The organism is Pseudarthrobacter sp. TE3704 (assembly GCF_056279405.1).
On sequence record NZ_JBWCCJ010000006.1, the window covers coordinates 166,837 to 349,016 of the forward strand.

Annotated in this window: 139 protein-coding genes, 1 tRNA gene and 2 riboswitches (1 of these 142 running past the window's edge); of the genes, 58 read left to right on the forward strand and 82 right to left on the reverse strand. The window is 66.7% G+C overall.

Annotation, left to right across the window (positions count from 1 at the left end; genetic code table 11):
• The 4 genes from ACZ9BC_RS16980 to ACZ9BC_RS16995 all read right to left on the reverse strand — a co-directional run.
• On the reverse strand, nt 1-769 hold the 5' portion of the coding sequence (locus ACZ9BC_RS16980) for an alcohol dehydrogenase catalytic domain-containing protein (RefSeq protein WP_476246938.1). It extends 350 nt beyond the left edge of the window; 769 of the gene's 1,119 nt are visible here — the first part of the coding sequence; it begins with the start codon at nt 767-769; its stop codon lies off the left edge, out of view.
• Between the two features lie 105 nt (nt 770-874).
• Nucleotides 875-2,257 (reverse strand): MFS transporter, encoded by a 1,383-nt coding sequence (locus tag ACZ9BC_RS16985; protein WP_115525527.1) that lies wholly within the window; start codon nt 2,255-2,257, stop codon nt 875-877.
• 178 nt (nt 2,258-2,435) lie between these two features.
• Nucleotides 2,436-3,551 carry a homoserine O-acetyltransferase MetX gene (metX, locus tag ACZ9BC_RS16990; protein WP_476246939.1) on the reverse strand — a complete coding sequence of 372 codons (1,116 nt, stop codon included), beginning with the start codon at nt 3,549-3,551 and terminating at the stop codon, nt 2,436-2,438.
• Nucleotides 3,552-3,563: 12 nt separating this feature from the next.
• Nucleotides 3,564-3,679, reverse strand: a riboswitch (SAM riboswitch).
• Nucleotides 3,680-3,831: 152 nt separating this feature from the next.
• Nucleotides 3,832-5,157, reverse strand: a complete 1,326-nt coding sequence (locus ACZ9BC_RS16995; RefSeq protein WP_476246940.1) for a bifunctional o-acetylhomoserine/o-acetylserine sulfhydrylase — start codon at nt 5,155-5,157, stop codon at nt 3,832-3,834.
• A 45-nt stretch (nt 5,158-5,202) separates the two neighbouring features.
• Nucleotides 5,203-5,318: riboswitch (SAM riboswitch) on the reverse strand.
• 164 nt (nt 5,319-5,482) lie between these two features.
• On the opposite strand from ACZ9BC_RS16995, the gene ACZ9BC_RS17000 reads away from it, so the two are divergent.
• Nucleotides 5,483-6,121: a VOC family protein gene (locus tag ACZ9BC_RS17000; protein WP_476246941.1), complete on the forward strand. Its 639-nt coding sequence runs from the start codon at nt 5,483-5,485 to the stop codon at nt 6,119-6,121.
• Nucleotides 6,122-6,444: 323 nt separating this feature from the next.
• On the forward strand, nt 6,445-7,983 hold the full coding sequence (locus ACZ9BC_RS17005) for an HNH endonuclease signature motif containing protein (protein ID WP_476246942.1): 1,539 nt from the start codon (nt 6,445-6,447) through the stop codon (nt 7,981-7,983).
• Nucleotides 7,984-8,247: 264 nt separating this feature from the next.
• On the opposite strand, the gene ACZ9BC_RS17010 is transcribed toward ACZ9BC_RS17005, so the two are convergent.
• The 6 genes from ACZ9BC_RS17010 to tdh form a co-directional block, all read right to left on the reverse strand.
• Nucleotides 8,248-9,027 (reverse strand): CPBP family intramembrane glutamic endopeptidase, encoded by a 780-nt coding sequence (locus ACZ9BC_RS17010; RefSeq protein WP_476246943.1) that lies wholly within the window; start codon nt 9,025-9,027, stop codon nt 8,248-8,250.
• Between the two features lie 181 nt (nt 9,028-9,208).
• Nucleotides 9,209-9,997 (reverse strand): DeoR/GlpR family DNA-binding transcription regulator, encoded by a 789-nt coding sequence (locus tag ACZ9BC_RS17015; protein ID WP_275729832.1) that lies wholly within the window; start codon nt 9,995-9,997, stop codon nt 9,209-9,211.
• A gap of 97 nt (nt 9,998-10,094) precedes the next feature.
• Nucleotides 10,095-11,306, reverse strand: coding sequence for an imidazolonepropionase (gene hutI / locus ACZ9BC_RS17020; RefSeq protein ID WP_476246944.1), 1,212 nt, complete (start codon nt 11,304-11,306; stop codon nt 10,095-10,097).
• An 11-nt stretch (nt 11,307-11,317) separates the two neighbouring features.
• Nucleotides 11,318-12,418, reverse strand: a complete 1,101-nt coding sequence (locus ACZ9BC_RS17025; protein ID WP_476246945.1) for an NAD(P)/FAD-dependent oxidoreductase — start codon at nt 12,416-12,418, stop codon at nt 11,318-11,320.
• A 109-nt stretch (nt 12,419-12,527) separates the two neighbouring features.
• The gene (locus ACZ9BC_RS17030; protein ID WP_476246946.1) at nt 12,528-13,727 is read right to left on the reverse strand and encodes a glycine C-acetyltransferase; all 1,200 of its coding nucleotides are present in this window, start codon (nt 13,725-13,727) and stop codon (nt 12,528-12,530) included.
• 8 nt (nt 13,728-13,735) lie between these two features.
• Nucleotides 13,736-14,782: an L-threonine 3-dehydrogenase gene (tdh, locus tag ACZ9BC_RS17035; RefSeq protein WP_476246947.1), complete on the reverse strand. Its 1,047-nt coding sequence runs from the start codon at nt 14,780-14,782 to the stop codon at nt 13,736-13,738.
• A 134-nt stretch (nt 14,783-14,916) separates the two neighbouring features.
• Between tdh and ACZ9BC_RS17040 the strand changes: the two genes are divergently transcribed.
• Nucleotides 14,917-15,828: a LysR family transcriptional regulator gene (locus tag ACZ9BC_RS17040; RefSeq protein ID WP_476246948.1), complete on the forward strand. Its 912-nt coding sequence runs from the start codon at nt 14,917-14,919 to the stop codon at nt 15,826-15,828.
• A gap of 57 nt (nt 15,829-15,885) precedes the next feature.
• On the opposite strand, the gene ACZ9BC_RS17045 is transcribed toward ACZ9BC_RS17040, so the two are convergent.
• From ACZ9BC_RS17045 to ACZ9BC_RS17065, 5 genes are all read right to left on the reverse strand, one after another.
• Nucleotides 15,886-16,572, reverse strand: coding sequence for a hypothetical protein (locus ACZ9BC_RS17045; protein ID WP_476246949.1), 687 nt, complete (start codon nt 16,570-16,572; stop codon nt 15,886-15,888).
• A gap of 189 nt (nt 16,573-16,761) precedes the next feature.
• Nucleotides 16,762-18,270 (reverse strand): Asp-tRNA(Asn)/Glu-tRNA(Gln) amidotransferase subunit GatB, encoded by a 1,509-nt coding sequence (gatB, locus tag ACZ9BC_RS17050; RefSeq protein ID WP_476246950.1) that lies wholly within the window; start codon nt 18,268-18,270, stop codon nt 16,762-16,764.
• Complete coding sequence (gene gatA, locus ACZ9BC_RS17055; protein ID WP_476246951.1) at nt 18,270-19,826, reverse strand: Asp-tRNA(Asn)/Glu-tRNA(Gln) amidotransferase subunit GatA; 1,557 nt, start codon at nt 19,824-19,826, stop codon at nt 18,270-18,272. Before gatA ends, gatB begins: the two co-directional genes overlap by 1 nt.
• A 2-nt stretch (nt 19,827-19,828) precedes the next feature.
• Complete coding sequence (gene gatC, locus ACZ9BC_RS17060) at nt 19,829-20,125, reverse strand: Asp-tRNA(Asn)/Glu-tRNA(Gln) amidotransferase subunit GatC (RefSeq protein ID WP_163164358.1); 297 nt, start codon at nt 20,123-20,125, stop codon at nt 19,829-19,831.
• A 147-nt stretch (nt 20,126-20,272) separates the two neighbouring features.
• The gene (locus ACZ9BC_RS17065) at nt 20,273-21,733 is read right to left on the reverse strand and encodes a CitMHS family transporter (protein ID WP_476246952.1); all 1,461 of its coding nucleotides are present in this window, start codon (nt 21,731-21,733) and stop codon (nt 20,273-20,275) included.
• Nucleotides 21,734-21,935: 202 nt separating this feature from the next.
• Here ACZ9BC_RS17065 and ACZ9BC_RS17070 point away from each other — a divergent pair, with 202 nt between their 5' ends.
• Nucleotides 21,936-23,669 carry a sensor histidine kinase gene (locus ACZ9BC_RS17070; RefSeq protein ID WP_476246953.1) on the forward strand — a complete coding sequence of 578 codons (1,734 nt, stop codon included), beginning with the start codon at nt 21,936-21,938 and terminating at the stop codon, nt 23,667-23,669.
• Nucleotides 23,662-24,327 (forward strand): response regulator, encoded by a 666-nt coding sequence (locus tag ACZ9BC_RS17075; protein ID WP_476246954.1) that lies wholly within the window; start codon nt 23,662-23,664, stop codon nt 24,325-24,327. The genes ACZ9BC_RS17070 and ACZ9BC_RS17075 overlap by 8 nt, the downstream gene beginning before the upstream one ends.
• 12 nt (nt 24,328-24,339) lie before the next feature.
• Here the strand turns inward: ACZ9BC_RS17075 and ACZ9BC_RS17080 are convergent, their stop codons facing one another.
• The 20 genes from ACZ9BC_RS17080 to ACZ9BC_RS17175 form a co-directional block, all read right to left on the reverse strand.
• Nucleotides 24,340-24,723 carry a RidA family protein gene (locus ACZ9BC_RS17080; protein ID WP_079595594.1) on the reverse strand — a complete coding sequence of 128 codons (384 nt, stop codon included), beginning with the start codon at nt 24,721-24,723 and terminating at the stop codon, nt 24,340-24,342.
• A 47-nt stretch (nt 24,724-24,770) separates the two neighbouring features.
• Entirely contained in the window at nt 24,771-25,274 is a 504-nt protein-coding gene (locus tag ACZ9BC_RS17085; protein ID WP_079595595.1) for a GNAT family N-acetyltransferase, read from the reverse strand.
• An 80-nt stretch (nt 25,275-25,354) separates the two neighbouring features.
• Nucleotides 25,355-26,194: an inositol monophosphatase family protein gene (locus tag ACZ9BC_RS17090; RefSeq protein WP_476246955.1), complete on the reverse strand. Its 840-nt coding sequence runs from the start codon at nt 26,192-26,194 to the stop codon at nt 25,355-25,357.
• The gene (gene ligA / locus ACZ9BC_RS17095) at nt 26,191-28,467 is read right to left on the reverse strand and encodes an NAD-dependent DNA ligase LigA (RefSeq protein ID WP_476246956.1); all 2,277 of its coding nucleotides are present in this window, start codon (nt 28,465-28,467) and stop codon (nt 26,191-26,193) included. The genes ACZ9BC_RS17090 and ligA overlap by 4 nt, the downstream gene beginning before the upstream one ends.
• Before the next feature lie 36 nt (nt 28,468-28,503).
• Nucleotides 28,504-29,100: a hypothetical protein gene (locus tag ACZ9BC_RS17100; protein WP_476246957.1), complete on the reverse strand. Its 597-nt coding sequence runs from the start codon at nt 29,098-29,100 to the stop codon at nt 28,504-28,506.
• Between the two features lie 119 nt (nt 29,101-29,219).
• Complete coding sequence (locus ACZ9BC_RS17105) at nt 29,220-33,665, reverse strand: FtsK/SpoIIIE domain-containing protein (protein ID WP_476246958.1); 4,446 nt, start codon at nt 33,663-33,665, stop codon at nt 29,220-29,222.
• A complete protein-coding gene (locus ACZ9BC_RS17110) occupies nt 33,662-34,366 on the reverse strand; it encodes a hypothetical protein (RefSeq protein WP_476246959.1) in 705 nt (234 codons plus the stop codon). Before ACZ9BC_RS17110 ends, ACZ9BC_RS17105 begins: the two co-directional genes overlap by 4 nt.
• A 45-nt stretch (nt 34,367-34,411) precedes the next feature.
• Nucleotides 34,412-36,175 carry a serine/threonine-protein kinase gene (locus ACZ9BC_RS17115; protein WP_476246960.1) on the reverse strand — a complete coding sequence of 588 codons (1,764 nt, stop codon included), beginning with the start codon at nt 36,173-36,175 and terminating at the stop codon, nt 34,412-34,414.
• Nucleotides 36,172-38,148 (reverse strand): FHA domain-containing protein, encoded by a 1,977-nt coding sequence (locus ACZ9BC_RS17120; protein ID WP_476246961.1) that lies wholly within the window; start codon nt 38,146-38,148, stop codon nt 36,172-36,174. Before ACZ9BC_RS17120 ends, ACZ9BC_RS17115 begins: the two co-directional genes overlap by 4 nt.
• The gene (locus tag ACZ9BC_RS17125; RefSeq protein WP_476246962.1) at nt 38,135-39,076 is read right to left on the reverse strand and encodes a PP2C family protein-serine/threonine phosphatase; all 942 of its coding nucleotides are present in this window, start codon (nt 39,074-39,076) and stop codon (nt 38,135-38,137) included. Before ACZ9BC_RS17125 ends, ACZ9BC_RS17120 begins: the two co-directional genes overlap by 14 nt.
• Nucleotides 39,073-40,704, reverse strand: a complete 1,632-nt coding sequence (locus ACZ9BC_RS17130) for an RDD family protein (RefSeq protein WP_476246963.1) — start codon at nt 40,702-40,704, stop codon at nt 39,073-39,075. The genes ACZ9BC_RS17125 and ACZ9BC_RS17130 overlap by 4 nt, the downstream gene beginning before the upstream one ends.
• A complete protein-coding gene (locus ACZ9BC_RS17135) occupies nt 40,701-43,310 on the reverse strand; it encodes a transglutaminase-like domain-containing protein (protein WP_476246964.1) in 2,610 nt (869 codons plus the stop codon). The genes ACZ9BC_RS17130 and ACZ9BC_RS17135 overlap by 4 nt, the downstream gene beginning before the upstream one ends.
• Nucleotides 43,307-44,638 carry a DUF58 domain-containing protein gene (locus ACZ9BC_RS17140; RefSeq protein ID WP_476246965.1) on the reverse strand — a complete coding sequence of 444 codons (1,332 nt, stop codon included), beginning with the start codon at nt 44,636-44,638 and terminating at the stop codon, nt 43,307-43,309. The genes ACZ9BC_RS17135 and ACZ9BC_RS17140 overlap by 4 nt, the downstream gene beginning before the upstream one ends.
• 52 nt (nt 44,639-44,690) lie before the next feature.
• Nucleotides 44,691-45,662: an AAA family ATPase gene (locus ACZ9BC_RS17145; protein WP_476246966.1), complete on the reverse strand. Its 972-nt coding sequence runs from the start codon at nt 45,660-45,662 to the stop codon at nt 44,691-44,693.
• 42 nt (nt 45,663-45,704) lie between these two features.
• Nucleotides 45,705-51,821 (reverse strand): Ig-like domain-containing protein, encoded by a 6,117-nt coding sequence (locus ACZ9BC_RS17150; protein ID WP_476246967.1) that lies wholly within the window; start codon nt 51,819-51,821, stop codon nt 45,705-45,707.
• Nucleotides 51,822-51,978: 157 nt separating this feature from the next.
• A complete protein-coding gene (locus ACZ9BC_RS17155; RefSeq protein WP_476246968.1) occupies nt 51,979-58,149 on the reverse strand; it encodes an Ig-like domain-containing protein in 6,171 nt (2,056 codons plus the stop codon).
• 114 nt (nt 58,150-58,263) lie between these two features.
• On the reverse strand, nt 58,264-59,388 hold the full coding sequence (locus ACZ9BC_RS17160) for an adenylate/guanylate cyclase domain-containing protein (protein WP_476246969.1): 1,125 nt from the start codon (nt 59,386-59,388) through the stop codon (nt 58,264-58,266).
• Entirely contained in the window at nt 59,378-59,977 is a 600-nt protein-coding gene (locus ACZ9BC_RS17165; RefSeq protein WP_079595611.1) for a PH domain-containing protein, read from the reverse strand. The genes ACZ9BC_RS17160 and ACZ9BC_RS17165 overlap by 11 nt, the downstream gene beginning before the upstream one ends.
• Entirely contained in the window at nt 59,970-60,878 is a 909-nt protein-coding gene (locus ACZ9BC_RS17170; RefSeq protein WP_476246970.1) for a biotin--[acetyl-CoA-carboxylase] ligase, read from the reverse strand. The genes ACZ9BC_RS17165 and ACZ9BC_RS17170 overlap by 8 nt, the downstream gene beginning before the upstream one ends.
• 80 nt (nt 60,879-60,958) lie before the next feature.
• On the reverse strand, nt 60,959-61,846 hold the full coding sequence (locus tag ACZ9BC_RS17175; RefSeq protein WP_476246971.1) for an SDR family oxidoreductase: 888 nt from the start codon (nt 61,844-61,846) through the stop codon (nt 60,959-60,961).
• A 226-nt stretch (nt 61,847-62,072) separates the two neighbouring features.
• Here ACZ9BC_RS17175 and ACZ9BC_RS17180 point away from each other — a divergent pair, with 226 nt between their 5' ends.
• The 4 genes from ACZ9BC_RS17180 (at nt 62,073) to ACZ9BC_RS17195 (ending at nt 67,456) form a co-directional block, all read left to right on the forward strand.
• Entirely contained in the window at nt 62,073-63,656 is a 1,584-nt protein-coding gene (locus ACZ9BC_RS17180; protein ID WP_476246972.1) for an acyl-CoA carboxylase subunit beta, read from the forward strand.
• Nucleotides 63,657-63,763: 107 nt separating this feature from the next.
• Nucleotides 63,764-64,009 carry an acyl-CoA carboxylase subunit epsilon gene (locus ACZ9BC_RS17185; protein ID WP_079595615.1) on the forward strand — a complete coding sequence of 82 codons (246 nt, stop codon included), beginning with the start codon at nt 63,764-63,766 and terminating at the stop codon, nt 64,007-64,009.
• A gap of 70 nt (nt 64,010-64,079) precedes the next feature.
• The gene (locus ACZ9BC_RS17190; protein ID WP_476246973.1) at nt 64,080-65,765 is read left to right on the forward strand and encodes a DUF885 domain-containing protein; all 1,686 of its coding nucleotides are present in this window, start codon (nt 64,080-64,082) and stop codon (nt 65,763-65,765) included.
• Between the two features lie 254 nt (nt 65,766-66,019).
• A complete protein-coding gene (locus ACZ9BC_RS17195; RefSeq protein WP_476246974.1) occupies nt 66,020-67,456 on the forward strand; it encodes a dicarboxylate/amino acid:cation symporter in 1,437 nt (478 codons plus the stop codon).
• Between the two features lie 86 nt (nt 67,457-67,542).
• Here ACZ9BC_RS17195 and ACZ9BC_RS17200 read toward each other — a convergent pair whose 3' ends face one another.
• Nucleotides 67,543-68,100 carry a hypothetical protein gene (locus ACZ9BC_RS17200; protein ID WP_476246975.1) on the reverse strand — a complete coding sequence of 186 codons (558 nt, stop codon included), beginning with the start codon at nt 68,098-68,100 and terminating at the stop codon, nt 67,543-67,545.
• Nucleotides 68,101-68,264: 164 nt separating this feature from the next.
• Between ACZ9BC_RS17200 and ACZ9BC_RS17205 the strand changes: the two genes are divergently transcribed.
• From ACZ9BC_RS17205 to ACZ9BC_RS17230, 6 genes are all read left to right on the forward strand, one after another.
• Nucleotides 68,265-68,981, forward strand: a complete 717-nt coding sequence (locus ACZ9BC_RS17205; RefSeq protein ID WP_476246976.1) for a TetR/AcrR family transcriptional regulator — start codon at nt 68,265-68,267, stop codon at nt 68,979-68,981.
• Between the two features lie 17 nt (nt 68,982-68,998).
• Entirely contained in the window at nt 68,999-71,521 is a 2,523-nt protein-coding gene (locus ACZ9BC_RS17210) for an MMPL family transporter (protein ID WP_476246977.1), read from the forward strand.
• 28 nt (nt 71,522-71,549) lie between these two features.
• The gene (locus ACZ9BC_RS17215; RefSeq protein ID WP_476246978.1) at nt 71,550-72,197 is read left to right on the forward strand and encodes a Maf family protein; all 648 of its coding nucleotides are present in this window, start codon (nt 71,550-71,552) and stop codon (nt 72,195-72,197) included.
• Nucleotides 72,198-72,327: 130 nt separating this feature from the next.
• Nucleotides 72,328-74,139, forward strand: coding sequence for an acetyl/propionyl/methylcrotonyl-CoA carboxylase subunit alpha (locus ACZ9BC_RS17220; RefSeq protein ID WP_476246979.1), 1,812 nt, complete (start codon nt 72,328-72,330; stop codon nt 74,137-74,139).
• Between the two features lie 18 nt (nt 74,140-74,157).
• The gene (locus tag ACZ9BC_RS17225; RefSeq protein WP_476246980.1) at nt 74,158-74,598 is read left to right on the forward strand and encodes a YybH family protein; all 441 of its coding nucleotides are present in this window, start codon (nt 74,158-74,160) and stop codon (nt 74,596-74,598) included.
• A gap of 102 nt (nt 74,599-74,700) precedes the next feature.
• A complete protein-coding gene (locus tag ACZ9BC_RS17230) occupies nt 74,701-75,432 on the forward strand; it encodes a glutamine amidotransferase (protein ID WP_476246981.1) in 732 nt (243 codons plus the stop codon).
• 64 nt (nt 75,433-75,496) lie between these two features.
• Here the strand turns inward: ACZ9BC_RS17230 and ACZ9BC_RS17235 are convergent, their stop codons facing one another.
• Complete coding sequence (locus tag ACZ9BC_RS17235; RefSeq protein WP_079595625.1) at nt 75,497-76,909, reverse strand: MFS transporter; 1,413 nt, start codon at nt 76,907-76,909, stop codon at nt 75,497-75,499.
• Between the two features lie 276 nt (nt 76,910-77,185).
• On the opposite strand from ACZ9BC_RS17235, the gene ACZ9BC_RS17240 reads away from it, so the two are divergent.
• From ACZ9BC_RS17240 to ACZ9BC_RS17250, 3 genes are read left to right on the forward strand one after another with little or no spacing between them, the layout of a single operon-like run.
• Nucleotides 77,186-78,661 carry an MFS transporter gene (locus tag ACZ9BC_RS17240; protein WP_079595626.1) on the forward strand — a complete coding sequence of 492 codons (1,476 nt, stop codon included), beginning with the start codon at nt 77,186-77,188 and terminating at the stop codon, nt 78,659-78,661.
• A gap of 1 nt (nt 78,662) precedes the next feature.
• The gene (locus ACZ9BC_RS17245) at nt 78,663-80,891 is read left to right on the forward strand and encodes a molybdopterin oxidoreductase family protein (protein WP_476246982.1); all 2,229 of its coding nucleotides are present in this window, start codon (nt 78,663-78,665) and stop codon (nt 80,889-80,891) included.
• Entirely contained in the window at nt 80,888-82,450 is a 1,563-nt protein-coding gene (locus tag ACZ9BC_RS17250; RefSeq protein WP_476246983.1) for an FAD-dependent oxidoreductase, read from the forward strand. Before ACZ9BC_RS17245 ends, ACZ9BC_RS17250 begins: the two co-directional genes overlap by 4 nt.
• Nucleotides 82,451-82,489: 39 nt before the next feature.
• Here ACZ9BC_RS17250 and ACZ9BC_RS17255 read toward each other — a convergent pair whose 3' ends face one another.
• The 3 genes from ACZ9BC_RS17255 to ACZ9BC_RS17265 form a co-directional block, all read right to left on the reverse strand.
• Complete coding sequence (locus ACZ9BC_RS17255; protein WP_079595629.1) at nt 82,490-82,669, reverse strand: PspC domain-containing protein; 180 nt, start codon at nt 82,667-82,669, stop codon at nt 82,490-82,492.
• Nucleotides 82,670-82,684: 15 nt separating this feature from the next.
• A complete protein-coding gene (locus ACZ9BC_RS17260) occupies nt 82,685-82,942 on the reverse strand; it encodes a hypothetical protein (RefSeq protein WP_476246984.1) in 258 nt (85 codons plus the stop codon).
• 133 nt (nt 82,943-83,075) lie between these two features.
• Nucleotides 83,076-84,491 carry an NAD(P)H-quinone dehydrogenase gene (locus ACZ9BC_RS17265; protein WP_079595631.1) on the reverse strand — a complete coding sequence of 472 codons (1,416 nt, stop codon included), beginning with the start codon at nt 84,489-84,491 and terminating at the stop codon, nt 83,076-83,078.
• A gap of 102 nt (nt 84,492-84,593) precedes the next feature.
• On the opposite strand from ACZ9BC_RS17265, the gene ACZ9BC_RS17270 reads away from it, so the two are divergent.
• A complete protein-coding gene (locus ACZ9BC_RS17270) occupies nt 84,594-85,412 on the forward strand; it encodes a purine-nucleoside phosphorylase (RefSeq protein ID WP_476246985.1) in 819 nt (272 codons plus the stop codon).
• A gap of 145 nt (nt 85,413-85,557) precedes the next feature.
• Complete coding sequence (locus ACZ9BC_RS17275; RefSeq protein ID WP_476246986.1) at nt 85,558-87,312, forward strand: phospho-sugar mutase; 1,755 nt, start codon at nt 85,558-85,560, stop codon at nt 87,310-87,312.
• Between the two features lie 60 nt (nt 87,313-87,372).
• On the opposite strand, the gene nirD is transcribed toward ACZ9BC_RS17275, so the two are convergent.
• Complete coding sequence (gene nirD / locus ACZ9BC_RS17280; RefSeq protein ID WP_476246987.1) at nt 87,373-87,744, reverse strand: nitrite reductase small subunit NirD; 372 nt, start codon at nt 87,742-87,744, stop codon at nt 87,373-87,375.
• Between the two features lie 270 nt (nt 87,745-88,014).
• On the opposite strand from nirD, the gene nirB reads away from it, so the two are divergent.
• The 6 genes from nirB (at nt 88,015) to ACZ9BC_RS17310 (ending at nt 95,043) form a co-directional block, all read left to right on the forward strand.
• Nucleotides 88,015-90,645: a nitrite reductase large subunit NirB gene (gene nirB, locus ACZ9BC_RS17285; protein ID WP_476246988.1), complete on the forward strand. Its 2,631-nt coding sequence runs from the start codon at nt 88,015-88,017 to the stop codon at nt 90,643-90,645.
• A 2-nt stretch (nt 90,646-90,647) separates the two neighbouring features.
• A complete protein-coding gene (cobA, locus tag ACZ9BC_RS17290) occupies nt 90,648-91,682 on the forward strand; it encodes a uroporphyrinogen-III C-methyltransferase (protein WP_476246989.1) in 1,035 nt (344 codons plus the stop codon).
• A gap of 14 nt (nt 91,683-91,696) precedes the next feature.
• Nucleotides 91,697-92,845 (forward strand): uroporphyrinogen-III synthase, encoded by a 1,149-nt coding sequence (locus ACZ9BC_RS17295; protein WP_476246990.1) that lies wholly within the window; start codon nt 91,697-91,699, stop codon nt 92,843-92,845.
• A 213-nt stretch (nt 92,846-93,058) separates the two neighbouring features.
• Nucleotides 93,059-93,919, forward strand: coding sequence for an FAD-dependent oxidoreductase (locus ACZ9BC_RS17300; RefSeq protein WP_476246991.1), 861 nt, complete (start codon nt 93,059-93,061; stop codon nt 93,917-93,919).
• A gap of 91 nt (nt 93,920-94,010) precedes the next feature.
• A complete protein-coding gene (deoC, locus tag ACZ9BC_RS17305; RefSeq protein ID WP_476246992.1) occupies nt 94,011-94,727 on the forward strand; it encodes a deoxyribose-phosphate aldolase in 717 nt (238 codons plus the stop codon).
• Between the two features lie 52 nt (nt 94,728-94,779).
• Nucleotides 94,780-95,043, forward strand: a complete 264-nt coding sequence (locus ACZ9BC_RS17310; RefSeq protein ID WP_476246993.1) for a hypothetical protein — start codon at nt 94,780-94,782, stop codon at nt 95,041-95,043.
• A 116-nt stretch (nt 95,044-95,159) separates the two neighbouring features.
• Here ACZ9BC_RS17310 and ACZ9BC_RS17315 read toward each other — a convergent pair whose 3' ends face one another.
• Both ACZ9BC_RS17315 and mfd read right to left on the reverse strand, forming a co-directional pair.
• Nucleotides 95,160-95,975: a metal-dependent hydrolase gene (locus ACZ9BC_RS17315; protein ID WP_476246994.1), complete on the reverse strand. Its 816-nt coding sequence runs from the start codon at nt 95,973-95,975 to the stop codon at nt 95,160-95,162.
• Between the two features lie 3 nt (nt 95,976-95,978).
• Nucleotides 95,979-99,656, reverse strand: coding sequence for a transcription-repair coupling factor (gene mfd, locus ACZ9BC_RS17320; protein ID WP_476246995.1), 3,678 nt, complete (start codon nt 99,654-99,656; stop codon nt 95,979-95,981).
• Between the two features lie 227 nt (nt 99,657-99,883).
• Here mfd and ACZ9BC_RS17325 point away from each other — a divergent pair, with 227 nt between their 5' ends.
• From ACZ9BC_RS17325 to ACZ9BC_RS17335, 3 genes are read left to right on the forward strand one after another with little or no spacing between them, the layout of a single operon-like run.
• Nucleotides 99,884-101,392 carry an SDR family oxidoreductase gene (locus tag ACZ9BC_RS17325; protein WP_476246996.1) on the forward strand — a complete coding sequence of 503 codons (1,509 nt, stop codon included), beginning with the start codon at nt 99,884-99,886 and terminating at the stop codon, nt 101,390-101,392.
• A 44-nt stretch (nt 101,393-101,436) separates the two neighbouring features.
• On the forward strand, nt 101,437-101,934 hold the full coding sequence (locus ACZ9BC_RS17330) for a DUF2505 domain-containing protein (protein ID WP_079595644.1): 498 nt from the start codon (nt 101,437-101,439) through the stop codon (nt 101,932-101,934).
• Between the two features lie 4 nt (nt 101,935-101,938).
• Nucleotides 101,939-102,160 carry an SCO4848 family membrane protein gene (locus tag ACZ9BC_RS17335; RefSeq protein ID WP_476246997.1) on the forward strand — a complete coding sequence of 74 codons (222 nt, stop codon included), beginning with the start codon at nt 101,939-101,941 and terminating at the stop codon, nt 102,158-102,160.
• Nucleotides 102,161-102,233: 73 nt separating this feature from the next.
• On the opposite strand, the gene sufU is transcribed toward ACZ9BC_RS17335, so the two are convergent.
• The 9 genes from sufU to ACZ9BC_RS17380 form a co-directional block, all read right to left on the reverse strand.
• Entirely contained in the window at nt 102,234-102,683 is a 450-nt protein-coding gene (gene sufU / locus ACZ9BC_RS17340; RefSeq protein WP_476246998.1) for a Fe-S cluster assembly sulfur transfer protein SufU, read from the reverse strand.
• A 21-nt stretch (nt 102,684-102,704) separates the two neighbouring features.
• A complete protein-coding gene (locus tag ACZ9BC_RS17345) occupies nt 102,705-104,033 on the reverse strand; it encodes a SufS family cysteine desulfurase (protein ID WP_476246999.1) in 1,329 nt (442 codons plus the stop codon).
• A 499-nt stretch (nt 104,034-104,532) separates the two neighbouring features.
• Complete coding sequence (locus tag ACZ9BC_RS17350) at nt 104,533-107,193, reverse strand: LuxR C-terminal-related transcriptional regulator (protein WP_476247052.1); 2,661 nt, start codon at nt 107,191-107,193, stop codon at nt 104,533-104,535.
• Nucleotides 107,180-109,912, reverse strand: coding sequence for a helix-turn-helix transcriptional regulator (locus ACZ9BC_RS17355; protein WP_476247000.1), 2,733 nt, complete (start codon nt 109,910-109,912; stop codon nt 107,180-107,182). Before ACZ9BC_RS17355 ends, ACZ9BC_RS17350 begins: the two co-directional genes overlap by 14 nt.
• Before the next feature lie 122 nt (nt 109,913-110,034).
• The gene (gene pth / locus ACZ9BC_RS17360; protein ID WP_476247001.1) at nt 110,035-110,625 is read right to left on the reverse strand and encodes an aminoacyl-tRNA hydrolase; all 591 of its coding nucleotides are present in this window, start codon (nt 110,623-110,625) and stop codon (nt 110,035-110,037) included.
• Nucleotides 110,626-110,736: 111 nt separating this feature from the next.
• Nucleotides 110,737-111,345 carry a 50S ribosomal protein L25/general stress protein Ctc gene (locus ACZ9BC_RS17365; RefSeq protein ID WP_079595651.1) on the reverse strand — a complete coding sequence of 203 codons (609 nt, stop codon included), beginning with the start codon at nt 111,343-111,345 and terminating at the stop codon, nt 110,737-110,739.
• Between the two features lie 245 nt (nt 111,346-111,590).
• Nucleotides 111,591-112,571 carry a ribose-phosphate diphosphokinase gene (locus ACZ9BC_RS17370; protein WP_079595652.1) on the reverse strand — a complete coding sequence of 327 codons (981 nt, stop codon included), beginning with the start codon at nt 112,569-112,571 and terminating at the stop codon, nt 111,591-111,593.
• Between the two features lie 2 nt (nt 112,572-112,573).
• Nucleotides 112,574-114,049 (reverse strand): bifunctional UDP-N-acetylglucosamine diphosphorylase/glucosamine-1-phosphate N-acetyltransferase GlmU, encoded by a 1,476-nt coding sequence (gene glmU, locus ACZ9BC_RS17375; RefSeq protein WP_476247002.1) that lies wholly within the window; start codon nt 114,047-114,049, stop codon nt 112,574-112,576.
• 101 nt (nt 114,050-114,150) lie between these two features.
• Nucleotides 114,151-114,222: transfer RNA gene (locus tag ACZ9BC_RS17380), tRNA-Gln, on the reverse strand.
• A gap of 134 nt (nt 114,223-114,356) precedes the next feature.
• Here ACZ9BC_RS17380 and ACZ9BC_RS17385 point away from each other — a divergent pair.
• Complete coding sequence (locus ACZ9BC_RS17385; RefSeq protein WP_115524345.1) at nt 114,357-114,983, forward strand: TetR/AcrR family transcriptional regulator; 627 nt, start codon at nt 114,357-114,359, stop codon at nt 114,981-114,983.
• Nucleotides 114,984-115,627: 644 nt separating this feature from the next.
• On the opposite strand, the gene ACZ9BC_RS17390 is transcribed toward ACZ9BC_RS17385, so the two are convergent.
• From ACZ9BC_RS17390 to ACZ9BC_RS17410, 5 genes are all read right to left on the reverse strand, one after another.
• On the reverse strand, nt 115,628-117,454 hold the full coding sequence (locus ACZ9BC_RS17390) for an ABC-F family ATP-binding cassette domain-containing protein (RefSeq protein ID WP_476247003.1): 1,827 nt from the start codon (nt 117,452-117,454) through the stop codon (nt 115,628-115,630).
• A 50-nt stretch (nt 117,455-117,504) separates the two neighbouring features.
• Entirely contained in the window at nt 117,505-118,467 is a 963-nt protein-coding gene (locus tag ACZ9BC_RS17395; protein WP_476247004.1) for a 4-(cytidine 5'-diphospho)-2-C-methyl-D-erythritol kinase, read from the reverse strand.
• Complete coding sequence (gene rsmA / locus ACZ9BC_RS17400; RefSeq protein ID WP_476247005.1) at nt 118,464-119,336, reverse strand: 16S rRNA (adenine(1518)-N(6)/adenine(1519)-N(6))-dimethyltransferase RsmA; 873 nt, start codon at nt 119,334-119,336, stop codon at nt 118,464-118,466. Before rsmA ends, ACZ9BC_RS17395 begins: the two co-directional genes overlap by 4 nt.
• A 133-nt stretch (nt 119,337-119,469) precedes the next feature.
• Complete coding sequence (locus tag ACZ9BC_RS17405) at nt 119,470-120,663, reverse strand: transglycosylase family protein (RefSeq protein ID WP_476247006.1); 1,194 nt, start codon at nt 120,661-120,663, stop codon at nt 119,470-119,472.
• Nucleotides 120,664-120,919: 256 nt separating this feature from the next.
• Nucleotides 120,920-121,825, reverse strand: a complete 906-nt coding sequence (locus tag ACZ9BC_RS17410; protein WP_476247007.1) for a TatD family hydrolase — start codon at nt 121,823-121,825, stop codon at nt 120,920-120,922.
• A 165-nt stretch (nt 121,826-121,990) separates the two neighbouring features.
• Between ACZ9BC_RS17410 and ACZ9BC_RS17415 the strand changes: the two genes are divergently transcribed.
• Genes ACZ9BC_RS17415 through ACZ9BC_RS17425 form a run of 3 tightly spaced genes read left to right on the forward strand, consistent with a single transcriptional unit; the run spans nt 121,991 to nt 127,064 of the window.
• Nucleotides 121,991-123,115 (forward strand): AAA family ATPase, encoded by a 1,125-nt coding sequence (locus tag ACZ9BC_RS17415; RefSeq protein WP_476247008.1) that lies wholly within the window; start codon nt 121,991-121,993, stop codon nt 123,113-123,115.
• An 8-nt stretch (nt 123,116-123,123) separates the two neighbouring features.
• Complete coding sequence (locus ACZ9BC_RS17420) at nt 123,124-124,587, forward strand: DUF58 domain-containing protein (protein WP_476247009.1); 1,464 nt, start codon at nt 123,124-123,126, stop codon at nt 124,585-124,587.
• The gene (locus tag ACZ9BC_RS17425) at nt 124,584-127,064 is read left to right on the forward strand and encodes a transglutaminase TgpA family protein (RefSeq protein ID WP_476247010.1); all 2,481 of its coding nucleotides are present in this window, start codon (nt 124,584-124,586) and stop codon (nt 127,062-127,064) included. The genes ACZ9BC_RS17420 and ACZ9BC_RS17425 overlap by 4 nt, the downstream gene beginning before the upstream one ends.
• Before the next feature lie 88 nt (nt 127,065-127,152).
• On the opposite strand, the gene ACZ9BC_RS17430 is transcribed toward ACZ9BC_RS17425, so the two are convergent.
• Entirely contained in the window at nt 127,153-128,652 is a 1,500-nt protein-coding gene (locus ACZ9BC_RS17430) for an NAD-dependent succinate-semialdehyde dehydrogenase (RefSeq protein ID WP_476247011.1), read from the reverse strand.
• A 182-nt stretch (nt 128,653-128,834) separates the two neighbouring features.
• Entirely contained in the window at nt 128,835-129,710 is an 876-nt protein-coding gene (rsmI, locus tag ACZ9BC_RS17435; RefSeq protein WP_079595664.1) for a 16S rRNA (cytidine(1402)-2'-O)-methyltransferase, read from the reverse strand.
• 45 nt (nt 129,711-129,755) lie between these two features.
• Here rsmI and ACZ9BC_RS17440 point away from each other — a divergent pair, with 45 nt between their 5' ends.
• Together ACZ9BC_RS17440 and ACZ9BC_RS17445 are read left to right on the forward strand one after the other, a co-directional pair.
• Entirely contained in the window at nt 129,756-131,495 is a 1,740-nt protein-coding gene (locus ACZ9BC_RS17440; protein WP_476247012.1) for a dolichyl-phosphate-mannose--protein mannosyltransferase, read from the forward strand.
• A 67-nt stretch (nt 131,496-131,562) separates the two neighbouring features.
• Entirely contained in the window at nt 131,563-133,392 is a 1,830-nt protein-coding gene (locus ACZ9BC_RS17445; protein ID WP_476247013.1) for an AMP-dependent synthetase/ligase, read from the forward strand.
• On the opposite strand, the gene ACZ9BC_RS17450 is transcribed toward ACZ9BC_RS17445, so the two are convergent.
• Both ACZ9BC_RS17450 and ACZ9BC_RS17455 read right to left on the reverse strand, forming a co-directional pair.
• On the reverse strand, nt 133,383-134,564 hold the full coding sequence (locus ACZ9BC_RS17450; RefSeq protein ID WP_476247014.1) for a TIGR01906 family membrane protein: 1,182 nt from the start codon (nt 134,562-134,564) through the stop codon (nt 133,383-133,385). The genes ACZ9BC_RS17445 and ACZ9BC_RS17450 overlap by 10 nt on opposite strands.
• A 129-nt stretch (nt 134,565-134,693) precedes the next feature.
• Nucleotides 134,694-135,686 carry a stage II sporulation protein M gene (locus ACZ9BC_RS17455; RefSeq protein ID WP_476247015.1) on the reverse strand — a complete coding sequence of 331 codons (993 nt, stop codon included), beginning with the start codon at nt 135,684-135,686 and terminating at the stop codon, nt 134,694-134,696.
• Between the two features lie 70 nt (nt 135,687-135,756).
• On the opposite strand from ACZ9BC_RS17455, the gene ACZ9BC_RS17460 reads away from it, so the two are divergent.
• Nucleotides 135,757-136,557 (forward strand): RDD family protein, encoded by an 801-nt coding sequence (locus tag ACZ9BC_RS17460; protein WP_476247016.1) that lies wholly within the window; start codon nt 135,757-135,759, stop codon nt 136,555-136,557.
• Between the two features lie 2 nt (nt 136,558-136,559).
• Here ACZ9BC_RS17460 and ACZ9BC_RS17465 read toward each other — a convergent pair whose 3' ends face one another.
• The 4 genes from ACZ9BC_RS17465 to ACZ9BC_RS17480 form a co-directional block, all read right to left on the reverse strand.
• Complete coding sequence (locus ACZ9BC_RS17465) at nt 136,560-137,795, reverse strand: L,D-transpeptidase (protein ID WP_476247017.1); 1,236 nt, start codon at nt 137,793-137,795, stop codon at nt 136,560-136,562.
• 63 nt (nt 137,796-137,858) lie between these two features.
• A complete protein-coding gene (gene ahcY, locus ACZ9BC_RS17470; protein ID WP_079595671.1) occupies nt 137,859-139,337 on the reverse strand; it encodes an adenosylhomocysteinase in 1,479 nt (492 codons plus the stop codon).
• A gap of 98 nt (nt 139,338-139,435) precedes the next feature.
• The gene (locus ACZ9BC_RS17475; RefSeq protein ID WP_476247018.1) at nt 139,436-139,672 is read right to left on the reverse strand and encodes a Trm112 family protein; all 237 of its coding nucleotides are present in this window, start codon (nt 139,670-139,672) and stop codon (nt 139,436-139,438) included.
• 80 nt (nt 139,673-139,752) lie between these two features.
• The gene (locus ACZ9BC_RS17480) at nt 139,753-140,142 is read right to left on the reverse strand and encodes a DUF3499 domain-containing protein (protein WP_079595673.1); all 390 of its coding nucleotides are present in this window, start codon (nt 140,140-140,142) and stop codon (nt 139,753-139,755) included.
• A gap of 119 nt (nt 140,143-140,261) precedes the next feature.
• Between ACZ9BC_RS17480 and ACZ9BC_RS17485 the strand changes: the two genes are divergently transcribed.
• The gene (locus tag ACZ9BC_RS17485) at nt 140,262-140,774 is read left to right on the forward strand and encodes a metallopeptidase family protein (RefSeq protein WP_476247019.1); all 513 of its coding nucleotides are present in this window, start codon (nt 140,262-140,264) and stop codon (nt 140,772-140,774) included.
• A gap of 46 nt (nt 140,775-140,820) precedes the next feature.
• Here ACZ9BC_RS17485 and ACZ9BC_RS17490 read toward each other — a convergent pair whose 3' ends face one another.
• Genes ACZ9BC_RS17490 through ACZ9BC_RS17500 form a run of 3 tightly spaced genes read right to left on the reverse strand, consistent with a single transcriptional unit; the run spans nt 140,821 to nt 146,388 of the window.
• Nucleotides 140,821-142,482 (reverse strand): DUF5719 family protein, encoded by a 1,662-nt coding sequence (locus ACZ9BC_RS17490; RefSeq protein WP_476247020.1) that lies wholly within the window; start codon nt 142,480-142,482, stop codon nt 140,821-140,823.
• Nucleotides 142,475-145,825 (reverse strand): glycosyltransferase, encoded by a 3,351-nt coding sequence (locus ACZ9BC_RS17495; RefSeq protein WP_476247021.1) that lies wholly within the window; start codon nt 145,823-145,825, stop codon nt 142,475-142,477. The genes ACZ9BC_RS17490 and ACZ9BC_RS17495 overlap by 8 nt, the downstream gene beginning before the upstream one ends.
• 29 nt (nt 145,826-145,854) lie before the next feature.
• Complete coding sequence (locus ACZ9BC_RS17500; protein WP_476247022.1) at nt 145,855-146,388, reverse strand: WhiB family transcriptional regulator; 534 nt, start codon at nt 146,386-146,388, stop codon at nt 145,855-145,857.
• 389 nt (nt 146,389-146,777) lie between these two features.
• Here ACZ9BC_RS17500 and ACZ9BC_RS17505 point away from each other — a divergent pair, with 389 nt between their 5' ends.
• Nucleotides 146,778-147,476, forward strand: a complete 699-nt coding sequence (locus tag ACZ9BC_RS17505) for a TIGR03089 family protein (protein WP_476247023.1) — start codon at nt 146,778-146,780, stop codon at nt 147,474-147,476.
• Nucleotides 147,477-147,531: 55 nt separating this feature from the next.
• Here the strand turns inward: ACZ9BC_RS17505 and ACZ9BC_RS17510 are convergent, their stop codons facing one another.
• The gene (locus tag ACZ9BC_RS17510; protein ID WP_476247024.1) at nt 147,532-148,092 is read right to left on the reverse strand and encodes a GtrA family protein; all 561 of its coding nucleotides are present in this window, start codon (nt 148,090-148,092) and stop codon (nt 147,532-147,534) included.
• A gap of 222 nt (nt 148,093-148,314) precedes the next feature.
• Here ACZ9BC_RS17510 and ACZ9BC_RS17515 point away from each other — a divergent pair, with 222 nt between their 5' ends.
• Genes ACZ9BC_RS17515 through manA form a run of 4 tightly spaced genes read left to right on the forward strand, consistent with a single transcriptional unit; the run spans nt 148,315 to nt 152,981 of the window.
• Nucleotides 148,315-149,463: a 5-(carboxyamino)imidazole ribonucleotide synthase gene (locus tag ACZ9BC_RS17515; protein WP_476247053.1), complete on the forward strand. Its 1,149-nt coding sequence runs from the start codon at nt 148,315-148,317 to the stop codon at nt 149,461-149,463.
• Entirely contained in the window at nt 149,460-150,044 is a 585-nt protein-coding gene (purE, locus tag ACZ9BC_RS17520; RefSeq protein WP_476247025.1) for a 5-(carboxyamino)imidazole ribonucleotide mutase, read from the forward strand. Before ACZ9BC_RS17515 ends, purE begins: the two co-directional genes overlap by 4 nt.
• Before the next feature lie 10 nt (nt 150,045-150,054).
• On the forward strand, nt 150,055-151,701 hold the full coding sequence (locus ACZ9BC_RS17525) for an LCP family protein (protein WP_476247026.1): 1,647 nt from the start codon (nt 150,055-150,057) through the stop codon (nt 151,699-151,701).
• A gap of 32 nt (nt 151,702-151,733) precedes the next feature.
• On the forward strand, nt 151,734-152,981 hold the full coding sequence (gene manA, locus ACZ9BC_RS17530) for a mannose-6-phosphate isomerase, class I (RefSeq protein WP_476247027.1): 1,248 nt from the start codon (nt 151,734-151,736) through the stop codon (nt 152,979-152,981).
• Here manA and ACZ9BC_RS17535 read toward each other — a convergent pair.
• Together ACZ9BC_RS17535 and glpX are read right to left on the reverse strand one after the other, a co-directional pair.
• Nucleotides 152,978-154,021, reverse strand: coding sequence for a lipid II:glycine glycyltransferase FemX (locus tag ACZ9BC_RS17535; protein WP_476247028.1), 1,044 nt, complete (start codon nt 154,019-154,021; stop codon nt 152,978-152,980). The two genes, manA and ACZ9BC_RS17535, sit on opposite strands and share 4 nt — an antisense overlap.
• Nucleotides 154,022-154,107: 86 nt before the next feature.
• The gene (glpX, locus tag ACZ9BC_RS17540; protein ID WP_176156781.1) at nt 154,108-155,130 is read right to left on the reverse strand and encodes a class II fructose-bisphosphatase; all 1,023 of its coding nucleotides are present in this window, start codon (nt 155,128-155,130) and stop codon (nt 154,108-154,110) included.
• A gap of 225 nt (nt 155,131-155,355) precedes the next feature.
• Here glpX and ACZ9BC_RS17545 point away from each other — a divergent pair, with 225 nt between their 5' ends.
• The 5 genes from ACZ9BC_RS17545 (at nt 155,356) to ACZ9BC_RS17565 (ending at nt 160,649) form a co-directional block, all read left to right on the forward strand.
• The gene (locus tag ACZ9BC_RS17545; protein WP_476247054.1) at nt 155,356-156,036 is read left to right on the forward strand and encodes a DUF4245 domain-containing protein; all 681 of its coding nucleotides are present in this window, start codon (nt 155,356-155,358) and stop codon (nt 156,034-156,036) included.
• A gap of 10 nt (nt 156,037-156,046) precedes the next feature.
• Nucleotides 156,047-156,661: a carbonic anhydrase gene (locus ACZ9BC_RS17550; RefSeq protein WP_476247029.1), complete on the forward strand. Its 615-nt coding sequence runs from the start codon at nt 156,047-156,049 to the stop codon at nt 156,659-156,661.
• A gap of 86 nt (nt 156,662-156,747) precedes the next feature.
• Complete coding sequence (locus ACZ9BC_RS17555) at nt 156,748-158,175, forward strand: class II fumarate hydratase (RefSeq protein WP_275729587.1); 1,428 nt, start codon at nt 156,748-156,750, stop codon at nt 158,173-158,175.
• Between the two features lie 150 nt (nt 158,176-158,325).
• Complete coding sequence (locus ACZ9BC_RS17560; RefSeq protein WP_476247030.1) at nt 158,326-158,997, forward strand: TetR/AcrR family transcriptional regulator; 672 nt, start codon at nt 158,326-158,328, stop codon at nt 158,995-158,997.
• Nucleotides 158,994-160,649: an MDR family MFS transporter gene (locus ACZ9BC_RS17565; RefSeq protein ID WP_476247031.1), complete on the forward strand. Its 1,656-nt coding sequence runs from the start codon at nt 158,994-158,996 to the stop codon at nt 160,647-160,649. The genes ACZ9BC_RS17560 and ACZ9BC_RS17565 overlap by 4 nt, the downstream gene beginning before the upstream one ends.
• 104 nt (nt 160,650-160,753) lie before the next feature.
• Here the strand turns inward: ACZ9BC_RS17565 and ACZ9BC_RS17570 are convergent, their stop codons facing one another.
• Nucleotides 160,754-161,224 (reverse strand): NUDIX hydrolase, encoded by a 471-nt coding sequence (locus ACZ9BC_RS17570; RefSeq protein ID WP_476247032.1) that lies wholly within the window; start codon nt 161,222-161,224, stop codon nt 160,754-160,756.
• A gap of 26 nt (nt 161,225-161,250) precedes the next feature.
• Nucleotides 161,251-161,787 carry a prepilin peptidase gene (locus tag ACZ9BC_RS17575; protein WP_476247033.1) on the reverse strand — a complete coding sequence of 179 codons (537 nt, stop codon included), beginning with the start codon at nt 161,785-161,787 and terminating at the stop codon, nt 161,251-161,253.
• Between the two features lie 59 nt (nt 161,788-161,846).
• Here ACZ9BC_RS17575 and ACZ9BC_RS17580 point away from each other — a divergent pair, with 59 nt between their 5' ends.
• A complete protein-coding gene (locus ACZ9BC_RS17580) occupies nt 161,847-162,641 on the forward strand; it encodes a hypothetical protein (RefSeq protein WP_476247034.1) in 795 nt (264 codons plus the stop codon).
• Between the two features lie 32 nt (nt 162,642-162,673).
• Complete coding sequence (locus ACZ9BC_RS17585) at nt 162,674-163,321, forward strand: GNAT family N-acetyltransferase (protein WP_476247035.1); 648 nt, start codon at nt 162,674-162,676, stop codon at nt 163,319-163,321.
• A 472-nt stretch (nt 163,322-163,793) separates the two neighbouring features.
• Here the strand turns inward: ACZ9BC_RS17585 and ACZ9BC_RS17590 are convergent, their stop codons facing one another.
• Both ACZ9BC_RS17590 and ACZ9BC_RS17595 read right to left on the reverse strand, forming a co-directional pair.
• Nucleotides 163,794-165,212, reverse strand: a complete 1,419-nt coding sequence (locus ACZ9BC_RS17590; RefSeq protein WP_476247036.1) for a PhoH family protein — start codon at nt 165,210-165,212, stop codon at nt 163,794-163,796.
• Nucleotides 165,213-165,451: 239 nt separating this feature from the next.
• A complete protein-coding gene (locus tag ACZ9BC_RS17595) occupies nt 165,452-166,213 on the reverse strand; it encodes an isoprenyl transferase (RefSeq protein ID WP_079595694.1) in 762 nt (253 codons plus the stop codon).
• Between the two features lie 151 nt (nt 166,214-166,364).
• On the opposite strand from ACZ9BC_RS17595, the gene trhA reads away from it, so the two are divergent.
• Complete coding sequence (gene trhA / locus ACZ9BC_RS17600; protein ID WP_476247037.1) at nt 166,365-167,108, forward strand: PAQR family membrane homeostasis protein TrhA; 744 nt, start codon at nt 166,365-166,367, stop codon at nt 167,106-167,108.
• Nucleotides 167,109-167,142: 34 nt separating this feature from the next.
• On the opposite strand, the gene ACZ9BC_RS17605 is transcribed toward trhA, so the two are convergent.
• Both ACZ9BC_RS17605 and mca read right to left on the reverse strand, forming a co-directional pair.
• Nucleotides 167,143-167,481, reverse strand: a complete 339-nt coding sequence (locus ACZ9BC_RS17605) for a hypothetical protein (protein ID WP_476247038.1) — start codon at nt 167,479-167,481, stop codon at nt 167,143-167,145.
• Between the two features lie 99 nt (nt 167,482-167,580).
• On the reverse strand, nt 167,581-168,486 hold the full coding sequence (mca, locus tag ACZ9BC_RS17610) for a mycothiol conjugate amidase Mca (RefSeq protein ID WP_476247039.1): 906 nt from the start codon (nt 168,484-168,486) through the stop codon (nt 167,581-167,583).
• 120 nt (nt 168,487-168,606) lie between these two features.
• Between mca and ACZ9BC_RS17615 the strand changes: the two genes are divergently transcribed.
• On the forward strand, nt 168,607-169,065 hold the full coding sequence (locus ACZ9BC_RS17615; RefSeq protein WP_079595697.1) for a DUF4307 domain-containing protein: 459 nt from the start codon (nt 168,607-168,609) through the stop codon (nt 169,063-169,065).
• Nucleotides 169,066-169,216: 151 nt separating this feature from the next.
• Entirely contained in the window at nt 169,217-169,711 is a 495-nt protein-coding gene (gene greA / locus ACZ9BC_RS17620; protein ID WP_079595698.1) for a transcription elongation factor GreA, read from the forward strand.
• Nucleotides 169,712-169,791: 80 nt separating this feature from the next.
• Here the strand turns inward: greA and ACZ9BC_RS17625 are convergent, their stop codons facing one another.
• From ACZ9BC_RS17625 to ACZ9BC_RS17640, 4 genes are read right to left on the reverse strand one after another with little or no spacing between them, the layout of a single operon-like run.
• Complete coding sequence (locus ACZ9BC_RS17625) at nt 169,792-170,394, reverse strand: rhomboid family intramembrane serine protease (RefSeq protein WP_476247040.1); 603 nt, start codon at nt 170,392-170,394, stop codon at nt 169,792-169,794.
• 8 nt (nt 170,395-170,402) lie between these two features.
• Nucleotides 170,403-171,641 carry a threonine ammonia-lyase gene (ilvA, locus tag ACZ9BC_RS17630; RefSeq protein ID WP_079595700.1) on the reverse strand — a complete coding sequence of 413 codons (1,239 nt, stop codon included), beginning with the start codon at nt 171,639-171,641 and terminating at the stop codon, nt 170,403-170,405.
• Nucleotides 171,642-171,644: 3 nt separating this feature from the next.
• Entirely contained in the window at nt 171,645-172,970 is a 1,326-nt protein-coding gene (locus ACZ9BC_RS17635) for an AI-2E family transporter (RefSeq protein WP_476247041.1), read from the reverse strand.
• Between the two features lie 39 nt (nt 172,971-173,009).
• Nucleotides 173,010-173,969, reverse strand: a complete 960-nt coding sequence (locus ACZ9BC_RS17640) for an aldose 1-epimerase family protein (RefSeq protein ID WP_476247042.1) — start codon at nt 173,967-173,969, stop codon at nt 173,010-173,012.
• A 100-nt stretch (nt 173,970-174,069) separates the two neighbouring features.
• Between ACZ9BC_RS17640 and galT the strand changes: the two genes are divergently transcribed.
• The gene (galT, locus tag ACZ9BC_RS17645; RefSeq protein ID WP_476247043.1) at nt 174,070-175,227 is read left to right on the forward strand and encodes a galactose-1-phosphate uridylyltransferase; all 1,158 of its coding nucleotides are present in this window, start codon (nt 174,070-174,072) and stop codon (nt 175,225-175,227) included.
• A complete protein-coding gene (galK, locus tag ACZ9BC_RS17650) occupies nt 175,224-176,405 on the forward strand; it encodes a galactokinase (RefSeq protein ID WP_476247044.1) in 1,182 nt (393 codons plus the stop codon). The genes galT and galK overlap by 4 nt, the downstream gene beginning before the upstream one ends.
• A 96-nt stretch (nt 176,406-176,501) precedes the next feature.
• Here the strand turns inward: galK and ACZ9BC_RS17655 are convergent, their stop codons facing one another.
• Entirely contained in the window at nt 176,502-177,419 is a 918-nt protein-coding gene (locus tag ACZ9BC_RS17655; protein ID WP_476247045.1) for a Bax inhibitor-1/YccA family protein, read from the reverse strand.
• A 481-nt stretch (nt 177,420-177,900) separates the two neighbouring features.
• Here ACZ9BC_RS17655 and ACZ9BC_RS17660 point away from each other — a divergent pair, with 481 nt between their 5' ends.
• From ACZ9BC_RS17660 to ACZ9BC_RS17675, 4 genes are read left to right on the forward strand one after another with little or no spacing between them, the layout of a single operon-like run.
• Nucleotides 177,901-179,196: a branched-chain amino acid ABC transporter permease gene (locus ACZ9BC_RS17660; protein ID WP_476247046.1), complete on the forward strand. Its 1,296-nt coding sequence runs from the start codon at nt 177,901-177,903 to the stop codon at nt 179,194-179,196.
• Between the two features lie 9 nt (nt 179,197-179,205).
• Nucleotides 179,206-180,174, forward strand: coding sequence for a branched-chain amino acid ABC transporter permease (locus ACZ9BC_RS17665; protein ID WP_079595706.1), 969 nt, complete (start codon nt 179,206-179,208; stop codon nt 180,172-180,174).
• On the forward strand, nt 180,171-181,274 hold the full coding sequence (locus ACZ9BC_RS17670) for an ABC transporter ATP-binding protein (RefSeq protein WP_476247047.1): 1,104 nt from the start codon (nt 180,171-180,173) through the stop codon (nt 181,272-181,274). The genes ACZ9BC_RS17665 and ACZ9BC_RS17670 overlap by 4 nt, the downstream gene beginning before the upstream one ends.
• The gene (locus ACZ9BC_RS17675; RefSeq protein WP_115524381.1) at nt 181,271-182,047 is read left to right on the forward strand and encodes an ABC transporter ATP-binding protein; all 777 of its coding nucleotides are present in this window, start codon (nt 181,271-181,273) and stop codon (nt 182,045-182,047) included. The genes ACZ9BC_RS17670 and ACZ9BC_RS17675 overlap by 4 nt, the downstream gene beginning before the upstream one ends.
• Nucleotides 182,048-182,180 lie beyond the last annotated feature (133 nt).

The window sequence follows — 182,180 nt, forward strand, 5'->3', positions numbered from 1 at the left end:
CGGAGGCGTCGGCAATCAGGCGGGATGCGTCATCCGGGGTCCCTACGGCCGTTGCCCCGCACTTCAGCGCGAGCCCGTGCTTGGCGGCGTTGGGATCGATGGCGATCACGGAGGAGGCACCGGCGAGCGCCGCGGCCATAACGGCCGAGAGCCCCACGGCACCGAGCCCGAAGACAGCTACGGACTGGCCGGGCTGCACAGCCGCTGTGTTGAGGACGGCCCCCATTCCGGTGAGCACGGCGCAACCGAACATTGCGGCAACGGTGTCGGGGACGTCGTCGTCGATGACCACCACTGATTCGCGGGCCACCACGGCGTAATTGGCGAATGCCGAAACCCCCAGATGGTGGTTGATGCGCTTCCCGGCAGGTGTCCGCAGCAGGGCTTCGCCATGGAGGAGGTCCCCCGACCCGTTGACGTCGGCGGCGCGGTGGCAGAGCGCCGGGCGGCCTGCCCGGCACGCACGGCAGCCACCACAGCTCGGGACGAAGACGAGGACTACGTGGTCCCCTGGGGAAACATCGGTGACGCCGGGGCCCACGGCGGCGACGCGTCCTACAGCCTCGTGCCCCAGCGCCATGGGGAGCGGCCTGACGCGGGAACCGTCCACCACGGACAGGTCAGAGTGGCACAGGCTCGAATAGGTGATGTTGATGCCCAACTCGCCGGCGCGGGGTTCGGGCCGGTCGAGCTCCTCCACTTGAAGCGGGTGCGCTTCGGTGTAGCTGGTTGCGGACGGGACCGTGGAGTAAAGAACGGCTGCCTTCATGAAAAATCCTTGCTTCCTCGAGGTGCTGACGCGCAACTGCCCGGGCCTGCGGGGGTCGCGGGTCCGGGCAGTTGGCATGCTGTGTGGCTTTTGTGGTGGCGTTGCCTATTTCTTTCCGGCCGCGAGAAGGTCGGCCGTGCCCTGGGCATCGGCTGCGTCCACGTCGTGGAGCGAAATGCCGCGGGTTTCCTTGAGGAAGAACACGGAGATCGCCGTCACGATGCAGGCTCCCAGCAGGTACAGCGCCACCGGAGTGGAGGACTTGAAACTGCTCAGCAGCGATGTGGCGATGATCGGGGCCAGTGAACCGGCCACGATGGAGGTCACCTGGTAGCCCAGGGAAACGCCCGAGTACCGCATGCGGGTGGGGAACATCTCGGCCATGATGGACGGCTGGCCCGCGTACATCAGCGCGTGGAACAGCAGGCCGATGGTGATGGCGGCCAGAATGACGATGTCATTGGCAGTGTCCATCATGGGGAAGGCGAAGAAGCCCCAGGTGCCGCCGAGGATGGCGCCGGCCATGTAGACCGGGCGCCGGCCGAACGCATCGGACATTTTGCCGACGAGCGGCACGGCGCAGAAGTGGATGAAGTGCGCCACGAGCAGAAGCAGGAGGATGCGGGAGGTGTCGGTCTGGACTACAACCTTGAGGTACGTGATGGAGAAGGTCACCACAAGGTAGTACAGGATGTTCTCGGCAAAACGCAGACCCATGGCGGTAAAGACACCACGCGGGTAGCGGCGGAAGACTTCGGCAACGCCGTAGCCCTTCTTCTCCACGGTGACTTCCTTGCGGGCCTCGAGAAAGATCGGCGCGTCCTGGACCTTGGTGCGGATGTAGTAGCCGACGATCACGATGACCGCAGAGAGCCAGAAGGCGACGCGCCAGCCCCAGCCCAGGAATGCTTCCTGGGACAGCGTGGCCGAAAGGGTGAACAGCACGCCGGTGGCCAGCAGGTTGCCCATCGGTACTGCTGACTGCGGCCAGCTGGACCAGAAACCGCGGGACTTGCTGGGGCTGTGCTCTGCGACCAGCAGCACGGCGCCGCCCCACTCGCCGCCGACGGCGAAGCCCTGCACGAAGCGCAGGAACACCAGGAGGGCCGGGGCCCAGTAACCGATCTGGGCGAACGTGGGCAGGCATCCCATAAGGAAGGTGGCCACGCCCACCAGGATGATGCTCAGCTGCAGCAGCTGTTTGCGGCCGAATTTGTCACCGAAGTGGCCAAAGACGATGCCGCCGATGGGGCGCGCCACGAAGCCTACGGCGTAGGTGACGAAGGCGGCGATGATGCCATCCAGTTCGGTCCCTGAATTGGGGAAGAACATTTTGCCGAACACCAGGGTGGCGGCGGAGGCATAGAGGAAGAACTCGTACCACTCCACAACGGTGCCGGCCATGGAGGCCGTGACGACTTTCTTCAGGCCTGAGGCCTTGACGTCGGTTTCCTCGGTCCGCCGTGCGGCGGAGCTTTCCGTGCTCATCTGTTACTCCTTCGGCGTCGCCGTCGACACCACTGGGACGTATTGGGGCGGTACGTGTGATTTTGGACACGAACCGCCGGGTCCCATCGAGTATGGTCCGCCTGTCAGCCCAGCTCAACGGCGAATCTCGCAGAGCACATCTGCATAAACGCACATCCGGGCAAAGGAGGGAGTGGTGCTACGCGGAAAGATGCCTCTGGAGCTGCGGTCCCAGCTGGCCGATTTCGGTCAGGAACCCGTCGTGGCCAATGGGCGCCTCGATCAGATGGACGTCCACATCCCCCGGAAGCGCCCGGGCCAGCTCACGTGACTGGGACGGGAAGTACAGGCGGTCGGAGTCCACGGCGGCAACAAAGAAGCGGGCTTGGCTGGCGGCCAGTGTTTCGGCCAGCGTGCCGCGCCCCCGGCACACGTCATGGCTCATCAGCGCCTCGGTGATGGCGATGTAGCTGTTGGCGTCAAACCGCTGCACCAGTTTGTTGCCCTGGTGGTCAAGGTAGCTCTCCACTTGGTAGCGTCCGCGTTCCGCCAGGCACTCACCCTGCAACGGCGATTCGGGAGCCTGCGGGGCACGGCCGAACCTGCCTTCCAGCTCGGCGGCCGAGCGGTAGGTGATGTGTGCGATGCGCCGTGCCAGTGCCAGTCCAGCCTCGGGGAAAGGGCCGCCGTAATAATCGCCGCCGTTGAAGTTGGGGTCCTGCCGGATGGCGAGGGTCTGCGCCTGGGCGAAGGCGATCTGTTCGGCCGTGCTGGCGGCCCCTACGGCGATGACCGCACAGCGCTGCACGCGCTCCGGGTAGGTGACAGCCCATTCGAGGGCGCGGGCCCCGCCCATGGAACCGCCCAGGACAGCAAACCAGTGTGAGATGCCGAGCTGGTCAGCCAGCCGGGCCTCCGCCACGGTGCTGTCCCGCAGTGTGACCAGGGGAAAGCGGGAACCCCAGGGGTTGCCGTCGGGGGCAGGCGAGGACGGGCCGGTGGATCCGTAGCAGCCGCCCACGATGTTGATGGAGACAACGAAGAAACGGTCTGTATCCACGGGCGCGCCGGGTCCGGCCAGCTGTTCCCACCAGCCCGGCTCGTCGGTGTCGCCCCGGGTCACGTGGGTGCTGCCGGTGAGCGCATGTTCGATCAGGATGGCGTTGCTGCCGTCCGCGTTGAGGGTGCCCCAGGTTTCGTAGGCGAGCGTCACCTCCGGAAGGTAGCCGCCGGCCTCAAGTTCCAGGCCTCCAATGGAGGCGTAGCGGACAATCCCGTGTTCGGGAACGGTGGTACGGGTGACGGTAACCGTCATGGCAAGACCTCTTCTACGCGCTTGCCCGCCGTCGAATGACCGGCAGGCCAGGTCTTCACCCGGGGCACCCCACCGCGGAAGGAGGGTTGCCGGCCAGCAAGCCGGGGCTGTCACTGGCACTCATGACCTGGTTCGAGTGTACGAAACACCACCCATCCCAAGCCAAGAGTGTGACTGGTTGTGACTTCCCCGGCCCGGGCACGCCGGCCCTGGCTGCCTGTTTGCTGTGGAGGCTGCCTGCCCGCCTGACGTTCCGGCCGCCGTCGGGCCTTGATCCTGGTCAGGCGCCCGACGCCGCCTTTGCTGCACGGAAGCCGGCCTCGAGGTCGGCCAGGATGTCGTCGATGTGCTCAATGCCCACCGACAGGCGGACCAGCCCGGGGGTCACGCCGGCCACGGCCTGCTGCTCCGGGGAGAGCTGGCTGTGGGTGGTGGACGCAGGGTGGATGACCAGGGACCTGACGTCCCCGATGTTGGCCACGTGCGAGTGCAGCTCCAGGGCGTCCACGAACCGTTTGCCGGCCTCGGCACCGCCGGCCAGGTTGAAGGACACAATGGCACCGGTGCCCTTGGGTCCGTACTTGCGGCCACGCTCGTGCCAGGGGCTCGAGGGCAGGCCCGCGTAGGCGACGGATTCGACGTCGTCACGCGCTTCCAGCCAGCGGGCAACCTCCGCGGCGTTGGCCACGTGGCGTTCCACCCGCAGGCTCAGCGTCTCCAGGCCCTGCGAAATCAGGAACGCGTTGAACGGCGAAACAGCGGAGCCCAGGTCCCGCAGGAGCTGGACGCGTGCCTTAAGGATGTAGGACAGATTGGAGCCCAAAGCGCCGCCCTCCCCGAGGTCACGGCCGTAGACCAGCCCGTTGTAGGTGGGGTCCGGGGTGTTGAAGCCGGGGAACCTCTCCGGGTCCTTGCTGAAGTCGAACTTGCCCGAGTCCACGATGACGCCGGCGATGGCCGCGCCGTGGCCACCCAGGTACTTCGTGGCCGAGTGGACCACGATGTCCGCGCCCCACTCCAGCGGGCGGATCAGGTACGGCGTGGACAGCGTGTTGTCCACGATCAGGGGTACGCCTGCCTCGTGGGCGGCCTGGGATACGCCTTCGATGTCCAGGACATCCTGCCGGGGGTTGGAGACCACCTCGGCAAAGAAGAGCTTGGTGTTGGGCTGCACGGCGGCGCGCCACTGGTCCAGGTTGTCCGGGTCGGCAACGAAGGTGACGGCGATGCCGAACTTTTTGAGGGTGTGGGCGAAGAGGTTGTAGGTACCGCCGTAAAGGCTGGGGCTGGCGACAATATGGTCGCCGGCCTCGGCGATGTTCAGGACAGCGAAGGTCTCCGCTGCCTGTCCGGAGCTGAGCAGCAGAGCTGCCAGGCCGCCTTCGAGGCTGGCAATCCGTTGCTCCACCGCGTCTTGGGTCGGGTTGCCGATGCGCGTATAGATAGGCGCCAGTTCCGCCAGCGCAAACCGGTTCGCGGCGCTCTCCGCGCTGGGGAACACAAAGGACGTGGTCTGGTAGATGGGCAGCGCCCGGGCTCCGGTGGCGCTGTCCGGCTCCTGACCGGCGTGGATCTGGCGGGTTTCAAAAGACCATCCGTTGGACATTCAAGGCTCCTTTGACATGGGCCCGGGGCGGGCTGGGAGCACCACGGGCCGCGCTTGCCATCCGGCCGTTGCCGGACAGCCAGGTCCTCACCCGGGGCACCCCACCGCGGATGGAGGGTTGCCGGCCAGCGAGCCGGGGCTTGGCGCTGGCGCTCATGACCTGAGCCCAGTGTAGGAACATGGCCAATGCAGCGGACAGCATTGTGACGAACATGGTCCTGCGGTTTCGCCGTCTGAGGTCGACCCGTGAAGGGGTTGACCTCGGAAAATCCCAGTAAGGCAACCCTTAGCTGAGAGCCCGATCACAAAGTGCCAAGATGTTGGCATGCGCATGGATCACGTCTCTTACGCCTGTGAACACGATGGCCTCGCGGCCACTACCGAACGTATTTCCTCTGCCCTCGGCGTTGAGGCAGTGAAAGGCGGGGTACACCCCCGGTTCGGAACCCGGAATATGATCATCCCGCTCGCGGGACACAAATACCTCGAGGTGGTGGAGGTCCTGGACCACCCTGCATCGGACAAGGCACCCTTCGGGCAGGCAGTACGTGCCCGCTCGGCGGCCGGCGGCGGATGGATGGGCTGGTGCGTCGAAGTGGACGACCTCGCCCCCTTCGAAGAACGCCTCGGACGCGCCGCCGTGAACGGCAACCGGAAATTCCCGGATGGCCGTGAACTGGTGTGGAAGCAGATCGGCATCCTGGGGCTCATTGCCGACCCCCAGGTTCCGTACATGCTCAAGTGGGAGGGAGACCCCTCCCTGCACCCGTCCAACGCCTACGACAGCAACGTCAAGATGAGCTGCCTCACCATTGCCGGTTCGGCTGCCCGAGTCACCGAGTGGCTGGGCGAACCGGTGGAGAAGCCGCTGGAAGACGTGGCCGTGGAGTGGGTGGCGCCGCACGGGACGCCGGGCATTCTGTCGGTCACATTCGAAACCGCCAGCGGAGCCGTCATTATCTGACCTCCCGCTGCATGGTCCGGTGCCGCCGGATCATGCAGGGGCACCCCCTGGGTTCCCTGTCCGACCATCTTCGGCCGCCATCAGCATGTGACAACGAAGTCACCTGCCGATGGCGGCCGAATCCATTTCCTGGCGTGCCCGGTCTTGGTTTGCCGGGTTCCTGGTTTGCACGGTTCTTGTCGTGCCCGGTTCCTGGTTGCCGGTTCCTGACATGAGCAGTTACTGGCCCGCCCGGAGATTGGGCTGGAGTACCTGCCGGGCTTTTCATGCCGAACTTCCAGTGGTCCACATGGATTGTCAGACCCCACTGTCATAGTTTGGGTATGGCTGGCAGGGCGGCATTGGAAGCGTTGGAGGTCCTTGAGGCGTCCCTTGCTGAGCTGGGTGCTGTGCTCCGTGGGACCGGTGAGGGTTTTGATCCGTTGCGGGAGCAGGCTGATCGGAGCCTGGACGGGCTGGCCGGGGTCGCCCGGCTTGAGGCCGGGACCGCTGCGTTGAAGGTGCATCTGGCCGCAGGGTATGCAGAAGCTGCCAAGGCTGTGGCGTCACGGGCCATGGCGCCGTCCGGGGCGATGGCGCAGGAAGCGTCGATGGTCGCCGAGGTCGCGGGTGTGTTGACCATTGGTGCGAGGGCTGCCGGTGTGCTGCTGAACGAGTCGCAGGTGCTGGCCAATGTTTTGCCGTTGACCCTGGCGGGGTTGCAGGACGGAAGCCTGTCGTGGGCGCACGCGAAGGCGATGGTCGAGGAAACGGCCACCCTGGATCCTGCCGGGGCCGCCGCGTTGGAGGCGCATTTCCTGGGCCCGGACGCACCGAACCCGGCCACCGCGCCGGGGCCGGGTGAGTTGGTGCCGCACCGGTTCCGGCATAAGGCCCGGATCTGGCGCGAACACCACCACCCTGAATCCCTTGAAAAGCGCCACGCGAGAAGTGTTGCGGAGCGGCGGGTGGAGCACCGTCCGGACGTGGACGGGATGGCCTGGTTCCACGCTTACCTGCCTGCCGATACCGCGTCGGCGATGTGGAACCGCACCACCGCCCTTGCCCGGGGCCTGCAGCGCCCGGACGAGTCCCGCACCCTGCCCCAGCTCTGCGCCGACATCTTCGCCGACGCCGTCCTCAGCAACGGCCAGGACGGGCAGCACGGGCAGAGCCCCGGCCGTACGGTTGCGGAGGTCCGCGCCCCGCACGCGGAGGTCCTGGTTACGGTGCCGGTGTTCTCGCTTATGGGTTTGACTGATGAACCGGCGATGCTTGACGGCTACGGCCCGATCCCGGCGTCGATGGCGCGGAAATTGGTCGCGGATGGGGCCGGCTCGTTTTACCGGGTGCTGGTGGACCCGCGGGACGGGGCGCCGCTGGAAATCGGCCGCACCAGCTACCGGGTTACGAAGGCTATCCGGCGGTGGCTGCGGATGCGGGACGGCAAATGCCCCTTTCCCGGCTGCAGCAACAACTCGTTGGACAACGAAGCAGACCACATTCTCGCCTGGCATCACGGCGGGACCACCGGGGTCAGCAACCTGGGCCAGCCCTGCCGCAAACACCACCGCCTCAGGCACACCAGCGGCTGGACACCCACCCCGGCCACCAAAAACGAACCACCCGGCTGGATCTCACCAACAGGCCGCCGCTACAAAAGCGAACACCAGGACTGGGAACCACCCCAATGGCCCGATCAACTCAGACGCGAGCTGCATCGAAAGCGGAAACGGAGACAACTTTCACGGCGGAAGCGAAACGTGCACCGGCCGCGGTCACTTACCAAGCGTGCTCCCTACGGCTACCCGGACCTTTGCTACAAAGGGCTGTCCCCGGGTGAGGAAGGCCTGTTGCGTGTCCTGCACGGGACCGGAAACTGAGCAAGGACCACTGAAGTACAGGCAGCATACGACGAGCCGTGAATGAGCATGATTGACCTGACGGTCAGCGCCGTGCCGACCATAACGGCCGTCCTTGTGTCCCCGCAGCCTGGTGAAGTGGGATCGGTGGGCGGTTTGGGTGGCTGCCCATGAATCAGGCCATTGGTACACGGCGGGTGGCGGTAGGCCGCTGCGGCCCGTGAATCGGGCCGGCGGTCCACGGCGGCTGGCGGTGGCTGATTGCCCGCCCGTCGTCGTGCCCGTCTAGCCCAGGCCCATGGACCTTCCAAAGAGGCTGAAGCCGACAAAAGCGACGATGTCCAGCAACGCATGCGCAATGACCAGGGGCATGACGCGCTTGGTCCGGGTGTAGAGCCACGCGAAGACAACACCCATCACCACATTGCCAATGAACGGCCCGAAGCCCTGGTACAGGTGGTAGCTTCCACGCAGGAGGGAGCTTGCGGCAATGGACAGCGGCACGCTCCAGCCAAACTTGCCGAAGCGGTTCAGCAGGTAGCCCACCACAATGACTTCCTCCACCACGGCATGCCGGATGGCGGACAGGATCAGAACCGGCACTGTCCACCAGTAGGCGTCCAGCGCACTGGGAATGATCGCGGTGGTTATCCCCAGCGCCCGGCCCGCGGCGTAAAGGCCGAGCGACGGGATGCCGATCAGGGCCGCCAGCCCCACCCCCTGCACCATGTCCATTCCCGGCCGCGCAAAATTGAAGCCCAGCTTCCGGAAGGCTGAGCCCTGATTGCCAACATCTCCGGACGCCGCCTGCCGCTGGTCTGTGAGGAAGTAGATCACCAGCAGTACCGGAACCAGCGCGAAAATGATGTCCAGCAACTGGTACGTCAGGTCGAAATACTCGCGGGCACTTTGGGAGCGGTTCAGCGTTGAGGTGCCCTCGGCCAACGGCGCACGCGTTATCTTGTCCAGGAGCTGCACGACGGAGTACACGGCGGACTGACCAAGGGAGAGGCCCAGCACAATCCAGACTTCGAACTTCAGGCGGCGGCGGGAGGGAACCAACATGTACCCATCTTGCCTGCAGTTGTTGGATCAGGCCTGACCGCGATCCATGCGTGGCGCCTGCGGTGTTCGAAGCGCGGCTGCAGGCCTGCGGTATCCAGGCCGGAGGTAATGAGGCTGGTGGTATTGAGGCCGGTGCTATTGAGGCTGGTGCTATTGAGGCTGCCGGCAGTGAAGCTGGGGTTTAGCTGGGCGCGACGATTACTTCGGTGCCGTTGGCCTCGAAAGCCGCCTTGTCCCGCGGCGAGATTCCGGCATCCGTAATCAGCCGGGTGAAGTTGTACCCGTCCATGGTGGCAAAGGCACGGACGCCCACCTTGGAAGAATCAGCCAGGACATAGGACACCCTGGCCCGGCTTGCGAGCAGCGCGTTGACCGACGCCTCCCCCTCGCCGGTGTTCGTGGGCCCCACTTCCGGGTCAATGCCGTTGACCCCGATGAAGGCGATGTCCAGCACTACCTTCTGCATGATGATGTCCGTGTAGGGGCCCACCAGCTCGTAGGACCGGGGGTTGAGGATGCCGCCGGTCACCATGACCTTGATGTTGGGCCGCACCGCCAGCTGCCCGGCGATGTTAATGGCGTTAGTAACCACCGTGAGCGTGGGCTGGTTGGACGGGGCGTTGAGGTCTTCCCGGGTGGCGAGGATCTGGGCCAGCGCGGTGCTGGTGGTGCCGCCGCAGAGACCGATCACGGCGCCCGGCCTGATCAGCGCGGACGCCGCCTGTGCAATCTGCTCCTTGGCTTCGGCGTGGTCGTCCCGGTTGTAGCGGCCGGGAAGGTCGTACGCCAGGGCACCGGTGGTGGCTCCGCCGCGGGTCCTGGTGAGGAGCCGGCGCTTGGCCAGGCTGTCGAGGTCCCGCCGCGCGGTTGCCGGTGATACGCCCAGGGTGCTGACGATTTCATCGACTTCCACCTGGCCCGATTTGGCCAGCAGGTCAAGGATGGCGGTCAGCCGGTCAGTGCGGGTCATGCAGGGCCTCTCGGTACTCCGGCCATCGCTTCGGATGACGCTTTCTGATCATAACAGAAGCGAAACGATCACCTAACGTCACAAAGGCGGCGGGAATTTACCGTGCCCGGTCTCCGGCCCGCCACACAGCGTACGTCAACGGCATGCCCGGCCGGTAAGCGAGGTGCGTGGCAGAAGGGGCGTTGAGCATGTGCAGGTCCGCCCGGTGCCCGACGGCGATGGAACCGACGGCGCGTTCGCCGTCGGCGTCGTTCCCGGTGTCCTTGTGCAACGCCAGGGCGCCGGCGTAGGTGGCGGCCCGGACTGCCTCGTGCACACTGAGGCGCATCTGGAGCACGGCGGTGGCGACACAGAACGCCATCGAACTGGTGTAGGAGGTGCCGGGATTGCAGTTGGAGGCGAGCGCCACCTGCACGCCGGCGTCCAGGAGCGCGCGGGCAGGTGCCAACGGCTGCCGGGTGGAAAGGTCGCACGCCGGCAGGCATGTGGCCACCGTCCCCCGCGAACCCTCACCGCTGGACGCATTCCAGCCGGACCAGGTACCGGCCAGGGCTTCCACGTCCCGGCCTGCCAGGTAATTCACGTGGTCCACGCTGGCTGCACCGAGTTCCACAGCCAGCTGCACGCCGGGGCCCTCGCCGAGTTGGTTGCCGTGCACCCGTATCCCCAGGCCGGCGTCGTGGCAGGCCAGCAGGACCCGGCGTGACTGCTCGGCTGTGAAGGCGCCTTCCTCGCAGAAAACATCAGCCCACTGAACGTAGGGACGGACTGCCGCCAGCATGGGACCGCACACCAGGTCGGTGTAGGCCTCCGGATCCTGGCCTGCCGGAACCAGATGGGCGCCCAGATATGTCACCTGGTCTGCAACGGTGGACGCGATGCGGGCACTGCGGGCCTCATGGTCGGTGTCCAGGCCGTAACCGGTTTTCGTCTCCAGGTAGGTGGTTCCTTGTGAGACGGCTTCCGCCACCCGGCCGAGCGCAAGGCGCGTGAGATCGAAGTCCGAGGTGGCGCGGGTGGCGTTCATGGTGACGGCGATGCCGCCTGCCGCGTACTGCTCCCCCGCCATGCGTGCCTCGAACTCGGCCGTCCGGTCGCCCGCGAACAGCAGATGGGTATGCGAGTCCACCCACCCCGGGAGGACCGCCCGGCCGCCGGCATCAATGGCCTCGTCCGCGGCAGGGGCATCGGCAGCAGCGCCGATCCATGCGATGCGCTCCCCCTCAACCACCACCGCCGCGTCTTTCAGGACCCGGTGCTCGAGGTCCTGGGTCATCAGCTCGGCAATGTTGGTGATCAGGGTGCTCATTGAACCATTCTTCAGCGCCGGATGGACCAGCGGGTGGCTGCCAACGCCTCCGCTGTCCGGGATTCCGGACGGACCCCGCCGGACTGCCCGGCCAGGATCTGCTCCGCCGCCAGCTCCGCCATGGCGGACGAGGTCTGGAACCCGTAGCCGCCCTGCCCGGCCAGCCAGTAGAAGCCGGGCGCTTCGGCGTCGAATCCCGCCACCGGGACGCCATCGGCAGCCTCGGTCCTGAGTCCCGTCCAGGCTCTGCGCACCGCGGTGATCCCGAGCGTGGTGACAGCGTTCAGCCGTTCCACCAGGTGCTCCACGTCGCCCGCGCGGGGCCGGGCGTCCTCCGGCCCGCTGGGCACGGTCTCCGACGGCGAGATGAGCACGTCGTTGCCTTCCCGCCGGAAGTAGAAGGTGTTGTCCGCCGCTGCGACCATGGGGCTGTGCTCCGGCAGGGGGTGCCCGACGGCGGCAATCGCCGCAGTGCGCCGGTACGGCTGAAGGCCCAGCTTTTCCACGCCGCTGATGACGGCCAGTTCATCCGCCCAGGCACCGGCGGCGTTGACCAGGACGCCGGCCTGGAAGGCTTCGGTGCCCGCCCCCACCTGCCAGCCGGAACCCAGGCGCTGCGCTGAATGGACCCGTGCGCCGGTGATGATATCCACCCCGGCCGCTTCCGCCCGCTGCCGGTGGTCCGCCAGCAGCAGTGGAGCATTGCATCCGAAGGAGTGGGTGTCCAGGCCCGCGGCGGTGAACGCGTCCGGGACCAGCGCCGGGCAGAACTCCAGTGCCTCGGCGTGCGTGATGGGCTGCATGGAGCCGCTGGCTTCGGCCGCCACATCCTCCTCGCCGCCGATCAGCATGAAGCTGCGGGGCGTGAGCACCGGTTCAGGCAGTTCGATGTCCCTGGCGGCAATGAGCTCCAGGGTCCGGACCGTCAGTTCCCGGACCACAGGCGGTCCGTAGCTCGGGATCAGCTGGCGGGCGGAGCGGGAGGACGTGTGGTACGCGAGTTCCTGCTCCGCTTCCACCAGCGCCACGCTGCATCTGCCCGCCAGCGCGGACGCCAGGGACAAACCGGCGATGCCGCCGCCGACGATCAGGACATCGTAATGTGCTGCCATGCGTCCATCCTTGCAGAGATACAGGTTGCTGGGCCCCTTCTGGTTTCGACAGCCCCAACCACCGGCCGTTGGGGAGCGAACCAAGGTGTTGTCGGGGTGCGGCGGCGGGTCAGTCTGCTGCCACCTCAGCCCGGCTGGCGACGAAGGCAGCCACGCAGGCTTCGACGTCGTCCTCGGAGTGTGCGGCCGAAAGCTGCACCCGGATCCGCGCGGCGCCGCGCGGAACCACGGGGAAGCTGAAGGCAGTGACAAAGACGCCGTGCTGCAGCATCCGGTCGGCAACCTTGGCCGCCAGGACGGCGTCCCCGAACATCACCGGGACAATAGCGTGTTCACCGGCCAGCAGGTCGAAGCCTTCCTCCATCATCCGCCGGCGGAACAGCGCGGCATTGTCGAAGAGCTGCCGCCGCAGGTCCGCTGAGTTCTGGACCAGGTCCAGTGCCTTGATGGTGGCGGCAACAATGGCCGGGGCAAGCGAGTTGGAGAAGAGGTACGGCCTGGCCCTTTGCCGTAGCATGGCCACCACCTCGGCACGCCCGGACACATAACCGCCGGATGCTCCGCCCAAGGCCTTGCCAAAGGTGCCGGTGTAGATGTCCACCCGGTGCGAAACACCGGCATGTTCCGGAGTTCCTGCGCCGGTGGCGCCCATAAAACCGACCGCGTGCGAGTCATCCACCATCACCAGCGCGTCATGCTTTTCAGCGAGGTCGCAGATAGCTTCCAGCGGAGCCAGGTAGCCGTCCATGGAGAACACGCCGTCGGTCACGATGATCCTGCGCCGGGCTCCCTTCGCTTCCACAAGCTTCGCTTCTAGGTCCGCCATATCCTGGTTGGCGTAGCGGAACCGCTGGGCCTTGCACAGCCGGATGCCGTCGATGATCGAGGCGTGGTTGAGGGCGTCGGAGATGATGGCGTCCTCAGGACCGAACAGTGACTCGAAGACACCTCCGTTGGCATCGAAGCAGCTGGAGAACAGGATGGTGTCCTCGGTGCCCAGGAAGCGGGAGACGCGCGCCTCGAGCTCCAGGTGCAGGTCCTGCGTGCCGCAGATGAAACGGACGCTGGCCATGCCGAAGCCCCGCTCATCCATCGCGGCCTTGGCCGTGGCGATGATGTCCGGGTGATCTGCCAGGCCAAGGTAGTTATTGGCGCAGAAGTTCAGGACGGCTGCTCCGTCCGCGCCAATCCTTCCTGCCGTGATGTGGCTGGATTGCGGGGAGTTGATGCTGCGTTCGGTCTTGTAGAGTCCGGCCGTGCGGATGTCCTCCAGCTCGGTGCGCAGCTGGTCCTTGATCGAGGTGTACATGGTGTTCCTTAGAGTCGGGTCCAGTCGAGGACAACTTTGCCGCCCGCGCCGCTGCGGGCAATGTCGAAGCCTTTCTCCCATTCGGCAGCGGGGAGCGTATCGGTGACCACGGCGGAGATGCCTGCGTGGAGCACGGGGTTGGAGGAGAGCATGGCGCTCATCGCGTACCAGGTTTCGAACATTTCCCGGCCGTAGATGCCCTTGAGCGTGAGCATGTGGGTGACCACCTTGCCCCAGTCGATGGTGATGTCCTGGCTGGGCAGGCCCAGCATGGCAATCCGGCCGCCGTGGTTCATGTTGTCAATCATCTCGGGCAGGGCTGTGGGGTGGCCGGACATTTCCATGCCGATGTCGAAGCCTTCCCGCATGCCCAGTTCGCGCTGGGCGTCCTGGACCCGCGTGGTGGAGACGTCGATGGCGAGGTCTGCTCCCAGTTGCCGGGCCAGGTCCAGCCGGGGCCGGGAGACATCGGTGATGGCGATCTTGCGGGCACCGGCATGGCGGGCTACGGCGATAGCCATCAGTCCGATGGGCCCCGCGCCGGTGATCAGCACGTCCTCGCCCACCAGCGGGAAGCTCAGTGCCGTGTGCACGGCGTTGCCGAAAGGATCGAAAATGGCGCCCAACTCAGGGGTGACCGACGGATCGTGGTGGACCCAGACGTTGGTTTCCGGTATGACGACATATTCGGCAAAGGCACCATCACGCTGCACGCCCACGCTGACCGTGTGGATGCACATCTGGCGGCGGCCCGCACGGCAGTTGCGGCAGATTCCGCACACCACGTGCCCTTCGCCGGATACCCGGTCCCCCACCTTGACGTCGCGGACGTCTTCGCCTGTTTCCACCACTTCGCCGTAGAACTCGTGGCCGGCGATCAGGGGCGCCTCGATGATCCCCTGCGCCCAGGAATCCCAGGACTGGATATGGAGGTCGGTGCCGCAAATCCCTGTGGTCATGACGCGGATCTTCACGTCAGCAGGGCCGGCCTCCGGCTCCGGCCGGTCCACCAGCTCGAAGCCGGCCTGCGGGCCGGCCTTGTACAGAGCCTTCATTGGCTTCCTTACTCTTTGTCAGTCACTTCTTCGGCAGGTTGCTGCCCTCCTCATTACAACGGCGAAGAAGCTTTAGCACAACAGGAATTTTCTCAATCGACGATGTAGCTTTTCCTAATGCATAGACTGGTGGAATGGAGATCCACCAGCTCGAAATCCTGCGCGAACTCGGCGCCCTGGGCAGCGTCAAGGCCGTTGCGGACACCCTCATGGTCACCCCGTCGGCCGTCTCCCAGCAACTGGCCCTGCTGCAGCGGACAGTGGACGTGCCCCTGACGCGGAAGGAGGGCCGGAACCTGGTGCTGACCGAGGCGGGGCAGGTGCTTGCCGACGCCGGTGCCGCCGTCGTCAGTGCCATGGCCGACGCCAGGGGTGCGATCGGGACCTACCACGGGTCGGCGTCCGGCCGGGTAACCCTCAGTGGTTTCCACAGTGCCGGCCAGGCCGTCTTCGCGCCACTGGCCAGGATCCTCGACGCCCCCGGGCAGCCGCGGGTGGAACTCTCCGACGAGGACGTGGCACAGCAGGACTTTCCCGCGCTGACGGCGCGTTATGACCTGGTCCTGGCGCACCGCATGGACCACAGCCCCCGCTGGCCTGCCGAACGGGTGACAGTGATTCCGCTCGCCCATGAGCCGCTGGACGTGGCGCTGCCCGCAGGGCACCGGCTGGCCCGCCAGGCCGCCGTAACAGCGGACGACGTCGGCGGCGAGGCCTGGGTGACCAGCCACGCCGGCTACTCCCCCGCCGATGTGCTGTCCGCCGTCGCCGCCGTGTCCAGCAGGGAACTGAACATCGTGCACCGCATTAATGATTACTCCACGGTGGCGGCGCTTGTGGCTGCCGGCGGTGTGATCGGACTGCTGCCACGCTACACTGCAGGCCCGGTGCTCAACCCGGACATCGTGCTCCGGCCCCTTGAGGGCATCAGCACCCGCCGGCGGATCGACCTGCTGGCACGGCCGGAAAACCTGAAGCGCCGCTCCGTCATGATCGTGTGCGAGGCGCTGCAGGAAATCATGGCGGGACTCGTGGACCAGGGCTGACCCAACTAGGTAGCAGTAACTGTCGCTTTGGGCACCCATAACGACACTTGCTGCTACCTACTTGGGCTGGTTTCCGTGCCCGCGGCCCCTGCCCAGCCCGTTGCCGTGGCCGTGGTCCTTTCCATGCCCCAGTCCGTGGCCGCGGCCCAGCCCGAGGCCCGGCACGTCCCCGACGCCCTCGGCGATCCGGTCCGCCGTGGCCTGGTCCCCATTCTTCACTCCGGATATCCGGACCACTTCCCCGGCGGTGATGTCCGCGATGGTTCCGGCTGACTGCTTATGCCGCTTGCCGCCGTCGACCGTTGCCCCCGGACTGCCCGTAGACCCTGGGCTGCCCGTAGACCCGCCGTCAGCCGCAGGAGCCGGGACCTTGGTGATCTTCGTATCAGCGGTGACGGCGTAGGTCCGGGCGTAGCCGTCCTCGCTCCTGACCGTGATGGAGGTGGCGCTCACCGATTCCACCGTTCCGCGCTGCTCAAGAACCGTCTGGAAGGTGCCGTCCGCCCTCTTAACCACGCTTTCGCTGTGCTGCAGCTGGGGCCGCTGGGCCTTGTCCGGCTTGGCCGGCTTGTCCGGTTTGGCCGGCTTGTCCTGGCGGTTGTCCTGTCCGGGCGCCGACTGGGACGGTGAAGGCGTGGGCGAATCGGCAGACCAAGCCAGGGCCGCGCCCGTTCCGGTCAGGGCAAGGGCCACAGCCCCGGCCAGGAGTCCCTTCCGGATCCCCGGCTTGTCCTGCTGTGGCATCGCGGCCCCCTTCGCATCGCTGGCCGGGGCCGCCATGAGCCGGCCCCGTGCGCTCCAGTGTAGGACCGCGGCGGGCGCCTGAATACGCGTACTTTTCCGCGCCGCCACCTGAGTACTTAAAGCACAACCGGGCAGCAGTAGATGCCGTGATGAACGGCAAAAACTGCTGCCCGGTATGGACGGAAGGACTTAGACGGTAACGCCCAGCTTCTCCAGGATCAGCTCGCGGACGCGGCCGGCGTCGGCCTGGCCGCGGGTGGCCTTCATGACCCCGCCCACGATGGCGCCGATGGCCTGCACCTTGCCGCCGCGGATCTTGTCCGCGACGTCGGGCTGCGCAGCCAGGGCGGCGTCGATCGCTTCGAGCAGGGGGCCGTCGTCGGACACGACGGCGAGGCCGCGCTTGTCGACGATCTCCGCCGGGGTGCCTTCGCCGGCGAGCACGCCGTCCAGCACCTCGGAGGCCATCTTGTTGTTGATCTTGCCCTCTTCCACCATGCGGGCGAGTTCCACGATGGTGGCGGGACGGACACCCAGCTGGCCGGGATCCACGTCGGCGTTCTTGGCGCGGCCCACGATCTCGCCCATCCACCACTTGCGGGCAACCGAAGCCGACGCACCGGCGGCGATGGTTTCCTCGATCTCGTCCATAACGCCGGCGTTCACCACGTCGCGGAATTCCAGGTCCGAGTAGCCCCAGTCGGCCTGCAGGCGCTTGCGGCGGGCAGCCGGCGGCTCGGGCAGCGTGGCGCGGAGTTCCTCAACCCATTCCCGGGACGGAACCACGGGAACCAGGTCAGGCTCCGGGAAGTAGCGGTAGTCGTCAGCGTCGGACTTGGCCCGGCCGGACGTGGTGGTGCGGGTGTCCTCGTGCCAGTGGCGGGTCTCCTGGACCACCGGCTCGCCGGAGTCCAGCACGGCGGCGTGCCGCTGGATCTCGTAGCGGACGGCGTGTTCGACGGCGCGCAGCGAGTTCACGTTCTTGGTCTCGGACCGGATGCCGAACCGTTCGCGGCCGTGCGGGCGAAGCGATACGTTGGCGTCGCAGCGCACGTTGCCGCGTTCCATCTTCGCGTCGGACACACCAAGGTTCTTCACGATTTCCCGGACCGCAGCCACGTAGGCCTTGGCCAGCTCGGGCGCGCGGGAACCCGCGCCCTCGATCGGCTTGGTGACGATTTCCACCAGCGGCACGCCGGCGCGGTTGTAGTCCACCAGCGAGAAGTCTGCGCCCTGGATACGGCCCGTAGCGCCGCCCATGTGGGTCAGCTTTCCGGCGTCCTCCTCCATGTGGGCGCGTTCGATCTCAACGCGGAACACGGTGCCGTCGGACAGTTCGATGTCCAGGTAGCCGTCGTACGCGATGGGTTCGTCGTACTGCGAGGTCTGGAAGTTCTTGGGGGTGTCCGGGTAGAAGTAGTTCTTCCGGGCGAAGCGGCAGGACTCGGCGATCTTGCAGTTGAGGGCCAGGCCGATCTTGATGGAGGACTCGATCGCTGCCTTGTTCACCACGGGCAGGACGCCGGGCATGCCCAGGTCCACCTCATTGACGTTGGTGTTGGGATCGTCACCGAAGACGTTGGGCGCGGAGGAGAACATCTTGGTTTTGGTGTTGAGCTCCACGTGGACCTCGAACCCCAGGACGGGATCGTACTTCTCCATGGCCTCTTCGAAGCTCAGGATTGCGTCAGTGTTCATTATTTTGCCTCCTTGGCTTCAACGAGCTCACCCAGCGCGGGCGCCTGCGCCAGCAGCGGACCGCCCCACTTGGCCTCAAGCAGCGACTCCAGGACGGCGCCAACCCGGTACAGGCGGGCGTCCTCCCGCGCGGGGGCGAGCAGCTGGATGCCCACGGGCAGCCCGTCCTCGTCCGCAAGGCCGCCGGGCAGGGACAGTCCGGGCACACCGGCCAGGTTGGCCGGAATGGTGGCGACGTCGTTGAGGTACATCGCCAGCGGGTCGTCCAGCTTTTCGCCGAGGCGGAAGGCGGTGGTGGGCGCCGTGGGGGAAATCAGGACGTCGGCCACCGTGAAGGCGGCATCGAAGTCGCGCTGCACCAGGGTGCGGACCTTCTGTGCCGAGCCGTAGTAGGCGTCGTAGTAGCCCGCGCTCAGGGCGTAGGTGCCCAGGATGATCCGCCGCTTCACTTCGTCGCCGAAGCCCGCGGCGCGGGTGGCACCCATCACGCGCTCGATGGTCATGGGGCCGTCCTCGGGCAGGACGCGCAGGCCGTAGCGGACGCCGTCGAACTTGGCGAGGTTGGAGGACGCCTCGGACGGCATGATCAGGTAGTAGGCGCCCAGGGCGTACTGGAAGTTGGGGCAGGACACCTCAACGATTTCCGCGCCCGCTTCCCGCAGCAGTTCCAGGGAATCGTTGAAGCGGTTCTCGACGCCGGCCTGGTAGCCCTCGCCGTGCAGTTCCTTGATGATGCCGATCCGCATGCCCTCGACGCTGCCGGTCTTTGCGGCGGCCACAAGGTCCGCCAGCGGGTCCGGCAGGGAGGTGGAGTCGCGCGGATCGTGCCCGCCGATGACCTGGTGCAGGAGTGCGGAATCCAGGACGGTCCGGGACACCGGCCCGATCTGGTCCAGCGAGGAGGCCATGGCGATGGCGCCGTAGCGGGACACGCTGCCGTAGGTGGGCTTCACGCCGACGGTGCCGGTGACGGCGCCGGGCTGCCGGATGGACCCGCCGGTGTCCGTGCCGAGGGCGAGGGGAGCTTCGAAAGCGGCGACGGCGGCAGCGGACCCGCCGCCGGAGCCGCCCGGGATCCGGTCCAGGTCCCACGGGTTGCGGGTGGGTCCGTAGGCCGAGTGCTCGGTGGAGGAGCCCATCGCGAACTCGTCCAGGTTGGTCTTGCCCAGGATGGGCATCTTCGCCGCGCGCAGGCGCTCCACCACGGTGGCGTCGTACGGGCTGTGCCAGCCCTTGAGGATCTTCGAGCCGGCCGTCGTAGGCTGGCCGACAGTGACAATAAGGTCCTTGACGGCAATGGGGACGCCGGCCAGGACATGCAGGGCTTCGGCTTCGGCGCCGCCGGCAGCGCGGATGGCATCCACCTCGGCGGCGACGGCGAGCGCCTCTTCGGCGTTGACGTGCAGGAACGCGTTGACGCCCCGTTCGCCGCCGTCCACGGCGGCGATCCGGTCCAGGTATGCCTGCGTGACCTCCACGGAGGTCACCTCGCCGGCGGCCAGCCTCGCAGCCAGCTCCGCGGCGGAGAGGCGGATGAGTTCGTTGTTGTCAGTCATGCTTATGCCTCATCCAGGATTGCCGGGACCTTGAAACGGTTCTCGTCGGAGTCCGGTGCGCCGGAGAGCGCCTGTTCCGCGGTGAAGGTGTGCCCCACAACGTCCTCGCGGAACACATTGTTCAGCGGGATGGGGTGGGACGTCGCCGGGACGTCGTCACCGGCGGCCTGGCTCACGGACTTGACCGAATCAACGATGACCGCGAGTTCTCCGGCCATCCTGTCCAGCTCTTGGGCACTCATCTCAATGTGAGCGAGCCGCGCGAGATGCGCAACGTCGTCACGGTTGATCGCAGCCATGGATCTCCCCTGCAAAGTTTGAATTGATTTCCGACCCATTCTAGTGGGGAAACGATGATGCCCGTCTGACGACCCCCAGCGGGCGTCAGACGGGCACCTTCCTACCGGGCCTCTGCCCCTCAGGGGCAGCACCGCGGCAGCTACAGACTAACCGATTCCAATGGCTCCGGTCAGCACACCGATTCCCAGCATGACCAGGGACACTACCGCGCTGCGCCACAAGACTTTCTTGTGGTGGTCGCCGAGGTCCACTTTGGCCAGCGATACGAGGAGCAGGATGGCGGGAACCAACGGGCTCTGCATGTGGAACGGCTGGCCGGTGATGGACGCGCGGGCCATCTCGGCTGCGCTGATTCCGTAATGGCCGGCGGTCTCGCTCAGGACGGGCAGCACGCCGAAGTAGAAGGCGTCATTGCTCATGAAGAAGGTCATGGGGATGCTGAGGACGCCGGTAATGACGGCCATGAGCGGACCCATGCTGGACGGGATGATCTGTACCAGCCACGCGGACATGGCTTCCACCATGCCGGTGCCGGTGAGGACGCCGGTCAGGACTGCGGCAGCCATGACCATGCTGACCACGGCAACCACTGACGGGGCATGGGCCACGATCTGCGCGGCCTGGTCCTTGACGTGCGGGAAGTTCACCAGCAGGGCGATGGCGGAACCCACCATGAACACATACGGCAGGGGCACGAGGTCGGCGATGAGCATGCCCATCACCGCGACCGTGAGGACCAGGTTGAACCAGAACAGCTTGGGGCGCAGGGTGCTGCGGTTGGGGTCCAGGGCGGTGTCCGCCATGGCGGTGTCGCTGTCATCCACGAGGTCCTCGGTGCGTTCCATGACGGCAACGGAGGAACCGCCGACGGCGGGGGCTGCTCCGCCGGGATTGGTCCCCTTGCGTCCGCGGCCGGTTCCTGAACCGCCCGCGGGGGTGCCGCCGTCGAACCCTTCAGCGGTGTCCGGCACGCCCCAGATCTCCGGCGCCGTGGCGCGGAGGCGGTTGCGCTCCTGCAGGCCGAGGAGCCAGGCGAAGGCGAGGACGACGGCGATGCCGCCGATCAGTGACGGGAGCATGGGGACAAAGACGTCGTTGACATCGATCTTCAGGGCGGTGGCGGCGCGGGCCGTGGGCCCGCCCCACGGAACGATGTTCATGGTGCCGTTGGCCAGGCCGGCCACGCACGTGAGGACCACGGGGCTCATCTTCAGCCGCAGGTAGATCGGCAGCATGGCGGCCGTGGTGAGGATGAAGGTGGTGGAACCGTCACCGTCCAGCGATACTGCGGCGGCCAGCAGGGCGGTGCCCAGGACCACCTTGGCGGGGTCGTTGCCCAGCTTGCGCAGGATGAACCTCACCAGCGGGTCGAACAGCCCGACGTCGATCATCAGTCCGAAGTAGATGATGGCGAACATGAGCAGGGCTGCGGTGGAGGTCATGGACTTCATGGAGTCCATCACCATGTCGCCGATGCCCAGGCCGGCACCTGCGAAAAGTCCGAAAACGGTGGGGACGATGATCAACGCCAGCACTGGCGTCAACTTTTTCGTCATGATCAGCACCATGAATACCGCGATCATTGCGAATCCAAGTAATACCAGCACGGCCGGCTCCTTCTTTGTGAACAGCGGCACAGCGTTGTGACGCGTGCTACAGACTGTAGGGTGGCCGCCGTCACGGCAGTGCCTTTGGCTCAATTGATTGGCATACTGCTTATTGGGAGCATTTTGCGCATTGTGCTCACGCCTGCTGCCCACGCCACTGCCCCTGGCCCCGCCGCCCGCCGAACACCTGTCAAGGAGGATCATGCAGCGTTCCGCACCCCGCCCGCCGTTGCGGTTCTCCACCCAGACGCTCCTGCTGCAGGTGACCGTGGTGCTCCTGGTGGTCCTGCTCAGCGCCGCCGTCCATGCCTGGCTCACCTATGACCGGGTGGGCAGCGAGGCCGAGAACCAGGCACTGACCCTAGCCCGGACCGTCGCCTCGGACCCTTCCGTGCGCGCGGACGTGCTGGCCATCAGCACGCAGCCCGGCACTCCCCCGCCGGCCGAGCTGGCGGCCGGGCCCCTGATGCGGGAAGCCGAGGCCGCAAGGTTGCGGACGGGCGCACTGTTCGTGGTGATTACCGACGAGACAGGTTTGCGGCTGGCGCACCCGGACCCGGAGCGGCTCGGCGAAAAGGTCAGCACGGATCCCGCCGAAGCCCTGGCGGGCCGGGAGGTCACCACCCGCAACACGGGAACCCTGGGCCCGTCCGCGGGGGCGAAGGTGCCGGTGTACGCGCCGGACAGCACCACCGTGGTGGGCGAGGTGAGCGTGGGCTATTCGATGGAGACCGTGGGCCAGAGCGTGGCCCGCGACATCGGGCCCGTGGCGGTGACGGCCGCCGGCGCCCTGCTGGCCGGCGTCCTGGGATCCTTCCTGCTGCGCCGCCGGCTGCAGCGGCTCACGCTGGGGCTGGAGCCTGAGGAGATCAGCACGCTGGTCCACGACCAGGTGGCGGTGCTGCAGGGCGTGGACGACGGCGTCATCGGCATTTCGGCCGACGGCCGGATCAGTGTCTTCAACGCAGCGGCGCAGCGCCTGCTGGGTTTGCCTGACCTGGCGGGCACGCGCTGGGAGGACGCCCCGGTCCCGGACCAGCTGAAGTCCCTTACCAGGCCAGGTCCCGCCGGCAGCGACGCCCTGGAGATCGTGGCCGGCGGCCGGGTGCTGGTGGCGAACGCCCGCAAGGCACTGCACCGGCGGGAGGACCTGGGCTGGGTGGTGATGCTGCGGGACCGCACCGAACTGCAGGAGCTCACCCGGCAGCTGGACGCCGTGGGCACGATGTCAACGGCCCTGCGGGCCCAGCGGCACGAGTTCGCCAACCAGCTGCATACGCTGGCAGGGTTCATGAGCATCGGACAGCACCAGCAGGCCCGCGAGTACCTCAGCCGGCTGGCTGCCACAGGGCCGCTGAAATTTCCTGTCGAGCAGGCGGAACTGCTCCAGGACCCGTACCTGCAGGCCTTCGTGGGGGCCAAGGGCGTGGAAGCCGACGAGCGGGGCGTCGCCCTTCGGATCGGGCCCGAGACCCTGGTCCGCGGGCAGGTCACCGAAGCCCAGGACGTCACCACCGTGCTGGGCAACCTGATCGACAACGCGGTCAACGCCGCTGTGGCCGGCTCCGCGGAGGACCGCTGGGTAGAACTTGAGGTGCTGGATGAGCCGGGCGACGACGGCGGCACCCTCCACGTGGTGGTCGCCGACTCGGGCGACGGGCTGGCTGAGGGGACGGACGCCGAGGCCGTCTTCGCCGAAGGCTTCACCACCGCCACGGGACCGCTTTCCCGAACCGTGCGGGCCGGCGGCGGCCAGGGGTTCGGCCTTGCGCTGGCCCGCCAGCTGGCCCGGCGGCGCGGCGGCGACGTCACGGTGCTGGATCCGGGCAGCAGGGGCGGGCCCGGCGCAGTTTTTATGGCCACATTGCCGCACACCACGGCAGGAAGCCATACCGCAAAGATCCCGGGGGTAACTGGAAAGGACAACGATGGCTGAGGATTTTCGCGTCCTGATCGTGGACGACGACTTCCATGTGGCCAAGCTGCACGCCGCCTACGTGGACTCAGTAGCAGGTTTCCTGGCGCTCTCGCCGGTGGGCACCGCGTCCCTGGCCTTGCAGGCGATCCACAGCCTGCGGCCTGACCTGGTGCTGCTGGACGTGTACCTGCCGGACGCTTCAGGCCTGGACCTGCTGCAGCAGTTGGATGTGGACACCATCATCCTCAGCGCAGCGTCGGACGCGGCGTCCGTCCGGCTGGCCTTCCGCCGCGGCGCACTGGGCTACCTGCTGAAGCCGTTCACGGCTGACGCCCTGTCGCAGCAGCTGCGGTCCTACGCCCGCTACCGGCGCCTCCTGGCCCAGCCCGGTGCACTGGACCAGGAGTCCGTGGAGCGGGCCAAACGTTCGCTGATCCCGGGCGACGTCACGCCGTCGGCCAGGCCGCGCTCCGCGACGGAAGCCGCGGTGCTGGAATCGCTGGTTCCCGGCGAGCAGTACTCGGCCGCCGAGGTGGCGGGCCGGGTGGGCGTATCGCGGGCAACGGCGCAGCGGTACCTGTCCTCGCTCGCGGACGACGGCGCCGTGGACATCCAGCTGCGCTACGGGACAACGGGCAGGCCGGAGCACCGCTACGGCCTGCCCGCGACGTCCTGAGCTGAGCCCTGACTAGTTGGCGCTCTTCTGGGCCACGAGCTCGATCTCGACGAGCATCTTCGGGTCCAGGAACGGCAGCACGTGCACCAGCGACAGGGTGGGGCGGATGTCGCCGAAGACTTCCCCGTGGGCCCGGCCGGCTTCTTCCCATTTGCTGATGTCCGTCAGGTACAGCTTGGACTGCACCACGTCCTCCAGCCCGAATCCGGCGTCAGCCAGGACCTTGCCCAGCTTCTGCAGGATGTACTGGGTCTGGGTGTAGAAATCCTCGCCCACGATGCCGTCCTCGCCGCTTGCTGCGGTGGCGGAAATGTAGAGCGTGTTGTCTACCTGGACGGCGCGGGAGTAGCCGAGGGTCTGTTCCCAGACGGAGCCGGTGCCGAAGGTTTTGCGCATGGTGGGCCTTTCAGAGCTGGAATGAGGTCGCCACCACTGTAGGGCTGCTACAGGTCCAGCCGGTAAACCAGCAGTTTTATGTCAGTTCCGGGGACGAACCAGTCACGGTCCGGCACCCTGGCAAAGCCGGTTTTGTTGTACAATCCGCGGGCGCTTTCCCAGGTGCTTCCGGTGGTCAGCGAAACGGCGTTGATCCCGTCCAATGCTTTGGCGTGGTCCACGATGGCTGCCATCATGGCCTTGCCGGCGCCGCTGCGCTGCACGGCCGGGTCCACCACCAGCATCCGGAATTCCAGCTCGTCCCCCAGTGCGATGTCCGCGTACGGCTCACCCGCCAGGGCCAGGGTCACCGAACCCACCACGGCTCCGGCCCGCTCTGCCACCCAGACGGTGGCCTGGCCGGCGCGCTGTGCGACATCCTGGACCTTGCGCATATAGGGGTGCTCGGCGTCGTCGAAGTAGCCGGCGGCAAGGTAGGAATCCCTGGTGATGCGGGCAACGGCGTCGAAATCGGATTCGACGGCGGGACGGACGGTTATCTGCGGATGCACCCATCAATGGTAGTGGCGGCCGCCGCCCAACCGGCCCGAAAGGGCGTTTTCCGTGATCGAACTATCACCTTCGGCAGCTTTTAGAGCGGGAACTTGCCGGAGAGCTCCAGGCCCGCGGCGCAGGTCCAGGCGTCCAGCCGCTCCTGGTCGGTCGGTCCGCCCTCCAGCGGGCTGGCCAGCCGGGGACGCCGCACCCAGCACCCGGCCTCCTCCGCGATGAGGGCACCGGCGGAGAAATCGTGCTCGTTGAGCCCGCGCTCCCCGAAGGCATCATGGGTTCCATCTGCCACCAGGCACAGGTCCAGGGCGGCGGAACCCAGCCGTCGAACGTCGGCGAAGCCCTCCAACAGCTGCCCGAAGACGGCTGCCTGCTCCGCACGGACGCCGGGATCGTAGCTGAAGCCGGTGGCGAGGATCTGCCCCTTCCGGCCGGGAACGGGACCTTCCAGCCGGGTCACCCTGCCGCCCTCCTCCAGCCACGCCCCTTCACCTCGGGAGGCGTAGTAGGTGCGGCCCAGCGCGGGGCCGTTGACCACGCCGGCCAGCCAGGCGCCATCGGCATCCGCCACCGCCACCGACGTGGCGTAGTACACAATGTTCCGGATGAAGTTGGTGGTGCCGTCCAGGGGGTCGATGGACCAACGGTACCCGGAGGACGCCTCCGGCCGGGTGGTTCCGTGCTCCTCGCCGGTGATGCTGTCATGCGGACGGGCCGCGGCAATGACCCCGCGCACCGCGTTCTCTGCGGCCACATCGAAGGCGGTGACCCAGTCTCCGGCCGCGCCCTTGTTGCTGGCCTGCAGTGCATCGCCGTTCCTGGTGGCGAGGATCTGCGCTCCCGCCGCTGCCGCTTCCTTTGCAATGGCCAGGAGCCCGGCTGTTGTGGCCCTGGTGTTCAGCTGTCCTTCGGTGGCGCTCACGCGTTCTCCTCCACGGCTTCGGCCTCGTTCGCCGCTGCCGGCGTTGCTTGGGCGAATGCTGCCGGCCCGCCCTCCAGCAGCTGCCGGAAGCCGTCTTCGTCCAGGACGGGAATGCCGAGCTGCTCGGCTTTGTCCAGTTTGGTGCCGGCGCTTTCGCCGGCCACCAGGTAGCTGGTGTTCTTGGAGACCGAGCCTGCGGCCTTGCCTCCCCTGAGCAGGATGGCTTCCTTGGCCTCGTCCCTGCTGAAGTTGGGCAGCGACCCGGTCACCACAACGGTGAGGCCTTCAAGGGTGCGGGGCATGGACTCGTCGCGCTCATCCTCCATCCGCACGCCGGCGGCTGCCCAGCGGTCCACGATCTCCCGGTGCCAGTCCTCCGCGAACCATTCCTTGAGTGCGGCGGCGATGGTGGGTCCCACGCCGTCAACGTGGGCGAGGTCTTCCTCCGACGCTGCCCGGATGGCGTCCATGGTGCCGAAGGCCTGGGCCAGCGCGCGGGAGGCCCGCGGGCCGACGTGCCGGATGGACAGTGCCACCAGGACGCGCCACAGCGGCTGCGCCTTGGCCTTTTCCAGCTCCTTGAACAGCTTTTCCGTGGTGGCGGTGGGCTTCGACGGCGACTTGGCAGTGCCCTTGCTGTAGAAGTAGGGCACCAGCTCGTACTCGCCGGTTCCAACGCCTTTGGACCGCTTCTCGCGCCGGATCTTTACAGGGGCAAGGTCTTCGGGGGTGAGGTCGAAGAGGGCAGCCTCCGAGGTGAGCGGCGGAACCTTCGGTTCGGCCGGCTGGGTCAGCGCGATGGCCGCTTCCCAGCCCAGCGCCTCGATGTCGAAGGCGCCGCGGCCTGCAAGGTGGAACACCCGCTCCCGGAGCTGCGAGGGGCAGGACTTGGCGTTGGGGCAGCGGATGTCCACGTCCCCCTCCTTGGCCGGTGCAAGCGGGGTGCCGCAGGACGGGCATTCGGTGGGCATGACGAAGTCCCGGACCGGCGGATCCTGCTGGTCGCGCAGGTTCAGGACCGGGCCCACGATTTCGGGGATGACGTCGCCGGCCTTCCGCAGGACCACGATGTCGCCGATCTTCACGCCCTTGGCCTTGACCACGTCCTGGTTGTGGAGGGTGGCCATCTCCACCGTGGAGCCGGCCACCTTGACCGGTTCCATCATCCCGAAGGGTGTAACCCGTCCGGTGCGGCCAACGTTGACCAGGATGTCCAGAAGCTTGGTGTGCACTTCCTCCGGCGGGTACTTGTAGGCGACGGCCCAGCGCGGTACCCGGGTGGTGTAGCCGAGGGCGCGCTGGGTGGCGAAGTCGTCCACCTTGATCACGATGCCGTCGATTTCGTGGAGCAGCTTATGGCGCTGGTCACCGTACTTCCTAATGAAGGCCAGGACGTCCTCCCGGCGCTCCAGCACTTCAAAGTACGGGCTCACGGGCAGGCCCCAGTCCTTGAGCAGGGCGTAGGTTTCCGACTGGCTGCGGGCTTCGAGCCCTTCGCGTGCGCCAATGCCGTGGACGAACATCTTCAGCGGCCGCTTGGCGGTCTCCGCCGGGTCCTTCTGCCGCAGCGAGCCTGCGGCGGCGTTGCGCGGGTTCGCCAGCGGAGCCTTGCCCGCTTCGATGAGTGCTTCGTTGAATTCGGCGAAGGCCTGCGAGGGAATGAACACCTCGCCGCGGACTTCCATTTCGGCGGGGAAACTGTCGCCGTTCAGTTGCTGCGGGATCTCTTTGATGGTGAGCACGTTGTGGGTAATGTCCTCGCCCGTGGTTCCGTCTCCGCGGGTGGCGGCACGCACCAGCTTGCCGTCCCGGTACAGCAGGTTGACGGCCAACCCGTCGATCTTGAGCTCGGTGAGCCAGGCGGCTTTGGCAGCGCCGTCGCCCAGTTTTTCGATGCTTGCCTCGGCCCTGTTGAACCATGCTTCCAGTTCCCCGAGGGAGAAGACGTCCTCGAGGCTGTACATGCGCTGCAGGTGCTCCACCGCGGCGAAGGCCGCCGAGACTTCGCCGCCCACTTCCTGGGTGGGTGAGTCGTTGGAGACCAGTTCGGGGTGCAGGGCCTCGATCTCCTCGAGGCGGCGGAAGAGTGTGTCGAATTCGGCATCCGATACCAGGGGCGCGTCTTCCTGGTAGTACGCGAACCGGTACTTCCGGACGAGGTCCGCCAGGTTCTCGTACTCCTCCCGGACGGACTCGGAGGGGATGGCGTCCGGACCATCGGGTTCGGTGGTCCGGGTGGCTGTCTTTTCTGCGGGGCCTGCTCCTGTGCTCACAGACCTATCTTGCCCTACCCGTGCCGGAGTGCGGGGTCAGTGCGCGCGGAGGCGATTCCTGCCCCACCAGGTAAAGACGCCTCCGCCGAGGCCCACCAGGAGGACGCCGGCGGTGATGGCCGGCAGGTTGGGTCCGCCCGGGCCTTCGCTGCCGGGACGGGTCATGGCGGCGGCCTGGGTGGCCTTGGCTGAGCGGGTAACGGGCTTGTTCCAGTTTGATTCCGACGACGGTCCAGCCGTGGCGGGACTGACGCCGGCCGGGGTGCCGGTTTCGGACGAACTGGGCGTTGCGGCGGAGTCCGGAGCGCCGGCATCAGCCGGTTCTGAGGGCCCGGGGACCACAGTGGGGGCTGCGGGAGCAGGCGTGGACAGCAGCTGTGGCTGCGGGGCCGCCGGCGCTGGGTCTTCCGGCTGGCCGGGGGGATCGTCGGGGTCCCGGGGCTTCCCGGTGCGCTCCGTGGTTTTGGTCTCCGTTGGTTCCGCAGGATAGGTGGTGCTGGTGGTGGCAGAACCTGTTGGCTCGGGCGAATCAGCGAAGGCGGCTCCGCCTGCGGGAAGGGTCACCGAGAGCGCCAGTACGGCTGCTGACGCGGTTGCCAAGGCAGCGCGGAGTATCGGGGAGGACGCGGTCATGGATACCTTTCGACGCGCTCAGTCCCCCGCCTGCGGCTTTCCGGTGTCCCTGCAGTCTTCTACAACACGCCGGAGGGCCGCAAATCCATCGAATGTGCGGCCCTTCGGTTATGTGGTTCCTAGTCCCGGTTTTCGGGCGGCAGCGCCACCTGGATTTTGCGCGCCTTCCCGCGGCCTACCACGTATCCCCGGCCGGGGATGAAGTCCGGGCTGACCCGCCCCAACGACGTGTTCAAAAGGCTGTCTCCCTCGATGTCGCCGGGATTCAGCAGCAGGCCCCGGCGGCCCGACTTGAAGGGCTGGGCCAGCTGCCATGCGGAGGACCAGGTGGAGGTTTCCGACTCCCCCACCACCCATTGGTCCGCTTTGATGGACGCAGTGACGAGTTGTGCCACTCCGGATTCCGCCAAGGTGTCCGTGTATTCCGTCAGGCCTTCGATGAAGATGGCCAGCCGGCCCGGGTTTCCGGAGGAATGCGCCACCAGGTCCTGCACCACCTCCGCCAGGTCATCGGGTCCCACCACCGAGCGGTTCCACAACGGCAGCGAGGCCACCGCCGAGCGCCGGGCACCGAGGTAGATCAGCTCGGTTTCGGGGTTGGACCGGCGCAGGGCATAGGCCAGCGTCACCAGGGCCACGGTGCGGCCGGCGCCGGGAGGTCCTGCCAACAGCAGCGGACCGCGGGCCATGACTCCCGCGGGCTGCAGGGTTTCATCATCGACGCCGATAACCGGCACGTCCGGGCCGCCGGCCGGCAGCACGTCCAGTTCCACCTGGTCCGGAAGCCGCTCGATGGCAGGCGCTGCGTCCAGGCCCTGGCGCCGCATCGCTTCGCTGAGCTTGTGCACCTCACGTGCTTGCAGTGCCAGATTGGAGTTTCCGCCGAGCACAGCCAACTGGACTTCCAGCCCGTCCAGAAGTCCCCGGCCGGGCGGGGAGGTGGCGCCCAGTACGTCGCGGGGCACGTCCAGGGAGATGTAGTCGTCCTCGGAGGACAGGCGAAGCACCAGCCGGCGCTGGATGGAAGCGAGCAGCGACGCAGGCACGGCGTTGGGCCGGTCTCCGGTCACCACCAGGTGGATGCCCAGGGCGCGGCCGTCGGTTGCGAGTTGGAGGAAGATGTCCCACAGTCCGGACAGCCGGCTGTGCTCATAGGCCTCGCGGAACGCTGACATGCCGTCCACCAGGACAAAGATGCGCTTCTCCTCGGGCCTGTTGGCGAGCTTCCTGTACTCCACGATGGTGGATGCCCGGACTTCGGCGAAGCGGGCGGAGCGCTGGTCGGCGATGTCGCGCAGGAGGCGCAGCAGGCGGCCCACCCGTTCGACGTCGTCGCCGTCGATGATTTCACCCACGTGCGGTAGTTCTTCCAGCATCCGCAGGCCGGCCGAGCCGCAGTCGATGCCGTAGACGTGGACGGGCCCGCCGCGGGGCGTGACGGCGGCGGCGATGGCTATCCCGCGCAGGGCGGCGGATTTTCCGGACCCGCCCGTGCCGTAAATGGCCATGTTGCCGTCCTTGTCCGGCTCATAGAACACCGTGGGCTGGTCCTGCCGGACGGGGTCGTCGGCCACGCCGAGCAGGAGCTGCTCGTCGGTACGGGGATTGGGCAACCTGGAGAAATCGTAGGTTTTGGCCAGTTCGTCCAGCCATGGCTTGCGGGGCGGCCGGATGGCGAGCGCATCGGCGGCCCGCGCGATGTTTGCCGTCATCCTGGCGATATCGTTGGGCCCGGCAGGTTCGGCCACTGCCGGTTTTTTCGGGGCGGGCGCTTCCCAGCTTGGCCCTGACCCGAAGGCCATCTCCACGATGTCGATCTGCGGACGCTGCGGTTTGTCGGTGGTCCATCCGCCGGCATAACCGGTCTGGAACCCCTGGATGCGGCCCGGACCGGTCTTCGCGGCGCCGCGCCCGGGAATCCCCGGGTCGAAGTAGGCGGCGTCGGGCACGCCCAAGATGTCGGTGGCGTCTTCCTCGTCCGCCATGCGCAGGGCCACCCGGAGGTTGGTGTTGGCGCGGAGGTTGTCCTTGATCACGCCGGCGGGGCGCTGAGTGGCCAGGATGAGGTGCAGGCCCAAGGACCGGCCGCGGGCAGCAACGTCCACCACGCCGTCCACGAACTCGGGAACCTCACTGGCGAGGGCCGCGAATTCGTCCACGATGATGATGAGGTATGGCGGTGCCTCGGGGTCAGCTTCGCGCTGCAGCGCCAGCAGGTCCTTCGCCTTCTTGCGGTTCAGCAGGTGCTCGCGGTAGTGGAGCTCAGCCCGGAGCGACGTCAGGGCGCGGCGCACCAGGTGCGGCGAGAGGTCGGTGACCAGGCCTACCGTGTGCGGAAGGTTGATGCAGTCGGCGAAGGCGGCGCCGCCCTTGTAGTCCACGAACAGGAAGCTGACGCGGTCCGGGCTGTAGGCGGCCGCCATCCCCATCACCCAGGACTGCAGGAATTCGGACTTGCCGGCGCCGGTGGTGCCGCCCACCAGGGCATGCGGGCCCTCGTTCTTCAGGTCCAGGTACAGCGGCTCGATGCCCTTGGACCCCACCAGGGCGCGGAGGGTGCCGTTGTCCTTCCGGTTAGGCACAGCGGTGGCGTGGACGGAGTTGTTTTCCGTCCAGCGCTCGGCCACTGCCTGGGGGTTGTCCAGGAAGTCCTTGCCGATCAGCGTTGCGTAGGAGACCGCGCGGGGCAGGTCCGAGTCGTCGTTCACGGGCTTGCCCACATCAACCACGGGGGCGAGCATCCGTGCCAGCTGGCCGGCGAGTTCGGCGTCCACGCTCTCGCAGCTGACCGGGTAGGTGTGGCGGCCCAGGCGTACCTGGCCGGTGGTGGTGCCGTGGTCGCCGTCCACCACCATAAAGTCCCGGCAGGCTGCCGGCAGTGCCTGGACGTCAGTGGCCACCCACATGACGTGGACGCCGGAGTCGGGTCCCCGTTCGGCAAGCCTGGTGAGGCGTCCGCGGTCCACGGGCGCGTCGTCCTCCACGATGACCAGCACAGAGGGCAGCACCGGCGCTTCAATTTCATGCTTGGCGGGGTCCACAGCGGGACGCAGGTCCGGGGCGGACCGTCTGGCGGCGGCCTCCCGCGCGTCGAGCAGGTCCTCGAGGCGGGCCACGAGTGAGGAGCCGCCGGCTGATCCGGCGGCGAGGTGGTCGCCGGAGAGGGGGCTGTGGCCGGAGCCGACGTGCGGCAGCCACTGCAGCCAGTTCCAGCGCTCCCGCGATTGCGCCGAAGTGATGGCGGTGAGGACCACCTCCGCGGGCGAATGCAGCCCAACAAGCTGGAGCACCATGCCGCGGGCAACGTCGTCCACCAGGCCGCGCGCCCCGGCCAGGCCGAGGGAACCGGAGGTACGGAACTGCGAGACCACGGGCACGCCTTCGATGTCCCGGAACTGCTTCAGGCAGTCCTGGATTTCGCGGGTGTACTGGACTTCCGTGTCGTTGCTGGACGGTTCTTCCAGCTGGATCCGGGACGGCGCCGTCCCCAGCCCGAACCGCAGGCCCAGGAAGAACTCGTGCTCCGGGCGGTGGGTCCAGAGCAGCGGTCCGAGCTTGTAGATGGCATCAACGGTGTCACTGACCGACGGTGCTTCCTGCAGGCGGACAGCACGCTCCACCTGCTGGGCTTCGGTGAGGTCCTGCCGGAAAGCCGCCATGGAGGCCCGGAACTGCTTGAGTGCTTCCTTCTGCTGGCGCCTGCTCCGCATCTTCTGGTCCACGTAATGGCCCACCACGAACAGCGGCATCATCAGCATGAACACCATCGACAGCGCGTTGCGCGTGACGGCGAAAATGACGGCACCCATCATCAACGGGGTGATCAGCATGATGTAGGGGAAAGGCTGGTCATCGGGACGTTTGGGCCCGGCCGGAACCACCCGCTTGGGTTCCTCGAACCGCGGCACCACGCGGGGTGACCGGTTGAAGTCCACAAGGGGCGACGTCGGGGCTGCCGCATGGTTGTGCCCCAGCGGAACCACCGTCACGGTGGTGTCGCCCAGGGTGACCGTGTCCGAGGAGTTCAAGGTGGCGCGGGTGACGGGAAGGCCGTCCATCAGGAGCCCGTTGGCCGAGTTCGTGTCCACGATCTCCACGCTTTCGCCCACGGTGATGCGGGCATGGCGCTTGGAGGTCAGGGGATCCGTGAGGCGGATGTCGACGTCCCGGTCCCGGCCGATGTAGCTGGTGCCGGTGGGCAGGGAAAATTCCCGTCCGACGTCGGGCCCGGACAGCACGCGGAGGGTGGCGGCGGCCGGCCCGCGGCTGGCGCCGGGAACATGGAACTGCTCGCTCACCTGGGCCAGCGATACCACCGAGCCCGGGCGGAGGCCGGATTCAAGGAGGTTGTCGGTGCGGGTCAGGACGTTTCCACTGATACCGGCGCCCACGAAGGCCTCATCAATGCGCAGGGAAAGGTTCTCCGGCGCAGGGGTGCCCTTGCGGTCCGGGTCCGCAGCCCAGAGCACTGCGGCGATGTCAGCCACCGTGGCCAGGCCGTCCACGGTCACGGCCAGGTCCTTGGCCTCAGCGGGCTCGCGGCGGAGTGTCAGCCGGATCCTCATCCTTCGTCCACGCCCCTCATCTTCTCGAGGAGGTGGAGGTCATCCGGTGTCACCAGGTGCGAGGTGACGGCGTGTTCCACGAGCCGTGCCCGGCGGTTGGTGGCGAGCTTGCCGCCACCGCCGCGCAGCCCCACCACACCCACCCGGTCCAGTTTGTCGCACACGTTGTCCAGTTTCCGGTTGAAGCGGGTCAGGGCCCAGCCAAGGGTCTTCGCCGCCGCGGCTGAGGAGGGAATGGCGCTGAACCCCGTCCCTTCACGGCGGAGCATCGGCTCGGCAAGCGCCACAATGAGCGCCTTCTGGGAATCGGTGAACACCACCGGGCCGATGGTGGTATCGCCGTTGCTGTCGCCGTCGCGCGCCCCCTGGCGGAAGGAGGGGGTCTTCAGGTGCACCGCAAACTCGTACGTTGTGGGACCGGCCGTGAAAATGATGTTGGTGTGGCTGAACACCAGCGGGATCCGGGCGCCGGGCGAGAGCCAGGCCTGCATGCCGCCCGAGGCGTCGGCAACGGTGGCGGACAGCATGCTGCCCACGTTGCTCAGCCACCAGATGCCGTCGTAGCGGGCCACCTGCAGGAACTGCCGGTGCAGGTACGGGTTGTCGTCTACTTCCAGGTCGCCTTCGCGGCCGATGTTGAAGACGTCCTCGTCCGACGGCTCGTACCATTCACCACAGAAATCTATTGCTAGATCCCCCATGTTCTGTGCCTCCTCAGTGGGCAATGTGCTTGTGTCATACGCCGGCTAATCCTCCAGGCAGGCGATGGAGTCCGGGCCTCCCGGAGAAGCGCTGCCGTCGGCCCGTACCAGGATCACCTGAACGCAGATGGGCGGCTCGAGAAAACCGGAGACGAAAGTCCTCTGCGTGGCTGTCGTTTCATAGTCGCCGTCCGCTTTCGCCGACTTGGTGCGCCACTTGTACGTGTCAGCCCCCTGAGGCTGCGGGTTTGTCCAGGAGAATTCGATGATGTTCCGGTCGTGGGACGTCCGCGCTGCGGCAAGGCCTTCGACGTCGGGAACGGTGCCGTTGTCGAGGGCATCAGCGGGCGGATTGTTCACCTGCTGGGTCTTAACTGCTTCGGGCGCGTGGGGGGCGGCGTTTGCCACCACCAGGCCCACGACGGCGGCGAGCGCCAGCAGTGTGCCCCCGGACAGGGCGAGCCAGAGGTTGCGCTTGCCGTGGTCCCTGGCGGGCGCCACGGCTGGTTCGTCCACCCTTGCCGGCCGGTGGACAGTGGTGTCAGCGGCGCCGGGATAGGAAGCATCGGCGGCGTGCACGGGCCCGCCGTCATGGGGAGCCGCGCTCCCCGCGCCGCCGCGCAGGACCGTAGCCTGGGCCCATTCCTGCGGGCCGCCGTCGTGCCTAACGTCCTGGCCCGGGAGGCCGGCGGGGACCTGCGGGGCGGGCGCCGCCGGGGACGCGGGCAAAACCCCTGCTGCGGGAAGGCGCGACGGCGGTGCGGCGCTTCCGGGGCCGCCGGTTCCCCGGTTGTTGCCTCCCTTGCTTGTGTCCTGGGGCCACGTGCGTGCCGGAAAGGTGGGCGCGCTGCCTGTCCGCTCCGGATCGATGGCGGCGATGCTCCGGACACGGGTCTCCTCGAAGCCGTCGTCCGGGTGGCTGTCCTCCTGGTGCGGTTCCTCCAGCACCTCGAAGGGCGTGACGGAGAGGTTGAGCTCGGCCTGGATCCGCTGCAGGGCAAGGGCGAAGGCGTGCGCGGACGAGTAGCGGGACTGCGGGGACTTTGCCATCGCCGTGGACAATGCCAGTTCCAGGGACTCGGGCACGTCGGCGCGGCCGAGCCGGGGCAGGGTCATGGTGCTGATCCGGTTGATCAGCTCACGCTGCGAATTGTCCGCGCCGGGCATCACGAAGGGCGACCGGCCGGCGAGGAGCGTGTAGAGCGTCGCGCCGAGGGCCCAGACGTCCACCATCACGCCGTCCACGCTGCCGTCCCTGAACTGCTCGGGCGGCGACCACGGGATGGACATGCCGGAGTCGTCGTCGGAGTCGCCGGCCAGCGTGCCGGAGATTCCGAAGTCGGTGAGCGCCGGGCGGTTGTAGTCGGTCACCAGGATGTTGGCGGGCTTGATGTCGCGGTGGGCAATGCCTGCGCGGTGGGCTGTTTCGACGGCGGACGCCACCTGGATGCCGACGGCGAGGACCTCGTCCACGCTGAAGCGCTGGCGGCGGTACCGGACGTCCAGGCTGGGCCGGGAGCAGTATTCCATGGCCAGGTAGGAGTGCCCGGCGTCGGTCACTTCCGCTTCATAGATGGTGACGATGTAGGGGTGCGAGGACAGCTGTGCCATCAGGTTGGCCTCGGACTCGAAGCGGCGGCGGGCGCCCTCGGTCTTCAGGTCCGATAGCAGCACCTTGACGGCGACCTTCCGCCGGGGCCGGTCCTGCTCATACAGGTAGACGTCGGAGAACCCGCCGGAGCCGAGCAGGCTGATGTACGTGAACCCCGGGATGTGGGGCGGCGGCGCTACAGGCCGTTTGGAACTCAAAGTATCTCCTCAAAACGCAGCGAGATGTTGTCTCCCAGTTCGGCAATGTCGCCGTCCAGCAGGATGGCCATCTCGTTCTGGGCCAGCCGTCGCGGCGGCTGTCCGTCCCGCACCAGGACGGTGCCGTTGGTGGCTTTCAGGTCGCAGAGCATGACGTGCCAGCCTTCCAGCCGGACTTCCACATGGGAACGGGAGATGTCGCCGCCGGGACTCGCCACCTGGACCAGGCGCGGCATAACGCCGCCCTGCACGCGGGATACGGACGGCTGGCGGCCGATGACCAGGGACTGGTCCAGATCCAGCAGCTCGCCGGTGGACAGGCGCATCCGGCCCAGCCTGGGACGGGCCACCTGGACGGCGTCAGGCAACAGCTCGGATCCGCATGCTGCGCATTGGGCACGGGTGGGAGGGTTCGCGTGGCCCTGGGCACAGACCCGGGCCAGCACAGTGGGCCCTGCGGCGGGATCCGCGGAGACGGCCGGGGCAGGTTGGGAGACCATGCCGGCGAGGCTGCCCTTCATCACGGTCTGGCCGTCGTGGTCACCGTCAAAATCTACTGCGGCCTGTGGACGCGCCCCTCCTTGCCAGCCAATCCCTTCCGGCGGCGTTGTTCCCGCCACGGATGCCGGCAGGGCCGACGGCGGTGTTCCCGGGGTTGGCGGGGTTGGCGGCGCTGGAGGCGCGGCGATGTGCGCCGCTGCGATTGGGGTTGCGGTGATGTGCGCCCCCACCTGCGCCTGCGCCTGGGCCTGGCCGGAGACTGGGTTTCCGGTCCGCCAGGGTACGGAATCAATGAGGGTCCCGGCCTGGGCCGGGCGTGCTGCTGACTCGGACCCGTTGCCGGATCCGGGCCGGTGCCCGGGGCCATCAAGCGGACCGGAGCCCGACGCGCTTGCGGAGTCCCCGCTGGTGGCGGGCACGCCCGGCACCTCCCCCTCGTCGGCGGGTTCAAGCGCCGCCCGCTGGGCCGCCGGCTCCAGGGCGGGGGCTTGGGCAGCGACCTCGGCCGGGGCCCGGGAAGAGGCCTGCGCAGCCTCGTCCGCCTCCACGTCTTCCCGCACGGCCGCATCTTCGATGTTCCGTATCACCGTGCGCTCCCACAAATGGTCATAGGAACCCGTGAGGTCACTGGCCGCCACAGTTTCAGCCTGTGCAGACCCCGCCCCGCCAGGTGTGCTGCCCGCCTCCGCGGTCCCTGATTGAGAAGCGTCGAGCGGCGTGACGGATACCTGCGGAGTCGGGGAAACCGGGGCATGCCCCGCATGGCCTTCTATCTCCGGCTGCCCGCCGAAGCCCGCATCGTCGTGGTCCGTTTCGTCGTGGTCCGGATCGTTGTGGTCCGCCTCGTCGTCGATAACCTCGAGCACTGTTTCCGCTGACACCCCCTGCTCCGGCGACACCGTCATCTCCAGCGCATCCGCTTCGGCTTCAACTTCCAGGTGCCCTTCGATGGCGGTTTCGGCGTCAACCACTCCCTGAAGTGCAGCGGCGCCGACTGTCGCCTGCACTGAGCCGGCTCCTGCCTGTCCCGTAGCCAGCGCAAGGGTCAGGGACTGCAGCAGGACCGCCCCCTCACCCAGCGGAAGTTCCCGGTGCCCCTCGGAAGCAGCGTCCGGAATGGTGAGTGTGCACTGTCCCGGCATGTCGAAGCGGCGTTCGTTCCAGGTAGTAACGTCCCGGCCGTTGAGCTCCACTGTGCCGTTCGGCAACGCGACGGTGAGCTCCAGTTCCCCCCGCAGGAACACCCGCAGGGGCCCGGTGAAGTCGAGGATGCCGAAAGACGGGATGCTCGCCAGGGAGCCGCCGGAGCTGCTGGTGACGGCATGCAGTACTTCGTGGACCTCGGGTGTGTCCGCCAGCAGGGTCCAGAGCGCATCGGCAAGGGCGGCAGGTGTGTCCGGGCCGAGGAGGACGGCGGTCCGGGAACGGACGATGCCCAGCCAGGTGCCCGGTACGTAACTAATGCCGGCCATGGTCGGGCTCCCCGTTGTCGTCGCTGCCCTGTTCATTCTTCGTTTCCGGGCCCTGGCCGTTGTTTGCCGCCTGCACGGCCTGCGAGCGGGGCAGCGTCACTTCGTCTTCCGCGGAGGAGTCGAGCCGGGGCGCGGTGGTGGCCGCGCCGGCGTCGTTCAGGACGTTGCGGGCGTCCACTACGATCACCGTGACGTTGTCCCTTCCGCCGTTGCGCAGTGCGGCCTGGATGAGGGCGTCAACGGCGTCCTGTGGCTGGCCCACTGTGCTGAGGATCCGGAAGATATGGTCATCCGTCAGCTCCGAGGTAAGCCCGTCGGAGCACACCATGATGCGGTCCCCCTCCTCGACGGGAAGAAGCCAGTAGTCGGCCTCCGTCTCGTCCCCGGTGCCCAGGGCCCGCGTGACCACGTGGCGGCGGGGGTGGACAGTGGCCTGCTGGGGGGTAATCTCGCCGGCGTCCACGAGTTCCTGGACTTCGGAGTGGTCAACACTGATCTGTTCGAACCGGCCCTGGCTGAGGCGGTAGGTGCGGGAGTCACCGATGTTCATGACCAGCCAGTAGGGCAAGCCCATCTGTTCCACGATCACGGCGCCGCTCAGGGTGGTGCCGGCGCGGGCACCGGTGGCTTCGCGGATGGAGCTGTCCGCCTGGACCAGGTATTGCTGGAGGACCGCGGCAGTGGCGGTCCGCTCGCCCGTAGTGAGCTGGGGCATGGCGGCCAGGGCGCGGACGCACAGTCCGCTGGCCACCTCACCGGCCTCGTGGCCGCCCATGCCGTCCGCCACCGCGAAAACTGGATCGGAGGCGATGTAGGAATCCTCGTTCAGCTCCCGGCGGAGTCCGCGGTCGGTTCCGTAGCCGCAGGTGAGGCTGGGCCCGGGCCCTGGCTGCATAGTGGAGGGAACGCTGGCGGGCTGTTGGTTCATGCCTGTCCTAGGTAAAAGGTTCGGTCTCCGAAGTGGACACTGGATCCCGGGGTAACAAAGGTGGGGACGCCAGGCACAAGTGCTGTGCGGAGGCCGTCCGGGGTGGTCACGGCGCTGCCGTTGGTCGAGTGACGGTCGGTCACCCAGATTCCTGCGCCGTCGGTGAGCAGGTGCAGGTGGGTCTTGGAGATGGAGCGGCCGGGATCGTCGACGGCCAGCAACTGGGCGTGCTGTTCACCGGCCTGGCCCACCGGGTTGCGGCCCACCAGCACGCTGCGGTCCAGCTGGAAGTCGCGGCCGTCGTCGAGCCGGATCCTCAGGACGGCAACGGGAGCAGGGCCGCCGGTTTCGGGCCGAACCTGCGTGCGCTCGACGTCGTCGTCCGGGTGGTACGACGGGACCCGCTGGGCGGCTGGTGGCTGGAGAGCTGCCGGGCCCGCGTCCAACCCTCCGCCGGAAGACGGCGCAAAGGACGCCGGGGCGGTATATGGCATCGTCTGGGAAGGCAGCGTACGGGCCGGTCCAGGCTGGACCTGCGCCTGGCCCGCACCCTGCAACTGCACTGCACCCTGCAACTGAACTGCACCCTGCGCCTGCGTGCTGTCCGGCGCCTGGCCCGGGCCTACCGGCCCTTGGGCATTGATGACTTTGGGAGTTTTGGCGCCGGCCACCGGCGACTGCACCTGTTGCACGGGCGGCAGGTCCAGGGGCGCAAAGCTGTAGGGCCCCTGGATGCCGCCGGTGGTGATGGGGTTGCGGCCGGCCTTAACGTCAAAGACAAGCGTCTTGGCGGCGGCATCGTGCCAGCCCCGAAGCCGGCCATTCTTGTCCCAGTTATTGGACACCACCACCAGCACCGCCCAGCCGGCGCCCACCAGCATCAGCGGCGTAAGGATGAACAGGGCGGGACCGAACCATTTGAAAACCACCACCAGGATCGCCGCGAGCAGCACCAGCAGGACGCCGGCACCCGTGAGCAGGCCGCGCAGGAAGACGGCACCTGCACCGGGGGCGTAGCCGTCCTTATCAGCGCTGCGGATGCCCATCAGCAGGTTTCCCGGGGTCTTCCCGGTCCGGGCTTCGATTCCCATCACCACGAAAAGGTAGACGAGGGTCAGCCCCAGTCCAATACCGCCGAACAGCACCAGGGACGCTGTGTCATAGATGATGAACCCGCCGCTTCGGGTGCGGGTAATCCCGGCAAAACCGATGGCGAACGTCACCACCAGCACTGCCAGGGGCGGTAGCCAGTCAATGACGGCAGCACCGAGCCGCTTTCCCGCCGTGGCCGGAACAAGCTGAAGGTTTGTTGCCATTCCCGTTCCTCCCCCTGGAGCGGCACCCACCTGGGCGGTGGAACCGCCGGAACTCCCCTGCCCCGTGCCCGCGATGCCCGCGGCGTGATGGGCCGGGGGCGTTTGTACTACCGGGATAGTACCGGGAATCGCGGGCCCATGCGCGGCGGGCAAGCCGGCGCGGGAGTCCACGCCGTGGTTCGGCCTGCGGTCCAGGTTGCGGGTGCTCCGTGCCGCCCGGTTGGGCAGGGGCGCACCACAGGCCGTACAGAAAGCCGCCCCCGTGCGGATGAGTTGCTGGCAGCGCGGGCAACGTTCGGCGTCGGAGGTCACTGCGTCATGGGTCCTTGCGTTGGAGGTGCTGTTGTGGGCGGTTGTCCTGTGCCCGGCTGTTCTGTGCCCGGCTGTCCGGCCGGCGGGGCCTGCGGTGCAGGACCGTCAGCCGGCTCCTGCCCCGGCCCCGGTCCTGTGGCCGAACGGCGCCGCCCGGGCATCGTGATGGACGGCAGGACCGGCAACGCCAGGCGTGAACCCCGCAGGTTAAGGACGGTGCGGGCATCGGCAAGGAGGGAACGCGGGGAGAACCTAGCCTGTTGCCGGCGCCAGAATCCCATCGTGGCGGTCATCTCGGTCAGGGAGCTGTCCACAATGGTCCAGTACTCCCGGACCTCGTCCTCGGTGGGCTGGCCCGCACCAAAGATCGACGCGTCGGCCCGCCGTGCCAGCAGGGTGGTTGTTTCCCTGCTGGCAGGGAAGGCCTCGGCCAGGACCGCGGCGCTTTCCCGGCGGGTGGCACGGGTATCAACGGCGGCGCCCAGGTCCGTGGCAAGGCTCACCACCTCGCTCCAGCCTCCGCCGACCCGCTGCGCAGGGTGGCCGTCGCTGAAACGCGACTTCCGGCGTCGTGATTTCAGCAGGGCAATCAGCAGCAGCGGCAACGCAAGGATGGCCAGCGGGATCAGGGCGACGCCCAGCGCGCCCAGCAGGGCACCCCAGAACAGCCAGGGGTTGTTCTTCTTCTGGTCGGCGTCCAGCGCATCGGGTGAGGAGTCCGGCGGAAGGTCCGCGGGCTCCTGCGGCGGGGGCGGCGGCTGCAGCACCTGGGGCTTGGGCTTGGACTTGTTCTCCGGGTCCGGCGGGATGGGAACGTTGTCCTTCGGCGGGGTGGGGTCGAAGCTGACCCAGCCCACGCGTTCGAAGGCCACTTCCACCCAGGCATGGACGTTCTTACCGGTGATCTTGACCTCGCCCGCACCGTTTTCGGGGCTGGTGGGATCAGGGTAGAAGCCCATCACCACGCGGGACGGAATGCCCAGGTGGCGGAGCATCAGGGACATGGCGACGGCGTATTGCTCGTCGTCACCGAGCATCTGTTTCGCCGTCAGCAGGTTTCGGATCCGGGCGGAACCGTGGCCGGAGACACTGGGCAGCTGGCCCTCGCTGACCAGGCCGTTGCTGAATGCGCCGGTCTTCTGGAAGTGCGCTTCGATCTGGCGCACACGGTCAATCGCGGTGGGCGCATCCGCGGACAGGTCGTTGGCCTGGGACGCTACGACAGGCGGCACCTCCAGGGCGTCCGGCAGGGTGATTTTGGCGAAGTCGTACTGGGTGAGCTGCCCGTGTTCCAGCTTGACGGGGTCGGACACCTGCACGCTGTACGAATCGCCGCGGGACAGCCCGTTGGTGGTGACGGCGGTGTCCGTGCCCGAGTTGAAGTAGAGGCCGGAGGCTGCGGCGGAGGCACCCTGGTCAAAGCTCAGGCCGGTGGTCTTGCGCCCGCCGGGAACAAAGAAGCCCTGGTAGTCCTCGATGGTGATGTTGATGGCGTAGTCGTTGGTGGGCACGCTCCCGGAGGTGTCGGCCAGCGTGTTGATGGATTCGGTGTCGCCCACCTTGCTGAAGTTGCCCGATCCGTTGGGGTCCATGTTGTAGTTGGTGCCGTTGAAGGCGTCCAGTGCCCCCAGCCGCACCCGGGCATCGCGCGGGAGGCCCTTGACGACGAACAGCGTGTCGTCCTTCTTGTCCTTGACGAAGGTCCGGAAGCTGGCCAGCGGAGTGATGTAGTCCTTGGGATCGAACGGCGGGACCACCACGTTCCGCAGGACTTTCCGGTCGTTGCCGGCGGTGACCAGCGGGGCGGACAATGCGGTGACGGCGACGCTGACGGCGATGACGCCCGCGGCCATGCCCAGCCGCCGGACCTTGGCACGCCGGGCGGTGGAGGAATCGGTCTGCGGGTTGTTCACCGAGACCTTGCGGGTGCTGTTCCGCCGCAGGGCGTCCCGGCGGAACGTTGCCCAGGCGATGGCCAGGACCGTGAAGCCGATGCCGCGCTCGAGCGTGAGGAACGCTGCGTTGGTGCTGAACGCGATGCCCGTGACGAACAGGACCAGGACGGGAAGGAGCGGAAAGTAGGGGCTCCTGGCACGCCAGGTCAGGACCGCGGCGAGCAGTGCGGTGATCATTGAGCTGAGGAAGGGGACGATGAGCACGCCGCCGGCCGTTCCCACCGGCACCCCGACGGTGAGCATGTCCTTCCAGGCGAAGACGATGCCCAGGAGGAGGATCCGCAGCGAGTCCAGGGTGGGTACAAACCCCGCGATGGCCGAGTCGGGGACCGCCAGGAGTGTGCCGAACACCAGGTAGGCGCCCAGGGTGAGGGCTGTGGTGATCAGCAGGCCCAGGCGGAGGTGGGCGTTGACGACGCCGATGGCCAGGCCGAGGATGAGCCCGCCAAAGCCGGACAAGAGGTAGTAGGGGTCGCCGCCGAAGCTCAGGCCGAACCCGAGCAGGCCCAGTCCCAGCAGGACTGTCAGGGCGCCGGCGTCGAGCACGAAATGCCAGCGCGGCTGGCCGTCGTCGAACGGCGAACCCTGCTGGTTCCTTGAGGCAGCGCGGCGGGAGGTCATGCGCGGGCCCTGGCCCGGTGCGGAGCTCATGCTGCCGCCTTTCTCAGCACGATGGCAAGGTCGGCCAGGTCGCCAAGCGTCAGCACCGTCAGGTCTGCGATGTTGGCCCTGGTGGGGGCGGCCCCCGCCTCGATCCTCACGGCGAGGCTGCGGACGCCGGGCGGAACAGACACGGCCGCGGAACGGAGCTGCGTGGCGGTCACGTTGCTGCCCACCACGAAGAAGATGACGGAGGCGTTGGGGACAGTGTCCGCCAAGGTCCGGGCGAGGTCGACGGCGGTGCGGCGCATGGGAGTGCCGACAATCCTGGTCATGTCATCCAGCATGTTGCGGCCGGTTTCACAGCGCAGGGGGCCTTTTTGGGTGAGGATGTCCAGTTCCCGCTGTTCCCGGATGGCCTGGCGGCCGATCGAGGCTGCCGCCGAGATGGCCATTTCGAATTCGGTCTCGGAGGCATACTCATCGGTATTGATGGACAAGGAGATGGCCAGGTGGGCGCGGCGGGTTTCCTCGAACTGGCGCACCATCAGCTTGTTGGTCCGCGCCGTCGTCTTCCAGTGGATGTGCCGCCGGTCATCCCCGGGGACGTAGTCGCGCAGGGCGTGGAAGGACACGTCGGCGCTGGACAGGTCCGTGGTGGGCATGCCTTCCAGGTCGCGGATGAATCCGGCCGCCGAACCGGCGAGCGCAACGGTGCGGGGGTGGACGAAGAGGTCTTCGGGTTCGGTCCACAGGACCTGCCGGCGCAGGAGGTGCAGCGGGTCCGCCCGGACGGAGCGCACGGGTCCCACCACGATCACGGCGCGGCGGGCCGTGGGGATGGTGAACAGGTCCTCATGGACCTGCCGGGGTTTCATACGGGGCAGGTGGAACACTGCGGTGGCATTGCCCACCGGCAGCTCCAGTGCTGCCGGCAGCAAAGGCCGGGCTGACGTGTTGGACACCGCGATACTGCCCACTGCGCTGTCCCCTACGGCCACCCGTGTGCGGGCGAGGTCCAGCACCACTCCGTAGGAAGAGCGGCCCAGGATGAAGCCCACCGCAACCAGGAACATGACGAAGGCTGCAATGGCAGCTGCCTTGGCCTCCTCCCAGCCAAAGGCCTGGCCTGTTGCCCAGAGCAGGATGGAGGCGGCAAGCACGGACCAGCCCAGGACGCTGACCACTGACAGGACCGGCCAGGCGTACTTCAGCCAGGTGCCGCGGACGGCGCGCCACGCTGGTGACAGTGCCAGGACGGCGGTGCTGCTCGCTTCGGCCCAGACGGCGGCCGGGTGCAGCCGGGTGGGCCGGCCGTTCCTGGCGAAGGGTTGCTTGAGACGCTCCGTGAGCCGGATCAACGGGGTGCCGCTGGACATATGTGTGCCTTCGTTATGTTGCGCTGGATTGAGTTTCGCGGATTGGCCGCGGTCAGGCGTTGGTGCGCTGCTGCGGGGCGGCGATGTCCGCCAGGATCCTGGTCAGCACGGCTTCCGCCGTGGCTCCGGAGAATTCCGCTTCCGGGTCCATGACGAACCGGTGCGTCCATACCACGGCAGCCAGTTCCTTGATGTCGTCCGGGAGGACGAAGTTCCGTCCCTGCGAGGCGGCCCAGACCTTGGCGGCACGTACCATCGCCAGCGCGCCACGGACCGAGACTCCGAGGCGGGTCTCGGGGGCGTTGCGGGTTTCCTCGCACAGCCGGGAGATGTATTCCAGGACGGCCGTGTCCACATGCACCGTGGCGGCGAGGTCGGCCATGTCAGCCACGGCCTGGGTGGTGATGACGGCCGACAGTTCCTTCGACCGGTCCTTGAGGTTGGACCCGCCAAGGAGGCGCACTGTGGAGGCGTGGTCCGGGTAGCCGATGGAGGTCTTGATCAGGAAGCGGTCCAGCTGTGCCTCGGGAAGGCGGTAGGTGCCGGCCTGTTCGATGGGGTTTTGGGTGGCCATCACCATAAACGGCCGCCCTGCCTCGTAGGTGACGCCGTCCACCGTGACGCGGGATTCCTCCATCACCTCAAGCAGCGCGGACTGGGTCTTGGGCGAGGCACGGTTGATTTCGTCGGCTAGGACGATGTTGTTGAAGATCGGGCCCTTGTGGAACTCGAACTTCTGCGTCTTCTGGTCGTAGATGGTCACACCCGTGACGTCCGAGGGCAGCAGGTCCGGGGTGAACTGGATGCGGTTGTTGGAGCCCTGCACCGTGGCGGCGAGGGCCCGGGCCAGGGACGTCTTGCCTGTTCCCGGGGCGTCCTCGAACAGCACGTGTCCCTCGGCGAGCATGGCCGTGAACGTCAGCCGGATGACGTGTTCCTTGCCCAGGACGGCCTGGCCCACATTGGCAACGAGTTTCTCGAACGTGTCGGCAAACCAGGCGGCCTGCTCGGTGGTCATGGTCATGGTCAATCCTTTGCTTGATGGATACGGGAAAGCGGTAATGGGCTAGCGCTGGGGCATACCGGCCGGCGGACCTTGGCCGTCCCGGTTGGTGGTGTCGTGACGGACGTAGTTGCCGGCGGCGGGACCGCTGGTCAGGTGGTACCAAATTCCGGATGGGTTCTCCGACGTCTTGTACCAGACCACATAGAAGTCCGACTGGGACGGCGTGTTTTCGGGCAGCCACTTGCCTGGGCTGACGCAGCTGGACGGGTTGCCGGCACGGAAGCTGTCCACGCCGTAACCGGGCTCGGTGCAGCTGCGGACCGGTGTCGCGGTGATGGTCCAGGAGGTGGGTGGTGGAGGTGTTGGGTTAGCGCCGGACCTGGAGGTTACAGGTCCTCCGACAGCACCGTTCACCGCCGTTACGGCGCGCACCCGAAGCTGGCGGGGCTGGTCCCAGCCGCCGGCGGACCGGTCGTACTTGTTGGCTTTACCGACGTTGATCCAGCCGCCACCCTCGTAGCTGACCTCGTAGTGGCTCAGGGGCCGGCCGTTGGTGTTGGGGTTGTTCCAGGTCCAGTGGACGTCGCCGTCACCCTTGGCGGACGTGCCACCGTCGATGCTGGGGGCATTCGCTGGTCCGTAGGGGTTGCCGGTGCCGATCGTTTGGGCGTCACCTGAGGTGTTGTTCTTGGTGGACGTGGCAATGATGGTGACTGTGACGTCGGTTCCGTTGGGAAGGCCGTTGATATTGCCGCCTGGAGCGCCGATGGGCCCGGACTGACCGGACGAGGTCCGGTAGGAGTAGGCGATTTCACTGGCGGTGGAGCCGTTGCGCTGTGCTTCGGTCAGCGGCGTGAAGGTCACCTTGAGCTGCCCGCTGTTCCCGGTGTCCGCAACGGTGCCGCCGCTGACCTGGCCCGGCTTGCCGGCAGCCCGTTCGGCAGCCGATTGGGCACTGGTTGCACTGGTGCCCGCCTTGTTGGTGGCGGAAACCGTGAACGTGTAGTTCGTCTCCGAGTTGTCCACCGTCACGTTCTGCGACGTGCCCGCTACCTGCTGGGTGTTGACCACAGCACCGCCGCGGAGCGTGGTCAGGGTATACGCGGAGATGGCGTCGCCGTTGTTGTTCGGCGCCGTCCAGGTCACCTTCATCTGGCTTTGGCTTCCAAGTGAGGATGCCTGGGCAGCACCCGGCGCCGCCGGGGTTGCGGGGACGCCGGCCGGCACCTCGGCAGCCGAGTACGGGCTCCACTCGGACGGTTCCTTGGCATCGTTGCGGGCCAGGACCCGGACCTTGTAGGAGACGCCGTTCTGCAGGCCCTTCCAGACGTAGCTGACAGCCGTCAGGTTCTGGATCTGGGCGTTCTGTCCTGCCGGGGGCGGCGAGATCTCCAGGTCGTAGGACTTCACCGGGGAACCCTTGCTGGCCGGGGCGGTCCAGTTGATGGACAGCTCCTTGTCGCCGAACTTCAGCGAGGGCGCCAGCGGGGTGTCGGGCTTGACGTCGGGCCGGACCTCGGCCGAGGCCGGGGACCGGTCGGACTCGCCGAACTCGTTGGTGGCGGTGACCTGGAAGTGGTACTTGGTGTTGTTGACCAGTCCGTCAAGGGTGCAGGTGTTGGCCGCGCAGTCCTGCTGGAACCCGCCCTCGCCGTACACCGTGTAATTCGTAATTGGGGAGCCGCGGTCCGCCGGCGCCGTCCAGCTCAGGAGGGCCGTCCGGTCCCCCACGCTTTGCGCCTGCGGGGTGGCGGGCGCCTGCGGCTTGTCCTTGACGGTGAGCCGGATGCGGGCCGTCGCCTGCCGGGACTGGTCCCCTGTCTTGTCGGCGACCGTGTAGGACACCACCATGGTTCCGGTGAAACCCGGCGCCGGGGTGACCGTCACGGAGTCGCCGTTGACCTCAACATTGCCGCTGCCCGTTTCCGCACCGGCCGCGATGATCTTCAGCGCGGTCTCCGGGAAAGGGTTGGCGTCGTTGGCCAGGACATTGACCGTCACGGGCTTGCCGGCGGCAGCGTTGTCCTGGACGTCATCGTTGGCCACGGGTTTGGACCGGTTTGATGCGGTGACTGACAGCTGGTAAGTGGCCACGGCTTCCAGCCCGCGCGGGTCCCTGGCCTTGACCTGGACGGCGCCGCTGGTTCCCGTGCCGCTCGAATCGGCGGCCGACACTTTGAGGGTCCTGCCCTCGATGCTTGCGTTGAAACCGCTGGGCGATCCGCCCTCCAGTTCGTACTTCATTTTTTCGACGTCGTCCCGGTCCGGGTCCGAGGTCAGTTTGCCCAGGTCCGCAGTGGCGGCATCACCTTTCGGTACCTCCACGCTTGCGCCCAGGAGCTCCGGCGGGTTGTTCCGGTTGGGATCCGGCAGCACCTTGGTGCGGATGCTGAGGGTGGACTTCAGGCCAGCCGGGTCGTCCGGCCCGGTGCCGTCCGTCACTTCAAAGGTCAGTGACCCCGGCCCTACATAATCAGGGCCTGCCGTGTACTTCAGTCCTGTACCGTCGCCCGTGACGGGATCGCTGCCGTCCGAACCGATCAGCTTGATCCGGTCAGTCTGCGTCAGCCGCGGTGAACGGCCCTCCCGGACCTTCACCCACTCGTCCAGGTCGACGTCGGCGGACTGGCCGGCGATGACCTCGATGACCTCGTCCTTGCCCAGTGTGGGCACCTGCTGGCCTAAGCCCGGAACCCAAACGACCGCCGTCGACTGCTGGCCGTCCACGTCCTCGACGGTGTAGGGGATCAGCTGCGGCTGCTCGGTAAGGTCCACGATCATGGTGCCGTCGGCGCCTGGCCGTGCGGTGGCGGCCTCCGTGCTGATCTGCAGGTTCTCCCCGACCCCGTCGGGGTCCTCGTCGTTCTTCAGGACGGGGACGTCCACAGCGGTCTTTCCCATTGTCTGCGCGGAGGTGACCCTGTCATCACGGGCGATGGGCGCCTTGAGGGGCACCTCGTTGTCCACCAGCACGCGGATGGCAGCCTGGGCGGAAGCATCCCTGTCGTCGGCGATGGTGTATCGGACGTTGACGGTTCCGGCTTCGCCCGGTGCCAGCAGGATGATCCTGCCGCTGGCCTTGCTGACGGTGGCCTGCAGTGCTGGATCGGCTTCGATGCCGTCCGTCAGGATGCGGATCAGGTCACCGTCGGGATCGGTGTCGTTGCCGGTGGCGTCGACGGCGATCTGCCGGCCGGGGCGGACCCGCACCTCGTCGTCCACAGGGGTTGGCTTCTGGTTGATCTCACCGCGCGGCGCGATGCCTACTGTCACCGTTCCGGTGTTGACGGCCCCCTGGCGGTCAACCACTTTGTAGCGGAAGGTGTCTGTTCCGGCGCCGTCCCCGGCGGCGGTGAAGTCGATGAAGTTGCTGCCGACGGCGGCCGTTCCCATCGCCGGGGTGCTGTCGATGCCGGTGAGCTGGACGGAGTCGCCGTCCGGATCGATGCCGTCCAGGGGGACGGGGATCCGTACCGTGCCGCCGGCCACCACGCGAGCGGTGAGGTTGCGGGGCTGCGGACGCGAGTTTTCGGCGCCTTCAAGCGGAAGGATATGGATGGTCACCGCGGCGGCGCTCTTCTGGCCCTGCGGATCCACCGCATTGTAGATGGCACGCACCGTCTTGGGCTGGCTGCCGGCAATGAATCGCAGCGTGTTTTCCGAGACGAAGCTCTTGCCGTCCACGGGGTCAACACCTTGCGGCAGAACCGGATCCACGCTGAGTTCCTGGCCCTGCGGGTGGGTGTCGTTGTCCAGCACCGGGATGGTGACGACGTCGTTCACGCGGACGTTGACCTCGTCCGGTTTCGGTTGGGGAGCCTCCACCACGGCGGGGGCCGGGACCGGGACAACGGAGACGCTGCCGGTGGCCGATTTCCTGCCGTTGGACATGGTGTATTCGAACAGGATGGGATCCTTGGTCCCCAGGATGTCCGTGATCCGCAGGACGCCGTGGTTGATGACGCTGACAGATGCTGTGGAGTTTTCCGGCAGCCTGACGGACTGGAGCACCAGGACCCCGCCCGACGGATCGGAGTCGTTGGCGAGGGGGTCCAGCAGCACGCTTCCGCCGGTGGGCATCAGCGCCACGTCGTGGACGGCCACCGGATTGCCGGTTTGGTCCCCGGACTCCACGTCAACGCGGATCAGGCCCTGGCTGCTCTGGGGTCCGTTACTGGCGATGTAGGTCAGGTACACGGGGCCGGGGGTGGTGCTGCGGAACGTGAACGTGCCGCCGTCGGTGACCGGGCCAAGTTCGGCCGGGCCGTTTGCTTCCACCTGGGCGAGCCGGAGGGCGCCGCCGTTGGGGTCCACGTCGTTCTTCAGCGGGGATATGACCAGGTCCTGGCCCACCACCGCGGTGACGTGGTCGGCATTGACCACCGGCGCCAAGGCTCCCGGCGGCTGGACGTTGACCACGACTTTTCCGGTCACGGTGGCGCGGCCATCCCAGATGGTCACCTCGACGGTCTTCTTGCCGGCCGTGGCGCCCGAGTCCTGGAACGTCAGGAGGCCGTCGCGGCGGACTTTCACCTGGTCCTGGTCGTTGTCTGCCTTGGCGTCGAGGAGGACCAGGTCGTCGCCGTCGGGGTCGATCCAATCGGTAAGGATGTTCTGGCTGACGGTCTTGCCCTGTTCCACCAGCATGGTGGTGTCATCGCCGCGCTTGAACTGCGGCGGCTTGTTCTCGTCAGGGCCCACCACGCTGAGCGTGACCTGGCCGCCGGCCGAGAGTCCGCGGCCGTCGGAGGCGTTGTAGTTGAACGTTTCGGTGCCCGGTTTCGCGTCTGCCGGGACCGAGACCTGGAACGCGGTGCCGCCGTAGATGTTCTCCAGGGTGCCGGCCTTGGGGCCGCTGTCCGCCAAGGCGGCGGTGAGGACGTCGCCGTCGGGGTCGGAATCGTTGTCCAGGACGCTGAGGACGGTGGTCCGTCCGGGGCGGACGCCGACGGCGTCGGGCTTGGTTTCCGGCGGACGGTTGGGTTTGGTGCGGTCCGGCAGCACGTTGATGGTGTTGTTGTCCGCGGATTCCTGGTCCTGCTCGTCGGATTCGTTCTTGGGCGGGACAACGTCGTCCCAGTTGTTGACGAGCTGCATGTTCTGGTTGACCAGCCACACGTTGCCCGAGTTCACATCGTTCAGGACCACCAGGTCCCGGTTCACCCGGAAAACATACGACGGCGACGCACTGGCCTTGGGCACGTCCACGTTCTTGTCAGCAGCATCATCCACACAGTCCCGGACGTACTTGTTGGGACCGGACCAGGCTGCGTGCACGCACCCGCCCAACTGCACCGGCGCAGCCGGGACACCCTCGCCGTCGAACGCCACCGTTTTGGCCGTGGCGCCGTTCAGGGGCTGCTTCAGCAGCGCCTTCTGCGTGGAAATTGCTACAAAGCCGCTGGCGGGACCGCCCTGCTGCAGCTTCGCCTCCCGCGCGTTGTCCAGCTGCAGCCGCTTGCCGCCCGGCAGGAACAACTCCCCCGCCGCCGCATCAAGAACCACCGGCTGGTCCCCCACCACCGTGATCTGCAGGTCGCCCGCGCCCTTCAACTCACCCCAGGTCTCCGACTCCGAGGACGTGACCTCACCGTTGGCATCAACACCGGTCACCGTCACCACACCGGACTCCGGATCCGCCGAGTAGATCCGGTCATCCTCCCCCACAGCCGACACGGTGCCCTCCGAACCCACCAGAACCGGCTCGGTGGCCTCCTCGTCAAAACCGTTGATCGTGGACGGCGATACCGCCCACACCTTGCCCGAGGCCGCGTCCGTCACCGAGATCACTTCGGAGCCGAAACTCACATCCGCCGCCCCCGGCAACTGCTTATCCCCACCCAGGCGCATGTTCGCCGGCGACACCTGGTTCAACGTCGAACCAGACTCATCATCAACAAACACCTCACCGGCGTCCTGCAGGATGTCGAAGGTGGTGGACGCCGGCGTCACCGCACCATCAAGCACACGCGACGGGTAGTTCAGCCGGCCCACCGCATTCTTGGACTTGGAGACCACCCACACACCACCGTCGTTCAACTCCACCTCAGTGGTCTTAAACCCCGGATAGAGCACTGCCCCGGTCACCACAACAGCCACGGCAGCGCCAAAGGCGGTGCCGGTGACGATCTTTTTGTGGCGCCGTTTCAGCCCAAGTTTCCCCAGCAGACCTGTCACAGCGTAGATAACCCCCGATTACGGCCCCCAGGCCGGCATGTCAGAGAACCCGGTATCGGGCTCTCCGTTTCCCGGGCAAGCCTACTCAAGGGGCAGTAAGCCCGCGATGGGGAGGCCTCCCCCATCGCCTGGCCCGGAGCTTCTTCCTCCGGGCGGGTCAGCATGGCGGCACCCCGGCATTTCCCGGCTCGCCCAAGGTGGTGGAACCAGCCACAACGTAGCGGCCCACGTTGCTGGCAGAGCCTGCCTCGATCCGGTACCAGGTCCGGATCGGGTTGGGGGTCCAGTGGTCGCTCTGGATGATGTAGCAGCGGACCACAAGGGTGTGGTTGTCGGCAACGTACAGCCACGGCGGCCGGTGCGCGTTGATGCCGTCGCAGTCATAGTAGGGTGCCGGCCGGTAGTTCGCTCCGCCCAGGGTGTAGGTGCAGGACCGCACGAAAGCGGGGTCTGCGGAACTGAGCCGGGTGGTCCATTCGCCGCGCTTGCCGGAGGTGGCGGTGGCGCTGACCTGGGCGCTGCCGGTGCCCAGGGAGTTGAACGTCTGCACGGTGATGGTGCGCTGCTGTTCCCAGCCGCCGGTGTTGATCGTCCTGCTGCCGGAGGGGGCGACGCTCTCCCAGCCGCCTCCACTGATGAGGATCCGGGTTTCCGCGACGTCGTTGGTGGACGTGGAGGGCGATGACCAGCTCAGCGTCACGGTCTGGTCATTGAGCTGTCCGTTGGTTCCGCTGGCGGAAGGGGTGCCCGGTGAGCCATACGGCGTGACCCTGGCGGGTGCACTGGCATCAGAGCTCGGCGCCACGGTGGACACCGCTGTCACTGTGACGGCAAGCGCCTGTCCGTTGGTGAATCCGCCCACGGTTTCGCCGGGGCTGATGGGCCCGCTTTGTCCTCCCGCCGAGTAGCGGTAGCTGACTTCTTCGGCCCGGGAGCCGTTGCGCTGGGCGTCGGTGAGCCTGTTGAACTGGATGGTGACCTGCCGGCCGGCACCGTTCGTATTGGCCGGCGTGGCGCTGACGCCGGTGACCTGGGCGAGTTTTCCGGTAGCGCGTCGGGGGGCCGAGGAGGGGCTGGCGGTTCCCTTGCCGGCTTTGTTTTCGGCTTGGACGGTGAAAGTGTAGGCCGTTTCGGAGTTCTGGGCCCGGAAAACGGCAGTGCGGACTGTCCCGGCCACCACCTGGGTCTGTGGGGCTGCGCCCCCGCCGTTCATGGTGACGTAGTAGTTCCGGATGGGATCGCCGTTGGTGTCCGGCTCAGCCCAGTCCACCCGGATCTGGTTTTCGCTGCCCACCGCGGATGCTACCGCCGTGGTGGGTGCAGCGGGGGCGGCCGGGACACCGGCAGGGTTGTCCTCTACGGAGTAGATGCTCCATTCGGAGGGGCCAAGTTCGTTGACGGCCTGCGCGCGGACCCGGTACTTGACGCCGTTCGTGAGGCCGGTCCACGTGTAGTTCAGGCCGGCCACCTCATTCTTGACGGCGATGCCGTTGGAAGGCGGCGGCGAGATCTCCAGGTTATAGTGCTTGACCGCGGAGCCCTCCGTCTTGGCGGCAGGCCAGTTGATGACCATGTTCCTGTCGCCGGCTTTGACGGACGGCGCGTCCGGCGGGGAGGGCTTTTCATCCGGCCGGATCTCGTTCGAGGCCGCCGACGGACTGGATTTGCCCACCTCATTCTCGGCGATGACGGTGAAGACGTATTTGACGTCGTTCGTCAGCCCCGAGAGTGTGCACGTTGTGGTGGGGCACGCCTGCGAAAAGCCGTTGTTGGATTCCACGCGGTAGCCGGTGATAGCGGCGCCATTGTCCGACGGCGGCGCCCACTTGAGGACGGCTGTCCGGCTGCGGACATCCGTGGCGGAGGGGGCAGAGGGTGCGTCAGGCACGTCACGGACGGTCAGCCGCAGGCGGCCGGTGGCCTGCCGTGATACGTCGCCGGTCTTGTCCACCACCGTGTAGCGGACCACCATCACGCCCTTGAAACCCGGCGCCGGGGTCACCGTGACGGAGTCTCCGTCAAACGCTGGTTGTCCCGCCGCAGATCCCGTTTCAACTCCCGCGGCAACTATCTTCAGTGGTGCGTCGTCGAACGGGTTTCCATCGTTGCCCAGGACGTTGACGGTTTCCGTCTTGCCCGCGTTCGCTTTTTCGACGACGTCGTCATTGGCCACGGGCATGGGCCTGTTGGAGGCCACGTACCGTGCGGAGATGTTTGCTTTCACCGCCGGAGACCTGCCGTCGGTGACCCGGACGGGGATGTTTCCGGTAAATCCGGCCGCTACCGACGTTTCGGCCCGGACTTCGAGGATGGAGCCGTTGACGGAGGCCGAGAATCCGGCCGGAAGACCGCCGTCGAGTTCAAACCTCAGGTTGCCCTTGTCCTGTTCATCAACATCGGCAGCGAGCGGCCCCAGGTCCAGCCGTGCTGTTTCGGCCTTGGGTACGTCCAGTGCAGCACCGCTGAAGGTGGGCGGATGGTTGGCATTGGGATCCGGTATCACCCTGGTCATGATGACAAGGGTGGACTTCAGGCCCTCGGGATCGTCCGGTCCGTTGCCGTCCGTGACTTCGAAGGTCAGGGACCCCGGGCCCACATAGTCGGCCTTGGCGGCGTAGCGGAGCGCGGTCCCGTCTCCGGCAATGACGTTTTCCGGCGAAGCGCCCTGGACCTTGACGGAGTCCGCCACGGTGATGCGCGGCCGCTTCCCGTCGCGTACCCGGACGTAGTCGCTGAGTTCGAGGGTGACGTCCTTGCCTGCCATCACTTCGACGATGTCGGTCCTCGACAGGCTGGGGTATTGGGCTCCCTGCCCGGGGATCCACATGACGGCTGTCGAACTCAGGCCATCAACATCCGTGACGGTATAGGGAATCAGCTGGTCCTCCGGCGTCAGGGTCACCACTACATTGCCGGAACCCCCGTCCCGGGCATTCGGGTTGCCGTCCGGGAGGCTAATCTTCAGCTCCGCGGCCACGCCGTCGGCGTCGGAGTCGTTCTTGAGGACCGGGACGTCGACGGCGGTCTTGCCGAGGGTTTCCGAGGGCGTGACCCTGTCGTCCTTCGCGGCCGGACGCTTGAGCTCGGCGTCGGGACTGATCCGGATCCGGATGGCAGCCCCGGCCGCGGCCTTCTTGTCATCCTGGATTTGGTAGCCGATTCCGGCGTTGCCGGCAATGGACGGGGCTGTGAAGAGTACCTTGGAGTCCTCGGTGGCTTCCGCCTGGAGTTCGGGCAGTGCCTCGAACGCGTCGGCGAGCAGGGCGATGGGGTCGCCGTCGGGGTCGGAGTCGTTGGCCAGCGCATCCACCGCAACTTTGCGCCCGGGCCGGACATCGATGGAGTCTTCCACGGCGATGGGGTTCTGGTTGTTGGCTTCCGGCGGGGCGATCCCCACAATCACTGTTCCCGTGTTTTCGGCTCCGATGCGGTCGCGGACCCGGTAGGTGAAGGTATCGGTGCCTGCGGCGTCGCCGGCGGCGGTGAATTCGAGGTAGCCGTCCTTGACGGTGGCCGTACCCATCGCGGCGGCCTTGTCGATGCCGATCAGCTGCACGGAGTCGCCGTTCGCGTCTATCCCGTCCAGCGGTACCGGGATCTTCACGGTCATCCCGGAGACCACCCGGGCCGTCAGGTTCCGCGGCTCGGGGCGGGAGTTGCGTTCGTCGTCGCGGGCCTGGATCCGGATGGTGACCTGCTGGGAGTCCACCTGGCCGGTGTCATTCCGGACTTTGTAGATGGCGTAGACGGTTTTGGGGGTCTCGCCGGCAATGAACCGCAGCGTGTCCCCGGAGACGAACATCCGCCCGTCCGCGGCGTCGGGCTCCTGGGCAAGTTCGGGAACCAGTGCCAGTTTGCCGCCGCTGGGGTCCGTGTCGTTGGCCAGGACCGGGATGGTCACCACGTCCCCGGCGCGTACGGTGGCCTCGTCCGGCTTGGCCTGCGGCGGCTGGAGTTTGGCGGGGGCCGGGACCAGCAGCACGGCGATCTCGCCCACGGCGGAAGCGCGGCCATTGGAAATGGTGTACTTCATGGTCAGCTGGCCTTCCGCGCGGATATCCGTCACGCGGACCACCGAATGGTCCAGGACGGAGACGCTGACCGGCAGGCCGGAGTCCGCGGTGACGGACTGGACTACCAGCACGCCGCCCGACGGGTCGGAGTCGTTCCCCAGCACGTCAACCAGGGCACTTCCGCCGGTGGGAAGCAGGGCGATGTCGCGCACCGCCACCGGTGCGCCCTCATTGTTGCCGGGGACGACGTCGACGCGGACCAGCTGCTGGGCGCTCGCCGGCCCGTTGGTCACCAGGTAGGAGACGTAGTGTGCCCCCGGCACCTCGGAGTTGAAGGTGAAGGTCTGCTGGTCGGCCCCGATGGTGGCCGTTGACTGCTCATCCGTTGTTGCCTGCGCCAGGCGCAGGGAACCGCCCTGCGGATCGACGTCGTTCTTGAGCGGGGCGATCACGGTGTTGGCGCCGGCCACGGCGATGACGTGGTCGGCGTTGGCCAGGGGCGGCAGTGCGCCCGGCGCGCGGACGTCAACGGCAATCCGTCCCTCGGCCGTGGCTTTTCCGTCGGAAATGCGGACGGTGAGGACTTTGCGGCCGGGGGCTGTTCCCGAGTCCTGGAAGGTGAGCTGCCCGTCGGGCCTGATCCGGACCTGGTCCAGCGGATCCGGGCTGGTCACGGATTCCGCGAAGAGGTCGTCGCCGTCGGGGTCGATCCAGTTGGGCAGGATGTTCTGGGTGAGCGCCTTGCCCTGCTGGAGCACCAGCGTGGTTTCGCGGTTTGGTTTCTGCTGCGGCGCTGAATTTTCGCCGGCAGGAACAATGCGCAGTGCCACGTCGGCAGTTCCGGACAGTCCCCGCCCGTCGTCCACTGTGTACTGGAAGGAGTCTGTTCCGGTCTTGTCCGCGGGCACCGCCACCTGGAAGCCGGTATCGCCGTAGATGGTGGAAAGGGTTCCGGACTTAACCTCGGCCGGCGGGCGCAGGGTGAGGATGTCGCCGTCCGGATCCGTATCATTGTCCAGCACGGGCAGGATGGTGGTCTTGCCCGCCCGGACACCAAAGGCATCCGGTTTCGCCGAGGGCGGGCTGTTGGGTTTGGTGCGGTCGGGCAGGACGGTCTGCTGGACTTCGTCGGCGGAGTCCTTGTCCGCGTCGTCCGACGTTTCCTTGGGCGGGATGACGTCGTCCCAGTTGTTCACGAGCTGCATGTTCTGGTTGACCAGCCACACGTTGCCCGAGTTCACATCGTTCAGGACCACCAGGTCCCGGTTCACCCGGAAAACATACGACGGCGACGCACTGGCCTTGGGCACGTCCACGTTCTTGTCAGCAGCATCATCCACACAGTCCCGGACGTACTTGTTCGCACCGGACCAGGCTGCGTGCACGCACCCGCCCAACTGCACCGGCGCAGCCGGGACACCCTCGCCGTCGAACGCCACCGTTTTGGCCGTGCCGCCATCCAGGGGCTGCTTCAGCAGCGCCTTCTGGGTGGAAATTGCTACAAAGCCGCTGGCGGGACCGCCCTGCTGCAGCTTCGCCTCCCGCGCGTTGTCCAGCTGCAGCCGCTTGCCGCCCGGCAGGAACAACTCCCCCGCCGCCGCATCAAGAACCACCGGCTGGTCCCCCACCACCGTGATCTGCAGGTCGCCCGAGCCCTTCAACTCACCCCAGGTCTCCGACTCCGAGGACGTGACCTCACCGTTCGCGTCCACACCTGTTACCGTCACCACACCGGACTCCGGATCGGCCGAGTAGATCCGGTCATCCTCCCCCACAGCCGACACGGTGCCCTCCGAACCCACCAGAACCGGCTCGGTGGCTTCCTCATCAAAACCATTCACAGTGGACGGCGACACCGCCCACACCTTCCCCGACGCCGCATCCGTCACCGAGATTACTTCGGAGCCGAAACTCACATCAGCCGCCCCCGGCAACTGCTTATCCCCACCCAGGCGCATGTTCGCCGGCGACACCTGGTTCAACGTCGAACCAGACTCATCATCAACAAACACCTCACCGGCGTCCTGCAGGATGTCGAAGGTGGTGGACGCCGGCGTCACCGCACCATCAAGCACACGCGACGGGTAATTCAGCCGGCCCACCGCATTCTTGGACTTCGAAACCACCCACACACCGCCGTCGTTCAACTCCACCTCAGTGGTCTTAAACCCCGGATAGACGATGGCGCCAACCACCAGGACAGTGAGCGCGAGCCCGAAAATTGCTGAGGTAAGGAGCCGGGACCGCAGGTACGAGGTGCGGAACGGTGCGGCTGGCGCGGCGTTTTGCGCGCGACTTTGTCCGCGAAGTTTCATGGAAAAGCTTCCCCCAAGTATTTTCCGGCGCCGGCTTCCGGCCGTGCGGCGGCCGGGCACACCTAATATAGCCCGTAAGACCAACAAATGGATAAACTGTGCGGAAACGCGGCCCTAATCCAGGACGAGCCCCTTGCCCAAGCCGCGGGCGAGCCTGACGGGCCGGATTTCGCCGAAGCCCCGGACGTTTTCCGGCGGCTGGGGCATCAGAACAAAGCGCTCATCCTGCTCAAGGGCGGAGGCGGTCATTGAGTCCACCAGCACCGTTCCGGGATCAGCAAGGGTGGTAAGCCGGGCCGCGAGGTTCACGGTGGGACCGTAGATGTCCCCCAGGCGGGACAGGATCCTGCCCCACACCATTGCCACCCGGGCTTCCGGCAGGATTTCATCCTCCGTGAAAGCCTGGGCAAGGGCGAGTGAGATCTCCGCGCCGGCAGCCGGAGTTTCGGCAATATAAAGGACTTCGTCGCCGACCGTCTTGACCAGGCGTCCGCCGCCGACGGAGATGATTTCGGCGCACTTGTTTTCGAAGCGCTGGACCAGGCGCGCCAGAGTCTTTTCGTTCATGCGGCGGGACAGGCTGGTGTAGGACACCAGGTCCGCGAAGCCCACCGCGCGCGCCAGCGGCAGCGGCGCGTCATCCTCGTCGCCTTCACGGCCCTCTTCGCTGGCCTGCAGGCCGGCCTCGGCGCGGACGGCGAGCCGCTGGACTCCGGCGTTGAGTTGCCGCCGCCAGGAGTAGACAAGCACCTCTTCGAGGGCATCAACCAGGGCGGGCAGTTCGTTGACCAGGCGCTTGCGCGCCACGGCGTCCGTGACGCCCTGCTCGTGGACCATGTCCTCCACGAGGGCCTCGATCTGCCAGACCACCATGCGGTCCGTCATCTGGCCGATGGAGCGCGTGACGGAGATCGCTGCTTCCTCTGTGAGCTTGCCGGACCGGACCAGGTCCACCACGGTGGAAAGGGCCGCCTGGTCGCGTTCGGTAAAGGCGACATCCTCATCGCCAAAGTTCGGAAAGCCGAGGGCACGCCACAGCTTGCGTGCGGACAGGAGTGACAGCCCGGCGCCGGCGGCCACCTCACGACGGCGGAGCTTGCGTTCCCCGCCGAGCAGCCGGCTTTCCAGCGCCTTCATCGCCAGCCGCTCGGCGGACATGGTGCCGGTGGCAGGGTGGGGGTCCGCCGCGGGTGCGGGCGCGATGGATTCGACGCGTTCCTGCTGGTCCTTATCGTTCATCCCGTCCACCTTCTCTCATTTCCCACGGCAAAGCTTCGGCGGGGTAGTGCGTTGTGCCGCCCGGCTGGACATCACGTTCCTCCGGCAATTCCTCGATGGCATCGAGGATGAAATCCCGGAATGTGGCAACCTCGGGCACGTCCTGGAATGTCACCACGCCCTGGTGCCCGGTTTCCAAGGATATATTCCCGGAGCGCAGGAGGCGTTGCAGTACCGACTCGTGGACGGTGAGGTTGCGCACCGAAGCCAGGTTGACCTGCTGGTCCCGCCGTTTCAACCTGCCGTATCTGGCCACCATCCTTTGGCTGGTGAGGGTGTACCGCGTGCCGTGCCAGCGCAGCAGCTTGGGCAGGCAGAAGCCGAGCCAGACCCACGCGGCCGCGGCAATGCAGGCAGCCACCAGCCACGGCGTCCATTGTGCTGTGAGGAAAGGTACATGGCGGCGCGCCTCTCCCCGGATGATCCAGGCCGAAGCGTACGCCGCCAGCGCGGGCGACACGATGAAGGCGAGCGCGGCTCCTGCCAGCTTCCTCGGCTGCGGGCGTGTGGTGACAATCACCTGTTCGCCCGGAACGAGGTCTTTACGCATAACCGCCTTGGCCGGTGTCGTCGGGGGACGTCCAGGGGCGCAGGTGCACCACGTCCCCGGCGGTCACCACGTGCTCCCGGGAGTCCCGGTCCATCACCAGCAGCGACCCGTACTCGTCAAGCCTGGAGGCGTGGCCGATGATTTCGTGGTCGCCGGGAAGCTGGGCGCGGACCTGCTTGCCGAGTGTCACCATGACCGCTTCCACTCGTTTGTGCAGGGAGGGTCCGCCGGCCATTCCCGCCGCCGGATCGCCGTCGGCGTTGCAGAAGCTGCGGTAGAGCACAGCGAAGCGTGAAAGGTAGCTTTTCAGCAGCAGGGTTCGGTCTGCCGTACGTGCACCCTCCAGCACCACGGAGGTGGCGGTGGGGACCGGCAGTTCGCCTTCGCGCAGTGTGACGTTCAGGCCGGTGCCCAGGATGACCGGGGGCACGGTGCCGTCCACCATGGGGCCAAGCTGCGCCAGGATGCCGGCGATCTTCCTGCCGCGAACCAGGACGTCATTGGGCCATTTGAGTTCAGCCGGAAGGCCTGCGGTCTCCAGGAGGGTTTCGCGCAGCGCCAGGGCAGCAATCAGTGAAAGCCAGGAGTAGCTCTGGGTGGGCAGCGGCCTGCCTTCGGCGTTCACCGGCCGCAGGACCACCGAGACGGAAACCGAGCTCAGCGGCGGCGCTTCCCAGTGCCTGTCCAGGCGGCCGCGCGCGGCCGTCTGGTACTCGGCGGTAAGGACGGACAGGTCCGGCCAGGCCTGCGGCTCCACCGTGACGGAGCGGAGGAGGTCCGCGTTGGTGGATCCGGTGGAATCCACCACCTCGAGCCGGGAAATGCCTGTCGAGGCCAGGAAACGCTGGTCGTCCAGGTCCCCTCGGTCCAGAGGGGTGCCGGGGGTGCGTGCGTCATCCATGCCTAAATCCTAGCGAGCTAATCCTTCCCCGGCGGAGTTGACCTGCCCCCGATTGCCCGCGCGCTGTGCCGCCCGCCGCTTTACAGGAAGATGTCCGGAACCAGCCCGTCCTCGGGGGCGCCGAGGCTGTAGGGACGGAAATCCGCTACTCCTGCTGCCGCCAGGACCTGTTCATCCGTGTAGAAATTTCCGGTCGCCGCCCCGCCGGACGGAAGGTTGCTGCCGGTGAGGATGGCGTGGGCGGCATCGGCCATGATCTGCGGTCCGCGGGCCGCCTGGACCATTACCTCGCCTTGGGGCATGTTGCGGATGGCCGCCGTGTCGATCAGGGTGCACGGCCACAGCGAGTTGACGCTGATCCCGTCCGCCTTCAGTTCCTCGGCGAGCCCAAGGGTGGTCAGGCTCATGCCGTACTTGGCCATGGTGTAGGCAAGGTGTTTGCCGGCCCAGTAGGGGTCGAGGTTCAAGGGCGGTGAGAGGGTGAGGATGTGCCCGCGGCCGGATGCGCGGAGCGCGGGCAGCGCAAGCTTGGACAGCAGGAACGTACCGCGCACGTTGATGTCCTGCATGAGGTCGTACTTTTTCATGTCCACGTCGTCGGTCCGGGACAGGTCTATGGCGGACGCATTGTTGATGACGGCGTCGATGCCGCCAAAGTGTTCCACAGCGGCCGCCACGGCGCGGGCCACATCCTCGTCCCGGCGCACGTCACCCACCAGGGGCAGCGCCTGGCCGCCGGCTTCCATAAGTTCCCGGGCGGCCGTATGGACAGTTCCGGCCAATTTCGGGTGCGGCTCCCCGGTCTTGGCCATCAGGACGATGTTTGCGCCGTCCCGGGCGGCGCGCCGGGCTATGGCCAGTCCGATGCCTCGGCTTCCACCGGAGATAAGGATGGTCTTCCCGTGCAGCGAACCTGCCGCCCGGTACGGGCTCCCGGGGGCGTGCAAAGCATCATTGCTTGAAGTCATGCAATCACTGTAACCCAAGTAAGTTACCGATGAGTAACATAGCGGGTGCGGGTGGCGGCACGGCAGAAAATTGTAGGTTCCCTACAGCTGCGGGCGCCCAAACCGTCACTAGACTTGCCAACAGGGTTCGTCCTTTGTGTGGAAGCTACTTAAGCTCCGGCATGACTCAGCCCGCCAGCAACCAGAGCGCCACAGAATCAATCTGCAACAGAGCCGGAGACACTTGATGAGCCACGATCTGACCACGACCGCGGGAAAGATTGCCGATTTCCGTGACCGCCAGGCCCGTGCCGAGCAGCCCTCCGGCCCCGAAGCGATCGAAAAGCAGCACGCGCGCGGCAAGAACACCGCACGGGAACGCATTGGCCTCCTGCTGGATGAAGACTCGTTTGTGGAATTCGACGCCCTCGCGGTACACCGCTCCACCGCGTTCGGCATGGAAAAGAAGAAGCCCCTCGGTGACGGCCTGGTATCCGGCTACGGAACGGTGGACGGCCGGCTGGTGGCGGTCTACAGCCAGGACTTTTCGGTCTACGGCGGCTCCCTCAGCCAGGTCAACGGCGAAAAGATCGTCAAGGTCCAGGAATTCGCACTGCGCAACGGCTGCCCGGTGGTGGGAATCCTGGACGGCGGCGGCGCCCGCATCCAGGAAGGCGTCGCATCGCTGGCAATGTTCGCGGACATCTTCCGCAACAACGTCCACGCTTCCGGTGTGGTCCCCCAGATTTCCCTGATCATGGGGCCTTCCGCGGGCGGCGCGGCCTACTCCCCCGCACTCACGGACTACGTGGTGATGGTGGACAAGACCTCGCACATGTTCATTACCGGCCCCGACGTGATCAAGACCGTCACAGGCGAGGACGTGGACATGGAGACCCTGGGCGGGGCGCGCCAGCACAACGCCACCACCGGCACATCCACCTACCTGGCACAGGATGAAACGGACGCCATCGAATTCGTGCGCGAACTGCTGGACTTCCTGCCCTCCAACAACCTCTCCGAAGCCCCCGTGCAGGAGCACCAGCAGGAGCTGGAGATCGACGACGACGACCTGGCCCTGGACACGCTGGTCCCCGATTCCGCCAACCAGCCCTACGACATGCGCAGCGTTGTTGAGCAGATCGTGGATGACGGGCACTTCCTGGAGATGCAGGCGTTGTACGCGCCCAACGTCATGATCGGCTACGGCCGGGTGGAAGGCCACACGGTGGGCATCGTGGCAAACCAGCCGCTGCAGTTCGCCGGCACGCTGGACATCGCGGCCTCGGAGAAGGCTGCCCGTTTCGTCCGCCACTGCGACGCCTTCAACATCCCCATCATCACCCTCGTGGACGTCCCGGGCTTCCTGCCGGGCAAGGACCAGGAGTTCCAGGGCATCATCCGCCGCGGAGCGAAACTGCTCTACGCCTATGCCGAGGCCACCGTTCCCAAACTGACGGTGATCACCCGCAAGGCCTACGGCGGCGCCTACATCGTGATGGGTTCCAAGAAGCTTGGTGCGGACCTGAACCTGGCCTGGCCAACGGCCCAGATCGGCGTCATGGGCGCCCAGGGCGCCGTCAACATCCTGTACCGCCGCGACCTCGCGTCCGTGGCGGAAGCGGGGGGTGACGTCGAGGCCCGGCGCGCCGAGGTTATCCGCCAGTACGAAGAGGAACTCCTCAACCCCTACCAGGCGGCCGAGCTGGGCTACGTTGACGCCGTCATCGCACCCTCGGACACGAGGATCCAGATCATCAAGGGGCTGCGCGCACTCCGCGACAAGCGGGCCAGCCTCCCCACCAAGAAGCACGGAAACATCCCGCTGTGATCCCCGCCCGCCCCCTACCTTCGCAAGCTCAGCCAGGGAACCCTGCGGGCGTGGGCCCAACCGCCGGCTCCCACCCTTCGCACGCTCAGGCCGGGTCCCTCGCCGGCGTGGGCCCTTCAGGCGATGTTGAGCCTGTCGAAACCCCTGAACCGCCTGCCGCGCCGCTGCTCTCTGTTGTCAAGGGACAGCCGAGCGCCGAGGAACTGGCGGCCCTGACCGCCGTCGTACTGTCCCTGGGCGGCTCGGAACCTGCCCCGGCCAGCACCCCGACGGTCCGCCACTGGGTGCGCCGGCAGCAGCTGCGGCTCGCTCCCACACCCGGTCCCGGCGCCTGGAAGCGCAGCCGGGGCTGATTTCCACCGGCTCGGAGACGTAGGCCCGCCCCTCCTTTCGGAACCTGCAGAGCGCGGCTAGTCTCGGGAGGTGACTACCGACACCGCTCCTGCCGCCCGCCCGAAGACCCGCATTGACGCCGTCGCTGACGAGTACACCGATACCCTCATCCGGCTGAACCCGTCGTTCGCCACCACCCTGGGCGTGCCGGGACACGAAACCGAGTACCAGGATTTCTCCCCCGCCGGCATCGCCGGATTCGCCGAGGCCGCCCGGAAGGCACTCACCGACCTTGAGGGCCTGGCGCCCGTGGATGACGTGGATGCCGTCACCCTGGACGCGATGCAGGAACGGCTGGGCCTGCAGCTGCTGATCCATGCCTCCGGTTGGGAATACGCCGACTTGAACAACATTGCCTCCCCCGCCCAGGACATCAGGGCGATCTTCGACCTCATGCCCACGGCCACGGAACAGGACTGGGAACACATAGCGGGCCGGGCCCACAACGTCCCCGGTGCCGTGGCCGGCTACATCGAGTCCCTCCGGCAGGCCCGTGATTCCGGCCGGGTGGCAGCCGCGCGACAGGTCAACATCGTCATTGAGCAGGCCACGAAGTACGCAGCCGGAGACGGCTTCTTCGCGAAGCTGGCCGCCGGAGCCGCCACCCCGGAGGGTCCGTTGTCCGGAGGCGTCCGGCAAAAGCTCGACGCCGGCGCTGCCGCCGCCCGCCGTGCCTACACCGACCTTGCCGAGTTCCTTGGGACGGAACTCCTCCCCGCCGCCCCGGAAAAGGACGCCGTGGGCCGGGCCCGCTACGCCCTCGCCTCCCGCGCCTTCCTCGGGGCAACGGTGGACCTGGAGGAGACCTACGCCTGGGGCGTGGAAGAGCTGGACCGCCTCATCGCGGAACAGGAAAAGGTGGCTTCCACCATCAAAGCCGGCGCCAGCATCGCCGAGGCCAAGGACATCCTCAACAACGATCCGGCCCGGCAGCTGAAGGGGACCGAGGCGCTGCGGGAATGGATGCAGGAACTCTCCGACAAAGCTGTGTCCGAACTCGCCGGCGTCCATTTCGACATTCCGGACGTCATGAAGAAGCTGGAATGCCTGATCGCCCCCACCGACGAGGGCGGCATCTATTACACGGGACCGTCGGATGACTTCAGCCGGCCGGGCCGCATGTGGTGGTCCGTTCCCGCAGGTGAGGACACCTTCACCACCTGGGCCGAAACAACCACCGTCTACCACGAGGGGGTCCCGGGCCACCACCTCCAGGTAGCCACCGCCACCTACCGCCGGGAACTGCTCAACAAGTGGCGGCGGAACGTGTGCTGGACCTCCGGCCACGGCGAAGGCTGGGCACTCTACGCCGAGAAGCTGATGCAGGAACTGGGCTACCTGAACGACCCCGGAGACCACATGGGCATGCTGGACATGCAGCGGATGCGGGCAGCACGCGTGGTGTTCGATATCGGCGTCCACCTGGAACTCACGGTTCCGGCACGCTGGGGTTCCGGAACCTGGACCCCCGACAAGGGCTACGGGTTCCTGAAGGAAAACCTGCCCATCAGCGAAGGACAGCTGAACTTCGAGTTCACCCGCTACCTTGGGTGGCCCGGCCAGGCGCCCTCCTACAAAGTCGGGCAGCGACTCTGGGAACAGATCCGCGCCGAACTCGAAGCGCGGCCTGGCTTCGACCTCAAGGAGTTCCACACCAAGGCCTTGGATATCGGCTCGGTTGGACTGGATACCCTCAGGCGGGCCCTGCTCTCGTAGTCCTTACCCCGTGGCCCCAAGGGGCCCCTCCTCGGCGCGCTGCTCGTTCCTCGCTTTGACGCGCGCTGCCGGAGGGCCCCCTCGCTGCCACTTGCCCTGCGAGACATTAAGCACACCACCGCCGGGAATAAGTAACAAAGCGGGCTGGAACCCTTGATTTTGTGCGGATCTTCCTTGTGTATCAGAATTTGGGGCGCGTAATATTTCTCAATGTTCGTTCGTCGTGATATGCGGGGCGGCCCTAACGTATTCGGGTGAGCACTCAGACAAGCACCCCCTCCCCCGCAGGAAAGACCGGCTTCCAGCTGCCCAAGTGGGCCGGCTCGTTCGGCTTCCAGATCATCGCCGCCCTCATCGTCGGCCTCGGACTCGGCCTGTTGGCCAAGTACACCGGCAGCACCAAGGCCAGCCCGAACGGCCTCGGCGCAACGCTGCAGACCATCGGCTCCAGCTACGTGTCCCTGCTGCAGACCGCCGTCGTTCCCCTGATCTTCACGGCCGTCGTCAGCTCCATCTCCAACCTCCGCCAGGTATCCAACGCCGCGAAGCTGGCGTGGAACACCCTGCTGTGGTTCGCCATCACCTCGCTGATCGCCGTGCTGATCGGCATCGGCCTGGGCGTCCTCCTGCAGCCCGGCGCCAACACCGGCATCACCGGCGAAGGCGAAGCCCCTAGCAAAGTGGGCGACTGGTGGGCCTTCCTGATCGGACTGTTCCCCAAGAACTTCCTGGGGCTGGGTGCGAGCTCCACAGTGGCTGAGTCCGGTGCCGTCACCACGTCGGTCAGCTTCAATGTCCTGCAGATCCTGGTGATCGCCATTGCCGTGGGCGTCGCCGCCCTTAAGGTCGGCAAGGCCGCGGAGCCGTTCCTGACCCTCAACGCCTCTGCCCTGGCCGTCATCCAGAAGGTGCTCTGGTGGATCATCCGCATCGCTCCGCTGGGCACTGTTGGCCTCATCGGCAACGCGGTTGCCGTCTACGGCTGGGACACCATCGGCTCGCTGGGCAAGTTCACCTTCGCCATCTACGTTGGACTCGCCCTGGTGATCTTCGCGGTCTACCCCATCCTGGTCCGGACCCACGGCCTCTCCGTCAAGCAGTACTTCTCCGGCGTCTGGCCCGCAGTCCAGCTGGCCTTCGTCTCCCGTTCCTCCATTGGCACGCTGCCGCTCACGCAGCGCGTCACCGAACGCAGCCTGGGCGTCCCCCGCGCCTACGCCTCCTTCGCCGTGCCGCTGGGCGCCACCACCAAGATGGACGGCTGCGCAGCCATTTACCCGGCCATCTCCGCCATCTTCGTGGCCCAGTTCTTCGGCATCCAGCTCGACTTCAGCCAGTACCTGCTGATCGCCCTGGTTTCCGTCCTTGGCTCCGCGGCCACTGCGGGAACCACCGGCGCCGTCGTGATGCTCACGCTGACGCTCTCCACGCTGGGACTGCCGCTGGCCGGCGTCGGACTCCTGCTGGCCATCGACCCGATCCTGGACATGGGCCGCACCGCAGTCAACGTGGCAGGCCAGGCGCTGGTCCCCACGATTGTGGCCAAGCGCCAGGGCATCCTGGACGAGTCGCTGTACAACGCACCCCGCAACGGCACCCCGTTCGTGGACGACAGCGACGCTGCCGCCGCACCGTCGGACGGCACGTCCACGGACACCGCACCCCGCGAACTGCAGGATGTAAAGGCCTAGCCGCCAGTCTGGCTGCAGAAAGTCCCCGGGAACCTGACGGTTCCCGGGGACTTTTTTGTGCCTGCGGCTTTACCGGCCCGGAAGAATCAGCGTCCGGCTCCGCCGATCACACCGTTTTCCACCGCCTTGGTGACGGCGTCAGCTTCGGCCTGGGTCAGCTTCCCGTCCGTGACGGCCTGGTCCAGGCGCGTCTTCAGGGCTGCAGCCTTCTCTGCCTGCTTTTCACTGCGGAGCTCCTCCAGCGCAGCGGTGACCTTGGATTCCTCAATACCCAGCGATCCGGCCAGGGACTTCGCCAGTGCGGCGTCCCTGATGGCTGCGTCCGGCTTTTCGCCGTCGGCCGGCGGCGTGGTGGGCTTGTTGGCCTCCCGGAACTCCTGCAGCGCCTCGGCAACCTTTGCTTCCTCCACCCCGAGCTTCGCCGCGAGCGCGGACGCCTGCGCCGCACCCCGTTCGCCGCCGCGGCCACCGTGCTTTCCCATCCCGCCGGGCGTGGTGGTGCCGTCCGCCGAGGCGCTGGAACTGGCACTCGGGGCGGGAGTGGGGGCAGTGGTTGCGGAGGCCATGCCGGCGACTCCAATTCCGGCGCCAAGGGCCAGCGCGGTGGCTGACAGGCCGAGGGTCATTTTCTTTGTGCGTGACATCTTCTTGTCTCCTGGATCCGCCGTCGGTGACGGCTGCTGTTGGTGCGCCTCCCTCGAGGCATTCCAAGCTTCCGGGAGCAGGTTCTGGACAGGCTGTCGGGAACCTTTAATTCTCCTGTGAATCAAACTTGCCCAGAGTGCAAAGTTGCACGTAGTGTAAAAGCGTGTCCGCATCCCCTCCACCAGCCGAAGCTGCCGCGGTTCCTTCCCGCCGGGAGCTGAATAAAGCCGCCACGCGCCAAGCCATCACCGATGCTTCTTTGGGGTTGCTGCGCGCAAAGGGCCCTGGAAACTTCACTGCCGAGGACATCGCCGAGGCCGCAGGGATATCGCGCAGGACCTTCTTCAACTACTTCAGCAGCACCGACGCCGCACTGGCATCCATCGTCCACGGTTTCCTCGACATTGCCATCCAGCAGCTGCGGCTCCGGCCGGCGGATGAACCCATGCTTGAGTCGGCGCAGGCGGCCCTGATGGCCCTCGCCGACCCCAAGGCCGTGGCGCCGCTGGCGGAACTGTTCACCCTGACCCAGCAGAGCCCGCTCATGGCACACACCGAACTTGAAGCGTGGGACCACTGCAGGGCACAGGTCTTTGCCGTGGCCCGCGAGCGCGTTGCGGTCAACCGCGGCGAACAGGATGACCTGTATATCCATGCCCTGGCCGGATCGGTCATCTCCTGCGGCAAGGCCGCAATGGAAGTCTGGTTCAGCCGCCGCGGACCAGACCTCTCACCGGCGTCCCTCGCGGACCTGCGGCAGCTGCTCATCGACGCCATGGCGCTGCTGGGTGCCGGCTTCAATGGCCCGCGGCTCCAGTCCACGCCGCGCTCCCCGGTATCCACCGGATCCGCCACGCCAACAGACTCCCGTTCCTCCTGACCAGATCGGCTCCCCACATGGCACTGCTCCTTTACCGCCTTGGCAAGTTCTCCTATCGCCGGCGCTGGCTGGTCATCTCGCTCTGGCTCGCGGCCCTGGTAGCCGTGGGCGGCTCCGCCGCGGCCTTCCACGGCACCCTGTCCAACAACTTCCAGATCCCGGGCACCGAGACCCAGCGGATCGCGGACAAGCTGAAAGAGGAGCTGCCCTCGGCATCCGGCGGCACCGCAACGATCGTCTTCGAGGCGCCCGAAGGCGGCTTCACCGGGGAGAGCCGCACCGCCGTCACCGATGCGCTCAAGAAACTTGAGACGCTGCCGGACGTCCGGGGCACGGTGGATCCGTTCGCCACCCAGGCCCAGGTGGACCAGGCAGCGCAGGCCATCACCGACGGCGGACAGCAGCTCGCCGCCGGCGAGGCCCAGCTGGCCGCCTCCCGGACAGAGCTGGAGGCCGGCGCGGCGCGGCTCGCGGCAGCCGAGCAGCAGCTCGTTGCGGCCGGCGCCCCTGCTGCACTCATCGAGGCACAGTTGGGGCAGCAAAAAGCCGGGCTGGCGGAAGGCCAGGCAAGGCTCGACGCCGGAGCCCGGGAACTGGAGGCCAACAAAGCCAGGCTTGAGCTGGGCAAGCGCCAGGCGAAGGCGTCGTCGGCCATCCGGTTTGTTTCCGAAGACGGCCGCGCGGCAGTCGCGCAGGTGCAGTTCAACACCTCCATCAACGGGCTCAGCCCGGAGGTCCGGCACCAGGTCCAGGACATCGCCCACGAAACGTCCGCCGCGGGCGTCACGGCGCTGGCCAGCAAGGAAATCACCGAGGACATTTCCGAGCTCTTCGGTGCCGCCGAGATCATCGGCATCGCGGTGGCGGCCCTGGTCCTGATCATTATGCTGGGCACCCTGATCGCCGCAGGGCTCCCGCTGCTGATGGCGGTGGTCGGCGTGGGTGTAGGCGTCGGAATCACGTTCGCCCTCTCCGGCGTTTTCGACATGAGCTCCATCTCCCCCATGCTGGCCCTGATGCTCGGCCTCGCCGTGGGAATCGACTACTCCCTGTTCATCGTGAACCGGCACCGGACCCAGCTCCTTGCAGGAATGGATCCGGAGGAGTCGGTAGCGCGTGCCACCGGCACCTCCGGCAATGCCGTGGTCTTCGCCGGCCTCACCGTCATCATCGCCCTGGCGGCGCTGGTGGTCCCCGGCCTTCCCTTCCTTGCCGTCATGGGCCTCGCTGCCGCCGGAACGGTGGCAGTAGCGGTGCTGGTGGCCATCACGCTGACCCCGGCCATGCTGTCCCTGATCGGCAGGCGCATCATCTCCCGGCGGGCCTGGGCAAAAGCAGAAGCGCACAACGCCGAGCCCGGCCACGAGGCAGCGGACGAGGCCACGGACCGCGAGCGCAGCACACACGGCTGGGGCGGCCTGGTCACGCGGCACCCCGTGATGGCGCTGATCGCGGGCATTGTGCTGCTGGGCACCCTGGCCCTGCCGGCCACCCAACTGCAGCTTGCCTTGCCCGACGGCGGATCGGAACCCGTGGAGTCCGAGGCCTACCAGGCCTATGACCTGACAGCCCGCAGCTTTGGCGAAGGCGTCACCGGGCCCATCGTTGCCGTGGGCGAATTCCCCGCCAACCTTGACGAGGCCCAGGCGCAGGCCCTGCAGTACGACGTCGCCGACAAGCTCCGTGCGGTGGACAACGTGGTGGCGGCCGTTCCCGTCGCGCTCAGCGAGGACCGCCGGACCGCCGTTTTTCAGGTCATCCCCAAGGAAGGCCCGGCCAGCGCCAGCACCGTCCAGGTGGTCTCGGAACTGCGCGGGCTCAACGATGAGATCCAGTCTGAATACGGAGTGGCCATGGGCCTGACGGGGCAGACGGCCGGCAACGTGGACGTCTCCACGAAACTTGGTGACGCCCTGCCGCCCTACCTGGCGATCGTCGTCGGCCTTTCCCTGATCCTGCTGCTGCTCGTGTTCCGCTCCATCGTGGTGCCACTGCTCGCCACGGGCGGGTTCCTGCTCTCCCTCGCCGCCGCGTTCGGTGCCGTGGTGGCTGTGTACCAGTGGGGCTGGCTGGGGAACGTCTTCGACGTCGCGAACCCCGGCGCTGTCCTGAGCTTCCTGCCCATCATCCTGATCGGCGTGCTGTTTGGCCTGGCCATGGACTACCAGGTGTTCATCGCTTCCGGCATGCGTGAGGCCTACATGCACGGCTCGTCCGCCAAGGAGGCCGTCCGGGTGGGCTTCCGCCACGCCGCCGCCGTGGTGACGGCCGCCGCGATCATCATGGTGAGCGTGTTCGCCGGCTTCATCTTCAGCCACCTGACCATGGTCCGGCCGCTGGGCTTCGCGATGGCGTTCGGCGTGCTGCTCGATGCCTTCGTGGTGCGCATGACCATCGTCCCGGCCGTGATGTACCTGCTGGGCGAAAAGTCCTGGTGGCTGCCGCGCTGGCTGGACCGGATCCTGCCGGACGTGGATGTGGAGGGCGCCAAGCTCAACCGCGCCGAGTCCGCTCCCGCGTCCGGGGCACTGGTCCACTAGGCCGGCGCCCGTCAATTAGGCTGGAACCGTGCTCCGCCTGATTCTCGCTTCCCAGTCCCCCGCCCGCACCAAGCTCCTGGCCGAGGCCGGCATCAGGCATTCGGTCCTGGTGTCGGACGTGGACGAGGACGCCGTGCAGGCACGCTACGGCGTCACCGATCCGCACGACGCCGCCCTGCTGCTGGCCCGGGCGAAGGCTGAGGCGGTGGCCGCGCTGCCGGAGGCCGAGGGGGCGCTGGTGCTGGGCTGCGACTCCGTCTTCGAGTTCGACGGCGAGGCGCACGGCAAGCCGTACACGGCCGCCGTCGCCCGCGAGCGCATGCTCCGGATGAGCGGCAATGCCGGGGTCCTGCACACGGGGCACTGGCTGGTGGACTGCCGGGACACGGATCCCGACGACGACGGCGGGGAGCCGGGCTCGGGTGCCACGCTGGGAACGGTCGCCTCCGCCGAGGTCTCCTTCCTGGAGATGGAACCGGCGGAAATTGACGCCTACATCGCCACCGGCGAACCGCTGCACTGCGCCGGATCCTTCACGATCGACGGCCTGGGCGGGGCCTTCATCCGGAAGGTCGACGGCGACCCGCACGCCGTCGTCGGACTTTCCGTCTCCACCCTCCGCGGCCTCCTCGCCTCCGCGAACGTGCGCATCACGGACCTGTGGGCCGCGCAGTAAAACGTCCCCTTTTCGGCTCGTCTTGTAGCTTCCCTACAAAGCATTGGCGCTTTACACGCGGATTCCGCAAGTAATATCGGCGGAACCCTCAAAACCGCGCTAGGCTCCCTGAAGGAAAGAAGGAGACGCCTTGTCAGCAAATTTTGAGCAGTCCGCAGGTCCCACGCAGTCGACCCTCACAAAGGTGCTGATCGCCAACCGCGGAGAAATCGCCGTCCGCATCATCCGGGCGGCACGCGATGAAGGCATCGCCTCCGTGGCTGTCTACGCCGACCCGGACCGCGACGCCCTGCATGTGCGCCTTGCTGACGAGGCTTACGCCCTGGGCGGCAACACCGCCGCCGAGTCGTACCTGGTGATGGACAAGATCATCGACGCCGCCCGCCAGTCAGGTGCGGACGCCATCCACCCCGGCTACGGCTTCCTGGCAGAAAATGCCCAGTTCGCCGCCCGGGTGATCGAGGCCGGCATCACGTGGATCGGACCGTCCCCCGAAGCCATCTCGGCCCTGGGCGACAAGGTCCAGGCGCGCCACATCGCCGAAAAAGTGGGCGCTCCCCTGGTTCCCGGCACCGCCGACCCCGTCGAGACGGCCGACGAAATCCTGGCCTTCGTGGACCGGCACGGACTGCCCGTCGCCATCAAGGCAGCGTTCGGCGGCGGCGGCCGCGGCATCAAGGTGGCCCGCACCCGGGAGGAAATCCCCGAACTTTACGAATCGGCCGTCCGTGAAGCCACTGCCGCCTTCGGCCGCGGCGAATGCTTCATCGAGCGCTTCCTGGACGCACCGCGCCACGTGGAAACGCAGTGCCTGGCCGATGCCTACGGCAACGTGGTGGTGGTCTCCACCCGTGACTGCTCGCTGCAGCGCCGCAACCAGAAACTGGTGGAGGAAGCCCCAGCCCCGTTCCTCACCGAGGACCAGAACCGCCGGCTCTACGAATCCTCCAAGGCCATCCTGAAGGAGGCCGGCTACCTGGGCGCCGGCACCTGCGAGTTCCTGGTGGGCCAGGACGGCACCATCTCCTTCCTCGAAGTGAACACCCGCCTCCAGGTGGAGCACTGCGTCTCCGAGGAAGTCACCGGCATCGACCTGGTCCGCGAGCAGTTCCGGCTGGCACGCGGCGAGGAACTCGGCTACGGCGACCCCGAGGTGCGCGGCCACTCCTTCGAGTTCCGCATCACCGGCGAAGACCCGGGCCGGAACTTCATGCCCGCCCCGGGCACCATCCGCGTCCTCAAGAACCCCACCGGCCCCGGCATCCGCATCGATTCCGGCATCGAGCAGGGTGACGTGATCAGCGGCAACTTCGACTCCATGCTGTCCAAGCTCATCGTGACCGGCGCCAGCCGGAAACAGGCACTGGAGCGGTCCCGCCGGGCATTGGACGAGATGGTGGTCGAAGGGATCCCCACCGTCATCCCGTTCGATCTTGCCGTTGTGTCCGATCCGGCGTTTGCCCCCGCCGAAGGTCCCTTCAAGGTCCACACCCGCTGGATCGAAACCGAATTCGTGAACAAACTGGCCCCCTGGGCCCCCGACGCCGGCACGGGCGCGGAGGATACCGCCGAGGACCGCCAGCGCGTGGTGGTCGAAGTTGGCGGCAAACGCCTCGAAGTGGTGCTGCCCGCCTCGCTGGGATCGGTTGGAAGCGGTGCTCCCGCTGCCGCCAAGCCCGGCAAATCCAAGAAGCGTATCCGCTCCGGCGGCACCGCGGCCGCCACGGGCAACGCCCTCACGTCCCCCATGCAGGGCACCATCGTCAAGGTGGCAGTGGCTGAGGGAGACACCGTGGCCGAGGGAGACCTGGTAGTGGTCCTGGAAGCCATGAAGATGGAACAGCCGCTGACGGCGCACCGTTCCGGCACCATCACCGGCCTCACGGCAGCTGCCGGTGAGACCGTGTCCGCCGGTGCCGTCATCGCCACCATCGAAGACTAGACAGGCCCGGAGGCTCCCATGCTTGCACCCAGCTTTCAGGAAGAAGTGGACCGCTACCACCTGGCGGTCCCCGAAATCACCCGCGGCAACCCCGCGCCCATAAAGGAGCTGTATTCGCAGCTCGACGACGTCACCCTGGCGAACCCGTTCGGCGGCATCGCACGGGGCTGGGCGCAGGTGGAGGCCCGGCTGGACCAGGCAGCCCGCCAGTTCCAGGACGGTGAGATGCTCGGCTTCGACACCATCACGTCCTACACCGCACGGGACACCGCCTACCTCGTGGAAACCGAACATTTCCGCGCCCGCCTGGACGGCGCCGCCGTCGCCGAGGAGTTTGCGCTCCGGGTGACCAGCATCTTCCGGCGCGAGGAAGGCTACTGGAAGCTGGTGCATCGGCACGCCGATCCGGCTGCGCGGCCCCAATCCCGCCGTTCGCTGACGCAGCCCGCCGCTTCCTGACCCAGCCCGCCGCTTCCTGACGCAAACCGCCGGCAGCTGCCCGACGCACTGGCAGGCCGCCCGGCTGCTGACAGGATCCGGCGGGCGGGGCACACTTAGCAGATGTTGCCTTTCCTGCTCCTGGCCTCGCGTGCCGAGGATGCCGCAGCCGAAGACGAGTACGCCGCCTACCTCCGGTACGGCGGGCTGGAGCCGCAGGAACTGCACAGGGTCCGGCTGGAGGCGGGCCCGCTGCCTGACATTGAGCTGTCCAATTACTCCGGTGTGATTGTCGGCGGCAGCCCCTTCACGTCCAGCGACCCTCCGGAGCAGAAGAGCCGGGTGCAACACCGGGTGGAACGCGAACTGTCGGGGCTCCTGGACCGGCTGGTGGCACAGGACTTTCCGTTCCTGGGAGCCTGCTACGGGGTGGGAACCCTGGGTACCCACCAGGGCGCCGTCATCGACCGGACCTACGGCGAACCGTTGGGCGGCGTGGAGATCGAGCTGACCAAGGCAGGCCTCGCGGACCCGGTGCTGAAAGGGATGCCCCGTACCTTCACGGCCTTCACCGGGCACAAGGAGGCCTGCACCACCCTGCCGCCGCACGCAGTGCTGCTGGCCAGGTCCGCGGCCTGCCCGGTGCAGATGTTCCGGATCCGGAACAACCTGTATGCCACCCAGTTCCATCCTGAGCTGGACGTTGACGGGCTGGTGACCCGCATCGACATCTACCGGCACGCCGGATACTTCCCTCCGGAGTCCGCGGAGGAGCTGATGGACAGTGCCCGGCAGTTCACCGTCACCGAGCCCATGAACGTGCTGCGGAACTTCGTGGCGCGCTACGCTGCCTGAGACGCAAAAATGCCCGGCAGGTCCGAGGACCCCGCCAGGCATTTCAACAGCGCTGGAACGCGCGTTAGGCCACGTTGTTTTCGTAGTCCAGGTCGCGGGTTTCCTTGCTCACAAACAGGGCAATGAGGGTCAGCACGGCCATGGCGGTGAGGTAGATGCCCACCAGGACGGGGCTGCCGTCAGCCATTTCCCACAGCGCCACGGCGATGAACGGGGCAACCGCAGCACCCAGGATGCTGGAGAAGTTGTAGCTGACAGCGGACCCGGTGTACCGGACGTTCGTGGGGAACAACTCGGGCAGCAGCGCACCCATGGGCCCGAAGGTGAGCCCCATCAGGGAGAAGCCGATGACCAGCAGGGCCATGGTCCCCACGAAGCCGCCGCTGAACAGCGGGACGAACAGCAGGCCGAAGATGAAGATGCCGCCGGTAACAGCGAGCAGCATCTTGCGCCGGCCGTACTTTTCGGCCAGCGGTCCGGATACCAGCGTGAAGATACCGAAGAACACGACGCCGGCGATCAGCATCCAGAGGAAGTCGTTGCGGGTGTAGCCCAGGCCGGGAACGAAGGCAGCCGCGGCGGCCTCCGTCATCGGCTTTCCGGCCTTCTCCGCGGCGGCCCTGGCAGCCTCGAGGCTGGCCGGCCGGGTGCCGTAGGTCAGGGTGAACGTGGTCATCAGGTAGAAGAGCACGTACGTGGCGAGCATGATGAACGTGCCCAGGATCAGTTGGCGCCAGCTCGTCTTGAAGACGCGGCCCAGGGGCAGCTTGGCCACCTCGTTGGACTCGAGGACCTTGGTGAAGGCGGGCGTCTCGATGAGCTTGAGGCGGACGTAGAGGCCGATGATTACCATAACGGCACTGAGCAGGAACGGCACGCGCCAGCCCCAGGCCTGGAAGTCAGCCGGCGACAGGGCATAGCTGAAGACAAGGAAGATGACGTTTGCGATGATGAAACCGATCGGCGCGCCCAGCTGCGGGAAGGTTCCGTAGATGGCCCGCTTGTTGGCCGGCGCGTTCTCGGTGGCCAGCAGGGCGGCCCCGCTCCATTCGCCACCCAGTGCCAGGCCCTGGGCGAACCGCATGACCACCAGCAGGGCCGGAGCCCAGAATTCCCAGCCCGGCACCAGCGCGGTGGGCAGGCAGCCGATCAGGAAGGTGGCGATACCCATTGTCAGCAGCGAGGCCACCAGTGTGCCTTTGCGGCCGAACTTGTCGCCGAAGTGCCCGAAGACGATGGAGCCGAGCGGGCGGGCGATGAAGGCAACGCCGAACACTGCGAAGGAGCTCAGCAGCTGGGTTGTCTCGTTCTGGTTGGGGAAGAACAGCTGCGGGAACACGAGCACCGCGGCAGTGGCATAGACGTAGAAGTCGTAAAACTCGACCGTGGTGCCGATCAGGCTGGCAACGATCACGCGGCCGCGCGAGTTCACCGGCTGGGGCGAACCGGGCACCGTGGACGTATCGGTGGATGACATAGGTAAACGCTTTCGCTAGAACCGGCCGGAGGCTGGCATTGCCCCCGGCTCGAAATAGTTAGAGTTCAATATTAGTTCCCGCGGTCCAGTCAATGGACGAAAGGTCCAGCATGCGGACCTGTGCCATGTGTCTCATTTTTGACACCCTACTCCTGCCTAACGGCTGCCAAAAGGCGCCGATAGGCAAATGTCACAGCCCGTTAACACACGACGTCGGTCCGTGAAACGCGCCCTACCTACCGTGGAGGAACAACATCCCCCCGAAGGAGGTAACCCGTGACTGTTGACCGCACCGCTGATGCCGGCACCGGCAATTCCCTGGACCTTGACGATGCACAGGCCCCGGAAACCGTTGCCGCATCCGCCAGCGCACAGCCCGGCTCTACCCGCACCACAGACGCCCCCGTCCTTGAATTCCGCCCCGGCCGCTGGATCGCCAACTGGGATGCCGAGAACAAGGAACAGTGGGAATCCGCCGGCCGCACCATCGCCCGCCGCAACCTGAACTGGTCCATCTTCGCCGAATTCCTCGGCTTCGTCGTCTGGCAGCTCTGGTCCATCGTGGTGGTCCAGCTCCCCGCGGCCGGGTTCACCTTCACCACGTCGGAAATTTTCTGGCTCATCTCGATGCCCAGCCTGGTGGGCGCGACGCTCCGCATCCCCTACACCTTCATGGTCCCCCGCTTCGGCGGCCGCAACTGGACCATCGTCTCCGCCCTGCTGCTCCTGATCCCCTCCGTCGGCCTGGCACTCTGCGTCTCCAACCCGGAAACGCCGTTCGGCGTCATGCTGCTCGTAGCAGCCCTGGCGGGCTTCGGCGGCGGCAACTTCGCCAGCTCCATGGCCAACATCACGTTCTTCTACCCCGCCCGTGAAAAGGGCTGGGCCCTGGGCCTGAACGCCGCCGGCGGAAACATGGGTGCCGCCGTCGCGCAGCTCGCCGTGCCCATTGCCATCACCCTGCTGGCCGCCGGGACCGTCAACCTGCCCCTGGCCGGCTGGATGTGGGTTCCGTTGATCCTGATCGCGGCGTTCGGCGCCTACAAGTTCATGGACAACCTCACCAGCGCCAAGGGCGACATCGCCGGTTCGGTGGCCGCCATCAAGGAACCGCACCTGTGGATCATGGCGCTGCTCTACATCGGCACGTTCGGCTCCTTCATCGGCTTCGCCGGTGTGTTCCCCAAGCTCATCAAGGACTACTTCCCCGAGTTCTCCTCCATCGGCGTCGGAACCGTGGCCCTCTCACTCGCCTTCCTCGGCCCCCTGGTCGGCTCCCTGGCCCGCCCCTACGGCGGACGCATGGCAGACCGCATGGGCGGCGCGCGGATGACGGTGGCAGCCTTCGCCTCCATGGCCGTGATCACGCTGACCATGATCTGGACCCTGCCGCTGAAGAACTTCTGGCTCTTCCTGGTCCTGTTCCTGATGCTGTTCACCGCCAGCGGCTTCGGAAACGGAGCAACCTACCGCATGATCCCGGTCATCTTCGCCACCTCCAGCCGCGCCGCCCGCAAGGGTGCAAGCTCGGTGGCAACCCAGCGGCTGGCGTCCTCGGCCCTCGGCCTGATCTCCGCGATCGGTGCCTACGGCGGATTCGTCATCCCGCAGGTCCTGAACGCCTCCAACACGGCCAGCGGATCCTACACACCGGCCTTCTACGGCTTCGTTGGGGCATACGTCCTGATGCTGGCTGTCTGCTGGTTCTGCTACATCCGCAACGCCAACCGAAATGCGATGGGACACGTCTAACATGACCAAAAGCGCCGACACGCACTGCCCTTACTGCGCCCTGCAGTGCGCCATGACGCTCACGTCTCCAGCGGAACTGGCCCCGGCTACCGAGCCGGGGCCAGTCCCCGTGACTGCACTGCCTGCCCCGGCGTCCCCCGCCGCGGCTCCCGCTGCCCCTGCCGGCCTCCTCGAGGTCCAGGGACGCGACTTTCCCACCAACCGTGGCGGGCTGTGCCGCAAGGGCTGGACCTCCGCAACGCTGCTCAACCACCCGGGCAGGATCACCGAGCCCCTGCTGAGAGGCCCGGACGGCGTCCACCGCCCCATCAGCTGGGAGCACGCTTTGGACCTTGCCGTGTCCGCCGTGAAGGATGCCCGCGCACGCTACGGTGCGGACGCCGTCGGCGTTTTTGGTGGCGGCGGCCTCACCAATGAAAAGGCCTACATGCTGGGCAAATTTGCCCGGCTGGCCCTCGGCACGTCCCGCATCGACTACAACGGCCGTTTCTGCATGTCCTCAGCCGCCGCGGCCGGGATGCGGGCCTTCGGCGTCGACCGCGGCCTCCCCTTCCCGCTGGAGGCCCTGGACACGGCCTCAACCATCATGATGCTCGGTTCCAATGTGGCCGAAACCATGCCGCCCTTCGTGCAGCACCTCAAGGGAACGCGCGACGCCGGCGGGCTGATCGTGGTGGATCCGCGCCGTTCCGCCACCGCGGCCTTTACGTCCGACGGCGGCGGCATCCACCTCCAGCCCCTGCCGGGCACCGATCTCACCCTGCTGCTGGGCATCTCCCACGTGGTCATCCATGAGAACCTGGTGGACACCGCCTTTATCGAGGAGCGCACCTCGGGCTACAGCGCCGTAGTCCGCAGCGTCAACTCCTTCTGGCCCGAACGCGTCCAGTCCCTCACCGGCGTCCCGGCCGAACTCATCCGGGAAACCGCCCGCCGCCTGGCCGCCGGAGCCCGCCAGGGCGGCAGCTACATCCTCACCGGCCGGGGCGTGGAACAGCACATCGACGGCACCGACACCGCCACTGCCGCCATCAACCTCAGCCTCCTGCTGGGCCTGCCCGGCTCGGCCCGCAGCGGCTACGGCACGCTCACGGGCCAGGGCAACGGCCAGGGCGGCCGCGAGCACGGCCAGAAGGCGGACCAGCTGCCTGGCTACCGCAAGATCACCGATCCCGCCGCCCGCGCACATATGGCCGGAGTGTGGGGCGTCCCGGAAGAACTGATCCCGGGGCCCGGGCTGCCGGCGGTCCAGCTGCTGAAGTCCATGGGGAAGCCCGACGGCGTCCGGTGCCTCTTCGTCCATGCCTCCAACATCGCCGTGGCCTCCCCGGACGCCAACGCCGTGATCGAGGGCCTGCGCAGCCTGGACTTCCTGATGGTCTGCGACTTCTTTATGTCCGAGACCGCCGCCGAGGCCGACCTTATCCTTCCCGTCCTCCAGTGGGCCGAGGAGGAGGGCACCCTGACCAACCTCGAAGGCCGCGTCCTGCGCCGCCGCCGGGCCCTGACACCGCCGGCCGGCGCCCGCAGCGAGCTGTGGATCATGGCACGTTTGGCCGAGGCCCTCGACGCCCCCTCCAGCTACAGTGAAGACCCGGAAACCGTCTTCGAAGAACTCCGGCTGGCCTCCGCCGGCGGGCTCGCCGACTACTCCGGCATCGACTACGCCATGCTGGACCGGGGAGAGGCCGCCTACTGGCCCTACCCCGCCGGCAGCACCGGAACGCCGCGGCTGTTCCAGGACCGCTTTGCGCACCCCGACGGCAAAGCCGTGATGACCCCGGTGACGCCGCGCCGCCGTCGTACCCCCGCTGCCAATCCGGACCCGGCCGCGAAAACCATGACCCTCATCACCGGCCGCCTCCTGGAGCACTACCAGTCCGGCGCCCAGACGCGCCGGGTGACCGAACTCCTGGCGTCACAGCCGGAAGCGCAGATGCAGATCCACCCGGCGGCAGCGGAAGCGATGGGCATCACCGCCGGGTCCCTGGTGTCCTTGGCCAACGAGCGCGGCGAGGTGGTGTGCCGGGCCGAGCTGAGCACGGCCATCCGCCCCGAGACGGTCTTCCTGCCCTTCCACTTTCCCGAACTCGAAAGCGCCAACCGCCTGACGGAGGCCGCCACGGACCCCGTTTCCGGGATGCCCGAGTTCAAGTTCAACAAGGTTTGGGTCCGGCCGGTGGCCGCTCCCCTTTCCAGCAACGTGCTTCAAACGACGGAGGCCTCATGAGTGAGCAAATTGTCATTGTGGGATTTGGCCCGGTGGCGGCCCGGCTGGTTGACGAGCTGCTGCCGGCCGTGCGCGCCGCACACGCCCGCCTGACGGTGGTCGGAGAAGAAGCGGAAGCCGCGTACAACCGCGTCCTCGTGGCCGATCTCGGGGTGGGACGCACCACCGCTGACGCGCTGGCACTCTCCGACGCAGACGCACTGGCCGCCGACGGTGTTGACGTCCGCCTGGGCGTCCGCGTCCGCCGCGTGGACCGCGCCCGGCAGCAGGTCCTCCTGTCCGACGGTTCCACCGCCCATTACGACCGGCTGGTCTTCGCCACCGGTTCCCGTCCGGTGATCCCCAACCTCACCGGCATCAACCCCGACCCCGCCTCCCCTGTCCTTCCGGCGGGTGTGACGGCGCTGCGGGACCTCCGCGACGCGGATGTGCTGCGGCAGGCCGTGGACGGCGGCAAGCGCGTGGTGGTCCTGGGTGGCGGCGTCCTGGGCCTGGAGACGGCCCTCGCCGCGGCCGAGGAAGGTGCCACCGTCACCGTTGTGCACAACGGCCCGCACCCGCTGGGACGCAACATCGACCGCGGCGGCGGGGCCGTCCTGGCCGCAGGGCTGCGGCGCTGCGGCGTCCGGATGGCCGGCAACGCGCGGTCCACCGGCGTGGAGCACAACGCCCACGACGGCGGCTTCTCGGCTCTGCTGCTCGACGACGGTTCGGCGATTGACGGGGACCTCCTGGTCATCTCGTGCGGGGTGCGTCCCCGCACCGAACTCGCCGAAGGCTGCGGACTGTCCACATCCGCCGGGATCCTGGTGGACCACCGGCTCCGGGCGCACCACGAGCCGCACATATTTGCCATCGGCGACTGCGCGGAGGTGCGCTGCCCGGATCCGGAGTGTGCAGCCTGCCGCAACGCCAAGGGCCCCTCCGGCCTGGTGGGACCGGGCTGGCGCCAGGCTGAATGGCTGGGTGAGTACCTGGGCCTCCTCGCTGCAGGCGCCGTGGAGGACGCTGACCTGCTGCCGGACCTGCCTGCTGAGCAGCCCGGCGTGATCGTCCTCAAGGCGCGCGGCATGAACATGGCAGTGGCCGGGGACAACAGCGCCGAGCCGTGGGACGAGGAAGTCCTGACTGCGGGTGCCGTGAACGGGCGGCCGCGCCTGCAGATCGCCCAGTGGGCGGATCCGGAGCACGGCCGCTACGTGAAGATGACCACCCGCGGCGGCGTGCTGGAAGGCCTGGTGTCGGTGGGAATGCCGCGCACGGCGGCCGAGCTGGTGGGGCTCTTCGAGCGTTCCGCCGAGCTGCCCGCGGACCGGTCACTGCTCCTGCGCCTCGATGGGCCGGACGGGCTGCCCGGAGCCGGGGCTGCCGACCCGCAGAGCACCGTCTGCCGGTGCGCAGGCGTCAGCGGGGCGGCAATCCAGGGAGCGGTCGAGGACGGCTGCTCCACCGTTGCCGAAGTATCCAAGGCAACCCGTGCCGGCACCGGCTGCGGCGGCTGCCACGAAGACATCAAGGGGCTCATCGAAAAACACTTCCGGGCGGTCTCGACCGCCTAACCAGGCCCCCAGCGGCTGAGCCTGTCGAAACCGGTGCTCTTACGCCGGAGCCTTTGGAATGATGATCCAAAGCGCGATGTAGACCAGCTCGCCGATTCCCACCAGGCCGAAGATCACGAAGCCCAGCCTGACCAGGAATTTCGGGAGGCCGAACCGGGCAGAAAGGGCCGCGCAGACCCCGCCGATCATCTTTCCGCGGCGGGGTCGTTCAAGTGCCATTGACACGGGCCCGCCCTACCCTTCAGCCCGTGCTTCATCGGCGGCGAGCTCGCCGCCGGCCACAGCCTCGGCGTACTTCGTGAGGTCCGGCCCGGGTTGGAAGTCCACGAACTGGTCCTTCAACTTCTCGAACAGGAACTTGTACACCTCGTCCTTGTCCTTGCCGGACAGGGACGATGCTGCTTCCCGGACTGCTTCCTGCAACGCCCGGTCGGCGTCCAGCAGGATTTTCTCGCGTGCCTGCTCGTTCCATTTAACGTCCTGCAGATCCATGGGAGTCTCCTTGCGTTGACGGCTGATGCAGGGACGGCCGGGAAATTCCCTGATGAAATTCCCGGCCGGTCCTTGAAGGAGTCTATGCAGGTGGCGTGCGAAGGGTCCAGACCTCCACACAGGCGCCTTTGGGCTACAGGTGCACGTGCAGGCGCCGCGCCGCTTCCGAGATGGACCCGGTCAGGGACGGGTACACGGTGAACGTGCTGGCGACGTCATCCACATGCAGCTTCTGCTTGACCGCGATGGAGATGGGGAAGATCAGCTCCGACGCGTTGGGGCCCACCACAACGCCGCCGATAACGGTGCCGGAGCCCTTGCGGGCAAAGATTTTCACGAAGCCGTCCCGGGCGTTGCGCATCTTTGCCCGGGCGTTGCTGCGCATTGAAAGCTTCACGACGTCGCCCTGGTACTTGCCGGAATCGATGTCAGCTTCCGAGACGCCCACGTTGGCGATCTCCGGGGAGGTGAAAATGTTCGAAGCCACCTGGTGCAGTTTGAGGGGTGTTACCACGTCGCCCATGAAGTGCGCGACGGCGATCCTGCCCTGCATGGCGGCCACGGAGGCCAGCGGCAGGACGCCGGTGCAGTCGCCCGCGGCGTAAATGTTCGGCGCCGACGTGCGGGAGACGCCGTCCACCTTGATGTGGCCGCTCTCGCTGAGCGCCACTCCGGCTTCCTCCAGGCCAATGCCGGCGGTGTTGGGAATGGATCCCAGGCAGAGCAGGCAGTGGCTGCCGGTCACCTTGGTGCCGTCGCCCAGGGTGACCACTACGCCGTCGTCGGTCCGTTCCACGGCTTCCGCACGCGAGCGGGACAGGACCCGGACGCCGCGGCGTTCGAACACTTCCTCCAGCACGACCGCCGCGTCGACGTCCGAACCGGGAAGCACCCGGTCACGGCTGGAAATCAGCGTCACCTTCGAGCCGAGGCCGTTGTACGCGGAAGCAAATTCGGCACCGGTCACACCGGAGCCCACCACAATCAGGTCCTCGGGCAGCTCATCCAGGTTGTAGATCTGCGTCCAGTTGAGGATGCGTTCACCGTCCGGCCGTGCGGTGGGCAACTCACGCGGGTGCGCGCCAACGGCCAGCAGAATGGTGTCCGCCTCCACGATCTCCGTGCCGTCCACCGTGAGGACCTCGATGGTGTGGTTGTCCAGCAGGCGGCCGGACCCGGCAAGGATGCGGACGCCCTGGATCTCCAGGCCATCGTGGATGTCCTTGGACTGGCTGCGGGCAAGGTTAAGCAAGCGGTCGTTGATGTGCTTGAGGTCCGCGCGCATCACCGGCACAAAGTCGCCGCCGTCGACGTCGAACTTCACGCCCAGCTCCCCCGCCTCGGCGACGCGGGTCATCAGGTCTGCGGTGGCGATCAGGGTCTTGGACGGCACCACGTCGGTGAGCACGGCGGATCCGCCCAGCCCGGCGCGTTCGATGATGGTGACCTGCGCCCCCAGCGAGGCGGCCACCATGGCGGCTTCGTACCCGCCCGGACCACCTCCCAGGATTGCGATCCGGGGTGAACTGAAATCTGGATGCGTAGTCACAATGAATCATTCTCGCCTATCCCCGCCGCAGCACCAAGAATTCCGGCCTCTTCAGGATGGCGTGTACTGGGCGCACCAGGGGCGGCAGGATAACTTGTACCAGTGAGTACAACAGACTTCCTGAACACGGATCCCTTCGCCGCCGCACGCGCCGCGGCAGACTACATTGCCGAAGAAACAGGAGTGGACAGCCACGACGTCGCCCTGGTGCTTGGTTCCGGCTGGGGCGCAGCAGCAGACCTCATCGGCGAAACCACGGCCACCCTCTCCGCCGAGGAGGTGCCCGGCTTCCACGCCCCCGCAGTGGAAGGGCACGTGGGCACTATCCGCTCCGTGCTGACCCGCGACGGCAAGCGCGCCCTGGTCCTGGGCGCACGTACCCACTACTACGAAGGCAAGGGAGTGCGCGCCGTGGTGCACGGCATCCGGGCCGCCGCAGCGGCGGGGTGCAGCACCCTGGTCCTCACCAACGGCTGCGGCGGACTCAACGAGGACTGGGCCCCGGGCACGCCGGTACTCATCAAAGATCACATAAACCTCACCGCGGCCTCGCCCCTGGAAGGCGCCACGTTCGTTGACCTGACAGATCTTTACTCTTCCCGGATCCGCGGGCTCGCCCGTGAGGTTGATCCCCGCCTTGATGAGGGGGTGTATGCCCAGTTCACGGGTCCGCATTACGAGACGCCCGCGGAGGTGCAGTACGCCAAGCGCATCGGAGCCGACCTGGTGGGCATGTCCACGGCGCTGGAGGCCATCGCCGGGCGGCACGCCGGGATGGAGGTGTTCGGCATCTCGCTTGTCACCAACCTCGCGGCCGGCATCAGCCCGCAGCCGCTGAGCCACCAGGAAGTCATCGAATCAGGGCAGGCTGCCGGGCCCAGGATCTCAAAACTGCTCGCCGACATCATCGCCAAACTCTAAGAATGCGGAATCACTTCAGGCACTATCCGGCGCCTTCCAGGGGGCGCGGGTTGGGCAAAACGGTGGGCCCACGCCCGCAGGGTTCCCTGGCCGAGCTTGCGAGGCGAGGGAGCGGGTGGGGAGCAATGACGATAGGTTTATGCCCATGACGTCTTCCGGTGCCGATTTACGCCTGCTCGATGAAGCCCGCGAATGGGCTTCCCAAGATCCGGATCCCGCAACGGCGGCTTCCCTCCTTGAGCTCGTCAGGTCGGTCGAAGACGGGGACGCTGCAGCACGGCAGGAACTGGAAGACAGCTTCCAGGGCACCCTCCAGTTCGGCACCGCGGGACTGCGCGCTCCCTTGGGCCCCGGGCCCAACCGGATGAACCGCGTGGTGGTGCGCCGCGCTGCCGCCGGATTGGCGGCCTTCCTTGTTGACGCAGTCGGCAAAGCCTCGCCCGGAACGCGGCCACGCGCCGTCGTCGGCTATGACGCCCGCTACAACTCGGACGCTTTCGCGGTGGAAACTGCCGCCATCTTCACCGCTGCCGGGATCGAGACCTTCCTCATGCCGGCCGCGCTGCCCACTCCCCTGCTGGCGTACGCCGTCCGGGCCTTGGAGTGCGACGGCGGCGTGATGGTTACCGCCAGCCATAACCCCCCTCAGGACAACGGTTACAAGGTCTACCTGGGCCGCCATGCCGTCGCGGAGAGTGGCAACGGCGCCCAGATTGTCACGCCGTACGATGCCGGCATCGCGGCACGGATCAACGCCGTGGGCTCCCTGGACTCGATCGTGCTGGCGCCGGAGGGCTGGACCGTGTTGGACGGGTCCATTGCCTCTGACTACCAGCGCGCCACGGCGGAGCTTGCACGGCGGGACCATTTTCCGGCGCGGGACCTCCGTATTGTCCTGACCCCCATGCACGGCGTCGGCGGCGAAACCGCACTGGCCGTATTGAACGCGGCAGGTTTCCGGGACGTCACCCTGGTGGCCGAACAGGCCGAGCCTGATCCGGATTTTCCCACCGTCAGTTTCCCCAACCCCGAAGAGCCCGGCGCCCTGGACCTTGCCCTGGAAACGGCAGCGCGGCTGGACGCCGACATCGTGATCGCCAATGATCCCGACGCCGACCGTGCGGCCGTTGCCGCCAAGGACCCGGACACGGGCGCATGGCGGATGCTCCGCGGCGACGAAGTGGGAGCCCTGCTGGGAGCGCACGTGGCGGCCAGGTTCGCCGCCGGCGCCACGGATGCGGGCGAGGCGGAGGGCTCGAAGGGCGTCTTCGCGAATTCGATCGTATCCTCGCGCCTGCTGGCCCGCATTGCGGCAGCTGCCCGCTTCGCCCACGAAGAGACACTCACCGGCTTCAAGTGGATCTCGCGGGTGCCGGGACTGGTCTACGGCTATGAAGAAGCACTGGGCTACTGCGTGGCGCCGGACCAGGTGAAGGACAAGGACGGCATCTCTGCCGCCGTGCTGATCGCCGAACTTGCCGCCGCCGCGAAAGCCGACGGGAAGACCGTCTTTGACACCCTGGACGAGCTGTACCTGCAGCACGGCCTGCATGCCAGCGACCAGCTCAGCATCCGGGTTGCCAACCTGGGGCTCCTGGACGCCATGATGAACCGGCTGCGGGTTTCCCCGCCGGAATCCTTCGGGTCATCCACGGTGGAGGTTTTCACCGACCTGGCGGAGGGCACGGACCAGCTGCCGCCTACCGACGGGCTTCTGTACGTCACCCGCGACCTCACCAGGGTGATCATCCGGCCCAGCGGCACCGAGCCGAAGCTCAAGTGCTACCTGGAGGTCATTCACCAGGTGGGTGCCGCAGCGGAACTGCCGGCAGCCCGGCAGGCGGTGCGTGCGGCGCTGGATGAGGTGCTGCGCGATGTCAGCGAGGCGCTGGGGCTTTAAAACCCGAAAGGGCGCCCCACCGGGCGCCCTTTTCCTGCTTTTAGGTGTCGGAGCTGCCGCTTACAGCTCCACCTCGATAAATCCGTCGGCAATGCGGGTGCTGAAGGTTGCGATGCTCAGGCCGGGGGTGCTGAAGCATTCGCCGGTTTCCAGGTCATAGACCTCTTTGTGCAGGGGTGAGGCGATGGTGGGCCGGGTCCCCTTCGAGCCGAGGATTCCACGGGCCATGACGTGCGCGCCGGTGGCCGGATCCTCATGGGCCACCGCGAAAACTTCGCTGGGACCGGTGCGGAAGAGCGCCAGCTGGCGTCCGGCAACGAGGGCGGCTTCACCCCAGGCGGGTTCCAGGTCCTCCACCCGGCACACGCGGTGCCATCCGGCGGCGGTCTCAGTTCCGGCTTCGAGTGCCCCAAGTTCCAGTGTTGCCGTCATGTCCGGCTCCTCTCCCTGTGCTGGTTGTCCCTGCGTTCAGCCACCTTTGCGGCCACGTTCCACGCTAGGGCGCGGGTGTTTCGTCGGCATGCAGTGAATGTGTCCGTCTCGTAAAAGACACCTAACCCGGCCGGAAATGCGTTCGTGATGCAGAAGTTAAGTTCGCGAAACAATTGGGAAACTGAAGCGAAACTGCGTCTCCCTAGTCTGGATGGACACTCGTCACCAGAAGGCTGCAGGAAACGCTGCGGCCCATGCGAAAGGCCCACAGTGACCGAACAGACTTCACGCACCGAGACTCCGCGCCGCATCGTCGTCGCCGGCGGCGGCCCTGCGGCCCACCGTTTTGCGGACGCAATGCATGCCCGCGGCCTCGACGGCTGGCATGTCACGGTCCTCACTGAGGAAGCGCACCTCCCCTACGACCGTGTGGCGCTGTCCAAGGCCCTCACCGAAAAGGACGTTGACCTCACGCTGGGCAACGCGTCGATGTGGGACCACCCTTCCCTGGAGCTGAAGACCGGCGAGCGCGTGGTCACGATCAATGCCGAAGCCAAGACGGTGGAAACCGCTGCCGGCACCGTGGTCGAATACGACGAACTGGTGGTGGCCACCGGCTCCAATGCGGCGCGCCTTCCGATCCCCGGCAACGAGCTTACGCATGTGTACCGCACGCTCGAAGACGTCTGGGCCATTAACGAGGCCATCACCCAGCTCACGGTAAAGCTGGGCCGCAAGGTCAACGCAGTCACCATCGGTGGCGGCCTGCTGGGGCTCGAGTCCGCAGCCGGCACTGAGCAGCTGGGCGCCAACCCGATCGTCATCGACGGTTCGCAGTGGCTGATGGCCACCCAGCTCGACGAAGGCGCCGGCCAGGCCATGGGCCGCCTCATCAAGGCAAAGGGCTTCGAAGTCCACGGCGGCGTCTTCCCGTCGGAAGTATTGTCCGACGACGACGGCCAGGTCACCGGCGTCCTGATGGCCGACGGCCGCGTCATCGACGCCGACCTCGTGATTGTCGCCATCGGCGTCCGGCCGCGCGATGAACTCTTCCGCGCCGCCGAAGGCGAGGAGCAGATCTTCTCGCTGGGCCAGCGCGGCGGTGTGGTCATCAACGATTACTGCGCCACCGAAGTACCCGGCATCTGGGCCATCGGTGAAGTGGCCAACTTCGGCGGCATGTGCCTGGGCCTGGTTGCCCCGGCCAACACCATGGCCGAGATCGTGGCCGACCGCCTGCACGGCGGCGACGCCACCTTCCCCGGCTTCGACACCGCCACCAAGCTCAAGCTCTCCGGCGTGGACGTCGCCAGCTTCGGTGACGCGTTCGCGAAGACCGAGCACGCCCTCGAAATCGTCTACGCCGACCCCGCCCGAGGCGTGTACCAGAAGATCGTCACCACCGACGACGCCAAGACCCTGCTGGGCGGCATTTTCGTAGGCGACGCTTCACCGTACATGAGCCTGCGTCCGCTGCTGGGCCGCGAACTTCCCGCCGAGCCGGGCGCGTTCCTCAGTGCGGCCGGCGGCGGCGACGCCCCGGAAACCGAACTGCCGGACGACGCAACTCTCTGCTCCTGCAACAACGTCACCGCCGGAAGCATCCGCGACGCCATCAACGGCTGCGGCGCCTGCGACGGCAACGCCCCCGTCCAGGAGCTGGGCGAGCTGAAGGGCTGCACCCGCGCCGGTACCCAGTGCGGTTCATGCGTCCCCATGCTCAAGAAGCTGCTCGAGACCGAACTGACCAAGTCCGGCGTCGAGGTCTCCAAGGCCCTGTGCGAGCACATCGAACTTTCCCGCCAGGAACTGTTCGACGCCATCCGCGTCCTGGAACTGACCTCGTTCGAAGAAATCATGGCCAAGTACGGCACCGGAGCCGGCTGCGACATCTGCAAGCCGACCATCGCCAACATCCTGGCCAGCCAGAACAGCGCCTACGTCCTGGATGCCGGCCGCGGCACCCTGCAGGACACCAACGACCGCGCCCTGGCCAACATGCAGAAGGACGGCACCTACTCGGTGGTCCCCCGCATCGCCGGCGGCGAGATCACCCCCAAGAAGCTCGGCGTCATCGCCGCCGTGGCAGAGAAGTACAACCTGTACACGAAGATCACCGGCGGCCAGCGCATCGACATGTTCGGAGCCCGGCTGGAACAGCTGCCGGAAATCTGGAAGGAGCTGGTGGACGCCGGCTTCGAGTCCGGCCAGGCGTACGGCAAGAGCCTGCGCACGGTGAAGTCCTGCGTCGGCTCCACCTGGTGCCGGTTCGGGGTCCAGGATTCGGTGGCCATGGCCATCCAGCTGGAGCTCCGCTACCGCGGCCTCCGCAGCCCGCACAAGCTCAAGATGGGCGTCTCCGGCTGCGCCCGGGAATGCGCAGAAGCCCGCGGCAAGGACGTTGGCGTGATCGCCACCGCCGACGGCTGGAACCTGTATGTCGGCGGCAACGGCGGTGCCACCCCGGCCCACGCCCAGCTGCTGGCCAAGGACCTCGACGACGAGACGCTCATCAAGTACATTGACCGCTACTTCATGTACTACATCCGCACGGCAGACCGGCTGCAGCGTACGGCCCGCTGGCAGGAAGAGCTCGACGGCGGCATCAAGCACGTCGAGGACGTGGTGGTCAAGGACACCCTGGGCATCGCAGCGGACCTTGAAGCAGCCATGGCGAAGCACGTGGACACCTACATCGACGAGTGGGCCGACACCCTCAAGGACCCCGAGCGCCTGCGCCGGTTCCGTTCCTTCGTCAACGCCCCGGACCAGAAGGATGACTCCATCACCTTCGTCCCGGACGAGCGCGGCCAGATGCGCCCCGCCACGCCCGAGGAAAAGGGCAAGGTCCTCATCGGCGCCTCCATCCCCGTGCGGTCCAGCAACGAGAACGAGGTATAGCCATGCAACTCAGCATCGATCTCACCGGCCGCGAGGTCCTGGTGACCGGCTCAGACCACGCCGCGCGCCAGGCGGTGCGCCGCTACGAAGCCGCGGGCGCCGTCGTCTACCGCCTGAGCACCCCGCAGGGCGCCGGGCATGACGGGCCATTGCCTGAACGTCCCTTCCTGGTCGCAGCGGTCGACGACGGCCAGCCCGGCTGGGACGCCCTGCTGGAGCGGTGCCGCGAAACCGGCATCCCGGTAGCAGCCGAACCGGCCGCCGGCGCCGCGGGCCACGTCACCCTGGTGGGTGGCGGACCCGGCACCACCGAACTGCTGACGGTCGCCGCCGTCAAGGCACTGCGTGACGCCGACGTTGTCTTCTACGACCGGCTGGCCCCGTACCAGGAGCTGCCGTCCCTCACCTCCGCAGAACTGGTTGATGTGGGCAAGAAGCCCGGCCACCACAAGGTGAGCCAGGCCGACATCGAAAAGCTCATGGTGGAAAGCGCCCTGGCCGGCAACAATGTGGTCCGCCTCAAGGGCGGTGATCCCTACGTCTTTGGCCGCGGCGGCGAGGAAGTGGCCGCGTGCGTGGCCGCCGGCGTCAAGGTCCACGTCGTTTCCGGCGTCACCAGCGCCATCTCCGTCCCCGCGGCGGCAGGCATCCCCGTCACGCACCGCGAGGTCAGCCACATGTTCACGGTGGTTTCCGGGCACGCCCCGCTGACCGAGAAGGAACACCAGCACCTGGCCGGGCTGGGCGGAACAATCGTTGTCCTGATGGGCATCGGCACCCTCCACCAGCTGGCAGCCGGCCTCCGCAAGGCCGGGATGCGCGCGGACATGCCCATGGCCGTGGTGGAACGCGGCTACCGGCCCGGACAGCGCACCACCATCGCGAACCTCGGCACCATTGCCTCCGCCGCTGCCGGCTGCAGCAACCCCGCCGTGCTGGTCATTGGCGAGGTGGTTCGCGTGGCAGAAGCCAACCGCGGGCATGCTGAGGCCGCCGCCGACCTGGACAGGCTGGCGGCCTCGCTGCTGGGTTCATGAAAGGATTGACCCCCATGACTGCACTTGCACCGGCCGAAGCGTCCCAGCTCGAAGAAGCTCCCGACGCCGCTGAATCCCCGCTAGAGGGTTTCCGCATCGGCGTGACCTCGCACCGGCGCTCCCGCGACCTGATCGAGGCCCTGGAACGCCGCGGCGCCGAAGTGCTGCACGCCCCGGCGCTGAAAATCGCCCCCGTGCAGGAGGACATGCGCCTCATCGAGGACACCCGAGCCATCATTGCGGCCAAGCCGGACCTCTGCATCGCCACCACCGCCTACGGCATGCGCCGCTGGTGCGAGGCCGCTGACTCCTTCGGCATCGGCGACGAACTGCTGGACACGCTGGGCGCGTGCCGGATGTTCGTCCGGGGACCCAAAGCCCGCGGCGCCGTCCGCGCGGCCGGCCTTGCCGACGTCGGAATCAGCAGCGACGAAACCACCGCCACCCTGGTGGACATGCTGCTTGCCGAGGGCGTCCGCGGCAAAACCGTCGCCGTGCAGCTGCACGGCTACACGGACGTACGCCAACTGGAGCGCCTGCGCATGTCCGGCGCCACCGTCCTGACCGTCACGCCCTACCGCTGGGTTAAGCCCGACGGCGAGGACAAGCTCCCCCGGCTCATCGACGCCGCCTGCACCGGCAACCTGGATGTCCTGACCTTCACCAGCGCGCCCGCCGTCGATGCAATGTGGAGCACCGCCCATGAGATGGGCGTGTACAAGCAGCTGATCGAAAGCCTCAAAACCAACGTCACCACGGCTGTGGTTGGCCCGGTCACGGCGCAGCCCCTGCTTGACGCCGGCGTGACACCGCTGATTCCCGAGCGTTTCCGCATGGGCGCACTGATCCGGCTGGTATGCGAGCACCTGGCGCTGAACCATGTCCGGCGGCTGGAAACCCGGTCCGGCAACATCGAGCTCCGCGGACGGAGCCTGCGCATCGACGGCCAGCCCGTGGAACTGGCGCCCGCTCCCCTGCTGCTCCTCCGGGCGCTGCTCGGTGCCGGCGGAGCTGTCCTCTCCCGTGAATCGCTGTCCGACCTGCTGGAACTGCGCGGCTCCGTCCACGCGCTGGACATGACCGTGAGCCGGCTGCGGTCCTCGCTGCCGGACGGGAGCCTGGTGGAAACCGTGGTGAAGCGGGGCTACCGGATCCGCGTCTAGCGCCTGGTTAATGCGCGGCGCGGCGCCGTTTGTGTCCGTTTCGGGCGGGATGAGAGGTAGGTCACGGCTTCTGTTACCGGCCGGTAAAAACTGGCGAACGCACCCCTCCCGGACCGGCAATGACGGGGAAACACAACGGTAAAAGCACACGCCTACGCTGGGTTGCATAACGAAGTTCCGGCCATTCCCGGCCGCCAGCGAAAGGGCCAGCACATGTCCGCTCCGGCACCCACCACGTCCACCTCAGCAGCTACCCGCATCGTCATCGCCGGGGCAGGTCCCGCCGCCCAGGCACTGGTAAGGCAGCTGGACCTGACCCGGTTCCCCGGCACCATCACCGTGTTGAGCAACCGGGATGACACCCCGGATGAACTGCTGGACCTGGCGCTGCTCCCGCAGGTGTCGGTACGGTTCGGCCAGCCGGCCAGCCACATCGATGCCGTGAACCGGACCGTCGCCACGGCGGACGGCATGGAATTCGCCTACGACCACCTGGTCATCGCCACCGGATCCGCGCCCGTGGCCAACCCGGTGGAGGGCGCAGGCCAGTGCCTGAACTACTCCACCATCGACGACGCCGCGCGTATCGCCGAGGCCGTTGGCCAGGTGACCCGGGAACTGGGCAGGCGCCCGCTGGGAATCCTGGTGGGCAACGGCGCGGCCGCCGGGCAGGCCGAGGCAGTCCTGCGCGCCAGGGGCGTCCGTCCCATCCGCACCACAGCCCGCCCCGCCGCCGTCGTTCCCGGGAAGTCTGTCTCCGGGCTGGCGGCCTCCGCCGTGATTTTTGAGGACGGAAGCAGCATGAGCGGCGACCTGGTGGTCCTGGCCGAGGAGCGGGTGTCCCGGGATGACCTGGCCGCCACCGCTGGCCTCCGGACCGCCGCCACGGGCGGGATCGTCATCAGCCAGGACTTCCGGACGTCCATCCCCGGGATCTGGGCGATCGGGGATGCGGCAGCGTTCGACGGCGTCCGGCTGGGCCTGCTGGTGGCCGCGGCTTCCGCCGCGGGTGCCTGCGCATCACAGCTCCTGACGGCCTCCGCGGCCGGGCCTGTCCTGCAGGCAGCCGCCTGATCTCCAGAGCTCCTGCGCCTTGTGACAAGATGGTTCCCGAAACGAGTCAAGGACGCGCCGGGGCCCACAAGGCCCCCTGGAGAGGACCATCATGAGCAACGAAGCCACCCCTTCCGTTCAACAAGCCGCCGCTGTTGCCGGGACCATCGCTTCCTACATCGACCACACCCTGCTGAAGCCCGAGGCCTCAGAGTCCGACGTCCGAAAGGTCTGTGCAGAAGCCGCCGAGTACGGCTTCAAGTCCGTGTGCGTCAACCCCATCTGGGTCAAAACGGTCAAGACCGCCCTCAAAGGCTCCGGCGTCCTCACCTGCTCGGTGGTGGGCTTCCCGCTGGGTGCCACGCCCACGGATGTCAAAGTGTTTGAGGCGCGCGGCGCCGTCCTGGACGGCGCTGACGAGGTGGACATGGTCATCAACATCGCCGCCGCACGGGCCGGGGACAAAGGCGCGCTGACCGAGGACATCACCTCGGTGGCCGAGGCAGTGCACGGCAGCGGAGCCATCCTGAAAGTCATCATCGAAACTGCCCTGCTGACGGACGAGCAGAAGGTCCTGGCCTGCCAGGCGGCCATGGCGGCCGGCGCCGATTTCGTGAAGACCTCAACCGGCTTCAACGGCGGAGGTGCCACTGTGGAAGACATCGCCCTCATGCGCAGGACGGTGGGGCCGGATATGGGCGTCAAGGCCTCCGGCGGCGTGCGTTCCCTCGCTGACGCGCAGGCTATGATTGCTGCAGGTGCAACACGTATTGGCGCCAGCTCCGGCATTGCCATCGTCAAGGGTGAACAGGGTTCATCCGCCTACTGACGGACGGCCGGGGCAGCCACAGATTGAGCCCCGCGGGGCCGAGGAGGAACGAATGTCCAGCAAGATTACCGCGTCCAACCAGGACTCAACATCGAACCAGGGCACTGTCCGCACTCCCCAGAATGAGAACAAGCTCTCCGGCAGCATCGTTCTCTTCGTCATCATCATGGCCCTGTTCCTTGGAGCCGTGTACTCCCTGTCCTTCCTGACGCTTGGCAACCCGTGGCCGATGGCCGTCTGCCTGGGGCTCTTCGCCCTGGCCTTCTGGATCCCGCAGACCATCCTGGGCCGCTCGGACTCCGCCGGCGAGCACTGACCCAAGTAAGTAGCACCAACTGTCGTTATGAGGGCTCAGAACGACAGTTACTGCTACCTGGTTGGGACATAAGCCTACGAAACCCCCGGGACGAGTCCCGGGGGTTTCTGCGTGTTTCATAGCCAGAGTTTCATCCAGGCACCGGCTGCCGCCGCCACCCTGGTCCACTGGTTCTGCGCGATGGACCAGCCTGCCACGGTGAGCCCCACCATGGCATAAGCGCTCACCGGGATCAGCACCAGCCATTCACGTTTGGACCCGGCCCTGCCCAGCAATGGCAGGGACAGCGCGCCGTTGGGCCGCCACACGTTGCGCAGGAGCGGGACCTTGCGCAGCAGCTTTGGCGGCCGGATGACCAGCGGCCACAGCAGCGGCACTCCCCCAGTGGTGATCAGGTCGCCCACAATGTGCACCACCACGCCGATGAGCATGGACATGGGCAGCCACGTCCACTGATCCGGTGCGTACACCGTGACCAGGCCAGCCATGGCCAACGCGAAGATCCAGTTGGTGATGAACCCGCTCTTGGGAAAGAGCTTCAGGGCCTTGGCCGCGATGTTGATCAGGAACATGCAGAGCAGCCCGGCGCCCACTGACAGCAGGCCCCAGGGGGTCACCATTTGGAACTGGGATGCCAGAAAGGCTAGGAGCACAAAAACTCCTGCGCCCAGGATGGAATGCGTCCCCTGCCGGTGCCCGCCGCTGGCGTTCTCGATCCCCACGGCAATCACGTTGGACAGCGGCGGCAGGGAATTGGCCACCGTACTGTGCCGGTGGTCCCAGTCGCACACCAGTGCTGTCCCCGCCGTCGCCATGCCGCCGATCAGGATGCCGGTGGCATCCAGCGGGTACCAGCCCAGGGTGTAGGGGCCGGTGGACGCAACAGCTACCCACGCCGCGGCTCCCGACGCGGCGTGGTGTCCTCCCATCATCCGTCAGGCCACTGTCAGAGGCTGGTCGGAAAAGATGTTGCGGATCACTCCGTTGGCCCATTCCAGGATTTCCGCGTCTTGCAGGTCCCGGCCCCCGATCCGCGCCGTTTTTGGCTTGGGAATCAACACGGCGTCGAGCGCCGGCTTGGACTGCGAGCCCGGATACATCCGGGTCAGCCGCATGATTTTAGATTCCGGCAGCTGCGCCGGGGAGAATTTGATGAAGTTGCCCTGCAGGGCGACGTCGGACAGGCCGGCTTCCCGGGCGCCCACCCGGAACCGGGCCACCGCCACCAGGTTCTGCGCGGGCAGCGGCGGCTCGCCGTAGCGGTCCACCAGCTCGGCCAGGACCTCGTCGATCGCCTCGTTGGTGAGGGCGGAGGCCAGCTTCCGGTACGCCTCGAGGCGCAGCCGCTCCCCCGGCACATAGTCATGCGGGAGGTGCGCATTGACCGGAAGCTCGATCTTCATCTCGGCGGCCTTTTCCTCGGCTTCGCCGCGGAAGTCCGCCACCGCCTCGCCCACCAGCCGGATGTAGAGGTCAAAGCCCACACCCTGGATGTGCCCGGACTGCTCGCCGCCCAGCAGGTTGCCCGCGCCGCGGATTTCCAGGTCCTTCATGGCCAGCTGCATGCCCGCACCGAGCTCGTTGTGGGCAGCCACGGCCTTGAGCCGCTCCAGCGCCACTTCACCCAGCGGCTTCTCCGAGGGGTAGAGGAAGTAGGCATAGGCGCGTTCACGCCCGCGGCCCACCCGGCCGCGGAGCTGGTGCAGCTGGGACAGGCCGTACTTGTCCGCCCCGTCCACAATTAGGGTGTTCGCGTTGGAGATGTCCAGGCCCGTCTCGATGATGGTGGTGCACACCAGGACGTCGAAGCGCCGCTCCCAGAAGTCCACGATGATCTGTTCCAGGCGGCTTTCGGACATCTTGCCGTGGGCCACCTCCACCCGGGCTTCAGGAACCAGCTCACGGATTTTCGCCGCGGTCCGTTCGATGGTGGACACCCGGTTGTGGACCAGGAATACCTGCCCTTCGCGCATCAGCTCACGGCGGATGGCGGCGGAGGTCTGCTTGTCAGTGTAGGGGCCCACGTAGGTCAGCACGGGATGGCGTTCCTCCGGCGGCGTGGCCAGGGTGGAGGTTTCCCGGATGCCGGTCAGGGACATCTCCAGGGTGCGCGGAATCGGCGTGGCGCTCATGGCCAGCACGTCCACGTTGGTGCGCATCTTCTTCAGCGCTTCCTTGTGTTCGACGCCGAAGCGCTGTTCCTCGTCCACGATCACCAGGCCGAGATCCTTGAACTCGAAGTCCTTGGACAGCAGCCGGTGGGTACCGATCACCACGTCCACGGAACCGTTCTTGACGCCTTCCGCCGTCTCCTTGGCCTCCTTGGCGGCCTGGAAACGGGACAGCGGCTTCACGCGCAGGGGGAAGCCGGAGAACCGCTCAGTGAAGGTTTCGTAGTGCTGCTGGGCCAGCAGGGTGGTGGGCACCAGCACGGCCACCTGTTTGCCGTCCTGCACGGCCTTGAAGGCAGCGCGCACCGCGATCTCGGTCTTGCCGTAGCCCACGTCACCGGACACCAGGCGGTCCATCGGGATTTCCCGCTCCATGTCCGCCTTGACCTCGTTGATGGTTGTCAGCTGGTCTGGCGTTTCCACGTACGGGAAGGCTTCCTCCAGTTCACGCTGCCACGGCGTGTCAGGGCCGAAGGCGTGCCCGCGCGAGGCCATCCGGGCGGAGTACAGCCGGATGAGCTCACCGGCGATTTCCTTGACGGCTTTCCGGGCTTTGGACTTGGTGCTGGCCCAGTCCGCTCCGCCCATCTTGCTCAGGACAGGGGTGTCGCCGCCGACGTAGCGGGTCACCTGGTCCAGCTGGTCCGTGGGCACAAACAGCCGGTCTCCCGGTGCGCCGCGCTTCGACGGCGCGTATTCCAGGACAAGGTACTCCCGGACGCCGTCGCCTCCGCCGGCCACCTTGCGCTGGATGAGCTCCACGAACCGGCCGATGCCGTGCTGCTCGTGGACCACGTGGTCCCCCGCCACCAGCTGGAGCGGGTCCACGGCGTTGCGCCGCTTGGACGGCATGCGGCGCATGTCCTTGGTGGATCCGGCGGACGTGCGGCCCAGGAGGTCGGCTTCGGTGAGCAGGCCCAGCTTCAGGCCGTCCAGGACAAAACCGCGGCCGACGGCGGCAGTGGTCACTTCGATGATGCCCGCCTGGGGTTCGTGGTCCAGGCTGTCCACGCGGGCGCAGGGAATGTCAGCGTCGTGGAAGAGCTCGGCCAGGCGCTGGGCGGGGCCTGGGCCCTCGGTGGCCACCACGATCCGCCACTGGTCGCGCACGTGAGATCCGATGAAGTCCATCATTTCCGCCACGTCGCCCTGGTAGCCGCGCGGTTCGCGGGCGTGCAGGTTCAGGACGTCAATTTCGGGGAGGAGCTCCTCGTCCTGGGCGAGAGAGGTGATGGACCACCAGGACACGCCGTGCTCCAGTGAGGTTGTGCGGGTCTCGGCCAGGGACCGGAAGCTGGCCGAATGCAGGGCCGCGGTGGCCTGGGAGCTCAGGTCCAGGGGCGCCGTCCCGCCGTCGGATGCCGTGGACCAGGCCGCCTCCAGGAACTCCTCGTTGGTGGCGGCAAGGTCGTGGGCCCGGGTCCGGACCTTTTCGGGTTCGATGACCACGGCAATGGATTCCGCGGGCAGCTGGTCCACGAACGGGACCATGGAGTCGACCAGCACCGGGGCGAGGGACTCCATGCCTTCCACGGCGATGCCGCCGGCGATCTTTTCCAGCATGTCGGCCGCGGCCGGAAGCTGGGCCTTGAGCGTAGCGGCCCGGGACATCACGGACGGCGTGATGAGGATTTCGCGGCAGGGCGGGGCATGCAGTTCGGTGGGATGGTGGATGCCGGGGGCGGACAGCGAGCGCTGGTCTGCCACTGCGAACCAACGCATCTGGTCCACCTCGTCGCCGAAGAACTCCACCCTAATGGGGTGGTCCTCGGTGGGCGGGAAGACGTCGATGATGCCGCCGCGGACAGCGAACTCCCCCCGGTGCGTCACCATGTCCACGCGCGCGTACGCAGCGTCGGCGAGGCGGCGCACCACGTCCGTGAAGGAGACGTCCTGTCCCACCTTCAGCGTGACCGGCACCAGGTCGCCCAGCCCGGCCACGACGGGCTGGACCACAGCCCTGACGGGAGCCACCACCACGCGGAGCGGTCCCGCCGTCGAACTTTCAGGGTGCGCCAGGCGGCGCAGGACGGACAGGCGCCGCCCCACGGTGTCGGACCGCGGTGAGAGGCGCTCGTGCGGGAGGGTCTCCCAGCTGGGGAACTCCGCCACCGCGTCGGCCGGGAGGTAGGCGCGGAGTGCGGCGGCCAGGTCCTCGGCTTCGCGTCCCGTGGCGGTGACGGCCAGCACCACGCCCGGTTTTGCGTCACCGGGCTGTTCTGCCGTGGCGGCCGCGAGCCCGTCCGCCATTTCGGCGAGCAGTACGGCTCGCAGCCCGGCAGGTGCACTGATCTGGTAGTCCTGGCCCCGGACGGAAAATCCCCGGGCAGCCTCGGCCCGGACGCGGGCGAAGGTCTGGTCCGTGGCGAGTACGCGGCGCAGGCCGTCCAGAGACGGGCCTGTGGTGGATTGGCCAGCGGTGGACGGGCCGGGAAGGCTCATGGCAGAAGCTCCTGTGGTGTTCATGGATCGCAGGCAACGCGAAAACCCGAAATTCGCTGCGAATCCCGGGTACCCCCAGCCTACCGCGCACCGGCGACATGGCTGTGGCCGGATCCGGAAAGCCTCCACCGGATGTGGCGGCTAGGCTGGCCACACCGGCCAGGCAACCGGAGCCCCGTCCACAGTGGCTTCGGCTCCGAACTGCTGGGGACGAAAAGGAGACAGGCATGAGCGGAAACAACAGTGCGCAGCCTTCACAGAAGACGGTCCTGGTTACCGGAGCCACCGGCTACATCGGCGGCCGGCTGGTTCCCAAGCTCCTGGAGGCAGGCCATAGCGTCAAGGTACTGGTGCGTTCCCCTGACAAGATCGCCGGGGTGCCGTGGCGGGACGACGTGGAGGTTGTGGAAAGCAGCCTGGACGACGGCGACGCGCTCCGGGCGGCGCTGGCCGGCGTCGACGTTTTTTATTACCTGGTGCACTCCATGGCCGCCGGGGCCGGGTTCGAGGCCAAGGAACAGGCTATGGCCCGGACCGCCGCCCAGGCTGCCGCGGACGCCGGCGTTAGCCGGATCGTCTACCTGGGGGGCCTGCACCCCAAGGGCGTGGAGCTCTCCACCCACATGCGTTCCCGGGAGGCCGTGGGCCAGGTGTTCCTGGACAGCCCGGTGGACGCCGTCGTCTTCCAGGCAGGCGTGGTGATCGGCTCCGGCTCGGCGTCCTTCGAAATGATCCGCCACCTTTCCGAAACGCTGCCCCTGATGCCCGCACCCAGCTGGGTGCGGAACCGGATCGAGGCCATCGCCGTGCGCGACGTCCTGTACTACCTGGTAGCCGCAGCGTCGCTGGACGGCCCGATCAACCGAACGTTCGACGTCGGCTGCCGGCAGGTGCTCACCTACGCGGGGATGATGAAGGAGTACGCCGCCGAAGCGGGCCTGCCCTACCGGGTGGTGCTGGCGCTGCCCGTCCCGGCGCCGAAGCTGGCAGGCATGTGGGTGGCACTGACTACGCCCATCCCGCTCTCCATGGCGGTACCGCTGGTCCAATCCCTGCAACATGACGCGGTGTCCAACGAACATGACATCGACCAGTACGTGCCACAGCCCGACGGCGGCCTGACCCCCTACCGGACCGCCGTCGCCCTTGCCCTGGGCAAGGAACGGGACGGCCAGGTGGTAACCACCTGGGCCAACGCCGGTGTGGCATCGGACCCGTTGCCGAGCGACCCTGACTGGGCCGGACACAAGGTGTACATCGACGAACGGACGTTCCACGGCGACGTGGACCCGGCCCATGTGTGGACCGTCATCGAAGGCATCGGCGGGCGGAACGGCTGGTACTCCCTGCCCCTTGCTTGGCAGGTGCGCGGGTGGCTGGACAAACTGACCGGAGGCGCCGGACTCCTCCGCGGACGCCGGCATCCCCACACACTGGCCACCGGCGAAGTGGTGGACTGGTGGCGGGTGGAGAGGATTGACCGCGGCCGGCTGCTGCGGCTGCGTGCCGAGATGCGGGCGCCCGGGCGGGCCTGGCTGGAGCTGTCCGTGGAATCCGACGGAACCGGCAGCCGCTACCGGCAACGGGCCATCTTCTTCCCCAAGGGCTTGAGCGGCCGGCTGTACTGGCTGGCCGTCCTGCCGTTCCACAGCCTCATCTTCCCGGCCATGGCACGGAACATCACCGGAGCCGCGCAAAAGCTGGTCGATGCGGAGCGCTCGGCCGGGACACCGTAGGATGTTTTGAGTTAAATCCGTTCCCTAACGTCCCAGGAGGACCCATGGCCCTGAGCGCTACCACCACCCTTCCGCACTCCGTCGACAGCGTTGCAGCTGTCCTGGTGAACGAGGATTTCCAGCGCCACGTCAGCCAGCTGGTGGGCGGCAACCTGGAATCCTTCACCGTTGACGGCGACGTCGCCGGCGCGTTCAGCGCCACGTCGGTACGGACCCTTCCCACCACCCGCCTTCCCGAATTCGCCCGCAAGTTCGTGGGCGAGCACCTGAAGGTGACCCAGGTGGAAAGCTGGGCCGCTCCCGCCGCCGACGGCTCCCGGCAAAGCAACATCTCCCTCAAAATCGCGGGCGCACCCGTGGATGTCACCGCCGTGCAGCGGCTGGTGGCTGAGGCCAGCGGAACCCGCGTTGAGCTCGAAGGCGAGGTCAAGTCCTCCGTGCCGTTCCTGGGCGGCAAGATCGCAGACGCTGCCGAGCCCATGGTGGCCAAGGCCCTGAACCTGCAGGCCAAGCAGGCGCAGGCCTGGCTGGAAAGCCACTAGTTCCGTGGAGCTGCCCGTTTTCGCTGCCCTGGTCCTGATCGTGGCCGGCGTCTGGTCCCTGGTGGTTTGGCCGCAGTTCCTGCGCCGGGTCATGAAGGACCCGCGTGCCCGCGATGCCGCCGGCAGGGCCACGAAGTTCCTGACGGTCCACGTGGTGCTGGTCAGCATCTCGATGGTGCTGGGAGCCGCCACGGCCGTCATCGGCATCATGGGGCTGTTCGGGTAAGTCGCGTTAAACCGGAAGACCCTCCTCCCGAAGTTCGCGGGGAGGAGGGTCTTTCCTTATCCGGGCCGGCTTGTTAGGCGGCCTGGTTCAGCGCATCCTCCGCGGCAACCCAGGAAATCATGGCGCACTTCACGCGTGCGGCGTACCGGGCAACGCCTTCAAACGCCGCGGCGTCCCCCAGCAGGTCCGGATCGGCGTGGATCTTGCCCCGGGACCGCAGGACTTCGCGGAAGCTGTCAATGACCTCATGCAGCTCCGCCACGGTCATTCCCTCCGCAAGCTCCGTGAGCACCGAGGCGGATGCCATGGAGATGGAGCAGCCCGCCCCGTCCCAGGAAACCTGGGCCACCTTTCCGTCCTCCACCGCAAGGCGAAGGGTCACTTCATCCCCGCACACCGGGTTGAGTTGGTGGGATTGCCCGGTGGACGCGCCCTCGGGAGCCTCAGTCCCGGCGAGGCCGCTGCCGTGCCGCGCTTTGGAGTGGTCGAGAATGATCTGCTGGTACAGCTGGTCCAAACTCATGGATTACCTTCGATCTTCCGGCTAGGCACGGAAATAGGCCCGTACGCCGGCCACGGCATCCAGGAACTGGTCCACGTCATCGGTGGTGTTGTAGAGGTAGGCGCTGGCGCGGGTGGTGGCGGTCAGCCCCAGCCGGCGGTGCAGCGGCTGCGCGCAGTGGTGGCCAACGCGCACGGCGATCCCCCTGGAGTCCAGGAACTGCCCCACGTCGTGGGCATGGACGCCTTCGACGTCGAACGCGGCAAGCCCAATCCGTTCCCCGCCGGCGGCGGGTCCCAGCACGCGGATGCCGGGGATCGATTCGAGACCGGTCACCATCCGTCCCCCGAGTTCGGTTTCCCACCGGTGGATCCGGTCCAGCCCGGTTTCCGTCAGGTAGTTTGCTGCCGCGGCCAGGGCTACGGCCTGTGAGATGCGCTGGGTCCCGGCCTCGAAGCGCTGCGGGGCAGGCAAATACTCGGCCCGCTCCATGGTGACGGTGGTGATCATGGAACCGCCCGTCAGGAAGGGCGGCAGGATATCCAGCAGTTCCTGCTTGCCGTAGAGCACGCCGATCCCGGTGGGTGCGAGCATCTTGTGCCCGGAGAACACGGCGAAGTCCACATCGAGTTTTTTGACGTCCAGTACCATGTGCGGTGCCGACTGGCAGGCATCCAGAACCACCAGGGCGCCCGCGGCGCGGCCCAGGGCCACGAGTTCCCGGACCGGGTTGATGGTGCCCAGGACATTGGACGCATGCGTGAAGGCGAGAACCTTGGTCCGGCTGCCGATGATGTCCCGGGCCTGGTCCATTCGGAGGCTTCCGGCGTCATCGATGGGGATGTAGCGGAGGGTGGCGCCGGTGCGGAACGCCAGTTCCTGCCAGGGAATGAGGTTGGCGTGGTGTTCCATCTCGGTCACCACAATCTCGTCGCCGGGCTTCAGGGCGAGGTCCGCCAGCCCGGCGTCACCCCGGCCTTGGGCAGCCCACAGTCCCGCTGTGGATAGGGTGTAGGAGATGAGGTTGAGGCCTTCGGTGGCGTTGGACGTCCAGATGGTCTCCGAGTAGTCGGCGCCAATGAAGTCCGCCACTGTCTGCCGGGCGTCCTCGAATGCTTCGGTGGCCTCCACGGCAAGGTGGTGCGCGCCGCGGTGCACGGCGGCATTCCGCTGCTCATAGAATTCCTGCTCTGCTTCAATGACGCTCAGGGGGTTCTGTGAGGTTGCCCCGGAATCCAGATAAACCAGTGGCCGTCCGTTGACGAGCTGGTCCAGGACCGGAAAATCGTTACGGATGCGGAGAACTTCGGCGTTATCCAGTGTGGCCGGGAGGGCTTGCTCCAGTGAGGCTGGCGTTGATACGAGGGCCAAAACAATCTCCTTGGGATGCCAACGGATGACATTCAATTGTCCCACAGCACGACTGTGGCGGCCGCCCGGAGGGGCAGCCGCCACATTCGCTCCGGGCTTCAGCCCGCGGAGTGGAGGGCCGGCGACGGCTGGGGGGAGAGTCTCGGTCTCAGAAGACTCTGACGCCGCCGGCCCCGTCTTGGCCCGGTCCCTGGGGACCGGAAGTTTGAAAGAGGCTCGATGTGCTGCTGGCAACCTCTGCGGCGTCCTGCCTGCCGTTTGCTTTGCCTCCTTAAGTAAATCCTGCGGCACCCTCCTGTACACGAGTAGGGTGTACTCGATTTCCGCGCCGGGGTACTACCTAGGAGCCTGGGAGCTGCAGGCACCGGTCCGTTCCCGGTCGGAGCGGTGCCTGCATGGCCCGGCGCACCAGCCTGCAGGCGACAAAGCCGCAGGTGAAGGGCATGCCGATGCAGCGTGGGGAGCGCCGGATGTCCGGGGGTCCGCAGGAGGTCCGGGCCTACTTGGGCAGAGCGGACTCCAGTTCGTCCCTGCTGCGTACACCCAGTTTCACGTAGGTCCTGTACAGGTGCCCCTCCACCGTGCGGACGGAGACCATCAGCTTTTGCGCTATCTCGCGGTCGGTGAGGCCCTGCACCGCGAGTTCCACGATGTCCTGTTCACGCCGGGTGAGGTGGACGGTGGGAGCCGCGGCGATGAAGCGGCCTTCCCTGAACCGTTCGCCCAGTTCATGGTCGCACCGCTCGCGCTGCGCCACAGCCTGCCTGGAGCGGCGGCGTTCCCCGGCGTGCTCCAGTACTGAGCTGGCGCGGGCGTAGGCCTCGCGGGCAAGGTTGACGAAGCCTGACGCTTCCAGCGATGCCGCCGTTTCCATCAGGGCGTCCCCGTCGGCAGCTTCCCAGCTCGTGGCAAGCGTCAGCATGGCCGCTGCCCAGCGTCCCTGCACATCGCGGGCGGCGTCCTGCACCATGGGAATCACCGACGGGTCCCCCAAATCCCAGCACACGGCCAGGAGTTCGAGCAGGTGGCCGGCCCTTCCCGAGGCTTCGGCAGCTGTCATCATCGTGTGCAGCGAGGCGATGCCCTTGCCGTCACGGGACAAGTATTCGGCGGCCGCTGCGGCGTACGCTCCGGCAAGGAGGTCATGCGCGGGCCCGCCGGCGACGGCGTCTTTGTAGTCCTGCTCCAGGCGCCTTGCCTGCGCGGAGTCTCCCAGCCGTGCCGCAACATAGAAGCCCAGCGAAGAACCAAAGCGGAACAGCTGGAGGGGGTCGTTGAGCCTCAGCGCTTCCACCGCCGGCAGCAGCAGCTGGTAGGCGCGCTCCATCCGGCCCTGCTTCAGCAGCGAATAGCCACGGAGCACCTGCAGGCTGCCGTCAAAGGTTGCCGCACCGGTGGCATGGGCGGCGGCGTAACTGTCGAGTTCGCGCTCCGCTGATTCCCACTCCCCCATGGCCAGGTAACTGATGACGAGCCTGCCCAGCACGAACTCGGGAAAGAAAAACAGGCTGTCTTCCAGCGGCGGCAGTTCGGAAGCTGCCAGCAGCCCAGCATCCAGTCCTTCTGCCGGCCGTCCGGCCGCCGTAAGGGCATGGGCCAGCAACGCCTCGCCCACAGCGCCGATGGGCTCGACGTCTGCTTCCGGGGAGCTTCGGTTCCTGATGGTTTCCACCTCGGCCGCGAGCGCCCGGTAGTCCACCTCGGCGCCTGACTGCAGGAGCTGAAGGATCTCCTCCTGCCAGGTCCGCGGCCCGTCACCTGACCGGCCTGTGTGCTCCCGGACGTCCTCGGCCACGGCTGCCAGCTGGTGCCCGGCCGCCTGATGTGCCGAGACCCGGAGCAGGAGGACTGCCGGACCCTGGGGATCGTACGCAAGCTGAAGCCAGCAGCCGTCGAGCAGCGCGGCAGCGTCCGCGTAGGCGCCGTCGTTGTACAGTGCACGGGCGTGGACCGCCCGCGCCATGGGTGCCATCGCGGGGTCCTGCACCCTGGCGGCGATGGAGCCGGCGCTGTCGTTGCGGAACCGCGCCAACGCCTCGCGGGCGGCCTCCAGCAGGTCGGCGTCGGGTACCCGGAGCCCACATTCCAACGCCCATTCCACGGAACGCAGCCGGCCTTCGCCGCGGAGCACGATGCCGTCCTGGTGCGCGCGCGTTTTTTCCTGTAGCTGGAGGCTGCGGGACACCGAAATCGTGTTCCGTATCGCATGTGCGAACAAGGCGTTCCACATGGAGAGCTCAGCCGGTACCCCGGACGTTTCAACCACCATCTGCTGGTCCAGCAGGGACCGGACCACAGGGGCCCCGCAGATGTCCTCGATGACCTTCCGCCCAACCGGACCGGCCAGCGCAATCAGCTTCAGTGCTTCCTGTTCTTCGGGCCGCCGCCGCAGGTGGTCCTTTGCGACAACTGCCGTCAGCCTGGCGCCGTCGGCCGGCAGGGAGCCCAGCAGGATCCAGATCCCGTTGCGCTTGGAGAGGATCCCGGCTTCGGCGGCATCATGCAGCAGCGCGTCCAGGATGCGGGGATTGCCGCCCGATGCACTCCAGAGCGAGTCAACGGTAGCCGCGGGAACTGTTCCGTCCAGGACGTGGGCCAGCACTTCCTCGATCTGTTCCCGGTTCAGGGGCCGCAGGTCCACGCGCTCGGCCAGGCCGTCGTACCACAGCTGGTCCAGTGGCTGCGGCAATCCGGGCCGCGGGCGCGCGGCCGCCACCACGGTGGCCCAGCCAGCGGAAATCAGGTCAGCCACAACACCGGCGGAGGCGTCATCCAGATGGTGGGCGTCGTCCACCACCAGCAGGACCTGGCTGCCGGCGCCCGTCTTGAGTTTCTCGAAATATGTCCACATGGAACGCAGGACCGCTACGGGTGAGACGGATTCCTCGGCTGTCAGATCAGCGGTATACGGGGTCAGGACCCCGAAAGGCACGGCGGTGAGGGCGGAACTGGCATGGATCTGCAGGATGTGCATGTCGCCGGCAAGCCGTTCCGCGATGGCCTCTGTCAGCGATGATTTGCCGATGCCGGGTCCGGCCATGACGAAAACCGCCTGGCTGGTGCGGTTCCGGACAATGTTGCAGATCCGGTCCAACGGCTCGCGGCGGCCGGTGAGGAGCCGGTGCGCCGGTGCCGGTTTGTGTCCATTAGACGAGTCCAGTCAGATCACCCCTGGAAGTTACGCCCAGCTTGGTGAAGACCTGGTACAGGTGGCCTTCCACAGTCCGGACTGACACGCCCATTTCCAGGGCGATGTCACGGTTTGATGCACCACGCCCCGCAAGCCGGGCAATCTGGCGCTCCCTGCTGGTCAGCAGCGGGCTGCCGCTGCTGGGCACGATGGGCAGGTTGGCGACAGTGGCGGCCAGGATGTCAAGGCGGGCCTGCGCGGTCCGGGCGGAGATGGAGTCCCCATCCTGGCGTGCGAAGTCCACGGCCAGGGCCATGCACCTGGCCTCCACCGCGTCCAGTTCCAGCGTAGCCGCCAGCTCGCCGCCGGCAAGGAGCGTCTTCGCGTCCCTGGTCCGGCTGCCCACGGCAATGAGCCGGGAAACCTCCGCCAGTGGTCCCTGGCGGTGGGACGCAATGTCCTCGAGGAGCCGGAAGTCGTTGTCGCTCCCGTTCACCGTGGCCGCAAGCAGTTCAACGCCAGCGAGCGTGTAGCGCCCGGCCTCCATGTTCTGGCGGGCCGACTGCTTCAGGCGCGTGACGGCATCGGAGTCGCCCAGCCAGCGCCCCGCCACGAGGGCGCAGAAACTGATGAGGCTTTCGGTGGCGAAACCTGATGTGCCGGGAACCCGCTGCAGTTTGCTCAGGTATTTGCGGGCCTGGCCGGCATTGCCGGTTTGCGCGTGCGCCAGGGCCGTTGCGGCGTAGGCGAAGCGGAGTGCAGCCTGCACGGGTTGCAGTTCCAGCTGGGCTGCAGCGGACATCAGCGGATCGAGCGCGGCAGCGCCCCGGCCGGCATAGACGTATGCGATGCCGGCAGCCAGTTCCGTGGCGGCACTGCCGTAGGGAAGGCGGTACTGTTCCTCGTCGCTTTGTGGTCCCAGCAGGTCGATGCACCGCCGCCACTGCCCGGCCATCAGCAGCACCAGGTAAGCCTCCCTGGTGTACCGCTCACGCAGGCCCACCACGTGGGAGGCGTCGCTGATCTGGCCGCCGAGCTGCCGCATCAGGCCCAGCGCATCCATTTCCCGGCCGGTCAGGGCAAGTGCAGTCATCAGGAGGATGGCCGAATGCATCCGGTAGTCCGCGTCAGGGTTCAAGGCAGGGTCTGCGGCTGCCTCGAGGTCCGGAATCAAGGCGGCGTAGTCACCCACGAAGGCCCGGTATTCGAAGTCGCTCAAAGCGACAAGGTTGGCTGCCACGGCGGCGGGCTCCGGCCAAGACGCGTTGTTCCCGGCAGGTGCCAGCCTGTTCCGGGCTTCCTGGAGAAGTTCGGGTACCTTGCCGGCCCGCTCCGGCAACCGCATCATGACCCGTGCTTTGGCGGCTACAACGTGCGCGTATTCCTCGACGTCCAGGGCCTCGAGTTCCGGCCGGGAGATGCCGTCCAGTGCTGCGAGTGCCTGGACGGGCATGTCCAGCTGCAGGTACGCGGCAGCTTTCTGGCGCTGCGCGGGCAGCCATTCACGGTCCGTCCTGTGCAGCATCTCGGCGTAGGTCAGGGCGAACCGTGGATCGAACAGCTGGACCGCCGCCTCGGCAGCCGCGAGGGCCAGGGCAGGGCTCAGCGGGGCCTCGCACTCGTGGGTCCAGGCGGCAAACGCCATCAATTCTTCGAGCGTCATGCGGGCCGGATCAGGTTCCTCACCCGCGAGCAACACGTTGCGCAGTTCCCGGCGCCGCGCGATGCTCAACCAGGTGCGTACGACGTCGCCGATGTACTTTTCACGCAGGGACACCCAGCGGTGGTCCGAGTCGTCGACCTCCAGCAGTCCGCCGTCTTCCATGTCCGCCACCACGTCGGCACCGTATACCGCTGTGAGCCGGGACAGCTCAACCCGGCGGGCGCAGGACAGCATTTCAATGACTTCCCGGGTTTCCGGGGTTTCCCGCGACCAGCGGGACCGGACAATGTCATCGAGGCTGGCGGCGCCGTCGAGCACCACCTTGTCGCGGAGGGTCCAGACGGAGTCGGACAGCACCAGGTTTCCGGACAGCTGCTGTTCGGTGACCAGTGCCTTGAGCAGCAGCGGATTGCCGCCCACCATCCGGTGGTAGGTGTTGACCAGGGAGGCAGATACCCGGTGGCCCAGCAGGGACAGCAGGACCTGGCGGGTCTGCAGCTCATTGAGGTTGTTGAGCCGTACTTCGGTCAGGCGCCGGTCCGTGAGCAGCCAGTGGAAGTCGGCCGGAAGGTCGCTGATGTTCGGTGCGACGGCAATGATTTTGGCGGTGCCGGTCAGGAGTACGTTCAACAGCACTCCGGCGCTCATGTCGTCGATGCTGCCCGAGGTGTCGAGGGTGATGACACAGGGCCGGCCCGCGGCGTCGCTGCGGATCAGCGAGGTGATGCCGCGCAGGATTGCCGTGGGCGATCCCATGTAGGCCTGCGGAAGCCTGGCCAGCAGGAAGGAGAGACAGCCGTAGGGCGTGGTGGATCCGGCAGGTCCGCTGCGGAGCTGCAGAGACCACACCTCCGGCCCCAGGTCGGCGACGGCTGCACGGGCGAGGGAGGACTTGCCCACCCCCCGGCCGCCGGTGATGACGACGCCCAATGAGTTTTCAGTGGTCAGTGCAGTGCGGACGGTTTCCAGGTTGGCACTGCGGGCGGGCGCAGACCATTGCTGCCCCGGCGCACCGGAACCTGGTGTACGCAGCCCAACGTCCTGAGGTGTTGACCCACGTCCCCAGCTGAGTGGCTCGATTGACATGAACTTTTCCTCTACATCCCGCGATAGCGGGATGTAGCCCCATTGCTCCCCCGCATACGAAGAAGAGTACCCTGTGGCACGGACCAGGAGACAGGTCAAAACGACTTTAAGTTTGTATATTGCTATCGATCGGATTTGGCCGGATGGAATTTTTGCTGGGCTGACGTGAGCCCGTCACGCAGCAGCAACTCGATGGCGTCGGCCGCTTCGTCCAGCAGGAACGGCAGTTCCTTAAGCTCGGCACTGCCGAAGTCACGCAGGACGTAGTCGGCGGTGTCCATCCTGCCGGGTGGACGTCCCACCCCCACCCGGACGCGGAGGTAGTCCTTGGTGGCGAGTGCTTTGGAGATGTCCCGCAGCCCGTTGTGGCCGCCTTCCCCGCCGCCGATCTTAAGTTTCACCGTGTTAAAAGGGATGTCGATCTCGTCGTGCACGGCAACCACGTGGTCCGGCGTAATGCCGTAGAAGTTGGCCAGCGCCGAGACGGGCCCGCCGGAAACGTTCATGTAGGTCATGGGCTTTGCCAGCACCACGCGGGGGCCACCGATACCGAGCCGCCCCTCCACAACCTGGGCGCGTGCCTTGTGGGATTTGAACCCGGCGCCGATCCTGCCCGCCAGTTCGTCGAGCACCATCTGGCCAACATTGTGCCTGTTGCCGTGGTACTGGGCGCCGGGGTTGCCGAGGCCGACGATCAGCCAGGAATCAGTCATGGGTCAATCCTAAGGTGGCGTTGTGAGGGTTGTGTCCGCGGCCGGAGGGCGGCAGACGCAACAGTGGCCGGACCCCTGCGGGATCCGGCCACTGTCAGGAATACAGGCTGATTACTCGGCTGCGGCTTCCCCGGCGGCTGCGGGAGCCTCGGCGCCTTCAGCGGCTTCTGTCTCTTCTTCCGTAGCGGTGGCCTCGGAGATGTTGACCACGAGCGCCTCGGCGTCGGTCAGCAGTGCGGAACCCTTCGGCAGAACCAGGTCGGAAGCGTGGATGTGCTCGCCGGCGGCACGGCCTTCGATGCTGACCTCGACGGTCTCGGGCAGGTGGGTTGCCTCGGCCTCGAGGGACACAACGGTCAGCTCCAGGTTGTGGACGGTGCCGGGGGCGGTTTCGCCGGTCACGTGGACCGGAACGTCGACGGTGACCTTCTCGCCCTGGCGGACGGTCAGGAGGTCGATGTGCTCGATGATCTGCTTGATCGGGTCGCGCTGCACGTCCTTGACCAGGGCCAGGTGGCCTTCGCCGTTGATGTCCAGGGACAGCAGGGCGTTGGCGGTGCGGACAGCCAGGGTGGTGGCCTTGGCCGGGAGGGTGACGTGGATGGGCTCTGCGCCGTGGCCGTAAATAACGGCGGGGATCAGGTTGGCCATCCGTGCGCGGCGGGCGTAGCCCTTGCCGAATTCGGTGCGCAGTTCTGCTGCGAGCTTCTGCTCAGACATGGAAATCTCCTTGAAAACTAAACGGTGTTCAGCAAGGGCGGAGGTCTGTTGCGACCTTCAACGCCGGGCGGCCGGAAGGCGGCCCTTTCAAGAAGGCAGCCCTTCGAATGAAGGGCAGATCAGACCCAGTCGATAACGGAGACCTGCAAGCCGGTTGCCCGGCTGCTCTCCCTCGCCAAGGTATCGCTGTAAAGCTTACCAGCGCCGGGCCCGTTTACTGAAAACGGGCCCGGCACCGGAACTGCCTAGGCGTTGCCGTCGAACAGGCTGGTGACGGAACCGTCGTCGAACACTTCACGGACGGCGCGCGCAATCAGCGGGGCGATGGACAGGACGGTCAGCTGCGGGAACCGCTGGGACGCGGTAAGCGGAAGGGTGTTGGTGACCACCACTTCGCGGGCGCCCGAGTCGGCGAGCCGCTGGGCCGCGGGGTCGGAGAAGACGGCGTGGGTGGCGGCGATGATGACATCCTTGGCGCCCGCGTTCTTCAGTACCTGGACGGCGCCGGAGATGGTTCCCCCGGTGTCGATCATGTCGTCGATCAGGACACAGGTGCGTCCCTCGATCTGGCCCACCACGGTCTTGGAGACCGCCTGGTTGGGGACGGTCAGGTCGCGGCTCTTGTGCACGAAGGCCAGGGGGGCGCCGCCCAGGCGCTCGGCCCACTGCTCGGCCACGCGGACGCGGCCGGTGTCCGGGGACACAACCGTGATGTTCTCTGCGTCCACCCGGGTGCGGATGTAGTCCGCGAGCAGCGGGATGGCCATGAGGTGGTCCACGGGCCCGTCGAAGAAGCCCTGGATCTGGGAGGTGTGCAGGTCCACGCTCATGATGCGGTCGGCGCCGGCGGTTTTGTAGAGGTCGGCCACCAGGCGGGCGGAAATGGGCTCGCGGCCCCGTCCCTTCTTGTCCTGGCGTGCGTAGGGGTAGAACGGGGAGACCACGGTGATCCTCTTGGCGGAGGCCCGCTTCAGCGAATCGATCATGATCAGCTGTTCCATGAGGTGGTTGTTCAGCGGGGCCGGGTGCGCCTGGATGACGAAGGCGTCGGTGCCGCGGACGCTCTCGCCGGCGCGGACGTAGATTTCACCGTTGGCGAAGTCGTAGGCGTCCACCGGCAGCAGGTCAGTACCGAGCTCCTTGGCGATCTCCCGGGCCAGCTCCGGATGGGCCCGCCCGGTGGCGAGCACCAGCTTCTTCTCGCCGTGCGCCGTAATTTCGCTCATTATTACTTGCCCTCTTCTGTAGATGCCGGGGTACTTGAGGAATCTGTGGTGGCTGCCTGGGCCAGTTCGGCGGAGCGCGTTCCCGGCCTGTTGGCGGGGACCCACCCTTCGGTGTTGCGCTGCGCTGCGATACTCAGCGCCAAGGCGCCAGCGGGCACGTCCTTGCGGATCACCGCGCCGGCGCCGCTGTAGGCGCCGTCCCCCACGGTGACCGGGGCAACAAAGACGGTGTTGGAACCGGTGCGGACGCCGGAACCGATGACCGTGCGGTGCTTGTTCTGGCCGTCGTAATTGGCTGTGATGTTGCCGCAGCCGATGTTCGTGTCCTCGCCGATTTCGGCGTCGCCGGCGTAGCCGAGGTGGGACAGTTTGGAGCCGCGGCCGATGGTGACGTTCTTGGTTTCGTAGAACGCGCCGATTTTGCCGCTTTCGCCCAGGACGGTGCCGGGCCGCAGGTACGTGAAGGGTCCGACGGAGGCGCCGGCGCCGATCACCGACCCGGAACCGTGCGTGCGGATCACCTTCGCGCCTTCGCCCACGGTGACGTCGGTCAGCGTGGTGTCGGGGCCGACGACGGCGTCCCTCGCCACGCGGGTGGCCCCGTGCAGCTGGGTGTTGGGCAGGAGACGGACGTCCTCGTCAAGCGTCACGGAGGAATCGATCCACGTGGTGGCCGGGTCAACGACGGTGACACCGGCGCGCATCCAGGCTTCCACGGTGCGGCGGTTCAGCTCCGCTCCGAGGGCCGCCAGCTGGACACGGTCGTTGGCGCCCTCCACCTGCCAGCGGTCAGCGGTGACGACGGCGGCAACGCGCCCGCCTGCCTCCCTCGCCAGTCCCAGCACGTCCGTGAGGTACTTCTCGCCCTGTGCATTGTCCGTAGTGACCTTGCCCAGGGCGTTGCGCAGTACGTCGGCATCGAATGCGTAAATGCCGGAGTTGACCTCGCGGATCAGCCGTTCGGCTTCCGTGGCGTCCTTGTGCTCGCGGATGCCGGTGATGGTGCCGTCGTCGCCGCGCAGGATGCGGCCGTAGCCGGAGGCGTCGTCCAGGACGGCCGTCAGGACCGTGACGGCGTTGGCTTCCTGCTCATGGGTGGCAACGAGTTCGGCCAGCAATTGGCCGGAGAGCAGGGGCACATCGCCGTAGGTCACCACGACGGTGCCCGTCAGCGGCTGTTCCGCATCCAGGGCCTGCAGCGCGGCTTCAACCGCGCGGCCCGTGCCGGGAACATCGTCCTGGTCCACAATGACGGCAGCAGGATCGAGCTCAGCGACGTGGCGGGCCACAAGGTCCCGTTCGTGGCGGACGACAATGGCGAGCTGCCGGGGGTTGATGCTGCGGGCTGCCAGGAGCGCATGCCCCACCATCGACCGGCCACCGATCTCATGGAGGATCTTGGGGGTACGTGACTTCATCCGGGTGCCGGCGCCTGCCGCCAGGACGATTACGGCGGACGGGGCCTTCTCGGGGATCACGTACGGGCTCTCCTTGCTTGGGTTACGCTGGCGCTTGCGGTGTCCGGCCAGTCTGCCGGCGCGGCACCGAGTGTCATCCTACTGAACTCCTCGCACAGCAGTTCCGCCCATAGGATTCGAACCTATACTCCACGGCTCCAAAGGCCGGGGTGCTGCCGTTACACCAGAGCGGACCATGCCGAAGGCGCAAGGCCCGGGCACAATCCCCTATTTTGCCACGGGTTCGGGGCACCGCGCGACACGGGGCCACCGGGTCCTCCCGGAGGCCCCAAAATCCCGCCGCAGAGGGGTAAGGCATGATGGAAATGTGAGCAACAACCCGCCGCGGACGCGGATGACCGGACTTCAGCGCCGGAGCCAGCTGATCGACGTCGGGCGCGGCCTCTTCGCCGTACGCGGACTGGACGGCACCACCATCGAGGAAATCGCCGCCTGCGCGGGAGTCTCCAAGCCGGTCATCTATGAGCACTTCGGTTCCAAGGAAGGGCTGTACACCCAGGTGGTGGACTTTGAGTTCCATATCCTGCTGGACGCCATCAATGCGGCCCTCACCGAGGAGGCGAAGCCGCGCGTCCTGGTGGAACGCGCCGCCCTGGCACTGCTGACCTACATCGAAGACCGCACCGAAGGCTTCCGGATCCTGATGCGCGACGCCCCGCCCTCCCAACCCGAAGGGGCCTTTTCCACCCTGCTCTCCCACGTCACCGCCCGCGTGGAACACATCCTCTCCGACGAATTCTCCCGCCGCGGGTTCAGCGGCGAGGACGGCGCCATGTACGCGCAGATGCTCGTGGGCATGGTGGCCATGACCGGCCAGTGGTGGCAGGACAGCCGCCAGCCCGACAAACACACCGTCGCCGCCCACCTGGTCAACCTCGCCTGGAACGGCCTGACCGGCCTCAAGAAAGACCCTGAGCTGAAGTCCGAGGGCTGAGTACTCCCCGTGGTCACCTTCACGGGCCGTTGGTTACCTTCGCGGCGCACGGGCCCTTCGCCGTCGGCCGTTGTCGAGTCCGCGGCGCAGTGGCCCTTCGCCGTCGCTTAGACACGACGCATAGGGGCACCTGCGGTCGCTGAGCGACCTCCGGCGCCCGATGCGCCGCGATGCGCGACTACACGAAGGTCCCCCGCACCACTATTAGCCATCGTTACCTTCGCGAGTCCTCGGCACTCCACTTACCAAATTTCCACGGTTCAAGAGTCTCCGCGCGCAGTTGCCGAAGGTTCCGTTCAGGACGCCCCGCTGTTGCCCGGCGGTAGGTGCGGTGCCGTCGCTGGAGGCCGTCCTGTCGGGAGGTGCCCGCGCGGCCCTCCCGCTCCTTCGTTCCAGACGTGAGCACGCCGGGAGGGGACGCTAGCTTCCGGAAGCGGTCCTTCGGAAAGTCGCGCATCGCGGCGCGTCAGGGCATGGAGGTCGCTCAGCGACCGGAATGGCCTCTACGCGTCGTGTCTAAGCGACGTCGAAGGGCCGGTTCCGGAACCCACGCGGGCGAACCTCCAAGGGCCGGTTCCGGACCCCCAAGGCGGGCGGACGTCGAAGGGCCGGCTCCGGAACCAAGCCGAAGAGAACAGAGCGGACTACTCCCCGAGGACCTCTACTGCTTCGAGCCATTCGAGTTCGAGGGCGTCGCGTTCGCCGGCGAGGTCTTTGAGTTGCCGGTTTTGCTCGGCCAGGGCGTCGAAGTCGGAGGCCTCCGTGCTTTTCAGCATCTGGTCGTGAAGCTTTTTCTCTGCCTGGTCCAGCTTGCCGAGCTGGCGTTCGATCCGGTTTTTGGCTTTGCGGGCATCCCGCTTTTCGGCTTCGGAAGGGCCGGACTGGGCCGGCGCTGCCGCCGAACCGCCGCTGGTGACGGGGTTTCCGCCCCCGGTGACGGTGGATCCCGCAAGTGCAGCCTCACGGAGTTCCAGGTACTGGTCCACGCCGCCGGGCAGGCCGCGGAGCTTGCCGTCGCCAAGCAGGGCCATCTGGTGGTCGGTGACGCGCTCCAGGAGGTAGCGGTCGTGGCTGACCACCACGAGCGTCCCCGGCCAGCCGTCCAGGACGTCTTCCACAGCGGCAAGGGTGTCGGTGTCCAGATCGTTGGTGGGCTCGTCGAGCATCAGCACGTTCGGCTCCCCCACGAGCAATCGCAGGAGCTGCAGGCGCCGGCGCTCACCGCCCGAGAGGTCCTTTACCGGTGTCCACTGCTTCTGGTTGGTGAACCCGAGCTGCTCCACCAACTGCCCGGCGGTGAATTCCCGCCCCCCGACGTTAAAGGAACGTTTCTCCCGCTCGATGACTTCGATGACGCGAAGGTCGGAGACGTCGTCGAGCTCCTTGACCTCCTGCGTGAGCACGGCCGTGACCACGGTCTTGCCGCGCTTCAGCTTGCCGGCGTCGGGGGTGATCTGGCCGTTGAGGAGCTTCAGGAGGGTGGTCTTGCCGGCGCCGTTGACGCCCACCAATCCCAGGCGCTCACCCGGGGCGAGGCGGAGGGTGATGTTGTCAAAAAGCTTCCGGCCGTCGTCGGCGCCCTGGAAATTGAGGGAGACGTGCTCCAGGTCCAGGACGTCCTTGCCCAGGCGGGCCGTGGCCATCTTGTTCAGCGCCATGGAATCCCGGGGTGCCGGAACGTCCTCGATAAGGGCGTTGGCTGCCTCGATCCGGAACTTCGGCTTTGATGTCCGTGCCGGCGCGCCGCGGCGCAGCCAGGCGAGCTCCTTCTTGACCAGCTGCTGGCGCTTGCTCTCCACCACGGAGGCCATCCGGTCCCGCTCGGCGCGGGCCAGCACATAGGCCGCGTAACCGCCTTCGAAGGGGTCAACGATTCCGTCGTGGACTTCCCAGGTTTTGGTGCAGACTTCGTCGAGGAACCAGCGGTCGTGGGTGACCACCAGGAACGCGCCCTGGTTGGCCCGCCAGCGTGTCTTCAGGTGCCGCGCCAGCCAGGCAACGCCCTCGACGTCAAGGTGGTTGGTGGGCTCGTCCAGCATGATGACGTCGTGGTCCTCGATCAGCAGCTTGGCGAGTGCCACGCGGCGCTTCTGGCCGCCGGAGAGGGCATGGACGTTGGCGTGCCAGTCCACGTCGGAAACCAGCCCGCCCATGATTTCCCGGATCCGGGGGTTCCGGGCCCACTCGTAGTCCGCCTGGTCCCCCACGATGGCGGCACCCACCGTGAGGTCGCCGTCGAGCACGTCGCTCTGGTCCAGGTACCCGACGTTGACGTCGCCGCGTTTGGTGACCCTGCCGGCGTCGGGGGTGGAGCGCAGCGCGAGCAGCCGCATGAGGGTGGATTTGCCGTCGCCGTTGCGGCCCACCATGCCGATCCTGTCACCCTCCTCGAGTCCCAGGGTGACGCCGTCCAGGACGGTGCGGGTCGCGTAGGAAACCGTGAGGTTCTCGCCGCCAAGAAGGTGTGCCAAAGGGTACTGCTTTCTGCTGCTCGGGTGGGATGAACGTGGGTTGAATGTTGTCAGATCAGGGTGTCGGAGATGATACGTGCCCCTGGAACGGGGCCATGGACGGCGATGGCCGACAAGCCGTAGCGCCGCAGATCCTCTGCCAGGCCGTCCGCGGCCAGGGAGTCATCCGCGAGCAGGGCAACCGTGGGACCGGAACCGGACACAATGCCCGCGATGGCTCCGTGGGATTCGCCAATGCCAAGCGTATCGCGGAGTGACGGCGCCAGTTCTATGGATGCGCGCTGGAGATCGTTCACCAGGACGCGGCTGAGGGCTTCGGCATCGCCGCTCCGCAGTGCGGTCAGGATCTGGGGGTCGACGCCGGTGGGCTCGGTGGCATTGACGCCTTCAGCGTCGCGCAGCCGGTCCAGGGTCCGGTACACCTCCGGGGTGGACAGGCCATAATCCGCCGTCACCAGGACCCAGTGGGTCTGCGCCTTCGCCAGCGCCGGGGACAGCTCGTCACCCAGCCCCAGCCCGACTGCGGTGCCGCCCAGCAAGGAAAAAGGGACGTCCGCGCCGAGTTCTGCCGCCAGGTGGGCCAGTTCCTCCCGCGACAGGCCGCTGTTCCACAGCGCGTCGCAGGCCAGGAGGGTGGCTGCCGCGTCCGCCGACCCGCCGCCCATGCCGCCGGCCACGGGCACGCGCTTGGTGATCTCCAGGTGAACCCCGGTGGAGTGTTCAGAGACGTCCGCCATGATGGCGGCCGCTTTGTAGGCCAGGTTGTTGCCGTCCAGGGGGATGTCCACGGCGTCCAGGTCAAGGGTGCTGTCCGCACTGAGGCTGACCGTGATTCCGGGCGTTGGGGTACTGGTGGCCACCACTTCCTCATAGAGGGAAACAGCGAGGTACACGCTGGCTACCGAGTGGTAGCCGTCAGGACGGAGCGGGCCGACATCAAGGGACACGTTAACCTTGCCCGGAGCTTTCACCCGGACCGTCCGCGCAGTGAACCGTCCTGCCACGGGTTTCACGCCCGGGCCTCCTTGGCTTCGGCGATCCTGGCGAACGCGGCGATGTCGATGACCTCGCCCCGGGCAGTGGGGTCGACGCCGGCTGCCACCAGGCAGCGTTCGGCCTCCGGCGCTCCCCCGGCCCAGCCGGCAAGGGCGGCGCGCAGGGTCTTGCGCCGCTGCGCGAAAGCGGCGTCCACCACGGCGAAGACCTGCTCGCGGGTGGCTGTAGTGGCCGGCGGTTCGCGGCGGGTGAAGGCAACCAGGCCGGAGTGGATCTTGGGCGCCGGCCAAAAAACGTTCATGCCGATCACGCCGGCCTTGCGCATCTGGCTGTACCACGCGGCCTTGACCGACGGGACGCCATACGTTTTCGATCCGGGTCCGGCAGCCAGCCGGTCCGCCACCTCGTCCTGGACCATGACCAGGCCGTGCTGCAGGCTGGGGAAATGCTGCAGCAGGTGCAGCACCACGGGCACGGCCACGTTATAGGGCAGATTGGCCACCAGCGCAGTGGGCTGGACCGGGAGTTCAGTGACCTTCATGGCGTCGGCATGGACCAGGTGGAAGGAGCCTGCAGCGGCAGGCCGCCATTCCTTCACCGTCTCCGGAAGCTTCGCAGCCAGTACCGGATCGATTTCGACGGCGACCACGGAGGCTGCGGCGTCGAGGAGCCCCAAGGTCAGGGAGCCGAGGCCCGGCCCAACTTCGAGTACTGTCTCCTCGGGCCCCACGCCCGCGGCGGCCACGATCCTGCGGATCGTATTGCCATCGATCACGAAATTCTGGCCCAAGGTCTTGGTGGGCCTGATACCGATTTCCTCCGCCAGCCGTCGTATGTCGGAGGCACCAAACAAGGGTGCGGGCGCGGCGGGGATGGGTTCAGTCACCTAGGTATCCTATCCCGCGCGCCGGTTCCGTCCGGTCCGGCCTATGCCCGCGGCCGGCCTGCTTAACGGCAGTGGCCGGGCCCGGAAAGTCCGGGCCCGGCCACTGCGCCGGCGGGCTGGTGCCCGCTCCTGGTCAGCTGGTGGCTGCCCAGCCGCAGCCCCAGGGCTGCAGGCCACGCTGTGCGTAGACGCGGTTGGCGATGTCGATCTGCTGGGCTTTCGACGCCAGGCTGGCGTTCGGCGCATAGGCTCCGCCACCGGATCCAATCCAGGTCTGGATATCGAACTGCAGGCCACCGTAGTAGCCGTTGCCGGTGTTGATGCTCCAGTTTCCGCCGGACTCGCACTGGGCAATCTTGTCCCACATGGCTTCGTTCATCATGGCGGGAGCCGCTGCGCCGGTGTTGGCGGCGGCCGCCGGGGCCGGAGCTGCCTGGGCCACCGGCTTCGGCTTGGTGCCGACCGTAATCTTCTCAGCAACAGGCTGGACGGATACCGTTTCCGAAACCAGGGTGCGCGACGCTTCGCGGCCATCCACCAGAACCAGCTTGTAGGTCTTTTCGATCTTTCCGGCGGAACCTGCCTGGGTGACTTCCCGTTCGCCCTTCAGAAGCTCGGCGCTCTCCGTGGTGACCTTTTCGAAAGGAACCTCGTCGGTGGTTACGGCGGTCTGGGCGTTATCCACGCGGGAGACCTTGATCACCATGTTGTTGACCACGTGGGCGTTGGCGGGCTGGGAAGTGCGGTCGTTGGCGCCCAGGGTCAGGCCGGCGTCTTCGAGTACCTTGCCAACCGTGGCTGCGGTGGTGGTGGCGGTATCCACCTTGCCGTCGGCGACGATGCTGACGGTCTTGGGAGTGGAGATCGAGACGAAGGATCCCTCGACGGCGAGCTGCGCATCCTTGGGAACCGAAACGGACGATGCGCTGGCAACGCCAAGCTCGGTCACCAGGCCTGCCACGTCCTGGGCGTTGGTGTTGACGGTCTTCTCTGCCCCGTCCAGGCTCACCTTGACCTCTTTGGCCTGGTTGACGTTGATGACGGTGCCGTTCTGGACCGAGGCGTCGATGGCCGGGGAGACCCGGTCGGTGGGCTTGAGCTCAAGGTTGGCACTCTTGACCACCTGGCCCACGGTACCGCCGAAGGTCTGCACGGACGTGACTTTGCCGTCGACATTGAGCGTGACGGTTTTGTTATTGCCGACGAAGGCTACGAGCCCCACCACCAGCGCGCAAAGCACCAGCAACTGGGCGCCAACTTTGATAAAGCTGAACTTGCCGTCCGTTGTGAAGAACTTGACCACGATTGCCCATAACTTTAGGTCCATCCGGGCACGGGGATCGCGCAATAAAATGCCCGGCACCGCCTTGCATGAGGCAGTCCGGGCACCGTTGCGCCGCCACACTTCGCGCAACGGTCAGGCCGGAACAAGGTCCGGCACATCGTGCTGCAGAAAGAAGTGAATTACCCGCTGGCCTTCCCCGACCCCGGCTAATAGTTCTTCACTGTAACCGTAGCGTTATAAAGGGACCAACAATTTTGCATACCAGGTATTCCCCGGGGGGAGCAACAAAGCTGTTTCGTTACACCCAGGATCCGTACGCCCGCACGGTATTTTCGCTGATACCGGCGCACAGCGAGGCGAGGTCGGTCTTTGTCAATTCAGCCATGGCACGCACCGTGTAGGGCACCATGTAGCTCGCGTTCGGCCGGCCCCGGTGCGGGTGGGGTGTGAGGAAGGGAGCATCGGTTTCCACCAGGACCAAGGCAGGATCGGCGACGGCCAGCGCGGCACGCAGGTTTGTGGCGTTCCGGAAGGTGAGTGTTCCCGCAAAGGACATCCACCAGCCCTCCTGGTTGCAGACTGCGGCCAGCTCCTCATCACCCGAGAAACAGTGGAACACCACCCGCTCCGGTGCGCCTTCCTCCCGCAGGACCTGCAGCACGTCACTATGCGCGTCACGGTCGTGGATCTGCAGCGTGAGGCCCAGGCGCTTGGCAATGTCGATATGGCGGCGGAAGGAGTATTTCTGGTGGACCAGGCCTTCGCCTTCGGTACGGAAGAAGTCCAGCCCGGTCTCCCCGATGGCCCTGATGCGCGGGTGGGCTGCCAGCTGCTCGATTTCAGCGAGCGCCTCTTCCAGCCCGCCGCGGGCCGCGTAGCGGGGGGCATCGTTGGGGTGCAGGGCAACAGCCCCGAGGAGCCGTTCGTCCTGGTCCACCGCCTGCACGGTGAAACGGGAGGACTCGAGGTCGCAGCCCACCTGCACCGCACCCTGGACACCCACCGCGGCCGCTGCATCCAGGGCGGCCTTAATGCCCACGGGCGCCTTCCCGTCGGGAAAATCGAGGTGGGTGTGGTTGTCCATGACCGGCACCGGCAGGGGTTCCGGGGCGGGCGGGAACCCGCGCTTCCTGCCGTTCTCAGGATCGGGTGCGTCCCCGGTAACGGGGCTGCGGTAAGCGTCGGGGATCAACGTGTTGCACATCCCTCCAGCCTAACCGCGGAGGTTGGCCCCATTTTTGCCGGAACTCTCTGTCAGCTGCGGCAGTTGTGTTAGTAGTCTGGTACGGACAGATGCGAACGCCCACCGACGGGCGAAGGCAGGCTTACTTGTCCCGTCCAGGCGAGACCCCGGGCTGAAAGGTTGCCGATGGAATCCCACCGACGTACTGCCAACGATGTGAGCGCTGCTACCGGCAACCTGGCCGGCGTCCCGGACCCCGTCAGCCGCCTGAACGGGCACCGTCCGGCGGCGATGGACGGTGAGTCTTTCCACGCGGCAAGCCAGCGCATCCTGACAACGGTGAACACGGTAATCGATGGGAAATCGGATGCTGCAAAGCTGGCACTAACTGTCCTGCTGGCGCAGGGCCACCTGCTGCTCGAGGACGTACCCGGCGTCGGGAAGACCCTCCTGGCCAAGACGCTGGCCCGGACCATCGACTGCACCGTCAACCGCATCCAGTTCACCCCTGACCTGCTGCCCTCCGACGTCACCGGGGTGTCCATCTACAACCAGGCATCCAGGCTGTTCGAGTTCCGGCCCGGCGCGGTTTTCGCGAACATCGTCATCGGCGACGAAATCAACCGCGCGTCCGCCAAAACCCAGTCGGCCCTCCTTGAGTGCATGGAGGAGCATCAGGTCACCGTGGACGGCAACTCCTACCGGCTCGACGAGCCGTTCATGGTGGTTGCCACCCAGAATCCCATTGAGATGGAAGGAACCTATCCGCTGCCGGAGGCGCAGCGGGACCGGTTCATGGCACGGATCTCCATGGGCTACCCGGACAAGGACGCCGAGATCGAGATGCTCGAAACACATCAGGCCACGTCTCCGCTGGCCAAGGTCGCAGCTGTGGTAACCACGGCCGACGTAGCGGGCATGATCGCCAGCGTCCAGCAGGTCTATGTTTCGCAGGCGGTCAAGGAGTACACGGTTTCGGTGGGCAGGGCCACGAGGGAAAGCCCCCTACTCAGGTTGGGCGCGAGCCCCCGTTCCATGCTGCAGCTGTTGCGTGCGGCGAAGGCCACTGCCGCCCTTGACGGCCGGGACTTCGTTTTGCCCGATGATGTGCTCCAGGTGGCAGAGGCCGTCCTGGCGCACCGCATCATCCTGGACCGGAAGGCGGCCGGAGCGGGCGAGACTCCGCACAGCGTCCTGCGGGGCATCTTGTCTCGCCTGCCCGTTCCGCACGCGCCGGCCGAGCCCGCCCGGCAGACCAAGTCCACCGGCAGGAGCCCTGCCCCGGTGGCCGGCGTGGGCAGGAACCACTAGGCGGACCCATGGCGCTGCTCGACAGACTGCCACGTCACCTCTTCACCCAGCGCGGCTGGGGAATGCTGGGGGCCGGCGCTGCTGCCCTCGCGGCCGCCCACGTCATGGGGCGGCGGGATCTTCTGACGCTCAGTGTCCTGTTGCTGGTCCTCCCCATGGTTTCGCTGGCCGGCATCCGCCTGGTGAAACCCCGCTTCCGTGTGTACCGCGAGTTCAACCCGTCCCCGGTGGAGACGTCCTCCCCTACCACCGTGCGGCTGGCGGTGGCCCGGACGGGAACCGCAAGCGGCCGGGCCACCATGGAGGAACGGCTGCCGCCCCGCTTCGGCGAGTCTCCCGTGTTCCGGTTCCCCTCCCGCTCAGCCACCGGCGGAACAAGCCGCTACGAATACCACCTACGCTCCGCCCAGCGTGGCCAGTTCAGGATCGGCCCTGTCACGGCCGAGTTCACGGACCCGTTCGGGCTCTCACTGCACCGCCAGGCCATTGACGACGGCGACACCCTCACCGTGACGCCTGCCGCCGTCGTCCTTCCCCTGACGGGGCTCGCCGGAGCCCGGGGCAACGACGGCGTCACCGCCACCAGGATCCGCGCAAACCCCAGCGACGACGACGTGATGACCCGTGAATACCGCCACGGCGACCCCATGCGCCGCGTCCACTGGGCAGCCACCGCCCGCCACGGTGCCCTGATGGTCCGCCAGGAGGAATCCGTCACGACGCCCGAGGCAACGATCGTCCTGGACCACCGGTTCATGGCGTTCTCCGGCGGGTCCCCGCCCGCTTTGGCCGGACTGGCCGCGCAGGACGGCCATTCCATGGTCACCAGCGACACCTTTGAATGGTCTGTAGTAGCGGCCATGTCCATCAGCGCCCACCTCGCAGAACGCAACTACGGCCTGCGCCTGCTGGACACGCGAGGGGAACCGGCCTTCCTTCATTCGCCCTCGTCACCGGATCCCGAGGCCGAGGAGTACAGCGGCGCCTCGGGGCTCCAGTCCATTGCCGAGAGCCTCGCCGCCATCCAGCTCACCGGGCCACATCATCAGCGGCGAGATGCCAGGCTTCGGGAAATCGTGGGGCGCGAAGCACCCGGTCCCGAGCTTTTCGGCTCCCGGCACACCAGCGGCCAGGACGTTGGGCCCCCTTCCTTTGACGACCAACTGATGGACAAGCTGTCCGCACACCGCATGCGCGGCCCCCTGATTGCCGTGCTCGGGAGGATTTCTCCGGAGGAGGCGCTGGCTCTGGCCCCTGCCGCCGGCTACGGAACCAACGCCTTTGCCATCGTTGTTGTGGAGAAGCCGGCCGAGTACTCCGTTGTCCTGGAGGCCCTCCGGCAGGGTGGCTGGCGGGCGGTGGCCGTTCCGCCGTCGGTCCCGGTGACTGCCGCCTGGGGCCAGTTTGACCAGGACGTTGAATTGCCGGCGCCAACAGCGGAAGTCCGGCGCGGAGCGGGGGTGGCGCGATGACCATGGCCCCGGCCCGGACCCCCGGCACCGGCCAACAGCCTGCTTCCCAGGCGGGAACATCCGCGGGGCGGCCAAGGGTTGGCGCCTTTCCGTGGGCCATGGCCGCCTCCATTGCCGTCGCGGTCTGCGGTGCTGCCCTGTCCCTGAACGGGGTGCTGAGGGGCTGGGCCTGGTACTGGCCGGTGCTCACCACAGTGCTGGTGGTAAGTTTCACCCTCGCCGCGCTGCGCGCCGTCCGGGCCCAACCACTGCTGGTGACCGCAGGCGGCTTCCTGTCCCTGGGCGCCATCCTCACCCTGACGTTCTTCCGCGGATCCAGCCTCCTGGGGCTGATCCCCACCGGCGCCACCTTCACCGAACTGCAGCGGCTGGTCCGCCGTGCCAGCGAAACCGTGCTGGCCGAAACAGCACCCGTGGCACCCAACGTGGGGATCGTGATGGTGATCTGCGCGGTGTTGGGTTTGGCGGTCATCCTGGTGGACGCGCTGGCAGTACCCCTCGGCATGCCGGCAGCCACCGGCGTGGGCCTGCTGGCCATCCTGGTGGTGCCGGCCATGATCAAGCCGCAGAGTGTGGGCTTCTTTGGTTTTACTGTCGCTGTCGCCGGGTACCTGATGATCCTTGCCTGCAGCCAGTGGTTCGCGCCGGATGCCCGCACGCAGGCGGACTCGGCCCGCAACCCGGGTCAGGTCCGGCGGGCGGCGTTGACGGGCTCCGCTGCGCTTGCTGCCACCCTGCTGGTGCCGCTGGCCATTCCAGGATTCGACCAGGGCACCTTCCCGCAGGGTTCCCGGCTCAACCCCTGGGGCACCTCCACGGGGCTGAACCCGATGATTACCCTCGGGAACAGCCTGCGGACGCCGGACGGAAGCGGGCGGATCACGTACGCCACCAACGCCTCCGTCCCGCTGTACCTGCGGTCTGTCACCGTGGACCACTTCGACGGCGAATCCTGGGGCCCGGACGACCGGAACGCATCGCGGCTTCCCCTGGGGGGACGGATTGATCCCGGCTATGCAGTCCTGGCCGACGAACAGCTGCAGCAAGTGACCGCGATCGATACCGGGAGCTTCACCAGCCCGTACCTGCCTGTGCCCTACGCGCCAGAAACGGTGCGCGGACTGGACGGACGGTGGACATGGGATCCCGCTACCTTGAGCATCAAGGGGACAGACGTCAGCTCCCGGCGGCAGGAGTACGTTGTAACGTCCTCGGTGCCCAAACTGTCGGCAGGGCTGCTGGCCCAATCATCCAGCGGAGTGCGGGACATCCCCGACGATTTCACCAGGGTCCCCGGCAACGTTCCGGAGATTGTCAGGACCACGGCCGGCACGGTGGCCGGGTCCGCCAGCTCACCTTACGAAAAAGCGATGGCCATCCAGCGGTACCTCCGGTCGGCGGAGTTCACCTACTCGCTGCAGTCACCGGTGCAAAACGGCTACGACGGGAACGGGCTCTCCGTCCTGGCCGACTTCCTGGACCAAAAGAGCGGCTACTGCATCCACTACGCGTCGGCAATGGCGGTCATGGCACGGCTGGAAGGGATTCCCAGCCGCATCGCCGTGGGCTATGCGCCGGGACGGCTGACAGGGGCCACCGTGACGGTGGCCGGCCAGGGGACGCTCCCCGAGTTCGAGGTTGACGCCCGCGATGCCCATGCGTGGCCGGAACTGTACTTCCAGGGCCTGGGCTGGGTACCTTTCGAGCCCACACCCTCCCGCGGCGTGGTCCCCGAATATGCCACGGAGTCGTCGGCCCCGACTGCCCCCGGGTCGCTTGACAACAATGACGACCTCATCCCGGAAGCCACTCCGGCCCCCGCTCCGGCCCCCAGCGTCACGCCGGCGCCTGCTCCGGGGACAGGGGGCGGCACCGGCGGCGGCGTGCAGCTCCTGCCGTGGCTGCTCGGGGCCGGCGCAGTCCTGGGCGTTGCACTCCTGGCCGCGTCGCCGCACCTGGTCCGGACCGCCATCCGTGCCCGGCGCCTCCGCCCGAGGGATCCCGGGGACGCCGTCCCCCTGGCCTGGACTGAAATGCTGGACCTGGGCACCGACTACGGCGTAGCGCCGGGCTCCAGCGAGACCCCGCGGGCCTATTCCAGGCGGCTGCGTGGGCATCTGGGGGAACCCGGCGGGATGGACGAGGCGGCCCACCGCGCCGCGGCTGCACTGACCGCAGGCTTCGAGCGGCACAGGTTCGGCCCGCCCCCGCCGTCAGCCGGCGGACAGGATGCGGACGACGGCGGACGGACCGGGACAGGCGCGAAAGACGGCGCGGCGTCGAGGCAGCTGGCTGCCTTGGAGCTCTCGTTGCGCGCCAATGCCACCCTGCCGCAGAGGCTGCGGGCCGCGTGGCTTCCACCGTCCGTGGTGGGACGGCTGGGGCGTATCGTTGCCGCGCCCTTCAGGGCCGCCGGCCGGGCATTGGCTGTAACGGCAAAAGCCGCCGCACGCTCCTGGCCCGTGCGTTCACGGTAGGGCGGGCGGCGGCGGGAGCCCGCCGTCAAAGGTGGCCGGCCGGTGCCGGGCGGCGTTGCAGGCCGGGACCTGCTACGCCGCCTGGGGATTACCCTGCGTAGGGGTCGGCGATGCCGATGTACTGGGTGTAGAGGTATTCCTCGATGCCTTCGAGGCCGCCTTCGCGTCCCAGGCCGGACTGCTTGACGCCGCCGAAGGGTGCGGCGGCGTTGGAGATGACGCCGGCGTTCAGGCCGAGCATGCCGGTTTCGAGTTTTTCGCCCATCCGGATGCCGCGGTTGAGGTCCTTGGTGAAGACGTAGGCCACCAGCCCGTATTCGGTGTTGTTGGCCAGGCGCACGGCGTCGTCTTCGCTGCTGAAGGTGATGATCGGTGCCACCGGCCCGAAGATTTCCTCGGACAGGATGCGGGTGCCTTCGGTGACGCCGGAGAGGATGGTGGGCTGGTAGAAGTAGCCCGGGCCCTCCACCGGTCCGCCGCCCAGGACGGCCTTTGCGCCGGAGGCGACGGCGTCGGAGACCAGTTCGTGGACCTTGTCCCGGCTCTTGGCGTCGATCAGCGGGCCCACCTTGGACTCGGGTTCGGTGCCCCGGGCGGTGGTCATCTCCTTCATCTTCGCGGCGAACTTCTCCGCGAACTCGGCTGCCACGGATTCGTGCACGATGAACCGGTTGGCCGCGGTGCAGGCCTCGCCCATGTTCCGCAGCTTGGCGAGCATGGCGCCGGCGACGGCGGCGTCCAGGTCTGCGTCCTCGAAGACGACGAAGGGTGCGTTGCCGCCCAGTTCCATGGAGGTGCGCAGCACGGTTTCGGAAGCATCCGAGAGCAGGCGGCGGCCCACCTCGGTGGAGCCGGTGAAGGAGAGCTTCCGGAGCCGGGCGTCCTTGATCAGCGGGCCCGTTGTGGCGCCGGCGGTGGAGGTGGGGATGACGTTCAGGACACCGGCGGGCAGGCCGGCTTCCTGCATCACGGCGGCGAACAGCTGGGAGGTCAGCGGCGTGAGGTTCGCGGACTTCAGGACCATGGTGCAGCCGGCGGCTACGGCCGGGGCGATCTTGCGGGTGGCCATGGCCAGCGGGAAGTTCCACGGGGTGATCAGCAGGCAGGGGCCAACGGGCTTCTTGGTGACCAGCAGCCGGGACTTGCCGTCCGGGGAAACCGAGTACCGGCCGAAGGCACGGACGGCTTCCTCGGAGAACCAGCGCAGGAACTCGGCACCATAGGTCACCTCGCCGCGGGCTTCGGCCAGGGGCTTGCCCATTTCCATGGTCATCAGGAGCGCGAAGTCCTCGGCGCGTTCGGTGACCAGGTCGAAAGCCCGGCGCAGGATTTCGCCGCGTTCACGCGGCGGGACCTTCGCCCAGGACTCCTGCGCGGCAGCGGCGGCGTCCAGTGCCGCGGCGCCATCCTCGGCGCCGGCGTCGGCGATGCTGAGCAGGACTTTCCCGGTGGCGGGATCCTCGACGTCGAAGGTCTTGCCGGAGGCGGCGGCGCGCCACTCACCGTTGATCAGCAGTCCGGTGGGGACAGAGGCCAGAAGCCGGCTTTCGCGGTCCGCGGTAACGGCTGGCTGTGCAGTGACAGTCACGATGACTCCCTCGTCAGTAGGGTTGTTGCAGCCCTGCGGCGGCGGCCGGAGTGACCGGGCTCATCAGGCTGATTAACTGTCAGACTACTGCGGGCCATCGCGCCGGTCTACGCCGCGGCGCACTGCCCCAACGCCATTCTCCTGTGCATCTGCACAGCAGCAACGGGGCCCGTGGGCTACCGTCAGCGGGCCGCCAAAACGGCCGAGTAGAGCTCCCTTTTGCTCACCCGGACGTCGTCGGCAACAGCGGCCACGGCTTCCTTGAGCCGGATGCCCTGGGCCACCAGTTCGTTGACCGCGGCCACGTGGTCCTCCGGGGTGCCGGCTGCCTGTTCGGGCGCCCCGCCGAGGACAACGGCGATCTCGCCCCGTACCTCCGTATCCTCAGCCCACTGCAAAAGTTCGCCGAGGGACCCGCGGATGACTTCTTCATAGGTCTTTGTGAGTTCCCGGCATACGGCGATGGGCCGCTCAGGCCCGAACCGTTCCCGCAATGCCCGCAGCATGGCTTCGAGACGGTGCGGTGCCTCGAAGAACACCATTGTCCGGCGTTCCCCGGCGAGGTCTGCCAGCCGGGACGCGCGTTCACCGGATTTCCGTGGGAGGAACCCTTCGAAGCAGAACCGGTCGGTGGGCAGGCCGGACAGCGCCAGGGCAGTCAGCACAGCCGACGGGCCCGGCACGGCGGTAACCGTCAACCCCGCCGCAACGGCACCTTCCACCAACCGGAAGCCCGGATCGGACACGGAGGGCATGCCGGCGTCCGTGACCATCACCAGGGTGCTGCCGGTCCGCACCTGGTCCAAAAGCTCCGCCGTCTTCGTCGCCTCGTTGTGCTCGTGGTAACTGATGACCCGGCCGGCCACCGTGACCCCCAGGCTCTGGACCAGCCGGTGCAGGCGGCGGGTGTCCTCTGCCGCGACAATGTCCGCCGTTCCCAGCAGCTCCACGAGCCGGGCGGAAGCGTCACCCGTGTTTCCGATCGGAGTGGCGGCTAGGACAATGCGTCCTGGCGCTGCCGGGCCGGATTCTGGAGGGGTGCTGGGGTTAGGGTCCACGCCACCAGCCTACTGCTGAGGGGGACTGCGGCCGCAAAAGGTAGCATGGGGCTCGTGACGCAGACCTCGACGCGGCCGCCCGGAGCCGGACACGCCGCTCCCGCCGCATCCGGTACGGCAGCGACGGGAGCTGCGGCGGGCCGGGGCGCAGGATCAGGCGGCCGCGGTTCCCGCTCCTGGATCAAGCCTCCGGCAGAGGCGTTCACGCGTGAAGCGCTGCAGGAGCGGCTCCTGAGCGGGGTCCGGTCCTGGCGGGACTACCCGCCGTCGTTGCGCCTCTGGTTCCTGCTCGTCCCGGTCCTGACGGCAGTGGCCGGAGGCATCCTCCGGTTTGTCCGGCTGGAGACTCCGCAGAAGCTGGTCTTCGATGAAACGTACTACGTCAAGGACGCATACTCCTTCCTCATTAGCGGCTACGAACGCAATTGGCCGGACAAGGCGAACGATTCCTTCAATGCAGGTGACCCAACGGTCCTGCTCAGCTCCCCCGAGTACGTGGTCCATCCGCCGGTGGGCAAATGGATGATCGCCGCCGGGATGTGGATTTTCGGTGCGGACAATGCCTTCGGCTGGCGCTTCGCGGCAGCCCTGACCGGAACCCTCTCCATCCTCCTCGTGTCCCTGATTGCCCTGAAGCTGTTCCGGTCGCTGCCGCTGGCCGGTGCCGCGGGCCTGCTTCTGGCCGTGGACGGTCACCACCTGGTGATATCACGCACCTCCCTGTTGGACATCTTCCTGATGTTCTGGATCCTCGCCGCCTTCGGCGCACTGCTGCTGGACCGCGATGACGGCCGGCGCCGGCTCGCTGCCCGGCTGGCACAGGCCGCAACCCGGAACGGCGGACTGCCGCCGGCTGCCCTGCTGCTGTCCGGGCCCTGGCTGGGTGTCCGCTGGTGGCGGGTGGCCGCCGGTCTCTGCCTGGGCCTGGCCGTCGGCACCAAATGGTCCGGACTGTTTTTCCTCGCCGGGTTTGGCCTCCTGACGGTCTTCTGGGATCTCAGCGCCCGACGGGTGGCGGGAATCCGCGGCTGGATCAGCGGCGGCGTCATCAAGGACGGAATCCCCGCTTTCCTCAGCATGGTCCCCGTTGCCGGCCTGGTCTACGCGGCGGCGTGGACAGGCTGGTTCCGCTCGGAAGACGCCTACTTCCGCAACTGGGCTGCGGGCAATCCCTCGCCTGAATGGGGCTGGCTGCCGGACTCCATCAGGTCCCTGGCCCACTACCACCGGGAAGCGTACACCTTCCACCAGGGCCTGGGATCCGACCATCCGTACGAGGCAAGCGCCTGGAGCTGGCTGGTCCTGGGGCGGCCCACGTCGTTCTTTTACGAATCCCCTGAGCAAGGCACGCCGGGGTGCGACGTGGCCAAGTGCACCTCGGCCATCCTGTCCGTGGGCAACCCCCTGATCTGGTGGGGTGCCGCCATCTCGCTGGTGGTCCTGCTGTTCTGGTGGGCCGGGCGGCGGGACTGGCGGGCCGGTGCGGTACTCCTGGGCGTGGGCGCCGGATACCTTCCGTGGTTCCTCTACCCGGAGCGGACCATGTTCTACTTTTACGCCGTGTCGTTTGAGCCCTTCCTCATCCTGGCGCTGGTGTATTGCCTGGGCCTCGTCCTGGGCAGGGCCGCGGATCCGCCGTGGCGCCGGCGCTCCGGGCTGTACCTGGTGGTGCTGTTCGTGGCGGCCGCCGTCCTGCTCTCAGCCTTCTTCTACCCAATCTGGGCAGCAGAGACCATCCCCTACGTGGACTGGAAAGTCAGGATGTGGATGCCGTCCTGGATCTAGGGCAGGATTGCATCAGACCCCCGATCGAAGCCGCTGCCGCGGCCTGGCAGCGGAACGGAGACCATCTGTGAGGGAAGCAAGCATCGAACTGCTGGTTGAGCTGGATGCTGACAGCAACGTCACGGACCTGCTGTTGGAACAGCACGCCGCCAACCCGGCCCATGCCCTCTACCGGCGCAAGGGCCCCAACGGCTGGGTGGATGTCCCCACCGGAAAATTCCTGCAGGACGTCAGTGCGCTGGCCAAGGGACTCATTGCAGGTGGACTGGAACCGGGTGACACGGTGGCCGTTATGTCCGCCACCTCCTATGAATGGACCTTGGTGGATTTCGCCCTCTGGTTCGCCGGCGGGGTGACGGTCCCCATCTACGAGACGTCCTCCGCACGCCAGGTGGAGTGGATTATTCGCGACGCCGGGGTGCGGCGGGTGTTTGCGCAGGACCAGGCGACGGTGGAGCTGGTTGCCGGCGTTGTTGCCGGGTCACCCCCGCTGCGGGACCGCCTGGTGAACGTGGTCAGGATGGACGACGACGGCGCGGCACCGAACCTTGCCAGCCTCGCCGCGGCAGGGGCCGGAGTCAGCGACGCCGAGCTGGAGCGGCACCGGAGCCGGGCAGGGCTGGACGACGTCGCGTCCCTCGTCTACACCTCGGGCACCACAGGCAACCCCAAGGGCTGCGAGATCACGCACGGGAATTTTGCCCTGGTGGCCAGGAACATCGTCGCGTTCCTTCCGGAACTGCTGCTGAAGGACCAGGCGCGCACGCTGATGTTCCTGCCGCTGGCCCACGTCCTGGCGCGGGCCGTCCAGGTGGTCTGCCTCGCGGCGGGGGCCACCCTGGGGCACACCCCGGGGGCGGCGCAGCTCCTGGATGACCTGGGGACATTCCGGCCCACGTTCCTCCTGGTGGTCCCACGAATCTTCGAAAAAGTCCGGGCCACCGCCGCCCACAAGGCAGCAGTGGCCGGGAAGGGCGGCCTGTTCAAAGCTGCCTCAGCTACGGCCATCGCTTACTCGCGGGACCTGGACAGCCAAAGCCGCGGCGACGGCACCGGCCCGGGCCTGCTGCTGAAAGTCCGGCACGGGGTGTTTGACCGGTTGCTGTATCCCCGGCTCCGCCAGGCGCTGGGCGGACAGGTAGGGTACACCGTGTCCGGCGCGAGCCCGCTGGCGCTTGAGGACGCACACTTCTTCCGCGGGGCAGGCATTCCCGTGCTGGAGGGGTATGGCCTGACCGAAACCACGGCTCCGTGCACGGTCAACACGCCATCGCGCACGCGGGTGGGAACGGTGGGCATCCCCATTCCCGGCACGACCATCCGGGTGGCCGAAGACGGGGAGATCCTGGTCAAGGGCATTGGCGTCTTCAAGGGCTACCACAACAACCCCGCAGCAAACGCCGAAGCCTTCGTGGACGGCTTCTTCCGCACCGGTGACCTCGGCAAACTGGACCGGGATGGCTACCTCACCGTTACCGGCCGGAAGAAGGACCTGCTGGTGACCGCAGGCGGCAAGAACGTGGCACCGGGACCACTCGAGGAAATCATCCGTTCCCACCCGCTGGTGGGCCACGCGGTGGTGGTGGGCGACGGCAAACCGTTCGTGTCAGCCCTGGTGACCCTGGACCCGGAGGGCCTGGACAACTGGCGCTCCGAGCGCGGCCTGCCGCCGCTCCCCCGCCGCGAAGCCGTCGCGGATCCCGAGGTGGTCAAGGCGGTGCAGGAAGCGGTGGATCAGGCCAACCTGCTCGTGTCCAAGGCCGAATCCATCCGCTCCTTCTCGCTCCTCGATACCGAATTCACCGTGGAGTCCGGACACCTGACGCCGTCGCTCAAACTGAAGCGGGCCGCCGTCGTGCAGGACTTCCAGGCGGACGTCGCCAGGCTTTACGCCTGATCCTCCGCCGCCGGCTCCTCGGGCAGCAGCCCACGGCGGCGGCGTGTGGGCCAAGTGAGGACCAGCGTTACCAGCGCCGTCAGGAGCACCAGGCCTGCGATCACCAGGCCCGCGTCAATCCAGAACTGGCCGGGGAACAGGCGGATCAGGGTGTCGTCGAGGCTGAAGGTCCAGGACCCATCGGCGAAGAAAATGCGGTGGAACTCGGTGAAGAACTGCTGCCAGCCCAGGACAGCCAACGTGCCGAGGCCCAGGATGAGGACCAAGGTGACGATGGAACCCGCGAACAGGCCCCTGCGGACACCGCCCCTGCTCCGCTTCCGCAGGTACAGGACGGCGATGAGGCCCAGGAGAAGCAGCAGCGCACCTGCACCAAATGTCGACAGGATCACCGCCTTGACGTCGGCCATGTGGCTGACTTCGCCGTCCTTGAACAGTTTGTCGCCGCTGCGGTGCACCAGGTCCCCCAGGTACCGCGGACCTGCCCAGTTTGTCAGGTAGTCCACCGCGTAGGAGCCGTAGGTCATGCGGTCGTCCGTGCTGAAGCCGTAGCCGTCGCCAGGGAAGCCGGGGCGGTTGTATTCCACCCAGAGGAACAAGGGAGTGGTCACTGCGCGCACGGCAAGGACCAGGAGGACCACCGGGAAGAAAATGGCAAGGAGGACCTGCATCACCCGCGGGGCAACCGGCTTGGCGTTGGCGGCGCTCTCCCGTTCTGCGTTTCGGCGGGCCACCTCCTCCTCCGGCGGACGTACGTGCAGCGCGGACGTGGGAAGGGGTTCCTTGAAGACGGGCGAACTGCCGTGGCCGGACACCTCGTCAGAGTCCGACGGCGGGACCATCCCGGAAGCGGCGGCGGCCCCCGTTGGTGCCGCCCCGCCGGACGGTTGGGCGGCAGCCTCCGCGGCTTTCCGGCCGGCCCTGCTGTCCGCCTGGGAATTAATGGTCGAGTCGGGTTCATTGGTGCCGGCTTGCGATGACACCCTGGAAGACCCCACGGGGCCGGACGAGCCTTCGGCGGTCGAAGTACCTTCGGCTTCGGTCCCGGCGGCGCCCTTTCCAGCGGGCGCCAGCCAGGAAAAAGCGGGCTCCTCGGAGTCCCCGGACGTATCCAGGAAAGGTTCCGGCTGCGGCGCGGCGCTCTTGGCGCGGGCCGGTGTTTCGTCTTTCACAGCAGCGTCACTTCCGTTGGGTTTTCCGTGCCGCGCGAGGGTCCGCCGGCGCGGCGCTCTATCTGTTGACGAGCCTACAGTCCGGGCCTTGGCGTGGGCGAGGAACCACCCCGGCGGTATTACAACGATTCAGGCAGCGATTTCCGTGTAGCCGGCATCCCCGCGGCGAAGGTCACCACGTTCCCCTGCAAGGTAGGCGCGCCTGCCCCACAGCAGAACGTAAACCCAGTAGGCCGCCAGCACTCCGGCGCCGATGCTGATCTTCGCCCACACCGGCAACGGGCTGGGCGTGATGAACCCCTCCACCAGTCCGGAGACGAAAAGCACCAGCACCAGGCCGAGTGCCACCGTTATCAGCGACCTGCCTTCCTCCGCCACCGCCCGGCTCCTGGTCCGCGGGCCCGGCGACACCATGGCCCAAAAAACCCGCAGCCCTGCAGCGCAGGCCACAAACACTGCGGTGAGTTCCATCAGGCCGTGCGGCAGGATGTAGCTGAAGAACACGTCGGACTTGCCCGCGGCAGCGAAGACCCCGGCTGCAATGCCCACCCCCTGGGCATTGCTGAACAGGATCATCGGGACCCAGACCCCCGTAATGCCGAGGGCTACGGCCTGCGCGCTGATCCAGGCGTTGTTCGTCCATACCGCGCCCGCGAAGGACGCCGCCGGGTTTTCCGAGTAATAGTCGATGAAGTCTTCCTCGACATACTGTTGGGCGGCGGCCTCGGAGGCTACCGCCCGCAGCGCCTCGGGCGACGCGCCGATCCAGAGGGCATAGGCGGCACCGATGAGGATGAACGCGGCCCCGCAGGCCAGGGTAAGCAAGGTAAGCCGGTAGAACGCGGCCGGAAGTGCCACCACGAAGAACCGTGCGAGGTCCGCCATCGGGTTGGACCGTGCGCCGGTGAAGCGGGTCCTGGCCTGGGCCAGTGTGGCCGACAGTGAGGCGGAAAGGCCGCTTTCGGGGGCGACGGAGCGGATCAGGGACAGATGCGAGGACGTTGACTGGTACAGCGCCAGCAGTTCATCGGCCTCCCGTCCGCTGAGCCTGCCCTTTGTGGCAAGGTGGTGCAGCCGTGACCACTTGTCCGCGTTCACGGCGGAGAATGCGTCCATATCCACGGGCCCAGCCTAGTGCCACCACTAGACTTTGACCGTCTGCACCACGAGCCGCGAGGAATGGGTACGCACTGTGAGTTCGATAGTTACCGGCGAGGCAGTAGTCCTGGAACTGCGGCCCGCATCCTTCGCGGCCCGTGCGCTGGGCCTGGTCCTTGATGTCCTCTTCAACGTCGTGCTGCTGGTGGGAATCCTGATTGGCCTTGCCGCGGCCGGTGCGGACCTTGATGAGGCAGCCATGCGCGCCTTGGTCCTTTCCAGCGTGGTCTTTTGCCTGGTGATTGTTCCGGTAGCGGTGGAAACACTGAGCCGTGGCCTGTCTCTGGGCAAGCTGGCGACCGGCCTGCGCGTGGTGCGGGACGACGGCGGCGCAATCCGCTTCCGGCATGCCGTGATCCGGGGCCTGACGGGGTTCCTCGAGATTTACCTGACCTTCGGCGGGCTGGCGCTGTGCGTAGCCCTGTTCAATGACAGGTCCCGCCGCCTCGGCGACCTGCTGGCCGGAACCTACGCCATCCGCCGCCGGGTTCCCGTGGAGCAGGCAGTGCCGGTCTTTGTGCCGCCGAGGCTGCGTGCCTGGGCGGCCGCGGCGGACATCGGAAGGATTCCCGACGCGACCGCGCGCAGGGCCTCCCAGTTCATCCGCCAGGCGGCCAGGATGGCCCCGCTGTCACGTGCCGGAATGGCCGTATCTATCGCCACGGAACTGTCAGCCCACGTGGCTCCCGCCCCGCCCGCCGGAACCAGCCCGGATGACTACCTTGCCGCCGTCGTAGCTGAACGCCGGAACCGGGAACTCGCCAGGCTGACGCAGCAGCGGCGGCGCAACACCGAGGTGGGCGAGAGGCTCCAGCGGCTGCCTTTCAGCAGCTGACGTCAGTTGTCGTACTCGCTCCAGGGAATGTTCCAGTCACCGAAGCCATCGTCGTGCGCGGCGTAGTCGCCTTCCGTGTTCACGATCTGCACCACGTCGCCGGTACCCATGTTCTCGAAGACCCAGGCGGCGCCGTCGGGGGCAAAACCGATGCAGCCGTGGGAGACGTTGGTGTTGCCGATAAAGGGGTAGGCAGATTCGAGGGCCTGGTGGATATAGGCTCCGCTCAGCGTCAGCCTGATGGTGTACTCAACGTCCACGTCGCCGTAGTAGGCCGGATCGTCGGGCTTCAACCCGATGCTGGAGGCCCTGAAGTGGTCATAGCGCTTCTTCTCCATCAGCACGCCGTAGCCGCGGGCGGACGGGAAGCGCTTGTCCCCCATGCTGACCGGCAGCGTCTTGACCGGCTGGTCATTGACGCTGAGGGTGAACGTGTGGGCAGCCGCATCGGCGACAGCCACCTTCTTGTCCCCGATAGCCACGTTCACCTTCTTGTTGAAGTTGGCAATCTGCCCGTTGCCCAGGTCCACGCCGAAGAGCTGCATGTCCATCGCAATGGTGGAGTTGGCGGCCCAGAAGCCCTCGGCCCGGTACCGGACCATGGTGTCGCTGTGCCAGTGGAAGGCTCCCACCTGGCCTGCACTGCTGGTGATTTTGATGGCCTTCTCGACGGCGTCGCGGTTCAGAACCGGTTCGCTGAAGATGATCTGCAGTGGCTGCCCCACCCCCACCTTCATCCCGTCCAGGGGGTAGATGGCCGCATCAGCCTCATGCGAGCTTGAGACGGTGCTGAAGGACTGCGTTGTGCTCGTTTCGCGCCCCGCACCGTCCTTGACCACCCAGGTGTAGCTGTAATCCGTGTTGAATTCCAGCGGCCCGGACGCAGACCAGCCGGTGCCCTCCGGGTCGATGCGGCCTTCGACAGTTTCGCCGGAGGTACTGGTGAGGGTGACGCGCTCGATGGTCCCGTTGCTGACCTGGAGCGAAACGGGGGCGGCAGGATTGACCTGTTTGGCACCGTTCGCGGGTGCCGCATCGAGCTTCACGGGAGCGACCACCGGCGAGGCAATGCCCGGAGACGACCGGACGGCGGAACCGGCTTCGGATTCCAGGGCACCACCCGCGAGTCCCGGCGCGACGGCGGCGAAAACACCGCCGGCTGCTGCGAGGAGGCACACCACGGTGACGATGAGAATTTTCTTCAAGGTCCGCGGGCGGCGGGGGGCTTCGGGCTCCATATTCCGATCCTAAATGCTGGAAGTAACAACCCGGGTGCGCTCGGCACCCGGGCACTTTACTTCTTAGTAACGATAATGTTCGGGCTTGTAGGGGCCGGCGACGTCGATGTCCAGGTACTCGGCCTGGTCCTTCGTCAGCTCTGTCAGCTCCACGCCCAGGGCGTCGAGGTGCAGGCGGGCCACCTTTTCGTCCAGGACCTTGGGCAGGACGTACACCTGGTTTTCGTATTCGCGTTCGCCTTCGGGCTGGTCCTTCTTGGTCCACAGCTCAATCTGGGCGATGGTCTGGTTCGCGAAGGAGTTGCTCATCACGAAGGACGGGTGTCCCGTGGCGTTGCCCAGGTTCAGCAGGCGGCCCTCCGACAGGACGATGATGGAACGCTCGGACGCCGTTCCTGCGTCGAACACCCACTCGTGGACCTGCGGCTTGATCTCCACCTTCTTGATGCCGGGGATCCTGGCGAGGCCTGCCATGTCGATCTCGTTGTCGAAGTGGCCGATGTTGCCCACGATGGCCTTGTTCTTCATGCCCGCCATGTGTTCGGCCATGATGACATCCTTGTTGCCCGTGGTGGTGATGAAGATGTCCCCCTGGGCCAGGACCGATTCGAGCTTTGCCACCTGGTAGCCGTCCATGGCAGCCTGCAGGGCGCAGATGGGGTCGATCTCGGTCACGATCACGCGCGATCCCTGGCCGCGCAGTGCTTCCGCGGCTCCTTTTCCGACGTCACCGTAGCCGCAGACGACGGCGACCTTGCCACCCATGAGCACGTCCGTGGCGCGGTTGATGCCGTCCGGCAGCGAGTGCCGGATCCCGTACTTGTTATCGAACTTGCTCTTGGTCACGGAGTCGTTGACGTTGATGGCGGGGAACAGCAGCTTGCCCTGCTCTGCCAGCTGGTAAAGGCGGTGGACGCCCGTGGTGGTTTCTTCGCTGACGCCCTTGATGGTGGAGGCGGTGCGCGTCCACTTCTGCGGGTCGGCTGCGATTGAGCGCCGGATCACGTCAAGGAAGATGCCGTACTCTTCGGAATCGGCGGGGCCGGCGGACGGGACATTGCCCACGGCCTCGAATTCGGCGCCCTTGTGCACCAGCATGGTGGCGTCACCGCCGTCGTCCAGGATCATGTTGGGTCCCAGTTCCGGGTTGGACTCCGCGCCCGGCCAGGTCAGGATCTGTTCTGCGGTCCACCAGTATTCCTCGAGGGTTTCGCCCTTCCAGGCGAACACCGGGACGCCCTGCGGGTCCTCGACCGTGCCTTTGCCCACCACAACGGCCGCGGCGGCCTCGTCCTGGGTGGAGAAGATGTTGCAGGAGGCCCAACGGACCTCTGCGCCCAGCGCGGTGAGGGTTTCGATGAGCACTGCGGTCTGCACGGTCATGTGCAGCGATCCTGCAATCCTGGCGCCTTTGAGCGGCTGGCTGGGGCCGAACTCCTCGCGCAGCGACATGAGGCCGGGCATCTCGTGCTCGGCCAGGCGGATCTGGTGCCGGCCTGCTTCCGCCAGGGAAATATCGGCAACCTTGTAATCGAACGTCATGGGTAGTCCTTTGCTGTGTCCGGTGCTGCTTCGTCCGTAAGGACGGCGTCTTCATCGGCGCCTGCGGCGCCAGGGTCTGGTCTGCGGGTAAGCGGGGGCTATATGGCCCGGGCGGTCCCCGGGGCAGAGTCGTGCTGGTCCGAGCCGGCCGATGCTGCTGCAGCCAGCAGTTCCGGGGGCAGGAGAAGGGGGATGCCGTCCTCTATCGCGTAGCGGGGCTTCACGCCCGTTTCCCCGGCGGTGGCAGCCACCAGTTCCTCGCCGTCCTGGACCAGGGGTGAACCCGTCACGGGACAACGCAGGACGGACAGCAGTTCGGGACTGATCTTTGGCATTTTGGTTCATGCTCCCTGGCGGGCGCGCTCGCGCCGGTAGCGGACTGGTGTGCAGGTTCCAGCGTACCGTTAGATCCGTTTCAGGACGGCTCGCGCAGGACGCGCAGGTGCCCCCTGCGGGTACCTTCGGTGCCCGGAGGAGCCTCGAGCGCCGAATGGGGACCGCGCTGGGCCGGCAGCTGCGGCGCCTGGGCGGGCAGGGCCGCGGCGTCCCTGACTGCGTTGGCGAGTGCGAGCAGGTCATCAGGGCCGGGCTGCTGCGGCGTGGACGGCATGGCCAGTCGCAGGACTTCCCAGCCCCTGGGGACCGTCAACGAATCGGCATGCTGTTCACAAAGGTCGTAACAATGCGGCTCGGCGTAAGTAGCCAAAGGGCCGAGAACAGCCGTGGAGTCTGCGTAGACGTACGTCAGGGTAGCTACCGCCGACTGGCGGCAGGCAGATCTTGAACACTGACGGATAGCTCCCACGACATCACAGACTACTCCCTGCACACTGCAAAACCGTGCATTGGCGCCCCGGGCGGGACGCGCCTTCGCTGCGGGGGGAATCTATCGCGTAAATCTTTTCCCGGGTTTACAGTCAATGTATGCAGTCATCGAACCATGAATCAGGCTTTACGGTCCGGTTGGCTGACCCGGACGCCCCGGAGCAGACGGGCGGGGACTCCACGGGCAGGAGCTTCATGCAGCGCCGCCGGAACCGCCACGGCCGCGGGCTGCGCGGCGAGGTTATGCTTCCCACCCATCCGGGCTACCGGACACGGTCTGACCGGTTCGATGACATGGTCCTGGATTCGGCCCAGCGGCTGCACGATATCTGGGGCAAGACACTGGACGGCGTCCGGTTTGGCGTAGACGAGATACCGCCGGACCTCGAGCAGTTGGCCGCTGACTCCGCACCCGTACCCATGGGCTCCTACACCCCTGCTTCAGGTGAAGACGGACCCATGATCACGGTGTACCGGCGCGTCGTGGAGCAGGCCTGCCCCGGCGTCGAGGAACTTCAGGACCTGGTCCACGACGTGGTGGTGGAGCATACCGCCGAGATGCTGGGCGTTGCCCCTGAGACCCTGGACCCGGTGTACCGGCGCCGCTACTGACGCAGCCGGCCCCAACTGCCCGGGGTGTCGGGGGCGCACCCCGACTTCAGTAACTGATGGTGACAGGTACCGTTTCCTGCCCCGCCGCAGCGGGCTGTAAGGCAAGGGATGACACGTCGTTCCGGCCGTCCTGTTCCACAAGGACAGCGCCGTAGGCGGCATCCCCGGATGCAGAGACGACGTAGCCAACCACGTCGGCATCCTCGGCCTTGTCCGGAACGGCGATCGATGCCGTGGTTCCGCCCGCGATGTCGGCGGTGGACGGTGCCCGGACCTTCCCGTCGGCGGTGATTGCCGCGTAGGTGATGGTGGCCCTGGCGTCCAGGGCACCAAAGACCAACTGCCGGGTCCCGCCCTGTGGAACAGGAACCACGTGCTGGCTGCCAAGCCGCACTCCTGAGGACGCCCAGGCGACATCGGACGGCTGCCCCTCCTGGGTCCCCCGGCTGATGCGTGTTGCGGCAACAAAGGAGACATCGGATGCGGCAGAAACGGTGTAGTGCCCGGCCGGAACCCCCGCAAGCGAAACTTCCGTGATGGAGCCGGCCTTGGCGGTGATCACACCGCCGGACGGCAGGGATTTCTGGCCGTCGCGCCCATACACTTTGACCTCCACCACTGCATCCGACGGACCCGGAACAGTGATCTGCAAGGCAGGAGCGGCATCCTCATACCCGGATCTTCCGGCCAGGGCAGCAACTCCGGCCGGATCCTGGATGTCCACGCCGGTCATGACCTGGCGGACCGCGGGGGCCGCCCCGGGTGCGATGAAGTCCACTCCACCGGGGGTCAGGCCGCGCAGGACGCTTTGCTGGATGGCCGCCGCAACGGGTCCCCCCGCGCTGCGGACATGGACGCTCAGCTGCGGCTCCCCCGGAGCCAGGCCCGCGAGTACCACCGAGCGTGTGGTGCCGGGTGCCACGAGCAGGCCGCGGCTGCCGGGCGCCTGGATCTGACCGTTGCGGCCAAACAGCTCAAGGCTGACCGTGGCCGGGGTGGTGGAAGCGTTCGTCAGGACCAGCACCGATGTACGGCCCACAGTGGTACTGGCGCCGGCCAGCCACTGGTCGTTGGACGGCCGCTGGCAGTTGGCGGCCGCTGTTCCCTGGAGGTCGCCGTCCGTTGCCGTGAATTTCATCGCTGCCGCAGCCGACGCCTGCTGGTTTGCCAGGGCATCGGCGCTAACGACTGTTGCCTGGTCCACTTGGCGGTTAGCCAGGACGCCCGCGAGGAGTTCCTGGCGCGCCCCCTCGGCGGGAACTTCGCCGGAATCCTTGGCGATCTCGACGGCGGTGGTCCCGTCCAGAAGGGACAGCCGGCTGGAAGGGAGCACCCCTGCGGCGCCGAGGACGGCCGCGGTCACCGTGCTGGCAGCCGTGGCGGATTCCGGGCTGAATTGTGGATCAGTGCCTGCCTGGGTGCCTTCCAGCAGCCGGGCGGGGCCCGGACATACGCCCAGGCTTTCTCCCGCAGGGACGGCAGCAACGGCTGCCGGCAGGTTGCGGCTCGATTCCGGCGCAGGGAGCAGGGATCCCGCGGCCACCACGGCCCCTGCACCCGCCAGTACGAGTGCGGCGGTGGCGAAACCCGCCAGGGTACCCTTCCGGCGCTTGCCATCGGCCCCTTGGTTGCCGGCCCCGCCGGGCGCTTCTCCGGCGTCCGTTACGGGAGCGTCCGGCGCCTGGCCGGACATGGTGTGCTCATGCATTCTGCTGTTCCTTACGCAGGGAGCCCTCATCCCGGGAGAGGCCGGTCCGCGGCCTTCGTGCGGGCATGGGGATGGCCAGCATGACAGTCAGGCCAATCACCGTGGCCTGGGCTATTCCTGCCCATGCTGCCCAGGGGTTTTCGTAGCGGATTGTCAGGTGGCCTCCGGAAGCGGGCAGCGTGAAAGCCTGGGCCCATCCGGAGGTGGTTGATGTAAGTTTCCGGCCGTCGAGCCACGCACTCCAACCGGGATCGGCGCGTTCGGCAAGAACTGCCAGCCGCCCCTCGGGCCCCTCGGGGACTTGGGCATCGACGTCGTTGTAGGCGGACGGCACCAGCGAGACGGTAGATCCGCCCGCATCCAGGATCCGGACCCGGTGGGCGATATCCGCGGGCTGCAGGACGGGCTGGTTCAGCGGGGTGATCCGCCAGAGCCATCCCACGTCGGTCTGTCCCACGGCTACGAGGCCCGGCACCGCGTCCATCCTGCTGGCGGTAAGCTGCGCCGCTGTATCTGCGGAGCGGAGCACAACAAAACCGACTCCCAGCTGTTCCAGGTCGCTGCGCGGGTCGACGCCCTGGCCGGCCACGAGGGTTGCCACAACACGCCGGACGGCCGCTGTGACGTCGTCGTCGTCCCGGACCGTTTCAGCGCCCGGAGCGCCCATAATGTTCCGTGCGGAAGCGACTGTCGAGAGGCTGTCCAAGGTAGTGCCCGCGCCCCTCATCAGGGAGGCGTCAAAGGAGCCGTTGTCCCGCGTGCTGATCATCAAGGTGCGCGTCTGCTCGGGACCTGTTCCGCGGTCGATGGCTGTAGCCGGCAACGTCCGCGGGCTGGCGGCCTCCACCAGGCGGGCGGCGCCGAATCCGCTGGCTGCCGGACCTGCAGTGTCGGCAGCGCCAACGGGACCGGCGGCGGAAACAGCTGCGGGACGGAGCAGGTTGCGGGCAGACCAGGCGGCCATCCCGGCCAGTGGGCCGACGAGCAGCAGCACCATCCCGAAGGCCATGGCGGAACGTGCCGCGGTCCGCTGCTTCGCGGTGCCCGCACCAGCCTTGTCCGCCACATTGAGGAAGTGCTCTGCTCCCAGCAGGCCCGCCCCCAGGAACGCGAAGGCAGCGGCGGAAACAGCGGGACCGGTGAAGGGCGTCACGAGCGTGTCGGCATTCATTCCCGTTGCCACGTGGGAGGCCAGCCAGCCGCCGGCCAAGGCGATCGCTCCGGCCACCCACAGTGACCTGGCCGTCCTTGCGCGGCGGCCCGTGGTGAATAGTCCCGCCACGGCCAGGGCCAGGACCGGCGCACCCACGAGGAGTGCCAGCAGCAGGGCCCAGGGGAAGGCGGCGTCCTGGAAGTAGGGCAGGCCGTCCAGTCCCCCGTCGGGGCCGAAGGCCAACGGCTGGCCCAGGAGCTGCTGCCAGAGCGGGGCGGCGGTGAAGCCGAGGGGCAGGCCCGGATCCGCGAGCAGTGCCCTCGGTTTGTCGAGCACGGTCAGGCCGAATGGAATGAAGAGCGCGGCGCTTGGCAGCAGGGCCCACCACACGGTGCGGCCGCGGCGGCCCAGCAGGAGCCCGCAGAGCACGATCACAGCGGTTGCAGGAATCAGGAGGGAAGGCGCAGATGCAGCGACAACAACCAGAGCCAGTCCTGCTGCTGCGGCCGCCGTCCATGACGGTGTGCCGTTGATCCCGGGCCGGACAGGAGGCCGGTCCCCGCGGCGCCCGTCCGCGGCAGGCAGAGTGAACCGTCCGTGTCCCACTGCTGAGCCGGTGGCGCGCAGCAGGGCAAGGACCAGCAGGGGGATCATCAGGTGGGCAATCAGGGCGCCGGCGCGGCCTTGGTTCAGGGCCACCTGGAGCGCGGGGGAAGCGGCCCAAAAGATAGCGGCAGCGAGGCGCAGGCGGCGGCGGACCGTCAATCCGCCGGCAGCAAACCAGGCGGTAAGAGCGGACAACGGTGTGCTGAGCAGGAGGAGCCAGGCCATGGCTGCATTGGCATCCCCGCCGCCGAGGACGCCAAGGATCCACAGGACGTAGCCGAAGGGGTCTCCCCTTCCGGGGAGTCCGGCGCCCAGGCTGATCCACCAGCTGGAGGCGTGGTGCCAGATATCACCGAGACCCGCAGAAACCGGTATGAGTGCCCCGCCGGCAACGGCGTCGGCGCGGAAAAGCCCGGCGAGTCCGAGAAGTGAAGCGACGGAGGCGATGATGACCGCAGCGAGGGCACCATTGCCTACCCATCCGCGTCTGCTGGTGGCCAGGGCAGCGAAATCGTCGGAGGAGTCGCCGCTCGGCTGGTGCGCCAGCGGGTCATGTTCGAGGTCGTCAGCCGGGCTGCTGTCCGAACCGATGGCCTCCATGAGCGACCGCCTGTGGCTCCATACCTCCCGCCGGGGTGTCTGCAGCTTGCGGATGACAGACCGGCGGATCCGCCGCGACTGCCGGGCAGCCCGGCGGGCCCGCGCCACTGCCCTGGGCCTGCCCAGCGCGGCAACGGTGGCAGCCAGCTGGGAAATTCCGTGCCCGGGGTCCTTGACTGCAATGCTAAGGACCAGCTTGAAGAGACTGCCCAGCAGCGCGCCGGCGGCATGGACCGGCACCATCCAGAGCGGTGAGTGCTTGAGCCGCAGGTGAACCTGCGCTTTTCGGGCCGCTGCAGGGTTGCCCAATGCATGGGGCCGGTGGGCCACGTGGAACATGCGGGCGGCAGGGACAACCACAACCCGGTGGCCGGCGAGACGGTTGCGCCAGCAGAAATCGACGTCGTCTCCGCTGCCCGGAAGTGCGGGATCGAAGCCGCCCAGCTGCTCCCAGACGTCACGGCGAACCAGCATTCCGGCCGAGTTCACGGCGAACGTATCGCTGCGGCCGTCGTACTGCCCCTGGTCGAGCTCATCGGCGTCGATAAGGGTGAGCCGCTCGGCCCAGCGGCTGGTGGAGAGGCCGACATCGATCAGCTTCCGTTCCTCGTGCCAGTCCAGCTGCTTGCAGCCGGCGACGGTCACGGAGGGCGCGCGCTCCACGGCGGCGAGCAGTTCCGCAAGGGCTTCCGGTGCAGGGGCGGCGTCGTCATGCAGCAGCCAGATCCACTCGGGCATGGCGTCCGCCCCGCCGGCCACCCGGGGCGCGAGTCCTGTGAGGCCCGCGGAAACCGCGGCCCCCATCCCGCCTTTCCCGCGTTCATGGCTCAGGACGTTAGGTGCACCCAAGGCCTGTTCAAGGAGGGCCAGCGAATGATCGCGGGAGCCGGTGTCGACGCCGATGACACGGTCCACGGACCGGGTCTGGTCCGCCAAAGCCGAGAGGGTCCTGGGCAAATAGGCACTGCCGTTGTGGGCAACCACAACGGCAGTGACATAAACATCCTGGTGAATTAGATTGCTCGCTTCCTCAGCCGCCGGCGCTCACGCTCGGACAGGCCTCCCCAAATGCCGAACCGTTCGTCATTGGCCAGCGCGTATTCAAGGCATTGCGACCGCACGTTGCAGGCACCGCACACCTTTTTGGCATCGCGGGTGGAGCCGCCCTTCTCCGGGAAGAAGGCCTCGGGGTCCGTCTGGGCGCACAAAGCGTCAGTTTGCCAGCCGAGTTCACCTTCGTCGTCGAAGTCCTGCTGGAAGGGCAGTCCGATCCACACAGGCTGGGCCGTGCCGGGTGCCGCCAGCTCCATGGGCGGGTCGAGGTCGTCCTCAAGGTCTCCGCCGCCTTCCAGGAGGGCCTCATGCGCGGCAAGGAATGCCGTGGCCTGGTCCTCAAGGATGCCGCCGGCATTCCGGTTGTACCGCTCCGCAGCTTCAGGATCAGCAGGGTCCACGTACCAATCGCTCGGCACCCCCCGTGCACGGTATTTTGCCGTTGCCTGGCCGGCCACGACGGCATCTTCCTGGATACGCTCTGCTTGCCCCACGGCGACCCTCCTGATGTTGCAGCCTCTGCCTGGATACGTGGGCACTCGGTTGTGTGCCGGTATTTGCGCAGTCGCTTTAGATAACTAATTACACGTGTGTAACTAGGACGAGTCAAGCCGCGGCCGGGATAATAATCACTGAAGTTCCCCAACGCCGCGTACGCCACGCCCGGGAATTTTCCTCCGTAGGCCGCCAAGCGGCGGGTACCACAGGCTTGGGTGGCAGATTTGCCCCAAAAACCCGCGCCACTGGCGGGAAGTTACCCGGATTCAGCACAAATAGCAAGCAGGCTTAGCATCGCATGTGATAAACATCACTCCCGACGGGATACTTCATAGCTGTGGAGAAACCGGATGACCCGCCGCCGGGCCGGTGGCAGGATGGTGCCATGACTACTCCTGCGCTCGATCTGATGGCCAGCCTTCGTTCAGGGAACTCAACGTCGCCGCGCCTTACCTGGTATGGCCCCGATGCGGAACGGGTGGAGCTCTCCGGACGGGTTCTGGACAACTGGGTGGCCAAGACCAGCAATCTGCTGCAGGACGAACTGGACGCAGCCCCCGGAATGCGGCTTCGCCTCGAGCTCCCTGCACACTGGAAGGCAATGGTGTGGGCACTTGCCAGCTGGCAACTCGGCCTTGAAAACGTGCTGGAGGGAGGCCCGGCGGACTTCCTGGTCACGGCAGATCCGGAATCAGTGGACGGCAGGTACGAAGCCGTCATCGCCGTCGCGCTTCCCGCTCTCGCCATGCGCTGGCCGGGTGAGCTTCCTGCCGGTTGGATCGACTACGCTGCGGAAGTGCGCTCCCACGGTGACGTCTTCATGGCACATGCAGACGCGGACCCCACTGTATCCGCACTCGTGGACCGGGAGGGCCGCGGGCACCTCCACCGGGATCTGCTCGACGGTTTCGCCGTTGCCCATGATGAGGGCGTGCGGCTCCATATACCTGCCGGCACCGGCCTTGAGGCAGCACTGGCGAACGCCCTGGGAGCCTGGAAGCAGGGCGGCTCCGTGGTCCTCACGCATCCGGACGTGGAGCTGACGGACAAGCTGCTGGCCGCCGAGCGTATCCACGGCAACTAGCTGTCCCGTCCTGGCTGGCTTTACACCACTGGCCGGCTTGAGCCGGAGAGACCGGCTATGGCTGGCCGGGACCGTCTGAGGAGGGTTCGCGTTCCACTGCCGCCACGTGCTCCTTGGGCTGGTGGTGGAGCTCGATAAGTTCATGGTCGTGCGAGAACTCGGGTTCCTGGTCCAGTTCCTCGTTAAAGACCCAGAAGCGGTAGGCAAAGAACCGGAAAATGGTTCCCAGGACGAGTCCCACAACGCTCCCCGCAATGAAGAGTGACGGCTTGTCGTTGAGGTCCAGGACGTACTTCGCAAACCAGACGCAGCCGGAGGCAATCAGAAGCCCCACCAGGTTCATCACGGCGAAGAGCACGGCTTCGCGCACCACGTTGGCCTGCTTGCGGTGCCTGAACGTCCAGTAGCGGTTGGCTACCCAGGAAAAGATACTGGCCACGATGGTGGCAACGGCCTTGGCCCAGACCTCGCTGCCGTGCATCGGCCCCGTGAAAAGCCAGATGTACACCGCGGAGTCGATGACGAACGCCACACCGCCGACAGCTCCGAATTTGGCCACTTCACGCCAAAAAAGCGAGGCCAGTCCCCGAATACGATCTGCAAGTGTGCTAAACATGACCCTCCATGGCCGTATGATCTGTGGGCCACGTGGCCAAAGGCCTATTTTAGCCCCCAAAACTCTGCCCCAGCCTCCCTTGGCCCGTCCCGGGATGCCCCCTTCACCTTAATTTGCCACCTTCGGAGCGGCCAAAAAGCTGGATACCGGGCGGTCTTCGGTAGGCTGGCCCATGTGACTTTTCCAGTAATAGGTGTGGTTGGCGGCGGCCAGCTTGCGCGAATGATGGCCCCAGCCGCAACAGCACTCGGTTTCGAACTCCGTGTCCTTGTGGAGGGCGACGACGTTTCGGCGGTCTCGGCCGTGTCCACGTCGCCCGTTGGCGACTATAAGGATCTGCAGACGCTCCTTGACTTCTCAGAAGGCCTGGACGTGATGACCTTTGATCACGAGCACGTGCCCACTGAACACCTCCGGGCCCTGCAGTCAGCCGGCGTCAACGTCCAGCCCGGTCCGGACGCGCTGGTGAATGCGCAGGACAAGCTTGTGATGCGCGCCGCCATCGACCGGCTCGAACTTCCCAACCCCGCCTGGGCGTCCGTGGATGACGTCACCGCCCTTGTCAGTTTCGGTGACAGAACGGGCTGGCCAGTGGTACTGAAGATGCCGCGCGGCGGTTACGACGGCAAGGGCGTACGGGTCGTAGGGTCCGCCGAAGAGGCCGCCGGCACGGAAGAGTGGTTTGCGGCCATGAGCCCGCTCCTGGCCGAGGCAAAGGTTGACTTCACGCGGGAGCTGTCCGCACTGGTGGCAAGGACACCCGACGGGGAGGCCCGCGCCTGGCCCGTGGTGCATACCATCCAGGTGGACGGTGTATGTGACGAAGTGATCGCTCCGGCCCTGGACATCCCCGTTGAGGTTGCGGCGGCAGCAGAAGATGCTGCCCTCCGGATAGCCGGCGAACTGGGAGTCACCGGTGTCCTGGCCGTGGAACTTTTCGAGACTCCCGGCGTGGGGGCAGGGTTTCTTATCAATGAGCTCGCCATGCGCCCACACAACACCGGGCACTGGACGCAGGACGGTGCGGTGACGAGCCAGTTCGAGCAGCACCTTCGCGCTGTCCTTAACCTGCCCCTCGGTGCCACCGATGCCCTGGCCCCGGTGACGGTCATGAAGAACTTCCTCGGTGGAGAAAACCAGGACCTGTACTCAGCCTTTCCGCTGGCACTCGCGAGTGAGCCTGCGGCCAAAGTGCACTGCTACGGCAAATCCGTGCGTCCGGGCCGAAAAATTGGCCACGTGAACCTGGTGGGCACGTCCACGGCGGACGTTGATTCGGTCCGGCGCCGTGCCACAAGGGTGGCAAGCATCATCCGCGACGGGCGGGCAGCGGCGGAAGAAACGCCACAAACTTTCGAGGAGAACGCATGAGCGCCCAAGCAACGCCTGCCGCCGGTCCAGCGGCGAACCCCCTGGTGGGCCTCGTCATGGGCTCGGACTCCGACTGGCCTGTCATGGAAGCCGCAGCGGACGCCCTGGCCGAATTCGGGATTCCGTTTGAAGCCGATGTGGTTTCCGCGCACAGGATGCCTACCGAGATGATCCGCTACGGGCAGACGGCCCACGAACGCGGACTCCGCGTGATCATCGCAGGTGCCGGCGGCGCCGCGCACCTGCCGGGCATGCTGGCGAGCGTCACTCCCTTGCCGGTGATCGGCGTGCCTGTCCCGCTGAAGACATTGGACGGCATTGACTCCCTGCTGTCGATCGTCCAGATGCCGGCCGGCGTCCCCGTTGCGACGGTTTCCATCGCCGGCGCGCGCAACGCCGGGCTTCTGGCTGTCCGCATGCTGGCCGCCGGAACCGATGAGCTCGCAGCTTCGTTGCGCACCGACCTTCTCGACTTTGCCTCTGACCTCAACGCCGTGGCCTCCCGCAAGGGGGCAAACCTCCGGCAGAAAGTCAGCGAGGTGTTCGCTGACGGCAACGGCTCCTTCCGGGGCAGCCGTTAGGACCGCCGGCATGTCCAGCAGCAAAGTTCCGCAGTCCGCCTCGGACACGGCCCTGACGGACCCGGTACGTTACCCGGTCAGCGCTTCCCCTCCCGTCCGCACAAAACGTGCCTTCGTGCTGGTCCTGCTGACCCTCCTCGTCCCCGGCAGCGCGCAACTGGTGGCGGGCGACCGCAAGCTGGGCCGGGCAGCACTGCGCGTGACGCTCTGCGTCTGGGCACTCCTGGTGCTGGCCTTGCTTCTGCTCATCGTCAACCGGACCGCGCTGGTCAGCATCATCACCAACCCGTTCGCATCGCTGGCCATCGTCATCGTGCTGGTGGCTCTCGCTGCCGGCTGGGCTGTCCTGTTCATCAACACCCTGCGGCTCATCCGCCCGGTGCTGCTGGCGCCGCCGGCGCGGCCCGCCGTCGGCATTGCCCTAGTGTTGGCGCTGGTGCTGGGCAGCGGGTCGCTGGGCTACGCGGCATACCTGCTCAACGTCAGCCGCAATGCCATCGGCAGTATTTTCTCCTCGGGGCCGGCGATCGATCCGGTGGACGGACGCTACAACTTCCTGATGATGGGAGGCGACGCCGGCGATGACCGTACCGGCAGGCGGCCGGACAGCCTCTCCGTGTTGAGCGTCGACGCCGAAACCGGCCAGACGGCCATCATCTCGGTACCCCGCAACCTGCAGAACGCGCAGTTCAGTGAGGGCTCCCCCATGCGGGCCATCTACCCGGACGGCTACGACTGCGGCGACGAGTGCCTGATCAACGCCATCAACACCGAGGTGACCAACGAGTACGCAGACCTTTACCCCGGAGTGGCCGATCCAGGCGCCCAGGCGACCCTGGAGGCCGTGTCCGGAACGCTCGGGCTCACCGTCCAGGCTTACGTCCTGGTGGACATGGAGGGCTTCTCCACGCTCATCGACGCCATGGGAGGCATCAGGATCAAGGCGGGCGGCTGGGTTCCCATGAGCGGTTATTTCGACGAATTCAGCAGGACCTACGGCATGCCGCTTGGATGGATCCCCGCGGGTGAGCAAACTCTCGACGGCAACCAGGCGCTCTGGTACGGCCGGTCCCGCGAGTACGTGGACGACTACGCCCGCATCCAGCGCCAGCAATGCGTGCAGCAGGCCATGCTGAAGCAGCTGGACCCTGCCACGCTCCTGTCGAAGTTCGAGGACATCGTCAACGCGGGGACCCAGGTGGTGGAATCCAACATTTCCTCAACGCAGTTGGGCAGCTTCGTGGACCTCGCCATCAAGGCACGAGGCCAGGACGTCAAGCGGCTGACCATCGGCCCGCCAGACTTTGACGCCTCCTTCTCCACCGTCCCGGATTTTGACCAGATCCACGTGCGGGTGGACGAACTTCTGGCTTCTGCATCATCCGTGCAGTCGCTGGAAACTCCTGACGATGGGATCGTTGTGCCCGCCGCCGGCGGCGGACCGGTGAAGGCGGCAGGAGCCTACGCTCCCACTGCCTCCCTGCTGGCCGGCGGAAGCCTGCCGCAGCAGCCCACGCCGTCGGACTTCATCCCGGTCACCACCACACCCGACGGCGAGCCCATCACCGAAGAACTGCTGAACCAGCTCAAGCGCGAGGGTAACGAGCAGGCCATCGCCGCGCTCGTGGCCACCAACGGCCAGTGCGCCGCGCTCTAGCCCCGCTACACACGAAAGAAACGGAACCGGTTTTGTACGAGATTGAAAACGTCCTCCGGGATTACGCCTGGGGTTCGACAACGGCGATAGCATCGCTCCTGGGACGGCCCGAATCCGGTGGGCCCGAAGCCGAACTGTGGATCGGGGCGCACACTGACTCGCCATCCGTGGCGCATGTCCCGGAAGACGGCACTGCCACTCCCCTGGATGCCTTGATCGCCGGCGATCCGGAACATTTCCTCGGCACCGAATCCGTGGCCCGCTTTGGGCCGCGGCTGCCGTTCCTGGCGAAAATCCTGGCCGCAGCCCAGCCCCTGTCCCTCCAGGTGCATCCAAGCCTGGAGCAGGCACAGGCAGGGTTTGCCCGGGAGAACGCGGAAGGTGTGGCGGCGGATGCACCACAACGGAACTACCGCGATGATAACCACAAGCCGGAAATGATCTTCGCGCTGACCCCGTTCGAAGCCCTGTGCGGGTTCCGCCCGCCGGCGGAAACCCGGGAGCTCCTGCTGCACGTCGCCTCAGCTTTTGAATCAGTGGACGCGCAGCAGCCTGCCGTCATCACGGCTCTGCTGGATGACCTGGGCGACGGCGACGAAGGTGCCGGCCTGCGGAAGGCATTTGAACGCCTCATCACGGGCGGAGAAGCCGTGGCGGAAGCCACCAGCCAGGTGGTGGCGGCGCTCCTGTCCCGGGGATCGCTGGCACCCTACGAAGCAGAGCTGGGAACGGCCATCAGCCTCAACGAGAAGTACCCGGGCGATCCCGGTGTGCTCATCTCCCTGCTCCTGAACCGGATCTCCCTGCAGCCGGGAGAATCCGTCTACCTGCCCGCGGGAAACGTCCACGCCTACCTTCACGGGCTGGGGGTGGAAGTCATGGCGTCCTCAGACAATGTCCTGCGCGGCGGGCTGACACCGAAATTCGTGGATGTCCCCGAACTGCTGCGCACCATCGACTTCCACCCCGTGGCCGTGCCGATGCTCAACGCCGAAAAGACCGTACTGGACCAGGAGCTCTACCGGCCGCCGTTCGAGGAATTCCAGCTGCAGCGGATCGAGCTCGGGCCGAATGATGGCCCCGTCCCGCTGGCGCAGTCCGGGGCCGCCGTGGTCATCGTCGTGGCGGGCGACGTATACCTGGACTCACCCAAGGGCGACCTGCAGCTTTCACGGGGCGGCAGCGCATTCCTCGCCGCCGCCGAGGCCCCCGTCAACGTCCACCCTGTCGCCGGGAGCACGGAGCCGGCACTGGCGTTTGCGGTGACTACCGGCCTTTAGCCGCGCCGAAGCACCAGACGCGCGCGCCCGGCCGCAGTTTTGACGAGCCGGCGCGCCGTCTGGAGGCCCTTCCGTGCCAGCGGCATGGCCTTTGAGTACGCCGGGTAGAACGGGGACAACGGCTTTTCCCACGTTCCCAGGAGCATGTTTTCGTGCTTGGCGAACTGCTTCTTGAAATCCGAAATGCCGTCGTTGAGCAGGCCGTTGAAGTCGTACCGAAAGCACCCGTCTTCCCGCATGGACTGCAGCGCCGCCCATTTGACCCCGTAGTTCACGCGCTGCTTCTGCCCCTCGGCGGAGACGCCGCCGTAGAGCTCGAAGGCGGTGGAGCCGCTGCGGGCCAGCCAGACGAACGCGAGCATCTGCTCGCCGTCGAATGCTCCGATGATGGGTGAACCATCCCCCATGTTCCGGAAAATGTCCCGGTAGTACTGGTCCTCGTGGATACCGAAACCGGCGCGTTCCGCCGTTTCGTGGTAGATGGCGAGCACCTGCTCCAGCTCGGAGTCGTTCTTAACCTTCCGGAACTCCACGTCGCTGCGCATTGCCTTGCGGATATTGGCGCGGGTGGACTTGGACATCTCCGCCATCAGTTCGTCATCGGACCTGCGAAGGTCCAGGATGAGCGTCCGCGGGATCAGGACCGTGTTGGTGGACTCCCGGAAACCGGCTTCGGACACCGCGCCCGCGTAGGGCGAATCCTGGTCCCAGTCCGGTTCAATGCTCAGGGCAACGCCGCGGTGGCGGGCAGCGGCATGGTCCGCAAGGCTGCTGAGGACGGCGGGTGCGTCCTCCACGGAACACATCGGCCCCCTGGGGATGTAGACCAAGGCCCGGAACGGGACAGGAAGCCGCCGGATCAGCAGCTGGGCACAGCCGATCGTGTTGTCGCCGTCGTTCAGAAGCACACGTTCAACGGACCAGCCATGCATCGCCTTGGTCTCACCCCAGCCCCAGAGCTGTTGCGGGTGCCCCTGGAACCGGTCGACGTATTCGTCCCAAAGGGCGCGGTCAGTACAGGGCACAACAGCTGGAATCATGGCTTAAACCCTATACCAAGGCTTAACGCCGGAGCCCCGGAACGCGCTGGGCGCTCCGGGGCTCCGCGTGGAATGCGTGCCGCGGATCAGCTCTTGCGGGCGTAGCCTTCCCACTTGCTGGCCTGGTGCTCGCCGTCCACGAAGCGGATGGTCCCGGACTTGGAACGCATCACGATGGACTGGGTCAGGACCTTGTCCTTGGAATAGCGGACGCCCTTCAGGAGGTCACCGTCCGTAATGCCGGTGGCAGCGAAGTAGCAGTTGTCGCTGGAGACGAGGTCGTTGGTGGACAGGACGCGTTCCAGGTCGTGGCCGGCGTCGATTGCCTTCTGCTTTTCTTCGTCGCTGGTGGGCCACAGCCGGCCCTGGATCACGCCGCCAAGGGACTTGATGGCACAGGCCGCGACGATTCCTTCGGGGGTTCCGCCGATGCCCATCAGGGCGTCGACGCCGGTTCCGGAACGGGCGGCGGCGATGGCACCGGCAACGTCTCCGTCCATGATGAACTTGGTGCGGGCGCCGGCCTCACGGATTTCCTCGACCAGTGGGCGGTGGCGGTCGCGGTCCAGGATCATGACGTTGAGCTGGTTGACCTTCACGCCCTTTGCCTTGGCGATCAGGTGGAGGTTCTGCTTCACCGGCAGGCGGAGGTCCACCATGTCGGCGGCTTCCGGGCCGGTGACGAGCTTCTCCATGTAGAACACCGCTGAGGGGTCGAACATGGAACCGCGTTCTGCCACGGCCAGGACCGCCAGCGCGTTGTTGATGCCCAGCGCGGTGAGCCGCGTTCCGTCGATGGGATCGACGGCCACATCGCATTCGGGGCCGGTGCCGTCACCGACGCGTTCGCCGTTGAACAGCATGGGGGCTTCGTCTTTTTCGCCTTCACCGATGACCACGACGCCGTTGAAGTGGACCGTCTGCAGGAAGGAGCGCATGGCGTCCACGGCGGCGCCGTCCGCCGTGTTCTTGTCGCCGAAACCCACCCAGTGGCCGCCGGCGATTGCCGCAGCTTCGGTAACCCGGACAAGCTCGAGGGCAAGGTTGCGGTCCGGTTCATCGTTGCCCACAGCCAGGGACGGTGAGATCGTGGAGTACTTCTGGGTCATGGACGCTGGTGACACGTGAACCTCTTCTTCGAGTGGCGATCATTGAACCCGCCCGCCGGAACAGCGGGACGGTGATTCCTCTACTTCCGATCATAGTCGCGCTTATAGCTCCCGGGACGGCGGATGACGCGGGTGCGCAATGTGCGGGAACGGAGCGGCAGGGCACCCGGGGGCGCCGAATAGAACTTACGTCCCCGGATGGGCGACTATAGAGGGGTGAATGACATGCAGGAAAAGACCACTCCCAGCCCCGAGCCGGCCGGATCCACAGGCAGCCAGGGCGCAGGTGGAACGGGCGCGGATGCCCCGGTTAAGCCTGTCATTCCGGCCGCAGCGGCCAAACGTGCCAACGCTTCCGTGATCGGCATGATCATCGCCCTCGTGGTGAGCATCGCCGCGTTCCTGCCGATCATACTGATGAACCCGCTGCCCAAAAGCGACGGCTACCGTCCGGACATCGACGTCGCGGCGGTCTCCAGGAATGCCGCGGATGTGGCGGGATTCACACCGGCGGCCCCCGACACGGGCGGCGCTTTCAGGCCGAACTACGCACGGTGGGAAGCGGGAACCGGCAGCGGGGTGCCCACGTGGGAGGTCGGCTTCCTGACGCCCAAGGATTCGTTCATCGCCCTGGTGCAGACCACCAAGGCCAACCCCACCTGGCTGCTGCAGCAGACCCGCAACGCGCCGGTCACCGGCTCGCGCAGCGCAGGCGGCCAGGAGTGGGAGCTCCGGGACACCGGCAAAGGCGAGAAAGCCCTGGTCCTCGACTACCGCGGAACTACCGTCATCCTGTCCGGCGCCGCCGAACTGGACGAGTTCGCCACCCTCGCTGACGCCGTCGTGAAGTCCATCGACAGCAATCCTGCCGTCACAGTTTCACCTGCGGCCACCACTGCCCCCTAAGGTAAGCAGGGTGACTACCTACCTGACTCCTGCACTTGCCTGGCGCCGCCTGCGCGAAGGAAATGAACGCTTTGTCAACGGTGAAACTTCCCACCCCAACCAGGACGCCTCACGCCGGTCCTCGCTTGTGGAGAACCAACACCCCTTTGCCGTAATCTTCGGCTGTTCCGATTCCCGGCTGGCTGCCGAAATTATTTTCGACGTCGGACTGGGCGATGTTTTTGTGGTCCGGACAGCGGGCCAGGTTATTGACGACGCCGTCCTCGGCTCGCTCGAGTACAGCATCGGCGTGCTGGGTGTGCCCCTGATCGTTGTGCTCGGCCACGACAGCTGCGGTGCTGTCAGCGCCACCAAGTCCGCGGTGGAGACGGGCCAGATGCCGACGGGGTTCATCAGGGACCTCGTCGAGCGGATCACGCCGTCCGTCCTCACCTCGTTGCGCAACAACGAAACCGGGGTCAACGACATGGTGGTGGAGCACGTCAAGCAGACCTCCCAGCGGCTCGTTGACAGCTCACGTGTGATTTCCGACGCAATCCAGGATGGACGGTCGGCCGTCATCGGCTTGTCCTACAGCCTTGCGGAGGGCCGCGCGAAGCTTGTTTCGGGAATTGGCGAGCTCTAAAAGGCGTCCAAAAGCCGCGCTGCCGGGACCCGTAGCATGCTCTTCACGGTTTTCGGTGGCGCGGCTGATCGCCCTAAGCTAACCCCATGACTTCCACTGAAGAATTCCGCATTGAACACGACACGATGGGCGAAGTCCGCGTCCCCGTGAACGCACTGTACCGTGCACAGACGCAGCGTGCAGTTGAAAACTTCCCCATCTCCGGCAAGACCCTGGAACGCGCCCACATCGAGGCCCTCGCCCGGGTCAAGAAGGCAGCTGCCCAGGCCAACGCTGAACTTGGAGTGCTCGACGGCGAGCTGGCCAAGGCGATCGCGGAGGCTGCCGATGAGGTAGCCACCGGCAAGTACGACGGCGACTTCCCCATCGACGTCTTCCAGACCGGTTCCGGCACGTCCTCGAACATGAACACCAACGAGGTCATCGCCGAACTGGCAACCCGGTCCCTCAAGGCTGCCGGAAGCGAGAAGGTTGTCCACCCGAACGACCACGTCAACGCCTCCCAGTCCTCCAATGACGTGTTCCCCACGTCCGTGCACGTGGCCGCAACCTCGGCCCTGATCAACGACCTCATCCCGGCCCTCGGCTACCTGGCCGAATCCCTGGAGCGCAAGGCCGTGGAGTTCAAGGACGTCGTCAAGTCCGGCCGCACCCACCTTATGGACGCCACCCCGGTCACCCTGGGCCAGGAATTCGGCGGCTACGCAGCACAGGTGCGCTACGGCATCGAGCGGATCAACGCCTCCCTCCCCCGCGTTGCCGAAGTTCCGCTGGGCGGCACCGCTGTTGGAACCGGCATCAACACCCCGGCAGGCTTCCCGGAGCGTGTGATCGAGCTCCTCGCCACGGACACCGGCCTGCCGCTGACCGAGGCCCGCGACCACTTCGAAGCACAGGCCAACCGCGACGGCCTCATCGAAGCGTCCAGCCAGCTGCGCAACATCGCCATCTCCTTCATGAAGATCAACAACGACCTCCGGTGGATGGGCTCCGGCCCCAACACCGGCCTCGGCGAAATCGCCATCCCGGACCTGCAGCCCGGATCCTCGATCATGCCCGGCAAGGTCAACCCGGTCATCTGCGAGGCGTCCATCATGGTCGCCGCCCAGGTCATCGGCAACGACACCGCCATCGCCTGGTCCGGTACCAACGGCGCCTTCGAACTGAACGTCGGCATCCCGGTCATGGCCTCCAACCTGCTTGAATCCATCCGCCTGCTGGCCAACACCAGCCGGGTCATGGCAGACAAGATGATTGACGGCATCACGGCCAACGTGGAGCGCGCCCGCTTCCTGGCAGAGGCCTCGCCGTCCATCGTGACGCCGCTGAACAAGTACATCGGCTACGAAAACGCCGCCAAGATTGCCAAGACGGCCGTGGCCGAAGGCCTTACCGTCCGCCAGGCCACCGAGAAGCTCGGCTTCGTCGGTGACGGTGAAGGCAAGGTCTCCGAAGCCGACCTCGACAAGGCCCTGGACGTCACCACCATGACGTCCCCGGCCCACAAGGCCTGACACCCGCAGCAAGTACGACGGCGGCCGCCCACCTTCCCAGCGAAGACGGGCGGCCGTCGTCGTTTAAGGCAGCTGAGGGCACCTTTGCCCGACCCGCTGTCGCCGGCAAGAACTTTGCACTATCGGTAACGAAGTGCAAAAATGTACTCCATGGAAGAAAGTGCAGTTATTGAGGGTGGGCTCCGCGAACGGAAGCGCGCCGCCACCCGTGCAGCCATCACTGCCGCCGCACGGGCACTGACCGCAGAACGTGGCCTCAACGGCTACACCGTGGAGGAAGTGTGCGAGCGCGCCGACATCTCCCGCCGCACCTTCTTCAACTACTTCCCCACCAAGGAAGACGCGATCATTGGCCACGCGGAAGATGACATCCCCGCGGACGTCATCGAGGAATTCATCGAGGGCGGGGCCTCGTCGCCGCCCGGTGAAATTTCCCCCACCCTGTTCCAGGACCTGGTGCGGCTCTCCCTGCGGCTTTCCGAGGGCATGGCCGGCTCCGAGGAGGACACCCGGCAGCTGATCGGCGTGATCAAAAAAGAACCGCAGCTGATCCTGAGGATCATCGGCATCACCGAGCAGCGCGAAGCGCAGTTCGCCCGCGACGTCGCCCGCCGGGAAGGCGTAGCCGCGGACCATCCCGTTGTGCAGATGGCCGTGGTGCTGCTGGGCACCATCGCCCGCAAGAGCAGCATGGCCTACTTCTCCGACGGCAACACCCGCCCCTACCCCGACCTGCTGATGGAAAACATCACGGCCGCCAGCACACTCTTCTCCCAGCCCCTCGGACACCCTGAAACCCCCGCCGCAGAAGGACAACCATGAGTATCGCCACCAAGCCGCCAGCGGGTCCCCTGCTGCTGACGCAGAAACGCATCTGGATCATCTTCTCGGCGCTGATCGCAGGGATGCTGCTCTCCAGCCTCGACCAGACCATTGTCTCCACCGCCATGCCCACCATCGTTGGCAAGCTCGGCGGCGTGGAACACCAGGCCTGGATTACTACCGCCTACCTGCTGGCCACCACCATCGTGATGCCCATCTATGGCAAGTTCGGCGACGTCCTGGGCCGGCGCAACCTCTTCCTGATAGCCATTGCGTTGTTCACGCTCGCCTCGGTTGGCTGCGCCGTCGCCACCGATTTCTGGGGCTTTGTCATCTTCCGCGCCATCCAGGGACTGGGCGGCGGAGGACTGATGATCCTCTCGCAGGCCATCATTGCCGACGTTGTGCCCGCCAAGGACCGCGGCAAGTACATGGGCCCGCTCGGTGCCATCTTCGGCCTCTCCGCCGTGGCGGGGCCCCTGCTGGGCGGCTTCTTTGTGGACCACATGACCTGGGAATGGGCCTTCTACATCAACATCCCCATCGGCATCGCCGCTTTCGCCATCGCCTGGTTCACCCTGACGCTGCCCAACAAGAAGGCCGAAAAGCGGATCGACATCCTGGGCGTTGTTCTGCTCTCCGCCGCCACCACGTGCCTCATCTTCTTCACCGACTTCGGCGGCAAGAAGGACGAAGGCTGGGATTCCCCGTTGACCTGGGCCTTTGGTGCCGGGCTGCTGGTCTCGGCTGCCGCCTTTGTTATCGTCGAGCGCCGCGCCGAGGACCCCATCATTCCGCTGAGCCTCTTCCGGAACCGCATCTTCGTCAACGCCACGGCCATCGGCTTCACCCTGGGCCTGGGCATGTTTTCGGCGCTGGCCTTCGTGCCCACCTTCCTCCAAATGTCCTCCGGTACTTCGGCAGCGGAATCGGGCCTGCTGATGCTGCCGATGATGGCGGGCCTGATGGGCACCTCCATCTACTCGGGCATTCGGATCTCCAAGACCGGCAAGTACAGGATGTACCCCATCCTGGGCGCAGCCCTCACCATGGCAGCCATGCTGTGGATGACCACCCTTGCCGCTGGCACCCCCATCTGGGTCATCTGCGTCCAGCTGTTCTTCTTCGGGGCAGGGCTCGGCATGATCATGCAGGTGACAGTCCTGGTGGTGCAGAACTCCGTCCCGGCCGATCAGATCGGCACCGCCACCAGTACCAACAACTACTTCCGCGAGGTAGGAGCCGCCATGGGCGTGGCCGTGTTCGGCGCGATTTTCACCAACAGGCTGTCCGAGTCCCTCAACAGTGCTTTCACCGGCGCCGGCGCATCTGCTGAACAGGCGGCACAATCCACCAGCACCCTGGACCCGCACGCGCTCACCCAGCTCCCGGAGCAGCTGCGTGATGCCGTGGTCAACGCCTACGCAGACTCCCTTGCCCCGGTGTTCTGGTACCTGCTGCCCTTTATCGCCGCGGCCCTGCTGCTGGCCATCGCGCTCAAGCAGATCCCGCTCTCGGACACCGCCGGGATGGTGGCGCGCGGTGAGGCGGTCGGCGGGGAGGAAGCCGAGCTTCTTGCCGCCGGGCTTGCCGGCCAGGCCGGAAACAGCGTGAGGGACGACGACGGCGAGCTGGTCTCCCAAGGCCGCTGACCGCCGTCGTACTCCCCTCAGCCGTGGCTGGGCCGGGTGCCACCGCACGGGAAATAGGGACGCCGCAATCCTGGGGATTGCGGCGTCCCTATTTTAGTAGCACGTCAGGGTTCGAAGTGCGCCGCCTCGGCAGGTGCCAGGGCGTGCCGGATGCTGGTCAGGTGTCCAGGCATAAGGTCGGGAAGTTCATCCATGGCGAACCAGCCGACCGCCAGGGATTCGTCGTCGTTGACCCTTGCAGTCCCGCTGATGTACCGGCAGAGAAACACGACGTCGAGGAACTCGCAGACGTCTCCGTTCGGGTAGGTGAAAGGGCCCACGGCCCCCACGGACACAACACGCTCGGCTTCGGCCACCACGGCGGTTTCCTCAAAGATTTCGCGCACCAGGCCGCGGGCCGGCTGCTCCCCCGGATCCAGTATTCCGCTGATCAGCGCCCACTGCCGGTTGTCCGCCCGCTGGGCGAGCAGGATGCGGCCCGCAGCGTCCACCACCACTCCCCTGACCGCGGGGACCCACAGCGGGGCATTACCGATCTTCTTCCGCAAACTCAGGATGTAATCAGGCGCAGGCATAGGGCCAGCCTACCCAGTGCTGCTTCTCAGGCGGGGAGCAGCATGGCGGCGGCCGCCCCGGCCAGCATGAAGGGGCCAAACGGGATGGAGGACTTCAGAGTTCCCCGCCGCGCCGCAAGCAGGGCAATCGACCACAGGCCACCCAGCAGGAACGCCAGGAAAGTACCGGCAAAAAGGTGCCCCCAGCCCAGGTAGCCCAGGTACATCCCCAGCACCCCGGCCAGCTTGACGTCACCAAACCCCATGCCCGGCGGATAAACAAGCCGAAGGACGAAGTAGAAGAGCCACAGCAACCCGGCTCCGGCCACCACCCGCACCGGAACGGCCAGAAGGGCGGGCAGCGGACCCTCCGGCTCGGCGGCACCCGCCACAGCAGCCGCCGCCAGCAGCAGCACACCGGCCACGGCATAGGACGGGAATACGATCCGGTTGGGCAGGAGATGGTGACGGACATCGATCACCGTCAGCCGGACAGCCATCACGGCAAAGTACAGGCACGCAGCAAGCACCAGCCAAAAGGCCACGGGATTGTGCTGCCACAGTTCGCCGAGTCGTCCGATCACCCTCCGGATGCTACTGGAATTCCCCTGGCCGCCCTACCGCGCCCGCGTAAACTGTGGATATGGCGACATGGGATAGCCGGCACCGCCCGGATCCGAACGGCGGCGCATCCCCCGCAGATCCGATCACCGCGTTCCGCAACCTGTGCCGGTCCTCGCCGTGGAAGTGGCAGTCCCTGCGCTTTGAGTACTGGGACGAACCCTTCGCCGAGGCACCTTCTCCCGGCGCACCCCTGGTCAGGGCGTGGCTGCGCCGGCCGGGAGCACTCCGCCTGGAAAGCCCGGAGGGACTGGTCCTCCACAGCACCACCGGCATCAACGATTCGCGGGATGGCTTCTACGTCAGTTCCACCCGGAAATCCTGGCTGCTGCCGCCGCATCTGGTCACCCCCGTCTACGATGATGCAGGCCTGGTCAAGCGCCGGCCCGAGGCAGCCTACGGGGAGCCCGGATTCGGGAACGGCCGCTTCTCGGCAGCACTCGATCCGGTGGAACTCGCGGGCAGCGCGCCGGTTCCCCTGGAGTTTCCCGGCAGCAACGCAGTCCAGGTGCAGGAACTGCACACCGTCGACCACGAGGGCAGGCCGGCGTTCGAGGCCCTTGTGACGCCCACGGCGGCCTACCATCCCGGTGACCCCGCGGCGCCCCTCTGCCTTCCGGGGCCGTCCCGCATCCGGGTGGACCTGGGCACCGGGGTCTGTGTGGCCAGCCAGTCCTTGGAGCCAGGGAGCGAAGAATACGGCCACTGGCTCCGGATCATCGCCGTGGACGAGTACATGCTCGATGACCTGTTCCTGGCCGAATCAATGAACCTCACGGACGTGCGGCGGCACATCAGCTGGGACGTCCCGGCCTGACCCCTCTCCCCGCCATCCGCTAGGCTTCGCTGATGACTACGCTGAGCTCCTTCTGGCCACTCTTCGACCTCAGGCTGGCCACCCCACGGCTCGAACTCCGCCCGATCACGGACGGCGATATCCCCAGCGCCGTGGCCGCCGCCCGCAGCGGCATCCACCACGCCGGCAGGAACCCGTTCAGCACCCCCTGGGCCGAGCTTCCGGCGGAAGATTTAGGGCCGAACATGGCCCGCTGGTACTGGAAGTGCCGCGCGGAATGTACCCCCGAAAGCTGGACCCTGCTCCTGGGCATCTGGCGCGGCGCGGAATTCCTGGGCTGCCAGGACGTGGGCGCGAAGGACTTCGCCACCCTTCGCACAGTTTCCACCGGCTCCTGGCTCAAGCAGTCCGCCCAGGGGCAGGGACTGGGTAAGGAGATGCGTGCCGCCGTCGCACTGTACGCCTTCGACTGGCTCGGCGCCGACGCCGCCGAATCAGAGGCAGCGGTTTGGAACGAAGCCTCCCTGGGCGTCTCCCGCTCCCTCGGCTACGAGCTCAACGGAACCACACGCGAAGCCTGGGGCACCAAGGTCGAAACAGTCCAGCACGTCCGCCTCACCCCCGAGACCTTCAAACGCCCCGACTGGACCCTCCACGTAGAGGGCCACGAAGCAGCAGCAGCGTTCCTGAAGGTCAGTTAGAGCCCGGTGGCTGGGTTCGTCCGCCCCCAGCGCTTCTCCGTCGGGGAGCGCGGCACCGTGGCTGGGTCCGTCCGTCGCCAACACTTTGCCGTCAGGTTGAGTGCGGCGCCGTGGCTGGGTTCGCCAGGCCACGGTCCTTCTCCGTCGCTTAGACACGACGCATAGGGCCACCTGCGGTCGCTGGGCGACCTCCGGCAGCCGATGCGCCGCGATGCGCTCCTACGAGAAGGCCCGTAACCAGGCTTGTGAGCACGGTCGTCTCGTGCGGTGAGGCACGGCACACGTGGGGCGCCAGCGCTTCGCGTAGGAGCGCATCGCCGACCAGAGCGGCGCGCAGGTCGCCCAGCGACCGGAGCGGCGCGGCGGGAGGTGTCTAAGCGACGGCGAAGTGCTGGGGACCCACGGACCCGACTACTGCCACACACGAAGGGCCGCGACCAGCCCAAACGCGGTCGCGGCCCTTCTTGGGTGCCTACCCTTCGAGCAGTTCTGTGACCAGGGCTGCGATTGGCGAGCGTTCGGAGCGGGTCAGGGTGACGTGGCCGAAGAGCGGGTGTCCTTTCAGGGTTTCGACGACGGCGGCGATTCCGTCGTGGCGTCCGACGCGCAGGTTGTCGCGCTGGGCGACGTCGTGGGTCAGGACGATCTTGGAGTTCTGGCCGATGCGGCTCATGACCGTGAGGAGGACGTTCTTTTCGAGGGACTGGGCCTCGTCCACGATCACGAAGGCGTCATGGAGGGAGCGGCCGCGGATGTGGGTGAGGGGCATGACCTCGAGCATGCCGCGGTCCATGACCTCCTCCACCACCTCCTGGCTGACCAGTGCGCCGAGGGTGTCGAAAACGGCCTGGGCCCAAGGATTCATCTTTTCGGACTCGGAGCCGGGCAGGTAGCCCAGTTCCTGCCCGCCCACGGCGTAGAGGGGACGGAAGACGATCACCTTGCGGTGCTCACGGCGTTCCAGAACGGCCTCCAGGCCGGCGCAGAGTGCCAAGGCCGACTTGCCGGTGCCGGCCCTGCCACCAATGGATACGATTCCGACGGCGGGATCCATCAGCATGTCGATGGCCAGGCGCTGTTCGGCGGACCGGCCGTGGAGCCCGAAGACGTCCCGGTCGCCCTTCACCAGGCGGACCTGCTTGTCGGGGCCTACCCGGCCCAGGGCGGAGCCCCGGTTGGAGAGCAGGACGAGTCCGGTGTTGACCGGCATTTCGGCTGCTGCGGGGATGAAGACGGGCTCATGGCCGTACAGGGTGGAGATCTCCTGTTCGTTGGCTTCAACCTCGGCAACGCCTGTCCAGCCTGAATCCTTGACCAGCTCATTGCGGTACTCGTCGGCGGTGAGCCCCATGGCGGAGGCCTTGACCCGCATCGGCAGGTCCTTGGACACTACCGTCACGTCCCGGCCTTCGTTGGAGAGGTTCTTGGCTACGGCGAGGATGCGGCTGTCGTTGTCGCCGCTGCGGAAGCCCAGGGGCAGCACATCTGAGGAAATGTGGTTTAGCTCCACCATGAGGGTGCCGCCGTCGTCCCCGATGGGGATGGGCTGGTTGAGGCCGCCGTGTTTGACCCGGAGGTCATCGAGGAGCCGGAGAGCCTTGCGTGCGAAGTAGCCGAGTTCGGGATCATGCCGCTTGGCCTCAAGCTCGGTGATAACCACCACCGGGACGATGACTTCGTGTTCGGCGAAGCGAAGCAGTGCGCGGGGGTCGGACAGCAGGACCGAGGTGTCGATCACGAAGGTGTGGATGTCGGCTTCCTTTCCGGAGACGGCAAAACCGGCCGCAGCATCCGTTGCTGGGCCGGTTTGTGTGGTGGCTCGCATGGCGCGAGAGGTAGCTTTCCCTCCCTGGTCAAAAACGACCTCGGGCAGTTGTTCAGAAGTAGCCACATCGACTCCAGCCCCGGGCGCCAGCCCGGATTTGTTATTGGTGAGGCGGCTCGGCCACGAGGCCGGGTCCGGCCTCCCATACAACCGGTGCGATGTTTCGCTCCATGTACTGGCCTCCCCGATCAGCCGGCGGTTTTGCCTGCTGATGGATATAACGTAATTCCACCCCAAGTAATTTCCGCAACCATTACGCGGCGATTCCTGTTGCGCTTGCGTGAACTCGCGATGAATGGCGGATGTCAGGAGCCGAAGCGCCGCTGCCTGCCCGCGTAGTCGCGGAGGGCACGCAGGAAGTCCACCTTGCGGAAGGCGGGCCAGAGCGCCTCGCAGAAGTAGAACTCGCTGTAGGCGCTTTGCCACATGAGGAAACCCGAGAGCCGTTGCTCGCCGGAAGTCCGTATCACCAGGTCAGGGTCCGGCTGCCCGCGAGTGTAGAGGAAGCGGGAAATGTCGTCCACGCTCAGCTCGTCGGCAAGCTGCGGAATGTCCTTGCCTTTGGCCATGGCGTCGCGCAGGAGTTCGCGCACGGCGTCCACGATTTCCCGGCGCCCGCCATAGCCCACCGCAACGTTGACGTGGATCTTTTCGCGGACCGGCGTGCGCGCAGTCAGCTTGTTGAGGCGCTCGGCGAGGTATTCGGGAAGCAGTTCGGGCGCCCCCATCGCGTGGACGGAGATGTTGGAGTCCTCGTCCAGGCGGTCCAGGGTGTTGGCGATGATGCCCATCAGGAGGTCCAGCTCTTCGCTGGAGCGGTTCATGTTGTCCGTGGACAGCATGTAGAGCGTGACCACCTTGACGCCGAGCTCCTGGCACCAGCCCAGGAACTCATGGATCTTGTCCGCGCCGGCCTGGTGGCCCTGGCTGGTGGGGGCGTTGAATTGCTTGGCCCACCGCCTGTTGCCGTCCACCATGACCCCGATGTGGCGCGGGATCCGGTCCCGGGATAGGTCTTTGAGGAGCCTGCGCTCGTAAAAGCCGTAGAGGAACCCGGGCAACTCCACGCGTCCACTCACCTGACTTCCTTGCTGTACGTACTTGCCACATCCTAGGCTACCGCCAGCCTGGGCAGTGGCAGTTCCACCGGGAACCGGCGGCCGGAGGATGAGACATTACCCGCCAGTAACTTACCGGGACGTAAGTTATTCTGGAGCGATGAAGAGCGACTCTCCGGATACCCCGCACGTGCCGGAGCCGAAGAGACATCCGGCGGAAGCAAACCCTGAAACCGGTGCGGTGGACGACGCCGCGGTCAGGCTCGCTGAGCTACTGATGATCAAGCCGAAGTGGCGCGGCTGGATCCATACCGTGACAGCACCACTGGCCCTCATCGCCGGGATTGTCCTGGTGGCACTGGCTCCGACGCCGGACCGCAAGATCACATCAGCCATCTACGCCGCCACCGGCGTGCTGCTCTTCGGGATCAGCGCCGTTTACCACCGCGGCAACTGGTCCCCCGGCGTAAAAATGGTCCTCAAAAGGCTGGACCACACCAACATCATGCTGGTGATCGCGGGCAGCTATACCCCGCTGGCCTGGACCCTCCTGGACCGTCCGCAGGCGGTCCTGCTGCTGTGGGTCATCTGGTCCGGAGCCATCCTGGGCGTGCTGTTCCGGCTCCTGTGGACGGACGCGCCGCGCTGGCTGTACGTTCCCATCTACATTGCGCTGGGTTGCGGCGCCTTGTTTTACCTTCCGCAGTTCTTCCAGGCCAGCGTTCCGTCAGCCGTGCTGATCTGCTTCGGCGGCGCCCTCTACATTGCCGGCGCAATCTTCTACGCCCTGAAGAAACCGAACATCAGCTATCACCACTTCGGCTTCCACGAGCTCTTCCACGCTTTCACCGTTTTTGCCTTCGCGGCCCACTTCACGGCCATCACCCTGGCAGTGCTGGGCTGAGCTGCGGCAGGCGGAAACGGAGAGTTCGGCCGACTTACTCCCGCGGCCGGGACTGGCCCGGGGCAATACCGTTCCCGTCGCCGTCGGACCGGCCGGGCTCCGGGGCATTGAGCCCGTCCTGGTCGTCGGACGCCTGCACGTCGGCGGCGGCAGCGGCCGCAAGGCGGTCCTCCTCCACCTGGGCACGGTACCGCACCCTGCGGATCCGCCGCACCATGTCGACGATCAGCAGTGCGGTGGCCACCACGAAAAAGGCAGTCATGATGAAGCCCAGGAGGCCCGGCGTCACCTGATCCTCCGAGATCCCTTCCCGCAGGGTGGGGGTGGGCAACGGTGTGGGGGTTGTGGCCAGGCTGAGGAGCAGACGATGCACGTTTAATACCTTCTGTGGAACGGGTTGCAGCAGGCGGCGGACAGCACGGCCACAGGGCCTGAACCTATCTTCTACGCGGCATAGAAATTGCCTGCCGTTCTATCTTAGCCCCGCGAACAGATCCTTTTCCGGGAGCTCCGAGGGTACCCGCGAGCGGATCAGCGAGTAGTCCTCCCACGGCCAGGCGCGCCGCTGCATTTCAGCCGAGACGGCAAAGAAGAACCCCAGCGGATCCACCTGCGTCCGGTGGGCCCGGAGGGCGTCGTCGCGCACCTCGAAGAAATCCCCGCAGTCCACCTGCGTGGTGGTGGGGTGCGGAGCCGGCGGCGGGGTGTGCCCCTCGGCGTCGGACTCCAGCCATGCGGCCAGGCGCTCGGCGTACGGGGACTGCAGGCCGGCCTCTTCCAGCGCGAAGTGCAGCGCACGGAAACGCTCGGGGCTGAAGGCCCGGTCATAGTAGAGCTTGCTGGGCTCCCACGGCTCCCCCGCCTCAGGGTAGCGGGCGGGGTCACCGGCGGAATCGAAGGCTTCAACGGCAACCCGGTGCGCCATGATGTGGTCCGGGTGGGGGTACCCGCCGTTCTCGTCGTAGCTGAGGATGACGTGGGGCTTGAAGGACCGCACCAGCCTCACCAGCGGTGCTGCAGCATGGTGCAGGGGCAGGGTGGCGAAGGAACCGGAAGGCAGCGGAGGCAGCGGGTCGCCCTCGGGGAGCCCGGAATCAACAAAACCCAGCCAGCGTTGCCTGATGCCCAGTATGGCGGCGGCCCGGTCCATTTCCAGCCGCCTGGCCCCTGCCATGTCCCGCTTCGGGTGGGGTTCGCCCTCCACCGCGGGGTTTTGGATGTCTCCGCGGGAACCGTCCGTGCACGTGGCAACCATGACATCCACGCCAGAGGCGGCATACATGGCCATGGTCGCAGCGCCCTTGCTGGATTCATCATCCGGGTGGGCGTGGACTGCGAGCAGCCGTAGCGGTGCCGGGGAGTTGCTGGACGCTGTCATGGAAGGACGGCTCCTAATTCATCTTTTGCCAAGTGCTGCTGAATGGACGGGGAACGGGGGTGGACTGCTGCCGGTAGCCGCTGCAACCGGCCCCGGCGGAAAGGGCACTAAACTGGTCTGGTGACTTCCCCGGACCAGCCGGCTCCAACCGCGCCCGCAGACACTAGCCTAGCCAATCGCTATGGTGCTAAAAAGCGCGGCTTGACACCCGCCGCCAAGCGCACCATTGCGGGCGTGGCCCTGGCCGGAGGAATCGGCTTCATGGCGTGGGTTTCAACGTCCAACTCGCTGACGGACGTCACGTTCAAGGACGTGGGATACACCACTCCCGATGCCACCCTTGCTGAGGTGGACTTCCAGGTGACCCGCGAGCCGGGGACCGCCGTCAAGTGCGCCGTCAAGGCGCTCGATTCAAAATACGCGGTGGTCGGCTGGAAAGTGGTGGACATTCCCGCGGACGCAGCGGAAGGAACGGCCGACGGCGGCAGGACAGTCTCGCAGCGGGTGGCCGTGCGTACCGAGTCGCTTTCCGTGTCCGGCGTGGTGGACAGTTGCTGGATAGCTGACGGAACAGCGTAAGACATGTGATGTGCGCCGCTCCGTTGTTGGGTTAAGTCCGCGGGATTGACTACAATGGAGCAATACCTTTACCCCGCTGAGCTGGTTGCTGTTCCACAAGTGGCCACCGTGGCGGGGTCTTTTGCATGTAGGACCATTAGAGGAGAAGTCCGTGTCTACCACCAACAGCGCAGCTGCAGCCTGGCTCACCCAGGAAGCTTTTGACCGCCTGAAGGCAGAGCTGGACCACCTTTCCGGCGCTGGCCGGGCGGAGATCGTCCAGAAGATTGAAGCAGCCCGGCAGGAGGGTGACCTTAAGGAGAACGGCGGCTACCACGCTGCCAAGGAGGAACAGGGCAAGATCGAAGCCCGCATCCGCCAGCTCACCGCGCTGCTCCGCGACGCCCATGTGGGTGAGGCTCCTGCAGACGACGGAATCGTTGAGCCCGGCATGATCGTCGTCGCGAGGATCGCGGGCGACGAAGAGACGTTCCTCCTGGGCTCGCGTGAAATCGCCGGCGACTCGGACCTGGACGTCTTCAGCGAAAAGTCACCGCTGGGTGCGGCCATCCTTGGCCACAAGGAAGGCGACACGCTGAGCTACGTTGCTCCCAACGGCAAGGACATCAAGGTGGAGATCCTGTCCGCCAAGCCGTACGCAGGCTAGTTTCCCGCGCACAAAGAGCGCCGGCCGTCCCCTGGGACGGCCGGCGCTCTTCGTTTATCGGGCCTTCCGGGAATGCCCTTTCACGGCGTTCTGCCGCTCCGCGGGCGCAGGAGCAGTGCCGCCACCACTCCCCCGGCCGCACCGCCCAGGTGGGCCTGCCAGGAGACGAAACCGGCCACGATGGGCAGGACTCCCAGAAGGATGCTTCCGTAACCCATGAAGAGGATTACGGCCAACAGAATTTGGCGCCAGCTCCGGTTGATGAAGCCGCGGACAAGCAGGAATGAAAACAGCCCGAAGACGAGGCCTGACGACCCCACGGTGATGCCGCCGTCGCCGATCAGCCAAACGGTAAGGCCGGAACCCAGCCAGCTGAATGCCAGCGCCGTCAGGAACACCCGGAGGCCCGAGAGGAACACCAGGAAGCCAAAGATGATCAGCGGCAGGCTGTTGGACAGCAGATGGTTCAGGTTGGCGTGCAGGAGCGGAAACGTGAAGATGTCCAGCAGCCCGTCGGCGCTGCGCGGTCGAAGGCCGAACGTGCTGTTGAGCGAACGCAGCATCACCATGTTGAACAGCTCGATAACAAACAGCAGGACCACGAAGGCGCCCAATACCAGAAGGCCGCCTTTGGCCCTTGCAGCCACGGTCTGCCGCTGCCCGAAACCCATCAGTCCGGCCATGGCGCGTCCTAGTGCACCACGATTGGCTGGAAGCCTTCGGCACGGAGCGCACTGAGGACCTGCTCACCGTGCTGGTGACCCTTGGTTTCGAGGTTCACCGTGATGGAGACGTCCCCCATGCTGATGGAGCCGCCTACCCGGGTATGGTCAAGGCCCGTCACGTTGGCATCGTTCTCCGCAATGATCCTGGCGATGGTGGCCAGTGAGCCCGGGCGGTCGTCCAGCATCATGCGGACGGTCATATAACGCCCCGCGGCGGAAAGGCCGCGCTGGATGACCTTGAGCATCAGCATCGGGTCGATGTTGCCGCCGGAGAGAACCACTGCGGTGGTTCCGGGATTTTCGATTTTGCCGTCCATGAGTGCTGCCACTCCTACGGCCCCGGCCGGTTCCACCACCATCTTGGCCCGTTCCAGCAGGAAGATCAGCGCACGGGCCAATGAGTCTTCGCTGACGGTGACCACGTCATCCACCAGTTCGCGGATGATGCTGAACGGCAGCTGGCCGGGACGCCCCACGGCGATGCCGTCCGCCATGGTGGACACTTTCTTCAGGGGGACCAGCGCGTCAGCCGCCAGCGACGGCGGGTAGGCGGCGGCGTTTTCCGCCTGGACGCCGATGATGCGGATCTCCCGGCCCAGCTCCTTTGCCCGCGCCTTGATGGCGACGGCGACACCGGCCAGCAGCCCGCCCCCGCCGACGCCCATGAGGACCGTGTCCACGTTGGGCACCTGTTCCAGGATCTCAAGGCCCAGGGTGCCCTGGCCGGCAACAACATCCACATTGTCAAAGGGGTGGACGAACACGGTGCCGGTCTCGTTGCTGTAGCGCTGGGCTTCCGCGAGCGCTTCGTCGACATTGTGGCCGTGCAGGATCACTTCGGCGCCGTGGCTGCGGGTGGCAGCAAGCTTCGGCAGCGCGACGCCCAGCGGCATGTAGATGCGGGCTTTGATGCCCAGGCTCTTGGCGGCCACGGCCACGCCTTGGGCGTGGTTGCCGGCCGATGCCGCCACCACTCCCCGCTTCTTCTCCTCCGGGGACAGCCGGGCCATCCGCACGTAGGCGCCCCGGACCTTGAACGATCCTGCCCGCTGCAGGTTTTCGCACTTGAAGTACACGTCGCCGCCCACCATGGCCCCCAGGGCCCTGGACGATTCCACAGGCGTGCGCGCAATAATCCCGTCAAGCAGCTTCTGCGCCTCCAGGACATCGTCCAGTGTGACGGGAAGGGTTTCAAGGATGTTCACGGACTATTCTCCTCTGGATTCGTCCCCGGTGCCCCGCTCCGCTGAGGTGCGGGCATCAGGATGTTCTGCTGTCGTGCCGGTAACGGCATCCCTGCCGCGCTGGATCGGCTCCGGCGGCTCGATGTGCTTAATCGTGTTGTCCGCCGGCGCGCCAGCCACCAGCGGCGTTGCCGGCACCTGTTCATGTTCCCACGTTCTGGCAGCAATGTAGCGAATGGCGGAATTTGCGACGGCGAGGATGGGCACCGAGAACAGGGCGCCGGGGATGCCGGCCAGGTAGGAACCCGCCGCCACGGAGAGGATGACGGCCACCGGGTGCAGCGCCACGGCCTTGCCCATGACGAGGGGCTGCAGGATGTGGCTTTCCAGTTGCTGGACCAGCAGCACGATGGCCAGCATGATCAGGGCGTTCACCGGGCCGTTGGCCACCAGGGCCAGCAGCACGGCGATGGCGCCGGTGACCAGGGCACCAACAATCGGAATGAACGAACCTATGAACACGAGCACGCTCAGCGGAAGCGCCAGCGGAACGCCGATGATGGCCGCTCCCACGCCGATGCCCACCGCATCCACGAACGCAACGAACATCTGGATGCGGGCGTAGCTCACCATGGATGACCAGCCCTTGCGCCCGGCCCCAAACGTTGCGGCCCTGGCCTTTTTGGGAAGCAGCCGCACCAGGAACGCCCAGATCCTGTCCCCTTCCAGCAGGAAGAAGATCAGGACAAAGAGCGCAAGGATGAGTCCTGCGGCAAAATGACCTGCAGTGCTGCCGAAGGAAAGGGCCCCGCTGAGGATGCTGCTGCTGTTGTCCTGCAGCGCGGTACTTGCTTCCTGCAGGTACTGGTCAATCTGGTCTGCGGTCAGGTGGAGGGGCCCCTCTGACAGCCAGTCCTGGATCTGCCTTATTCCGGTCAGCGCCTCGGACCAGAGTTCCCCGAAACCGACGATGAGCTGCCGGCCCACCAGCGCCAGCGCTCCCGCAATCAGGCCCAGGAAGCCCAGCACGGTGATGGCTACGGCCAGGCCCGCCGGCACCCGGTCGCGCTTGAGCCACCCCACCACCGGGTTCAGGAGGCCGGCCAACAGGGCGGCCACCATGACGGGGATGATGAGGAAGCTGATCCCCCTCAGCAGCCAAACCAAGGCCCCGCCCACCAGGAGGATGAGTCCAAGCCGCCATGCCCACGATGCGGCGATCCGGATTCCATAGGGAATGTCCTGGTCCAGCTCACGGTCCGTACGAACCCGCAACGGCGGCACGGCAGCAGGCTGTTGCTGCAATGGGGATGGGCTGGTGGGCGGTACGGGATCCCCGGTTGGCGTCATAGCCTAATACTTCCCCAGCCGTCCCCTAATGGGAAACTGCTATCCGGCCCCACCAGGGCTGTAGTCAATTCCCCACTCAATGGTGAAGGATTCGCCCGGCGCCAGCCAGCGGAGGCCGTCGCCGGAGTTAAAGGCGTTGGCAGGTCCGGTCATGGGTTCGACGGCGACTGCGCGGCTGCGGCCGGGGTACAGCGTGCTCACATAGACGTGGACATATTCGCATGCTTCGTCCTGCCAGAGGCTCACGCTCTGCCCGTCAGCCGAGGCAAGGATGTGCCGGGCTTTGCCTGCTTCACGCTGTAGGTCCGTGAGGGCAACATCAACACTGAGGTCGGCGATATGCTTGCCCGCCCGGAAGTCCGTGTCCCCCACTACGGGAGCGCTGCTGCGGGGAATGAGGCGTTCGTCCACCAGCAATTGGGTATCGGCGGCAACGGTCAGCACCAGTTCCTCGATGGGCGTGTCACCCAGGCGGAGGTACGGGTGGGCGCCCAGGACAAAGGGGGCGGATGCCTTGGCGTGGTTGGTCAGGGTCTGGCGCACCACCAGCCCCAGGTCATCGTTTATCAGGTACTGGACGCGGTGCCGCGCCAGGAAGGGGTAGCCGTGCTGCGGAAAGATGGTTGCCTCCAGGGAGACGGAGTGCTGTGACTCGTCTACCAGAGCGTAGGCGGCATTGCGGAGCAGGCCGTGGCTTGCGTTGTTCCGGCCCACTTCGGTGATGTCCAGCTGCTGCTTCTTGCCATCAAGGAACCACGTTCCGTCCTCTACCCGGTTGGCCCACGGCGCCAGCGTAATTCCCGTTGCGCCAGGCGGGATCTGGTCATCCCCGTAAGTCTCCGTCAGGAGTTCACCTCCCCTGGTGAACGAGCGGAGGCCGGCGGCAAGTTCGGTGACCACAGCCAACGCGTCGCCGCGCCGGAGCTCGTACTGCCGGCCCGTTGCGTAGGCCTGGGCGCTGGAACCGGCAAGGGAATCCTGGGAGGAAGTCGATGTCATGGGCCTTACCGTACCTCGGCCACGTTGGGCCGTTCCAGCCCAGCATGTTGTCTTTTGTTGTTAACTATTCTTTTTTGAGCGAATGTGCGACACTTCTTCCATGACAGGGACCACCAGCACCAGACTTTCGGACGGCCGGGAGCTGATTTATTTCGATGACGCCGGCACCAGCACCTCGCGCGCAGCCGAGTTCACCACCGACCGCCGCGGCCTGCCTCCGCGCGGTGAACCGGGAGAACTCCGCTTCGACGCTTTGACTGAAGAATGGGTGGCCGTCGCGGCCCACCGGCAGTCCCGGACCCACCTTCCTCCCGCAGACCAGTGCCCCATCTGCCCCACCACCGGCAGTAACCCCTCCGAAATTCCGGCCGCCGATTACGATGTAGTGGTCTTCGAGAACCGCTTCCCGTCCCTCGGCCCGGCCGTCGGCCCCGTCCCGGACCAGACCACGTGGGGAACAAAGGGCCCGGCCTACGGCCGCTGCGAGGTGGTGTCCTTCACGCCGGAGCACACAGGTTCCTACAGCGGCCTCAGCGAAATTCGCTCCCGTACGGTGATCGAGGCCTGGGCACAGCGGACCGCCGCCTTGAGCGCATTGCCCGGGATCCAGCAGGTATTCCCGTTTGAAAACCGCGGCGCGGATATTGGTGTCACCCTGCACCATCCCCACGGCCAGATCTACGCCTACCCCTACGTCACGCCCCGGGCGGGCGTCCTCGGCGCAGCTGCACGCAGGTTCTACGATGCGCACGACGGCCGGGAGACCCTGACCGGCTCGCTGCTGAGGGCAGAGCGCGAGGATGGCAGCAGGATGGTCATGGAAGGCGAGAACTTCAGCGCCTACGTCCCGTTCGCGGCCCGCTGGCCGCTGGAAATCCATCTGGTTCCGCACCGCCACGTTCCGGACCTGGCGGCCCTGAGCGGCGAAGAGAAGGATGAGCTGGCGCACGTCTACCTCGATCTGCTCAAACGCCTGGATGCCCTGTATCCCACTCCCACGCCGTACATCTCGGCCTGGCACCAGGCTCCCCTGGAGCCGGCGCTGCGCGATGCGGGATATCTGCACCTGCAGCTCACGTCACCCCGGCGTGCTGCCGATAAGCTGAAGTACCTTGCCGGTTCGGAGGCAGCGATGGGTGCTTTCATCAATGACACCACCCCGGAAAGCGTGGCTGAACGCCTGCGCGCCGTGTCCGTTCCGCCGTCCGCCACCTTCCCGGCCGTCCTGGCCGCCGCGTCCGAAGGAGCCCCCGCGTGAGCACCGCACCTGATCCCCTCGCCGCTGCAGCCGGCACCCAGGACCTCGCAGCCCGGTTCACGCGCGAGTTCGGAAGTGCTCCTGCCGGTATCTGGCAGGCACCGGGGCGCGTCAACCTGATCGGCGAGCATACGGACTACAACGACGGCTTTGTCCTGCCTTTTGCCATCGACCGCACTGCCCGGGTGGCCGTTGGGGTGCGCTCCGATTCCACTGCCCGGCTGCTGTCCACCTACGGCGACCAGGGCATTGTCACCGCCCCGCTTGACTCCCTCGAGCCCGGGTCCGCCAAGGGCTGGACAAAGTACCCGCTCGGCGTCATCTGGGCACTCCGCCGGCGCGGTATCCAGGTGCCGGGCATCGACCTCCTGCTGGACTCGAACGTCCCCCTCGGGGCCGGGCTCTCCTCGTCCCACGCCATCGAATGCGCCGTCATTACGGCCCTTAACGAATTGACCGGCGCGGGACTGGAGGCGCAGGAGATGGTCCTGGCCACCCAGCAGGCCGAAAATGACTTCGTGGGGGCACCCACCGGAATCATGGACCAGTCAGCCTCACTGCGCGGTTCACAGGGCCACGCAGTGTTCCTGGACTGCCGGGACCAGACGGCCCGGCTGGTTCCCTTCGAGACGGAGCCCGCCGGCCTGGTATTGCTCGTCATCGACACCAAGGTTTCACATTCGCACTCTGACGGCGGCTATGCCTCGCGGCGTGCGTCATGCGAGCTCGGCGCCCAGGTCCTGGGTGTCAAGGCACTGCGGGATGTCCAGGTGGGAGACCTGGAGGAAGCCAGCGGACTCCTGGACGAAGTGACGTTCCGGCGGGTTCGGCATGTTGTCACCGAGAACGACCGGGTCCTCCAAACCGTGGAACTTCTCGCGGAGCAGGGCCCGTCAGCCATCGGACACCTGCTGGATGCGAGCCACGCTTCCATGCGCGACGACTTTGAAATCTCCTGCCCGGAGCTGGACCTCGCCGTGGACACGTCGCGGGCCAGTGGCGCACTGGGCGCCCGGATGACCGGCGGCGGTTTCGGTGGAGCGGCGATCGCGCTCACCCCTGCCGGCTCCGAGCAAAAGGTGCGCGACGCCGTCGTACAGGCCTTTGCCCGGGCGGGCTTCACGGCACCGGACATTTTCACGGTTTCGCCTGCCGCGGGTGCCACGCGCATCGCGTAGGGCCCAACACACTGGCGCAGGAACAACGAAGGCCCCACCGTGAGGTGGGGCCTTCGTTGTTAAGGAACAGACGACGACGGCGGCGCCGCCTTGGTGCTAGTCGTCCCCGCGCAGGATGGCCAGCAGGCGGATGATCTCCACGTACAGCCAGACCAGCGTGACCGTCAGGCCGAAAGCAGCCGTCCAGGAGAAGCGCTGCGGAGCACCGCTGCGGACGCCGGCCTCGATGCTGGTGAAGTCCATGACCAACGAGAAGGCCGCGAGACCGATCGCCAGGATGCCGATGGCGATGCCGATGATGCCGCTTCGCAGCCCGAACGGCTCAGTGGTCAGACCCGTCATCATCATGACGAGGTTCACCACGGAGAACAGCGCGTAGCCAACAATGGCGATCATAAAGAACTTCATGGCCTTGGGCGTGGCGCGCACCTTGCCGCTCTTGAAGAGCAGGAGCGTCACGGTGAAGACGGACAGCGTGCCGAGGACGGCCTGAAGCCCCACACCCGGGTACATGGTGTCCAGGACCCGGGTGAGGCCGCCGAGGAAGAGGCCTTCCAGGCCTGCATAAGCGAGGATCAGTGCCGGTGAGGGCTGCTTCTTGAACGTGTTGACGAGGGCCAGCACGAAGCCGCCCAAGGCGCCGACGATCATAAGGAGTGACGCGAGTCCCATGCTGACGAACATTGTCACCGCGGCGCCGACGAGCAGCACTCCGAGGCAGGCTGCGGTCTTGACGATGACGTCGTCGAAGGTCATCCGGCCGGTGTCAGCCGGGCCTGCAGCAGGCTGGTTGTACATCTGCTGCAGCTGCTCGTCCGTCATGTTCTGCGGCTGGGCGTTCCAGCCCTGCTGCCCGTAGGCAGGCTGGCCGTAGGGAACCTGGCCATAGGGCTGCTGGCCATAAGGGGCCTGGCCGTAGGGAGCGTTGCCGTAGGGAGCCTGCTGGACAGGCGGTGCCTGGGTGGCTCCACGGAAGCTCTTTCCGTTGAAGATCGGGTTGCCGCCAAGTGCCATTGCGGGATTCCTCCATTGTGGGTGTGTTGTGAACCTTAAGGTTTACGCTACCAATTTCCACGTCGATGCACCCTTGAAAGTTCCCGAATTCACCCCGGCGCAACGCAACCGTGACCCTGTTCACGGCAGGAGCAGCTGCCCGCATGAAACAAACGGGCTCGGAGGTTGCCCGGAAAACACCGTGACTCAACAAAGGTTTCTTTGGGAGTTCCGCCCGCTGCTGCCGTAAAGGGCTGCACAGTTGTTATCCGATCGCTACCATCAACGCCCTGACCAAGGCATTTGCGGGTTCATGCGCGCTGTAGCATAAGCCAAGCAGGGTGACGGAACTCACACGCGTGACGGCGCCGGGCCAGATGGCGCCTCCCAACCTTGCATCCGTTCGCAGCGGCTGCAACGGCGCAGCCGGGACCGCCCCCAAGTGGAGGTTATCAATTTGAGAAGTACACCCCAAGGCCTGCCGGCAAGAGGACGCCGAGGGTTGCTGAGACTGTTGGGAGCCATCAGTGCTTCCATCCTGGCAATCCTCCTGGTGGCCGCCCCGGCGTCCCAGGCCACTTCCCCGTCACCGACACCATCCCCGTCGAACCAGACCTTCCAGAACAACATCAGTGGATTCCTCCGCGATGACACCCGCGCTCCCCTGGCGGACGTGACCATCACCGCAACAAAGGGCGACTTCACGGGCACTGCCAAGTCAGCAGCGAATGGCTCCTGGAACATCGGCGTACCCGAACAGGGCACGTACACCGTTGAGCTGGACGAATCCACCCTGCCTGAAGGCATCACGCTGGCCGAAGGCCAGGAAAACCCGCGCGACGTCACCTTCAGCCAGACCTCCAACCTGTCGGTGATCTTTGCGTTTGGCAAAGGCATCGTGATCCAGCAGCAGGACTTCGGACAGAACCTCCTCAACCGCCTTGTGGCGGGGTTGAGCTTCGGGCTCCTCCTCGCCCTCGCTTCAGTTGGGCTGTCACTGATTTTTGGCACCACCGGCCTGACCAACTTCGCCCACGGTGAGATGGTGACCCTGGGTGCCGTGCTCGTGTTCGCGTTCAATGCCATCGGCCTTCCGTTCTGGCTGGCACTGATCCTGTCCCTGCTGGGCGGCGGCCTGTTCGGGTACGCCCAGGACAGGGGCTTGTGGCGGCCGCTGCGTCGGCGCGGTACGGGCCTCGTGCCCATGATGATCGTCAGTATCGGCCTCGCCCTGGCCGTCCGCTACGTGATCCAGTTCTACTTCGGCGGCGCCACCCAACAGCTGCCGTTCGCCCAGAGCCCCGAAATCCAGCTGGGCCCGGTATCCATCTCGCCCAACAACCTCTGGTCGCTGGGCATCAGCGCCGTGGTGATCGCACTCATCGGCATTGTGCTGCTCAAGACCAGGCTCGGCAAGGCCACCCGTGCCGTGGCGGACAACCCCGCACTCGCGGCGGCCTCGGGCATCGATGTGGACGGCGTGATCCGGCTGGTATGGATCACCGGCGGCATGCTCGCATCCCTGGGCGGCATCCTGTGGGCCTACTACCGGCCCGGCGTCACCTTCGATATGGGCTCCGCCCTCCTCCTCCTGATCTTCGCCGGCGTCACCCTCGGCGGACTCGGAACCGTCTTTGGCGCACTGATCGGGTCCATCATCGTGGGCATCTTCGTGGAGCTGACAACCGTGTTCGGCCTCGCGGCCGACCTTAAGTACGTGGGAGCGCTGTTCATCATGATCGTTGTCCTCTTGTTCCGGCCACAGGGAATCCTGGGCCGACGCGAGCGCGTGGGTTAGGAAACAGCCATGGATTTTGGATTCATTCTTGCCAGCGCTGCCAGTGAAATTTTCAGCCCGACAACGGCGGCGTATGCGCTGGCTGCCCTGGGCCTCGCCGTGCACTTCGGCTATTCCGGCCTGCTGAACTTTGGCCAGGCCGGCTTTATGGCGGTGGGTGCCTACGGGTTTGCGATTTCCACCCTGACCTTCGGCGTGCCGTTCTTCGTTGGGCTGCTGATTGCCATCATCGCCTCGGCAATCTTTGCCCTGCTGCTCGGTATCCCCACGCTGAGGCTCCGGGCAGACTACCTGGCCATTGTTACCATCGCGGCCGCGGAAATTGTCCGGTACATCGTCACCACCAACCAGCTCACATCCGTGACCGGTTCCGCCAACGGGCTGGCGGCGTTCGAAGGCGGCTTCTACGCCATGAACCCCTTCCCCGAGGGGTCCTACTTCGGCATGAACAACCGCGACTTCTTCATCCGCGTGGTGGGCTGGGCACTGGTTGCCCTGTGCTGCACCCTCGTGTGGCTGTTGATGCGCAGCCCCTGGGGCCGTGTCCTGAAGGGCATCCGCGAGGATGAGAACGCGGTACGGTCCCTGGGCAAGAACGTCTACGCCTACAAGATGCAGGCGCTGATCATCGGCGGTGTGCTCGGAGCCCTCGCAGGCATGATCTTCACCCTCCCCCGCGGAGCAGTGCAGCCGGCGAACTACGGCACTGAGCTGACGTTCTTCCTCTATACGTGCCTCCTCCTGGGCGGCCTGGGCACCGTCCTTGGCCCCGTCATCGGCGCCATGATCTTCTGGGTTGTCCTGTCACTGACCCAGGGCATCCTGTATGGCCTGATCGAGTCGGGCGCCGTCACGTGGCTGAACACCGTCCAGGCGGGACAGCTGCGCTACATCCTGGTTGGCGTCGCCCTGATGCTGCTGATGATTTTCAGGCCCCAGGGCGTCTTCGGAAACAAGAAGGAGCTGGCGTTCGCATGAGCATGCACAGCGAAGAACGAACAACTGCCGGCGGGGGCGAGCCGGATTACATGACCGACAACCGGCCCATCGCGGCCGGCGAAACCGGCCCCGGGTGCAAGAAGCGGGACCCCATTGTCGTCGCGGAGAACGTGACGCGAAGCTTCGGCGGCATCAACGCCGTGGACGTCGAGTACCTTGAAATTCCCCGGCACAAAATCACGGCACTGATTGGTCCCAACGGTGCCGGCAAAACCACCCTCTTCAACCTGCTCACCGGATTTGATACGCCCAACAGCGGCAAGTGGCAGTTCGAGGGCCAGAGCATCGCCGGCGTATCACCCTACAAGGTGGCACGCATGGGCATGGTGCGCACTTTCCAGCTCACCAAGGTCATGGGCAAGTTGACGGTCATGGAAAACATGCGGCTCGGCGCGTCCAACCAGCCCGGTGAGCGCCTGTCCAAGGCCCTTTTCAAGGGCATGTGGGGCGGCCGCGAGAAAGAGATCACCGCTCAGGCCAACGTCCTGCTGGAGAAGTTCAAGCTTGACGCCAAGAAGGATGATTACGCGGCTTCCCTCTCCGGGGGCCAGCGCAAGCTTTTGGAGATGGCCCGGTCCCTCATGGTCCGGCCCAAGCTGGTGATGCTGGACGAGCCCATGGCAGGCGTGAACCCGGCGCTGACGCAGTCACTGCTGGACCACATCAAGAATCTGAAGGCTGAGGGCATGACTGTCCTGTTCGTTGAGCACGACATGCACATGGTCCGGCACATTGCCGACTGGGTTGTGGTCATGGCGGAAGGAAAAGTCGTCGCCGAAGGTCCACCCGGCGAGGTAATGAAGAACCCTGCCGTCATCGACGCCTACCTGGGCGCCCACCATGACGTCGACCTGGGCGACTCCGAGGGCATCAAGGAGCTGGCTGCCGAACTGGTGGCTGACGAAGAGTCCGTTGTGGGAACCGAAAACGCCGGAATCATCTCCCTGGACATTGTGGCCGACGAGGCCGAAAACCAGCGGAGGCGTGGCATCCCGGAGGGCGAAGGGTCCGGCGGCCGGCATGGAAGTTCGGACAGGGACATCAGCGGGCAAGACCGCACAGAGAGGGACAGCCAATGAGCAGCAGCACCAGCGCAGCACCCGCCGCCCAGCCCGTCGCCGATGGCGGGGCCGTGGTCAAGGTGACAGACCTCGTGGCGGGTTACCTGCCCGGCGTCAACATCCTCAACGGCTGCAGCATCGAGGCCCGCAAGGGCGAACTGATCGGCATCATCGGACCGAACGGCGCGGGCAAGTCGACACTCCTGAAGGCCATGTTCGGCCTGGTGAAGGTCCATTCGGGCACGGTCGTGGTCCGCGGGCAGGACATCACCGGCCTGAAGGCAAACAAACTGGTCTCCCGTGGAGTGGGCTTCGTCCCGCAGACCAACAACGTGTTTTCCACGCTGACCATCGAGGAAAACCTCCAGATGGGCATGTTCCAGAGGCCCAAGGACTTCGCCGAGCGGTTCGACTTTGTCACCGGCCTGTTCCCTGAGCTTGGAAAGCGGCGTGCCCAGCGGGCCGGGTCGCTCTCCGGCGGCGAGCGGCAGATGGTGGCCATGGGACGGGCCCTGATGATGGATCCGGCCGTGCTGCTGCTGGACGAACCTTCCGCAGGCCTCTCCCCCGTCAAGCAGGACGAGACGTTCCTGCGCGTGCACGAGATCAACCGTGCCGGCGTGTCCGTGATCATGGTGGAACAGAACGCCCGCCGCTGCCTGCAGATCTGCGACCGCGGCTACGTCCTGGACCAGGGCCGGGATGCCTACACCGGCACCGGCCGTGAACTGATGAAGGACCCCAAGGTCATCCAGCTCTACCTGGGCACCCTGGCCGACACCGTCGAGTAGCGCCGCACATCACAACTCAAGGGAGCCCCCGTCCGGTTTGAACTGGTCCCCGAAAGTTGGACTGGCCAGATAAGAGCCTAAACCGCAAGGGCCTGAGCACGGTATTGCACCGGGCTCAGGCCCTTGAGCTTGG

Coding starts and splice junctions, on each gene's coding strand:
- ACZ9BC_RS16985 (WP_115525527.1), bottom strand. CDS start 2,257: ATGAGCACGGAAAGCTCCGCCGCACGGCGGACCGAGGAAACCGACGTC.
- metX (WP_476246939.1), bottom strand. CDS start 3,551: ATGACGGTTACCGTCACCCGTACCACCGTTCCCGAACACGGGATTGTC.
- ACZ9BC_RS16995 (WP_476246940.1), bottom strand. CDS start 5,157: ATGTCCAACGGATGGTCTTTTGAAACCCGCCAGATCCACGCCGGTCAG.
- ACZ9BC_RS17000 (WP_476246941.1), top strand. CDS start 5,483: ATGCGCATGGATCACGTCTCTTACGCCTGTGAACACGATGGCCTCGCG.
- ACZ9BC_RS17005 (WP_476246942.1), top strand. CDS start 6,445: ATGGCTGGCAGGGCGGCATTGGAAGCGTTGGAGGTCCTTGAGGCGTCC.
- ACZ9BC_RS17010 (WP_476246943.1), bottom strand. CDS start 9,027: ATGTTGGTTCCCTCCCGCCGCCGCCTGAAGTTCGAAGTCTGGATTGTG.
- ACZ9BC_RS17015 (WP_275729832.1), bottom strand. CDS start 9,997: ATGACCCGCACTGACCGGCTGACCGCCATCCTTGACCTGCTGGCCAAA.
- hutI (WP_476246944.1), bottom strand. CDS start 11,306: ATGAGCACCCTGATCACCAACATTGCCGAGCTGATGACCCAGGACCTC.
- ACZ9BC_RS17025 (WP_476246945.1), bottom strand. CDS start 12,418: ATGGCAGCACATTACGATGTCCTGATCGTCGGCGGCGGCATCGCCGGT.
- ACZ9BC_RS17030 (WP_476246946.1), bottom strand. CDS start 13,727: ATGTACACCTCGATCAAGGACCAGCTGCGCACCGAGCTGGAGGACATC.
- tdh (WP_476246947.1), bottom strand. CDS start 14,782: ATGAAGGCTCTGTACAAGGCCGGCCCGCAGGCCGGCTTCGAGCTGGTG.
- ACZ9BC_RS17040 (WP_476246948.1), top strand. CDS start 14,917: ATGGAGATCCACCAGCTCGAAATCCTGCGCGAACTCGGCGCCCTGGGC.
- ACZ9BC_RS17045 (WP_476246949.1), bottom strand. CDS start 16,572: ATGCCACAGCAGGACAAGCCGGGGATCCGGAAGGGACTCCTGGCCGGG.
- gatB (WP_476246950.1), bottom strand. CDS start 18,270: ATGAACACTGACGCAATCCTGAGCTTCGAAGAGGCCATGGAGAAGTAC.
- gatA (WP_476246951.1), bottom strand. CDS start 19,826: ATGACTGACAACAACGAACTCATCCGCCTCTCCGCCGCGGAGCTGGCT.
- gatC (WP_163164358.1), bottom strand. CDS start 20,125: ATGGCTGCGATCAACCGTGACGACGTTGCGCATCTCGCGCGGCTCGCT.
- ACZ9BC_RS17070 (WP_476246953.1), top strand. CDS start 21,936: ATGCAGCGTTCCGCACCCCGCCCGCCGTTGCGGTTCTCCACCCAGACG.
- ACZ9BC_RS17075 (WP_476246954.1), top strand. CDS start 23,662: ATGGCTGAGGATTTTCGCGTCCTGATCGTGGACGACGACTTCCATGTG.
- ACZ9BC_RS17080 (WP_079595594.1), bottom strand. CDS start 24,723: ATGCGCAAAACCTTCGGCACCGGCTCCGTCTGGGAACAGACCCTCGGC.
- ACZ9BC_RS17100 (WP_476246957.1), bottom strand. CDS start 29,100: ATGACCGCGTCCTCCCCGATACTCCGCGCTGCCTTGGCAACCGCGTCA.
- ACZ9BC_RS17105 (WP_476246958.1), bottom strand. CDS start 33,665: ATGAGGATCCGGCTGACACTCCGCCGCGAGCCCGCTGAGGCCAAGGAC.
- ACZ9BC_RS17110 (WP_476246959.1), bottom strand. CDS start 34,366: ATGGGGGATCTAGCAATAGATTTCTGTGGTGAATGGTACGAGCCGTCG.
- ACZ9BC_RS17120 (WP_476246961.1), bottom strand. CDS start 38,148: ATGGCCGGCATTAGTTACGTACCGGGCACCTGGCTGGGCATCGTCCGT.
- ACZ9BC_RS17125 (WP_476246962.1), bottom strand. CDS start 39,076: ATGAACCAACAGCCCGCCAGCGTTCCCTCCACTATGCAGCCAGGGCCC.
- ACZ9BC_RS17135 (WP_476246964.1), bottom strand. CDS start 43,310: ATGAGCTCCGCACCGGGCCAGGGCCCGCGCATGACCTCCCGCCGCGCT.
- ACZ9BC_RS17140 (WP_476246965.1), bottom strand. CDS start 44,638: ATGTCCAGCGGCACCCCGTTGATCCGGCTCACGGAGCGTCTCAAGCAA.
- ACZ9BC_RS17145 (WP_476246966.1), bottom strand. CDS start 45,662: ATGACCATGACCACCGAGCAGGCCGCCTGGTTTGCCGACACGTTCGAG.
- ACZ9BC_RS17155 (WP_476246968.1), bottom strand. CDS start 58,149: ATGAAACTTCGCGGACAAAGTCGCGCGCAAAACGCCGCGCCAGCCGCA.
- ACZ9BC_RS17160 (WP_476246969.1), bottom strand. CDS start 59,388: ATGAACGATAAGGACCAGCAGGAACGCGTCGAATCCATCGCGCCCGCA.
- ACZ9BC_RS17165 (WP_079595611.1), bottom strand. CDS start 59,977: ATGCGTAAAGACCTCGTTCCGGGCGAACAGGTGATTGTCACCACACGC.
- ACZ9BC_RS17170 (WP_476246970.1), bottom strand. CDS start 60,878: ATGGATGACGCACGCACCCCCGGCACCCCTCTGGACCGAGGGGACCTG.
- ACZ9BC_RS17175 (WP_476246971.1), bottom strand. CDS start 61,846: ATGACTTCAAGCAATGATGCTTTGCACGCCCCCGGGAGCCCGTACCGG.
- ACZ9BC_RS17180 (WP_476246972.1), top strand. CDS start 62,073: ATGAGCCACGATCTGACCACGACCGCGGGAAAGATTGCCGATTTCCGT.
- ACZ9BC_RS17200 (WP_476246975.1), bottom strand. CDS start 68,100: ATGTCACGCACAAAGAAAATGACCCTCGGCCTGTCAGCCACCGCGCTG.
- ACZ9BC_RS17210 (WP_476246977.1), top strand. CDS start 68,999: ATGGCACTGCTCCTTTACCGCCTTGGCAAGTTCTCCTATCGCCGGCGC.
- ACZ9BC_RS17225 (WP_476246980.1), top strand. CDS start 74,158: ATGCTTGCACCCAGCTTTCAGGAAGAAGTGGACCGCTACCACCTGGCG.
- ACZ9BC_RS17230 (WP_476246981.1), top strand. CDS start 74,701: ATGTTGCCTTTCCTGCTCCTGGCCTCGCGTGCCGAGGATGCCGCAGCC.
- ACZ9BC_RS17235 (WP_079595625.1), bottom strand. CDS start 76,909: ATGTCATCCACCGATACGTCCACGGTGCCCGGTTCGCCCCAGCCGGTG.
- ACZ9BC_RS17245 (WP_476246982.1), top strand. CDS start 78,663: ATGACCAAAAGCGCCGACACGCACTGCCCTTACTGCGCCCTGCAGTGC.
- ACZ9BC_RS17250 (WP_476246983.1), top strand. CDS start 80,888: ATGAGTGAGCAAATTGTCATTGTGGGATTTGGCCCGGTGGCGGCCCGG.
- ACZ9BC_RS17255 (WP_079595629.1), bottom strand. CDS start 82,669: ATGGCACTTGAACGACCCCGCCGCGGAAAGATGATCGGCGGGGTCTGC.
- ACZ9BC_RS17260 (WP_476246984.1), bottom strand. CDS start 82,942: ATGGATCTGCAGGACGTTAAATGGAACGAGCAGGCACGCGAGAAAATC.
- ACZ9BC_RS17275 (WP_476246986.1), top strand. CDS start 85,558: ATGACGTCTTCCGGTGCCGATTTACGCCTGCTCGATGAAGCCCGCGAA.
- nirD (WP_476246987.1), bottom strand. CDS start 87,744: ATGACGGCAACACTGGAACTTGGGGCACTCGAAGCCGGAACTGAGACC.
- cobA (WP_476246989.1), top strand. CDS start 90,648: ATGCAACTCAGCATCGATCTCACCGGCCGCGAGGTCCTGGTGACCGGC.
- ACZ9BC_RS17295 (WP_476246990.1), top strand. CDS start 91,697: ATGACTGCACTTGCACCGGCCGAAGCGTCCCAGCTCGAAGAAGCTCCC.
- ACZ9BC_RS17300 (WP_476246991.1), top strand. CDS start 93,059: ATGTCCGCTCCGGCACCCACCACGTCCACCTCAGCAGCTACCCGCATC.
- deoC (WP_476246992.1), top strand. CDS start 94,011: ATGAGCAACGAAGCCACCCCTTCCGTTCAACAAGCCGCCGCTGTTGCC.
- ACZ9BC_RS17310 (WP_476246993.1), top strand. CDS start 94,780: ATGTCCAGCAAGATTACCGCGTCCAACCAGGACTCAACATCGAACCAG.
- ACZ9BC_RS17315 (WP_476246994.1), bottom strand. CDS start 95,975: ATGATGGGAGGACACCACGCCGCGTCGGGAGCCGCGGCGTGGGTAGCT.
- mfd (WP_476246995.1), bottom strand. CDS start 99,656: ATGAGCCTTCCCGGCCCGTCCACCGCTGGCCAATCCACCACAGGCCCG.
- ACZ9BC_RS17325 (WP_476246996.1), top strand. CDS start 99,884: ATGAGCGGAAACAACAGTGCGCAGCCTTCACAGAAGACGGTCCTGGTT.
- ACZ9BC_RS17330 (WP_079595644.1), top strand. CDS start 101,437: ATGGCCCTGAGCGCTACCACCACCCTTCCGCACTCCGTCGACAGCGTT.
- sufU (WP_476246998.1), bottom strand. CDS start 102,683: ATGAGTTTGGACCAGCTGTACCAGCAGATCATTCTCGACCACTCCAAA.
- ACZ9BC_RS17355 (WP_476247000.1), bottom strand. CDS start 109,912: ATGTCAATCGAGCCACTCAGCTGGGGACGTGGGTCAACACCTCAGGAC.
- pth (WP_476247001.1), bottom strand. CDS start 110,625: ATGACTGATTCCTGGCTGATCGTCGGCCTCGGCAACCCCGGCGCCCAG.
- ACZ9BC_RS17365 (WP_079595651.1), bottom strand. CDS start 111,345: ATGTCTGAGCAGAAGCTCGCAGCAGAACTGCGCACCGAATTCGGCAAG.
- ACZ9BC_RS17370 (WP_079595652.1), bottom strand. CDS start 112,571: ATGAGCGAAATTACGGCGCACGGCGAGAAGAAGCTGGTGCTCGCCACC.
- ACZ9BC_RS17405 (WP_476247006.1), bottom strand. CDS start 120,663: ATGGACCTAAAGTTATGGGCAATCGTGGTCAAGTTCTTCACAACGGAC.
- ACZ9BC_RS17410 (WP_476247007.1), bottom strand. CDS start 121,825: ATGTGCAACACGTTGATCCCCGACGCTTACCGCAGCCCCGTTACCGGG.
- ACZ9BC_RS17415 (WP_476247008.1), top strand. CDS start 121,991: ATGGAATCCCACCGACGTACTGCCAACGATGTGAGCGCTGCTACCGGC.
- ACZ9BC_RS17420 (WP_476247009.1), top strand. CDS start 123,124: ATGGCGCTGCTCGACAGACTGCCACGTCACCTCTTCACCCAGCGCGGC.
- ACZ9BC_RS17425 (WP_476247010.1), top strand. CDS start 124,584: ATGACCATGGCCCCGGCCCGGACCCCCGGCACCGGCCAACAGCCTGCT.
- ACZ9BC_RS17440 (WP_476247012.1), top strand. CDS start 129,756: ATGGGGCTCGTGACGCAGACCTCGACGCGGCCGCCCGGAGCCGGACAC.
- ACZ9BC_RS17465 (WP_476247017.1), bottom strand. CDS start 137,795: ATGGAGCCCGAAGCCCCCCGCCGCCCGCGGACCTTGAAGAAAATTCTC.
- ahcY (WP_079595671.1), bottom strand. CDS start 139,337: ATGACGTTCGATTACAAGGTTGCCGATATTTCCCTGGCGGAAGCAGGC.
- ACZ9BC_RS17475 (WP_476247018.1), bottom strand. CDS start 139,672: ATGCCAAAGATCAGTCCCGAACTGCTGTCCGTCCTGCGTTGTCCCGTG.
- ACZ9BC_RS17485 (WP_476247019.1), top strand. CDS start 140,262: ATGCAGTCATCGAACCATGAATCAGGCTTTACGGTCCGGTTGGCTGAC.
- ACZ9BC_RS17490 (WP_476247020.1), bottom strand. CDS start 142,482: ATGCATGAGCACACCATGTCCGGCCAGGCGCCGGACGCTCCCGTAACG.
- ACZ9BC_RS17505 (WP_476247023.1), top strand. CDS start 146,778: ATGACTACTCCTGCGCTCGATCTGATGGCCAGCCTTCGTTCAGGGAAC.
- ACZ9BC_RS17510 (WP_476247024.1), bottom strand. CDS start 148,092: ATGTTTAGCACACTTGCAGATCGTATTCGGGGACTGGCCTCGCTTTTT.
- ACZ9BC_RS17515 (WP_476247053.1), top strand. CDS start 148,315: ATGATGGCCCCAGCCGCAACAGCACTCGGTTTCGAACTCCGTGTCCTT.
- purE (WP_476247025.1), top strand. CDS start 149,460: ATGAGCGCCCAAGCAACGCCTGCCGCCGGTCCAGCGGCGAACCCCCTG.
- ACZ9BC_RS17525 (WP_476247026.1), top strand. CDS start 150,055: ATGTCCAGCAGCAAAGTTCCGCAGTCCGCCTCGGACACGGCCCTGACG.
- ACZ9BC_RS17535 (WP_476247028.1), bottom strand. CDS start 154,021: ATGATTCCAGCTGTTGTGCCCTGTACTGACCGCGCCCTTTGGGACGAA.
- glpX (WP_176156781.1), bottom strand. CDS start 155,130: ATGACCCAGAAGTACTCCACGATCTCACCGTCCCTGGCTGTGGGCAAC.
- ACZ9BC_RS17545 (WP_476247054.1), top strand. CDS start 155,356: ATGCAGGAAAAGACCACTCCCAGCCCCGAGCCGGCCGGATCCACAGGC.
- ACZ9BC_RS17555 (WP_275729587.1), top strand. CDS start 156,748: ATGACTTCCACTGAAGAATTCCGCATTGAACACGACACGATGGGCGAA.
- ACZ9BC_RS17560 (WP_476247030.1), top strand. CDS start 158,326: ATGGAAGAAAGTGCAGTTATTGAGGGTGGGCTCCGCGAACGGAAGCGC.
- ACZ9BC_RS17565 (WP_476247031.1), top strand. CDS start 158,994: ATGAGTATCGCCACCAAGCCGCCAGCGGGTCCCCTGCTGCTGACGCAG.
- ACZ9BC_RS17570 (WP_476247032.1), bottom strand. CDS start 161,224: ATGCCTGCGCCTGATTACATCCTGAGTTTGCGGAAGAAGATCGGTAAT.
- ACZ9BC_RS17580 (WP_476247034.1), top strand. CDS start 161,847: ATGGCGACATGGGATAGCCGGCACCGCCCGGATCCGAACGGCGGCGCA.
- ACZ9BC_RS17585 (WP_476247035.1), top strand. CDS start 162,674: ATGACTACGCTGAGCTCCTTCTGGCCACTCTTCGACCTCAGGCTGGCC.
- trhA (WP_476247037.1), top strand. CDS start 166,365: ATGAAGAGCGACTCTCCGGATACCCCGCACGTGCCGGAGCCGAAGAGA.
- mca (WP_476247039.1), bottom strand. CDS start 168,486: ATGACAGCGTCCAGCAACTCCCCGGCACCGCTACGGCTGCTCGCAGTC.
- ACZ9BC_RS17625 (WP_476247040.1), bottom strand. CDS start 170,394: ATGGCCGGACTGATGGGTTTCGGGCAGCGGCAGACCGTGGCTGCAAGG.
- ACZ9BC_RS17635 (WP_476247041.1), bottom strand. CDS start 172,970: ATGACGCCAACCGGGGATCCCGTACCGCCCACCAGCCCATCCCCATTG.
- ACZ9BC_RS17640 (WP_476247042.1), bottom strand. CDS start 173,969: ATGACATCGACTTCCTCCCAGGATTCCCTTGCCGGTTCCAGCGCCCAG.
- galT (WP_476247043.1), top strand. CDS start 174,070: ATGACAGGGACCACCAGCACCAGACTTTCGGACGGCCGGGAGCTGATT.
- ACZ9BC_RS17655 (WP_476247045.1), bottom strand. CDS start 177,419: ATGGCACTTGGCGGCAACCCGATCTTCAACGGAAAGAGCTTCCGTGGA.
- ACZ9BC_RS17665 (WP_079595706.1), top strand. CDS start 179,206: ATGGATTTTGGATTCATTCTTGCCAGCGCTGCCAGTGAAATTTTCAGC.
- ACZ9BC_RS17670 (WP_476247047.1), top strand. CDS start 180,171: ATGAGCATGCACAGCGAAGAACGAACAACTGCCGGCGGGGGCGAGCCG.
- ACZ9BC_RS17675 (WP_115524381.1), top strand. CDS start 181,271: ATGAGCAGCAGCACCAGCGCAGCACCCGCCGCCCAGCCCGTCGCCGAT.